At 60.9% G+C, this 192,833-nt stretch carries 156 protein-coding genes, 5 tRNA genes, 1 other RNA gene and 1 other annotated feature; of the genes, 115 read left to right on the top strand and 47 right to left on the bottom strand.

Annotated elements, in window-relative coordinates; translation table 11 throughout:
- The first annotated feature begins 402 nt into the window (after window positions 1-402).
- The 4 genes from B2J69_RS17100 (at window position 403) to B2J69_RS17115 (ending at window position 3,270) form a co-directional block, all read left to right on the top strand.
- A complete protein-coding gene (locus B2J69_RS17100) occupies window positions 403-1,269 on the top strand; it encodes a helix-turn-helix domain-containing protein (protein WP_081140848.1) in 867 nt (288 codons plus the stop codon).
- Between the two features lie 185 nt (window positions 1,270-1,454).
- Window positions 1,455-1,658, top strand: coding sequence for a hypothetical protein (locus tag B2J69_RS17105; protein WP_081140849.1), 204 nt, complete (start codon window positions 1,455-1,457; stop codon window positions 1,656-1,658).
- A gap of 211 nt (window positions 1,659-1,869) precedes the next feature.
- Entirely contained in the window at window positions 1,870-2,652 is a 783-nt protein-coding gene (locus tag B2J69_RS17110; RefSeq protein WP_081140850.1) for a siderophore-interacting protein, read from the top strand.
- 81 nt (window positions 2,653-2,733) lie between these two features.
- Window positions 2,734-3,270: a PadR family transcriptional regulator gene (locus tag B2J69_RS17115; protein WP_081140851.1), complete on the top strand. Its 537-nt coding sequence runs from the start codon at window positions 2,734-2,736 to the stop codon at window positions 3,268-3,270.
- 3 nt (window positions 3,271-3,273) lie between these two features.
- Here the strand turns inward: B2J69_RS17115 and B2J69_RS17120 are convergent, their stop codons facing one another.
- The gene (locus B2J69_RS17120; RefSeq protein ID WP_081140852.1) at window positions 3,274-3,561 is read right to left on the bottom strand and encodes a SelT/SelW/SelH family protein; all 288 of its coding nucleotides are present in this window, start codon (window positions 3,559-3,561) and stop codon (window positions 3,274-3,276) included.
- A gap of 237 nt (window positions 3,562-3,798) precedes the next feature.
- Between B2J69_RS17120 and B2J69_RS17125 the strand changes: the two genes are divergently transcribed.
- The 6 genes from B2J69_RS17125 (at window position 3,799) to B2J69_RS17150 (ending at window position 10,428) form a co-directional block, all read left to right on the top strand.
- The gene (locus tag B2J69_RS17125) at window positions 3,799-6,150 is read left to right on the top strand and encodes a TonB-dependent receptor domain-containing protein (protein ID WP_081140853.1); all 2,352 of its coding nucleotides are present in this window, start codon (window positions 3,799-3,801) and stop codon (window positions 6,148-6,150) included.
- A gap of 55 nt (window positions 6,151-6,205) precedes the next feature.
- Window positions 6,206-7,237: a hemin-degrading factor gene (locus B2J69_RS17130; protein WP_081140854.1), complete on the top strand. Its 1,032-nt coding sequence runs from the start codon at window positions 6,206-6,208 to the stop codon at window positions 7,235-7,237.
- Window positions 7,234-8,055 carry a heme/hemin ABC transporter substrate-binding protein gene (locus B2J69_RS17135; RefSeq protein WP_081140855.1) on the top strand — a complete coding sequence of 274 codons (822 nt, stop codon included), beginning with the start codon at window positions 7,234-7,236 and terminating at the stop codon, window positions 8,053-8,055. The genes B2J69_RS17130 and B2J69_RS17135 overlap by 4 nt, the downstream gene beginning before the upstream one ends.
- Window positions 8,048-9,046 (top strand): FecCD family ABC transporter permease, encoded by a 999-nt coding sequence (locus B2J69_RS17140; RefSeq protein WP_081140856.1) that lies wholly within the window; start codon window positions 8,048-8,050, stop codon window positions 9,044-9,046. Before B2J69_RS17135 ends, B2J69_RS17140 begins: the two co-directional genes overlap by 8 nt.
- Window positions 9,046-9,822, top strand: coding sequence for a heme ABC transporter ATP-binding protein (locus B2J69_RS17145; RefSeq protein ID WP_174580922.1), 777 nt, complete (start codon window positions 9,046-9,048; stop codon window positions 9,820-9,822). The genes B2J69_RS17140 and B2J69_RS17145 overlap by 1 nt, the downstream gene beginning before the upstream one ends.
- A 96-nt stretch (window positions 9,823-9,918) precedes the next feature.
- Window positions 9,919-10,428, top strand: a complete 510-nt coding sequence (locus tag B2J69_RS17150) for a CinA family protein (protein WP_081140858.1) — start codon at window positions 9,919-9,921, stop codon at window positions 10,426-10,428.
- Here B2J69_RS17150 and acuI read toward each other — a convergent pair.
- Window positions 10,425-11,408 (bottom strand): acrylyl-CoA reductase (NADPH), encoded by a 984-nt coding sequence (gene acuI / locus B2J69_RS17155; RefSeq protein WP_081140859.1) that lies wholly within the window; start codon window positions 11,406-11,408, stop codon window positions 10,425-10,427. The genes B2J69_RS17150 and acuI overlap by 4 nt on opposite strands.
- Before the next feature lie 538 nt (window positions 11,409-11,946).
- Here acuI and B2J69_RS17160 point away from each other — a divergent pair.
- Window positions 11,947-14,115, top strand: a complete 2,169-nt coding sequence (locus tag B2J69_RS17160) for an ornithine decarboxylase (protein WP_081140860.1) — start codon at window positions 11,947-11,949, stop codon at window positions 14,113-14,115.
- Between the two features lie 783 nt (window positions 14,116-14,898).
- On the opposite strand, the gene mltC is transcribed toward B2J69_RS17160, so the two are convergent.
- From mltC to mutY, 3 genes are read right to left on the bottom strand one after another with little or no spacing between them, the layout of a single operon-like run.
- On the bottom strand, window positions 14,899-15,978 hold the full coding sequence (gene mltC / locus B2J69_RS17165; protein WP_081140861.1) for a membrane-bound lytic murein transglycosylase MltC: 1,080 nt from the start codon (window positions 15,976-15,978) through the stop codon (window positions 14,899-14,901).
- A 56-nt stretch (window positions 15,979-16,034) separates the two neighbouring features.
- A complete protein-coding gene (locus tag B2J69_RS17170) occupies window positions 16,035-16,307 on the bottom strand; it encodes an oxidative damage protection protein (protein ID WP_033752305.1) in 273 nt (90 codons plus the stop codon).
- Window positions 16,307-17,392, bottom strand: a complete 1,086-nt coding sequence (gene mutY, locus B2J69_RS17175; RefSeq protein WP_081140862.1) for an A/G-specific adenine glycosylase — start codon at window positions 17,390-17,392, stop codon at window positions 16,307-16,309. Before mutY ends, B2J69_RS17170 begins: the two co-directional genes overlap by 1 nt.
- A 155-nt stretch (window positions 17,393-17,547) precedes the next feature.
- Between mutY and trmB the strand changes: the two genes are divergently transcribed.
- The 3 genes from trmB to B2J69_RS17190 all read left to right on the top strand — a co-directional run bounded on the left by trmB (window position 17,548) and on the right by B2J69_RS17190 (window position 19,406).
- Window positions 17,548-18,267: a tRNA (guanosine(46)-N7)-methyltransferase TrmB gene (gene trmB / locus B2J69_RS17180; RefSeq protein ID WP_081140863.1), complete on the top strand. Its 720-nt coding sequence runs from the start codon at window positions 17,548-17,550 to the stop codon at window positions 18,265-18,267.
- Window positions 18,267-18,593 carry a YggL family protein gene (locus tag B2J69_RS17185; RefSeq protein WP_081140864.1) on the top strand — a complete coding sequence of 109 codons (327 nt, stop codon included), beginning with the start codon at window positions 18,267-18,269 and terminating at the stop codon, window positions 18,591-18,593. The genes trmB and B2J69_RS17185 overlap by 1 nt, the downstream gene beginning before the upstream one ends.
- A gap of 99 nt (window positions 18,594-18,692) precedes the next feature.
- Complete coding sequence (locus B2J69_RS17190) at window positions 18,693-19,406, top strand: YggN family protein (RefSeq protein ID WP_081140865.1); 714 nt, start codon at window positions 18,693-18,695, stop codon at window positions 19,404-19,406.
- A gap of 64 nt (window positions 19,407-19,470) precedes the next feature.
- Here the strand turns inward: B2J69_RS17190 and B2J69_RS17195 are convergent, their stop codons facing one another.
- The 6 genes from B2J69_RS17195 to B2J69_RS17220 all read right to left on the bottom strand — a co-directional run bounded on the left by B2J69_RS17195 (window position 19,471) and on the right by B2J69_RS17220 (window position 23,596).
- Window positions 19,471-19,716, bottom strand: coding sequence for a DUF2543 family protein (locus B2J69_RS17195; protein ID WP_081140866.1), 246 nt, complete (start codon window positions 19,714-19,716; stop codon window positions 19,471-19,473).
- A gap of 52 nt (window positions 19,717-19,768) precedes the next feature.
- The gene (locus B2J69_RS17200) at window positions 19,769-20,245 is read right to left on the bottom strand and encodes a cold-shock protein (RefSeq protein ID WP_081140867.1); all 477 of its coding nucleotides are present in this window, start codon (window positions 20,243-20,245) and stop codon (window positions 19,769-19,771) included.
- 333 nt (window positions 20,246-20,578) lie between these two features.
- On the bottom strand, window positions 20,579-21,718 hold the full coding sequence (hemW, locus tag B2J69_RS17205; protein ID WP_081140868.1) for a radical SAM family heme chaperone HemW: 1,140 nt from the start codon (window positions 21,716-21,718) through the stop codon (window positions 20,579-20,581).
- Window positions 21,711-22,304, bottom strand: a complete 594-nt coding sequence (locus tag B2J69_RS17210) for an XTP/dITP diphosphatase (RefSeq protein WP_081140869.1) — start codon at window positions 22,302-22,304, stop codon at window positions 21,711-21,713. Before B2J69_RS17210 ends, hemW begins: the two co-directional genes overlap by 8 nt.
- Before the next feature lie 17 nt (window positions 22,305-22,321).
- The gene (locus B2J69_RS17215) at window positions 22,322-22,876 is read right to left on the bottom strand and encodes a YggT family protein (protein ID WP_081140870.1); all 555 of its coding nucleotides are present in this window, start codon (window positions 22,874-22,876) and stop codon (window positions 22,322-22,324) included.
- A gap of 12 nt (window positions 22,877-22,888) precedes the next feature.
- The gene (locus B2J69_RS17220; protein ID WP_081140871.1) at window positions 22,889-23,596 is read right to left on the bottom strand and encodes a YggS family pyridoxal phosphate-dependent enzyme; all 708 of its coding nucleotides are present in this window, start codon (window positions 23,594-23,596) and stop codon (window positions 22,889-22,891) included.
- A gap of 16 nt (window positions 23,597-23,612) precedes the next feature.
- On the opposite strand from B2J69_RS17220, the gene B2J69_RS17225 reads away from it, so the two are divergent.
- Complete coding sequence (locus tag B2J69_RS17225; RefSeq protein WP_081140872.1) at window positions 23,613-24,704, top strand: type IV pilus twitching motility protein PilT; 1,092 nt, start codon at window positions 23,613-23,615, stop codon at window positions 24,702-24,704.
- Here B2J69_RS17225 and ruvX read toward each other — a convergent pair.
- From ruvX to metK, 8 genes are all read right to left on the bottom strand, one after another.
- Complete coding sequence (ruvX, locus tag B2J69_RS17230) at window positions 24,626-25,042, bottom strand: Holliday junction resolvase RuvX (RefSeq protein WP_081140873.1); 417 nt, start codon at window positions 25,040-25,042, stop codon at window positions 24,626-24,628. The genes B2J69_RS17225 and ruvX overlap by 79 nt on opposite strands.
- Complete coding sequence (locus B2J69_RS17235; protein ID WP_081140874.1) at window positions 25,042-25,605, bottom strand: YqgE/AlgH family protein; 564 nt, start codon at window positions 25,603-25,605, stop codon at window positions 25,042-25,044. Before B2J69_RS17235 ends, ruvX begins: the two co-directional genes overlap by 1 nt.
- 81 nt (window positions 25,606-25,686) lie before the next feature.
- A complete protein-coding gene (gshB, locus tag B2J69_RS17240) occupies window positions 25,687-26,631 on the bottom strand; it encodes a glutathione synthase (RefSeq protein WP_081140875.1) in 945 nt (314 codons plus the stop codon).
- Between the two features lie 115 nt (window positions 26,632-26,746).
- Window positions 26,747-27,478: a 16S rRNA (uracil(1498)-N(3))-methyltransferase gene (gene rsmE / locus B2J69_RS17245; protein WP_081140876.1), complete on the bottom strand. Its 732-nt coding sequence runs from the start codon at window positions 27,476-27,478 to the stop codon at window positions 26,747-26,749.
- Between the two features lie 73 nt (window positions 27,479-27,551).
- Window positions 27,552-28,259, bottom strand: coding sequence for a deoxyribonuclease I (gene endA / locus B2J69_RS17250; protein WP_081140877.1), 708 nt, complete (start codon window positions 28,257-28,259; stop codon window positions 27,552-27,554).
- 75 nt (window positions 28,260-28,334) lie between these two features.
- On the bottom strand, window positions 28,335-28,847 hold the full coding sequence (locus B2J69_RS17255; RefSeq protein WP_094078527.1) for a SprT family zinc-dependent metalloprotease: 513 nt from the start codon (window positions 28,845-28,847) through the stop codon (window positions 28,335-28,337).
- A gap of 317 nt (window positions 28,848-29,164) precedes the next feature.
- Window positions 29,165-30,562: a sugar porter family MFS transporter gene (locus B2J69_RS17260; protein ID WP_081140987.1), complete on the bottom strand. Its 1,398-nt coding sequence runs from the start codon at window positions 30,560-30,562 to the stop codon at window positions 29,165-29,167.
- Between the two features lie 425 nt (window positions 30,563-30,987).
- Window positions 30,988-32,139, bottom strand: a complete 1,152-nt coding sequence (gene metK / locus B2J69_RS17265) for a methionine adenosyltransferase (RefSeq protein WP_081140879.1) — start codon at window positions 32,137-32,139, stop codon at window positions 30,988-30,990.
- Window positions 32,140-32,857: 718 nt separating this feature from the next.
- Here metK and speA point away from each other — a divergent pair.
- The 8 genes from speA (at window position 32,858) to B2J69_RS17340 (ending at window position 60,982) form a co-directional block, all read left to right on the top strand.
- The gene (gene speA / locus B2J69_RS17270; protein WP_081140880.1) at window positions 32,858-34,834 is read left to right on the top strand and encodes a biosynthetic arginine decarboxylase; all 1,977 of its coding nucleotides are present in this window, start codon (window positions 32,858-32,860) and stop codon (window positions 34,832-34,834) included.
- 706 nt (window positions 34,835-35,540) lie between these two features.
- Complete coding sequence (locus tag B2J69_RS17275) at window positions 35,541-36,302, top strand: EAL domain-containing protein (protein ID WP_081140881.1); 762 nt, start codon at window positions 35,541-35,543, stop codon at window positions 36,300-36,302.
- A 238-nt stretch (window positions 36,303-36,540) separates the two neighbouring features.
- The gene (locus B2J69_RS23925) at window positions 36,541-54,486 is read left to right on the top strand and encodes an Ig-like domain-containing protein (protein ID WP_143806313.1); all 17,946 of its coding nucleotides are present in this window, start codon (window positions 36,541-36,543) and stop codon (window positions 54,484-54,486) included.
- Between the two features lie 76 nt (window positions 54,487-54,562).
- The gene (locus B2J69_RS17320; protein ID WP_081140882.1) at window positions 54,563-56,014 is read left to right on the top strand and encodes a TolC family outer membrane protein; all 1,452 of its coding nucleotides are present in this window, start codon (window positions 54,563-54,565) and stop codon (window positions 56,012-56,014) included.
- Window positions 56,011-58,191 (top strand): type I secretion system permease/ATPase, encoded by a 2,181-nt coding sequence (locus B2J69_RS17325; RefSeq protein ID WP_081140883.1) that lies wholly within the window; start codon window positions 56,011-56,013, stop codon window positions 58,189-58,191. Before B2J69_RS17320 ends, B2J69_RS17325 begins: the two co-directional genes overlap by 4 nt.
- Window positions 58,188-59,408, top strand: a complete 1,221-nt coding sequence (locus B2J69_RS17330; protein ID WP_081140884.1) for an HlyD family type I secretion periplasmic adaptor subunit — start codon at window positions 58,188-58,190, stop codon at window positions 59,406-59,408. The genes B2J69_RS17325 and B2J69_RS17330 overlap by 4 nt, the downstream gene beginning before the upstream one ends.
- Before the next feature lie 187 nt (window positions 59,409-59,595).
- Window positions 59,596-60,519: an agmatinase gene (gene speB, locus B2J69_RS17335; protein ID WP_081140885.1), complete on the top strand. Its 924-nt coding sequence runs from the start codon at window positions 59,596-59,598 to the stop codon at window positions 60,517-60,519.
- A gap of 55 nt (window positions 60,520-60,574) precedes the next feature.
- A complete protein-coding gene (locus B2J69_RS17340; protein ID WP_081140886.1) occupies window positions 60,575-60,982 on the top strand; it encodes a YidB family protein in 408 nt (135 codons plus the stop codon).
- 34 nt (window positions 60,983-61,016) lie between these two features.
- Here B2J69_RS17340 and loiP read toward each other — a convergent pair whose 3' ends face one another.
- Window positions 61,017-61,775 (bottom strand): metalloprotease LoiP, encoded by a 759-nt coding sequence (gene loiP / locus B2J69_RS17345; protein WP_081140887.1) that lies wholly within the window; start codon window positions 61,773-61,775, stop codon window positions 61,017-61,019.
- A 273-nt stretch (window positions 61,776-62,048) separates the two neighbouring features.
- Here loiP and tkt point away from each other — a divergent pair, with 273 nt between their 5' ends.
- On the top strand, window positions 62,049-64,040 hold the full coding sequence (gene tkt, locus B2J69_RS17350; protein ID WP_081140888.1) for a transketolase: 1,992 nt from the start codon (window positions 62,049-62,051) through the stop codon (window positions 64,038-64,040).
- A gap of 42 nt (window positions 64,041-64,082) precedes the next feature.
- Here tkt and B2J69_RS17355 read toward each other — a convergent pair whose 3' ends face one another.
- Window positions 64,083-64,763, bottom strand: a complete 681-nt coding sequence (locus tag B2J69_RS17355; protein ID WP_158083442.1) for a bactofilin family protein — start codon at window positions 64,761-64,763, stop codon at window positions 64,083-64,085.
- 324 nt (window positions 64,764-65,087) lie between these two features.
- Between B2J69_RS17355 and epd the strand changes: the two genes are divergently transcribed.
- The 6 genes from epd (at window position 65,088) to B2J69_RS17385 (ending at window position 71,220) form a co-directional block, all read left to right on the top strand.
- Window positions 65,088-66,107, top strand: coding sequence for an erythrose-4-phosphate dehydrogenase (gene epd, locus B2J69_RS17360; RefSeq protein WP_081140890.1), 1,020 nt, complete (start codon window positions 65,088-65,090; stop codon window positions 66,105-66,107).
- Between the two features lie 51 nt (window positions 66,108-66,158).
- A complete protein-coding gene (pgk, locus tag B2J69_RS17365; protein WP_081140891.1) occupies window positions 66,159-67,322 on the top strand; it encodes a phosphoglycerate kinase in 1,164 nt (387 codons plus the stop codon).
- A gap of 103 nt (window positions 67,323-67,425) precedes the next feature.
- A complete protein-coding gene (fbaA, locus tag B2J69_RS17370) occupies window positions 67,426-68,505 on the top strand; it encodes a class II fructose-bisphosphate aldolase (protein ID WP_081140892.1) in 1,080 nt (359 codons plus the stop codon).
- 209 nt (window positions 68,506-68,714) lie between these two features.
- Window positions 68,715-69,587, top strand: coding sequence for a small-conductance mechanosensitive channel MscS (gene mscS / locus B2J69_RS17375; protein WP_081140893.1), 873 nt, complete (start codon window positions 68,715-68,717; stop codon window positions 69,585-69,587).
- 126 nt (window positions 69,588-69,713) lie between these two features.
- Complete coding sequence (gene argO, locus B2J69_RS17380; RefSeq protein WP_081140894.1) at window positions 69,714-70,337, top strand: arginine exporter ArgO; 624 nt, start codon at window positions 69,714-69,716, stop codon at window positions 70,335-70,337.
- Window positions 70,338-70,479: 142 nt separating this feature from the next.
- Window positions 70,480-71,220, top strand: a complete 741-nt coding sequence (locus tag B2J69_RS17385; protein WP_081140895.1) for an oxidative stress defense protein — start codon at window positions 70,480-70,482, stop codon at window positions 71,218-71,220.
- A gap of 44 nt (window positions 71,221-71,264) precedes the next feature.
- Here B2J69_RS17385 and B2J69_RS17390 read toward each other — a convergent pair whose 3' ends face one another.
- Window positions 71,265-72,170 (bottom strand): LysR family transcriptional regulator ArgP, encoded by a 906-nt coding sequence (locus tag B2J69_RS17390; protein WP_081140896.1) that lies wholly within the window; start codon window positions 72,168-72,170, stop codon window positions 71,265-71,267.
- A gap of 227 nt (window positions 72,171-72,397) precedes the next feature.
- Between B2J69_RS17390 and rpiA the strand changes: the two genes are divergently transcribed.
- A complete protein-coding gene (gene rpiA, locus B2J69_RS17395) occupies window positions 72,398-73,057 on the top strand; it encodes a ribose-5-phosphate isomerase RpiA (RefSeq protein WP_081140897.1) in 660 nt (219 codons plus the stop codon).
- A 280-nt stretch (window positions 73,058-73,337) separates the two neighbouring features.
- Window positions 73,338-74,576, top strand: a complete 1,239-nt coding sequence (gene serA / locus B2J69_RS17400; RefSeq protein WP_081140898.1) for a phosphoglycerate dehydrogenase — start codon at window positions 73,338-73,340, stop codon at window positions 74,574-74,576.
- Window positions 74,577-74,627: 51 nt separating this feature from the next.
- On the opposite strand, the gene B2J69_RS17405 is transcribed toward serA, so the two are convergent.
- The 3 genes from B2J69_RS17405 to zapA all read right to left on the bottom strand — a co-directional run bounded on the left by B2J69_RS17405 (window position 74,628) and on the right by zapA (window position 75,849).
- Complete coding sequence (locus B2J69_RS17405) at window positions 74,628-75,221, bottom strand: 5-formyltetrahydrofolate cyclo-ligase (protein WP_081140899.1); 594 nt, start codon at window positions 75,219-75,221, stop codon at window positions 74,628-74,630.
- A 75-nt stretch (window positions 75,222-75,296) separates the two neighbouring features.
- Window positions 75,297-75,480: non-coding RNA, 6S RNA (gene ssrS, locus B2J69_RS17410), on the bottom strand.
- Between the two features lie 39 nt (window positions 75,481-75,519).
- Window positions 75,520-75,849: a cell division protein ZapA gene (gene zapA / locus B2J69_RS17415; protein WP_081140900.1), complete on the bottom strand. Its 330-nt coding sequence runs from the start codon at window positions 75,847-75,849 to the stop codon at window positions 75,520-75,522.
- A 170-nt stretch (window positions 75,850-76,019) separates the two neighbouring features.
- On the opposite strand from zapA, the gene B2J69_RS17420 reads away from it, so the two are divergent.
- From B2J69_RS17420 to B2J69_RS17455, 8 genes are all read left to right on the top strand, one after another.
- Entirely contained in the window at window positions 76,020-76,598 is a 579-nt protein-coding gene (locus tag B2J69_RS17420) for a YecA/YgfB family protein (protein ID WP_081140901.1), read from the top strand.
- 50 nt (window positions 76,599-76,648) lie between these two features.
- Window positions 76,649-77,971 carry a Xaa-Pro aminopeptidase gene (gene pepP / locus B2J69_RS17425; RefSeq protein ID WP_081140902.1) on the top strand — a complete coding sequence of 441 codons (1,323 nt, stop codon included), beginning with the start codon at window positions 76,649-76,651 and terminating at the stop codon, window positions 77,969-77,971.
- On the top strand, window positions 77,968-79,146 hold the full coding sequence (gene ubiH / locus B2J69_RS17430) for a 2-octaprenyl-6-methoxyphenyl hydroxylase (protein ID WP_081140903.1): 1,179 nt from the start codon (window positions 77,968-77,970) through the stop codon (window positions 79,144-79,146). The genes pepP and ubiH overlap by 4 nt, the downstream gene beginning before the upstream one ends.
- A gap of 13 nt (window positions 79,147-79,159) precedes the next feature.
- Entirely contained in the window at window positions 79,160-80,362 is a 1,203-nt protein-coding gene (gene ubiI / locus B2J69_RS17435; RefSeq protein WP_081140904.1) for an FAD-dependent 2-octaprenylphenol hydroxylase, read from the top strand.
- Window positions 80,363-80,789: 427 nt separating this feature from the next.
- Complete coding sequence (gcvT, locus tag B2J69_RS17440) at window positions 80,790-81,884, top strand: glycine cleavage system aminomethyltransferase GcvT (RefSeq protein WP_081140905.1); 1,095 nt, start codon at window positions 80,790-80,792, stop codon at window positions 81,882-81,884.
- A 22-nt stretch (window positions 81,885-81,906) separates the two neighbouring features.
- Window positions 81,907-82,293: a glycine cleavage system protein GcvH gene (gene gcvH / locus B2J69_RS17445; RefSeq protein WP_081140906.1), complete on the top strand. Its 387-nt coding sequence runs from the start codon at window positions 81,907-81,909 to the stop codon at window positions 82,291-82,293.
- A gap of 83 nt (window positions 82,294-82,376) precedes the next feature.
- The gene (gene gcvP, locus B2J69_RS17450) at window positions 82,377-85,250 is read left to right on the top strand and encodes an aminomethyl-transferring glycine dehydrogenase (protein WP_081140907.1); all 2,874 of its coding nucleotides are present in this window, start codon (window positions 82,377-82,379) and stop codon (window positions 85,248-85,250) included.
- A 58-nt stretch (window positions 85,251-85,308) separates the two neighbouring features.
- Window positions 85,309-86,061: an SDR family oxidoreductase gene (locus B2J69_RS17455; protein WP_081140908.1), complete on the top strand. Its 753-nt coding sequence runs from the start codon at window positions 85,309-85,311 to the stop codon at window positions 86,059-86,061.
- 38 nt (window positions 86,062-86,099) lie between these two features.
- Here B2J69_RS17455 and B2J69_RS17460 read toward each other — a convergent pair whose 3' ends face one another.
- Window positions 86,100-87,539 (bottom strand): 6-phospho-beta-glucosidase, encoded by a 1,440-nt coding sequence (locus B2J69_RS17460; protein WP_081140909.1) that lies wholly within the window; start codon window positions 87,537-87,539, stop codon window positions 86,100-86,102.
- 113 nt (window positions 87,540-87,652) lie between these two features.
- Window positions 87,653-88,372 carry a MurR/RpiR family transcriptional regulator gene (locus B2J69_RS17465; protein ID WP_081140910.1) on the bottom strand — a complete coding sequence of 240 codons (720 nt, stop codon included), beginning with the start codon at window positions 88,370-88,372 and terminating at the stop codon, window positions 87,653-87,655.
- A gap of 178 nt (window positions 88,373-88,550) precedes the next feature.
- On the opposite strand from B2J69_RS17465, the gene trhA reads away from it, so the two are divergent.
- Window positions 88,551-89,201 (top strand): PAQR family membrane homeostasis protein TrhA, encoded by a 651-nt coding sequence (gene trhA / locus B2J69_RS17470; protein ID WP_407944752.1) that lies wholly within the window; start codon window positions 88,551-88,553, stop codon window positions 89,199-89,201.
- Window positions 89,202-89,239: 38 nt separating this feature from the next.
- On the opposite strand, the gene ygfZ is transcribed toward trhA, so the two are convergent.
- Window positions 89,240-90,223 carry a tRNA-modifying protein YgfZ gene (gene ygfZ / locus B2J69_RS17475; protein ID WP_081140911.1) on the bottom strand — a complete coding sequence of 328 codons (984 nt, stop codon included), beginning with the start codon at window positions 90,221-90,223 and terminating at the stop codon, window positions 89,240-89,242.
- A gap of 216 nt (window positions 90,224-90,439) precedes the next feature.
- Between ygfZ and sdhE the strand changes: the two genes are divergently transcribed.
- The gene (gene sdhE / locus B2J69_RS17480) at window positions 90,440-90,706 is read left to right on the top strand and encodes an FAD assembly factor SdhE (RefSeq protein ID WP_081140912.1); all 267 of its coding nucleotides are present in this window, start codon (window positions 90,440-90,442) and stop codon (window positions 90,704-90,706) included.
- A complete protein-coding gene (locus B2J69_RS17485) occupies window positions 90,681-91,091 on the top strand; it encodes a protein YgfX (protein WP_081140913.1) in 411 nt (136 codons plus the stop codon). The genes sdhE and B2J69_RS17485 overlap by 26 nt, the downstream gene beginning before the upstream one ends.
- A 7-nt stretch (window positions 91,092-91,098) precedes the next feature.
- On the opposite strand, the gene fldB is transcribed toward B2J69_RS17485, so the two are convergent.
- A complete protein-coding gene (fldB, locus tag B2J69_RS17490) occupies window positions 91,099-91,617 on the bottom strand; it encodes a flavodoxin FldB (RefSeq protein ID WP_081140914.1) in 519 nt (172 codons plus the stop codon).
- A 102-nt stretch (window positions 91,618-91,719) separates the two neighbouring features.
- Between fldB and xerD the strand changes: the two genes are divergently transcribed.
- The 5 genes from xerD (at window position 91,720) to lysS (ending at window position 97,853) form a co-directional block, all read left to right on the top strand.
- Window positions 91,720-92,613 carry a site-specific tyrosine recombinase XerD gene (xerD, locus tag B2J69_RS17495; RefSeq protein WP_081140915.1) on the top strand — a complete coding sequence of 298 codons (894 nt, stop codon included), beginning with the start codon at window positions 91,720-91,722 and terminating at the stop codon, window positions 92,611-92,613.
- 21 nt (window positions 92,614-92,634) lie between these two features.
- Complete coding sequence (dsbC, locus tag B2J69_RS17500) at window positions 92,635-93,345, top strand: bifunctional protein-disulfide isomerase/oxidoreductase DsbC (RefSeq protein ID WP_081140916.1); 711 nt, start codon at window positions 92,635-92,637, stop codon at window positions 93,343-93,345.
- Window positions 93,346-93,351: 6 nt separating this feature from the next.
- On the top strand, window positions 93,352-95,085 hold the full coding sequence (recJ, locus tag B2J69_RS17505; protein WP_081140994.1) for a single-stranded-DNA-specific exonuclease RecJ: 1,734 nt from the start codon (window positions 93,352-93,354) through the stop codon (window positions 95,083-95,085).
- Between the two features lie 139 nt (window positions 95,086-95,224).
- A protein-coding gene (prfB, locus tag B2J69_RS17510; protein ID WP_143806314.1) for a peptide chain release factor 2 occupies window positions 95,225-96,323 on the top strand; the annotation gives its coding sequence in 2 pieces (ribosomal slippage) (window positions 95,225-95,299 and window positions 95,301-96,323; 1,098 coding nt in all).
- Window positions 96,324-96,332: 9 nt separating this feature from the next.
- Window positions 96,333-97,853 carry a lysine--tRNA ligase gene (lysS, locus tag B2J69_RS17515; protein WP_081140917.1) on the top strand — a complete coding sequence of 507 codons (1,521 nt, stop codon included), beginning with the start codon at window positions 96,333-96,335 and terminating at the stop codon, window positions 97,851-97,853.
- A 124-nt stretch (window positions 97,854-97,977) separates the two neighbouring features.
- Here lysS and B2J69_RS17520 read toward each other — a convergent pair whose 3' ends face one another.
- Window positions 97,978-98,604, bottom strand: a complete 627-nt coding sequence (locus B2J69_RS17520; protein WP_081140918.1) for a hypothetical protein — start codon at window positions 98,602-98,604, stop codon at window positions 97,978-97,980.
- Window positions 98,605-98,935: 331 nt separating this feature from the next.
- On the opposite strand from B2J69_RS17520, the gene B2J69_RS17525 reads away from it, so the two are divergent.
- Window positions 98,936-100,099 (top strand): MFS transporter, encoded by a 1,164-nt coding sequence (locus B2J69_RS17525; protein ID WP_081140919.1) that lies wholly within the window; start codon window positions 98,936-98,938, stop codon window positions 100,097-100,099.
- Here the strand turns inward: B2J69_RS17525 and B2J69_RS17530 are convergent.
- Window positions 100,096-101,016, bottom strand: coding sequence for a LysR family transcriptional regulator (locus B2J69_RS17530; RefSeq protein ID WP_081140995.1), 921 nt, complete (start codon window positions 101,014-101,016; stop codon window positions 100,096-100,098). The genes B2J69_RS17525 and B2J69_RS17530 overlap by 4 nt on opposite strands.
- Window positions 101,017-101,113: 97 nt before the next feature.
- Here B2J69_RS17530 and lysA point away from each other — a divergent pair, with 97 nt between their 5' ends.
- Window positions 101,114-102,370: a diaminopimelate decarboxylase gene (lysA, locus tag B2J69_RS17535; RefSeq protein WP_081140920.1), complete on the top strand. Its 1,257-nt coding sequence runs from the start codon at window positions 101,114-101,116 to the stop codon at window positions 102,368-102,370.
- A gap of 9 nt (window positions 102,371-102,379) precedes the next feature.
- Window positions 102,380-102,832, top strand: a complete 453-nt coding sequence (locus B2J69_RS17540) for a GNAT family N-acetyltransferase (protein ID WP_081140921.1) — start codon at window positions 102,380-102,382, stop codon at window positions 102,830-102,832.
- On the opposite strand, the gene galR is transcribed toward B2J69_RS17540, so the two are convergent.
- Entirely contained in the window at window positions 102,829-103,830 is a 1,002-nt protein-coding gene (galR, locus tag B2J69_RS17545) for an HTH-type transcriptional regulator GalR (RefSeq protein ID WP_081140922.1), read from the bottom strand. The genes B2J69_RS17540 and galR overlap by 4 nt on opposite strands.
- 178 nt (window positions 103,831-104,008) lie before the next feature.
- On the opposite strand from galR, the gene B2J69_RS17550 reads away from it, so the two are divergent.
- The 12 genes from B2J69_RS17550 (at window position 104,009) to lplT (ending at window position 127,240) form a co-directional block, all read left to right on the top strand.
- The gene (locus B2J69_RS17550; RefSeq protein WP_081140923.1) at window positions 104,009-106,282 is read left to right on the top strand and encodes a molybdopterin guanine dinucleotide-containing S/N-oxide reductase; all 2,274 of its coding nucleotides are present in this window, start codon (window positions 104,009-104,011) and stop codon (window positions 106,280-106,282) included.
- Between the two features lie 274 nt (window positions 106,283-106,556).
- On the top strand, window positions 106,557-108,284 hold the full coding sequence (locus B2J69_RS17555) for a penicillin-binding transpeptidase domain-containing protein (RefSeq protein ID WP_081140924.1): 1,728 nt from the start codon (window positions 106,557-106,559) through the stop codon (window positions 108,282-108,284).
- Between the two features lie 412 nt (window positions 108,285-108,696).
- Complete coding sequence (locus tag B2J69_RS17560; protein ID WP_081140996.1) at window positions 108,697-108,885, top strand: condensation domain-containing protein; 189 nt, start codon at window positions 108,697-108,699, stop codon at window positions 108,883-108,885.
- A gap of 177 nt (window positions 108,886-109,062) precedes the next feature.
- On the top strand, window positions 109,063-110,199 hold the full coding sequence (locus B2J69_RS17565) for an efflux RND transporter periplasmic adaptor subunit (protein WP_081140925.1): 1,137 nt from the start codon (window positions 109,063-109,065) through the stop codon (window positions 110,197-110,199).
- Window positions 110,200-110,208: 9 nt separating this feature from the next.
- Window positions 110,209-113,346 (top strand): efflux RND transporter permease subunit, encoded by a 3,138-nt coding sequence (locus B2J69_RS17570; RefSeq protein WP_081140926.1) that lies wholly within the window; start codon window positions 110,209-110,211, stop codon window positions 113,344-113,346.
- A complete protein-coding gene (locus tag B2J69_RS17575) occupies window positions 113,336-114,733 on the top strand; it encodes an efflux transporter outer membrane subunit (RefSeq protein ID WP_081140927.1) in 1,398 nt (465 codons plus the stop codon). Before B2J69_RS17570 ends, B2J69_RS17575 begins: the two co-directional genes overlap by 11 nt.
- A gap of 146 nt (window positions 114,734-114,879) precedes the next feature.
- Entirely contained in the window at window positions 114,880-116,109 is a 1,230-nt protein-coding gene (locus B2J69_RS17580; RefSeq protein WP_081140997.1) for an MdtA/MuxA family multidrug efflux RND transporter periplasmic adaptor subunit, read from the top strand.
- Complete coding sequence (locus tag B2J69_RS17585) at window positions 116,106-119,321, top strand: efflux RND transporter permease subunit (RefSeq protein ID WP_081140928.1); 3,216 nt, start codon at window positions 116,106-116,108, stop codon at window positions 119,319-119,321. Before B2J69_RS17580 ends, B2J69_RS17585 begins: the two co-directional genes overlap by 4 nt.
- On the top strand, window positions 119,318-122,419 hold the full coding sequence (locus tag B2J69_RS17590) for a multidrug efflux RND transporter permease subunit (protein ID WP_081140929.1): 3,102 nt from the start codon (window positions 119,318-119,320) through the stop codon (window positions 122,417-122,419). The genes B2J69_RS17585 and B2J69_RS17590 overlap by 4 nt, the downstream gene beginning before the upstream one ends.
- Window positions 122,420-122,422: 3 nt before the next feature.
- The gene (locus B2J69_RS17595; protein ID WP_081140930.1) at window positions 122,423-123,811 is read left to right on the top strand and encodes an efflux transporter outer membrane subunit; all 1,389 of its coding nucleotides are present in this window, start codon (window positions 122,423-122,425) and stop codon (window positions 123,809-123,811) included.
- Window positions 123,812-123,887: 76 nt separating this feature from the next.
- Entirely contained in the window at window positions 123,888-126,038 is a 2,151-nt protein-coding gene (gene aas, locus B2J69_RS17600; RefSeq protein WP_081140931.1) for a bifunctional acyl-ACP--phospholipid O-acyltransferase/long-chain-fatty-acid--ACP ligase, read from the top strand.
- Entirely contained in the window at window positions 126,035-127,240 is a 1,206-nt protein-coding gene (gene lplT / locus B2J69_RS17605; RefSeq protein WP_081140932.1) for a lysophospholipid transporter LplT, read from the top strand. Before aas ends, lplT begins: the two co-directional genes overlap by 4 nt.
- Here lplT and B2J69_RS17610 read toward each other — a convergent pair.
- Together B2J69_RS17610 and barA are read right to left on the bottom strand one after the other, a co-directional pair.
- On the bottom strand, window positions 127,237-127,404 hold the full coding sequence (locus B2J69_RS17610) for a type II toxin-antitoxin system CcdA family antitoxin (RefSeq protein ID WP_236722747.1): 168 nt from the start codon (window positions 127,402-127,404) through the stop codon (window positions 127,237-127,239). The genes lplT and B2J69_RS17610 overlap by 4 nt on opposite strands.
- Window positions 127,394-130,123: a two-component sensor histidine kinase BarA gene (gene barA / locus B2J69_RS17615; RefSeq protein WP_081140934.1), complete on the bottom strand. Its 2,730-nt coding sequence runs from the start codon at window positions 130,121-130,123 to the stop codon at window positions 127,394-127,396. Before barA ends, B2J69_RS17610 begins: the two co-directional genes overlap by 11 nt.
- An 86-nt stretch (window positions 130,124-130,209) precedes the next feature.
- Between barA and rlmD the strand changes: the two genes are divergently transcribed.
- The 9 genes from rlmD to queE all read left to right on the top strand — a co-directional run bounded on the left by rlmD (window position 130,210) and on the right by queE (window position 140,410).
- Entirely contained in the window at window positions 130,210-131,523 is a 1,314-nt protein-coding gene (gene rlmD, locus B2J69_RS17620; RefSeq protein ID WP_081140935.1) for a 23S rRNA (uracil(1939)-C(5))-methyltransferase RlmD, read from the top strand.
- A 33-nt stretch (window positions 131,524-131,556) separates the two neighbouring features.
- Window positions 131,557-133,788, top strand: a complete 2,232-nt coding sequence (relA, locus tag B2J69_RS17625; RefSeq protein WP_081140936.1) for a GTP diphosphokinase — start codon at window positions 131,557-131,559, stop codon at window positions 133,786-133,788.
- A 62-nt stretch (window positions 133,789-133,850) separates the two neighbouring features.
- Window positions 133,851-134,639 carry a nucleoside triphosphate pyrophosphohydrolase gene (mazG, locus tag B2J69_RS17630; protein ID WP_081140937.1) on the top strand — a complete coding sequence of 263 codons (789 nt, stop codon included), beginning with the start codon at window positions 133,851-133,853 and terminating at the stop codon, window positions 134,637-134,639.
- A gap of 229 nt (window positions 134,640-134,868) precedes the next feature.
- Complete coding sequence (pyrG, locus tag B2J69_RS17635; protein WP_033752123.1) at window positions 134,869-136,506, top strand: glutamine hydrolyzing CTP synthase; 1,638 nt, start codon at window positions 134,869-134,871, stop codon at window positions 136,504-136,506.
- A 76-nt stretch (window positions 136,507-136,582) separates the two neighbouring features.
- Entirely contained in the window at window positions 136,583-137,881 is a 1,299-nt protein-coding gene (gene eno, locus B2J69_RS17640) for a phosphopyruvate hydratase (protein WP_033752120.1), read from the top strand.
- Window positions 137,882-138,250: 369 nt separating this feature from the next.
- Window positions 138,251-138,742: a type VI secretion system tube protein TssD gene (tssD, locus tag B2J69_RS17645; protein ID WP_081140938.1), complete on the top strand. Its 492-nt coding sequence runs from the start codon at window positions 138,251-138,253 to the stop codon at window positions 138,740-138,742.
- Window positions 138,743-138,753: 11 nt separating this feature from the next.
- Window positions 138,754-139,122, top strand: a complete 369-nt coding sequence (locus B2J69_RS17650; protein ID WP_081140939.1) for a tlde1 domain-containing protein — start codon at window positions 138,754-138,756, stop codon at window positions 139,120-139,122.
- Window positions 139,119-139,571 (top strand): hypothetical protein, encoded by a 453-nt coding sequence (locus B2J69_RS17655; protein ID WP_081140940.1) that lies wholly within the window; start codon window positions 139,119-139,121, stop codon window positions 139,569-139,571. The genes B2J69_RS17650 and B2J69_RS17655 overlap by 4 nt, the downstream gene beginning before the upstream one ends.
- Before the next feature lie 167 nt (window positions 139,572-139,738).
- Entirely contained in the window at window positions 139,739-140,410 is a 672-nt protein-coding gene (gene queE, locus B2J69_RS17660; protein ID WP_081140998.1) for a 7-carboxy-7-deazaguanine synthase QueE, read from the top strand.
- A 40-nt stretch (window positions 140,411-140,450) separates the two neighbouring features.
- Here the strand turns inward: queE and B2J69_RS17665 are convergent, their stop codons facing one another.
- The gene (locus B2J69_RS17665; protein ID WP_081140941.1) at window positions 140,451-141,047 is read right to left on the bottom strand and encodes an inorganic diphosphatase; all 597 of its coding nucleotides are present in this window, start codon (window positions 141,045-141,047) and stop codon (window positions 140,451-140,453) included.
- 120 nt (window positions 141,048-141,167) lie between these two features.
- The gene (gene queD, locus B2J69_RS17670; protein ID WP_081140942.1) at window positions 141,168-141,527 is read right to left on the bottom strand and encodes a 6-carboxytetrahydropterin synthase QueD; all 360 of its coding nucleotides are present in this window, start codon (window positions 141,525-141,527) and stop codon (window positions 141,168-141,170) included.
- Between the two features lie 296 nt (window positions 141,528-141,823).
- Here queD and cysJ point away from each other — a divergent pair, with 296 nt between their 5' ends.
- The 3 genes from cysJ to B2J69_RS17685 are packed head-to-tail and all read left to right on the top strand — an operon-like array spanning window position 141,824 to window position 146,084.
- Window positions 141,824-143,629: an NADPH-dependent assimilatory sulfite reductase flavoprotein subunit gene (cysJ, locus tag B2J69_RS17675; RefSeq protein ID WP_081140943.1), complete on the top strand. Its 1,806-nt coding sequence runs from the start codon at window positions 141,824-141,826 to the stop codon at window positions 143,627-143,629.
- On the top strand, window positions 143,629-145,353 hold the full coding sequence (gene cysI, locus B2J69_RS17680; protein WP_081140944.1) for an assimilatory sulfite reductase (NADPH) hemoprotein subunit: 1,725 nt from the start codon (window positions 143,629-143,631) through the stop codon (window positions 145,351-145,353). Before cysJ ends, cysI begins: the two co-directional genes overlap by 1 nt.
- Entirely contained in the window at window positions 145,350-146,084 is a 735-nt protein-coding gene (locus B2J69_RS17685) for a phosphoadenylyl-sulfate reductase (protein ID WP_081140945.1), read from the top strand. Before cysI ends, B2J69_RS17685 begins: the two co-directional genes overlap by 4 nt.
- Window positions 146,085-146,135: 51 nt before the next feature.
- On the opposite strand, the gene B2J69_RS17690 is transcribed toward B2J69_RS17685, so the two are convergent.
- Window positions 146,136-147,155, bottom strand: a complete 1,020-nt coding sequence (locus tag B2J69_RS17690; protein ID WP_081140946.1) for an aminopeptidase — start codon at window positions 147,153-147,155, stop codon at window positions 146,136-146,138.
- Window positions 147,156-147,409: 254 nt separating this feature from the next.
- Between B2J69_RS17690 and cysG the strand changes: the two genes are divergently transcribed.
- The 13 genes from cysG (at window position 147,410) to rpoS (ending at window position 158,558) form a co-directional block, all read left to right on the top strand.
- A complete protein-coding gene (gene cysG / locus B2J69_RS17695; RefSeq protein ID WP_081140947.1) occupies window positions 147,410-148,825 on the top strand; it encodes a siroheme synthase CysG in 1,416 nt (471 codons plus the stop codon).
- 9 nt (window positions 148,826-148,834) lie between these two features.
- Complete coding sequence (cysD, locus tag B2J69_RS17700) at window positions 148,835-149,743, top strand: sulfate adenylyltransferase subunit CysD (RefSeq protein WP_081140948.1); 909 nt, start codon at window positions 148,835-148,837, stop codon at window positions 149,741-149,743.
- 10 nt (window positions 149,744-149,753) lie between these two features.
- The gene (cysN, locus tag B2J69_RS17705) at window positions 149,754-151,181 is read left to right on the top strand and encodes a sulfate adenylyltransferase subunit CysN (RefSeq protein WP_081140949.1); all 1,428 of its coding nucleotides are present in this window, start codon (window positions 149,754-149,756) and stop codon (window positions 151,179-151,181) included.
- Window positions 151,181-151,786: an adenylyl-sulfate kinase gene (cysC, locus tag B2J69_RS17710; RefSeq protein WP_081140950.1), complete on the top strand. Its 606-nt coding sequence runs from the start codon at window positions 151,181-151,183 to the stop codon at window positions 151,784-151,786. The genes cysN and cysC overlap by 1 nt, the downstream gene beginning before the upstream one ends.
- Window positions 151,787-151,841: 55 nt before the next feature.
- The gene (locus B2J69_RS17715) at window positions 151,842-152,162 is read left to right on the top strand and encodes a DUF3561 family protein (RefSeq protein WP_081140951.1); all 321 of its coding nucleotides are present in this window, start codon (window positions 151,842-151,844) and stop codon (window positions 152,160-152,162) included.
- 171 nt (window positions 152,163-152,333) lie between these two features.
- The gene (gene ftsB, locus B2J69_RS17720; protein ID WP_081140952.1) at window positions 152,334-152,648 is read left to right on the top strand and encodes a cell division protein FtsB; all 315 of its coding nucleotides are present in this window, start codon (window positions 152,334-152,336) and stop codon (window positions 152,646-152,648) included.
- A 3-nt stretch (window positions 152,649-152,651) separates the two neighbouring features.
- Window positions 152,652-153,368 carry a 2-C-methyl-D-erythritol 4-phosphate cytidylyltransferase gene (ispD, locus tag B2J69_RS17725; RefSeq protein ID WP_081140953.1) on the top strand — a complete coding sequence of 239 codons (717 nt, stop codon included), beginning with the start codon at window positions 152,652-152,654 and terminating at the stop codon, window positions 153,366-153,368.
- Window positions 153,368-153,850 carry a 2-C-methyl-D-erythritol 2,4-cyclodiphosphate synthase gene (gene ispF / locus B2J69_RS17730; RefSeq protein ID WP_081140999.1) on the top strand — a complete coding sequence of 161 codons (483 nt, stop codon included), beginning with the start codon at window positions 153,368-153,370 and terminating at the stop codon, window positions 153,848-153,850. The genes ispD and ispF overlap by 1 nt, the downstream gene beginning before the upstream one ends.
- Complete coding sequence (gene truD, locus B2J69_RS17735; protein WP_407944753.1) at window positions 153,850-154,896, top strand: tRNA pseudouridine(13) synthase TruD; 1,047 nt, start codon at window positions 153,850-153,852, stop codon at window positions 154,894-154,896. The genes ispF and truD overlap by 1 nt, the downstream gene beginning before the upstream one ends.
- Window positions 154,877-155,638: a 5'/3'-nucleotidase SurE gene (gene surE / locus B2J69_RS17740; protein WP_081140955.1), complete on the top strand. Its 762-nt coding sequence runs from the start codon at window positions 154,877-154,879 to the stop codon at window positions 155,636-155,638. Before truD ends, surE begins: the two co-directional genes overlap by 20 nt.
- Window positions 155,632-156,258, top strand: coding sequence for a protein-L-isoaspartate(D-aspartate) O-methyltransferase (locus B2J69_RS17745; protein ID WP_081140956.1), 627 nt, complete (start codon window positions 155,632-155,634; stop codon window positions 156,256-156,258). The genes surE and B2J69_RS17745 overlap by 7 nt, the downstream gene beginning before the upstream one ends.
- 165 nt (window positions 156,259-156,423) lie before the next feature.
- Window positions 156,424-157,515 (top strand): murein hydrolase activator NlpD, encoded by a 1,092-nt coding sequence (gene nlpD / locus B2J69_RS17750; protein ID WP_081140957.1) that lies wholly within the window; start codon window positions 156,424-156,426, stop codon window positions 157,513-157,515.
- Between the two features lie 50 nt (window positions 157,516-157,565).
- A complete protein-coding gene (gene rpoS / locus B2J69_RS17755) occupies window positions 157,566-158,558 on the top strand; it encodes an RNA polymerase sigma factor RpoS (RefSeq protein ID WP_048783701.1) in 993 nt (330 codons plus the stop codon).
- Between the two features lie 101 nt (window positions 158,559-158,659).
- Here the strand turns inward: rpoS and mutS are convergent, their stop codons facing one another.
- Window positions 158,660-161,221: a DNA mismatch repair protein MutS gene (gene mutS, locus B2J69_RS17760; RefSeq protein ID WP_081140958.1), complete on the bottom strand. Its 2,562-nt coding sequence runs from the start codon at window positions 161,219-161,221 to the stop codon at window positions 158,660-158,662.
- Window positions 161,222-161,571: 350 nt separating this feature from the next.
- On the bottom strand, window positions 161,572-162,345 hold the full coding sequence (locus B2J69_RS17770) for a prepilin peptidase (RefSeq protein ID WP_081140960.1): 774 nt from the start codon (window positions 162,343-162,345) through the stop codon (window positions 161,572-161,574).
- Window positions 162,346-162,633: 288 nt separating this feature from the next.
- Here B2J69_RS17770 and mltB point away from each other — a divergent pair, with 288 nt between their 5' ends.
- On the top strand, window positions 162,634-163,716 hold the full coding sequence (mltB, locus tag B2J69_RS17775; RefSeq protein ID WP_081140961.1) for a lytic murein transglycosylase B: 1,083 nt from the start codon (window positions 162,634-162,636) through the stop codon (window positions 163,714-163,716).
- 77 nt (window positions 163,717-163,793) lie between these two features.
- On the top strand, window positions 163,794-164,132 hold the full coding sequence (locus tag B2J69_RS17780) for a zinc ribbon domain-containing protein YjdM (RefSeq protein ID WP_081140962.1): 339 nt from the start codon (window positions 163,794-163,796) through the stop codon (window positions 164,130-164,132).
- A 15-nt stretch (window positions 164,133-164,147) separates the two neighbouring features.
- On the opposite strand, the gene B2J69_RS17785 is transcribed toward B2J69_RS17780, so the two are convergent.
- On the bottom strand, window positions 164,148-165,035 hold the full coding sequence (locus tag B2J69_RS17785) for a dihydrodipicolinate synthase family protein (RefSeq protein ID WP_081140963.1): 888 nt from the start codon (window positions 165,033-165,035) through the stop codon (window positions 164,148-164,150).
- Between the two features lie 143 nt (window positions 165,036-165,178).
- On the opposite strand from B2J69_RS17785, the gene tam reads away from it, so the two are divergent.
- From tam to luxS, 15 genes are all read left to right on the top strand, one after another.
- On the top strand, window positions 165,179-165,949 hold the full coding sequence (gene tam / locus B2J69_RS17790; RefSeq protein ID WP_081140964.1) for a trans-aconitate 2-methyltransferase: 771 nt from the start codon (window positions 165,179-165,181) through the stop codon (window positions 165,947-165,949).
- A 109-nt stretch (window positions 165,950-166,058) separates the two neighbouring features.
- Window positions 166,059-166,553: a nicotinamide-nucleotide amidase gene (pncC, locus tag B2J69_RS17795; RefSeq protein ID WP_081140965.1), complete on the top strand. Its 495-nt coding sequence runs from the start codon at window positions 166,059-166,061 to the stop codon at window positions 166,551-166,553.
- 95 nt (window positions 166,554-166,648) lie between these two features.
- Window positions 166,649-167,722, top strand: a complete 1,074-nt coding sequence (gene recA / locus B2J69_RS17800) for a recombinase RecA (RefSeq protein WP_081140966.1) — start codon at window positions 166,649-166,651, stop codon at window positions 167,720-167,722.
- Window positions 167,723-167,833: 111 nt separating this feature from the next.
- Complete coding sequence (locus B2J69_RS17805) at window positions 167,834-168,346, top strand: regulatory protein RecX (protein WP_081140967.1); 513 nt, start codon at window positions 167,834-167,836, stop codon at window positions 168,344-168,346.
- A 136-nt stretch (window positions 168,347-168,482) separates the two neighbouring features.
- A complete protein-coding gene (gene alaS / locus B2J69_RS17810) occupies window positions 168,483-171,110 on the top strand; it encodes an alanine--tRNA ligase (RefSeq protein ID WP_081140968.1) in 2,628 nt (875 codons plus the stop codon).
- Between the two features lie 249 nt (window positions 171,111-171,359).
- Entirely contained in the window at window positions 171,360-171,545 is a 186-nt protein-coding gene (gene csrA, locus B2J69_RS17815; protein ID WP_004155916.1) for a carbon storage regulator CsrA, read from the top strand.
- A gap of 286 nt (window positions 171,546-171,831) precedes the next feature.
- Window positions 171,832-171,924: transfer RNA gene (locus tag B2J69_RS17825), tRNA-Ser, on the top strand.
- Between the two features lie 9 nt (window positions 171,925-171,933).
- Window positions 171,934-172,010, top strand: a tRNA-Arg gene (locus B2J69_RS17830).
- Between the two features lie 96 nt (window positions 172,011-172,106).
- Window positions 172,107-172,183, top strand: a tRNA-Arg gene (locus B2J69_RS17835).
- 55 nt (window positions 172,184-172,238) lie between these two features.
- A tRNA-Arg gene (locus B2J69_RS17840) sits at window positions 172,239-172,315 on the top strand.
- 182 nt (window positions 172,316-172,497) lie between these two features.
- A tRNA-Arg gene (locus B2J69_RS17845) sits at window positions 172,498-172,574 on the top strand.
- A gap of 451 nt (window positions 172,575-173,025) precedes the next feature.
- Entirely contained in the window at window positions 173,026-173,592 is a 567-nt protein-coding gene (gene yqaB / locus B2J69_RS17850) for a fructose-1-phosphate/6-phosphogluconate phosphatase (RefSeq protein ID WP_081140970.1), read from the top strand.
- Complete coding sequence (locus tag B2J69_RS17855) at window positions 173,589-174,017, top strand: YqaA family protein (protein WP_081140971.1); 429 nt, start codon at window positions 173,589-173,591, stop codon at window positions 174,015-174,017. Before yqaB ends, B2J69_RS17855 begins: the two co-directional genes overlap by 4 nt.
- Window positions 174,018-174,048: 31 nt before the next feature.
- Complete coding sequence (gene gshA / locus B2J69_RS17860; protein WP_081140972.1) at window positions 174,049-175,653, top strand: glutamate--cysteine ligase; 1,605 nt, start codon at window positions 174,049-174,051, stop codon at window positions 175,651-175,653.
- Between the two features lie 149 nt (window positions 175,654-175,802).
- Window positions 175,803-176,318 carry an S-ribosylhomocysteine lyase gene (luxS, locus tag B2J69_RS17865; protein ID WP_081140973.1) on the top strand — a complete coding sequence of 172 codons (516 nt, stop codon included), beginning with the start codon at window positions 175,803-175,805 and terminating at the stop codon, window positions 176,316-176,318.
- 57 nt (window positions 176,319-176,375) lie between these two features.
- On the opposite strand, the gene B2J69_RS17870 is transcribed toward luxS, so the two are convergent.
- Both B2J69_RS17870 and B2J69_RS17875 read right to left on the bottom strand, forming a co-directional pair.
- A complete protein-coding gene (locus B2J69_RS17870) occupies window positions 176,376-177,662 on the bottom strand; it encodes an HlyC/CorC family transporter (RefSeq protein WP_081140974.1) in 1,287 nt (428 codons plus the stop codon).
- A gap of 17 nt (window positions 177,663-177,679) precedes the next feature.
- Window positions 177,680-178,477 (bottom strand): cytochrome C assembly family protein, encoded by a 798-nt coding sequence (locus B2J69_RS17875; RefSeq protein ID WP_081140975.1) that lies wholly within the window; start codon window positions 178,475-178,477, stop codon window positions 177,680-177,682.
- A gap of 168 nt (window positions 178,478-178,645) precedes the next feature.
- Between B2J69_RS17875 and ffh the strand changes: the two genes are divergently transcribed.
- The 5 genes from ffh (at window position 178,646) to rplS (ending at window position 182,154) form a co-directional block, all read left to right on the top strand.
- A complete protein-coding gene (gene ffh, locus B2J69_RS17880; RefSeq protein WP_081140976.1) occupies window positions 178,646-180,007 on the top strand; it encodes a signal recognition particle protein in 1,362 nt (453 codons plus the stop codon).
- A 144-nt stretch (window positions 180,008-180,151) separates the two neighbouring features.
- Complete coding sequence (gene rpsP, locus B2J69_RS17885) at window positions 180,152-180,400, top strand: 30S ribosomal protein S16 (protein WP_007893313.1); 249 nt, start codon at window positions 180,152-180,154, stop codon at window positions 180,398-180,400.
- An 18-nt stretch (window positions 180,401-180,418) separates the two neighbouring features.
- Window positions 180,419-180,967, top strand: a complete 549-nt coding sequence (rimM, locus tag B2J69_RS17890) for a ribosome maturation factor RimM (RefSeq protein WP_081140977.1) — start codon at window positions 180,419-180,421, stop codon at window positions 180,965-180,967.
- 35 nt (window positions 180,968-181,002) lie between these two features.
- A complete protein-coding gene (gene trmD, locus B2J69_RS17895) occupies window positions 181,003-181,764 on the top strand; it encodes a tRNA (guanosine(37)-N1)-methyltransferase TrmD (RefSeq protein WP_094078528.1) in 762 nt (253 codons plus the stop codon).
- A gap of 42 nt (window positions 181,765-181,806) precedes the next feature.
- Window positions 181,807-182,154, top strand: a complete 348-nt coding sequence (gene rplS, locus B2J69_RS17900; protein ID WP_033752010.1) for a 50S ribosomal protein L19 — start codon at window positions 181,807-181,809, stop codon at window positions 182,152-182,154.
- A 68-nt stretch (window positions 182,155-182,222) separates the two neighbouring features.
- Here rplS and B2J69_RS17905 read toward each other — a convergent pair whose 3' ends face one another.
- Complete coding sequence (locus B2J69_RS17905) at window positions 182,223-182,753, bottom strand: GNAT family N-acetyltransferase (protein WP_081140979.1); 531 nt, start codon at window positions 182,751-182,753, stop codon at window positions 182,223-182,225.
- Window positions 182,754-183,041: 288 nt separating this feature from the next.
- Between B2J69_RS17905 and B2J69_RS17910 the strand changes: the two genes are divergently transcribed.
- Both B2J69_RS17910 and tyrA read left to right on the top strand, forming a co-directional pair.
- Window positions 183,042-184,121 carry a 3-deoxy-7-phosphoheptulonate synthase gene (locus B2J69_RS17910; protein ID WP_081140980.1) on the top strand — a complete coding sequence of 360 codons (1,080 nt, stop codon included), beginning with the start codon at window positions 183,042-183,044 and terminating at the stop codon, window positions 184,119-184,121.
- Between the two features lie 6 nt (window positions 184,122-184,127).
- On the top strand, window positions 184,128-185,249 hold the full coding sequence (gene tyrA / locus B2J69_RS17915; RefSeq protein WP_081140981.1) for a bifunctional chorismate mutase/prephenate dehydrogenase: 1,122 nt from the start codon (window positions 184,128-184,130) through the stop codon (window positions 185,247-185,249).
- A 31-nt stretch (window positions 185,250-185,280) separates the two neighbouring features.
- Here the strand turns inward: tyrA and pheA are convergent, their stop codons facing one another.
- The 4 genes from pheA to bamD form a co-directional block, all read right to left on the bottom strand.
- Window positions 185,281-186,447 carry a bifunctional chorismate mutase/prephenate dehydratase gene (gene pheA, locus B2J69_RS17920; protein WP_081140982.1) on the bottom strand — a complete coding sequence of 389 codons (1,167 nt, stop codon included), beginning with the start codon at window positions 186,445-186,447 and terminating at the stop codon, window positions 185,281-185,283.
- Window positions 186,448-186,469: 22 nt separating this feature from the next.
- Window positions 186,470-186,594: a sequence feature (Phe leader region), on the bottom strand.
- Entirely contained in the window at window positions 186,546-186,593 is a 48-nt protein-coding gene (gene pheL, locus B2J69_RS23930) for a pheA operon leader peptide PheL (RefSeq protein WP_100703679.1), read from the bottom strand. It overlaps the preceding feature by 48 nt.
- Before the next feature lie 97 nt (window positions 186,595-186,691).
- Window positions 186,692-187,018 carry a ribosome-associated translation inhibitor RaiA gene (gene raiA / locus B2J69_RS17925; RefSeq protein WP_081140983.1) on the bottom strand — a complete coding sequence of 109 codons (327 nt, stop codon included), beginning with the start codon at window positions 187,016-187,018 and terminating at the stop codon, window positions 186,692-186,694.
- 272 nt (window positions 187,019-187,290) lie between these two features.
- A complete protein-coding gene (bamD, locus tag B2J69_RS17930) occupies window positions 187,291-188,025 on the bottom strand; it encodes an outer membrane protein assembly factor BamD (protein WP_081141000.1) in 735 nt (244 codons plus the stop codon).
- Window positions 188,026-188,156: 131 nt separating this feature from the next.
- Between bamD and rluD the strand changes: the two genes are divergently transcribed.
- The 3 genes from rluD to clpB all read left to right on the top strand — a co-directional run bounded on the left by rluD (window position 188,157) and on the right by clpB (window position 192,561).
- Complete coding sequence (gene rluD / locus B2J69_RS17935) at window positions 188,157-189,137, top strand: 23S rRNA pseudouridine(1911/1915/1917) synthase RluD (protein ID WP_081140984.1); 981 nt, start codon at window positions 188,157-188,159, stop codon at window positions 189,135-189,137.
- Window positions 189,134-189,862: a purine nucleoside phosphorylase YfiH gene (gene yfiH, locus B2J69_RS17940; RefSeq protein WP_081140985.1), complete on the top strand. Its 729-nt coding sequence runs from the start codon at window positions 189,134-189,136 to the stop codon at window positions 189,860-189,862. The genes rluD and yfiH overlap by 4 nt, the downstream gene beginning before the upstream one ends.
- A 125-nt stretch (window positions 189,863-189,987) precedes the next feature.
- Complete coding sequence (clpB, locus tag B2J69_RS17945; RefSeq protein WP_081140986.1) at window positions 189,988-192,561, top strand: ATP-dependent chaperone ClpB; 2,574 nt, start codon at window positions 189,988-189,990, stop codon at window positions 192,559-192,561.
- Window positions 192,562-192,833 lie beyond the last annotated feature (272 nt).

Genomic DNA, 192,833 nt, shown 5'->3' on the forward strand with positions numbered 1-192,833 from the left:
CAGGAGAGCCCGCAGGGATGCGGGCGAAAGGTGGGGCTGGAACAGGGATGTTCCATCCCCGCCGGTCCGTCAGGCAGGCGAATGGCGTGAAGGTACCGCGTCAGCGGCGCGAGGACCGCCAGCCCCTGAGCGGCCTCAGACTGCGTTATCATCCATGCTTAACTGACAAGTACGCTCCCGGCGTTTTTTGTCACTGTCGCGGGACGCTTTGCTCTTCTGCCCATGCTACTGCCGTTTCGAACATGGGTGCGATGACTTCGTATCCACTTTGCAGACTAAGCATTAAATGCCTTTTTGCTCGCGTCGGGCTTACGCTTTCTTTACCCTTCCTTACATGCGTAAGACATTTTTGTTATGATTATGTGACTAATCCCGCAATACTTTTCTACGATCCCCACACAAATGCTCAGCCTGAACGTAAAAAAACAGTACATCAGCGATCTGGTGGAGTGGATTGAAGCGAATCTGACCGACGACCTTAATATCGATCTGATCACCCTGAAATCTGGTTACTCCAAATGGCATATGCAGCGCATGTTCAAAGAGATGACCGGCCAGACGCTGGCGGCCTATACGCGCAAACGCCGCCTCACCATGTCCGCCATGGCGCTGCGCCTGACGCGCATGCCGCTGATCGACATCGCAGTGCGCTTTGGTTTCGACAACCAGCAGAACTTCACCCGCGTCTTCAAAAACCACTTCTCGCTGACGCCGGGCGCCTTCCGTCGCGTGCCCGATTTGCAGCTGAAAAGCTTTCACGGCCCGATCTCGGTGCATGGCGAAATGCTGCAGGCGCAGCTGGTGGAGCGCGATGAGCTGCAGTTGCGCGGGGAAGTGGTGGAGTGGGAGTGTAAATTCGGCGACTACGTGCGCGACCACGCGCACACCGTGGCGCAGCAGGCGCGCAGCTTTGTGCGCTTCGCCGGTCAGCACGTCGAGCGCGGCTGGCTCGGCTTCCAGTACGGCCCCGGCAGCTCGGCGGCGGAGCAGCAGCACATCAGTCTGTTTCAGGCGCTGGAGAGCCAGCACGCCGATATCATGGGGTCGCATATCGTCAACTGGACCTCGGCGCGCGGGCTTTATGCCACCATCCCCTGGCAGGGCGCGCCGGAACAGCTGACGCGCTTTATCGCCGATCTCTACTACGTGCATCTGCCCGCGCTGGGCGTCGCGCGCCGTCAGGGAAAAGATCTGCTGCGTCTCGATATGAAAGCCTCGACGCCAGACGCGCTGGTCGGCCTCTTCTCTATCCCCGTCACGCTGAGCTAGCAGCGGCTTTTCGTGCGGTGAACTGTGATAAACCGCACGATTTTATAAAATAGATGCGTTTTCTGGCGTAAAATTCCTGCCTTAACCCGGAAGCCGTGCGGATATCGTGCATAAGGCCTGCCGGACTGGATATTCATCTGCCTTTCAGGTTCTTTTCGAACCAGACATATAATACGACGACAACCATGAAACTGACTTCGCTGTTCCTTGTTACGGCGCTTTCTGCTTTGCCGCTTTTTGCCGGCGCCCAGATGGCTGAACCCTTTACGCCGCCTGCGGGCCTGCATCCTCATGCCCAGCCGACCCAGCATGAAATCCTTGGCGACAATGCGCTGCCGCAGCAGTCGCCGAAGCACTTCGGCACCGACGCCTTAAACGACAACCTCTGATCGCCGCGCGCGACCTCCGCGCGCTTCTCTGTTTCGTATGCTCTTCTGTGCGCAGGCATTCGCCTGCGCACCCTTTCGGCTGCGCGGAAATAGCACAATCGATCCTTGCGCCTAAGATATATCATGAGTAATCTGGGCGCCTCAAATGAGAATCATTCTTCTGTTTTCTCACGCATTCACGGCCGCAGCCGGCGGCGTAAAAGGAGGATTTATGCATTCTGACAACCAGGCGTCCCGCAGCCGCGCGCCGCAGCGCGTGCGCAACGAACTGCGCTTTCGCCACATCACCGTCGCCAGCAAAATGCTGGTCGCCAGTGAATTCTGGCGCATCACCTTTCACGGCAGCGATCTGGCTGGCTTCCACTCGCCGGGCTTTGATGACCATATCAAAGTTTTTTTCCCGCAGGAGAGCGGCGCGGAACTGCAGCTGCCGCAGATGACCGACGAAGGCATCGTCTGGCCAGGCGGCGCGCGTCCGCCGGCGCGTGACTATACGCCGCTCGCCTTTGACGGCGAATCGTCGCTGACGCTCGACTTCTATATCCACGACGGCGGCGTCGCCAGCGGCTGGGCGCAGCAGGCAAAAGAGGGCGATCGCCTGATTATGGGCGGCCCGCGCGGCTCGCTGGTGGTGCCGACCGACTACGCGTTTCAGCTCTACGTCTGCGATGAAACCGGCTTGCCGGCGTTCAAACGCCGTCAGGCCGACGCCAGGGCGCAGGCGCTGCATCTGTTCGCCTGCGTGGATGAAGCGACGGGACGCGACTACCTGCCGGATCTGGCTGGCGTCAACGCCCACTGGCTTGGCAGCGGCGCGGCGCAGGTGGATAAGCTGATCGCCGCGCTGGATAACATCGCCGTGCCGCAGGAGGATTACTTTATCTGGCTGACCGGCGAGGGCGACTTCGCCAAAGCGCTCGGCGACTACTTTGTCACGCGTCGCGGCCTCGATCCCGCCTTTGTGCGCGCCGTCGCTTACTGGCACGCCAAATAAGCCGATACCGCCGCCCGTGTTGAATTTTGCCAGGCGGCGGACTACTATCATCCTCCCGTAAAGACTCCCTTCAGGCAGGCAATGAAACAGGATCCGGCTTTCTCGTGTCACCAGGATTCCGCTCCGCGCGGCGGATGCGGCGGTCGCCGTAAGCGACGTGAAAAGATGCTGGACGCCAGCGATATCCGCCTGTTAATGCTGCATTTTCTGGCGCAAAACGACGCACACGGCTACGAGCTGATCAAGTCGATCGAAGAGCTGTCGAAAGGCGAATACTCTCCCAGTCCCGGCATTATCTATCCCAATCTGACGCTGCTGGAAGAGCTGGACGCCATCAGCGTGGTAGACGCGCAGGCGTCGCGCAAAGCCTATACGCTGAATGCGGCGGGACGCGCGCAGCTGGCGGAGCAGCAGCCGCAGGTCGAGCAGCTGATCGAGCGCCTGTCGTCGCTGGCGGTGCTGGTCAATAACCGCAGCATTCCCGACGTCGATCAGGCGATCCACCGTATGCGCACCACGCTCAATAGCCGCCTCGCCCAGCAAGACATATCGCCGGAAACCCTGGCGAAGGTGGTCGAGGCGCTAAACGCGGCGGCGGATAAAATCGCCGCCAGCTAAGCCTCAGCTTTTTTTCTTATCCACATGACCTAACGGCCGATCCGGGAAGCAGACGTCGCGCACGCGCTGCTTCAGCGCCGCCGCGTCGGGAAAGCCGCCGTCGCGTTTACGCTCCCACAGAATGTCGTCATTAATGACAATCTCAAATACCCCGCCGGTGCCCGGCTTCAGCGTGACTGCCGCCAGGTCTTCGGCGAAGGTGTGCAGCAGCTCCTGCGCCATCCAGGCGGAACGCAGCAGCCAGTTACACTGGGTGCAGTAATGGATGGTGATAGAGGGTTTCTCGGTCATAGCGGTTTCCCTGTCGACGTTAGTTTCGCTCTGCACGCAGATTAGCAAATCGTGCGGTGTAAGATACATCTTACTCTAAAGCCAGTTGATAATGATTACCACTTACATTACATTTCTAGCGAAATTATTCATAATAAAAAAGACGTTCTGCTTACGGTTTGATGTGCGAAACCGTACTTTATCTACTGACAGCAAGTAAGTGAGCAAATACTAACAATCAATAAGGTATTTGCGCTTATGTCTTCCATGTTTCAGGGATTCACCCAGCCGCGACTCTGTAAAATCGCGCTGCTGGCTGCCTCGGTTCACGCCGCCTGCGGCTATGCCGCCAGCGAAACGCCTGCCAGCGAAAAAAGCAGCGCCGACCCGGTCATGACCGTTACCGCGCCGAAGCCAAAGGCGGGCAATAAAACCACATTATCCGCCGCCGACCTGCAAAAACGCGGGGCCAACGACTTCGGCTCCATTATGCGTTACGAGCCGCTGATCAGCGCCACTGGATCGGCGGGCGGCTCCTCCTCAGGCAAAAGCGGCTTCGACCGCGCGGGCTACAGCGGCTACAACATTCGCGGCCTGGAGAGCAACCGCGTCGGGCTCGACGTTGACGGCATTCCCCTGCCGGACGCCACCGGCCGTCCCTACGTTAGCCGCGTCGGCAACAACACCTTCGGCATCGGGCGCGGCGACTATATCGATCCCTATATGTTCGGCAGCGTCGAGATTGAAAAGGGCGCGACCGCGGTCGATCAGCCCAACGCCTCGATTGGCGGCAACGTCTCGTTTCACAACAAAAGCGCCGACGACTATCTGAGCGGCAGCAAAAACAGTTACTTCGGCTATCAGAGTAACTACAACTCCGCCGACCGCAGCTGGCACAACGGCATCACGGCGGCAGCGGGCGACGATGAACTGCGCGGCCTGTTTGTCTACAGCCGCCGCGACGGTCAGGAGACGCAAAACAACAGCGGCGTGAAGCAGGCCTATCCGGCTAACTGGCACTCCGACGCCTTTATGACCTCCGGCATCTGGCAGCCCAATGACCAGCACAAGCTGAGCGCCACTTTTGACTACTACCACAAAACCAACCACACCCACTACGACGGCTGGGATACCTCCGGCAATACCGTCTGGGGCACCTCGCAGCAGCAGAGCGACACGCGCCGCTTCGGCGTCAGCCTGGCGGATGAGTGGACGCCCTACAACGATCTGCTCGACACTCTGACCACGCGCCTTTACTGGCAGAAAACCGAGTCGCACGACAATACCTGGATGCCGAGTAGCGCCAGCGCCTGGGAAAGGGTCTATTCCGATTACAACACCCGCAGCCTCGGCTTCGACACGCGCGCCACGAAAATCGTCGGCCGCCACGAGCTGAGCGCTGGGGTTAACGCCCACACCGAGAGCACCGAGCGCCCGTTCCGTCAGTCGCCCACGCCGAGCCAGTACAGCGTGATCATGCAGCCGCAGGCCGACAGCCGCAGCTACACCGTCGCCGGCTACCTGCAGGATAAGATCAACTTCGACCTCGACAGCCACGGCTTCGCAGTGATCCCCGGCGTGCGCGTAATGTATCAGAACACCAAACCGCGCAACCTTTCCGATCTCACCGCTGGCAGTAGCGTGCTGACCGAAGAGCAGCTGGAAACGCTCTACGGCTCCGGCAACAGCGATACCGAAGTGCTGCCGTCGCTTACCCTGCAGTACGATCTGACGCCGGCGCTCATCACCTATTTGCAGTACAAGCGCGGCGTCGAGTTCCCGACCGCCAGCCAGCTTTACGGCTCCTGGAACCTCGGCTCCAGCTATGCGGGCCGCGCGCAGTATGCGCTGGTCGGCAACGCCGATCTCGACACCGAAACCAGCAACAACTTTGAGTGGGGAGTGAAAGGCCAGGCGGTGGAAGGCGTGACGGTGAACGCCTCGCTGTTCTACAACCAGTACAAAAACTTTATCGCCTACACGCGCTATACCCGCGCCGGCAACCCTGACAAGTTCGTTAACGTGCCGGGCAATATTTACACCACCTACCAGGCGGAGAACCGCGACAAGGCCTATATCTACGGCGCGGAGCTGGCGACTAAACTCAACTTCGGCAGCTGGTTCCAGCAGGTCGACGGGCTGAGCGCCACCTTTGCGCTGGGCTATAACGAAGGGAAGTCGAAGTCGAGCTATTCAGGCGACAAGTATGTCGATCTCGACAGCGTCGCGCCGCTGAAGGCGATCGTCGGGCTGGCGTGGGATGACGTGCAGCGCGGCTATGGCGCGGCGGTCACCGCAACCTTCGTCAAAGGCAAACGCGCCACGGAAACCAACCGCGAAAGCTACACCAACAGCGGCGCGGCGCTCACCGACGCCACCAGCGAGTATATGCGCGTGCCGGGTTATGGCATGGTAGATGCAACGGCCTACTGGCAGGTGGCGAAGAACGTCAGGCTGAGCGGCGGCATCTATAACCTGACCGACCGCAAATACTGGGACTACACCAGCAGCCGCGAGCTGACCAGCGAGACGGCGCAGGATCGCAACGATGTGGCGCTGGCGGTGATGCCGGGCCGCACGTACCAGCTGGGCGTCAACGTCGATTTCTAATCACTCGTCCGCCCTGCGCTGAGGCAGGGCGTTTTTGCTACGGGAGCAACGCGCAATGAATCCACTGTTTCAACATTATCAAACGCTGAAAAGCAGCCACCCGAAAAAATACGCCCGCGATCTGGCCGCGCTGATGGGCATCAGCGAAGCGGCGCTGTGCGACGCCCGCGTCGGTCAGGACGCGCAGCGGCTACAGCCGCAGTTCCGCGAGCTGCTGCAGGCGCTGGAAGCGGTCGGCGAAACCAAAAATATCACCCGCAACGACTATGCGGTGCATGAGCATCTTGGCAGCTATCAGAACCTTAAAATGGGCGATCACGCCGGGCTGGTGCTAAACCCGCGCGCGCTCGATCTGCGTCTGTTTCCCGGCCAGTGGCGCAGCGCGTTTTTCCTGCGCGAGCAGAGCGCGCACGGTGAGCGGCAGAGCATTCAGATTTTCGACCGTCACGGCGACGCAGTGCTGAAAATTTACGCCACCGACCATACTGACATGCCGGCCTGGCAGGCGCTGATCGCGCGCTTCGCTGACGAGGCGCCCGCCGCGCTGCACGTCGACGCGCCAGAGCCGGCCAGCTTCGCCGAAGAGATCGACGCCGCCGCTATCGAGAGTGAGTGGCGCGCCATGACCGACGTGCATCAGTTCTTTGGCCTGCTGAAGCGCCATAACGTCTCGCGCCCGCAGGCGTTCCGCGCGGCGGGCAGCGATCTGGCGTGGCGCGTGGAGAACGACGCGCTGGCGCGGCTGCTAACGCTGGCGCAGCAGGAAGGCAATGAAATCATGATCTTCGTCGGCAATCGCGGCTGCACCCAGATCTTTACCGGCGCGGTGGAAAAAGTGGTGCCGATGGAGAACTGGCTCAATATTTTCAACCCGCGCTTTACGCTGCACCTGATGGCGGACCAGATCCACGAGAGCTGGGTGACACGCAAACCCGGCAGCGACGGCTTCGTCACCAGCCTGGAGCTGTTCGCCGCCGACGGCACGCAGATCGCGCAGCTCTACGGCCAGCGCAGCGAAGGCACGCCGGAGCAGGCGCGCTGGCGCGAGCAGGTGACCTCGCTAAGCGCGGCGGGAGAAGTGGCATGAAACGCCTGATCCCCTGGCTGCTGCTGCTGGCGCTGCCGTCGCTGGCGGCGGAGCGCGTTATCTCAATCGGCGGCGACGTCACGCAGATTGTCTATGCGCTGGGCGGCCAGCAGGCGCTGGTGGCGCGCGACAGCACCAGCCAGCATCCGGCGCTGGCGAAAAAGCTGCCGGATATCGGCTATATGCGTCAGCTTAACGCCGAGGGCATTCTGGCGCTGAAGCCGACGCTGGTGCTGAGCAGCGAGCAGGCGAAACCCTCGCTGGCGCTGCAGCAGATCGCCCAGGCGGGCGTAAAGGTCGTGGAAGTTACCGGCGAGAACAGCCTTGATGCTATCCCGAAAAAGATCCTGACCATCGGCAAGGCGCTGCAGCGCGAGGAAGAGGCGCAGACGCTGGCGCAGCAGGTGAGCCGCACGCTGGCGGCGCTGCCGACGCGGCCGCTGCCGGTAAAAGTGCTGTTTATTATGACCCACAGCGGCATGAAGTCGCTGGCGGCGGGCAGCGACACCGCCGCCGACGGCGCCATCCGCAGCGCCGGGCTGGTCAACGCGATGGGCGCGGTGCCGCACTATCAGCCGCTGTCGCAGGAGGGCGTTATCGCCGCCGCGCCGGATCTGGTGGTGATCGGCGATGACGGGCTGAAAACCCTGGGCGATGAAGAGAAGGTGTGGCAGTTGCCTGGCCTGGCGCTGACGCCGGCGGGCCAGCAGAAGAACCTGCTGGTAATCGACGAAATGGCGCTGCTCGGCTTCGGTCTCGACACCCCTGGCGCCCTCGTGAAGCTGCGCAAAGCGGCGGAAGCGGCACGGCATGAGTAATCCGCGCGCGCTGCGCTGGCTGGCGCTGATGCTGATCGCCATGCTGGCGGCAGTGGCGCTGGCGGCGAATCTCGGCGCGATGACGCTGTCGCCGCGCGCTCTGTGGCTGGCGCCGCTCAGCGACACCCTCTGGCAGATCTGGCTTAACATCCGCCTGCCGCGCGTGCTGCTGGCAGTGGTCATCGGCATGGCGCTGGCGGTGTCCGGCGCGGTGATGCAGGGGCTATTTCGCAACCCGCTCGCCGATCCCGGCCTGCTCGGCATCAGCAGCGGCGCGGGGCTGGCGGTGGCGATCGCCATTGTGTTGCCGCTGGCGCTGCCGCCCCTGCTGCTGCTCTGGCTGCCGAGCGTGGCGGCCTTTCTCGGCAGCCTGGCGGTGATGGCGCTGATCTTCAGCTTCAGCCAGCTGGCGCAGGGCAGTCTGGCGCGTCTGCTGCTGGTGGGTATCGCCATCAACGCGCTGTGCGGCGCGGCGGTGGGCGTGCTCGCCTGGCTGAGCAACGATCAGCAGCTGCGCCAGCTCTCGCTGTGGGGCATGGGCAGCCTGAGCCAGGCGCAGTGGCCGATGCTGGCGGTGTGCGCCGCCTTTATTCTGCCGTCGCTGCTGCTCACGCAGCTGCGTGCGCGTCATCTTAATCTGCTGCAGCTGGGGGAAGAGGACGCGCACTATATGGGCATCGACGTGCGCCGCACCCAGCGGCAGCTGCTGGTGCTGAGCGCGCTGCTGGTGGGCGCGGCGGTGTCGGTAAGCGGCATTATCGGCTTTGTCGGGCTGGTGGTGCCGCACGTGATGCGCTTCTGTCTTGGAAGCGATCACCGCTGGATGCTGCCTGGATCGGCGCTGGCGGGCGCGCTGCTGCTGCTGCTGGCGGATACGCTGGCGCGCACGGTGGTGGTGCCGGCCGAAATGCCGGTAGGGCTGCTGACCAGCCTGCTGGGCGGCCCCTGGTTTCTCTGGCTGATCCTGCGTCAGCAGCGAGGAGGTGAGTGATGGAACAGTTAGAAGCGCGCAGCCTGCGCTACGCACAGGGCGGACGGCAGCTGATCGACACGCTGGATCTGGCGCTTAAGCCAGGCGAAATGGTGGCGCTGATCGGCCCCAACGGCGCGGGCAAGTCGACGCTGCTGCGCATGCTGACCGGCTTTGTAACGCCGGACAGCGGCGAGTGCCGACTGGGGGATCGCCCGCTTGCCGCGTGGCCGCGTCAGCAGCTGGCGCAGCGGCGTGCGGTGATGCGCCAGCAAAATCTGGTCACCTTCTCGCTGCCCGCCGCCGGCGTGGTGGCGATGGGTCGCGCGCCCTGGCCCAGCGCGGGCGCAGAGGCGATTGTCGACGAGGTGATGGCGCTGACCGGCTGCAGCGAACTGGCCGGACGCGACTATCGGCTGCTCTCCGGCGGCGAGCAGCAGCGCGTGCAGCTGGCGCGCGTGCTGGCGCAGCTGTGGCGCGACGGCGCGCCGCGCGGCTGGCTGTTTCTCGATGAGCCGACCTCGGCGCTCGATCTCTTCTGGCAGCAGAGTACGCTGCGCCTGCTGCATCGTTTATCACGCCAGGGCGATTTAGGCGTCTGCGCCGTGCTGCACGATCTCAACCTCGCCGCGCTCTGGGCGGATCGCATCCTGCTGCTGCATCAGGGCAGGCTGGTGGCGCAGGGCTCGCCGCAGGCGGTGATGACCGAAGCGACGCTGACGCGCTGGTATCAGGCGGAGCTGCGCGTCACCGCGCATCACGAGAGCGGCAGGCCGGTGATCCAGCTGCGCGCCTGACGCCGTTTGGCTTACTATTCATGGCGTTAGCCTTTAGCGGCGCGCCAATTTTCAACCATACTTTGTAGACTGAAACCATAAACAGGGAAGCAAAGTATGACCGATGCATTAGATCACGCCGCCGAACAGCTTGGCGAGCGGCTTCTTTCCTCTGAGTGGCGGTTAGCGACCGCCGAATCCTGCACCGCCGGCCTGATCAGCATGACGCTGGCGAAGGTAGAAAACAGCGGCAACTTCTACACCAGCGGCTTCGTCACCTACAGCGACAATGCAAAGAGCCAGCTACTGGGCGTCCGGCCGGAAACCCTTGAGGCGCACACCGCCGTCAGCGAGCAGACCGCGCGCGAGATGGCGACAGGCGCGCGCGCGCGTTCCGGCGAGCCGGTCAGCCTGGCGATCACCGGCTATGCCGGGCCGGACGGTGGCGAAGACGGCACGCCGGCGGGCACTATCTGGTTTGGCTGGGCGCTGCCGGACGGCAGCGTCGTGGCGGAGATGCGGCGCTTTGAGGGCGAGCCGAAATCAGTAATGGAGCAGGGCGCGCAGTTCGCGCTGGCGCGTCTTGACGTGCTGCTGCGCGACGTCGCCCTGCATCAAAAGGCTTAACGACAATCGACAATCAGGCGGCCGCGCACCTTGCCGTCCAGCAGATCCTGCGCGCCCTGTTTCGCCTCGCTGAGCGGGATCAGGGTGGCGAGCTGCGTCAGAGTGTCGCCGTTCAGCAGTTCGCCGAGGCGCTGCCACGCCTGCTGGCGCAGCGGTTTCGGGCACATCACGCTGTCGACGCCGGTCAGCGTCACGCCGCGCAGGATAAAGGGCGCGACGCTGGCGGGCAGATCCAGCCCCTGCGCCATGCCGCAGGCGGCCACCACGCCGTCGCGCTGCGTTGCGGCCAGTACGTTGCTCAGCGTATGGCTGCCGACGCTGTCGATTGCCGCCGCCCAGCGCTCTTTCGCCAGCGGCTTGCCGGGCTGCGACAGCTCGCTGCGGTCGATAACCGAACGCGCGCCGAGCGTGTCGATCAGGTAGGCTTCGTCGCTGGCGCGTCCGCTGGCGGCAACCACCTCAAAGCCGAGACGCGACAGCAGGCTGACGCTAAAGCTGCCGACGCCGCCGCTGGCGCCGGTCACCAGCACCGGGCCGCGATCCGGCGTGACGCCCTGTTTTTCCAGCGCCATCACGCACAGCATCGCGGTAAAGCCAGCCGTGCCGATCGCCATAGTTTGCAGCGGGCTGAGCGAGGCGGGCACCTCCACCAGCCAGTCGCCAGAGACGCTCGCTTTCTGCGCCAGGCCGCCCCACTGTTTTTCGCCAACGCCCCAGCCGGTCAGCAGCGCGACGTCGTCCAGCTGCCATTCAGGATGGCGGCTGGCGGTGACGCGGCCGACGAAATCGATGCCCGGCACCATCGGAAACTGACGCACGATTGGCCCTTTATTGCAGATGGCGAGCGCGTCTTTGTAGTTCAGCGTGGAGTAAGCGACATCGAGGGTAACGTCATGGTCGGGCAGCTGGGATTCGTTAAGCTGTTTCAGGTTGGTGCGATAGCCTTGCTCATCATTTTCAATGACTAATGCGGTAAACATGCAGCCTCCGGCAAGCAGGAAATGTGCGGCTCAGTCTACTCTTCCCCGGCGGTAAGGGGTAGCGAAGGCAGGATGCATAACCTTTCATAACACAAAGATAATTAAGCGTTTATGTAAATGCTTTTTATTTAAATTCATTATTTTTCATTGAGTTGTGATTTTGTTGTCTGCAAGCTTATTTACTTTTCTCGGTTGTTCGCGCGCAAAAAAAATGACATTATTGCGCCTCTTTTTCGCTTACCTGCTGAGGATGCCGCCTGTGACCAGAATCCTGCGCCACCGCGCCTGTTTACGCGCGCACTATCCAGCACCTGGGGCGATCTCTCTATCGACGCGCTTCCCGCTCACCATGCGGTGAGGCCAGCTAAACGTTCGCTGTTGGGCATGCGTAAAGACAGACACGATCTGGCTTTACTGATGTCTATCGGGGGCGGCTTTTCCCCTTTTTCCGTTTCCGCCTGACGTTATTCGCCGGGGAATCTTCCCCATTGCCGTGCCTCTGGCACCCACTCATCCTTCACCGTTGGGGATTTGTGTTATGACACCACTGAAAATTGCCGCCAGCGCCGCCGTCGCGCCGGGCCTTACCCTGAATACCGCGCGTGACGTAGTGACGCTGGACAACACCGACTTTACCGACGTGGCGGCGGTGGTCGTTTCGCTGGCCGATACGCGCAGCGGCGTGCTGGCGCTGCTGCGCCATACCGGCTTTAACCTGCCGGTGTTTGTTGCCAACGCCTGGGAAGAGGATGTGCTGCATCTGCCGGGCGTGACCGGCGAGCTGAACGGCTCGGCAGAAGAGTGGGCGGCACTGGAAGCGGCCGCGGCAGAATATGAGGCGAACCTGCTGCCGCCGTTTTTCGACACGTTAACGCGCTATGTCGATATGCAGAACAGCACCTTCGCCTGTCCGGGGCATCAGGGCGGCGCATTTTTCCGCAAGCATCCGGCGGGGCGGCAGTTCTTCGATTTCTACGGCGAAAACGTTTTTCGCTCCGATATGTGCAACGCCGACGTTAAGCTCGGGGATCTGCTGATCCACGAAGGCTCGGCGAAAGACGCGCAGAAGTTCGCGGCGAAGGTGTTCAACGCCGATAAAACCTACTTCGTGCTGAACGGCACCTCCAGCGCCAACAAAGTGGTGACCAACGCGCTGCTGACGCGCGGCGATCTGGTGCTGTTCGACCGCAATAACCATAAATCGAACCATCACGGCGCGCTGATTCAGGCGGGCGCCACGCCGGTCTATCTGGAGGCGGCGCGAAATCCGTTCGGCTTTATCGGCGGCATCGACGCGCACTGCTTCGACGAGGGCTGGCTGCGCGAGCAAATTAAAGCAGTGGCGCCGCAGCGCGCCGGTGACGCGCGCCCGTTCCGACTGGCGATTATTCAGCTCGGCACCTATGACGGCACGGTCTATAACGCGCGTCAGGTGGTGGATCGCATCGGCCACCTGTGCGACTACATTCTGTTTGACTCCGCGTGGCTCGGCTATGAGCAGTTTATCCCGGTGATGGCGGGCACCTCGCCGCTGACGCTGGAGCTTAACGAGAACGATCCTGGCATTTTCGTCACCCAGTCGGTGCACAAGCAGCTGGCGGGCTTCTCGCAGACCTCGCAGATCCATAAAAAAGATAACCATATTCACGGCCAGCGGCGCTTTTGCCCGCACAAGCGGCTGAATAACGCCTTTATGCTGCACGCCTCTACCAGCCCGTTTTACCCGCTGTTCGCCGCGCTGGACGTGAACGCCAAAATGCATCAGGGCGAAGCGGGCCGTCAGATGTGGCAGTCGTGCGTGACGCTCGGCATCGAGGCGCGCAAGGCGATCCTCGAACGCTGCGAGATGATCCTGCCGTTTGTGCCGGAGCAGGTAGACGGCAAACGCTGGCAGGATGCGCCGACCGAGGCGATTGCCCGCGACAGCCGCTACTTTAGCTTTGAGCCAGAGGCGAAATGGCACGGCTTTGCCGGTTATGCGCAGGATCAGTATCTGGTCGATCCCTGCAAGCTGCTGCTGACCACGCCAGGCATCGACGCGGCGAGCGGCGAATACGCCAGCTTCGGCATTCCTGCCACCATTCTGGCGAACTATCTGCGCGAAAACGGCATCGTGCCGGAGAAGTGCGATCTCAACTCAATTCTGTTTCTGCTGACGCCAGCGGAAAGCCCGGAGAAGATGGCGCATCTGGTGGCGATGCTGGCGCAGTTCGAGCAGCACGTGCGAGAGGATGCGCCGCTGGCGGAGGTGTTGCCGACGATTTATCGCAAGAACCAGGCGCGCTATAAGGGCTATACCCTGCGTCAGCTCTGTCAGGAGATGCACGATCTTTATGTCAGCTTCGACGTCAAGGATCTGCAGAAGGCGATGTTCCGCCAGCAGAGTTTCCCGGCAGTAGAGGTGAACCCGCAGGATGCGCATCAGGCCTATATTCGCGGCGAGGTCGAGCTGGTGCCGATCGCCGAGGCCGAAGGGCGCATCGCCGCCGAAGGGGCGCTGCCTTATCCGCCAGGCGTGCTCTGCGTGGTGCCGGGGGAAGTGTGGGGCGGCGCGGTGCAGCGCTATTTCCTCGCGCTGGAAGAGGGTGTCAATCAGCTGCCAGGCTTCTCGCCGGAGCTGCAGGGAGTGTATACCGAGGATGATGGCCAGGGGCGCAAACAGCTGGTGGCGAACATGATGGTGGAGGGGCGCCAGGCCGGGCGGTAGCGGCGGCGGGTTTGTCTGCTGCGCAGACGGGCCTTGGGTTCGCTGCGCGAACCGGCTATGAGCGGGTTCCGGCCGACAGACGGGTTTGTCTGCTGCGCAGACGGGCCTTGGTGCAGGTTTCGTTCGCCCGACAGCCGGGCAGTTTCATTTCGCCCGCTGCGGGCGACCGAGCAGGGCCGGTAGGCGCCGGCCCTGCACCCGCGCCCCGGGCCAGCTCACCCGCCCGCTGCGCGGGTCCCTTCGCTCTCTCAGGATTTCTGACGGACCGGCTGGATTCGCCATCCCTGGCTCATGCCAGCCTCTTCGCGGCATCCCTGCCGCTCGTCCTGAAATCCTTCCTCCGCTCAGCGGCTGCGATGGCCCCCACAACCCCCGCTGCAAATCTCGTAAGTTTCATGACGACCTTCGTCGCTGAAAGCGTGAGTTATGCGTTCAGACGACGCTGTCGTTAATGAAGAATCAGGAATCACAGGCGGGGCAGTGTCAGAGGCATCCGACACGCTGAGGCGCGCACGGCGGCCAGGACGAGCCGACAGGATGTCGGCGAGAGGGAGGGCCAGGCCAGGACGGCCTGTCCCGACGGGTCCGTGCGGCCGACGTAAGCAACGAAGGGACCGCGCGGAGCGCGGCGTGGAGGCTGCCGGAAGCCGGGATTGTTAAGGGGCTGGCGAGCCCCTTAACACGCACGCCAGCAGCGGAGCGGCTGAAACTCCCTGCCGTCTGGCGGGCGGAACCCGCTCATAGCCGCCTGCGTAGCAGGCAAACCCGCCAGCAGGCAATCCATCAATAACGCCGATAGCTGCGCTGCGCCGTACTCACCTTATACAGATAGCGCCGCGACTCCGCCGACGGATGCTGCGTCGTCAGCGTGTTATAAACCTGCCCCGGCGACATATTGTTAATGGTGTTAAAGGCGCGATCCTTATCGCTGGAGAACACGCGCAGCACGCTGCCCGCGCCGCCGTTATAGGCGGTGATCACCGCATAGCGACGCGACAGCGGATCCTGAATGCCGCCCAGATAGCTGTTTTGCAGCAGCGAAAGGTAGGCGGTGCCCGCGTCGATATTGTTCTCAGGATCGAGCAGATAGCTGCGGCTCGGCTTGCCCCATTTGCCCTTCATGCGGAACACGTCGACACCCGCGGTGTGCTGCACCACCTGCATCAGACCCAGCGCGTCGGAATGGCTCACCGCATAGGGGTTGAAGCTCGACTCGGTCTGCATAATCGCCAGGATCAGCGACGCGTCGACGCCGTACTGCTCGGCGGCTTTACGCACCATCGGCAGATATTTGTGCGCACGCTTGTCGAGATGGTTAGGCACCATCGGAATGGTCACGGAGTAGATCACATGCAGGCCAGAGACGCGGCGCTGCAGTTTATTTTGCAGCAGATAATCGGCGAAGGTGCCCGCGCGGCCCTGCCAGCGAATCGGCTGTCCGGTGTTATCCAGCACCTGACCGTAGAGCAGCGGCTCTTTGCTGATCACGATGTCGTTGGCGTCGGAGTAGAGGTCGACATTGCCCGGATCGTCGCCGATCAGCAGCGTGGTGACGATCGCCTGGCGCAGGCTGGCCATCGGATCGGTACCAGAAATGGTTTCGATAGTGATGTTGCCGCTTTCGAAGTTGATATGGCTGCGGGTGTAATAGTTGTCGCTGTATTTGACGTAATCTTTCGGTCCGGCGATCAGAACCTCATTGATACCCCAAATGTTCTCAATGTTATGCGCAAACTGGCCCATTAAAATGTCGAAGCCGTTGGTGTCCTTTACCCACTCTTCGTGATACTGCGAAGACTTCTTTCCTGAGCAGGAGACCAACAGCGGAGCGATCACCAGCAGGGCTAATAATTTCTTATTCATTGTAAATACGTGCCTGACCCGGAAAAGAGAGGGGCCTCACGCTGAGGCCCTAAAAATTATGCTTCTGGCGGCGTATAGCCTTCGATGTGGACCTCTTTGCCTTCAAACAGGAAATTCACCATCTCCTTCTCCAGCACCTTGCGGTCTTCCGGATTCATCATGTTGAGCTTCTTCTCGTTGATCAACATGGTCTGTTTAGCCATCCACTTCTGCCAGGCTTCTTTTGAGATTTCATTGTAGATGCGCTTACCGATTTCGCCCGGGTAGAGCTGAAAATCCTGACCTTCAGCGTCGCGCTGTAAAAACGTACAAAAAATCGTGCGGCTCATTACTTTTCCTCTCTAATCTCATGCCGGGACAGGGCCAGCTGTTGCGGATGACGCAGCTCGTGCAAAAGCCGTTCAACCGGCGCCGCCAGCCCCACTGACGGCGGCTGGGCTAAGTTATACCAGAGACCGCCGGGTTCATCCATCGCCGCCCCGACAGATGACCATGATAGCCACATTGGCACGATATCCAGATGAAAATGACTGAAGGTGTGACGAAATGCGGTCAGCTGCTGCGGCTTCGTATGGATGCCGCGCGCCTGCAGCCAGTCGTGCAGCGCCTCCTCGCTGGTGAACTGCGGGAAGCAGTACAAACCGCCCCACAATCCCACCGGCGGACGCTGCTCCAGCCAGACGTCGTCGCCATCCTGCAGCAGCAAAAACCAGCCGCTGCGCTCCGGCAGTATCTGCTTTGGCTTTTTGCCGGGATAGCTCGCCTGGCTGTTGTTGGCGTAGGCGATGCAGCCGCTATTCAGCGGGCAGATGTCGCATTTGGGCTTTGAACGGGTGCAGACCAGCGCACCGAGATCCATCATCGCCTGATTGAACTGGCTGACCCCTTGCGCCGGCGTCACCGTCTCGCTGATCTCCCACAGCCGCTTCTCGACATCCTTTTTACCCGGCCAGCCGCCGACGGCGTAGCAGCGCGCCAGCACGCGCTTCACGTTGCCGTCGAGGATGGGGAAATGCTGACCGAGCGACAGCGACAGCACCGCGCCCGCGGTGGAGCGCCCGACGCCGGGCAGCGCCGCGACGTCGTCGAAATTGCGCGGGAACTCGCCCTTATGTTGGTCGACGACCTGCTTCGCCGCCTTATGCAGATTGCGCGCGCGGGCGTAGTAGCCCAGCCCGGTCCACAGATGCAGCACCTCGTCGAGCGGCGCGGCGGCCAGATCGGCGACGGTGGGGAAGCGCGCCATAAAGCGTTCGAAATAGGGAATAACGGTGGCGACCTGGGTCTGCTGCAGCATTACTTCAGAGAGCCACACCTTATAAGGCGTTTTCTCCTGCTGCCACGGCAGGGTCTTGCGGCCAAAGCGCTGATACCACTCCAGCACCTGTTGCGCGAACTGCGGCGCTTGCATCATAAGAAGGAAATTTTCCGTGATTACTCTACACTCAGGCAGGCATTCCAGCACAGGCGCAGCCCCGGTGTAAACCTGAAGATTGCAAGGGCTTGCTTCTGCTAATTAACTTTGCATAATGCGCCTTTCCCCAAACAGGCTACTCAGCAGGCTACAACATGATTAATGACGTCATCACTCCGGAATTTGATGAGAACGGGCGGCCATTGCGCCGTATTCGCAGTTTTGTGCGCCGCCAGGGGCGTCTGACCAAAGGACAGCAGCTGGCGCTCGACCAATACTGGCCGGAGATGGGCGTAGAGTTTCAACCCGAGCCGCTGGATCTGACGCACCTGTTTGGCCGCGAGGCGCCGGTGGTGCTGGAGATCGGCTTTGGCATGGGCGCCTCACTGGTGACCATGGCGCAGAATAATCCGCAGCAGAACTTCCTCGGCATCGAAGTGCACGCGCCGGGCGTCGGCGCCTGCCTCGCCTCCGCGAAAGAGGCAGAGGTCGAGAACCTGCGGGTGATGTGCCACGACGCGGTGGAAGTGCTGGAGAAGATGATCCCGGACAACTCGCTGCGCATGGTGCAGCTTTTCTTCCCCGATCCCTGGCATAAAGCGCGCCACAACAAGCGCCGCATCGTGCAGGTGCCGTTCGCCGAGCTGGTGATGCGCAAGCTGAAGCTGGGCGGCGTCTTCCATATGGCGACCGACTGGGAAGCCTACGCCGAACATATGCTGGAAGTGATGAGCAGCATCGACGGCTATCAAAACCAGTCTGAGACACAGAATTACGTGCCGCGTCCCGAGACGCGCCCCCTGACCAAGTTTGAGCAGCGCGGGCAGCGTCTGGGCCACGGCGTTTGGGACTTAATGTTTGAGAGGATTAAATAATGGCCACACAACGCAGCCGCCGTTTACGTAAAAAACTGCATATCGACGAGTTTCAGGAGCTGGGCTTTTCAGTCGCCTGGCGCTTCGCCGAGGGCACCTCTGAACAGCAGATTGATAAAACCGTCGACGACTTTATCAACGAAGTGATCGCGCCTAACGGCCTCGCCTATGACGGCAGCGGCTATCTGGTGTGGGAAGGTCTGATCTGCCTGCAGAAGACCGGCAAATGCACCGACGAGCACCGCGAGCTGGTGCGTAAATGGCTGGAAGCGCGTCAGCTGAATGATGTGCAGGTGACCGAACTTTTCGACGTCTGGTGGGACTAATATTTTTATCCGGCGTTGAGCCCGCTTCAGGCTGGCTTACTTGCGCTACCGACAGCGACCTGTCATTACCGCGCCTGGTTCACATAGTAGGGAGAGATTATGGTTCGTAAAACGCTTATCGCCACGCTGCTGCTGGCAGCGACGCAGGCGCAGGCTGCCTGGGAGTGCAGCGTAAAACCGCAGGATGACGTGGTGCTCAAACCGCAGAGCGTGCAGGTGGTCGGCGCCAACGGCAACCTGCAGATCTCTCCGCAGGGCGATGTGCAGTTCAATGGCCAGAAGGTGGCGGTGAACAGTGCGCAGCGCCAGCAGGCGATTGACTACCAGAACGCGCTGCGTCGCGATCTGCCGTGGATCGACAACGGCGCCTCGTCGCGTCTGGAGAAGGGCCGCGTGGCGCTGGATAGGGTGATTGTCGAGAAGCTTGGCGCTGACAGCAACGTGCGCAACCGTCTGACCACGCTTAACGGCCAGCTGAAGCAGCAGATGAACCGCATTATCGAGCATCGCGACGACGGTCTGACCTTTCATCATCAGGCGATCGATCAGGTGCGCGCCGACGGCGAGCGTCTGGTGCAGAGCACCATGGGCGGCGTGCTGCAGGATAGCCTGAACGAGATGGGCACAAAGCAGGCGAGCGGCAGCAATCCGCTGCAGGCGATTATGGGCAATCTGGGTGGGCTGCAGCAGTCGATTCAGGCGGAGTGGAGCAATCAGGAGCAGGATTTCAAAAACTTCGGCCAGGAAGTGTGCAATCGCGTGATTAGCCTGGAAGACCAGCGCAAAAAGCTGGTGGGCAGCGTGAAGTCGTAAGCCGTGCTGTCGGGGCATAACGTTATCGCCCCGACAGTATCTCAGCGCGCCGTTACATCAGGCGCTACTCATTGCCCCACTGATTCAAAAACTCCGCGATCTCGTCGATGCGCTGCGCGTCGATACCCGCTTCGTCGGCCATCTCCTGCTGCGCCTCTTCGCTGATCTCTTCGTTGTTCATCAGGCGCGTAATCAGCAGCTGAAAATAGCGCGCCAGCGCGTCGCGCTCCGACTCGCCCACCGGCTTTGCGGCTTCCGTCGCATACTCATCGGCAACGTCATAGAATCTGATCGGAATTTCATCGTTCATAAAAGGTCTCCAGGGTAACGCCTGTCTACTAATGGGGGCTGTCTGCGGAATCTCACACCTTGAGCATTTTTGCCGTGGCGTCGACGTCGATCTCATCTTCCGAGAAGATCAGCGTCGTTCCCTGGAAGGTGGTAATCGCCAGCTTTTTCACCGAGCGCATTTCGCCGGGCTTCACGTCGGTTTTCGGCCGGATGTTGTTCAGCAGCGAGCCGACAGAGAGCACGGTGTTCTCTTTATCGATGCGGGTATCGGCCGGCACCTCTTCGCTGAACACCACGAAAGATTTGATGGCGGTGAGCTTGATACGTTCGCCAGCGATAAAGATGTACTTACTCTCCGGCACCACCTTCACCGCATAGGCCGACAGCCCTTTGCTGTTGGTGGTGGGCTCAAAGGTCACCGCCGCATTCTTCTTGATCAGCTCAGGGTTGGCGACCTTAATCACATGAAAGTAGCGGTTGTCGCCGTTCTCATCTTTGATAAATCCAAAGCCCTTGTCCTGAAACCAGGTTGTGATCGTTCCGTTCATCGCCGTTACCGCCTGTTTAATCGTTAATCTACTCAGTTTTTACAGCGCGCAGTGTAATGCACAATGGCCGTGCCGACTACGGCTTTGGGGTAAGTGTGGATGATAAAGTTGGCGGATGCGAGCAGGGCTATAGAGAGAAAACGGCAGAGAGCTGTGCGCTGAGCGTAAGGTGCGCAATGCATAAAAAACAGGTCGATAAATGGCATAGCGCCAGCAAATTACACTGCTCCATCTGGTTATCACGAGAGTTAAAAGAGGTCGGTGAAGTCATATAGCGCCTCAGCCCAAAAAAAGCCGACGTCTCCGCCGGCTTTTCTCACACTATCCTCTCTCTCACTCTTCCGCCAAAAACAGCTCCAGCAGCGAGTTCAAAAACAGCTTGCCCTTATCGGTAATCTGCCAGTGCGTGGCGCTTTCCGCCACGTAGCCGGCGGCGATCGCCGCATCCATCTGCGGCCGAATCAGCTGCTCATCCAGACCGGTGTAGCGGCTGAACTCCTCGCGCGGCGCGGCTTCCAGCAGGCGGAAGCGGTTCATAAAGTATTCGAACGGCTTCTCCGCGTCGTCAACCTCATACTGCTTCTCCTGATAGCGGCCCTGCATAAAGCCGCGCGGATGACGCGTTTTTACGGTGCGCACGATGCGCCCGTCTGGCTGGGTCAGCTTGCCGTGCGCGCCGCAGCCGATGCCGAGGTAGTCGCCAAAGCGCCAGTAGTTGAGATTGTGCTCGCAGCGGTAGCCCGGTTTGGCGTAGGCCGAGGTTTCATACTGCTGATAGCCAGCGGCGGTCAGCAGGCGATCCCCTTGCTCGAAGATATCCCACAGCGCGTCGTCGTCCGGCAGCACCGGCGGACGCGAGCCAAACAGCGTGTTCGGCTCAATGGTCAGCTGATACCAGGAGAGATGCGGCGGATTGAGCGCGATCGCCTGCTTCAGGTCGCTTAGCGCTTCCTCCAGCGACTGATCGGGCAGGCCGTGCATCAGGTCGAGGTTGAAACTGCGCAGATGCAGCCCCTCAGCCAGCTGCGCGGCACGCTTCGCCTCTTCCGGGCCGTGGATGCGTCCCAGACGCTCCAGCTTCTGCGGGCTAAAACTCTGCACGCCGATAGAGATACGGTTAATCCCGGCGCGCTGGTAGGCGCTAAAGCGGTCCGCTTCCACCGTGCCGGGGTTGGCCTCCATGGTGATCTCCGCATCCGCCGCCAGCGGCAGACGCGAACGCACGCCGTCCATCAGCATCTGCATCGCCTCGCTGCTGAGCAGGCTGGGCGTGCCGCCGCCGATAAAGATCGTGCGCACCTCGCGCCCGTGGGTCAGCGGCAGGTCGTTTTCCAGATCGCGCAGCAGGTGCTGCACATACTCGACGTGCGGCACCTCGCCTTTTAACGCATGGGAATTAAAGTCGCAGTAGGGGCACTTCTGCACGCACCACGGAATGTGGATATAGAGGCTTAACGGCGGTAAATCAGGCATTGCGCATCGCTTCCAGCAGCAGCGTCAATGCTTTACCCCGATGAGAAACCGCGCCTTTTTCCGTCTTGCTCAGCTCGGCGGCGGTTTTGCCCAGTTCAGGCACGTAGAAAATCGGATCGTAGCCGAAGCCGCCTGCGCCAGCGGCGGCGCGGGTAATCTCGCCCGCCCAGCTGCCGTGGAACACCAGCGGCGTCGGGTCTTCCGCATGGCGCAGATAGACCAGCACGCAGTGGAACTGCGCCTGACGTTGGCCGTCCGGCACCTGTTCCAGCGCCTGCAGCAGCTTCTCAAGGTTCTGCTGGTCGCTGGCCGCTTCGCCAGCGTAGCGTGCCGAATAGATGCCAGGCGCGCCGCCCAGCGCGTCGACCGCCAGACCGGAGTCGTCGGCGATGGCGGGCAGGCCGGTGATCTGCGCGGCGTGACGCGCTTTAAGGATGGCGTTTTCAATAAAGGTCAGGCCGGTCTCTTCCGCCGACTCAACGCCCAGATCGGTTTGCGCCACGATATCCAGGCCAAAGGCGGCGAGCAGATCCGCCAGTTCACGTACCTTGCCGGGATTGCCGGTGGCGAGCACAACTTTTTGCATAGCAGTTCCAGTCATATTTACAGCAGAAACCAGAGGCCGGGAAACAGGTCCATGCCGAGGAAATTCAGGGCATAGAGCACCAGAATCACGATCATCGCCGAGAAGTCGATGCCGCCCATCGCAGGCAGAATGCGGCGAATCGGCGCCATCAGCGGTTCAGTCAGCTGCACCAGCACATAGTCCAGCGGGCCGCGACCCTGGCTGATCCAGCTCATCAGCGAGCGAATAATAATCACCCAGAACACCAGATAACCGGCGGACTTCACCAGCGAGAGCAGGCCGACCAGCAGGTTGGCCGGATCGACCGAGAAGGCACCCACCTGGATCAGCAGCAAAATCGGGTATTTCAGCGTCGTCAGCACGAATGCCAGCAGCAGCGAGGCGGTGTCAATCGGGCCGATAGCGGGAATAATGCGGCGCAGCGGCTTGATAATCGGCTGGGTGATCTTGACCACGAACTGCGACAGCGGATTATAAAAATCACAACGCGACCACTGCATCCAGATGCGCAGCAGCAGCACCATCACGTACAGGTCGATCAGCGTTTTGACTAAAAACGTCAGTGTTAACATGAGGTTCCTCAATTATTGTTGTGGGTTGCGCGCATAGTCCCGCGCGCCGAAAATCGCGGTGCCGATACGCACCATGGTGCTGCCTGCGGCAATGGCCGCGTCCATGTCGTCGCTCATTCCCAGAGAAAGCGTATCGACGTCAGGATAGTGCTGCTGCAGCTGGCGGAAGGCGTCGGCCATCTGCTGACACACCGCCAGCTGACGCGCGTAATCGCTCTCCGGCGCCGGGATCGCCATCAGGCCGCGCAGCCGCAGCCGCGGCAGCGCGGCGACCTGCTGTGCCAGTTCGGGCAAAGCCTCCAGCATGATGCCAGATTTGCTGTTTTCGTCACTGATATTTACCTGAATCAACACATTCAGCGGCGGCAGCGCAGCCGGGCGCTGGTCGCTCAGACGCTGGGCGATCTTCAGGCGATCCACCGTATGGCACCAGGCGAAATGCTCCGCCACCAGCCGGCTTTTGTTGGACTGCAGCGGCCCGATGAAGTGCCACTGCACCTCCTGATGTGCGGCCAGCGCCGCAATCTTTTCAACCCCCTCCTGCACGTAATTTTCGCCAAAGGCGAGCTGTCCGGCGGCGATTGCTTCTTCGACCGCGCTCGCAGGTTTGGTTTTGCTCACGGCAAGCAGCGTAACTTCTTCTGGATCGCGCCCGCATTGCGTTGCGGCAGCGCGGATCCGCTGACGCAGTTGCTGTAGGTTGTGCTGGATTGAGGTCATCGTCAGGAGGCTTTCTATGGAGTTGGAAGAAATCGTGGCGCTTAGTGTAAAGCATAATGCCGCCGATCTGCACCTGTGCAGCGGACATTCGCCATGCTGGCGGCGCCACGGCAGGCTGGAGCGCATCCCCGATCTCGCGCCGCTGACGGCGGAGTGGCTGACGCGCTTCGTCGGGCGCTATCTCGACGCGCGGCAGCGCGACGAGCTGGCGGAGCAGGGACAAACCGACTTCGCGCTCGCCCTGGGCGACGGCCAGCGGCTGCGCGCCAACCTGTTCGCCCAGCGGCAGGGGCTCTCGCTGGCGCTGCGCACGCTGCCGAGCCGCTGCCCGACGCTGGAGAGCCTGCATCTGCCGCCGGCGGTGCCGCGCTGGCTGGAGTGGGAAGATGGGCTGATTTTAATCGTCGGCGCCACCGGCAGCGGCAAATCGACCACGCTGGCGGCGATGGTCGACGCCATCAACCGCCAGCAGTCAAAACACATTATCACGCTGGAGGATCCCATCGAATGCGTGCATCAGAGCAAACAGTCGCTGATCCAGCAGCGCGAAATAGGCGCGCACTGCGCCTCGTTCAGTCTCGGGCTGCGCGCCGCGCTGCGGGAAGATCCCGACGTGATCCTGCTGGGCGAGCTGCGCGACAGCGACACCATCCGTCAGGCGCTGACCGCTGCGGAAACCGGCCATCTGGTGCTGGCCAAGCTGCACACGCGCGGCGCGCCGCAGGCGATAGATCGTCTGGTGGATGTCTTTCCGGCAGAGGAGAAAAATCTGGTGCGCGCTCAGCTGGCGGGCAGTCTGAAGGCGGTGATGGCGCAGAAGCTGGTGCCAGCGCGCGACGGCGGCCGCATCGGGCTGTTTGAGGTGCTGATCGCCACGCCCGCTATCGCCAGCCTGATCCGCGACGGCAAGATGCATCAGATCGGCGGGCTGCTGCAAACCGGCGCGCAGGCCGGGATGCAGACCTTTGAGCAGAGCCTGCTGGCGCGGCAGCGGGAAGGGCTGATTGCGCGCGAAGCAGAATCGATGGGTCAGTGCGTTTCGAACCAGTCCTGCAGAATGATGGCGGCGGACTGCGAATCCACCGAGCCTTTATTCAGCGCGCGATAGCCGCCGCGCTCGAACAGGCCGGCGCGCGCTTCGACGGTGCTGAGGCGCTCGTCCTGCAGCTCGACGCGAACGCCGAAGCGGCCGTGCAGACGGCTGGCGAACTTACGCGCGCGCGCGGTAAGCGGCTGCTCGGTGCCGTCCATATTCAGCGGCAGGCCGACCACCACAAAGTCAGGCTGCCACTCTTTTAGCAGGCGCTCGATCTGCAGCCAGTCCGGTGTGCCGTCCTGCGCTTTCAGCGCCGCGAGCGGGCGGGCGCTGCCGGTGAGCTGCTGGCCGACCGCCACGCCGATGCTTTTGGTGCCGAAGTCGAAGCCCAGCAGGGTTTGCGTCGTCATCAGGCGTGTCCCGCATCGCTGGCGATGCTGTGAATATCGATGCCGATGCTGCGCGCCGCTTCGCGCCAGCGGTCGGCGATTGGCGTCTGGAACAGAATATTGCTGTTGGCGGGCGTGGTGAGCCAGGCGTTCTCCATCAGCTCGTTCTCCAGCTGATCCTTCTCCCAGGCGCAGTAGCCCAGCGCCACCAGCACATGCTCCGGCTGCGAGGCGGTGCCGAGGGACTCCAGCACGTCGCGCGAGGTGGTGATCACCGTGGTGTCGGAGATGCGGATGCTGGAAGAGAAGGTGCGCTGCGCGGAGTGAAGGATAAAACCGCGATCCTCAGCCAGCGGGCCGCCGCTGAATACCGGTTTGTCGAGACGGATCGCGGGATCGCGCTCGCCGGTGGTAATTTTCAGCTTCTTTAAAATGCCTTCGACCGTCAGGTTTTCCATCGGCTTGTTAATAATCAAACCCATCGCGCCCTCTTCGTTGTGCTCGCAGATATAGACCACGGAGCGTTTGAAAAAGGGGTCCTGTAGGGAAGGCATGGCAATCAAAAAATGATGCTGTAAATTCATTCTCACTCGATGTACCAAAAATAGCCGGCGCGGGTCTGCGCCGGTTTGGGTTGATCACGGAGCCTGGCTCCAGGGTCATGCTCAGCCCAGACGCTTCTCGATTGCGTCCATCAGCATACCGGTGATGGAGATCGGGAATGCGGCTTCGATTTCACGCACGCAGGTCGGGCTGGTGACGTTCACTTCAGTGAGTTTATCACCAATGATATCCAGGCCGACAAAAATCAGTCCTTTTGCTTTCAGCGTCGGTCCGACGCGACGGGCGATTTCCCAGTCGCTTTCGCTCAGCGGGCGCGCTTCACCGCGGCCGCCTGCCGCCAGATTGCCGCGCGTTTCGCCGCCCTGCGGGATACGCGCCAGGCAGTAAGGCACCGGCTCGCCGTCCACCACCAGCACGCGTTTGTCGCCTTCTTTGATGGCGGGCAGGTAGTTCTGCGCCATGCAGAAGAACTGGCCGTGGTTGGTCAGCGTCTCGGTGATCACGCCGAAGTTCGGGTCATCCTGTTTGACGCGGAAAATCGACGCGCCGCCCATGCCGTCCAGCGGCTTCATAATAATGTCGCCATGCTCCTGCCAGAAGGCGCGCAGTTTCTCTTTGCTGCGCGTCACCAGCGTGTCGGGCGTGAACTCCGAGAACCAGGCGGTGTAGAGCTTCTCGTTACAGTCGCGCAGGCTCTGCGGCTTGTTAACGATCAGCGTGCCTTGCTCTTCGGCGCGCTCCAGAATATAGGTGGCGTAGATAAACTCGGTGTCGAACGGCGGATCCTTACGCATCAGGATCACGTTGAGATCGGCCAGTTTGATCTCCTGCTCGCTGCCAAAGGTATACCATTGATCGTAGTTCTGTTCGACGTTCAGCAGGCGAGTACGGGCGTAAGAGACGCCGCCGCGCAGCGAGAGATCGGCCATCTCCATATAGTGAATTTCATAACCGCGGCGCTGTGCTTCCAGCAACATGGCGAAGCTGGTGTCTTTTTTAATGTTAATGGACGAAATCGGGTCCATCACGATGCCAAGCTTAATCATTATTCTCTCCTCAGAGAGGCGGTCTTTTCCGCCCCGTTCTGTGCGGTCAGCGCAGGCTGACCAGTCAGGACGCCAGTAAGTGCTGCGTGCGTCTAATATAAACCCTGATTATTCCCTAGCCGAGGTCGCCAAACCTCACCTGGAGTGCCGTAATGGCGGTCAGCGCGGTGGTTTCCGTGCGTAATACGCGCGGTCCGAGCAAAATGTCGGTAAAACCCTGCTCGCCGGTCATGGCGATCTCGTCGGCGCTCAGTCCGCCTTCCGGGCCGATCAGCAGGCGAACCCGCTCGACCGGCTGCGGCAGCGTGTTGATGCTCTGCTGCGCGCGCGGATGCAGATTCAGCTTCAGCCCTTCGTCCGCCTCGGCGCACCAGGCCTCCAGCGTCATCGCCGGGCGGATTTCCGGCACGCGATTGCGGCCGCACTGTTCGCAGGCGGCAATGGCAATTTTTTGCCACTGCTGGCGTTTTTTTGCCAGCCGTTCGGCATCCAGCTTAACGCCGCAGCGTTCGGAAAAGAGAGGCGTAATCACGCTCACGCCCAGTTCAATCGACTTCTGGATGGTGAACTCCATCTTCTCGCCGCGCGACATCACCTGGCCGAGATGCAAAAACAGGGGAGATTCGCGATCGTCCGGCTGGCCTTCAAGGACTCTTACTTTTACACGCTTTTTATCGACAAGAGTGATCTCCGCCGCAAAAGTCAGATTAGTGCCATCAAAGAGTTCCAGACGCTGGCCGCTGGTCATGCGCAGCACGCGACCAACGTGATTTGAGGCGTCTTCATCCAGCGTGATTTCACTGTTGCTGGCTAACGGTTCGGAATGAAAAATGCGAGGTATGCGCATACGGGCCCTGAAAGCTGAGCGCCGCGCTCGCGGCGCGGCGGAATCGAGAAGAGGTTAGTGTAGGGCAGTGATTTTAACGCTGGCAAGCCTGCTGCACATAAGGATTGTGATTGCCCTGCACGCGAGCGATGCGCTGGTCGCGTTCGCACTCCCAGCGGGAGACCGGATACTGCTTGTCCCAGACGGTAAAAAGCTGCGTCTGCTGGCGTGACAGGCGCAGATGATACTGGTCGCGCATATAGAAGTAGGTGCGCGCGATAATGCCGCGCGCGCGGGCCGGCGGCTCCGCCTGTTTGTTTTTAAAGTCGATTTTCATTTCACACTGGCCATACTGCCGCTCGCTGCCGTTCCACTGGCTATAGGCGAAGTTGCCGCGATCGCCGTTCACCTCGCCGATGGCGGGCTGCAGGTTGTGCAGGTCGCTTTCGATGCGGCGATAGTCGGCGTCCTTGCTGCAGTTTTTGCGGCCGCCGTTCTGCCAGCACTGACGCTGGTGGCCGAACTCCCAGGCGGGCATCACATGCTCCCACTCGATGCGTTCTGCGCGGTTGGCGTTTTTACGCACCTGATAGCCGCAGCTGTTGAGATCGGGCACGCCTTTTTTGCCCTGCCAGTTGATTTTGCAGCCGCAGTAAAACGAGCCGGGCGCATCAGCGTTAATCGCCGCGGCAAAGGTTTTCGCCTGCTGAAAGTTATTCTGATGGTAGTTATCCAGCGAGATCGCCTGGGTGGCAAAAGGGGAGAGCAGCAGCGCGACGGCGGCGATAAAGTTGCGAGACATGTCTAATTCTACTCAGTCGCTAAAAAAGGGCGGCAGGGTAGCAGAATGAGGCGGCGAGCGGAATGAGAATTGCGCTCAGGCGGGCGAATAGTCCCCTGGCGTGAGCAGGCTTTTGCAGCGCACGCAGCGGTACTCGCTTTCGCCGCGCAGCACGCGATTATGGCGTCTGACGGTGAGGTGATGCTGCTGGCATCCACAGCGGTAGGGATAGGTTTGGGCGCGCACCGAGGCGATCTCAAACTGATGGGTGCGGCGCGCGGGCACGCCCAGCACCTCCTGCATCATCCACTTCCACTCTTTGCCGTGCGGCGGCACGCGGCCAAAAACCTTCCACACCAGCAGATGCGCCAGCTCGTGCGGCACCACCTCGTCGACAAACGCCTGTTGGTTTTCCATCAGCAGCACCGGGTTAAGGCGGATCTCCCACTTCTCCAGCCAGGCGGTGCCCGCTGCCGTACCGCGCTGCTGATAGACCAGTGTCGGTTCGGCAAAATGGCGCTCCAGCTTCTCGCTGGCAAGCTGTAGAAAATGGCGCAGCGAGCGCATCATGGCCTGCTGCAGAGCGATAGGGAGGCGAGGGGTTTTCATGTCGGCAAGGATAAGCGGCGCAGCGAGGGAACTCAATGAAATAAAAAAGGCGGGCTTTAAAGGCCTGCCTTTTGTGCAGCGCGGGTGAGATGGTCCGATCGCAAAGACGCAAAAGGCGGCATCCTTGCCAGCTCGGCCCGCGCAATTACGCACCTCATCCCTGAGGTGCGCCCGTACCGGGCCAACGCGCTGCGTTGTTCAAAAACGCTCCCGGCGTTTTTTTCCCTGTCGCGGGACGCTTTGCTCTTCGGCCCATCTCACCCGCTTGCGAGCATGGTTGCGCGCTGTTGGGAAAGACGGTTACCCGCCTGACTAACTTAGTTATTTGAACCGATATCGCGCAGTTTCCTGCCCGACATCAGGTTGCGTTCGATATGCTCCAGCGAGACGTTTTTGGTCTCTGGGATCAGCATCACCGTCAGCACGATAAAGAAGACGTTCAGCAAGCCATAAACCCAGAAGGTCGGCGCGTTGCCCAGCGTATTCAGCATGGTGAGGAAGGTGGCGCCGACGATCATGTTGGCGATCCAGTTGGTGGCGGTAGAGACGGTAATCCCGAAGTCGCGACCTTTCAGCGGCTGGATTTCCGAGCACAGCACCCAAATCAGCGGACCGGCGCTCATGGCGAAGCCGACGATAAACATCAGCAGCATGGCGATGGCGAAATACTGCGCGCCCTGCGAGTGGATGCCCATATGCAGCATGGTGCCCAGGATGCCCATACCGGCCGCCATCACCAGGAAGCCAAGGATCAGCGTCGGCTTACGGCCCCAGCGATCCACCAGACCAATGGCAATAAAGGTCGCCAGCACGTTGATAAGACCCACGATCACGGTGCCCCACATCTGCTCGGTGGTATTGGTGAAGCCGGCGATCTCAAAGATTTTCGGCGCGTAGTACATGATGACGTTCATGCCGGTGAACTGCTGCATCACCTGCAGCAGCACGCCGAGGAACACCGCGCGGCGGAAGTTGCTGTTGCTCTGGAACAGCTGCCAGCCGGACTGCTTGATCTTCAGGCTCTCGCGGATCTCTTCCAGCTCGCGTTTCGCCTGCTCGCTGGTGTCGCGCAGACGATCCAGCACGCGCTGGGCGTCGCGGAAGTCACCTCTGGCCGCCAGCCAGCGCGGGCTGTTGGGCAGGAAGAAGACCCCAACCAGCAGCAGCACCGCCGGAATGGTGATGATGCCGAGCATCCAGCGCCAGTCGCCAGAGGCGCTGAAGGCGGTGTCGGAGAGATAGGCGCCGAGAATACCGATGGTAATCATCAGCTGATAAAGCGAAATCATACTGCCGCGAATTTTTTCCGGCGCAATTTCAGAAAGGTAGAGCGGAGCGGTATAAGAGGCGACGCCGACGGCCAGACCCAGCACCACGCGCGCGACGATCAGCATCTCCGGGTTCGGTGCCATAGCGGACCAGAGCGAACCGATGACGAACAGAATAGCGCCCGCCATCAGGCTCTTTTTACGGCCAAGACGCGACGACATCCAGCCGGAGCCGACAGCACCGACGGCCGCGCCAAACATCATGGAGCTGACGATCCACTCCTGCTGGTGTGCGGTAACGTTAAAATCTTTGGCGATAAACGGCAGCGCGCCCGCGATAACGCCGATATCCAGTCCAAATAACAGCCCTGCGAGAGCCGCAAGAAAGCAGACAAACAAGGTCATCGCCTTGTTTGAGGTTCTGCTTTTATGAGTGTTGCCAGGCATTTTGCCTCCGAGTTTATCCATCATTGTTGTTATCTAATGTTAAAAAACCTTTCACGGGGAAAAAGTGAGGGCGATCACGCTAATGTAATCGCTTACACACGCCGAAACCCTGAAATTCAGCATATTCAGCCCGAAAAGATTAACTAACCAGTAAGGTATAGCACCTGTTAAGTTTCTGACATGGCGTCAATTAGCGGCTATCAGAGGACGCTGAAAATAACGCATTTTCAGCAGAATGACCACGCAGGTTAAATCCTAAATAGCCGATAAATAAAGCGTTTCAATTTGTAATCGGTAACACGCTCAGGCTTGACGAGTGTGAGAAGTGTAGTTGAGAAAAGAAAAAGCGTGGCAAAGCAGGAGAGTAGGGGATAAAGGCGAAAAAAAAGGCTCTCCCCGATAAGGGAGAGCCCAGACTGATCGGCTTACAGGCCGGCGGCTTCGCGCAGCTGCGCAGCCTTGTCGGTTTTTTCCCACGGGAAATGCTCGCGGCCAAAGTGACCGTAAGCGGCGGTCTCTTTGTAGATCGGCTGCAGCAGATCCAGCATCTGGATCAGGCCGTAAGGACGCAGGTCGAAGAACTCGCGCACCAGCAGGGTGAGCTGCTCGGTCGAGATCTTCTCGGTGCCGAAGGTTTCCACCATGATCGAGGTCGGCTCTGCCACGCCGATGGCGTAGGAGACCTGAATCTCGCAGCGATCGGCCAGGCCGGCGGCAACGATGTTTTTCGCTACATAGCGCGCCGCGTAGGCAGCGGAACGGTCAACCTTAGACGGATCCTTGCCGGAGAAAGCGCCGCCGCCGTGACGCGCCATGCCGCCGTAGGTGTCGACGATGATTTTACGGCCGGTCAGGCCGCAGTCGCCCATCGGGCCGCCGATAACGAAGCGTCCGGTCGGGTTGATGTGGTATTTGGTGCTGGCGTTGATCCACTCGCTCGGCAGCACCGGCTTGATGATCTCTTCCATCACCGCTTCGCGCAGGGTCGCCTGGTCGATATCTTCCGCATGCTGGGTAGAGAGCACCACTGCATCGATGCCGACGATTTTGCCGCCGTCATACTGGAAGGTGATCTGGCTTTTCGCGTCCGGACGCAGCCACGGCAGCGCGCCGTTTTTACGCACTTCAGACTGACGCTGCACCAGACGGTGCGCATAGGTCACCGGCGCCGGCATCAGCACGTCGGTTTCGTTGGTGGCGTAGCCGAACATCAGCCCCTGGTCACCCGCGCCTTGCTCCAGCGGATCGGTGCGGTCAACGCCCTGATTAATGTCAGGCGACTGCTTGCCGATGGCGCTCAGAACGGCGCAGGAGTTGGCGTCAAAGCCCATATCGGAATGAACATAACCGATTTCACGTACGGTATTGCGGGTGATCTCTTCGATATCGACCCATGCGCTGGTGGTGATTTCACCGCCAACCAGCACCATACCGGTTTTTACGTAGGTTTCGCAGGCCACGCGCGCTTTGGGATCCTGTTCCAGGATGGCGTCCAGTACGGCGTCGGAGATCTGGTCGGCGATTTTATCAGGATGTCCTTCTGATACGGACTCGGACGTAAAAAGGTGTTTAGCCATTCTGTTCTTTACCTTACAAATGGTTTGAATTCGACTGCATAGCGTAAGCGAGATGAACCAACTTGACGCCCCTTCAGGCAAAGCCGCGAGCAGTTAAGAAGTGTCATTGCGTCAGGCGTCAACCGCCTGGATGTTAACCAGTTTAGATGGAAAACCATCTGGACGGCTATTTTAGGTTAAGGGGTGAACGAAATGCCAGCCCTTTTTCTGTTTCCGCATTTTTCGAAAAGGCCGCGGCTGGCAAAAAATCGTGACGCCAGAAGGCGGCAAGCCAGCGAAACGTTTTGCATTTTTGCCCGTCAGGCGGTATAAAACGCCGCTGCTGCCTGGCGCAGCCAACAGGATGACGCCGCCGTGCGTAGCCACTGTCAGAGCCGCTCTCTGACGTTCGCCCAGTTTGTTTCCACATGCGAAAACATGTGTGGAGGTGACAGAAGTAATGAACCACGCTTTCCTCTCTTGCGGTTCTCTGCGCTCTGCCGGCGCGCTGGCGTTATCCTTTCCTGCTTACTCTCTTTTATACCGACGCCTGACGTGTTGCGGTCATTCGCCCGACACGCGCGCCGGTTAATCTGTACCTTCCCGTTAACGGTTGCTGGCGTTTGCGCCTCAGTGAACGTCGTCGTGCATTCGAGGTCCATTTACACGTAACCGCCCTGGGTGTTTTACACTTAGTTTTTATCTTTTTTCACCGTCCAACAGAAATTCGAGGTTCGTGATGTCTGACGACATGAAGACTATTAAGGGTTCGTCAGCTGGCGAACAGGGTGGGCTCCGCTCAATGCAGGAGGTTGCGATGAACGACCAGGATGCCAGCAAGATGCTGCGTACCTATAACGTTGCCTGGTGGGGCAATAACTACTATGACGTCAACGAACTCGGACACGTCAGCGTTTGCCCTAATCCCGATGAACCGACGCTGCGCGTCGATCTGGCCAATCTGGTGAAAGAGCGCGAGGCGCAGGGCCAGCGTCTGCCCGCGCTGTTCTGTTTTCCGCAGATCCTGCAGCACCGTTTGCGCTCTATCAATGCGGCGTTCAAGCGCGCGCGTGAATCCTACGGCTACCGCGGCGACTACTTCCTGGTCTACCCGATTAAGGTCAACCAGCATAAGCGCGTCATCGAGTCGCTGGTTAACTCCGGCGAACCGCTGGGCCTCGAAGCGGGCTCCAAAGCGGAGCTGATGGCGGTGCTGGCGCACGCTGGCAAAACCCGCACGGTGATCGTCTGTAACGGCTACAAAGATCGCGAATATATCCGTCTGGCGCTGATTGGCGAAAAGCTGGGCCACAAAGTTTATCTGGTGATCGAGAAGATGACCGAGGTGCGCCTGGTGCTGGAAGAGGCTGAGCGTCTGAACGTGGTGCCGCGCCTCGGCATTCGCGCGCGTCTGGCGTCGCAGGGCTCTGGCAAATGGCAGTCGAGCGGCGGCGAGAAGTCCAAGTTCGGCCTGGCGGCGTCGCAGGTGCTGAAGCTGGTGGAGATTATGCGCGACGCGGGCCGTCTCGACAGCCTGCAGCTGCTGCATTTCCACCTGGGCTCGCAGATGGCCAACATTCGCGACATCGCCACCGGCGTGCGCGAGTCGGCGCGTTTCTACGTTGAGCTGGCGAAGCTGGGCGTCAACATTAAATGTTTCGACGTTGGCGGCGGTCTGGGCGTCGATTACGAAGGTACCCGCTCGCAGTCTGACTGCTCGGTGAACTACGGCCTGAACGAATACGCCAACAACGTCATCTGGGCGATTGGCGACGCCTGTGAAGAGCATGGTCTGGAGCACCCGACGGTAATCACCGAATCGGGCCGCGCCGTCACCGCGCACCATACCGTGCTGGTATCCAACATTATCGGCGTCGAGCGCAACGAGTTCATCACGCCGCAGGCGCCGCAGGAAGATGCGCCGCGCCCGATCCTCAGCATGTGGGAAACCTGGCAGGAGATGCACGAACCTGACGTGCGTCGTTCGCTGCGCGAGTGGCTGCACGACAGCCAGATGGATCTGCATGATATCCACACCGGCTACGCCGCCGGCACCTACGATCTGACGCAGCGCGCCTGGGCCGAGCAGCTCTACCTGAGCATCTGCCACTATATTCAGCAGCATCTCGATCCGAGCAACCGCGCGCACCGTCCGATTATCGACGAGCTGCAGGAGCGCATGGCGGACAAGATGTACGTCAACTTCTCGCTGTTCCAGTCGATGCCGGATGCCTGGGGCATCGATCAGCTGTTCCCGGTGCTGCCGCTGGAAGGGCTGCATAAAAAGCCGGAGCGTCGCGCGGTGCTGCTGGATATCACCTGTGACTCCGACGGCACCATCGATCACTACGTCGACGGTGACGGCATCGCCACCACCATGCCGATGCCGGAGTACGATCCTGAGAATCCGCCGATGCTCGGCTTCTTTATGGTCGGCGCCTATCAGGAGATCCTCGGCAATATGCACAATCTGTTCGGCGACACCGAGGCGGTCAACGTCTATGCGCGCGCCGGCGGCGAAATTGAGGTGGAGCTGTCAGATGAGGGCGATACCGTCGCGGATATGCTGGAGTATGTGCAGCTTAACCCGGACGAGCTGATGACGCTGTTCCGTAATCAGGTGAAAGAGACTGATATCGACGACGAGCTGCGCGCGCAGTTCCTGGAAGAGTTCGAAAGCGGCCTGTATGGCTACACCTATCTTGAAGATGAGTAAATAGTCGTTGCGGCTGGGCCTCGTCTGAGGCCTGGCTGCTCTACTTTAGCCCTGCGCCCCGTTTTTTGTTGGTTTTGTGATCAACGTCACCCTTTGCATAACTGTTAAGAAATTGCAAAATCTCCTCGCTCGCTGCTTCTTTTATCCCTGCTGAATTTTTCAAATAAAACGCGGCGTTAACACACCATGCTTTTTAGAACCGCCTCGATTGTTAAATTTATGGCGACTGGCGGCCCTGCATTTTGCGCTTATATATTATAAAAGTTAAACATTATAGCTAAAGCTGAATTAGCAGAGCCTGAATTTTATTGACGCTTTATGGCTCTCACGGCTCGACAGGTTTCCAGTAAAAATCATCAAGAATTGTGATGTTTATGCTTTGTTAATATATATTTTTTCCTTAAAAAACAAAAGATTATAGTTTTACAAATTCGTCAAGATCGATCATGCAATTAATTTACAGCATGTTTTATGAATTTTTTTGTCTCAAATCTTGCATTAAAAAACTTTATTGATTGGTTTTGGCTATTGAAAATTTTCTCGGGTTTGGCTTAAATCTATTTTTCAAAGTGTAAGTTGTACGTTAGCATCAGGTTAAGGTGTTAAGATTCTTCTGGGTTTTCTTAACGTTCATATGAGTTTTCCTGACATTTCCGTTGCTGATTTCTGAGTGGCAGACTTATCGGGTTGATCGGGTAGCAGCAGAATGGGTCGCCAGTTACATCTACATCAGCATTACGAATTTCTGCTCGAGCCGATTCATTCGCCCTCAGGGGACGCGATGGCGTGGGAGTTGTTAACGCGTGCCGCGCAGGAGAAGGGAAGCGTCGAGAGCGGGCATCAGCTGTTCGAAAATTTGCTGGGGCCCGAAAAATGGCAGTTGTTTCAGCTACAGCTTGAGAAGATTAGCGCGCTCTATCAAAGCGGCTTTGCGCACATTGTCAGCCTGAACGTCGACGGCGAGATCATTAGTCATATTCTGGCCAGCGATGCGGTACAGCAAAAGCTCGATCGCCTGCCCTTGTTACGCCTTGAAGTTTCCACTTTTTTCACCACACGCTATCAGGCGCGCGACCGGCTGCTGCTGCAAAAACTGGCGGGTATTACCCCGGCGTTATTATGGCTTGATGACTTTGGCGCAGGCAGTTCGACCTTATCGATGCTGAGCAGCGGCATATTTGAATACGTCAAAACAGACAAGAACTTCTTCTGGAAATATGGCGAAGGTGTTGCGTTTGATTCGCTGCTCAATCACGTCAACGATTTATGCCGTGGCGTCATCGTCCAGGGCGTCAATACGTCCCAGCATCTGGATATGCTGGCGCATAAACCGGTCGTGGGTTTACAGGGCGGTCAGTGGAAGAGTCTGTCTTTCAATGAATTAACAGGAAAAACAACAAGTTCTTCGCGTCTCAAGACGCTAAAAACAGTACCTGCAACAGCAATCAATTACAGAAACTTTTTATGATATTTCGCCTGACTCCTCGCTAGCGGAGCAGGCTTGCCCATTGTGGTTATTAGAAAAAATAAAAGTGATTCCCTCACCAGGATAAGGATTTATACGGCTCAGTGCGATTTCGTCGAAGAGGATGGGATCGACCAGGAGGGGAGTGAATAGCACACAGCGTTATTCACGGATATACCCGGTATCACAAGGTGCCGGGCATTTTTATGAATATTAATAACCTCAGTGGGATATACATAACATGAATAATATCTCGGTAACGCCTAAAGGCGGCACGATCGCCTCGCAGCTGAGTGGCAGCGACGTTAATTTGACCACTCCGAGTCTGGTTAAGCTCAACCTCAATCGATCTGATATCAAATCCTTCGCGCGCAACGGCAATGACCTCGTTGTCACAACGCATTCCGGCGAAACCGTTGTTATTCATAATTTTTATAGTCCGACAGGCGACAGCGATCTGGTGCTGCAGGATGACCAGGGCGCGCTGTGGTGGGTCGAAGATCCCGGCCAGCAGGGCTTCCAGTTTGTCTCTATCGACAGCACCGAAGGGCTGCTGGCGGATAACCTGACCAGTGACAATACCATTGCCGCCTTTGGTATCGGCGGCGCGGCGCTGGCGGGCATCGCAGCGATGTTCGCCGGTTCCGGCGGCGGCGGCGGTAACTCCTCTGAAACCGGGCAAACGCCGGGCGACGGCGGCACGGGCGGCGGCGATACCGGCGGCGGCACAGGCGGTGGCGATAATGGCGGCGGCACGGGCGGCGGCGATAATGGCGGCGGCACGGGCGGCGGCGATAATGGCGGCGGCACGGGCGGCGGCGATAATGGCGGCGGCACAGGCGGCGGCGATACCACTGCCCCTGGCGCGGTCACTAATCTGGTGGTGAGCGATAACGTCGGCAGCATTCAGGGCGCAATTACCGCAGGCGCCACTACCGACGACAACACGCCTGTCTTAAGCGGCACCGCAGAAGCGGGCGCTACCATCAGCGTTTACGATAACGGCACGCTGTTAGGCACGGTCACCGTCAACGCCGACGGCAGCTGGAGCTTCACTTCTCCGACGCTGGCGGACGGCCAGCACAGCCTGACGGTAACGGTCACCGATGCGGCGGGCAATACCAGCAGCGCCACCGATCCTCTCTCTTTTACCGTTGACACTGTCGCACCCGCAATCACTGACTTCAGCGCAACCAGCGACACGGGCGCGATTGTGACGCCCATCGCCGCAAACGGCGCGACAAATGACGCCACGCCAACGCTGCAGGGCACCACTGAAGCGGGCAGTACGGTTACCATTTCCGATAACGGCACCGTGCTGGGCACGGTCATCGCAGACAGCGACGGACGCTGGTCCTTTACCGCCGCCACCCTCAGCGAAGGCAGCCATACGCTGAGCATCACCGCGACCGATGCGGCTGGCAACGTCAGCCCGGCGACCACGCTCACCTTCACTGTTGACACCGTCGCGCCAGACGCAGCCACTAATTTGCAGTTGACGGATAACGTCGGCGACAGCCAGGGGCCGCTCGCCTCCGGCAGCTCCACCGACGACAATACGCCTGCGCTGAGCGGGCAGGCCGAAGCGGGCACCATCGTCAGCGTCTATGACGGCGACACCTTACTCGGCACGGTTACAGTCGGCGCCGACGGCAGCTGGAGCTTTACGACGCCTGCTCTGAGCAACGGCAGCCACAGCCTGACAACGACCGTCACCGACGCGGCGGGCAACGTCAGCGGATCAACCGCAGCCATCGTGGTTAACGTCGCGGCGGACGTGCCGCCAGCCACCAGCTCGCTGGAGATTACCGATGACAGCGGCAGCACCCTGGTGCAGCTCTCTGACGGCGCATCAACCGCCGATAACACCCCAATCCTGAGTGGCCTGACGACTGCTGGCGCGCTGGTGACGCTTTATAATGGCGAGCAGGTGCTGGGCAGCGTCATCGCCGACGCCAGCGGCCAGTGGAACTTTACGCCGGCTGCGCTTGGAGACGGCAGCTACGCCTTCCGCGCCGACACCACTAACGCGGACGGCAGCATCACCCCATCGGCGGTGCTGACCATCACTATCGACACTGCCGTGCCGACGACGCCGGCCGATCTGCTGCTGATCAACGACGACGGCGCGGCGGTTACCGCAGGCGGGGCAACCAACGATAATACCCTGACGCTGAGCGGCAGCGCGGAGCCGGGCAGCACCGTCACCGTACGCGACGGCGACACGCTGCTGGGCACGGCCACCGTCAACGCAGACGGCAGCTGGAGCCTCACCACGCCTGTTCTGACCGACGGCAGCCATAGCCTGACGGCGACGGTAACGGATGCGGCGGGCAACGTCAGCGCGGCTTCCGCGCCGATTGCTTTTACGGTCGATACGCAGGCGCCGCAAGCAGCAAGCGGCCTGGTGGTCACCGATGATGTGGGTGACAGCACCGGTCCGCTGACCTCTGGCGCCACCACCGATGACGCCACCCCGATCCTCAGCGGCCAGGCCGAGCCAGCTTCGCTGCTGACGATTTACGATAACGGCGTCGCTATCGGCAGCCTGACCGTCGGCCCCGACGGCAACTGGACCTTCACGCCGCCGGCGCTGAGCAACGGCCCGCACAGTCTGACCCTGACCGTAACCGATGCGGCAGGCAACGTCAGCGCGCCGACAGCGCCGTTTGACCTGACTGTCGCCGCAGGCGAACCGCCCGCAGCCAGCACGCTGGTAATCACCGACGACAGCGGCGCGGCGCCGGTTGAACTGGCTGATGGCGCCAGTACGCGCGACACCACGCCGACCCTGAGCGGACAGACCACCGCTAATGCGCTGGTGACCCTCTACAATGGCGATACCGCGATCGGTAGCGTCACCGCCGACATCAACGGGCAGTGGAGCTTTACGCCAGCGGCGCTGGGCGATGGCAGCTATGACTTCCGCGCCAGCGTCACTGACGCTTCAGGCAATGCGGTTGATTCCGCCACGCTGGCTATCACCATCGACACCTTGCCGCCCGCCACCGCTGCGGACGTTGCGCTGGTTGACGCTAACGGCGATCCGATTGTCAGCGGCGGTCTGACCAACAACAACGCGCCGGTGCTGAGCGGCAGCGCCGAGCCGGGCAGCACCGTCACCGTTTCTGACGGCGACACCGTGCTGGGCACCGCCACGGTTGGCGCCGACGGCAGCTGGAGCTTTACCTCGCCAGCGCTGGCCGATGGCAGCCACAGCCTGACGGCAGTAGTCACCGATGCGGCGGGCAACGCCAGCGCGGCGACTACGCCGGTGACCTTTACCCTCGATACCCAGGCACCGGCCGCTGCGGCCGATCTGACGCTGAACAGCGACAGCAACGGCGTCTCCGTGCCGGTGACCGCAGGCGCCACCACGGGCGACGCCTCGCCGGTGCTGAGCGGCAGCGCCGAGCCGGGCAGCACCGTGACCATCTCTGATGGCGACATCGTGCTCGGCACGGCGACGGTCGGCGGCGACGGTCGCTGGAGCTTTACCGCGACCGATTTGGCCGACGGCGGCCACAGCCTCACCACCACCGTGACCGATGCGGCGGGCAACACCGGACCGGCCTCTGAAGCGCTGCTCTTTACTGTGGATACGGTTGCGCCAGATGCGATTGCCGATCTGGTGATCAATGATGACGTGGGCGTTGACCAGGGCGCGCTCGCCTCGGGCGACACCACCGACGACAGCACGCCGACTCTGAGCGGCACGGCGGAAGCAAACAGCCTCGTCAGCGTGTATGACGGCGACACGCTGCTTGGCACCGTGACGGCGGACGCCAGCGGCGGCTGGAGCTTTACCCCCGACGCGCTGAGCAACGGCCTGCACAGCTTTACCGTCACCGTCACCGACGCGGCAGGCAACGTCAGCGCGCCGACTGCTGCGTTTGACCTGAACGTCGACGCAGCCTTGCCGCCTGCCACCGCCTCGCTGGAGGTGACCGACGACAGCGGCAGCACCCTTGTCGACCTGGCCGATGGCGCCAGCACCCGCGACACGACGCCGGTGCTGAGCGGTTTGACCACCGCTAACGCCCTGGTGACGCTCTACAACGGCGATACCGCAATCGGCAGCGTCACCGCCGATGCCAGCGGTCAGTGGAGCTTTACGCCCGCGGCGCTGGAGGATGGCAGCTACGCCTTCCGCGCTGACACCACCAACGCAGACGGCACAATCACGCCGTCGCCGGTGCTTACCATTACCGTTGACACCGTGGCGCCGGCGGTCGCGGCGGATGTCGCGTTGACCGATGCCAACGGCGATCCAATCGTCAACGACGGCGCCACCAACAGCACCGCACCCGTGCTGAGCGGCACGGCGGAGCCGGGCAGCATCGTTACCGTGTCTGACGGCACCAACGTGCTGGGCAGCGCCACGGTTGGCCAGGACGGCAACTGGAGCTTCACCTCGCCAGCCCTTGCCGAAGGCGACCACAGCCTGACCGCCACCGTCACCGATGCGGCGGGCAACGTCAGCGCGCCTTCCACGCCAGTCACCTTCACGCTGGATACCACTGCGCCGCAAACGGCCGCCGGCGTAACGGTCACTGATGATGTCGGCGCTCTGCAGGGCGAGCTCGCCTCTGGCGCAACCACCGACGATAACACGCCGACCCTGAGCGGCACGGCGGAAGCCAACAGCGTGGTCAGCGTCTACGATGGCGACACGCTGCTCGGCACGGCCAGTGTTGGCACCGACGGCAACTGGAGTTTCACCTCGCCGGTTCTGGCCGATGGCCCGCACAGCCTGACCCTGACCGTGACCGACGCGGCAGGCAACGTCAGCGCGGCGACCGCGCCGTTCGACCTCACCGTCGCCGCCACGCAGCCGCCGGCCACCGTCACGCTGACGGTCTCGGACGACAGCGGCAGCGCGCCGGTGGATTTAGCCGACGGCGCCAGCACGCGCGATACGACGCCGGTGCTGAGTGGCGTCACCACGGCCGGGCTGCTGGTGACGCTTTATAACGGCGATACCGCCATCGGCAGCGTCACCGCCGACGCCAGCGGCCAGTGGAGCTTTACGCCGCAGGCGCTGACGGACGGCAGCTATGACTTCCGCGCCAGTGTCACCGACGCCGCAGGTAACACCGCCGACTCCGCCACGCTGGCGATTACTGTTGATACCGTCGCGCCGCAAACCGCTGCGGACGTTACGCTGGTTGACGCCAGTGGCGATCCCATTGTCAGCGGCGGCCTGACCAACAACAACGCGCCGGTCTTGAGCGGCAGCGCCGAGCCGGGCAGCACCGTTACCGTCTCTGACGGCGACGCCGTGCTGGGCACCGCCACGGTTGGCGAAGACGGCAGCTGGAGCTTTACCTCGCCGGCTCTGGCCGACGGCAGCCACAGCCTGACGGCAGTAGTCACCGATGCGGCGGGCAACGCCAGCGCGGCGACCACGCCGGTGACCTTTACCCTTGATACCCAGGCACCGGCTGCCGCGGCCGATCTGACGCTGAACAGCGACAGCAACGGCGTCTCCGTGCCGGTGACCGCAGGCACCACCACGGGCGACGCCTCGCCGGTGCTGAGCGGTAGCGCCGAGCCGGGCAGCACCGTGACCATCTCTGACGGCGACGCGGTGCTCGGCACCGTGACGGTCGGTCAGGATGGTCGCTGGAGCTTTACCGCGACCGATCTGGCCGACGGCGGCCACAGCCTGACCACCACCGTGACCGATGCGGCGGGCAACGTTGGCCCGGCCTCTCCGGCGCTCGATTTCACGGTCGACACCACCGCGCCTGACGCCATTGTCGATCTGACGGTGAGCGACGACGCGGGCGTCGACCAGGGCGTGCTCGCCTCCGGCGACACCACCGACGACAGCACGCCGACCCTGAGCGGCACGGCGGAGGCCAACGGCCTGATTAGCGTCTACGACGGCGACACGCTGCTGGGTACCACCACGGCGGACGGCGAGGGCAACTGGAGCTTTACCACCGACGCGCTGAGCAACGGCCTGCACAGCTTTACCGTCACCGTGACCGACGCGGTGGGCAACGTCAGCGCGCCGACTGCCGCGTTCGATCTGACCATCGATGCAGCCTTGCCGCCTGCCACCGCCTCGCTGGAGGTGACCGACGACAGCGGCAGCACCCTTGTCGATCTGGCCGACGGCGCCAGCACCCGCGACACGACGCCGGTTCTCAGCGGCCTGACCACCGCCAACGCGCTGGTGACGCTCTACAACGGCGATACGGTCATCGGCAGCGTCACCGCCGACGCCAGCGGCCAGTGGAGCTTTACCCCAGCGGCGCTGGAGGATGGCAGCTACGCCTTCCGCGCTGATACCACCAACGCAGACGGCACAATCACGCCGTCGCCGGTGCTGACTATTACTATTGACAGCGTTGCGCCGGAACCCGTGAGCGGCCTGCTGCTGAGCAGCGACGCCAGCGGCACGGCGGTTCCTGTCACCACCGGCGCGACTAACGACGCGACCCCGTTGCTGAGCGGCTCGGCAGAGCCGGGCAGCGTTGTCACCGTGTCTGACGGCAGCAACGTGCTGGGCAGCGCCACGGTTGGCCAGGACGGCAGCTGGAGCTTCACCACGCCAGCGCTGGCGGAAGGCAACCACAGCCTGACCGCCACCGTGACCGATGCGGCGGGCAACGTCAGCGCGCCTTCCGCGCCGATTACCTTCGTCGTAGACGCTACGCCGCCAGCTGCGCCAGCCGATCTGACGCTGCTTGATAACAGCGGCGGCACCATTCAGCCGATTGAAGCGGGCGGCGCGACCAGCAATACCACGCCGGTACTCAGCGGCACCGCAGAACCTGGCAGCACCGTGACTATCCTCGATGGCGCTACCACGCTGGGCACGGCGACAGTGGGCAGCGACGGCAGCTGGAGCTTCACGACGTCAGCGCTGGCGGAAGGGGGCCACAGCCTGACGGCGACGGTAACCGATCCGGCAGGCAACACCGGCCCGGCCTCCGCGCCGCTGGCCTTCAACGTCGACACCACCGCGCCTGAAGCCGCCAGTGGCCTGGTTGTCACCGATGACGTGGGCGTCGATCAGGGCGCGCTCGCCTCTGGCGACACCACCGACGACCGCACGCCGACCCTCAGCGGTCAGGGCGAAGCCAACGCGCTGGTGACGATCTATGATGGCGAGGTGGTTCTGGGATACACCACCGTCGACACCGACGGTAGCTGGAGCTTCACCACGCCGACGCTCAGCAGCGGCCTGCATAGCCTGACTACCACCGTCACCGACGCGGCAGGCAACGTTAGCCCGGCCTCCGACGCCTTTACCCTGACCATCGACGGCGGTCTGCCGCCTGCCACCACCACCCTCGAGGCGGTGAATGACGAAGGCACAACAACCACGCCGCTGACCGACGGCGCGGTAACCAATGACGACAGCCCGGTGCTAAACGGTCTGGCCGCCGCAGGCAGCGTGGTCACGCTGTTTGACGGCCAGACTGAGCTGGGCAGCGCTACGGCAGACGGCAACGGCCAGTGGTTCTTCCGCCTCTTCTCGCTGGCGAACGGCCCGCATACTTTTACCGCCACCGTTGTTAATCCTGACGGCACGACCACCAGCGCCGGACCGCTGACCCTGACTATCGACACGGTTGCGCCGGAGGCGGCAGGCGATCTGCAGCTCAGCGGCGATGCCGGCAGCATCAGCGTGCCGGTCAGCGAAGGCGGCGTCACCAATGACGTGTCGCCGATCCTGAGCGGCACGGCGGAGCCTGGCAGTACCGTCAGCGTGCTTAACAACGGCATACTGCTCGGCACGGCAACCGTGAATGCTGACGGCGGCTGGCGCTTTACCACGCCTGCGCTGGCGGAAGGGGCGCACAGCCTGACGACCACCGTCACCGATCCGGCGGGCAACACCGGCCCAGCCTCAACGCCGCTAACCTTTACCGTTGATACCACGCCGCCAGCCGCGGCCAGCAATCTGGTCGTGTCTGACGATGTGGGCGGTAGCCAGGGAGCACTGGCCTCAGGCGACACCACCGACGACAACACGCCAACCCTTAGCGGTCAGGCCGAAGCGGGCGCGCGGGTTACCGTTTACGAAGGCGACGTGCTGCTGGGCAGCGCCACGGCAGACGGCAACGGCAACTGGAGTCTGACCACTATCGCCCTGAGCAACGGCAGCCACAGCATGACGGTGACCGTGACCGACGCGGCGGGCAACGTCAGCCTGGCGACGCCAGCCTTTAACCTGAACATTCAGGCCGGCCTGCCGCCTGCCACCGTCTCGCTGGAGGCGACCGATGACAGCGGTAGCCCGCTGCTCCCGCTGGCCGACGGCGCCAGCACGCAGGACACCACGCCGATCCTCAGTGGGCTGGCCACCGCGGGCGTGCTGGTGACGATCTTCAGCAACGATGTCGCGCTGGGCAGCGTTACCGCTGACGCCAGCGGACAGTGGAGCTTTACGCCCGCCACGCTGGCGGATGGCACCTATACCTTCCTCGCCAGCTATACCGACGCCACCGGCAATCTGGTCGCGTCCACGCCGCTGACGCTGACCGTCGACACCGTGGCGCCGGCAGCAGCAGCGGACATCGCGCTGACCGACGCCAACGGCGATCCGGTCGGCACAGATGCGCCGACCAACAATAATACGCCGACGCTGAGCGGCAGCGCCGAGCCGGGCAGCACCGTCACCATCTCCGACGGCGACACCGTGCTGGGCACGGCAACGGTGGGCACCGACGGCAGCTGGAGCTTCACCACGCCAGCGCTCTCCGACGGCGATCACAGCCTGACGACCACTGTGACGGATGCAGCGGGGAACGCGGGTCCTGCCTCCGATCCTGTCGCCATCACCGTCGACACCCTGCCGCCAGCCTTGCCGGCAGATGTGGTGCTGAGCAATGACGGCGCGCCGATCGCTTCCGGCAGCCTGATCAATAACGCCACGCCGGTATTGAGCGGCAGCGCCGAGCCGGGCAGCATCGTGACCGTTTCCGACGGCGACACCCCGCTGGGCAGCGTGACGGTGGGCAACGACGGCAACTGGAGCTACACCACGCCGACGCTGGATGATGGCGACCACAGCCTGAGCGCGGTGGTCACCGATGCGGCAGGCAACAGCAGCAGCGCCACCACGCCAGTGCTGATTACTGTTGATACGGTGGCGCCGGCTGCGGCGGGCGACCTGCTGCTCAGCAACGATCAGAGCGGCACGCCGGTGGCGATTGACGGCACCGTGACCAACGATCCGACGCCGGTGCTGAGCGGCACCGGCGAGGCGGGCGGCTTTGTCACCGTTTATGACGGCGATACGGCGCTCGGTTCGGCAGCGGTAGGCACCGACGGCAACTGGAGCTTCACCACGCCGGCGCTGAGCGAAGGCGACCACAGCCTGACGGCCGTGGTCACCGATGCAGCGGGTAACGCCGGTCCGGCTTCAGATGCGGTGGCCTTTACCGTGGATACCACGCCGCCGGTGGTGGCAGCCGATCTGCTGCTCAGCAGCACTGAAGGCGGCACGGCGATTACCGCGGGCGGCCTGACCAACAGCGCCACGCCGGTGCTGAGCGGCACCGCCGAGGCGGGCAGCATCGTGACCGTTTCTGACGGCGATACCCCGCTGGGCAGCGTCACGGTGGGCAACGACGGCAACTGGAGCTTTACCTCGCCGACGCTGGCCGAGGGCGCACACAGCCTGAGCGCCACCGTGACCGATGCGGTGGGCAACGTCAGCGCGCCGACTGATGCGCTGAGCTTTACGGTGGATACGGTGGCGCCGGAGGCGGCGCTGGGCCTGACGTTGGTTAACGATCAGAGCGGCTCGGCGATCCCGGCGAACGGCACGACCAATGACGTGACGCCGGTGCTGAGCGGCACCGCTGAGCCGGGCAGCGTCGTCACGCTGTTCGACGGCGACGCGGCGCTGGGCTCTGTCGCGGTAGATGCAGAGGGCAACTGGAGCTTTACCACACCAGAACTGGCAGCGGGCGATCACAGCCTGACCGCCACCGTGACCGATGCCGCCGGTAACACCGGCACGGCGTCGGCAGCCTACGTCTTTAGCATCGACCTGACGCCGCCAGCGGCACCGGCGGATCTGGCGCTGACCAACGACGGCAGCAACACGGCCATTACCGCGGGCGGCCAGACCAACGACACCACGCCGGTGCTGAGCGGCACCGCGTCGGCGGGCGGCACGGTGACCGTGCTCGACGGTACCACGGTGCTCGGCACCGCGACGGTCGATGCAGACGGCAACTGGAGCTTTACCGCGCCGACCCTGAGCGAAGGGGCGCACAGCCTGAGCGCGACCGTTACTGACGCCACCGGCAACAGCAGCGCACCATCCGAGTCGATCGGCTTCAGCATCGACACCGGCGCGCCTGCGGCGGCAGCCGATCTGCTGCTCACCAACGATGCCAGCGGCGCGGTTATCACGGCGGGTGGCACCACCAACGACACCACGCCGGTGCTGAGCGGCACCGCAGAGCCAGGCAGTTCGATCAGCATCTCTAACGGCGCGACGCTGCTGGCGACGGTGCCGGTGGCCGCTGACGGCAGCTGGAGCTATACGCTGCCGACGCTGGCCGAGGGCAACTACAGCCTCACCACCGTCGTAACCGATGCGGCAGGCAACGTCGGCCCGACCTCTGACGCCTTTAACTTCAGCGTGGATACCACCGCGCCGACGCTGCCGATCGATGTGGTGGTCAATAACAACGCCGGTCAGACGCTGGTGCCGATTGCGGAAGGCAGCACCGTTAACGACGCCACGCCGGAACTGACCGGCACGGCTGAAGCGGGCAGCCTCGTCACCGTGTTCGACAACGATGCGGCGATTGGATCTGTGACCGCCGGATCGGACGGCAGCTGGATCTTTATCACGCCGACGCTGACTGACGGCCTGCACAGCCTGAGCGTCACCGTCACCGACGCGGCGGGCAACAGCAGCGGCAATACCCCTGCTGTCAGCTTTACCGTCGATACCGCCGCGCCAGAGGCGGCGACCGAGCTGGCGCTGACCAATGACGTTACCGGCGCGGCCATCCAGCCGGGCGGCCTGACCAACGACAACACGCCGGTGCTGAGCGGCACCGCGCCAGCGGGCAGCATTGTCACCGTGCTGGACGGCACGGCGGTGCTCGGCAGCGCCACCGTGGCGGACGACGGCAGTTGGAGCTTTACCTCGCCAACGCTTAACGACGGCGTGCACAGCCTGAGCGCCATCGTCACCGACGCGGCGGGCAACGCCAGCGCGGCCAGCGACGCCATTACGCTGAATGTCGATACCCAGCCGCCAGCGGCGGTCACCAGCCTCGCGCTGACCAACGACAGCGGCACCGAGGGGGTTGCCATCCCGGACGGCGGCCTGACCGACGACAGCACGCCGGTACTGAGCGGCCTGGCGGAAGCGGGCGGCACCGTCACCGTTTATGACGGCGCAACGCTGCTGGGCAGCGTCCCGGTCAACGACGACGGCAGCTGGAGCTATACCCCGTCTGCGCTGGGCGACGGCACCCATACCTTTACCGTCACGCCGACCGATGCGGCGGGCAACGTTGGCGCCTCCGCTACCATCAGCGTAGTGATTGACGCGACCGCGCCAGAGACAGCGCTGGATATCGCCCTTAACAGCGACAACAGCGCGACGGCGGTGGCGATCGCCAACGGCGACACCACCAGCGACAGCACGCCGCTGCTGAGCGGCAGCGGTGAAGCGGGCACTATCGTGACCGTCTATGATGGCACCACCGCGCTCGGCACCACCACGGTCGGCGCTAACGGCCTGTGGAGCTTCTCGGTGCCGACGCTGAGCGACGCCCTGCATAGCCTGACGGTGACCCTTACCGATGCGGCTGGCAACGTCAGCGCGCCTTCTACCGCGATCGCCTTTACCGTCGATACCGTGGCGCCAGTGGCGACCGCGTTGTCGGTCAGCAGCGACAACGGAGCAGAACCGGTGGTGCTGACGCCGAATGCCGCCACCAGCGACAACACGCTGCTGCTGACGGGAACGGCGGAAGCCAACAGCCTGGTTACGATCTACGACGGTGATGTGGCGATTGGCTCGACGACGGCAGACGGCGAGGGCGCGTGGACCTTTAACACGCCGACGCTGGCGGACGGCACCCATGCACTGAGCGCCACGGTCACCGATGAGATCGGCAACGTCAGCGCACGGTCTGAGGCCTTTACCTTTAGCGTCGACGTGACGCCGCCGGAACCGGCGACTGCACTGACGCTGCGTAACGATGGCGGCGTCGCTATCGCCGACGGTGGCGTGACCAACGACAGCACACCAGCGGTCAGCGGCACGGCGGAGGCGGGCGCGCTGGTCACCGTCTATGACGGCACCACGGCGGTGGGATCGGTGCTGGCGGATGGCAATGGCGCCTGGAGTATTACGCCAGCGCCTGCACTCTCTGACGCCCTTCATACGCTGAACGTCACGGTTACTGATGCGGCGGGCAACGTTAGCGCCACCTCATCTGTCACGTTGACGGTAGACACTATCGCGCCGCAGCCGGTGGCGACCTTTGATATTTACGACACCAACGGTGCGACGCCGGTTGTCATCGGCAATGACGGTAACACCAATGACGAAACGCCGGTGCTGCGCGGCACCGCCGAGGCGGGCGCGACGGTGAATATCTATCAGGGCGAGACGCTGCTCGGCACCGCCACGGTGAATGAAAGCGGCGTCTGGCGCTTTGAAACCGGCACGCTGGCCGACGGGCAGTACACCTATACCGTGTCGGTCACCGACGCGGCGGGTAATACCAGCGCCGAGGCTGAGCCTTACACCATTAACGTCGATCTCACTCCGCCGGCGGCCATCGCCGATCTGGTGATCACCGACAATGCGGGCGTCACCACCGGCCCGCTGATTGATGGCGCCTTTACCGACGACAACACGCCAATCCTGAGCGGCACGGCGGAGCTGGGCAGCACCGTTTCCGTCTATGACGGCGATATCTTGCTCGGCACGGTGACGGCGGGCGCAGGCGGCGCATGGAGCTTTACGCCAGCGGCGCTGAGCAACGGCGCGCACAGCTTTACCGTTACGCAGACCGATGCGGCGGGCAACGTCGGCGCGGCGACCACGGCTGTCGGTATCACTATCGAAAATGGCCTGCCGCCGACCACCAGCACGCTGCAGATCACCGACGATGCTGGCAGCACGCTGGTTAACCTGCAGAACGGGGCGTTTACTGATGACACCACGCCGGTGATCAGCGGCGTGGCCACAGCAGGCGACGTGGTCACCATTCTGGACGGCACGACCACACTGGGCAGCGTGACCGTAGGCGCAGGCGGCATCTGGAGCTTTACGCCTGCCACGCCGCTGACGGAGGGCGCGCATGCAATCTCTATCACGACCGTCGATATCAATAACGAGCCTGGCGAACCGGCTGGCCCCATCAACTTTACCGTCGATATCACGCCACCGGTCACGGCCACCGCGCTGCTGCTAAACAATAACAATGGCACCACGCCGGTGGAGATTGCCAATAACGGCGCCACCAACGATAACACGCCGCAGCTGAGCGGCACGGCGGAAGCGGGTGCGCTGGTCACCGTCTATGACGGCGATACGGTAATCGGTTCCGCTACGGCGGGCACCGGCGGCGCATGGAGTTTTGTTTCCCCGCTGCTGATCAACGGGCCGCACGCGCTGAGCGTCACGGTTACCGATGCGGCGGGCAACATTAGTTCGCGCTCGGAAGCGATCGCCTTTACCGTCGACACCATCGCTCCAGCGGCGCCGGCGACGCTGACCGTCACCAACGACATCACCAATGTCACGGTGCCGAACGGCGGATCCACCAATGACGCGACGCCGGTGGTGCGCGGCACCGCCGAAGCAGGCGGCGTGGTCACCGTTTATGACGGCACTACGGCGCTGGGTTCGGTCACGGTTGGCAGCGACGGCACATGGAGTTTCACCACTGGCGCGCTTTCTGAGGGTACGCATACACTGAACGCACGCGTCAGGGATGTGGCGGGTAACCTCAGCGTGCCGTCCGGCAGCGCCACGGTGGTGGTCGACACCGTCGCGCCCGGTGCCGTCACGCTGGCCGCCAGCAACAACAACGGCACGACGGCGACGCCAATCGCCAGCAACGGCACCACCAACGACAGCACGCCACTGCTGACCGGGACGGCGGAGGCGGGAAGCCGCATCATCATCTCTGAAAACGGTACGGCGCTGGGTAGCGTCACGGCGGGCAGCAACGGTCAGTGGAGTTTCACTACGCCGACGCTGGCCGACGGCGCGCACACCCTGAGCGTGACCGCGACCGATGCCGCAGGCAACACCGGCGAGGCCGCGCTGCTGACGCTGACGGTAGCGACCACCGCGCCAGCGCCGGTCGCTGACCTGACGGTTAACGATAATGCAGGCGGGATCCAGGGCAACCTGACGAACGGCGCCTTTACTGATGACGCCACGCCAACCCTGAGCGGCACCACCACCGCAGGCAATATCGTCAGCGTCTATGACGGCACCACGCTGCTTGGCACGGTGACGGCAGGTACAGGCGGCGCCTGGACCTTCACCACCGGCGTGCTGAGCAACGGCGAGCACACGCTCAACGTCACCGTGACTAACGCGGCGGGCAACACCAGCGCGGCAACGCCGTTCAACCTTACGGTAGACACCGTCGCGCCAGCGGCGTCAACGCTGGTTATCACCAACGACGCCGCCAACGTGACGGTGCCGAACGGCAGCACCACCAGCGACAATACGCCAGTGCTGAGCGGCACGGCGGAAGCCAACAGCGTGGTGACCGTTTATGACGGCACCACCACGCTGGGCACCGTCACCGTCGGCACCGGTGGCGCATGGAGCTTTGCGCCGACGACGCTCGGCGAGGGCACCCATGCGCTGCGCGTCACGGTCACGGATCAGGCGGGCAACGTCAGCGGCTCCACCACGGCCAGCATCGTGGTGGACACCACGCCGCCTGCGGCTGTGACCCTGACGGCGAGCAACAACAACGGCACCACGCCGGTACCGATTGCCAACAACGGCAGCACCAACGACAACACGCCAGCGCTGACCGGCACCGCTGAGGCGGGCAGCCGCGTCACCATCACTGACGGCACCACGGTGCTGGGCAGCGTGACGGCGGGCAGCAACGGGCAGTGGAGCTTCGTCACGCCGACGCTGGCGGACGGCGCGCATACCCTGAGCGTGACCGCCACCGACGCAGTGGGCAACACCAGCGCACCGACCACGGTGACGCTGACTGTCGACACCACGGCACCGGCAGCGGTCACCAATCTGGCGATCAACGACAACGTCGGCACTATTCAGGGCGACCTGGCGAACGGTGCGGTAACCGATGACAATACGCCAACGCTGCGCGGCACGGCGGAAGCGGGCGCGACGGTGATCGTTTATGACGGCACCACGGCGCTCGGCTCGGTGACGGCGGGCGCCGACGGCGCATGGAGCTTCACCACCGCCGCGCTGAGCAACGGCGTGCATCCGCTGAGCGTGACGGTGCGCGATGCGCTGGGCAACACCAGCGCGGCGTCGGCAACGGTTTCCATTACGGTGGATACGGTTGCACCGACGGCATCAACGCTGCAGATTGTCAACGACGTTACCGGCACGGTAGTGGCGAACGGCGGTGCGACCAACGACAGCACGCCAACCCTGAGCGGCACGGCGGAGGCGGGCAGTCGCGTCACCATCTATGACGGCACCACCGTGCTGGGCACGGCGACGGCAGGCACCGGCGGGGCGTGGAGCTTCACCTCTCCGACGCTGCTGGCGGGCACGCATGCGCTCAACGTCACGGTGACCGATGCGGCGGGCAACGTCAGCGGTTCGACGGCGGCCACGGTCATTGTCGACACCACGGCGCCGGCGGCAGTCACCGCGCTGACGGTGAGCAACAACAACGGCAGCACGCCGGTGACCATCCCTAACGGCGGCGTCACCAACGACACCACGCCGCTGTTGAGCGGCAGCGGCGAGGTCGGCGCGCGGATCAGCGTCTATGAAGGCGCCACCCTGTTGGGCACCACCACCGTGGGCAGCAACGGACAGTGGAGCCTGATTAGCCCGACGCTGGCGAGCGGCGCGCACACCCTGACCGTCACCGCGACCGATGCGGCAGGCAACGTCAGTCCGGGCGTCAACGCCTCTCTGACCATCGACACCACGGCGCCGGCGGCCAGCACGCTGGTGATCACCAACGACTCGGTGACGCCGACCGTCACCGTGCCGAGCGGCGGGGCAACGCGCGACACCACGCCGGTGCTGAGCGGCACGGCGGAAGCGGGCGCGCTGGTCAGGATCTATGACGGCGCAACGCTGCTGGGCAGTGTTACCGCCAGCACCGGCGGCGCCTGGAGCTTCACCACCGCTACGCTGACGCAGGGCGCGCATGCGCTGAACGTCACGGTGACCGACACGGCGGGCAACGTCAGCACCACGACGTCGGCCAGCGTGACCATCGACAGCGTGGCGCCGACGGCGGTAACCGCGCTGGCGATCAACACGGCAGGCACCACGCTGACCGGTAGCGGTGAAGCGGGCGCGACGGTGACGGTACGCGACGCGGGCGGCAACGCCATCGGCAGCTCTACCGTGGCGGCCAACGGCAGCTTCTCGGTGTCGCTGACCACGGCGCAGACCACCGGCGCGACGCTGTCGGTCACCCAGGTCGACAGCGCAGGCAACGTCTCGCCTGCCGCGTCAGTGCTGGGCGCCATCCGCGTGGTGGCGGCCAACGATGTGACCGAGGTGGACTACTCCACGCAGGCTGGCAGCATCACCAACGCCAATACCAGCTTTACCAGCGCGGCGCTGCTGAGCGTCAATCTGGGTACGGTACTGAGCGCCAGCGTGCTGAACAGCACTAACGCCTATACCTTTAGCGTGGGAACGGGCGATACGCGTTCAGTCACGCTGCACGCCTCGGCGACCAGCCTGGTTGCACTGACCGCCAACTACACGCTCTACCTCTATCAGCAGCAGGCGAACGGCACCTGGACGCTGAAGTCCAGTTCGGCCAACTACATCTCCACGCTGCTGACCATCGGTACGCAGACTGGCGCGAACGTGACCTACAGCAATCTCGGCACCGGCAACTACGCCGTGCTGCTGGGCACCAGCACCGGCGTTGGCGTTCTGCCGTCAACCACCGTGACCACCACGTCGGATATCACCTATACGGCGGTGACGATAGCGGCCACCGTGACGGGCAACCTGCTGGCGAACGATACCAGTTCGGTGGCTGGCACGGTGCCGACAGGTACGCTGGTGACTACGGTATCGGGCGGCGCCATCGCGGCGACCGGTAACACGGTGATCAACACCACCTACGGCACCCTGACCGTCGACGCCAAAGGTAACTACACCTATGCGCTGAAAGCGGGTCTGGACGCCGACACGGTGCCCGCCACCGACGTCTTCAGCTACTCGGTGCGCGACGCCAGCGGCACGGTGACCTCGGCCACCCTGACCGTCGATCTGCATAACGGGCCAGCGACCACGCTCTTCTCGGTCAACAGCCTGTTTGCGGAAGCCAGCGTCGATGACGGCACCACGGCGAGCGGCAGCATCTACGGTGACAGCACGGCAACCCATAGCGGCACGCTGAGCATCACCAACGAGGCGGGTCAGACCACCGCCGTCAGCAGCAGCGGCAGCACGCTGGTAGCGGGCGATTACGGGACCCTGACCATCACAGCCGACGGTCACTACACCTACGCGCTCAACAGCGCCGTCAACGTGCAGGAGATCGCGCACAAAGAGGTGTTCAGCTACAGCCTGGCGGCGGCCGACGGCACCATCACCACCAACAGCTTCACCATCGAGCTGCATCCGACCATCACGGGCACCGCCAGTGCGGATGCGCTCACCAGCAGCGCCTATGACGACACCATCACCGCTGGCGCAGGCGCCGATACCCTGGTGTATCACCTGCTGAGCAGCGTAGATGCCGTCGGCGGCAACGGCCACGACACCTGGACCGATTTCTCTGTCGCCGATGGCGACAAGATCGACGTCAGCAGTCTGCTGGTCGGCTGGAACGACACCACCAGCAACGTTAATGACTTCGTGAAGGTGGACCACACTGCGGATGGCAATACCGTGCTGTCGATTGACCGCGACGGCACCGGTACCGCCTACAGCAGCACGCAGCTGGTCACGCTGGAGGGCGTCAACGTTTCACTGGAGGAGCTACTGCAACAACCGCACCAGAATCACACGGCTTAACCGCCGTTATGTCTGGCAGGGAAGCATTATCGGGCGCAGGGATGCGCCCCTTTCCTTAACTGACGAGTGGAAAACGATGGATCGGATGCAATCAAGCGCAATATATCGCCGTTCTTTTACGCTCAGCGTTCTCTGTGCTGGCATCGCTTTGTTTACAACTTCCTCTCTGGCGGCCCGCAGCGACGTGATGCAAACGGCCAGCCAGATCACCGCAACCGGTCTGGCGTCACAGCAGGACCTTCCCTCACTGACCGGCGAAAGCGCCGAACCCGCGCTGGCGCGCGTGCCCGACACCCTGACTCTCAATCAGGCGGTGCAGCGGGCGATCCAGTGGCATCCCGATATCGCCGAGGCGGTGGGTAAGCTGATGGAGCAGGCCGACCAGGTGGATGTGGCGAAAGCCAAATATTATCCGCAGGTCAGCGGCGGCTTTAATAACGGCTACAGCAACAGCTACAGCGAGAAGGGGTTTAGCCCGTCGGTGGTGCTGTCGGTCTCCCAGATGCTCTACGACTTCGGCAAGGTCAGCAGCTCGGTGCGCTCCGCCGAAGCGGGCGTGGCGCAGCAGCAGGCCAATGTGCTGGTGAGCATCGACACCGTGGCGCACGACACCGCGGCGGCGCTGATCCAGGTACAGGGCTATCAGCAGCTGGTGAAGATCGCCCAGGAGCAGCTGACCGCGCTGATGAAAATCGGCGATCTGGCGCGTCGACGCAACGATGAAGGGGCCGCCTCGCTCTCCGACGCGACGCAAACCGACGCCCGCATCGAAGGGGCGCGCACCGTGCTGACGCAGTATCAGGCCAACCTCGACCGCTGGCGCGCCACGCTGGCGACCTATCTGGGCTGGCCGCTGGTGAAAAAAGTCAGCGACGCTTTCCCCGACAACTTAACGCGCTCCTGTGACGCCGCGAAGGCGGACGACCGCCTGATCCCGGCGGTGCTCGCCGCCTGGGCACAGGCCAACGAGGCGCAGGCGAAGCTCGACAACGCCAACGCGCAAATGCTGCCCACCATTTCGCTGGAGCCGCAGGTCACCCACTACCTCAACAACCACTACGCCAACAGCGAAACGCTGGACCGCACGCAGTACTCCGCCTTCGTTAAAGTGGAGATGCCGCTCTATCAGGGCGGCGGCATGACCGCCAGCCGCAACGCCGCCGCCAACGCCCTGACCGCCGCCAACGCCGCGGTCAACTCGGCGCGGCTGAAAGCGCGCCAGCAGCTGAGCGAGTCGCAGAGCCAGTCGCAGAGCCTGGCGCTTAGCCTGGCGATCCAGGCCCGGCAGCAGCGGCTGGGGGAGAAAACCCAGGAACTCTATCAGGATCAATATCTGCAGCTTGGCACCCGGCCGCTGCTCGACGTGCTTAACGCCGAACAGGAGGTGTTCCAGACCCGCTTCACGCTGCAGCAAACCATCAGCCAGCTCCGCTCGCTGCAGCTCGACTGCCTTTACAGCACCGGCCATATGCGGTCGGCGTTCGCCCTGAATAATCAGCGGATCCAGTCCGTGGAGATCCAGCCATGACGCAAATGCAGCTTCCAGATTCCCCCGCAGGTCAGCCCGATGGGGCCGAAAGCGGGGTGCCGCTACCGGGCTGGGCGACAGCCATTATTCTTATTGCCGGCCACTATCGGCTGCCCTGTTCGCCGGGCATGATCCTCGCCGCCAGCGAGTGGCAGGGCAAGCAGACGCGCGACAAAGCGCTGCGCCATCTGGCGCGTCAGGCCGGGATGTCGCTGCAGCTCTATCAGGATAAGAAATGGGAGATTAACCACTGGCGGCTGCCGCTGGCGGTCGAGCTGACGGATGGTCAGGTCGGCGTGATCGTCAGCTTCGACGGCGAAGACGAGGTGCGCGTGCATTTCAGCGGCGACGAGCAGCCGACGCCGCTGTCGCTGGGCGCGCTGCTGCCCGATATCCGCTTTGCCGCCGCCTTTCGCCCGCTGACCGCCGCCAAAGACAGCCGCGTCGATCGCTTTATGGAGACCATCAAGCCGGACTGGCTGCGTCGCCTGGTGCTGCGCGATCTGCGCCCCTACGGCTACGTGATGCTGGGATCCTTCTTGATCAACCTGCTGGCGCTGGTGGGGATCATCTTCTCGATGCAGGTCTACGACCGGGTGATCCCGGCGCAGTCTTATCCCACGCTCTATGTTCTCTACGGCGGGGTAATCATCTCGGTGATCTTTACCTATATTCTGCGCGTCGGGCGCGATCACGTCACCGATCTGCTCGGCAAGCGGGCGGATATGCGCGTATCCGATCGGGTGTTCGGCCACGCGCTGCGTCTGCGCAACAGCGCCATTCCCCGATCCACCGGCACCTTTATCTCGCAGCTGCGCGAGCTGGAGGCGATCCGGGAAATGGTGACCTCGACCACCGTCTCCTCGATCGTCGATATGCCGTTCTTCCTGCTGTTTATGCTGGTGATGGCGATTATCGCGCCGCAGCTGGCGTGGATCGCCCCGGTGGCGGTGATCCTGATGATCCTGCCCGGCATTCTGAAGCAGAAAACCCTGGCGCGGCTGGCGCATCAGGCGCTGAAAGAGTCGACGCTGCGCAACGCGGTGCTGGTGGAAAGCGTGCAGGGGCTGGAGGATATCAAGCTGATGCAGGCGGAGGATCGCTTTCTGCAGCAGTGGAACAGCTACATTCGCATCACCGCGCAGTCCGGCGTGGAGATGCGCAAAGTGATGCATTCGCTGATCAGCTGGGGCGTCACGGTGCAGGGGCTGGTCTACGCCAGCGTGATCGTCATCGGCGCGCCGATGGTGATCAACGGCGATATCACCACCGGCGCCATCGTGGCGGCGTCGCTCCTCTCGTCGCGCATGATCGCTCCGATGGGCACCCTGTGCGGCGTGCTGGCGCGCTGGCAGCAGGTGAAGGCGGCGAAAACCAGCCTGGACGCGCTGATGGCGCTGCCGGTCGAGAACAGCAAAGACGAAACCCGCATTCACTGCCCGGTGCTGTTTGGCCACTACCAGTTCAGCGAGGCGATGTTTCGCTACTACAGCGACTCCGCCACTGTGGCGCTGCGCATTAAAAGCCTGACCATCAGGCCCGGCGAGCGCGTCGCGGTGCTGGGTCGCAACGGATCGGGCAAATCGACGCTGCTGCAGGCGATGATCGGCGGCATGGATCTGGTGGGCGGCGAGCTGCGGCTCGACAACCTCAGCCTGCCGCATATCGATCTGGCTGACGTACGGCGCAACGTCGGCCTGATGACGCAGAACGCGCGGCTGTTCCACGGCACGCTGCGCGAAAACCTGACGATGGGCGCGGCGCACGCCAGCGACGAGGCGATCTTCGCCGCGCTGACGGTAAGCGGCGGCGCCGACTTTATTCGTCGTCTGCCGCTCGGACTCGATCATCCGGTGATGGAGGGCGGCGTCGGGCTGTCCGGCGGGCAGCGGCAGTCGGTGCTGCTGGCGCGCATGCTGCTGCGCGACCCCAATATTGTGCTGCTGGATGAGCCGACCGCTTCGCTGGACGATCACACCGAAAAAGAGTTTATCGAACGGCTTGGCCAGTGGCTTAACGGCCGCACGCTGGTGGTGGCGACGCACCGCGCCGCCATCCTCGCGCTGGTGGATCGCGTGCTGGTGCTGAAAGAGGGGCAGCTGGTGATGGACAGCCCGAAAGAGAGCGCGCTGCCGCCTGTGCGGCCAGCGCTGAATCGCCCGGAGGATCAGGCATGAGCGAGCTATCGACAAAACTGCGGCTGGTGTCGCCTGAAGCACAGACCTCCGACGATCTCAACGGCGATCTGCGCTCGGAAACGTACTACAGCGGCGCGGTGCGCCTGATCGTCATCAGCTTCTTTTTGCTGCTGGCGGGGCTGATCTGGGCCTGGTTCGGCGTGCTCGACGAGGTGTCGACCGGCACCGGCAAGGTGATACCCAGCTCGCGCGATCAGGTACTGAGTTCGCTGGAGGGCGGCATTCTTGCCGAGCTGAACGTGCATGAAGGAGATCGAGTGCAGGCGGGGCAGATCGTGGCGAAGCTCGATCCCACGCGATCCGTCTCCAGCGTCGGCGAGAGCGCGGCGCGCTACCGGGCCGCGCTGGCGGCCAGCGCGCGGCTCTACGCCGAGGTCAACGATCAGCCTTTGCGCTTTCCCGAGGAGCTAAAAGCCTTTCCCGAGCTGATCGCCTCGGAAACCCGGCTCTATACCACGCGACGCGCGCAGCTCAAGGACGCCACGGCGCAGATTCAGGAGTCGCTCGGGCTGGCTAACCGCGAGCTGGCGATCACCCAGCGGCTGGCGAAAAGCGGCGCGGCCAGCAGCGTCGAAGTGCTGCGCCTGCAGCGCGACAAGTCCGATCTGGAGCTAAAGCTGACCGATATGCGCTCGCAATATTACGTGCAGGCGCGCGAGGATCTGGCGAAGGCGTCGGCGGAAGCGGATAGCCTGGCGCAAACGGTGAAGGGCCGCGAAGATACCGTCAGTCGTCTGACGCTGCGCTCGCCGATGCGCGGCATCGTGAAAAACATCAAGGTCACCACCGTCGGCGGGGTGATCCCGCCCAACGGCGAACTGATGAATATCGTGCCGATGGACGACCGCCTGCTGATCGAGGCGCGCCTCTCGCCGCGCGACATCGCCTTTATCCATCCGGGGCAGAAGGCGCTGGTGAAGATCTCCGCCTATGACTATGCCATCTACGGCGGGCTGCAGGGCGTGGTAGAGAGCATTTCGCCCGACACCATTCAGGATGAGGTGAAGCCGGAGATCTACTACTACCGCGTCTTTATTCGCACCGACACCGACTACGTGCAGAACAAAGCCGGCCGCCGCTTCTCTATCAGCCCCGGCATGGTCTCTACCGTGGATATCAAAACCGGGGAGAAAACGGTGATGGACTACCTGATCAAACCGTTCAACCGCGCCAAAGAGGCGCTGCGAGAACGTTAATCGCGTCTCAACAACGGCTGTTCAGGCGCGCCGCGCATTGCAGCGCGCGCCGAACTCCGCGATAATCGCCTGACATGCGGCAACGCTGAAATCCCTTCCTCGTCGGGTTTAACGACGCGGAGGGGATTTTTTTTATCTACCCTTTTATCACCAGTAACTTAACGCCATGCGGCAGTGAGGATGATTTATGTATAACACCCTGGGCAATCAGTACGACAACTCGCTGGTTTCAAACGCCTTCGGTTTCATGCGTTTTCCGGTGAACTTCCAGCCTTACGACAGCGACGCCGAGTGGGTGATCACCGGCGTGCCGTTCGACGCCGCCACCTCTGGCCGTCCGGGCAGCCGTCTGGGGCCGGGCGCGATCCGCCAGATCTCCACCAACCTCGCCTGGGAAGGCTGCCGCTGGCCGTGGGATTTCGACCTGCGTCAGCGCCTGAACGTCGTTGACTGCGGCGATCTGGTCTACGCCTTCGGCGACTCGCAGGATCTCTCCGACAAGCTGCAGGCGCACGCGGAAAAACTGCTGGCGAACGGCAAGCGCATGCTGACCTTCGGCGGCGACCATTACGTGACACTGCCGCTGCTGCGCGCCCACGCGAAGCACTTCGGCAAACTGGCGCTGGTGCATTTTGACGCCCATACCGATACTTACTCCAACGGCCCGACCTTCGACCACGGCACCATGTTCTTTACCGCGCCGCAAGAGGGGCTGATCGATCCGCAGCACTCGGTGCAGATCGGCATTCGCACCGAGTTCGACAAAAGCCTCGGCTTTAACGTGCTGGATGCGGCGCAGGTCAACGATCGCAGTGTGGATGACATTCTGGCCGAGGTGAAGCGCACCGTCGGCGATATGCCGGTCTACCTGACGTTCGATATCGACTGCCTGGATCCGGCGCACGCGCCCGGCACCGGCACGCCGGTGATTGGCGGGCTGACCACCGACAAAGCGACTAAGCTGGTGCGCGGCCTGCAGGGGCTGAACATTGTCGGCATGGACCTGGTGGAAGTGGCGCCGGGCTACGATCACGCCGATCTGACCTCGCTGGCCGCCGCGACGCTGGCGCTGGATATGCTGCACGTTCAGGCCGTGAACAAAGGCAAGTAACCGAGTCGCACCGGGCGCGCTGACGCCCGGTGATTAACCTAAACGAGAGGCCATCATGGGCTTACTGGATGAATTAGTTGGCGCGCTGGGCCACGGCAACGGGCGCAACACCCTGGGCGAACTGGAAGCGGTCTGGAGCTGGGTGCAGGAGCAGGGCGGCGTTGAAGTGTTGCTGCATAAGTTTCAGCAGGGCGGGCTAGGGGAGATCCTCAGCTCCTGGATCGGCACCGGCAGCAATCAGGCGGTGAGCGGCGGCGAACTGAAGTCGGCGTTTGGCGAGGCGTCGCTGCAGTCGCTGGCGCAGAAGCTCGGCACCGACGTCGACGGCGCCTCGGGCAAGCTGGCGGAGCTGCTGCCGCACCTGGTCGACCGCATGTCGCCGCAGGGTCAGATGGACGATCAATCCCTGCACGACAAGCAGCTCGATTTGGGATCGATGGTCGATCGGCTGTTTAAGCGCTAGTGTTGTGCGCCGCCGTCTGGCGGCGCACATCCGCTTATTTTCCGCCGTCCGCCGCGATGCGCTCGCGAATATGCTGCGCGCGCGCCGCGGAGTCGGGATGCGAATCAAACAGGCTGCTCTGCTGGCCCTGCTGCATTTTCGCCAGCTTCTCAAAGCTGGTCGCCAGCCCCAGAGGATCGATGCCGCGTTTCTTCAGTAAATCGTAGGAGTAGTCATCCGCCTGCGACTCCTGGGTCTGCGAGAACTGCGCGTTGACCAGCTGTTCGCCCAGATCGCCGAGCTGCGACTGCGACAGCGAGCCGATCACGCCGCCGACAGACGCCGCCGCGGTGCGCGCCGCCGTGGTGCCAAAGGCGACCTGCATCGCCTTGCGCGTATGGCCGAGCGCCACGTGGCCCATCTCATGCCCCAGCACCCCTTCGACTTCGTTGTTGTCCATCATATCCATCAGCCCGCTGTAAACGCGGATGCAGCCGTTCGCCATCGCCCAGGCGTTGACGTCTTTGGTGAGGTAAACGCGATAGTTGGCCGGTGTGCCGTTGATATTGTCGCCCAGCGCGGCGGCGATCTTGTTAAGACGCTGCTGGTAGGTGCTGTCGGCGGGTGCCAGCTGGTTCTCTTTATCCATCTGCGCGCAGGATTGATCGCTAAGCTGTTTGACCTGTGCGTCGTTGAGGGTATAGGCCTGGAAGGCCTGCGCGCCCGACTGCAGCAGCGCGTTGTTGTCCATGCCCTGACAGCCGCTGAGCAGCGCCGCGAGGCCGATCGCCGTAATACCTGTCTTGATTTTCATGCGTACATCCTGTGAGTAACAAGGAGAGAAAAGCCCGTATCTGAAAAAGGGTCAGATACGGTAACGAGTGGGTTATAGCCTGTGGCTGGCGACTGCGCTAGCAGACATTGCCGTAAATGCCAGACGAAGCGGTGACATTTAGCACGGCGCGGCATGTACTTTTGCCCCGATTTTCATGTACATTGATGAGCGACTTTTTCCTTGTTTTGCCTAATAAACCATTAATAACAATGCTTTAAACAGGCGAATCATTCATCCGACCTGGAGTAGAACATGCCCTCTCGTAAAGAGCTTGCCAACGCCATTCGCGCGTTAAGTATGGACGCAGTACAGAAAGCCAAATCGGGACATCCGGGGGCCCCGATGGGTATGGCCGATATTGCCGAGGTGCTGTGGCGCGGCTACCTGAACCATAACCCGACCAACCCGCAGTGGGCCGATCGCGACCGCTTCGTGCTGTCGAACGGCCACGGCTCCATGCTGATTTACAGCCTGCTGCACCTCACCGGCTACGATCTGCCGCTGAGCGAGCTGCAGAACTTCCGCCAGCTGCACTCTAAAACTCCAGGTCACCCGGAATATGGCTACACCCCAGGCGTGGAAACCACCACCGGCCCGCTGGGCCAGGGCATCGCCAACGCGGTCGGCTTCGCCATCGCCGAGCGCACGCTGGCGGCGCAGTTTAACCGTCCGGGTCACGATATCGTCGATCACAACACCTGGGTGTTTATGGGCGACGGCTGCATGATGGAAGGCATTTCGCATGAAGTCTGCTCGCTGGCCGGCACCCTGAAGCTGGGCAAGCTGGTGGCGTTCTATGACGACAACGGCATCTCTATCGACGGCCACATCGACGGCTGGTTTACCGACGACACCGCAAAACGCTTTGAAGCCTACGGCTGGCACGTGGTGCGCGGCGTAGACGGTCACGACGCAGACGCCATCGCTAAGGCGATCGACGAAGCGAAAGCGGTGAGCGACAAGCCTTCGCTGCTGATGTGCAAAACCGTTATCGGCTTCGGTTCGCCGAACAAGGCCGGCACCCACGACTCGCACGGCGCGCCGCTGGGCGAAGACGAAGTGGCGCTGACCCGTAAACAGCTGGGCTGGGCGCACGCGCCGTTCGTGATCCCGTCAGAGATCTACGCCGAGTGGGACGCGAAAGAAGCGGGCCAGGCGAAAGAGGCGAAGTGGGACGAGAAATTCGCCGCCTACGCGCAGGCGTTCCCGGAGCTGGCTGCCGAATTCAAACGTCGCGTCAGCAACGAGCTGCCGGCTGACTGGCAGGAAGCGTCGCAGAAATTTATTGAACAGCTGCAGGCGAACCCGGCGAAAATCGCCAGCCGTAAAGCATCCCAGAACGCCATTGAAGCGTTCGGCAAGCTGCTGCCGGAATACCTGGGCGGCTCCGCTGACCTGGCGCCGAGCAACCTGACGATGTGGTCCGGCTCTAAGCCGATCAACGTCGACGCGGCGGGCAACTATATCCACTACGGCGTGCGCGAGTTCGGTATGACCGCCATCGCCAACGGTATCGCGCTGCACGGCGGCTTCCTGCCGTACACCGCCACCTTCCTGATGTTCGTGGAATATGCGCGCAACGCGGCGCGTATGGCGGCGCTGATGAAGATCCGTCAGATCATGGTCTACACCCACGACTCTATTGGTCTGGGCGAAGATGGTCCGACGCACCAGCCGGTCGAGCAGCTCGCCAGCCTGCGCACCACGCCGAACATGAGCACCTGGCGCCCGTGCGATCAGGTTGAATCCGCCGTGGCGTGGAAATACGCTATTGAGCGCAAAGATGGCCCGAGCGCGCTGATCTTCTCTCGCCAGAACCTGGCGCAGCAGGATCGCACCCCTGAGCAGCTGGCGAACATCGCGCGCGGCGGCTACATCCTTAAAGAGTGCGACGGTCAGCCAGAGGTGATCCTGATCGCCACCGGTTCCGAAGTCGAACTGGCGGTCGCGGCTTACGACAGGCTGAGCAGCGAAGGCGTCAAGGCGCGCGTGGTCTCTATGCCGTCTACCGACGCGTTCGACAAGCAGGATGCTGCCTACCGCGAAGCGGTGCTGCCGAAAGCGATCGGCGCGCGCGTCGCGATTGAAGCGGGCATCGCCGACTACTGGCAGAAATATACCGGCCTGCACGGCGCGGTAGTGGGCATGACTACCTTCGGCGAATCCGCCCCGGCTGAGCAGCTGTTCGAGCTGTTCGGCTTTACCGTCGACAACGTCGTGGCGCAGGCGAAAGCGGTGCTGTAATCGATCGAGATTCGCCCGCGCAGGCGGGCGAATCCAACAGGGCTACGGCTGCAATAGCGTCGCCTTGTGCAGCTGAAAGGTCTGACCGTCGGGCGCAGGCGCGTCGGTCAGGCCGTTCTCTCTCTTCTCCTGTTCCCAGGGAAGCGAAGAGCCATAAAAGCGTCCTTGTGGATGCACCGCCAGCGATTCGCACTCAATGGTGCCCTCCATAACGCCCTCGGCGTTAACTGCCACTTCGCGACTGCGACATAACCCCTTCAGCCGGCCGCCAATCTCGGTGCGCTGCGCATAGATCTCGCCGTCGACGCATCCCTGTTTTTGCAGCACCACGGTTTTTTGCGCCATGATTTTGCCGGTCACGCTGCCGTTGATGTGCACGTCGCCCTCAGCGGTGATCTCGCCGACGATGGTGCAGCTCTCCTGAATGGTGGTGATAGCGGCGGGCGCGGCTTTAATCATAGTGCCGCCGAAAAGGCGCGCCGCCTGATCCTGTTCCTCTGAGGTCGCCGCCATGTCGGGTATGGCGACATCGCCGTCGCTGGCCGGCGGCGCTTTGCGTTTAAACATGATTATTCCCTTATTCAATTTTGATCCTCTGAACGCGGCATGGGCAAGCGGCGTCATCATGACAGCCAGCAGCAGCGTCATACGCCAGCCGAACAGCCAGGCGCCCAGCGCGCAGGCCCAGAGAAACCAGAGATACCAAAGCAGGTTGTAGTTCATCACTTGTCTGCCGTCAGAACGCGCCGGTTGCCGGGCGCTAAGCAGGGTTACTTTACTAAAGCGGGGCGCGTCTGGCGGTCGTTTTATATCCATCGCAACGATTCAAGTGTGATCCTGGTCAGATTTTTAAATTCTGATTTGATCTGACGCATTCCAATTATTACTGCTTCTCTTTATTGTAGCTGAACCGTTTCAGTCCGCGCTGCGACGGCGTTTTTTCCGGCGGTATGCCGTGGCAAAAGCGCAAGAATTTCCTGTACAAACGTGAATGTCTGGCTCAGGCTATCGTTCCGATTTTGCACTGAATTTAACTGCTGGGGTGATATGACGGTTCGCATTGCCATTAATGGATTTGGTCGCATTGGACGCAACGTGCTGCGCGCGCTCTATGAAACCGGGCGGCGAGCAGAAATCACGGTGGTGGCGATCAACGAACTGGCGGAAGCGGCCGGTATGGCGCACCTGCTGAAATATGACACCAGCCACGGGCGTTTCGCTTTTGACGTGCGTCAGGAGCGCGACCTGCTGTGGGTCGGCGACGATACCATCCGCATCCTGCATCATGCCGATATCGACGCGCTGCCGTGGCGCGAGCTTAACGTCGACATCGTGCTGGAGTGCACCGGCGTTTACGGCAGCCGGGCAGACGGCGAGGCGCATCTGCAGGCGGGCGCGAAGAAGGTGCTGTTCTCCCATCCAGGCGGCAACGATCTCGACGCCACCGTGGTGTTCGGCGTGAACGAAAGGGCGCTGAAGCAGGAAGACCGCATCGTCTCGAACGCCTCCTGCACCACCAACTGCATTATTCCGGTGATCAAACTGCTGGACGACGCCTTCGGCATCGAGTCGGGCACCGTCACCACCATTCACTCGGCGATGCACGATCAGCAGGTGATTGACGCCTACCACAGCGATCTGCGCCGTACGCGCGCCGCCAGTCAGTCGATCATTCCGGTCGACACCAAACTGGCCGCCGGCATCACCCGTATTTTTCCGAAATTTAATGACCGCTTTGAAGCGATCGCGGTACGCGTGCCTACCATCAACGTTACGGCCATCGATCTCAGCGTTTCCGTACGCCAGTCGGTCAGGGCCAGCGAGGTCAACGCGCTGCTGCAAAACGCGTCAGAGGGGGCATTTCGTGGTATAGTTGACTATACGGAATTACCGTTAGTCTCAGTAGATTTTAACCACGATCCGCACAGTGCCATTGTGGACGGCACGCAAACGCGGGTCAGCGGTCAGCGCCTGATCAAGACCCTGGTCTGGTGCGACAACGAATGGGGCTTTGCTAACCGAATGCTCGACACGACGTTAGCGATGGCCGCAAGCGGTTTCAGGTAAGGCGCGGTTTGCGCCTGACAAAACTTACGAGAATCAACGAGAGGGTTCACCATGTCTGTAATTAAGATGTCCGATTTGGATCTGGCTGGTAAGCGCGTTCTGATCCGTGCCGATCTCAACGTACCAGTAAAAGAAGGGAAAGTGACGTCAGACGCACGTATCCGTGCTTCTCTGCCTACCATCGAATCGGCGTTGAAACAGGGCGCAAAAGTGATGGTCACCTCTCACCTGGGTCGCCCGACCGAAGGTGAATACAACGAAGAATTCTCCCTGCTGCCTGTTGTTAACTATCTGAAAGATAAACTGAACGGCACCAAAGTCACCCTGGCAAAAGAGTACCTCGACGGCGTTGAAGTCGGCGCGGGCGAGCTGGTGGTACTGGAAAACGTGCGCTTTAACAAAGGCGAGAAGAAAGACGACGAAACGCTGTCGAAAAAATACGCCGCGCTGTGCGACGTGTTTGTGATGGACGCGTTTGGCACCGCACACCGCGCCCAGGCGTCAACGCACGGCGTCGGCAAGTTCGCGCCAATCGCCTGCGCGGGTCCGCTGCTGTCGGCCGAGCTGGAAGCGCTGGGCAAAGTGATGAGCAACCCGGAGCGTCCGCTGGTGGCGGTGGTCGGCGGCTCTAAAGTCTCGACCAAATTCGACGTGCTGCAGTCGCTGGTGAAAATCGCTGACACCGTGATCGTCGGCGGCGGCATCGCCAACACCTTTGTGGCTATCGATAACAACGTCGGCAAATCGCTTTACGAGCCGGACTTCGTTGAAGCGGCGAAAGGCCTGCGCGATCAGTACGGCATTCCGGTGCCGACCGACTCACGCGTGGGCACGGAATTCTCTGAAACTGCACCGGCAACCGTGAAAAAGGTTTCCGAAGTGGCGGATAACGAAGAGATTATGGACTTCGGCGACGAAACTGCGCAGGCGATGGCGAAAGTGCTGAAAGAGGCGAAAACCATTCTGTGGAACGGTCCGGTCGGCGTGTTCGAGTTCCCGAACTTCCGTAAGGGCACCGAGATCGTGGCCAATGCCATCGCTGACAGCGACGCCTTCTCTGTTGCGGGCGGCGGCGATACCCTGGCGGCTATCGACCTGTTCGGCATCGAAGACAAAATCTCTTACATCTCTACCGGCGGCGGCGCGTTCCTCGAGTTCGTCGAAGGCAAGAAACTGCCTGCGGTCGCCATGCTGGAAGAGCGTGCTAAGCAGTAATCCTTTGGGGGCGACGCGCTGCCGCGTCGCCTGAAGTCTTGCCCGTAGGGCGTTTAAAGCGCTGTCCCTCAGGGGATAGTCGGTCACGAAACAGGACACAATCATGTCTAAAATTTTTGATTTCGTTAAACCCGGCGTTGTCACTGGCGACGACGTTCAGAAGATCTTCCAGGTCGCGAAAGAGAACAAATTCGCGCTGCCAGCGGTAAACTGCGTCGGCACCGACTCCATCAACGCCGTGCTGGAAGCTGCCGCGAAAGTGAAAGCGCCGGTTATCGTCCAGTTCTCTAACGGCGGCGCCGCGTTTATCGCCGGTAAAGGTTTCAAAACCGACAAGCCGCAGGGCGCGGCGATTTTCGGCGCCATTGCTGGCGCGCATCACGTTCACCTGATGGCTGAACAGTATGGCGTGCCGGTTATCCTGCACACCGACCACTGCGCGAAGAAACTGCTGCCGTGGATCGACGGTCTGCTGGACGCAGGCGAAGCGCACTTTGAGAAAACCGGCAAACCGCTGTTCTCTTCTCACATGATCGACCTCTCTGAAGAGACGCTGGAAGAGAACATCGAGATTTGCAGCAAATACCTGGCGCGTATGGACAAGCTGGGCATGACGCTGGAAATCGAGCTGGGCGTGACCGGCGGCGAAGAAGATGGCGTGGACAACAGCCACGTTGACGCTTCCGCACTCTACAGCCAGCCGGAAGATGTTGATTACGCCTACACAGAACTGAGCAAAATCAGCAAGCGTTTCACCATTGCTGCCTCTTTCGGCAACGTGCACGGCGTCTACAAGCCAGGCAACGTCAAGCTGACCCCGACCATTCTGCGCGACTCGCAGAAATACGTCTGTGAAAAACATGGCCTGCCGCACAACGCGCTGGACTTCGTTTTCCACGGCGGTTCCGGTTCTTCCGCAGCGGAAATCGAAGAGTCGATCAGCTACGGCGTGATCAAAATGAACATCGATACCGACACCCAGTGGGCCACCTGGGACGGTATCCTGCAGTACTACAAAAAGAACGAAGCGTATCTGCAGGCGCAGCTCGGCAACCCGCAGGGTCCGGACAGCCCGAACAAGAAATACTACGATCCGCGCGTCTGGCTGCGTTCAGCGCAGGCCTCAATGGTCGTGCGCCTCGAGCAGGCTTTCAAAGAGCTGAACGCCATCGATCGTCTGTAATCCGCCACGCGGGTTAACTGCACAGGCCAGATCTTCGGATCTGGCCTTTTTTTATCCTGCTATTGCGCTATTCCGCTCAAATTCACAGCAAATTCAACGCAGATTTGGCATATCCCCCGATTCTTGATTACCCTTGATAGCTGGTTTGCCGGAACTTTCTGGCTGTGATTTGACCTTCCCGGCAGGGAATTCAACAACAGGGCTCTCATATGGAAGACTTAAATGTCGTAGACGGCATACATAACGCCGGCGGCTGGCTGGTGCGCAATCAGGCGCTGATCCTCAGCTATGCGGTCAATATCGTCGCGGCTATCGTTATCCTGATTCTGGGGATGATTGTGGCGCGCATCATTTCACGCGGCATCAATCGCGTGCTGGTGGCGCGTCACATCGATAAAACGGTGGCGGACTTTCTCTCGGCGCTGGTGCGCTACGGCATTATCGCCTTTACGCTGATCGCCGCGCTGGGACGCGTCGGCGTGCAGACCGCGTCGGTCATCGCCGTGCTCGGCGCCGCCGGTCTGGCGGTGGGTCTGGCGCTGCAGGGGTCGCTCTCTAACCTCGCGGCGGGCGTGCTGCTGGTAACCTTCCGTCCTTTCCGCGCGGGCGAGTTCGTCGATCTGGGCGGCGTGATGGGTACGGTGCTTAACGTGCAGATCTTCTCTACCACCCTGAAGAGCGCCGATGGCAAAATCGTCGTGGTGCCGAACGGCAAAATCATCGCCGGCAACATCGTTAACTTCTCGCGCGAGCCGGTGCGCCGCAACGAGTTCATTATCGGCGTCGCCTACGACGCGGACGTAGATGAAGTGATTGCGCTGCTGGAAGAGGTAGTGAAGAGCGATCCGCGCGTGCTGCAGGATATGGGCGTGCAGATCGGCCTCAACGAGCTGGCCGCCTCGTCGCTTAACTTTGTGGTGCGCTGCTGGAGCAACAGCGGCGATCTGCAGAACGTTTACTGGGATCTGCTGAAGAACTTTAAGCGCGCGCTCGATGCGAAAGGCATCGGCATTCCTTACCCGCAAATGGATGTGCATCTGCATCAGGCTAGCCAGCCGGAAGCGGAAACCAAAGCGCCGTAACGAAACCGGGGCGGCGACAGCGTCGCCCCTATCAACCTGTCTAATGCCTGATTAATTTTTTCCATTTCCGCTAATAATCCCGCCTCTCTATACTCTCCTGCATCTCGCCGATGTAAGGAAAATCCTGTGTTATCTCTCTATTTACAAGGGCTTGCTCTTGGCGCCTCGCTGATTCTGCCGCTGGGGCCGCAAAACGCTTTCGTGATGAATCAGGGCGTAAAGCGCCAGTATCATCTGATGACCGCCTCGCTCTGCACCCTGAGCGACATTGCACTGATCTGCGGCGGCATCTTTGGCGGCAGCGCTTTGCTGCATCAGTCGCCGCTGCTGTTGATGCTGATCACCTGGGCTGGCGTGGCTTTTTTACTCTGGTACGGCTGGAATGCACTGCGCGCCGCGTTTAGCGGCCATGTCGATCTGGCCAGCAGCGGTGAGCTGACACAGAGTCGCTGGCGTATCGTCGCCACTATGCTGGCGGTCACCTGGCTTAATCCGCACGTCTATCTCGACACCTTCGTGGTGCTGGGCAGCCTGGGCAGCCAGCTGCCGACGCAGGCGGCGCGGCACTGGTTCGCGCTCGGCACCATCAGCGCCTCGGTGATCTGGTTTTTCGGCCTGGCGCTGATGGCGGCCTGGCTCTCGCCGCGCTTGCGCACCGCCGGCGCGCAGCGCGTAATCAACCTGCTGGTGGGCGCAGTGATGTGGATTATCGCCAGCCAGCTGGCGCTGCAGGGCGTAGCGAATTTCTGATTCGAATAGTCTGAAAGCGGCAGAACAGGATAAGCAAAACGCGAACTTTTGCGGTATAACACGTTCTTAGCAGTGCCTACTATCCCGCTCAGGCTCGAGCCTTTGATGCCGCGGCAAAACAGAGATTTCAAGGAGGACTTTCGTGAAACTGAAAGCACTGGCGCTGGTCGCCATGACAGGCGCGTTAGCGCTGCCGTTAAGCGCCCTGGCCGACGAACTGCCGAACGGCCCGCACGTGGTGACCTCTGGTCAGGCAACCGTGGATGCGCGCCCGGATATCGCCACGCTGTCGATTGTGGTTAACGTCTCTTCTAAGGACGCGGCGGACGCCAAAAAGCAGGCGGACGACCGCGTCGCGCAGTATTTCGATTTTCTGCAGAAAAACGGCATTGAGAAGAAAGATATCGATGCCGCCAACCTCAGCACCCAGCCGGAATATGACTACACCAAAGAGGGCAAGTCGGTGCTGAAAGGCTACCGCGCGGTGCGCCAGGTGCAGGTTACGCTGCGTCAGCTGGATAAGCTGAACGAGCTGCTGGACGGCGCGCTGAAAAGCGGCCTGAACGAAATTCGCTCGGTGGAGCTGGGCGTCACCAACCCAGACAGCTACAAGGCGCAGGCGCGCAAGGCGGCGATCGATAACGCCACGCAGCAGGCGGCGGCGCTGGCGGAGGGCTTCAACGCGAAGCTCGGCCCGGTTTACAGCATTCGCTATCACGTCGCCAACTACCAGCCGATGCCGATGGCGCGCATGTATAAAGCAGCCGCGCCGGCAGCGGATACCTCTGCGCAGCAGACCTACGAGCAGCAGAGCATTCACTTTGACGATCAGGTGGATGTGGTGTTTGACATCAAGCCGAACACGGCCGCTACGCAGCAGTAAAGGAAAGGGGCGCTCAGCGCCCCTTGCCTAAGGCGCACACCTACTCAGGCGGCCAGATTATCCTGACGCAGTACGCGATGGCCGTGTGAAATCAGCGCGTCGGTAACGCGGCGCATCAGGCGGCTCTCCGGCGCAAAGCGGTGCCAGTAAAGCATGCGGCGCTGGCACAGGCCGGGCGTCAGATCCAGCAGCTCGCCGCTCGCCAGTTCGCGCTCGATCTGCAGATGCGGGATCATACAGCAGGTCGAACCCTGGCGCGCCAGCTGCACGAAGGCTTCCGACGAGTTAACGATATGGCAGGGCACGCTGCCGGGCGAGAGATCGAAATTCTGCTGCAGAAAAGCCTGGTGCATGTCGTCGAGATGGTCGAAAGCGACCGCCGGGGCTTTCAGCAGCGCCGAGCGCGTCACGCCGTTGGGGAAGTAGCGCGCGGCGAACTCGGGCGAGGCGACGAACAGGTAGTCGAGCGCGCCAAGCTGATCGACCAGGCAGCTCGGCAGCGGCTGCGGCTGAATACTTACCGCGCCAACCACTTCGCCACGGCGCAGCCGCTCCTGGGTACGAGTTTCATCTTCAACCTGCAGATTGAGGCGCACCGGCGAGTCCGCCAGCACCTCTTTTAACGCCGGCAGCAGCCAGGTCGCCAGACTGTCGGCGTTGACCGCCAGCGACAGCAGCAGCGGCGTCGTGCCGCCGTTTTCGTCGCTCAGCCACTCCTCTTCCAGCAGCTCTACCTGATGCAGCAGCGCCAGCAGCTTCTGTCCCTGCTCGGTGGGGCGCGGCGGCACGGTGCGCACCAGCAGCGGCTGACCAAACAGGTTTTCCAGCTGCTTGATGCGCTGGGAGACGGCCGACTGCGTAATGCATAATTTTTGTGCGGCGCGCTCAAAGCCGCGTTCGCGAATCACCGCATCCAGCGCCTGAAGCGTTCGATAATCGGGGCGTTTCATTATTGTTCTCTCTCGTTCAGGATGGACGATACTATGCCATAAAAAATTCATCTGACGCGCTGTGCGCCGGATCTTTACGCGCGCCGCGCCGCAGAAAAGGGGCCGCCAGCGCCATTTTTGCGGGCCGGCTTGCAAAGCGATCACGTCAGCCTAAACAGCCGCGCACATTCGGCAAGCGTTGCTTTATACTACGCGCACTTCGTTGTCGCACAGGTTATAAACATATCATGACCCAGGATGAACTGAAAAAAGCCGTAGGCTGGGCCGCGCTGAAATATGTGCAGCCGGGCACCGTCGTCGGCGTCGGCACCGGCTCTACCGCTGCGCACTTTATCGATGCGCTCGCCACCGTGAAACATCAGATTGAGGGAGCAGTCTCCAGTTCGGAAGCCTCCACGCTGAAGCTGAAAGCGCTCGGCATTCCGGTGTTCGATCTCAACGAGATTGACGATCTGGCGATCTACGTCGACGGCGCGGATGAGATCAATCCGCAGATGCAGATGATCAAAGGCGGCGGCGCGGCGCTGACGCGCGAGAAAATCGTGGCGGCGGTGGCGGATAAGTTCATCTGCATCGCCGACGCCTCGAAAGAGGTGGACGTGCTGGGGCGTTTTCCGCTGCCGGTCGAGGTGATCCCGATGGCGCGCGCCTATGTCGCCCGTGAACTGGTTAAGCTCGGCGGCCTGCCGGAGTATCGCCAGCATGTCGTCACCGACAACGGCAACATTATTCTCGACGTGCACAATCTGCGCATTCTCGATCCGAGTGCGCTGGAAAAAACCATCAATGCGCTGCCGGGCGTGGTCACCGTCGGGCTGTTTGCCACACGCGGCGCCGATATTGCTCTGATCGGCACGCCAGACGGCGTGAAAACCATCGAAAAATGATCTGTCCGGCGCGTTCAGCGCGCCGGTTATTTGCACGCGCAAAATATCTTTTCTTACATCGCCTAAATTCGGTGACTTATGTCACATAACCGTCATCGACAGCAGGTTCGTTCTTTGTTACCGGTTCAGCTCCCGATTTTCTGTGGCAATGTGCTGGGCGCAGGCCTCCCCGTGCTGGCGGCAAGGCAAACGGTTGTCTTGCCGCAGGCGTAAATTTTGATATTTTGACAGAAGGCGCGCTTATGGCGGCCATTGTTGAAATCACAATAGGGTCGGGGAAATGGCAAAGGTATCACTGGAAAAAGACAAGATTAAATTCCTGCTGGTGGAAGGCGTGCATCAGAGCGCGCTTGAGAACCTGCAGGCGGCAGGTTATACCAACATTGAATTCCATAAAGGCGCGCTGGATGCCGATGCGCTGAAATCCTCCATTCGCGATGCGCACTTCATCGGCATTCGCTCCCGCACCCAACTTACGGAAGAGATCTTCGCCGCGGCGGAAAAACTGGTCGCCGTGGGCTGCTTCTGCATCGGCACCAACCAGGTCGACCTTAACGCAGCGGCGACGCGCGGCATTCCGGTGTTTAACGCGCCGTTCTCCAACACCCGTTCGGTCGCCGAGCTGGTGATCGGCGAAATGCTGCTGATGCTGCGCGGCATTCCCGAAGCGAACGCCAAAGCGCATCGCGGCATCTGGAATAAAAACGCCCTGGGCTCATTTGAAGCGCGCGGTAAAAAGCTGGGCATCGTTGGCTATGGCCATATCGGCATGCAGCTCGGCGTGCTGGCGGAAAGCCTGGGGATGCACGTCTACTTCTACGACATCGAAAACAAACTGCCGCTGGGCAACGCTACCCAGGTGCGTCATCTGGCCGACCTGCTCAATATGAGCGACGTGGTCAGCCTGCACGTGCCGGAAACGCCTTCTACCCAGGATATGATCGGCGCGCAGGAGCTGGCGCAGATGAAGAAGGGCGCGCTGCTGATCAACGCCTCGCGCGGCACCGTGGTGGATATTCCGGCGCTGTGTGACGCGCTGTCGAGCAAGCATCTTTCTGGCGCCGCTATCGACGTCTTCCCGGTTGAGCCCGCCACCAACAGCGATCCGTTCACTTCGCCGCTGTGTGAATTCGACAACGTGATCCTGACGCCGCACATCGGCGGTTCGACCCAGGAAGCGCAGGAGAATATCGGGATTGAAGTCGCGGGCAAGCTGGCTAAATATTCCGATAACGGCTCTACGCTCTCTGCGGTCAACTTCCCGGAAGTGTCGCTGCCGATGCACGGCGCCAGCGCCAGCCGTCTGCTGCACATCCACGAGAACCGTCCGGGCGTGCTGACGGCGATCAACCAGATCTTTGCCGAGCAGGGCATCAACATCGCCGCGCAGTTCCTGCAAACCTCGCCGCTGATGGGGTATGTGGTGATTGATATCGACGCGCCGCAGGATCGAGCGGACAAAGCGCTGCAGCTGATGAAGGCGATTCCAGGCACCATCCGCGCCCGTCTGCTTTACTGATCGCGCATTATGCAAAAAGGGCCGGCAACGGCCCTTTGATGCAAATCCCGCTTATTCCCACTGCCACAGCCGCGACGGCGTCAGCACCGCGGGCAAAGGCACATCCCACGCCGCCGTCGGCAACTGCTCCACCTGCTGACAATCGTGCGCCACCCCAACGGGTAAGAACCGATGCTGCCGCCAGTTCTGCAGGGTGCGATCGTAGAAGCCGCCGCCCATGCCGAGGCGCTGCCCGCTGCTGTCAAAGGCCACCAGCGGCACCATCATCACATCCAGCTGGTCCAGCGTAATCAACGCACGAATATCGAGCGGCGGTTCGGGAATACGCAGTTTATTCGGCGTCAGCACCGTTTCCGGCGTATAGCGCAGAAACAGCAGATGACCGGCGGCGAACGGGTGCAGCACCGGCAGATAGATCTGTTTTTTCTGCTGCCAGAGTTTAGCGATAAGCGGGCGGGTATTGATTTCGCCGTCAACCGACAGAAACAGGGCGATATGGCGGGCGTTGGCAAGAGGAGCGAAGTTAACCGCGTGTTCCGCCAGCAGCGCGGCGGCCTGGACCTGCTGTTCTTCCGTCAGGGCGCGGCGCAGATGGCGCACGTGCTGACGCAGAGCGTGTCGATCGAGCAGTGAGGGCTGTGACATGGGAACCCCGTTGATAAGTCGCTGATTGAGCAACTATATCATTCACAACGGGGAAAAACAGATGCAGAAGGTAGAGAGATCTCCGAGATGCCGCCGCAGGCTGTAACCCTTGAACCCTTGGTTCAAGGTGAATGTGCCGTCGCAACCATCAGGCTTCTCGGACGGACCGAGCATGCTCACAGGTTACAGAGCGCCACACTCTGTTGGTATGAAATATCGGCTCAGGGGACTGGCCCGCTTGCAAACATCTCAGAGAAAATGGACTTCACCGTTACTGTAGCACAGCAACCATAAAGTATTATTCGAACTTCGCACCCTGGCGGTCGGTTATGCGACCTTGCTCAACAAGAGCCTGTTCAATGGTCTGCTGCAGCATACGGATACGTTGTTCCATATTAGCAGCATAATCGCGCGTTTTCACTTTCTCTTGCGCCAGTTCATGGCAGATGTTTAACGCGGCGATGAACACCAGTTGCTCGGTATTTGTGACTCTAGTGCGAACTTTTAAATCTTGCAACCGTTGATTGAGATCATCGGCAGCCGCATTCAGCGCATCTTGCTGTTCAGGCGGACAATTCACTCTCAATGAACGACCAAAAATTTGTATATCTACTGGTTGTGCAGACATGCCACCTTCCTGACTGATTACTTCGCCCGCAGCTCCCTTTATGCTCAATGCGTTGGGAGGCGGGCAACTATATAGACCCGCGAAATAACTTACAACCCCTTTTCTGGAAACCTTGAGGCAGCTAGTGGTAGCATAACACGAACTTATTCTGCCAACGACGACGAATCCTTATGTCTTTACAGAACGCAACCCCCGATTATAACGCGCTGGCTTCGGCGCTCTCTCAGCAAGGCGTGGGGATGACGCCAGCGGAAATGCATGGCCTGATCAGCGGAATTCTGTGCGGCGGCAATCAGGACAACAGCTGGAAAACGCTGGTGCACGATCTCACCAACGAAGGGATGGCGTTTTCACAGGGCCTCGCGCTGCCGCTGCAGGCGCTGCATGAAAGCACCGCCAGCACGCTGGAAGACGAAGGCTTTTTATTTCAGCTGATGCTGCCGAACGAAGAGGATATCAGCGTCTTCGACCGCGCCGACGCGCTGGCGGGCTGGGTGAACCACTTCCTGCTGGGGCTGGGCGTTACCCAGCCGAAGCTGGAAAAAGTGACCGGCGAAACCGGCGAAGCGATCGACGATCTGCGCACCATCGCACAGCTTGGCTACGATGAAGACGAAGATCAGGACGAGCTGGAACAGTCGCTGGAAGAGGTGATTGAATATGTGCGCGTGGCGGCACTGCTCTGCCACGACACCTTCAATCATCCGCAGCCGACCGCCCCCGAAGTGAAAAAACCGACGCTACACTAAGCCAGATATCTCAGGGCGCGGACGTGCCCGTTTCTACAGGGAGTGCAAACATGATTTCTCTGGATACTTTCCAGCAGCGTCGTCAGGCGCTGCTGGCGAAAATGGCTCCGGGCAGCGCCGCCTTGATCTTTGCCGCGCCGGAAGTGACCCGCAGCAACGACAGCGAATATCCGTTCCGTCAGAACAGCGACTTCTGGTACTTCACCGGCTTCAACGAGCCGCAGGCGCTGCTGGTGCTGATTAAAAGCGACGAGACGCACAACCACAGCGTGCTTTTCAATCGCGTACGGGATCTCACGGCGGAAATCTGGTTTGGCCGTCGGCTGGGGCAGGACGCCGCGCCTGAAAAGCTCGGCGTCGATCGCGCGCTGCCCTGGGATGATATCGACCAGCAGCTGCATCTGCTGCTGAACGGGCTTGATGTGGTCTATCACGCGCAGGGCGAATACGCCGCGGCGGATGCGCTGGTCTTCGCCGCGCTCGGTAAACTGCGCCGCGGTTTTCGCCAGAACCTCAGCGCGCCGGCGACGCTCACCGACTGGCGTCCCTGGGTGCATGAAATGCGCCTGTTTAAGGGGCCAGAGGAGATAGATATTCTGCGCCGCGCCGGAAAAATCAGCGCGCTGGCGCACACCCGCGCGATGCAGGCCTGCCGTCCCGGCCTGTTCGAATATCAGCTGGAAGGGGAGATCCACTACGTTTTCAACCAGCACGGCGCGCGTTTTCCCTCCTATAACACCATCGTCGGCTCGGGCGAAAACGGCTGCATTCTGCACTACACCGAAAATGAGAGCGAACTGTGCGACGGCGACCTGGTGCTGATTGACGCCGGCTGCGAGCTGCACGGCTACGCTGGCGACATCACCCGCACCTTCCCGGTAAACGGCCGCTTCACCGCGCCGCAGCGCGCGATCTACGACATCGTACTGGCCTCGCTCTACAAGGCGCTGGCGCTGTTCCGCCCTGGCGTCAGCATCCGCGAGGTCAACGAAGAGGTGGTGCGCATTATGATTGCCGGGCTAGTGGAGCTGGGCATTCTGCAGGGCGAGGTAGAGACGCTGTTCGCCGAAGAGGCGCACCGTCCGTTCTTTATGCACGGACTGAGCCACTGGCTGGGGCTGGACGTGCACGACGTCGGCCATTACGGCACCGCCTCGCGCGACCGTATCCTTGAGCCCGGTATGGTGCTGACCGTGGAGCCAGGGCTTTACATCGCGCCGGATGCCGATGTACCGGCAGAGTATCGCGGCATCGGCATTCGTATCGAAGATGACATCCTGATCACCGAAACCGGTAACGAAAATCTCACCGACAGCGTCGTTAAAGACGCAGATGCGATTGAGGCGCTGATGGCAGCGGCGCGTCCGGCATGAGCATTATCATTGTCGGCGGCGGTATGACCGGCGCGACGCTGGCGCTGGCCATCTCCCATCTGACGCAGGGTCAGCTGCCGGTAACGCTGATAGAAAACAGCGCGCCCGACAGCCGCGCGCATCCGGGCTACGACAGCCGCGCTATTGCGCTGGCGGCCGGCACGCGGCAGCAGCTGGCGGATATCGATCTCTGGCGCAGCATTGACGCGTGCGCCACGCCCATTACCACGATCCACGTCTCCGATCGCGGGCACGCCGGCTTCGTTACCCTGCACGCGGAGGCGCATCAGATCCCCGCGCTCGGCTATGTGGTGGAGCTGTTCGAGGTGGGCCAGCGGCTGTTCAACAGGCTGCAAAGCGCGCCGGGCGTCACTCTGCGCTGTCCGGCGCGGGTAACCGAGGCGCAGCGACGGCAGGATAGCGTGCAGGTGACGCTGGAGGATGGCGAACAGCTGGAAGGGGCGCTGCTGGTGGCCGCAGATGGCTCCCGCTCGCCGCTCGCCGCCTCGCTCGGCATCCAGTGGCAGCGCGAGGATTATCAACAGCTGGCGGTGATCGCCAACGTCTCGACCGAGCTGCCGCATCAGGGGCGCGCCTTCGAGCGCTTTACCGAGTACGGCCCGCTGGCGCTGCTGCCGATGTCGGACAATCGTCTGTCGCTGGTGTGGGCTCATCCGCTGTCGGCGCGCGAAAAGGTGGCAGCCTGGAGTGACGAAGAATTTCTGACGCAGCTGCAGCGCGCGTTCGGCTGGCGGCTGGGGCGTTTTACCCATACCGGTCAGCGCGAGAGCTATCCGCTGGCGCTGCAGAGCGCCACGCAGCAGGTGTCGCACCGCCTCGCGCTGGTGGGCAACGCGGCGCAGACGCTGCATCCTATCGCCGGTCAGGGGTTCAACCTGGGACTGCGCGACGTGATGTCGCTGGCGGAAACGCTGGCAGCGGCGCATCGTCAGCAGCAGGATATCGGCAGCTATGGCGTGCTGCATCGCTATCAGCAGCGCCGCCAGCCCGATCGTGACGCGACTATTACCCTCACCGACGGGCTGGTGCGGCTGTTCGCCAACCGCTACGCGCCGCTGGTGGCGGGACGAAATCTGGGGCTGTTGGCAATGGATCATCTGCCGTGGCTGCGTAATCAACTGGCTGAGCGCACGCTTGGCTGGGTTAAGCGTTAACTAAGGGGCACCGATGCAAAGTTTTGATGTGGTCATCGCCGGCGGCGGCATGGTAGGACTGGCGGTCGCCTGTGGATTACAGGGCAGCGGGCTGCGCGTCGCCGTGCTGGAAAAGTCGGCGGAGCCGCAGTTCGACGCCAGCGGCGCGCCGTCGGTGCGCGTGTCGGCGATCAACGCCGCCAGCGAGCGACTGCTGCAGAAGCTCGATGTCTGGTCCGATATTCTGGCGCGACGCGCCAGCGCCTATCACGGCATGGAAGTGTGGGATCGCGACAGCTTCGGCGCCATTAGCTTTGATGACGAGCAGCAGGGGCTGACCCATCTCGGGCACATTATTGAAAACCCAGCGATCCACAGCGCGCTCTGGCAGCGCGCCAGCCGCTGCAGCGACGTGACGCTGATGGCGCCTTCGCAGCTGCAGCAGGTGGCGTTCGGCGAAAATGAAGCCTTTATTACCCTGCAGGACAACACCATGCTGACGGCGCGTCTGCTGATCGCCGCAGACGGCGCCAACTCCTGGCTGCGCAACCAGGCCGACATCCCCTTAACCTTCTGGGATTACGAGCACCATGCGCTGGTGGCGAATATCCGCACCGATCTGCCGCATGACGCGGTGGCGCGGCAGGTGTTTCACGGCGACGGCATTCTGGCGTTCCTGCCGATGCAGGATCCGCACCTCAGCTCAATCGTCTGGTCGCTGTCGCCGCAGGAGGCGAGCCGCCTGGCCAGCATGCCGCAGGCGCTGTTCAATCAGCAGCTGGCGGTGGCGTTCGATATGCGGCTCGGACTCTGCCATCTGGAGAGCGAGCGCAAAACCTTTCCGCTGACGGCGCGCTACGCGCGCCAGTTCGCCACGCACCGTCTGGCGCTGGTGGGCGACGCCGCGCACACCATTCATCCGCTGGCAGGGCAGGGCGTGAATCTCGGCTTTATGGACGCGGCGGAGTTGATTGGCGAGATCCGCCGCCTGCATCAGCAGGGCAAAGATATCGGCCAGCATCTCTACCTGCGCCGCTACGAGCGCAGCCGCAAAAGGAGCGCGGCGATGATGCTCGCTGGGATGCAGGGCTTCCGCGAGCTTTTCGCCGGCGTCCACCCGGCGAAGAAGCTGCTGCGCGATCTGGGATTAAAGCTGGCGGATACCCTGCCAGGCGTGAAACCGGCGATGCTGCGTCAGGCGATGGGGCTGCACGACCTGCCTGACTGGCTGCGTTAAGCCTCTCGTTTCCTCTCTGAGCCAGCCCTGCGCTGGCTTTTTTACGCCTGCACCAAAAAAGAGCAGCGCTGCACAATGAGCGCGCCTCGTTTGATTTATTCTAATTTTACCGCAGCGTTCGCATTACTTTTCTTTATAGCAGGAATCCCTGCGCCGATGAGGTTATTAACAATCTGCGCGCTATTCCTGATTATCTTGCTGCGTTAAAGCCGCAGCGTCCGATTTCCTGCGCGGTAAATCACAAAATCACAGTTTATTATGCTGAGTGCTTTGCGTGCACCGCAACGGGCATGCTTCAATTCGGCCCTGTACAGCTTATGGTTAAATCGTCTTTTCAATGATAACGTCAGGGAAAAGAGAACGTTTGCGCGGGCTGCCGCCACGGCGCTGGCCGCCCAAAACTTACCCGCTTCGCGACAGGATGGTTATGACTCAGCAAACCCCGTTGTTTGAACAGCATCAGGCCTGCGGCGCCCGCATGGTGGACTTCCACGGCTGGATGATGCCGCTGCACTACGGCTCGCAAATGGACGAGCATCATGCCGTGCGTCAGGACGCCGGGATGTTCGACGTCTCCCATATGACTATTGTCGATCTGCGCGGCGCGCAGACGCGCGACTTTTTGCGCCATCTGCTGGCAAACGACGTCGCCAGGCTGACGCAGCCCGGCAAAGCGCTCTACACCGGCATGCTTAACGCCTCCGGTGGCGTCATTGACGATTTGATTGTTTACTTTATGACCGATGACTTTTTCCGGCTGGTGGTCAACTCGGCGACGCGCGAGAAAGATCTGGCGTGGATCGGCGAGCACGCGCAGGCCTGGGGCGTGGCCCTGACGGAGCGCGACGACCTGGCGCTTATTGCCGTTCAGGGGCCGCAGGCGCAGCAGAAAGCGCAGACGCTGTTCAGCGACGAGCAGCGCGACGCGGTGGCCGGCATGAAGCCCTTTTTCGGCGTGCAGTCCGGCGACCTGTTTATCGCCACCACCGGCTACACCGGCGAAACGGGCTATGAGATCGCGCTGCCCGCCACGGCGGCGGCCGACTTCTGGCAGCGTCTGCTGGCGGCGGGCGTCAAGCCTGCTGGGCTGGGGGCGCGCGACACGCTGCGGCTGGAAGCAGGCATGAACCTCTACGGCCAGGAGATGGACGAAGGGGTCTCGCCGCTGGCGGCCAATATGGGCTGGACGGTGTGCTGGGAACCCGCCGATCGCGACTTTATCGGGCGCGAGGCGCTGGAGCTGCAGCGCGAAAGGGGCACCGACAAGCTGGTGGGCCTGATCATGACGGAGAAAGGGGTGCTGCGTAACGGTCAGCCGGTGCGCTTCACCGATGCGCAGGGGCAGTCGCAGCAGGGGATTATCACCAGCGGCTCCTTCTCGCCGACGCTCGGCTGCAGCATTGCGCTGGCGCGCGTGCCGGCAGGCATTGGCGAGAGCGCCATCGTCGAGATCCGCCAGCGTGAAATGCCGGTAAAAGTGACCAAACCTGTTTTCGTACGCGGCGGCAAGCCGGTTCAGTAATCTATTTTCAGGAGAAATGGCGATGAGCAATGTGCCAAACGAATTGAAGTACCGTGACAGTCATGAGTGGGTGCGTAAGGAAGCGGACGGCACCTTTACCGTCGGCATTACCGAACATGCTCAGGAGCTGCTGGGCGATATGGTGTTCGTCGACCTGCCCGACGTCGGCAACACCTACGCCGCAGGCGACGAGTGCGCCGTGGCGGAGTCGGTCAAAGCCGCGTCCGATATCTATGCGCCGCTTAGCGGCGAAATCGTCGCCGTGAACGAAGAGCTGGGCGACGCGCCGGAGCTGGTCAACAGCGAACCTTACGCCACCGGCTGGCTGTTCAGAATCAAGCCCAGCGACGAATCTGAACTCGATTCGCTGCTGGACGCAGACGCCTATAAAGCCTCTATCGACGAATAAGCCACAGGGCGGCCAGGCGACGCTGGCCGCGTTTCAATGATTCGCCTTCTTTGTACTTCAGCCCGATTCAGGATTGACTGCTCATGACCCAGACTTTAAGCCAGCTCGAACATAACGGCGCCTTTATTGAACGCCATATCGGTCCCTCGTCGGAACAACAGGCGTTGATGCTGGAGGCGATTGGCGCCAGCTCGCTGGATGCGCTGATCGGCGCCATCGTGCCGGCCGACATTCAGCTGCCGGGCCCGCCCGCCGTCGGCGACGCCGCGACCGAGCAGCAGGCGCTGGCCGAGCTGAAGGCGATCGCGAGTCAGAACCAGCGCTACAAATCCTGGATCGGCATGGGCTACAGCGCGGTGGTGACGCCGCCGGTGATCCTGCGCAATATGCTGGAAAACCCAGGCTGGTACACCGCCTACACCCCCTATCAGCCGGAAGTGTCGCAGGGGCGCCTCGAGGCGCTGCTTAACTTCCAGCAGCTGACGCTCGATCTCACCGGTTTAGACATCGCCTCTGCTTCGCTGCTGGATGAAGCGACGGCGGCGGCGGAAGCGATGGCGATGGCGAAGCGCGTCAGCAAGCTGAAAAACGCCGCTAAATTCTTTATCGCGGAAGATATCCATCCGCAGACGCTGGACGTGGTGCGCACCCGCGCGGAAACCTTCGGCTTCGAGCTGATTATCGATCGCGCCGACAAAGCGCTGGAGCATGATGACGTGTTCGGCGTGCTGCTGCAGCAGGTCGGCACCACCGGCGAGGCGCACGACTACAGCGCGCTGATCGCCGAGCTGAAAAGCCGCAAAGTCGTGGTCAGCGTCGCGGCCGACTTTATGGCGCTGGTGCTGCTGGAAGCGCCCGGCAAGCAGGGCGCGGATATCGTCTTTGGATCGGCGCAGCGTTTCGGCGTGCCGATGGGCTACGGCGGCCCGCACGCCGCCTTCTTCGCCAGCCGCGACGAGCACAAACGTTCAATGCCGGGACGTATTATCGGCGTCTCGCGCGACGCCGCAGGCAACACCGCGCTGCGCATGGCGATGCAGACGCGCGAACAGCATATCCGCCGCGAAAAAGCGAACTCCAATATCTGCACCTCGCAGGTGCTGCTCGCCAATATCGCCGGGCTGTACGCGGTCTATCACGGCCCGAAAGGGCTAAAGCGCATCGCGTCGCGCATTCATCGTCTGACGACGATCCTTGCGGCCGGCCTGCAAAACGGCGGGCTGAAGCTGCGCCACAACAGCTGGTTCGATACCCTGACGGTTGAGGTGGCGGACAAAGGCGCGGTGCTGAACCGCGCGCTGAGCTTTGGCGTCAACCTGCGCAGCGATATTCATCACGCCGTCGGCATCACGCTGGACGAAACCACGCGTCGTGAAGATGTGCAGGCGCTGTTCGCCATTCTGCTCGGCGATGACCACGGCCAGGATATCGACAAGCTCGACGCCGCCGTGGCGGCCGACAGCCAGGCGATCCCCGCCGCGCAGCAGCGTCAGAGCGCCATCCTGACCCATCCGGTGTTCAACCGTCATCACAGCGAAACCGAGATGATGCGCTATATGCACAGCCTGGAGAAAAAAGATCTGGCGCTGAACCAGGCGATGATCCCGCTCGGCTCCTGCACCATGAAGCTGAACGCCGCGGCAGAAATGATCCCCATTACCTGGCCGGAGTTCGCCGAACTGCATCCTTTCTGCCCGGCAGAACAGGCCGCCGGCTACCTGCAGATGATTGGCCAGCTGTCACAGTGGCTGGTGCAGCTCACCGGCTACGATGCGCTCTGCATGCAGCCCAACTCGGGCGCGCAGGGCGAATACGCCGGGCTGCTGGCGATCCGCCGCTATCACGAAAGCCGTAACGAGGGCGCGCGCAATCTCTGTTTGATCCCGAGTTCCGCGCACGGCACTAACCCCGCGTCGGCGCAGATGGCGGGCATGGAGGTGGTGGTAGTGGCCTGCGACAAGCAGGGCAATATCGATCTTGGCGACCTGCGCGAGAAAGCGGCGCAGGCGGGCGAGCATCTCTCCTGCATTATGGTGACCTATCCGTCGACGCACGGCGTGTATGAAGAGACCATTCGCGAGGTGTGCCAGATCGTGCATCAGCACCGCGGCCAGGTCTATCTCGACGGCGCTAACATGAACGCACAGGTCGGCATTACCACGCCGGGCTACATCGGCGCGGACGTGTCGCACCTGAACCTGCATAAAACCTTCTGTATCCCGCACGGCGGCGGCGGTCCAGGCATGGGGCCGATCGGCGTGAAAGCGCACCTGGCGCCCTTTGTGCCAGGTCACAGCGTGGTGCAGATCGACGGCGTGCTGACGCAGCAGGGTGCGGTTTCCGCGGCGCCGTTCGGCAGCGCCTCTATCCTGCCGATCAGCTGGATGTATATCCGCATGATGGGTGCAGAGGGGCTGAAGCGCGCCAGCCAGGTCGCCATTCTCAACGCTAACTACATTGCCAGCCGCCTGCAGTCGGCCTATCCGATCCTCTATGCCGGCCGCGACGGCCGCGTGGCGCACGAGTGTATTCTCGACATTCGTCCGCTGAAGGAGCAGACCGGCATCAGCGAGCTGGATATCGCCAAGCGTTTGATCGATTATGGCTTCCATGCGCCGACCATGTCGTTCCCGGTCGCCGGCACCCTGATGGTGGAGCCGACCGAGTCCGAGAGCAAAATCGAGCTGGATCGCTTTATCGACGCGATGCTCGCTATCCGCATGGAGATCGACCGCGTGGCGGACGGCGAATGGCCGGCAGAGGACAACCCGCTGGTTAACGCGCCGCATACCCAGGTTGAAATCGTTGGCGAATGGCGCCACCCCTACAGCCGCGAGCTGGCGGTGTTCCCGGCGGGCAGCGACAACAAATACTGGCCGACGGTGAAGCGCCTCGACGACGTGTTCGGCGATCGCAACCTGTTCTGTTCCTGCGTGCCGATGAGCGACTATCAGTAAACGCCGCGTCACACCGACCACAAGGGCCGCTTATCCGGCCCTTTTTTTTGGAGAAAATATGAGACTGGCTCTGGTAACCGGCGCAAGCCGGGGGATTGGCCGCGCAACGGCGCTGAAGCTGGCGCAGCAGGGCTATCGCGTGGCGGTCAACTATCGGAAGCGCGCGCAGGAGGCGCAGCAGGTGGTTGCCGCGATCCGCGAGCAGGGCGGCGACGCCTTTGCCGTGCAGGCGGATATCGCCGACGAGGCGCAGGTAATGGCGCTGTTTCAGCGGCTGGACGAGGAAGATAAACCGCTCGGCGTGCTGGTCAACAATGCCGGCATCCTGTTTACCCAGTGTCGGGTGGAAGATCTCAGCGCCGAGCGCCTGCAGCGCGTCTTCGCCACCAACGTCACCGGCGCCTTTCTCTGCTGCCGCGAAGCGGTAAAACGCATGGCCACGCAGCACGGCGGGCTGGGCGGAGCGATTATCAACGTCTCCTCTGCCGCGTCGCGTCTTGGCGCGCCGGGAGAGTATGTTGATTACGCGGCGTCGAAAGGGGCGATGGATGCGCTGACCAAAGGGCTGTCGCTGGAGGTGGCGGCGCAGGGCATTCGCGTCAACAGCGTCAGGCCGGGCTTTATCTATACCGAGATGCATGCAGACGGCGGCGAGCCGGGGCGGGTCGATCGCGTGGCGGCGATGGCGGGTGCCATCCCGATGGGACGCGGCGGCGAAGCGGAGGAGATCGCCGAAGCGATCGTCTGGCTGGCGAGCGAGGCGGCCTCCTACGTGACCGGCACCTTTATCGACGCCGCCGGCGGCCGCTAGCGACCTGGCCGCGCCCGTGACGGCGCGGCCCAGGAGCCTTAAAGGGTTTCGCCGTTGCTGGCGATCACCTGCTGATACCAGCCGAAGCTTTTCTTGCGCGAGCGGGCGAAGTCGCCGCTGCCGTCGTCGTTTTTATTGACGTGAATAAAGCCGTAGCGCTTGTCGTACTGACCGGTGGTGAACGAAACGCAGTCGATGCAGCCCCACGGCGTATAGCCCATCAGTTCGACGCCGTCGTGCGCCACCGCCTTCTTCATCTCGGCGATATGCGCGCGCAGGTAGTCGATGCGGTAATCGTCCTCAATTACGCCCTTCTCATTCGGTTTGTCGATGGCGCCGAAGCCGTTTTCGACGATAAACAGCGGCTTCTGGTAGCGCTCATAGAGCGCGTTGAGCGTATAGCGCAGCCCGACCGGATCGATCTGCCAGCCCCAGTCAGATGCGCCGACGTGCGGGTTTTTCACCACGCCGTCGAAACCGGTAATGGGATCGTCGACGCCGCTGGCGTCATGTTTTACCGCGTTGCTCATGTAGTAGCTGAAACCGACATAGTCGGCGCAGCCGTTGCGCAGCGTCTCGGCGTCGTCCGCGTCCATCTGGATCTGGTAGCCTTTGCGCGCCCACTCTTTCAGGGTGTAGGCCGGCCAGGCGCCGCGCATCTGCACGTCGCTAAAGACATAGCGCTGATGCATCGCCTCCTGCGCCAGCATCACGTCGTCAGGATGGCAGGAGTAGGGATAAATCGGCACCATGGCGATCATACAGCCGATCTGAAAATCGGGATTGATGGCGTGGCCGAGGCTAACCACCTTCGCGCTGGCGACGAACTGGTGGTGCATGACCTGATACATCGCCTCTTCCGGCTTATCGTGCTCGGTAAAAATCACGCCGGAGCAGCAGTAGCCAAACAGCGGATACTGCCAGTTGCGCTGGTTGTTGATCTCGTTAAAGGTCATCCAGTATTTCACCTTGTGCTGATAGCGACGCATCACCACTTCGCTAAAGCGCACAAAGAAATCGACCACGTTGCGACTGTGCCAGCCGCCATACGCTTTCACCAGGTGATAGGGCATCTCAAAGTGGGAGAGGGTGATCACCGGCTCGATGCCATATTTCAGCAGCTCGTCGAACAGGTCGTCGTAAAACTGCAGGCCCGCCTCGTTTGGCTCCTGCTCGTCGCCGTCAGGGAAGATGCGCGTCCAGGCGATAGAGGTGCGAAAACACTTAAAGCCCATCTCGGCGAACAGCGCGATATCCTCTTTGTAGCGCGAGTAGAACTCCACCGCCTGATGGTTGGGGTAGTATTTGCCGGGCTGCACGCCGTCGGTGATGACGCGGCTGACGCCGTGCGCGCCGCCGGTCAGCACGTCGGCGATGCTGACCCCTTTGCCGCCTTGATCCCAGCCGCCTTCAACCTGATGCGCCGCCACCGCGCCGCCCCATAAAAAGTGTTGCGGAAAGCCTGATTCGTTCTGCATATATCCCTCTCAGCGAAATAGGTATGGCCGCGAGTGTAGCAAAGCAAAAAACGAAGTCACGATATAACACCGGCGCGCCGGTGTGATATGTCACGCGGCGAAAACAGGCTGTTTTATTTAATCAGCAGGCGGCCGACAGCTTCGAGAATATACATCACCGGCACCTGGGTGGTGATATCGTAATTGTCGCTCAGGCGGATCACCGGGACGTGGTAGGCGAGGGTAAAATCGCTCATTTTCGCCAGCGAGCTGCTCTCGGAGTGGGTGATCGCCAGCGTCTGACAGCGGCGCAGGCTAAACTGGCTGGCAAGACGCAATATTTCCGGCGTCTCGCCAGAAACGGAGAGCAATATCGCCAGCGTATTGTCATCCACGTTGCCGCTCACCGGATAATAGGGATCGTCGATATAGTGACTGAATTTACCGACGTTAGAGAAAAAGCGCGCGCCATATTTGGCGAGGCTGCCTGAGGTACCGGCGCCAATAAAGAAAAGCTGCTCGGCGCGATTAATCATCTCTGCGGCGCGGGATATCAGCGCGCTAAATTCATCGTTATTAATGCTTTTGAAAAAGCTGAGCATTTCGCTGACGCCGACGTTCGCCTGCACCGGCTGCGCCTGCTGCTGCGCCAGCCGAAAGCGGATGCGGAATTCGGACCAGCCGTCGCACCCCATCTTGCGGCAGAAACGCAGCACGGTGGTGGTCGAGACGCCCGCCCGCTCCGCCAGCTCGCGGATGGTCATATAGCTGACGCTTTCCGGATGTTTAATGATGTCGTGATAAACCTGCATTTCCAGCGCGTTCAGGCTGGCAAGATCGTGATGAGAGAACATCTGCGGGCGCGCTCATAGGAGTAAGATCGCCGAGCAGTGTAGCAGATTTGCGCGCGCGTCAGGCTGTAACACGCCTTCACAGTTTAATTTTAGCGTACAAGTGTACTCTGAAAATATTCCTGGCTATGCTGGTGGTCAGAAAATCCGCACTCACCGCGAGGTTCAGACGCGTTCCATTATGAAAAATCGTTTAGTATTCCAGGGCTATTCGCTCGCTGAAGAGATCGCCAACAGCATCAGTCATGGATTCGGCTGCCTGTTCGGTATTGTCGGTCTGGTGCTGCTGCTGATGCAGGCGGTTGAAATGAATGCCACCGCCACCGCCATTACCAGCTACAGCCTCTACGGCGGCAGCATGATCCTGCTGTTCCTGGCGTCGACCCTGTATCACGCCATTCCCCATCACCGCGCTAAGCGCTGGCTGAAAAAACTCGACCACTGCGCCATCTATCTGCTGATTGCCGGCACCTATACGCCGTTTCTGCTGGTGGGCCTGAAATCGCCGCTGGCGCACGGGCTGATGGTGGTGATCTGGAGCCTCGCGCTGGCAGGCATTATCTTTAAGCTCACCATCGCGCACCGCTTTAAGGCGCTGTCGCTGGTGACCTATCTCTGCATGGGATGGCTGTCACTGGTGGTGATCTATCAGCTGGCGCTGAAACTCTCGGCGGGCGGCGTCTGGCTGCTGGCGGCGGGCGGCATCATCTATTCACTCGGCGTTATCTTCTACGTGGCGAGGCGCATACCCTACAACCATGCGATCTGGCACGGCTTTGTGCTGGGCGGCAGCGCCTGCCATTTCTGTGCCATCTACTTCTATGTGATGTAACGCACCGCAACCGGCGGCCAGCCGGTTGCGGTGAAGGATCACTCCTCCAGAGAATAGGGCAGCGGCTGAATCAGCAGACGGCCGCCTTCGTCGCCCTCGACGCGCAGCACGCTTTCCGGCGCCAGATCGTTGTTCATCACCACCTGAACCCACACCGCGCCATCGTCAAGCTGAACGGCGGCCAGCACCGTGCCGGTGCGACGCCAGCGCTCACCCATCTGCAGCTCCAGCGAATCGTTCGCGGCGGGCACCCGGCTCGCCTGGCCCGCCAGCCAGTAGAGCGCGCGCTTGTTGGCGCCGCGGAATTTCGCGCGCGCCACCATTTCCTGGCCGGTGTAGCAGCCTTTTTTAAAGCTGATGGCGTCGAGCGCCTGCAAATTGGTGGCCTGCGGGATCAGCTGCGCGGCGGTCGCCGGCTCGATCACCGGAATACCCGCCTCGATATCCAGCGCCAGCCACTGCATGCTGTCGTTGAGCTGCGCGTCGTCGGCCAGCTGCTGCTGCAGCGCCTGCGCCTGCTCGCGCGTTGTGACGATCAGGAAGCGCTCTGCGGGCGCGGCGAACCACAGCAGGGTGCTTTCCGCCTGCTGCACCACCGGATGCGCGCTGTCCGGCAGGGCGTCGAACAGGCTGGTCAGCGCCGCGCGCGCCTGAAAGCCCGCCACGCCAAGCAGCACCGCGTCGTCGTCCGGTGCCAGCGTCACCTTAGAGAACACCGCATACTTTTTCAGTTCGGTCAGCTGCGTGTCGCGCAGTTCGCGGCGCACCAGATAGGCGTAGCCTTCGCCGCGATGGAACAGGCGCAGGTTGCTCCACATTTTGCCTTTGGCGTCGCAGTGCGCCGCCGGGCGATGCTGATCCGCCGCCAGCGCGGCGACGTCCAGCGTAAGCTGACCCTGCAGATAAGAGGTGCTGTCGGGACCCTGCACCGACACCAGCGCCCAGCCGTCCAGCGACATCAGGGTTAACGGCAGGCGAGAGGCGGCCACGGGCTGGCGCGGCGGTAAGCTGAAAATAGGCATTGGCTATCCTGGTTACGAAGGTTAATCCTGACTCAATGTTAAAAGAGCGCACTGGCTTTGCAACCGGTTTAGGGGATCGGGCGCACAAATCGCGAGCCGGCGCGGCAACCGCAGCCCGATGCGTGCGGCGCGGCGCACAGCCTGCCCACGCGCCTCTGCAGGCGTCAGCAAACCAGGTTACACTAGCCGCACTTTCCTGACTGCGGAACAACACATATGGATATTCATGACAAATCGCGCATTCACTGGGCGTGCCGTCGCGGCATGCTGGAGCTGGATGTCGCTATCATGCCCTTCTTCAAATATGAGTATGACACCCTCAGCGATAGCGATAAAAAAGCGTTCGTGGCGCTGCTCAAGAGCGACGATCCCGATCTGTTCAACTGGATGATGGACCATGGCGAACCGGCCGATCCCGAGCTGAAGCGCATCATCCGGCTGATCCAGCAGCGCAACCGTGAACGCGGCCCCGTGGCAATGTAAGCTGCGCCCGTCGCGTCAGGCGCGCCTGCTGCACGGCGTTTTTGCCGCCGGCGCGCTGCTGCTGGTGGCGGGCGCACCGCTGCCCGCCGCTGGCTGGCTGATAAAACTGCCGCTAATGCTGTGGATGATGCGGGAGAGCCGCCAGCAGCAGCGACGACTGGCGCAGCGGCGAGGCCTGTTGCAGATTAAAGGCGACGACAGCTGGCGCTGGCAGGGCGTGCGCTGGCGCATCGCCGCTCCGATCCGCTGGCTGCCGGGCGCGGCGCTGCTGGTGCTGCGCAGTGAGAAAGGGCGCACGCAGCGGCTGTGGCTGCTGCAGGATATGATGTCGCGCAGCCGATGGCGTCAGTTTCGCGCCCGCCTGCTGTGGCGCGAGAGGCCGTAGCGGCGCGCTACAGCAGCGCGGCGGTTTCGGTCAGGATCTGTTCGCACCACTGTTCGATGCGTTCATCGGTGACGTCGAACTGATTAACGTCGTCCAGCGCCAGGCCGACGAACCGGGTGCCATCGGCGCTAAGCGGCTTCGGGCTGGTAAACTCATAGCCGTCGAGCGGCCAGTAGCCGACGAACTTCACGCCCATCGGCTGCAGCAGCTCATGCAGCATGCCGAGCGCGTCGAGAAACCATTCGCTATAGCCGATCTGATCGCCCATGCCGTAGAGCGCGACGATTTTATCGCGCAGGTTGAGCGTCGACAGCTGCGGCCAGATCGCTTCCCAGTCCTCCTGCAGCTCGCCGAAATCCCAGGTCGGAATGCCCAGAATCAGCAAATCGTACTGCTCCATCAGCAGCGGATCGTCATCTTTCACGTTGTGCAGCGTGACCAGCTCAGCGCCGATAAAGTCGCGGATTTTCTCTGCGGCCATTTCGGTGTAGCAGGTGCTGGAGCCATAAAAAAGACCAATTTTCATGCAGATAATGCTCTGGGTAAGACTGACTTTGGCGCAATTGTATCAGAAGCAGGGCAGATTCAGGCATAATGAGCACGATTTCACCTCAAGGGCGGCGATACCGTGCAAGACAGCGACCTGACAGAACAGTTTCTGGATGCGCTCTGGATTGAACGCAATCTGGCGCAAAATACCTTGTCCTCCTATCGCCAGGACCTGAAGACGCTGACCGACTGGCTGCGGCATCACGGCCTGACGCTGCTGACGCTGCAGACGGCGGATCTGCAGCAGTTCCTCTCGGAGCGGCTGGAGGGCGGCTATAAAGCCAGCAGCTCGGCGCGGCTGCTCAGCGCCATGCGGCGCATCTTTCAGTATCTCTACCGCGAAAAGCTGCGCAGCGACGATCCCAGCACGCTGCTCTCCGCGCCGAAACTGCCGCAGCGGCTGCCGAAGGATCTCAGCGAGGCGCAGGTCGAACGCCTGCTGCAGGCGCCCAGCACCGATATCCCGCTGGAGCTGCGCGACAAGGCGATGCTGGAGCTGCTCTACGCCACCGGGCTGCGCGTCTCTGAACTGGTCGGGCTGACCCTGAGCGACATCAGCCTGCGCCAGGGCGTGGTGCGCGTGATCGGTAAAGGCAATAAAGAGCGTCTGGTGCCGCTGGGCGAAGAGGCGGTTTACTGGCTCGAACACTACCTGGAACATGGCCGTCCCTGGCTGCTGAACGGCCAGACGCTGGACGTGATGTTTCCCAGCAGCCGCGCGCAGCAGATGACGCGCCAGACCTTCTGGCACCGCATCAAGCACTACGCCGTGCTGGCGGGCATCGACAGCGAAAAACTGTCGCCGCACGTGCTGCGGCACGCCTTCGCCACCCATTTGTTGAACCACGGCGCCGACCTGCGTGTCGTACAGATGTTGCTGGGACACAGCGACCTCTCGACCACGCAAATTTATACGCACGTCGCCACCGAGCGGCTGCGTCAGTTGCATCAACAGCATCATCCGCGCGCCTGACGCGGACATTAAGGAAAGAAGATGAAGAAATTTCTCCTGCTGGCCCTGTTGGCTGGCGCCTTTAGCAGCGCAGCTCAGGCCGATGACGGCGCCATCCTGCAGTCTCTGAAAAAGCTGGGGCTGAAGCAGACCGAAATCACCGCGTCGCCGCTGCCGGGCTTTAAAACCGTGCTGACGGAGAGCGGGGTGATTTACGTCACCGAAGACGGCAAGCATATGATCCAGGGCCCGCTCTATGACGTCAGCGGCGCGCAGCCGGTCAACGTCACCAATCAGCTGCTCGACAAAAAGGTCGAGGCGCTGGCGCCGCAGATGATCGTCTACAAAGCGGCAAAAGAGCAGCATGTGATCACCGTTTTCACCGACATCACCTGCGGCTACTGCCGCAAGCTGCATGAGCAGATGGCCGACTACAACGCGCTGGGCATCACGGTGCGCTATCTCGCCTTCCCGCGCGAAGGGCTGCACGGCCAGGTGGAAACCGCCATGAAGGCGATCTGGTGCGCAGCCGATCGCAACAAAGCGTTTGACGACGCGATGAAGGGCAACGCGCCGCAAATGAGCGCGCCGGACAGCTGCAAAATCGATCTCGACCAGCACTACAAGCTGGGCATTCTCTACGGTATTCAGGGCACCCCGGCGATCCTGACCGACTCCGGCATGATGATCCCGGGTTATCAGGGGCCGCAGGAGCTGAAACAGGTGCTGGATCAGCAGAAGCGCGGTGGCTAATTGGCAGTGATAAAAACAGTTGAACTACGGCGGCGTGAGATCGGCGTCGAGGACCAGCTTCCGGCGGCGCTTCCGCCGCTGCTGAAGCGTCTCTATCTGCAGCGCGGCGTGCGCAGCGCGGCGGAGCTGGAGCGGGGCGCGAAGCATCTGCTGCCTTTCTCAACGCTGAACGGGCTGGATGAGGCGGTCGAGCTGCTGCATCAGGCGCTGCTCGACGGACGCCGCATTATGGTGGTGGGCGATTTCGACGCCGACGGCGCCACCAGCACCGCGCTGACGGTGCTGGCGCTGCGCAGCATGGGCGGCCATAACGTGCAGTATCTGGTGCCTAACCGCTTTGACGACGGCTACGGCCTGAGCCCGGAAGTGGTAGAGCAGGCGCGCGCGCGCGGCGCCCAGCTGATCCTGACGGTGGATAACGGCATCTCGTCTCACAGCGGCGTCGCCTGCGCCCATCAGCACAACATTCCGGTGCTGGTCACCGATCACCATCTGCCGGGCGAAACCCTGCCGGAGGCGGAGGCGATCGTGAACCCTAACCTGCGCGACTGCGACTTTCCGTCGCGCGCGCTGGCGGGCGTCGGCGTCGCCTTCTATCTGATGATGGCGCTGCGCGCCCACCTGCGTAAGCTGGGCTGGTTCGGCGCCACGCGCGCGGAGCCCAATCTGGCGGAGCTGCTGGATCTGGTGGCGCTCGGCACCGTTGCCGACGTGGTGCCGCTCGACGTCAATAACCGCATTCTGGTGTGGCAGGGGCTGAGCCGCATCCGCGCCGGCAAATGCCGTCCGGGCATTCGCGCCCTGCTGGAGATCGCCAACCGCGACGCGCGCCAGCTGGTGGCGAGCGACCTCGGCTTCGCCCTCGGCCCGCGTCTTAATGCGGCGGGACGGCTCGACGATATGTCGGTCGGCGTGGCGCTGCTGCTGACCGACGATATCAGCGAGGCGCGTATGCTGGCCAGCGAGCTGGATGCGCTGAACCAGACGCGTAAAGAGATCGAGCAGGGCATGCAGAGCGAGGCGCTGGCGCTCTGCATGGAGCTGGAGCGTAAGCAGACCGACCTGCCGCTGGGGCTGGCGTTTTACCATCCTGAATGGCATCAGGGCGTGGTCGGCATCCTGGCCTCGCGGCTAAAAGAGCGTTTCTACCGGCCGGTTATCGCCTTCGCGCCGGCGGGCGACGGCACGCTAAAAGGCTCCGGACGCTCAATTCCCGGTCTGCACCTGCGCGACGCGCTGGAGCGGCTCGATACGCTCTACCCCGGCATGATGCTGAAGTTCGGCGGCCATGCCATGGCGGCGGGGCTGTCGCTGGAAGAGACGCACTTCGACGCGTTTCGCCAGCGCTTCGCCGCGCTGCTGGGCGAGTGGCTGAGCGAAGAGACGCTGCAAAGCGTGATCTGGTCGGACGGCGCGCTGCAGCCAGGGGAATTCAGCTTGCAGACGGCTGAAATGCTGCGCGAAGCGGGTCCCTGGGGACAGGCGTTCCCTGAGCCCGCCTTTGACGGCAAGTTCAAACTGCTGCAGCAGCGCCTGGTGGGCGAACGCCATCTGAAAGTAATGCTGGAGCCGCTCGGCGGCGGGCCGCTGCTCGATGGCATCGCGTTTAATATCGACACCACCCTGTGGCCCGACAGCAGCGTGCGTCAGGTCGAACTCGCCTTTAAGCTCGATATCAACGAGTATCGCGGCAACCGCTCGGTGCAGCTGATTATCGATCACCTCTGGCCGCTGAACTGATCGCGTTTTAATGGCGGATCGGCTGCCGATCCGCCGCTGACCGCCCGGTCGGCGCGCGACTGAAACCCTACAATCTCACCGCTATTTCAGTTAGACTGCGGGGTTTCCATCCCGACATTCAGCGAAAAGACCCGAAGCCATGTTTGAAATTAATCCGGTTAAAAACCGCATCCAGGACCTCACCGAGCGCAGCGACGTTCTTAGGGGGTATCTTTGACTACGATGCTAAGAAAGAACGCCTCGAAGAAGTAAACGCCGAGCTGGAGCAGCCAGACGTCTGGAACGAGCCTGAACGCGCGCAGGCGCTGGGCAAAGAGCGCTCCTCGCTGGAAGCGATCGTGCAAACGCTGGATCAGATGTCGCAGGGCCTGGAAGATGTGCAGGGTCTGCTTGAGCTGGCAGTAGAAGCAGAAGACGAAGAGACATTCGACGAAGCCGTTGCTGAACTCGACACGCTGGAAAGCAAGCTGGGCGAGCTGGAATTCCGCCGCATGTTCTCTGGCGAGTATGACAGCGCCGACTGCTATATCGATCTGCAGGCGGGTTCTGGCGGCACCGAAGCGCAGGACTGGGCCAGTATGCTGATGCGTATGTATCTGCGCTGGGCCGAATCCAAAGGCTTTAAAACCGAAATCATTGAAGAGTCAGAAGGCGAAGTGGCGGGCATCAAGTCCGTAACCATTCGCGTCTCCGGCGACTACGCCTTTGGCTGGCTGCGTACCGAAACCGGCGTGCATCGCCTGGTGCGTAAGAGTCCGTTTGACTCCGGCGGCCGTCGTCACACCTCATTCAGCTCTGCGTTTATCTATCCGGAAGTGGATGACGATATCGACATCGACATCAACCCGGCGGATCTGCGCATCGACGTCTACCGCGCGTCGGGCGCGGGCGGTCAGCACGTTAACCGGACCGAATCGGCGGTGCGTATCACCCATATTCCCACCGGCACCGTGACCCAGTGTCAGAACGACCGTTCTCAGCATAAGAACAAAGATCAGGCGATGAAGCAGATGAAGGCGAAGCTGTACGAGCTTGAGATGCAAAAGAAAAATGCCGAGAAGCAGGCGCTGGAGGACAACAAGTCCGACATCGGCTGGGGCAGCCAGATCCGCTCCTACGTGCTGGACGACTCGCGCATCAAAGATCTGCGCACCGGCGTCGAAACCCGCAATACTCAGGCGGTGCTGGATGGCGATCTGGATCGTTTTATTGAAGCAAGCTTAAAAGCAGGGCTATAAGGAACCGACATGTCTGAACAACAACCGCAGAGCGCTGATGCCGCCCTTGAGTTAAACAACGAATTAAAAACGCGTCGCGAAAAACTCAGCGCGCTGCGTGAACACGGCGTGGCGTTTCCTAACGATTTCCGCCGCGACACCACCTCGGACGCGCTGCACGCGCAGTATGACGAGAAGAACAACGAAGAGCTGGAAGATTTAGGCATCGAGGTCAGCGTTGCTGGTCGTATGATGACCCGCCGCATTATGGGCAAAGCCTCGTTCATCACGCTGCAGGACGTGGGCGGCCGCATTCAGCTCTACGTGGCGCGCGACGATCTGGCGGAAGGCATCTACAACGAGCAGTTCAAGAAGTGGGATCTGGGCGATATCCTCGGCGCGCGCGGCAAACTGTTCAAAACCAAAACCGGCGAGCTGTCGATTCACTGCCACGAGCTGCGTCTGCTGACCAAAGCGCTGCGTCCGCTGCCGGACAAATTCCACGGCCTGGCCGATCAGGAGACCCGCTATCGCCAGCGCTACCTCGATCTGATCGCCAACGACGAGTCGCGCCACACCTTCAAAGTCCGCTCGAAAATCATGGCCGGCATCCGCCAGTTCATGGTCGGCCGCGACTTTATGGAAGTGGAAACCCCGATGATGCAGGTGATCCCAGGCGGTGCCTCCGCGCGTCCCTTTATCACCCATCACAACGCCCTCGATATCGATATGTACCTGCGTATCGCGCCGGAGCTTTACCTGAAGCGTCTGGTGGTCGGCGGTTTCGATCGCGTGTTTGAAATCAACCGCAACTTCCGCAACGAAGGCATCTCGCCGCGCCATAACCCTGAGTTCACCATGATGGAACTCTATATGGCCTATGCGGACTACCGGGATCTGATCGAGCTGACTGAAAGCCTGTTCCGCACCCTGGCGCAGGATGTGCTCGGCACCACCAAAGTGCCTTACGGCGACCAGGAGTTCGATTTCGGCAAGCCGTTTGAGAAGCTGACCATGCGCGAAGCGATCAAAAAGTACCGCCCGGAAACCGATCTGGCGGATCTGGATGATTTCAGCAAGGCGGTGGCAATTGCGCAGTCGATCGGCATCAAGGTCGAGAAGAGCTGGGGTCTGGGCCGCGTGGTGACGGAGATTTTCGAAGAGACGGCGGAAGCGCATCTGATCCAGCCGACCTTTATCACCGAATACCCGGCGGAGGTGTCGCCGCTGGCGCGCCGTAACGACGAGAACCCGGAGATCACCGATCGCTTTGAATTCTTTATCGGCGGCCGCGAAATCGGCAACGGCTTCTCCGAGCTGAACGACGCGGAAGATCAGGCCGAGCGTTTCCAGCAGCAGGTGAACGCCAAAGATGCAGGCGACGACGAAGCGATGTTCTACGACGAAGACTACGTCACGGCGCTGGAGCACGGCTTGCCGCCGACGGCGGGTCTGGGCATCGGCATCGACCGTATGGTGATGCTGTTCACCAACAGCCATACCATTCGCGACGTGATCCTGTTCCCGGCGCTGCGCCCGACCGCGAAGTAACGCTAACGGCTAACGGCTAACGCTAGCTGGTTTTTCAGCAACGCCTAAGCCTGAAACGCGGCTGGCCCTGCCAGCCACGTAAGCACCAGACTAACAGCCACTAAAGCCGGATTTTCCGGCTTTTTTAGGACTTCACCACGCCATTCAGCCACGCCTCGAAGCGCGCATAGGGCACATAGAGCGCCACATCGCGATAGAGCGTCTTCCCACTCCGGTTATCATCGATGCGGCTGCTGTAGCCGACAATCACCCCTGCCAGGGTATCGTCCGAGGCGTTATAGACCGCGCCGCCCGACATGCCTTTCACCACGCCGGCATTGGCCGCCACCACCACGCACGCCGCCTTGTTCCAGCTGTTCGCCAGCGAGGTATTGATCAGGTTCTCGCCGCTGGAACTGACCGGCATCGCGCTAATAAAGCTGTAGCCGTAAAGGTTCACCTTGTCGCCAATGCGGCTGTTGCGAAAGCGCGGCGGCAGATTCGCCTCGGCGTTTTTGTGGTAAACCACGGCGAGATCGCACTCAGGGTGCCACGCCTTCACGCGGTAAAGCGAAAATTTGGCGACGTGGGCGGCGGTCAGACTGTACTCCGCGGTAAGCGGAATGGTGGTGCCCAGCGTGCCCAGACCCAGCGCGGTCGGAATGCCGGTATAGGTCATATCGACGCGCTTTTGCGCTTCGCTGCTGTACTCATAGTGGCCGACGGAGCAGCCGCTGAGACCGAGCGCCATCAGGGCGATTAGCCGTTGCATATTCCCCTCCGCTTAAGAATGGCTTCACATTATCAGACAAGGCCTCTGGGGTATCGGCACGGCTCAACATTCCTTTACGCCATTAAATCAACAAACACAGCGCTTTGCTATCAAGCGTAGCGCGTAACCCGGCGGGATATTGTTAAGATTTTATCAAGCGTCAGGCGCGCTATTGTTGCGCCTGCGACAAAAGAGCCTTGCCGCACACAGGGTGTATGCAAACAGACGGCTATGATTTAATACTCGCCGTGACGAAGTTCAAATATTTATAACCGTCCACGCCCGGCGACCGCTGCGGCGTTCACCTGCTTATCGATTGGGAGAATGTGTTATGCCTGTTGCTTTACTGGCGCTGGCGCTGAGTGCGTTTGCGATTGGAACCACCGAGTTCGTCATCATGGGCCTGCTGCCTGAGGTGGCAGGCGATCTGCGGGTCTCCATCCCGTCTGCCGGCTGGCTGATCAGCGGCTATGCGCTGGGCGTCGCCATCGGCGCGCCGATTATGGCGCTGCTGACCGCCAGACTGCCGCGCAAGAAAACGCTTATCCTGCTGATGATCATCTTTATTATCGGCAACGTGCTCTGCGCGCTGGCCTACACCTACAACCTGCTGATGATGGCGCGGGTGATCACCGCGCTCTGCCATGGCGCCTTCTTTGGCATCGGCGCGGTGGTGGCGGCGAGCCTGGTCGCCCCCGCTCGCCAGGCGTCGGCGGTAGCGCTGATGTTCACCGGCCTGACGCTGGCGAACGTGCTCGGCGTGCCGCTCGGCACCTGGTTCGGTCAGCTGTTCGGCTGGCGCGCCACCTTCTGGGGCGTCGCCATCATCGGCGTGCTTGCCTTTATCGCGCTGATCGTCAGCCTGCCGACCAATAAAGAAGAGAAGCCGGTGCATCTGGCGAGCGAAATCAGCGCACTGGCCAACGGCAAGCTGTGGCTCTCGCTGCTGATGACGGTCTTCTTCGCCGCGGCGATGTTCGCGCTGTTCAGCTATATCGCGCCGCTGCTGCTGCAGGTTACCGGCATCAGCGCGCGCGGCGTCAGCTGGACGCTGTTCCTGATCGGCGCAGGCCTGACCGTCGGCAACATCCTCGGCGGCAAGCTGGCGGACTGGAAAGTCTCCTTCAGCCTGATCCTCAGCTTCTCGCTGATCGCCATCTTCTCGCTGCTGTTTAGCTGGACCAGCCATGCGCTGTGGCTGGCGGAAGTGACGCTGTTCCTGTGGGCGATGGCGACCTTCGCCACCGTGCCGGGCCTGCAGATCAATGTGGTGCGCCACGGCAAAGAGGCGCCGAACCTGGTCTCGACGCTGAACATCTCCGCCTTCAACGTCGGCAACGCGCTGGGCGCATGGGTCGGCGGCGCGGTCATCGGCCAGGGCTACGGCCTGACCGCCGTGCCGGTCGCCGCCGCCGCGCTGGCCGCCATCGGCCTGATTGTCTGCCTGATCACCTTCCGTAAATCGGGCGGCAACGCCGCCGCGGTGCGCGCCTAAGCCAGCCGCTCGGCGATACGCTGCGGAAAGTCGGCCACCTGGTTTGTCAGGTGGTCGACGAACGCCGCCACCAGCGCCGAGGCGGGGCGATGCAGCGGCCGCACCAGACTCACGGTAAAGGGCACCGCGACGCTGAAGCGCCGCATCACCACGCCGCTGTCGGCATAATCGAGCGCCGTCAGCGGATTCACCACCGAGATGCCCACGCCTGCGCGCACCATGGCGCAGACCGACGCCGCGCTGTGCGTCTCCAGCGCCAGCCTGCGCTCCACCCCCTGCTCATGAAACAGCGTATCCAGCAGCTGACGATAGCTGTCGGCGCGCGACAGGCTGACGTAATTTTCCCCGGCGAAATCCTGCGGCGTCAGCACCGCGCGCGCGCAGAGCGGATGATCCTGCGGCAGCACGCACACCTCGTCGCAGGTCAGCAGCGCCAGCCGCTCGGTGCCGGCGGGCGCATGCTGGGTTTCAGTCAGGCCGAGATCGTAGCGCTGCGCCGACAGCCACTCCTCCAGCAGCGGCGACTCCTGCGGAATGATATTTAAACTGACATCGGGATAGCGCTGCATAAAAGGCTGCACCAGCGGCGGCAGCAGCGACTGGGAAAAAACCGGCAGGCAGGCGATGGAAAGTTCACCCTGGCGAAACTGCCGCAGCCCGTCGGCCGCCTCCATAATGCGATCCAGCCCGTACCACGAGCGCTGCACCTCTTCGAACAGGCGCAGCCCCTGCACCGTGGGCTGCAGCCGACCGCGCACCCGGGAAAAGAGCCGCAGCCCCAGCTGCTTTTCCAGCCGCGCCAGCTCGCGGCTGACGGTGGGCTGCGAGGTGTTAAGCAGCGTGGCGGCCTGCGTCAGGTTGCCGCTGGTCATCACCGCGTGAAAGATTTCGATGTGTCGCCAGTTAATTTTCGCCATAGGAAACCATATCCATTTTGCATAGAAGCTATTAAAACAGATATTTTTCAGCATGGCATGCTTCTGGCCTAATAGGCGTAACCACAGGAGAATTTTTATGCCACGCGCTTTAACCGATCAGACCACCGCGCTCAACGCCGCGCAGCTGCTGCCGCTGGCGCAGCGCTATCCCGGCCCGTTCTGGGCCTATGACGCCCAGATTATTCAGCAGCGCATTGCGCAGCTGCACGATTTCGACGTGGTGCGCTTCGCGCAAAAAGCGTGCTCCAACATTCATATTCTGCGGCTGATGCGCGCGGCGGGCGTCAAAGTCGACTCGGTGTCGCTCGGCGAGATCGAGCGCGCGCTGGCGGCGGGCTTTCAGCCGGGCGGCGAGGATATCGTTTTTACCGCCGACCTGTTCGACCAGCCGACGCTGGCGCGCATTGCCGAACTCAAGGTGCCGGTCAACGCCGGCTCGGTGGATATGCTGCATCAGCTGGGCGCCGTCTCGCCGGGCCACGCGGTATGGCTGCGCATCAACCCCGGTTTCGGCCACGGCCACAGCCAGAAAACCAACACCGGCGGCGAAAACAGCAAGCACGGCATCTGGCACAGCGAACTGCCGCAGGCGCTGGCGGCGATTGAGCAGCACGGCCTGCGCCTGGTCGGGCTGCATATGCATATCGGCTCCGGCGTCGATTACGCGCATTTGCAGCAGGTGTGCGACGCGATGGTGGATCAGGTGATCGCGCTCGGCCATGACCTGGAGGCGATTTCTGCGGGCGGCGGCCTCTCGATTCCTTACCGCTTCGGCGAAGAGGCGATCGACACCGCGCACTATTTCGGCCTGTGGGACGCGGCGCGCCAGCGCATCGCCGCCCATCTCGGCCATCCGGTTAAGCTGGAGATTGAGCCGGGCCGCTTCCTTGTCGCCGAGTCCGGCGTGCTGGTGTCGCAGGTGCGCGCGGTGAAAAACATGGGCAGCCGCCACTTTGTGCTGGTAGACGCCGGCTTCAGCGATCTGATGCGTCCGTCGATGTACGGCAGCTATCACCATATTTCGCTGCTGGCGGGGGACGACCGCGCCATCGACCTACAGAACACGGTTGACAGCGTGGTGGCCGGGCCGCTGTGCGAATCGGGCGACGTCTTTACCCAGCTGGAAGGCGGCAAGGTCGAGACGCGCGCGCTGCCTGCGGCGCAGGTGGGCGACTATCTGGTGTTTCACGACACCGGCGCCTATGGCGCGTCGATGTCCTCTAACTACAACAGCCGCCCGCTGATCCCGGAAGTGCTGTTCGAACAGGGCCAGCCGCGTGAAATCCGCCGCGCGCAGACCATTCAGGAACTGCTGGCGCTGGAGCTGGGCTAAGGGGCGCGGGTGAACATCCTCTCTTTGCGCGACGCGCCGCAGTTTGCCGGTCAGGTCACCGACTGGCTGTGGCGCGCCTTCGACGCCGACAACAGCCGCGACTTTATGGCCAGCGTGGTGGCGAGTTCGCTAAGCGGGGCTGTGTTTCCCGTCACCTTCGTCGCCGTCGACGACGCGGGCAGGGCGCTGGGCACGGTGGGCTTCTGGCGCTGCGATCTGATCAGCCGCCAGGATCTCTTTCCCTGGCTCGCCGCGCTCTATGTCGATGACGCCGCGCGCGGCAGCGGCCTGAGCATGGCGCTGCAGCAGCATGTGATCGACTATGCGCGGCAGCGCGGCTACGACCGCCTGTGGCTCTGGTCAACCTTCGGCGGCTACTACGAATGCTGCGGCTGGACGCCAGCGGGCGAGGCGCTGGACTATCCCGATAAGCCCGTCAGGCTCTACCGCCGCGAGATTTAACCCGGCCCGCTCACCGAATGGCGCCGCACCAGCGTCGGGCTGAACATATGGGTCACTTCCGGCAGCGGCTGCGCATGGGCCAGCGCCAGCGCCAGCTGCGCCGCCTGCTGCGCCATAGTGACGATCGGGTAGCGCACCGTGGTCAGACGCGGGCGCACGTAGCGCGACACCAGCACGTCATCGAAGCCAATCAGCGACATCTCTTCCGGCACGCGCACGCCGTTGTCGCTCAGCACCGCCAGCGCGCCGGCGGCCATCGAATCGTTGTAGCAGGCGACGGCGCTAAAGTGGCGGCCGCGTCCCAGCAGCTCGGTCATCGCCTGTTCGCCGCCCACTTCATCCGGTTCGCCGAGGGTCACCAGCCGATCGTTGCAGGGCAGGCCGTGCTCTCTCAGAGCGTCGTAGTAGCCCTGCAGGCGATCTTCAGAGTCGGAAATGGGATGGGTCGAGCAGATAAAGGCAATGTTCTGGTGCCCCTGCTGGATCAGATGACGCGTCGCCAGCCAGGCGCCGTAGCGGTCGTCGAGCGCGATGCAGCGCTGCTCAAACCCTTTCAGCAGCCGGTTCAGCAGCACCATGCCCGGCACCTGCTTCATTAAAATTTCCAGTTCGGCGTCGGGAATTTTCTTGGCGTGCACCACCAGCGCGGCGCAGCGATGACGCATCAGCTGCTCTATTGCCTGACGCTCTTTTTGCTCATTGTGGTAACCGTTACCAATCAGCAAAAAGTTGCCGGTCTCGCCCGCCACCTCGTCTACCGCCTTGACCATGGCGCCAAAAAACGGGTCGGAAACGTCGCCGACCACCAGGCCTAAGGTTTCTGTCGACTGCTGCGCCAGGGCGCGCGCGTTGGCGTTGGGATGGTACTGCAGCTCCTCCATCGCCTGGCTGACGGCCTGGCGCGAGCTCTCGCTGGCTTTTGGCGAATTGTTAATCACACGGGAAACCGTCGCGACGGAGACACCCGCCAGTCTGGCAACATCCTTAATCGTAGCCATGCCTCGACCTGCTTTAGGGAAAACGTTTACACATGGCAGCAGTGTTACGGAAAAGCTGCCCTGTATCAAGCCAGCAGAATGTCTGCGCCGTCGCAAAAAGGGGCAAAACTCCAGGCTTAACCCGGCGCCGTCTCGCGTGGTATCCTGCTTTTTTCCCTTACCTGCCGTAAAAGAAACCATGAAAAAGCGAGTGCCACATCTGGCGCACTGGGGCGCCTTCACCGCCGTGACGGAAAACGATCGCCTGATCGGCTGCGAGCCGTTCTTCGCCGACGCCGACCCGTCGCCGATGCTGAATACTATTCCCGAACTGGTCTACTCCGACAGGCGTATCCGCCAGCCGATGGTGCGCCGCTCCTGGCTGAAATCGCGCGAGAACAGCGATCGCACGCTGCGCGGACGAGAAGATTTCGTCGCCGTCGACTGGGAGACGGCGCTGGACCTGGTGGCGGAGGAAAATCGCCGCGTTCGCGAGCGCTACGGCGCGTCAGGCATTTTTAATGGCTCTTACGGCTGGTCGTCGGCGGGCCGCGTCAACCATGCGCGCACCCTGGTGCGGCGCTTCTATTTTCAGGGCGGCGGCGGCGTCGATCAGCAGGGCAACTACAGCTGGGGTGCGGCGCAGTTCTTTTTGCCCTATGTGATCGGCACCTATATGCCGCTGACCGGACGCGTCACCGACTGGCCGCAGGTGGTCGAGCACGCGGAGATTTTCGTCGCCTTCGGTGGTCTGGCGCTGAAAAACGCCCAGGTCGCCTCGGGCGGCGCGGGTCAGCACAGCCTGAAGCCGGCGCTGGAGCAGCTGACGGCCAAAGGCACGCCGATTATCAATATCAGCCCGATGCGCGACGACTGCCCGGCGTTCGTCAACGCCGACTGGATCCCGATTCGCCCTAACACCGACGTGGCGCTGATGCTGGCGCTCGGCTACGAAATCACCCAGCGCCACGCGGTGGACGAGGCGTTCCTCGCCAGCCACTGCACCGGCTGGCCGCAGCTGCGTGCCTACCTGCTGGGTGAAAGCGACGGCGTCGCCAAAAGCGCCGGCTGGGCGAGCCGCATTACCGGCATCCCGCCGGAACGTATCGTCCAGCTGGCGGAGCAGCTGATCGGCAAGCGCAGCTTTATTACCTGTTCCTACTCCGTGCAGCGCGCCCATCGCGGCGAGCAGCCCTACTGGATGATGATCGCGCTCTCGTCGATGCTCGGCCAGCCGGGGCTGCCGGGCGCCGGCTTCTCGTTCGGCCACGGCTCAATGAACAGCGTCGGCAACCCGCGTCAGGATGGCCCGGCGCCGCTGATGGCCACCGGCCCTAATCCATCCGGCCTGTCGATTCCGGTGGCGCGCATCAGCGATATGCTGCTCAATCCCGGCCAGCCCTACAGCTTCCAGGGCGAGACGCTGACCTATCCCGATATCCACATGGTGCACTGGGCAGGCGGTAATCCCTTTCATCACCATCAGCAGCTTAACCGCCTGGTCGAAGGCTGGCAGAAGCCCGACACCGTAGTGGTGCAGGATATCGTCTGGACGCCGGCGGCGCAGATGGCGGATATCGTGCTGCCCGCCACCACCACGCTGGAGCGCAACGATATTGGCGGATCGTCGCGCGACCGTTTTGTGCTGGCGATGCATCAGGCGGTGAAACCGCAGCACCAGGCGCGCAACGACTTCGATATTTTCGCCGACCTGGCGGAACGCCTCGGCTATCGCGAGCAGTTCACCGAAGGGCGCAACGAGCGTCAGTGGATCGAGCACCTCTACCAGCAGTGCGCGGTGGCGCACGCGCGCAAAGGCATCGACTTCCCGGAGTTCGCGGAGTTCTGGTCGCGCGGCTTTGTTGAGATCCCGGAAGGGGGCAAGCCCTACGTCTTTATGGACGATTTCCGCGCCGATCCGCTCAGCCATCCGATTCAGACCGCCAGCGGCAAGATCGAGCTGTTCAGCCAGACTATCGCCGATTACGGCCTGGCCGATTTCGCCGGTCATCCCGAATGGCGCGAGCCGCAGGAGTGGCTGGGCGCGGCGCTGAGCGAGCGATTCCCGCTGCATATGATCTCCATCCAGCCGTCGGATCGGCTGCACAGCCAGCTTGACGCCACGCCAACGGTGCAGGGCAACAAAACCGCCGGTCATGAAACCCTCTATCTGCATCCGCAGGACGCGGCGGCGCGCGACATCGGCGACGGCGAGGTGGTTGAGGTGCATAACGCGCGCGGCGCAATGCTGGCGGGCGTGCGCCTGACCGACGGACTGACGCCAGGGGTGGTGATCGTCGCCACCGGCGCCTGGTTCGATCCCGGCTTCGGCGCGGAGTGGCAGCCGTTTGACCGCGCGGGCAACCCCAACGTGCTGACGCTTGATATCGGCACCTCGTCGCTGACGCAGGGGCCAAACGCCATGAGCTGTCTGGTGGACATTAAAAAACATGCGGTTTGCAAAATCGCTTAATAAACTCATGGCTGGTTACATTTTGCCGGACACTGTTGCGTTTCAGTGATGGCAGCCCGTCTCGCGGCCTTGCTACAGTCAGGGTCCCAGAGGTATTGATGGGTGAACATCAACAGTTTTTCTTGATTACACCGACCTGCGCAGATGCGCAGGTTTTTTTTCGCCCGCCGCGCCAATTACGAACTGATACACAGTTTTCCTGTTAACGGCGTAACGCTTTCTTTATAACTGCTCGCGTGGATGTCTCTTTTCATTTTCTTTGCAGCGGATTGCTATGCCCCGGATAAAAAAACTACTGGGAAAAGACCAGATCAAAGCCCCGTTCAACCCGTTTCGTTTCCGCCTGATCTGCCTTGGCGTGCTGACCTGTATGGTGGTGCTGCTGGCGCGCATCGCCGATCTGCAGTTCCTTAATCAGCCGATGCTGGAGCATGAGGCGGACCAGCGCTCGCTGCGCACCGTGACGCTGCCGACCAACCGCGGCACGCTGCTGGACCGCAATGGCGAAGCGCTGGCGCTTTCGGTGCCGTCGCGCGACGTGATCGCCGATCCAATGCGCGTGCTGGAGGCGAATCCCGATTTCCTCAGCGCCAAATGGGCCTACCTGGCGTCGGCGTTGAATATGCGGCCGGAGCAGATCGCCGCGCAGATCACCGCCAATCCCAAACGCCGCTTTCTCTATCTGGGCCGTAAAATCGAGCTGGGCATCGCCAAAGATATCGCCGAGCTGCGCCTGAAAGGCATCAGCGAAGTCTATGACGACAGCCGCTTCTACCCGATGAGCGAGGCGGCCGCGCCGCTGATCGGCATCGTCGGTGCCGACAATGTCGGCCTGAACGGGCTGGAGAAGGGTTATGACAAGCTGCTGCAGGGCGTGCCGGGCAAAGAGGTTTACCGTCAGGACGCGGCGGGCCACATTATCTCTATGTTGAGCTATACGCCACCGACGCAGCCGCCGACGGTGCAGCTGAGCATCGACAAGTTCGATCAGTACACGCTTTACAGCAAGCTGCGCGACGGCGTGCTGCTCAACAAGGCGGACTCCGGCGCGGCGGTGCTGGTGAAGATCGACACCGGCGAAATCCTCGGCATGGCCTCTTATCCGTCGTTTAACCCCAATAACTACGACGGCGCGACCCCGGCGCAGATGCGCAACGCGGCGATCAACGACAGCTACGAGCCAGGCTCCACGGTGAAGCCGCTGGTGGTGATGGAAGGGCTGGAGCGCCATCTGGTGCGCCCCGATTCGGTGATCGACACCACGCCCTATCGCGTTAACGGCCACCTGATCCGCGACGTCGGCCACTGGCCGCGCCTCACCATGACCGGCATTCTGCAGAAGTCGAGCGACATCGGCGTCTCCCATATCGCGCTGGCGATGCCCGCCGAGGCGCTGGTTAATACCTATCAGGCGTTCGGCCTGGGCAAACCCACCGGGCTGGGGCTGACCGGCGAGAGCGTCGGCTACTTCCCGGCGCACCGACAGCGCTGGGCGGATATCGAACGCGCCACTTTCTCCTTCGGCTACGGTTTACGCGTGACGCCGCTGCAGATCGCGCGCGAATACGCCACCCTGGGCTCGTTCGGCGTCTACCGTCCGCTGTCGATCACCCGCGTCACGCCGCCGGTGCTCGGCAGGCAGGTGGCGAACCCGGAAACGGTGAAAGAGGTGGTGCATATGCTGGAGAGCGACGTGCTGCCGGGCGGCACCGGGATTAAAGCGGCGGTACCGGGCTACCGTCTGGCGACCAAAACCGGCACCGCGGAGAAGATGGGCGACAGCGGCAAGTATGACGGCGGCTATATCAACTACACCGCCGGCATCGCGCCCGCCAGCCACCCGGAAGTGGCGCTGGTGGTGATGATTAACCATCCCACCGCCGGCGATCACTTCGGCGGCTCGGTGGCCGCGCCCATCTTCGGCAATATCATGGGGCCGGTGCTGAAGCATATGAATATCGCGCCGGACGCCATCTACAGCGCCCCTTCGGATAAATCTTAATAAAATCAATGTGTAACCGGGTATGGAACTTATTCATACCTGGTTTCATTTCCCCGAATTCCGTTGCGTTTTCGCGCTGTTTTGTCCTGACGCCGCATGCGAGTATAGCGCTCCCAGAGGTATTGATAGGTGCGAAAACGCGCTGCTCCAGGCAGCGATATCCGCAAGGATAATCCACCCTGTTTATTGCACCAACCCACGCGGATGCGTGGGTTTTTTTTGCCTGCTGTTACCGGTTTGCCACCTGCTCACATCTCTTAACCCGCTCTTAACGCTTTGCCGCGTATAAAAAAATCGCCGCTGTGGCAGGCTACTCGCAACGAAACGTTGTGCCGCATTCCATAACGGATCGCCAGCCTTTTGCGGCGTGGGTAGCGTCGCAAAAGGCGTTTTATCGCTGATGGAAGAATCTATGCCGAAAACCAAAGATCGAACGCCGCGCGGCGAGGGGAAATCCGCTGCGTTTCAACTGCGCATTCCGCCACAGCTGCACCAGCAGCTGCGCGAGCTCACCGAGGCGGAAAACGTCACGCTCGGCTGCTGGCTGAAAGAGCTGGCGCGGCGCGAGCTGCGTCGTCGCGGCATCATCCCTCAGGGATAAGCTGGCCCGATCCTGAACGAAACGTGCGGGATCGCCGCACGAAAGGTTTAGGGTTATCGTTTGGAAAATATATTTTACGCAACCTTAACAGCTTCCTGATCCGCCTCTCCCTACAATAGTTCTCCTTCTGAGAGTAATCACTCTCATTACTTTCACCTGCTTATGATGAGAAGAACTATGCGCCTGAAACTCCTTTCTGCCAGCGTGGTGTTTTTACTGGCGGCCTGCGATCAGGGAGGCGGCCAGCCTGCGGCCTCCAGCGTGCCGCAAGTGGGCGTCACTACGGTAAACAGCCAGCCCGTGACCCTGCTGACGCAGCTCCCCGGCCGCACTAACGCGGTGAAAACGGCGGAGGTGCGCCCGCAGGTCAGCGGCGTGGTGCAGAAACTGCTGTTTACCGAAGGCGGCGAAGTGAAGGCGGGGCAGCCGCTCTACCAGATCGATCCGGCCACCTATAAAGCGGCCTATGACAAAGCGCTGGCCAGCTGGCAGAACGACGCCATGGTGGTTAAGCGCTATCAGCCGCTGGCGGCGGCGCACGCCATCAGCCAGCAAACCTATGACGACGCCGTCGCCGCCGAGCGCTCAGCCAAAGCCGACGTCGAGACCGCTAAAGTCAATCTCGACTATACGCTGGTGAAAGCGCCGATCGCCGGGCATATCAGCCGCTCGCTGGTGACCGCCGGGGCGCTGGTGACCAACGGTCAGAGCGACTACCTCGCCACTATTCAGCAGCTCGATCCAATCTACGTCGACGTCAGCGAATCGGTGGCGGATCTGCTGCGCCTGCGTCGCGCCATGGCGCAGGGCAAGCTGGCAAAGGTGGACGACAACACCGCCGCCGTGAAGCTGCAGCTGGAAGATGGCAGCGCCTATCCGCTGGAGGGCAAGCTCGCCTTCTCTGAGGTGAACGTCAGCGAAACCACCGGCACCGTCGTGCTGCGTGCCGTTTTCCCCAATCCGCATAATGAGCTGCTGCCCGGCATGTACGTGCACGCGATTCTGCCGCAGGGGGTGCAGCAGCAGGGCATTCTGCTGCCGCAGGAGGCGATCATGCATGACACCAAAGGGCAGCCCTACGTTTACGTCGTCAAAGGGGACAGCAGCGTTGAACAGCGCAGCATCACCACCGGCGAGATGGTGAAAGGGGACTGGCTGGTCAACAGCGGCCTGAAGAGCGGCGAGCAGGTGATCGTCAACGGTCTGCAAAGCGTGCGCAGCGGCAGCAAGGTCAAGGCCGTGGCCGCCACTACACAGGATACGCCTGACGCAGGCAGCGTCAGCCTGTCGATGACCGATCCGTCGGCCCAGTAAGGAGAGGTCATGTCTACATTCTTTATCAAGCGTCCGATTTTCGCCTGGGTTGTGGCGATCATCGTGATGCTGGTCGGCGCCATCGCTGCGCTGAACCTGCCGGTGAATCAGTATCCCGATATTTCGCCGCCGGCGGTGTCGATCTCGGTAACCTATCCCGGCGCCAGCGCGGAAACCACGCAGAACACCGTGGTGCAGGTGATCGAGCAGCAGCTTAACGGGCTGGACGGCCTGCGCTATCTCGAGTCGAGCAGCGCCAGCGACGGCAGCGCGCAGATCATCGCCACCTTTAATCAGGGCATTAACCCCGATATCGCGCAGGTGCAGGTGCAGGACCGCGTCTCGCTGGCCGAGTCGCAGCTTCCCTCCGACGTCACCCAGCAGGGCATCCGCATCCGCAAATACCAGAAAAACTTCATGATGGTAATTGGCCTGATCTCGAAAGACGGCAAGCTGAGCAACAGCGATCTGGCGGATATGCTGGTGTCGAAGCTGGAGGATCCCATCTCGCGCACTAAAGGCGTGGGCGACTTTATGGTGCTGGGCTCGGAGTATGCGATGCGCATCTGGCTCGATCCGGCGAAGCTCTACAAATATAACCTGATGCCGAGCGACGTCAGCACCGCCATCAGCAACCAGAACGTGCAGGTGTCGTCCGGCTCGCTCGGCGGCCTGCCGACCATTCCCGACGCCAAAACCAGCGCCACCATTCTGGGCAAGTCGCGCTTCACCACGGTGAAGCAGTTTGAAAACGTGCTGCTCAAGGTCAACAGCGACGGCGCGCAGATCCGCCTGAAGGATGTCGCCAGCGTGGCGCTGGGGCCGCAGAGCTACACCATCGACTCGATTATGAACGGCAAGCCCTCCGCCGGCATCGCGCTGCGGCTGGCCACCGGGGCGAACGAGCTGGATACCGCCAACGCGGTGCGCGCCACCATCGCCTCGTTGAAGGATGCGCTGCCGGACAACGTCGAGGTCACTTATCCCTACGACACCTCGCCGGTGGTGAGCGCCTCGATCGAAGAGGTGGTGAAAACCCTGATCGAAGCGATTGTGCTGGTCTTCTTCGTGATGCTGATCTTCCTGCAGAACCTGCGCGCCACGCTGATCACCACCATGGTGGTGCCGGTGGTGCTGCTCGGCACCTTCGGCATTCTCGCCGCCTTCGGCTACAGCGTAAACACCCTGACGATGTTCGGCATGGTGCTGGCGATAGGGCTGCTGGTGGATGATGCCATCGTGGTGGTGGAGAACGTCGAACGCGTGATGCACGAAGAGCAGCTCGATCCCGAGGCCGCCACCATTAAGTCGATGCAGCAGATCCAGGGCGCGCTGTTCGGCATCGCGCTGGTGCTCTCGGCGGTGCTGCTGCCGATGGCCTTTTTCTCCGGCTCGACCGGTGTGATCTATCGCCAGTTCTCTGTCACCATCGTGTCGGCGATGGCGCTCTCGGTGCTGATGGCGCTGATTTTCACCCCGGCGCTCTGCGCCACGCTGCTGAAGCGCGCTTCGGCGGAGCATAAAACCACCGGTCTGGCGGGCTGGTTCAACCGCTACTTCGACCGCGGCACGCTGCACTACCAGCGCGGCGTCAGCAAGGTGATTTCGCGGCGCGGCCTGTTTATCCTGGTTTATCTGGCGATCGTCGGCGTCACCGGCTTCCTCTTCACCCGCGTGCCAACCACCTTTCTGCCCGATGAAGATCAGGGGCTGATGATGGTGCAGGTGACGCTGCCGGTGAACGCCTCGTCGCAGCGCACGCAGCAGGTGCTGAACGACCTCAACGACTATCTGCAAAAGAACGAAGCCTCGGTGGTGACCACCATGTTCGGCGTCAACGGCTTTAACTTCGCCGGACGCGGGCAGAACAGCGGCATGGCCTTTGTGCGCACCAAAGACTGGAGCGAGCGGACGCAGAGCAGTCAGAGCGTCAAGGCGCTGGCGGCGCGCATCCGCGCCCACTTCGCCAGCTACCCGAACGCGAAGATCTTCGCCATGGTGCCGCCTGCGGTGATGGAGCTGGGCAACGCCACCGGCTTCGACTTCTATCTGCAGGATACCGCCGGCCACAGCCATCAGCAGATGATGGACGCGACCCATCAGTTCGTGCAGCTGGCGAACCAGGATCCGCGTCTGGCGCAGGTGCGCATGAACGGCATGGAAGATGAGCCGATGTTCCAGCTGGAGATCAACGACGAACGCGCCAGCGCGCTCGGCCTCAGCATGACTGACATTAACAACACGCTGTCGGTGGCCTGGGGCTCCAGCTATATCGACCAGTTTATGTACAACGGCCGCGTCAAGCAGGTCTATCTGATGGGCAAGGCGGCGTCGCGCGTCACGCCGGAGGATCTCAACAAGTGGTACTTCCGCAACAGCAGCGGAACCATGGTGCCGTTCTCCGCCTTCGCCAGCGGCAAATGGGTCAGCGGCTCGCCGCACTTTGAGCGCTTCAACGGCATGACCGCAGAGGAGATCCAGGGCTCGCCGGCGGCGGGCTACAGCAGCGGCGAGGCGATGAAGGCGGTCGAGGCGATCGCGGCGAAGCTGCCGCAAGGCTTCCGCGTGCAGTGGTACGGCATCTCCTATGAGGAGCAGGCGTCCGGCTCGCAGACCACGCAGCTCTACGCTATCTCAATCCTCGTGGTGTTCCTCTGCCTGGCGGCGCTCTATGAGAGCTGGTCGATCCCGCTGTCGGTGATCCTGGTGGTGCCGCTCGGCATTCTCGGCACCATCAGCGCGGTGCTGCTGCGCGGCCTGCAGAACGACGTCTTCTTCCAGGTCGGGCTGCTGACCACCGTCGGGCTGGCGGCGAAAAACGCCATCCTGATCGTCGAGTTCGCCAAAGAGCTGCACGAGCGCGAAGGCCGAACCCTGGTGGAGGCGGCGGTCGAGGCGGCGCGGCTGCGTATCCGTCCCATCATCATGACCTCGATGGCCTTTATTCTTGGCGTGCTGCCGCTGACGATATCCAACGGCGCGGGCGCGGGCAGTCAGCACTCTATCGGCACGGCGGTGGCGGGCGGCATGATTACCGCCACCTTCCTCGCCATCTTTTTTGTTCCCATGTTCTATGTGGTGGTGGCGCAGCTCTTCTCGCGTAAGAAGAGAGGCGCGGCCGCTGAGGAAGTCAATCATGATCGTTAATGTTCGCTGGACGCTGCTGCCGCTGGTCGCCGCGCTGGCGGGATGTAGTTTACAGCCTGAATACCATCGTCCGGCGATGCCGGTAGAGACGCGCTACGACCAGCCGACGCCGGTCGGCAACGTGGCGGATCTGCCGTGGCAGCGCTTCTTTACCGACGCCGGCATGCGCCAGCTGATCGCGCTGTCGCTGCAAAACAACCGTGACCTGCGCGTCGCTGCGCTCAACGTCGAGCAGGCGCGCGCCACGGTGCAGGTCAACCGCGCCGCGCTGCTGCCGTCGATCAGCGCCACCGCCAGCCAGACCTCGGCGCACGAGCCGGCCAATCTCTACAACACCAAAACCACCGGCGCGGTGACCTATCACGAGCTGAACGCCGGGCTGGGCGTCACCTCGTGGGAGCTCGACTTCTTCGGCCGTCTGCGCAGCCTGAGCAACGAGGCGCAGGAGCAGTATCTCTCCACCGAGGCGACCGAGCGCGCCACGCGTATCTCGCTGATCGCCCAGGTGGCGTCGGCCTGGCTGACGCTCTGTTCCGATAACGATCTGCTGCACCTGGCGCAGCAGACCGCGCAGAGCCAGCAGAAATCGTACCAGCTGACGCAGCTCAGCTATCGCGGCGGAGTCAGCAGCGATCTGGACGTGGCGCAGGCGGAGAGCACGGTGCGCAGCGCCGAGGCGGATGTGGCGAGCTACACGCGCCAGGTGCGCCAGGATGTGGACGCGCTGCGCCTGCTGGCGGGCGCCGATCTGCCGGTCGATCTGCTGAAAAACGCCACGCTGAACAGCCGCTGGGACTTCCCGGCGACGCCGGCGGGCCTGCCGTCCGATCTGCTGACGCGCCGCCCGGACATTATCGCCGCCGAGCATGCGCTGAAGGCGGCCAACGCCAATATCGGCGCGGCGCGCGCCGCCTTTTTCCCCAGCATTTCGCTGACGACGTCGGGCGGCTCGACCAGCAGTTCGCTGGGGCATCTGCTGGAGGGCGGCACCGCCTCCTGGTCTTTTGTGCCCTCTATCAACCTGCCGATCTTCGACGGCGGCGTGAATCAGGCCAACCTGGATATCGCCCATATCGAGAAGCGCATCGAGATTGCTAACTATGAGAAGGCGATCCAGACCGCGTTTAAAGAGGTGAACGACGCGCTGGCCGGACAGGACACCTGGCAGGATCAGCTGGCGGCCCTGCAAAAAGAGGTGGCGGCGAACCAGCGCGATTACGACTATTCTGAATTGCGCTACAAGCAAGGCGTTGACAACTATCTGAATGTGTTAGTGGCACAGCGTTCGCTCTACAGCGCGCGGCAGGCGTGGATCGCCGCGCGTCTGGGCCAGCTAAACCAGAAAATCACGCTGTATGAAGCGCTGGGCGGCGGCTGGAAAGCCTGATTTTTCTTAACGAAACCCTTACGGTTTGCCGATGGAAAAATAGCCGCGCTTTCGCGGATAATACGCGACGTGATAATTCAGAGACTCAATAATCCCCTGAAACAAAGGGGATTTTTTTCCTTTTTACTCCTGGCAAGATGTTAATCATGACTAATGCGTCCCGCTCTTCCCGTTCCCGCTGGCTTAAATGGCTGCTGTTGTTAATCCTGATTGTGATTATTGCTGGCGTCGTCTGGCGCGTGCTGCCGTTCGGCAAAGGGCAGGGCGCCATGCCGCCCGGCGGCCGTCACGGCGGACGCGGCGGACCGCCGGGCATGGCGATGATGGGCGGCGCCACCACCCTGGTGCACAGCGGCGTGGCGACCACCGCCGACGTGCCGGTCTATCTCAACGCGCTCGGCACGGTGATCCCCAACGCCAGCGTCACCGTCACCAGCCGCGTCGACGGCCAGCTGGAGAAGGTCTACTTCACCGAAGGGCAGAAGGTCGAGGCGGGCCAGCTGCTGGCGCAGATCGATCCGCGCAGCTTCCAGGCGACGCTGAATCAGTATCAGGCGGAGCTGAGCGAAAACCAGGCGCTGCTGAAAAGCGCCGAGCTGACGCTGGCGCGCTACCGCAAACTCTACGCGCAGGACTCGCTGGCGCGTCAGGATCTCGACACCCAGACCGCCACCGTCGGCCAGTATCGCGGCGCGGTGGCCGCCGATCAGGCGCAGATCGCCAGCGCGAAGCTGAGTATCGAGTATGCGCGCATCACCGCGCCGGTCAGCGGCCGCGTCGGGCTGCGGCTGGTAGATCCAGGCAATATGGTGCAAAGTTCCAGCACCACCGGCCTGGTGACCATCACCCAGATGCAGCCCGCCGCCGCGACCTTTAGCGTGCCGCAGAGCAATATTCCCGCGCTGATCAAGGCGCTGCACAACGGCCAGGCGCTGCCGGTCACCGCGTTCGACCAGGACAACAGCCGCGCGCTGGCGCAGGGCGAGGTACGGTTCATCAGCAACCAGATCGACACCAGCACCGGCACCGTGGCGCTGAAGGCGACCTTTGCCAACGAGGATGAGTCGCTCTACGCCAACCAGTTCGTCAATCTGCGTTTGCAGACCACCACCCTGAAAGGGGCGACGGTGATCCCGTCGCAGGCGCTGCAGCTGAGCAGCGACGGCAGCTTTGTCTTTGCCATCAACAAAGACAACACCGTGACGCGCAAAGCGGTCTCCGCCGGCCCGGCGTTCGGCGACGACAAGCAGGCGATCCTGAAGGGCGTCGAGCCCGGCGACCGCCTGGTGACCGAAGGCATCGATCGCCTGACCAACGGCAGCAAAGTCGCGCTGGCGGATGAGACGCAACCGACCGCAACCGCCGAGGCAAAATGAATCCGTCACGCCTGTTTATCCTGCGCCCGGTCGCCACCATCCTGCTGATGGTCGGCGTGCTGGTCGCCGGCATTTTTGCCTATAAATTTCTCTCTACCTCGGCGCTGCCGCAGGTGGACTATCCGACGATTCAGGTTACTACGCTCTATCCCGGCGCCAGCCCCGACGTGATGGCGTCGTCAGTCACCTCGCCGCTGGAGCGCCAGCTGGGGCAGATGGCGGGGCTGAGCCAGATGACCTCGACCAGCTCCGGCGGCTCCTCCATCATTACCCTGAAGTTCGGCCTCGATCTCTCGCTCGACGTGGCGGAGCAGGAAGTGCAGGCGGCGATCAACGCGGCTAATAATCTGCTGCCGAGCGATCTGCCCAATCCGCCGACCTATAAAAAGGTCAACCCGGCGGACAGCGCGGTGATCACCCTGGCGGCCAGTTCAGATAACCTGCCGCTGACCCAGGTGCAGGATCTGGTCAATACCCGCGTGGCGCTGAAGCTGTCGCAGATCTCCGGCGTCGGCATGGTGACGCTGGCGGGCGGCCATCAGCCGGCGATCCGCGTGCAGATGAATCCGACGGCGCTCGCCGCCCATCATCTGACGCTGGAAGACGTTAATACGCTGATTAGCAATAGCAACGTCAACGGCTCGAAGGGCGGCTTCGACGGCAAATATCATTCGGTGACCATTGACGCCAACGACCAGCTGCGCACCGCCGACGAATATGGCAACCTGATCCTCACCTACCAGAACGGCGCGGCGCTGCGCCTGAAGGATATCGCCCATATCGAACAGGGGCCGGAGAACAGCTTCCAGTCCGCCTGGGCCAACAGCAGTCCGGCGATTGTTATCAGCGTGCAGCGCCAGCCGGGCGCTAACGTGATTCAGGTGGTGGACAACATCAAGGCGGCGCTGCCGACCCTGCAGGCCGCGCTGCCGGATGGCGTGAAGATGACCATTCTCTCCGACCGCACCCAGACCATCCGCGCCTCGATCAGCGACGTGCAGTTTGAGCTGATGCTGTCGATCGCGCTGGTGGTGATGGTGACCTTCCTGTTCCTGCGCAACGTAGCGGCGACGCTGATCCCCAGCGTGGCGGTGCCGCTGTCGCTGGTCGGCACCTTCGGCGTGATGTATTTGGCGGGCTTTAGCCTGAACAACCTGTCGCTGATGGCGCTGACCATCGCCACCGGCTTCGTCATCGACGACGCCATCGTGGTGGTGGAGAATATTTCGCGGCGGCTGGAGGAGGGCGAAACCCCGATGCAGGCGGCGCTGAAAGGCTCGCAGCAGATCGGCTTCACCATTATCTCGCTGACCTTCTCGCTGATTGCGGTGCTGATCCCGCTGCTGTTTATGGGTGACGTGGTGGGACGGCTGTTCCGCGAGTTCGCCATTACCCTGGCGGTGTCGATTCTGGTGTCGATGCTGGTGTCGCTGACCCTGACGCCGATGCTGTGCGCCTACCTGCTGCGCCATATTCCGCCGGAGAAGCAGTCGCGCTTTGCGCGCAAGGGCGGTGAGCTGTTCGACCGGCTGATCCGCGGCTACGATCGGCTGCTGACGGTGGTGCTCAACCACCAGAAGCTGACGCTGCTGGTGGCGCTGGCCACCTTTGCGCTGACCGCGCTGCTCTATATGGTGGTGCCGAAAGGCTTCTTCCCGACCCAGGACACCGGGCTGATCCAGGGCATTACGCTGGCGTCGCAGGATGTCTCCTTTAGCGAGATGGCGAAGCGTCAGCAGGCGCTGGCGAAGGTGGTGCTGGCGAACCCGGCGGTGGAGAGCGTCTCCTCTACCATCGGCATCGACGGCAACAACACCAGCCTCAACAGCGGACGGCTGCAAATCAATCTGAAGTCGTTTGAGCAGCGCGACGACAAGGCCGACGTGGTGATTAAACAGCTGCAGCAGGCGGCGACGCAGGTGGCGGGCATTCAGCTCTATATGCAGCCGGCGCAGGATCTGACGGTTAACGATCAGGTGACGCCGAGCCAGTATCAGTTCACCCTCGACGACCCCGACAGCGAAAACCTGGTGACCTGGTCGCCGCAGCTGGTGGCGGCGCTGCAAAAGCGGCCGGAATTCAACGGCGTGGTGAGCAACCTGCAGGATCAGGGGCGCGTCGCCTGGGTCGAGCTGAACCGCGATAAAGCGGCGCGCTACGGCATTACCGCCTCGGACGTGGATACCGCGCTCTACAACGCCTTTGGCCAGCGTCTGGTGTCGACGATCTTCACCCAGTCGAACCAGTATCGCGTGGTGCTGGAGGTGGCGCCCGCTTATCAGCAGTCGCCCGCCTCCTTTGAGGATGTTTATCTGCAGTCCACTACCAGCGACAGCGCGTCGTCGAGTTCGTCCTCAACCTCCGATTCGACCTCGACCTCAACGTCGACCTCAACGTCGTCCTCAACGTCAACCTCCGCCAGCGACAGCACCAGCAGCGGCATGGTGAAGCTGACCTCAGTCGCCACCATTCACCAGCGCGCCGGGTCGCTGATGCATATGCGGCTGAATCAGTTCCCGGCGGTGATGATCTCCTTTAACCTCAACAGCGGCTACTCGCTGGAGGATGGGCAGAAGGCGATTGCCGAGGTGCAGCAGCAGCTGCAGATGCCGTCGAGCATCACGCTGCGCTACCAGGGCGAAACCTCCGCCTTCCAGAGCGCCACCGGCAATACGCTGTGGCTGATCCTCGCCGCGCTGCTCACCATGTACGTGGTGCTGGGCATTCTCTACGAAAGCTTTATCCATCCGGTAACTATCCTCTCGACCCTGCCGTCGGCGGCGGTCGGCGCGCTGCTGACGCTGCTGCTGGCGGGCAGCGAATTTAGCCTGATTGCGCTGATCGGCGTGATCCTGCTGATCGGCATCGTGAAAAAGAACGCCATTATGATGATCGACTTTGCGCTGGAGGCGGAGAACAACCAGCATCTCAGCCCGCGCGAGGCGATCCATCAGGCCTGCCTGCTGCGCTTCCGTCCGATTCTGATGACCACCATGGCGGCGCTGCTCGGCGCGCTGCCGCTGATGCTGGCGTCGGGCTCGGGCGCAGAGCTGCGTCAGCCGCTGGGGCTGGTGATCGTCGGCGGGCTGATCGTCAGCCAGGTGCTGACGCTCTTCTCCACGCCGGTGATCTATCTCTGGTTTGACGCCATTGCGCAGCGCGGCAACGCCTGGGTGAAACGCCGTCAGCAGCGGTCGCGGGGCGAATCATGAACCTGACACGGCTGTTTATTTTTCGCCCGGTCGCCACGCTGCTGCTGACGCTGGCGATCCTGCTGCTTGGCGCGCTCGGCTACCGGCTGCTGCCGGTGGCGCCGCTGCCGCAGGTCGATTTTCCCACCATTATGGTCAGCGCCAGCCTCGCCGGCGCCAGCCCGGAAACCATGGCGGCGACGGTGGCGACGCCGCTGGAGCGCGCGCTGGGGCAGATCGCCGGCATTACCGAAATGACCTCCAGCAGCTCGCAGGGATCCTCCAGCATTATTTTGCAGTTTGAGCTGGACCGCGACATCAACGGCGCGGCGCGCGACGTGCAGGCGGCGATCAACGCCTCGCGCAGCCTGCTGCCGAGCAGCATGGAGTCGCTGCCGACCTACCGCAAAGCCAACCCCTCCGACGCGCCGATCGTGATGCTGGCGCTCACCTCGGAGACGCGCACGCCCGGCGAACTCTACGATCTGGCCGAGAGCAAGATTGAGCAGGCGATGGGGCAGGTCAAAGGCGTGGGTGAAGTTTCGCTGATGGGCAGCGCGCTGCCGGCGGTGCGTATCGACCTGCAGCCGCAGAAGCTGACGCACTACGGCATTTCGCTGGATACCGTGCGCAGCGCCATCGCCAACAGCACCACCAACCTGCCGAAGGGGATGCTGCAGGGTAGCAGCCAGTCGTGGATGGTGGACAGCAACGGCCAGCTCGACAAGGCGGCGCAGTATCGCGATCTGATCGTGACTTATCAGGATGGCAAGGCGGTGCGGCTGCATGACGTCGCCACCGTCTACGACTCGGTGGAGGATCAGTATCAGGCCGGTTTCCTTAACGCCGCGCCGTCGGTGATGATCGGCATCAAGCGCCAGGCGGGCGCCAATATGCTCGACACCATCGACGCCATTAAGGCGCAGCTGCCGGCGCTGGAGAAAGATTTGCCCGCCGATACGCAGCTCAAAGTGGTGATCGACCGTTCCCCAGGGGTGCGCGCCTCGCTCTACGACACCGAAGAGACGCTGCTGATCGCCGTGCTGCTGGTGATCGCCGTGGTGTTTATCTTTCTGCGCAACCTGCAGGCGGTGGTGATCCCGGCGCTGGCGCTGCCGGTGTCGCTGATCGGCACCTGCGCGGTGATGTATCTGCTTGGCTACAGCCTCGACAACCTGTCGCTGATGGCGCTGATCATCTCTACCGGCTTCGTGGTGGATGACGCCATCGTGGTGCTGGAGAATATCACGCGCCATATCGAAGAGGGCTTAGGGCCGGTGCGCGCGGCGGTGCGCGGCGCGCGCGAGGTGAGCTTTACCGTGCTGTCGATGACGGTGTCGCTGATAGCGGTATTTATTCCCATTCTGCTGATGGGCAGCATCGTTGGCCGCCTGTTCCGCGAGTTCGCCATTACGCTCACCGTGTCGCTGCTGATCTCGATGTTCGTTTCGCTTAGCCTGACGCCGATGCTCTGCTCGCGGCTGCTGAAGCGCAAACCGCGCGTCAGCCAACGGCCGCATCCGCTCTATCAGTTTATCGAGAACCAGCTCAACGCGCTGCTGGCGGCCTACGCGCGCGGGCTCGACTGGGTGATGCGCCACCAGAAGCTGACGATAGTCAGCCTGCTGCTCACCGTGCTGCTCAATCTGTTTCTCTATACCGTGGTGCAGAAGGGCTTTTTCCCGAATCAGGATACCGGCCTGCTGATGGGCGCGCTGCGCGCCGATCAGAACATCTCGTTCCAGGCGATGAAGCCGAAAATGCTGATGTTCACCAAAATCATTCAGGCCGATCCGGCGGTTGACAGCGTGATGTCCTCGATGGGCAGCGGCATGTTCGGCTCGCGCAACAGCGCCAACTTCTTTGTGCGGTTAAAGGATCTCGACCAGCGCGACGCCACCGCCACCGAAGTGGCTAACCGGCTGAGCATGAAGACCAGCCATATCGCTGGCGCGCAGATGTTTCTGATGGCGGCGCAGGATCTGCATATCGGCGGGCGCAGCGCCAACGCCAGCTACCAGTACAGCCTGCAGGCGGACGATCTCGATCTGCTGCGCACCTGGACGCCGAAGGTGCAGGCGGCGCTGGCGGCGATCCCGCAGCTCAACAGCGTCGATTCCGACTCGCAAACCGGCGGCCAGGAGGTGGTGATTAATATCGATCGCGATCGCGCCACGCGCCTCGGCGTCAATGTGCAGATGCTCGACACCATGCTCAACAACGCCTTCAGCCAGCGCCAGGTGGCGACGCTCTACCACACGCTGAATCAGTATCACGTCGTGATGTCGCTTAACAGCAGCTACACGCGCGACCCGGCGATCCTGCAGCAGCTCTACGTCATCAACGACAGCGGCGATCGGGTGCCGCTCTCTGCCTTCGCCACCCTGACCACCGGCAACGCGCCGCTGTCGGTGGCGCATCAGGGCCAGTCCGCCACCAGCACCGTCGCCTTTAACCTCAACGACGGCGTCTCGCTGGAAGAGGCGCAGGCGCTGATCAAACAGGCGATGGCGAAGCTCGGCTTGCCCTCCAGCATCCAGGCCGGTTTCGCCGGCACCGCCGCCGCCTTTGCGCAGCTGACCGCGACCATGCCCTGGCTGATCGTCGCGGCGCTGGCGGCGGTCTATATCGTGCTGGGCGTGCTCTATGAGAGCTATGTGCATCCGCTGACCATTCTCTCCACGCTGCCGTCGGCGGGCGTCGGCGCGCTGCTGCTGCTGCTGCTCACCAACACCCAGCTGACGGTGATCGCCCTGATCGGCATCATCCTGCTGATCGGCATCGTGAAAAAGAACGCCATTATGATGATCGACTTTGCGCTCGACGCCGAACGCCGGCTTGGTCTCTCGCCGCAGCAGGCGATCACCCAGGCCTGCCTGATGCGTTTTCGTCCCATTATGATGACCACGCTGGCGGCCTTCTTCGGCGCGCTGCCGCTGGCGCTCGGCAGCGGCGGCGACGCCGATCTGCGCAGCCCGCTCGGCATCGCCATTGCCGGCGGCCTGGCGCTGAGCCAGCTGCTGACCCTGTTTACCACGCCGGTGGTTTATCTCTGGTTCGACCGTCTGAGTCGCGCCACCCAACGTCAGTGGCGCCGTTTGCGCCATGCGGAATCTTGATCGATGAAAAAAATCTCTCTCGCTTTACTGCTGCTGCTCAGCGGCTGCGCCGTCGGCCCCGACTATCAGCGTCCCTCGGCCAGCGTGCCGCTGCACTATAAAGAGGCCAAAGGCTGGCAGCGCGCCGCGCCGCAGGATGACCAGAACAAGGGCGAGTGGTGGGCGGTCTATCACGACGCCACCCTGAGCAGCCTGCTGCGGCAGGTCAGCATCTCTAACCAGAACGTCGCCAGCTACGCCGCGCAGTACCGCGAAGCCCAGGCACTGGCGGCGCAGTCGCGCGCCGCGCTCTTCCCGACGCTCGGCTACGACGTCAGCGGCACGCGCAGCGGCACCCGCTCCGCCACCAGCGGCGCGCGCAGCACCACCAACAGCAACTCGGCGCAGCTGAGCGCCAGCTGGGAGCTGGATCTGTGGGGCAAACTGCGCCGTACCCGCGAGGAGAACGCCGCCAGCGCCCAGGCGAGCGCCGCCGAACTGGCGAACGTGACGCTCAGCGCCCAGTCGGAGCTGGCGCAGGACTATTTTCAGCTGCGCATTATGGATGAGAAGATCGCGCGCTATCAGCAGGCCGTGGCGGCCTACGATCGCTATCTGAAGGTGATCAAGAACAAATATCAGGCCGGCAGCGAGTCGCGCGCCACCCTGGCGCAGGCGCAGATGCAGCTGGAGAGCGCCCGCGCCTCGGCGCTCGACGAACAGTGGCAGCGCGCCCAGCTTGAGCACGCCATTGCGCTGCTGCTGGGCAAAACCCCGGCTGAATTCAGCCTGCCAGCGGCGCCGCTGACGGCGTCGCTGCCGCAGGTGCCGCAGGCGCTACCGTCGCAGCTGCTGCAGCGCCGGCCCGATATCGCCTACGCCGAGCGCAACGTCGCCGCCGCCAACGCCGCGGTCGGCGTGGCCATCGCCGGCTACTATCCCGACCTGACGCTGAGCGCCAGCGGCGGCACCAGCGCCTCGGCGCTGCACAATCTCTTCTCGCTGCCTTATCGCGTCTGGTCGCTCGGCCCCGATCTGAGCGGCACGCTGCTCGACTTCGGCGCCACCTCGGCAAAGGTGGATCAGGCGCGCGCCGCCTATGACGCCAGCGTCGCCAGCTATCGCCTGGCGGTGCTGACGGCGATGCAGGAAGTCGAGGACGATCTGGTGGAGCTGAATACCCTTACCAGCGAGATGGATGCGCAGCAGCGCGCCACCGACGCCGCGCGCGAATCGGCGCGCGTCACGCGCAACCAGTATGAGGCCGGCATGATCGACTACCTTGACGTCGCCACCACCGAGGCCAGCAGCCTGAGCGCCCAGCAGAGCCTGCTGAGCCTGCAGAGCACGCAGTGGGTCACCAGCGTGGCGCTGATCGCCGCGCTCGGCGGCGGCTGGCAAATGACGCCCTAATTCTCGCGCTGGCGCTTGTCGAACGACGCCAGATCCTGCATCGTTAGGAACCTTTTAGCGATGCTATGGAGCTGGCATGTTGTTTACATTTTTACGTCTGGTCTGCCGCCTGCTGTGGCGGGTGGAGCTGCGCGGCGACGCCGCCGCGCTGCATCAGGACAAAGTGCTGATCGCGCCCAATCATATGTCCTTTCTCGACGGCGCGCTGCTGGCGCTGTTCCTGCCGATCAGGCCGGTTTTCGCGGTCTACTCCTCTGTTAGCGAGCAGTGGTATATGCGGCTGGTGAAGCCGCTGATCGACTTCGTGCCGCTCGATCCCACGCGCCCGATGGCGATCAAACAGCTGGTGCGGCTGATCGACAGCGGCCGTCCGGTGGTGATCTTCCCGGAAGGGCGCATTACCGTCACCGGATCGCTGATGAAGATCTACAGCGGCGCCGGGTTCGTCGCCGCCAAATCCCAGGCGAGCGTGGTGCCGATGCGCATCGAAGGCGCGGAGTACACCCCGTTTGGCCGGCTGGGCGGTGTCTTTAAGCGCCGCCTTTTTCCCCGCATCACCCTGACTATCCTGCCCGCGACGCGCATTCCGATGCCGGAGGCAAAACGCGCGCGCGACCGCCGCCAGCTGGCGGGCGAGCACCTGCACCACGTGATGATGGAGGCGCGCATGGCGGTGCGCCCGCGCGAAACCCTCTATGAGGCCTTCCTCAACGCCCGCGCCCGCTACGGCGCCTTCAAACCCTGCATCGAAGACGTCAATATGCAGCCCGACAGCTACACCGGGCTGCTGAAAAAGGCGCTCGGCGTCGGGCGCATTCTCGAGCGCTACAGCCAGCCAGGGGAGATCGTCGGCCTGCTGCTGCCCAACGCCACGGTGACCGCGGCGGCGATCCTCGGCGCCTCGCTGCGTGGCCGCGTCCCGGCGATGCTTAACTACACCGCCGGCGTCAACGGCATGCGCGCGGCGCTGACCGCGTCACAGGTGAAAACCGTGTTTACCTCGCGCCAGTTTATGGAGAAGGGCAACCTCTGGCATCTGCCGCAGGGGCTGAGCGAGGTGGAGTGGATCTATCTGGAGGATCTGCGCGACAGCGTGACGACCCAGGACAAGCTCTGGATCCTCGCGCATCTGCTGCTGCCGCGTCGCGCGCAGCTGGCACGCCAGCCGGAAGAGGCGGCGATGGTGCTGTTCACCTCCGGCTCCGAGGGCCATCCCAAAGGGGTGGTGCATTCGCATAAGAGCCTGCTGGCAAACGTCGAGCAGATCCGCACCGTGGCGGATTTTACCCCGCGCGACAAATTTATGTCGGCGCTGCCGCTGTTCCACGCCTTTGGCCTGACGGTCGGTTTGTTCACGCCGCTGATGACCGGCGCGCAGGTGTTTCTCTATCCCAGCCCGCTGCACTATCGCATCGTGCCGGAGCTGGTCTACGACCGCAACTGCACCGTGCTGTTCGGCACCTCGACCTTTCTCGGCAACTACGCGCGCTTTGCCGCGCCTTATGACTTTGCCCGCCTGCGCTACGTGGTGGCGGGCGCGGAGAAGCTGCAGGAGGCGACGCGCCAGATCTACATGGAGAAATATGGCATCCGCATCCTTGAAGGCTACGGCGTGACCGAATGCGCGCCGGTGGTGGCGATCAACGTGCCGATGGCGGCGAAGGCGCACACCGTCGGCCGCATTCTGCCGGGCATGGATTCGCGTCTGATGTCGGTCGAAGGCATCGAGCAGGGCGGACGCCTGCAGCTGCGCGGGCCGAACATCATGAACGGCTATCTGCGCGTCGAAAAGCCCGGCGTGCTGGAAGCGCCCGCCGCCGACAACGGCGAAGGGCAGCTTGAGGCGGGCTGGTACGACACCGGCGATATCGTCTCCTTTGACGAAGGCGGCTTCTGTCAGATTCAGGGGCGCGCCAAACGTTTCGCCAAGATCGCCGGCGAGATGGTGTCGCTGGAGAGCGTCGAGCAGATCGCCCTGAAGGCCTCGCCGGAGAGCCAGCACGCGGCGTCGCTGCGCGCCGACGGCAGCCGCGGCGAGGCGCTGGTGCTGTTCACCACCGACGCTGAGCTGAAGCGCGACGCGCTGCAGAAGGCGGCGCGCGAGCTGGGCGCGCCGGAGCTGGCGGTGCCGCGCGACATTCGCGTCATGAAACCGCTGCCGATGCTGGGCAGCGGCAAACCGGACTACGTCAGCCTGAAAAAAATGGCGGAAGAGGAGCAGGCATGAACGGCATCAATACGCAGCAGGAGACGTCGCTGCGGTCGCGCGGCATGCTGGCGGTAATGGGCGCGCAGTTTTTCTCCGCCTTTGGCGACAACGCGCTGCTGTTCGCCACCCTGGCGCTGCTGAAAAGCGAGCGCTATCCCGACTGGAGCCAGCCGGTGATGCAGATGCTGTTCGTTGCCGCCTATATCCTGCTGGCGCCTTTTGTCGGCCAGCTGGCGGACAGCTTCGCCAAGGGGCGGGTGATGATGTTCGCCAACAGCCTGAAGCTGCTGGGCGCGCTGCTGATCTGCTTCGGCTTCGATCCTTTCGTCGGCTATACGCTGGTGGGCGTCGGCGCGGCGGCCTACTCGCCTGCCAAGTACGGCATCCTGACCGAGCTGACCTCCGGCGAGAAGCTGGTGAAAGCCAACGGCATGATGGAGAGCTCCACTATCGCCGCTATTTTGCTCGGCTCGGTGTCGGGCGGCGTGCTCGCCGACTGGAGCCTGATGGCGGCGCTGGCGATCTGCGCGCTGACCTATGCGGTGGCGGTGGCGGCGAACCTCTTTATTCCGGCGCTAGCGGCGGCGCGTCCCGGTCAGAGCTGGAATCCCGGCGCGATGCTGCGCAGTTTTTACCGCGCCTGCGCCGCGCTGTGGCATAACGCCGAGACGCGCTTTTCTATTCTCGGCACCAGCCTGTTCTGGGGCGCGGGCGTGACGCTGCGCTTCCTGCTGGTGCTCTGGGTGCCGGTGGCGCTCGGCATCAGCGACAACGCCACGCCGACCACGCTCAACGCCATGGTGGCGATCGGTATCGTGTTCGGCGCGGGCGCAGCGGCGAAGCTGGTGACGCTGGAGACGGTGCGGCGCTGTATGCCTGCGGGCGTGCTGATTGGCGTAATGGTGGTGATCTTCTCGATGCAGCATTCGCTCACCAGCGCCTGTTTGCTGCTGATCGTCACGGGCGCGCTGGGCGGCTTTTTCGTGGTGCCGCTCAACGCCGTGCTGCAGGCGCGCGGCAAGGCGAGCGTCGGCGCGGGCAATGCGATTGCGGTGCAGAACTTTGGCGAGAATATCGCCATGCTGACGATGCTGGGGCTCTACACGCTGGCGGTGAAGGCGGGCGCGCCCGCGGTGGCGACCGGCGTCGGCTTCGGCGCGCTGTTTGCGCTGGCGATTGCGGCGCTGTGGGTGTGGCGGCCGAAAGCCGCCGCGCGTTAAAACAGGCGGTGCTGGTCCGAGAGTAAACCGTGCGCCTCCGTGATGCGGTTGAGTTCGGCCAGCGCCGCAGCGTTAGCCTGCCGGCACTGCTGCTGCGATGCGGCGGCATGATGCTCTTTGCGTAGCCTGTCGCCGCGCACTTTTTTCTTCTCTTTAGCTTTCACCCAGTAACCTCCGCGCCTCGCGCGCCACGTTCTCCATTTCGTCCTGCAGCTCCAGCAGTTCCGGCTCCAGATCGTCGATATCGCTGCTCTGTCGCAGGTTCTTCTCCAGCTGACGGCAGAGCTGCTTCATGCGCGGCACGCCGCTGTAGCTGGCGCTGCCGTGCAGCTTGTGGATGATCTCGCGCAGCCCCTGCACCTCTTTTGCCGCGATAAAGGCGTCGAGCTTCTCATGCACCTCCGGCAGAAAGTCGAGCAGCATCTTCAGCATGTCGCGCGCCAGATCGGGTTTATTCGCCGCCTGACGCAGCGCCAGCTCCCAGTCGAGCGACGGCGACACCGCAGGCACCGGCGTGGCGATCGCCGGCAGCGTCGGGCTGTAGCGCGCCAGCAGCTGGCTGAGCCGGCTTTCGTCGATCGGCTTCGCCAGATAGTCGTTCATCCCCGCTTTGATCAGGTGTTCGCGTTCGCCGTCGATGGCGTGCGCCGTCACCGCCACAATCGGCGTGTTGGCGTGCAGCGGCAGGCCGCGAATGATTTCGCTGGCGCGGATGCCGTCGATCTCCGGCATCTGAATATCCATCAGAATGATATCCAGCGGCTGGACGCGCGCGGCGGCGATCGCCTGCTCGGCGTTGTTGCACAGCAGGATATGCTGCACCTGCTCCTCCAGCAGCGCGCCGATCAGCTTCAGGTTGGCGGGGTTGTCATCCACCGCCATCACCCGCAGCGGCAGGCGCGCGCCGTTGGGCAGCTCGTTGCGCTGGCGGGTGTGCAGATCCGCCAGCAGCGGCAGCAGACGTGTGGTGGAGACCGGTTTGGTGATGCAGCCGTGGATGCCGCGCACCTTGAGTCGATCCGCCAGCAGCATCATGGCGCTCGGCAGCGCCAGCAGCACGCAGTCGGCGCGGTTCAGCAGGGCGTCGATAAAGGCGTCGTCCAGCAGCTCGTGCTGGGTGATATCAATCGGCAGCCCCACCAGCAGCAGCGGATAGTGCGGCTCGCGCAGCCCGGAGAGGGTTTCGCTGTACTCTACCTGCAGCGGCGTGACGCGCAGCATCTTCAGCGCCGCATCGGCAGAGGCGGCGTGCGCCTCTACATAGGCCATGCGCGAACGCGACAGCGCGTCGAGGGCGCGCGGCAGCGTCGGCGCGTTGGGATTGAGATCGAGCTGTATCCGCACCCAGAAGGTCGATCCATCGTTAACCCGGCTGTGGAAGGTTATTTCGCCGCCCATTTCGCTGACCAGCTTCTGGGTGATCACCAGCCCCAGCCCGGTGCCGCCGTGGCGGCGGGAGATGCTGGCGTCCGCCTGGCGAAAGGCCTGAAACAGCTGCGTCTGCTGCTGCTCGGAAATGCCGATGCCGGAGTCGTGCACCTGAATCTCCAGCTCGACGCGCGTGGCGCTGACGGCGCGCTGCTCGACGCGCAGATCGATGGTGCCGCGCTCGGTAAACTTGATGGCATTGCCCAGCAGGTTGATCAGGATCTGCTGCAGGCGCAGCGGATCGCCGATAACGTTATCCGGCACGCTGCAGTCGCACAGCACCGTCAGCTCCAGCCCTTTGTCATGGGCCGACGGCGCCAGCAGCACGATGGTTTCGTCCAGCGTGGCGCGCAGCGGGAAGGGGATTGACTCCAGCACCAGCTTGCCCGCCTCCAGCTTAGAGAAGTCGAGCACATCGTTGATAATGCTGAGCAAGTTATTGGCCGAGCGCTCGATGGTGTGCATATAGTCGCGCTGCGTGGTGCCCAGCGAGGTTTTCAGCATCTGGCGGGTAAAGCCGATCACGCCGTTGAGCGGGGTGCGCAGCTCATGGGACATATTGGCGAGAAACTCCGACTTAATGCGCGCCGCTTCCTGCGCGCGCTTTTTCGCCAGGTCCAGCTCGACGTTCTGGATCTCCAGCTGCTCCAGGGTTTCCCGCAGATCCCAGGTCGCCTGATCGATATGGTGCTGCATCTCTTCATGGTAGGCGGTCAGCGACATTGCCATGGCGTTGATGCCGTTTTTCAGGATGCTCAGCTCTCCCAGCATGTAGCCCTCGACGCGGCTGTCGAGCTGGCCGCGGCGGATGCGGTCGACGGTGGTAACCATATTGCGGATCGGACCGGTAACGTCGCGCATCAGGCGGTAGGCGAACAGCATGGCGATACAGAGACAAAACAGCAGCATCAGGGTGGCGACAAACACCTCTTTATACTGCTGCAGGCGCACCGACTGCAGATCCAGCTCAATCGCCACGTAGCCGAGCGGATTGCCCGCTGGTTTGGTGTCGACGCTGGGCAGCTCGTCTATTGCGTAGCGCTCCGAGGTGATCGGCGTGCGCAGGATCAGCAGCGTGCCGTGACGCTCCATTGAAACCTCATCCGGCAGCGCGCGAATATCCTCCTGCTGCAGCAGGCTCAGGTTCTGGTTGTTATTCGAGGTAACGTAAAGATGGTTATTGTTGTCGAATATTGAAATGGCGCGGACAATATCGGAGTGGCGACGGTGCAGCAGGCTGACCAGCGCGCGGATGGCGTCGCGGTCGTGCCAGGTCATACTGTATTCGCTGGAGACCGCCAGCGGCTCGATAATGCTGGCGCCCGCGTCAATCACCTGGCGCTGGAGTTCGTTGTAGCGGTGCACCACGAAAAATGAGCTGAGCAGCAGGCCGATCATCAGTGTCGGCGCCAGAATTAAAATCATCATTCGCGCCCGCAGGCTGTATTTCGTCATAATAGTCGCCGGCTTTTGCAAGCCCGTTATCCCTGTGACGCGCTCAGGCGCGTACACGCTGAATTTTTTTGAGAACAGTGAACACTATGGCGCAATTTTACTCCGCAAAACAGCGCGTGACGACTAAGCAACGCATCACCGTTACCGTCGATGAACTCGATTCCTTTGGCCAGGGTGTGGCGCGGCATCAGGGCAAAACCCTGTTTATCAGCGGCGCGCTGCCTGGCGAACGGGCGGAGGTCACGCTGGTGGAGGAGAAGCGCCACTACGCGCGCGGCAAAGCGACGCGGCTGCTCAGCACCAGTCCGGAGCGCGTCACGCCGCGCTGCCCGCATTTTACCCGCTGCGGCGGCTGTCAGCAGCAGCACGCCGCCGAGCCGCTGCAGCAGCGCAGCAAGGCGGCGGCGCTGTCGCGCATGCTGAGCCAGACGGCGCAGCGCACCGTGGCGGTGGACGAGATTATCGCTGGGCCGACGTGGGGCTACCGCCGCCGCGCGCGGCTCGGCCTGCAGTGGCAGCCGAAAATGCGCGAGCTGCAGATGGGATTTCGTCAGGAGGCGAGCAACGATCTGGTGGCAATCCGCGAATGCCCCATTCTGGCGCCCGAACTTGAGGCGTTGCTGCCGCCGCTGCGCGACTGCCTCAGCGCGCTGAAGGGCGCCAGCCGGCTCGGGCACATCGAGCTGGTGCTGGCGGATAACGGCCCGCTGATGGTGCTGCGTCATCTCGATGCGCTGCACGCCGAGGATCGTGAAAAACTGGAACGCTTTTCGCATGAGAGGAGCCTGATGCTGTTTCTCGACGGCGGCGAGGCGCTGGAAAAGGTGCGCGGCAGCGAGCCGTTTTACCATTCGGGCGAGGTGCGGCTGACCTTTAGCCCGCAGGACTTTATTCAGGTCAACGACGCGGTCAATCAGCAGATGGTGGCGCAGGCGATGGCGTGGCTCGATCTGCAGCCGGACGATCGCGTGCTCGATCTCTTTTGCGGCATGGGAAACTTTACGATCCCTGTAGGAAAATTCGTACAAAATGCAGTGGGTGTGGAGGGTGTTGCAGCATTAGTGCGGCAGGCAGCGTATAATGCGCAGCTGAATAATCTTAAAAATGTCCGCTTCTTCCAGCACAACCTGGAGGAAGACGTTACGCGTCAGCCGTGGGCGGCGCAGGGATTTAACAAGGTATTGCTCGATCCGGCGCGCGCCGGGGCGGCGGGCGTGATGGCGCATGTGGTTAAACTTGCGCCGACGCGCGTGGTCTATGTTTCGTGTAATCCCACAACGCTTGCTCGCGACAGCCAGACATTGCTGTCGGCGGGCTACCATCTGGAAAGGGTCGCGATGCTGGATATGTTCCCTCATACCCGTCATCTCGAATCCATGGTGCTGTTCAGCAAAACATAAGCGGCAATTAATGCTGCTGTGGCAGGAGAGGATATGGTTGCGGTCAGAAGTGCGCATTTAAATACGGCAGGGGAGTTCGCTCTCGATCAGTGGATCGCCAGTCTTGGCATTGCCAACCCGCAATCATGTGAACGCATCGCTGAGACCTGGCGCTACTGCGAAGCCCAGACGCAGGATCATCCCGATCAGTCGCTGCTGCTATGGCGCGGCATTGAGATGGTGGAGATCCTCTCGATGCTCAGCATGGATATCGAAAGCTCCTGCGCCGCGCTGATTTTCCCGCTGGCGAATGCGGAAGTGGTAAGCGAAGAGGAGCTGAGCGAAACCTTCGGCAACGGCATCGTCACGCTGGTGCACGGCGTGCGCGATATGGACGCCATTCGCCAGCTGAAAGCGATCCACAACGACTCGATGGCCTCCGAGCAGGTGGACAACGTGCGCCGCATGCTGCTGGCGATGGTAGAAGACTTCCGCTGCGTGGTGATCAAGCTGGCGGAGCGCATCATGAACCTGCGCGAGATGAAAGACGCGCCGGAAGATGAGCGCGTGCTGGCGGCCAAAGAGAGCACCAACATCTACGCGCCGCTCGCCAACCGTCTCGGCATCGGTCAGCTGAAATGGGAGCTGGAGGACTACTGCTTCCGCTATCTGCATCCTGATGAATACAAACGCATCGCCAACCTGCTGCATGAGCGCCGCATCGACCGCGAGCAGTACATTGAGAACTTTGTCGATTCGCTGCGCAAAGAGATGGTGAAAGAGGGCGTGCGCGCCGAGGTGTATGGCCGGCCCAAACATATCTACAGCATCTGGCGCAAAATGCAGAAGAAGTCGCTGGCCTTCGACGAGCTGTTCGACGTGCGCGCGGTGCGCATCGTCGCCGAGCGCCTGCAGGATTGCTACGGCGCGCTTGGCATCGTGCATACCCTCTATCGCCACCTGCCGGCGGAATTTGACGACTATGTCGCCAACCCTAAGCCGAACGGCTACCAGTCGATTCACACCGTGGTGCTCGGGCCTAAAGGCAAAACCGTTGAGATCCAGATCCGCACCCGGCAGATGCACGAAGATGCCGAGCTGGGCGTCGCCGCGCACTGGAAATATAAAGAGGGGCCGAGCACCGGCAGCGCGCGCGGCGCCTCCGGCCACGAAGAGCGCATCGCCTGGCTGCGCAGGCTGATCGCCTGGCAGGAAGAGATGGCCGACTCAGGCGAGATGCTGGAAGAGGTGCGCAGTCAGGTGTTCGACGATCGCGTCTACGTCTTTACCCCAAAAGGGGACGTGGTGGATCTGCCCGCCGGCTCGACGCCGCTCGACTTCGCCTACCATATTCACAGCGATATCGGCCACCGCTGCATCGGCGCCAAGATCGGCGGCCGCATTGTGCCCTTTACCTATCAGCTGCAGATGGGCGATCAGGTCGAGGTGATCACCCAGAAACAGCCGAACCCGAGCCGCGACTGGCTGAACCCGAACCTCGGCTATATCACCACCAGCCGCGGGCGCGCCAAAATTCACAACTGGTTCCGCAAGCAGGATCGCGACAAAAACATCGCCGCGGGCCGCCAGATCCTCGACAGCGAGCTGAATCAGCTCGATATCAGCCTGCGCGAAGCGGAGAAGCTGCTGCTGCCGCGCTATAACGTCACCTCGCTGGACGAGCTGCTGGCGGCGATCGGCGGCGGCGACATTCGCCTCAATCAGATGGTGAACTTCCTGCAGGCGAAGCTCAACAAGCCGAGCGCGGAAGAGGAAGATCGCGAGGCGCTGCGCCAGCTGACGCAGAAAAGCTACTCGCCGCCGTCGCGCAAAGAGAGCGGCCGCGTGGTGGTGGAAGGGGTCGGTAACCTGATGCACCATATCGCGCGCTGCTGCCAGCCGATTCCGGGCGACGATATCGTCGGCTTTATCACCCAGGGACGTGGCATCTCGATTCACCGCGCCGACTGCGACCAGCTGGCGGAGCTGATCTCCCACGCGCCGGAGCGCATCGTCGACGCGGTATGGGGCGAAAGCTACTCCAGCGGCTACTCGCTGGTGGTGCGCGTCACCGCCAACGATCGCAGCGGCCTGCTGCGCGATATCACCACGATTCTCGCCAACGAGAAGGTCAACGTGCTGGGCGTCTCCAGCCGCAGCGACACCCGCAAGCAGCTGGCCACCATCGATATGGATATTGAAATCTACAACCAGCAGGTGCTGGGCCGCGTGCTGTCGCGGCTCAACCAGGTGCCTGATATCATCGACGCCCGACGTCTTCACTGATTTTGCGGGATGGGCGCGCGCTCATCCCCGCTTTTTTCTCCCCGATTGAACAAGGACTGACTATGAGCGCACTCGATCGCCTGCTGGGCATTATGCAAACCCTGCGCGATCCGCAACGCGGCTGCCCGTGGGATCGCGAGCAAACCTTCGCCTCTATCGCCCCCTATACGCTGGAAGAGACCTATGAAGTGCTGGACGCTATCCAGCGCGCAGACTTCGACGACCTGCGCGGCGAGCTGGGCGACCTGCTGTTTCAGGTGGTGTTTTACGCGCAGATGGCCAGCGAGCAGGGGCGTTTTGACTTCAGCGATATCTGCGACGCCATCAGCGACAAGCTGGAGCGGCGCCATCCGCATATTTTCGGCGACGCCAGCGTTGAAAACAGCGCCGAGGTGCTGAAAAACTGGGAGGCGATTAAAGGCGCGGAGCGAGCGGAAAAGGCGCAGCATTCGGCGCTCGACGACATTCCCAAAGCGCTGCCGGCGCTGATGCGCGCCCATAAGATCCAGAAGCGCTGCCATAACGTTGGCTTTGACTGGACCTCAATCGGCCCGGTGCTGGATAAAGTGCACGAGGAGATTGACGAGGTGATGCATGAGGCGCAGCAGGCAACGGTGGATCCGCACAAGCTGGAAGAGGAGATCGGCGATCTGCTGTTCGCCACTGTCAACCTGTCGCGCCATCTCGGCAGCAAAGCGGAAACCGCGCTGCAGAAGGCGAACGATAAGTTCGAGCGCCGCTTCCGCGCGGTAGAAACCATTATCGCCGCGCAGGGACTTGCCATGCCCGAAGCGACGCTGGAGCAGATGGAAGCCGCCTGGCAGCAGGTGAAGGCCAGCGAAAAACGCTGATTATTCCAGCGTTGCGCAGAATATAGCCGGTCACGCTTACTCGATTCAGCGCAAGAAAAAAGTTGTGACCTGCATCAACATTTGTTGCGCCGCTATCCGCTATGTTACCCGCAGCAATGCGTTGGAGGATGGCGGTGATTCATCAATTGTGGCTAGCAGGGGTTTCCGGTATACTGTTTTCCCGTCCTGGTTATTCCACCGTCTTTAAACCTAAACTCTCAGGTTCAGCATGACAACGAATTATATTTTTGTGACCGGCGGGGTCGTTTCCTCTCTGGGTAAAGGCATTGCCGCAGCCTCCCTCGCAGCCATTCTCGAAGCACGTGGTCTGAACGTGACCATCATGAAGCTGGATCCCTACATCAACGTCGATCCGGGCACCATGAGCCCTACTCAGCACGGTGAAGTGTTCGTCACCGACGACGGGGCCGAAACCGATTTGGATTTGGGTCACTACGAGCGCTTCATTCGCACTAAAATGACGCGCCGCAACAACTTCACCACGGGTCGTATCTACTCCGAAGTGCTGCGCAAAGAGCGTCGCGGCGACTATCTCGGCGCGACCATTCAGGTTATTCCGCACATCACCAACGCCATTAAAGAGCGCATCATCGCCGGTGGCGAAGGTCACGACGTCGTTCTGGTGGAGATCGGCGGCACCGTGGGTGACATCGAGTCGCTGCCGTTCCTGGAGGCGATCCGCCAGATGGCGGTTGACGTTGGCCGCGAGCACACCATGTATATGCACCTGACGCTGGTGCCCTATATGGCGGCGGCGGGCGAGGTGAAAACCAAGCCGACCCAGCACTCGGTTAAAGAGCTGCTCTCTATCGGCATCCAGCCGGACGTGCTGATCTGCCGTTCTGACCGCGCCGTGCCGGCGAACGAGCGCGCCAAGATCGCGCTGTTCTGTAACGTGCCGGAAAAAGCGGTTATCTCGCTGAAAGATGTCGATTCCATCTACAAAATCCCGGGCCTGCTGAAGTCGCAGGGTCTGGATGACTATATCTGCAAGCGCTTCAACCTCAATGCGCCGGAAGCAAACCTGTCCGAATGGGAGCAGGTGATCTACGAAGAAGCCAACCCGGGCGGCGAAGTGACCATCGGCATGGTCGGCAAATATGTCGAACTGCCGGACGCCTACAAATCGGTGATCGAAGCGCTGAAGCACGGCGGCCTGAAAAACCGCGTTACGGTCAATATCAAGTTGATCGACTCGCAGGATGTCGAGACGCGCGGCGTTGAAATCCTGAAGGATCTCGACGCAATCCTGATCCCCGGCGGCTTCGGCTACCGCGGCGTGGAAGGCAAGCTGATGACCGCGCAGTATGCGCGCGAAAACAACGTGCCCTATCTGGGCATCTGTCTCGGCATGCAGGTGGCGCTGATGGAGTTCGCGCGCAACGTCGCCGGGATGGAAGGCGCCAACTCCACGGAATTTGTGCCAGACTGTAAATACCCGGTGGTGGCGTTAATCACCGAATGGCGTGATGAAAACGGCAACGTGGAACAGCGCACGGAAACCAGCGACCTGGGCGGCACCATGCGCCTCGGCAGCCAGCAGTGCCAGCTGACGCCGGACAGCAAAGTCCGTCAGCTCTACGGCTCCGACACCATCGTCGAGCGCCATCGCCACCGCTACGAAGTCAACAATCTGCTGCTGAAGCCGATTGAAGCCGCAGGGCTGCGCATTGCCGGACGTTCTGGCGACGACCAGCTGGTCGAGATCATCGAGATCCCGAACCACCCCTGGTTTGTGGCTTGCCAGTTCCACCCGGAGTTCACGTCAACACCGCGCGACGGTCATCCGCTGTTCGCCGGCTTTGTTAAGGCCGCGCAGGATCACCAGAAGCGTTTAGCGAAGTAAGTTTCACGAGCAGCGCGCGAACTTTTCGCGCGTTGTTTGTCTTAGGATTGACTAACTTGTACTGAGGAAAATCGTAATGGCCAAAATCGTTAAAGTCATCGGTCGCGAAATCATCGACTCCCGCGGCAACCCGACTGTAGAAGCGGAAGTACATCTGGAAGGTGGTTTTGTCGGTCTGGCAGCGGCACCGTCAGGCGCTTCTACCGGTTCTCGCGAAGCACTGGAGCTGCGCGACGGCGACAAATCTCGTTTCCTGGGCAAAGGCGTGACTAAAGCCGTTGCTGCGGTTAACGGTCCGATTGCGGATGCGGTAAAAGGCAAAGACGCGAAAGATCAGGCGAACATCGACAAGATCATGATCGACCTGGACGGTACTGAAAACAAATCCAACTTCGGCGCAAACGCCATCCTGGCGGTTTCTCTGGCGGCGGCGAAAGCGGCTGCGGCCTCTAAAGGTCAGCCACTGTATGAGCACATCGCTGAGCTGAACGGCACCCCGGGTAAATTCTCTATGCCGCTGCCGATGATGAACATCATCAACGGCGGTGAGCACGCCGACAACAACGTCGACATCCAGGAGTTCATGATCCAGCCGGTTGGCGCTTCCACTGTGAAAGAAGCGATCCGCATGGGTTCTGAAGTGTTCCATCACCTGGCGAAAGTGCTGAAGTCAAAAGGCCTGAACACCGCTGTGGGCGACGAAGGCGGCTACGCGCCGAACCTGGGCTCCAACGCTGAAGCGCTGGCCGTTATCGCGGAAGCGGTAAAAGCAGCAGGCTACGAGCTGGGCAAAGACATCACCCTGGCGATGGACTGCGCGGCGTCTGAATTCTACAAAGACGGCAAATACGTGCTGGCTGGCGAAGGCAACAAAGCCTTTACCTCTGAAGAGTTCACTCACTTCCTGGAAGATCTGACCAAACAGTACCCGATCGTCTCTATCGAAGATGGCCTGGACGAGTCAGACTGGAACGGCTTCGCCTACCAGACCAAAGTGCTGGGCGACAAAATCCAGCTGGTGGGCGACGACCTGTTCGTGACCAACACCAAAATCCTGAAAGAAGGCATCGAGAAAGGCATCGCTAACTCTATCCTGATCAAATTCAACCAGATCGGTTCTCTGACCGAAACCCTGGCGGCGATCAAGATGGCTAAAGACGCAGGCTACACCGCGGTGATTTCACACCGTTCAGGTGAAACCGAAGACGCCACCATCGCTGACCTGGCGGTCGGTACCGCAGCAGGCCAGATCAAAACCGGTTCTATGAGCCGCTCTGACCGCGTTGCCAAGTACAACCAGCTGATCCGTATTGAAGAAGCGCTGGGTTCTAAAGCGCCGTTCAACGGTCTGAAAGAAGTGAAAGGCCAGGCGTAATCGCCTGCTGATTCCGTCAGCCGACGGCATTGCCTGAGAGAAAGCCCCGCCCTGGCGGGGCTTTTGCTTTTATTCTCTTTTTTAACGCATTAATACAGTTTTAATAAAATAGTGTCAGGAACCGTATCATTAAACCAGAGGGTGAAATGGCAGGTTAATAAAATATTTTTTATAACATGCATTCTCTTAATGGTTTTCTGGTTAAATAATTGCTGCGAAATTTTCATTTATATGCCTGGCTTGCTATTTTATTAAGTATGAGTTTCTTTCCCTACAGGTGATATTTCATTCCATAATGATCTAAATCATTATTTTCTATCTTAATTGACGTAGATTCGATTCTTCGATGAATAAAAAGGAACGTCAGATATGGCCATGCCCATTTATCTTTGGCTCTATGAGGAAGATGGCAAGTTATTAAAAGGAAGCGTAGAGGCTAACGGCCGAGAAGGAAGTATTGAGGTGGTGGGAATGCAACACGATATTTCCATACCTGATAATGATATGACCGGAGCCATAACCGGAACGCGTCAGCATGAGGCCTATACTTTCGAAAAAGAAATTGATTCCTCATCACCGCTTTTGTACCGCGCATTAACCACCGGCCGTACTCTGGCACAAGCGGTATTCAAATATTACCGCATCAATCATAACGGTATGGAAGAAGAATACTTTAAGGTTGTACTGGATAACGTAAAGCTATGTCATATCGTGCCCGTTATGTTTGATACTAAAGACGGGGATTTTGAGCATCATGGGCATATTGAACATGTTGGTTTACGTTATGAGAAGATTTCCTGGGACTATATTGATGGGAATATACAGCATGCCGATAGCTGGAAAATGCGTAAAACCGTATAAGGAGATTGCCTATGGCTAAATGGATATACAAGCAAAGCACCGGAGAGCTATTTCGCGATGGTAAGTTAATTGAAAAAGGCTATTCTGGCGTGCTTACTAACAAAAATAACCCAGACCGCGAGCAGGTTCGAGGCATGGGCCCGATTCCACGCGGAACCTGGAAAATAGGCAGCACCGGAACCAGTAAAGGCCCGCTTACTATCACCCTAATTCATATTCGCGGTAACGCTTATAAGCGAGATATGCGTACTTTCCGTATCCATGGCGAGAAAGTCCACGGCGTTCCCGGCTTCGCCTCTTCAGGCTGTATCATCATGTATGCGCATACGCGCTTGCTGGTCAGCAAAGATCGTGGAGCTTATCTGGAGGTGATACGATGAAGTGGATAGCCATACTCTTTATGCTCCCTGGCTTTGCACTGGCGAAACCCACGCCTGATACTGTTGTAAAGCACCGATTAACGCCTTCAGACTGGCAATATGTCATACAAAAGATAGCGGCAGGCGATCGTTCCTGGCTTGACGCTGTTCCTGGCCTCGCACTAAAAGCCGATCGCAAACAAGCCGATCAACTTGAAGAAGCATTGGCTACCGCTCTGCCGGTGAATCCTGAGGGCGTTTTAGCTACTCTGCACAGGCTGGACGCAGGCTCTTATCCTGAAATGAGCGGTACGAATATTGTCTGCGTGCGGAAGGTCGTACAGCCGGGCAGAGAAGCCGCAGACTATTACATTGCCGCACGGCGCGCTTTGCTTAGCGAGCCGAGCGGGGCCGAGTGCCTCTGGAATCTGGAAGCCGTATGGGAAGAGGTGAACCAACAGGAAAAGTAAGGCTGGAGAGGGCGTTTTGGAAAACTGACATCCTCGTACGCTGCGGGGCTCATGCAGTCTGGGAAAAGCAGAGGCTGCTTTCCTGCATAGAAAAGGCACATCGCGTGGTTGAGCTGCGCGGCAAATCTGCCATAATCAGCGCCCTGTTTTTTTCTAGCGAGTCCGTAATGCAATACCCGATTAACGAAATGTTCCAGACGCTGCAGGGTGAAGGATTTTACACCGGCGTCCCGGCCATCTTTATCCGCTTACAGGGATGTCCGGTAGGTTGTAGCTGGTGCGATACCAAACATACCTGGGAAAAACGAGCCGATCGGGAAACGGCGCTGGGCGATATTCTGATCAAAACGGTGGAGAGCGAGGCCTGGGGCAACGCCGATGCGGCGCTGCTGATCGAGACCATCCAGCGTCAGGGCTGGACGGCGCGTCACGTGGTGATCACCGGTGGCGAGCCGGCGATTTACGATCTTCGCCCGCTGACCACTGCATTAGAAGCGCACGGCTTTCAGTGCCAGATTGAAACCAGCGGCACTCATGAAGTGCACTGCTCGGATCGCACCTGGGTGACGGTGTCGCCGAAGGTCAATATGCGCGGCGGCTATGATGTGCTGGCGCAGGCGCTGCAGCGGGCGGACGAGATCAAGCATCCGGTGGCGCGCGAGCGTGACGTCGAGGCGCTGGACGAACTGCTGGCGACGCTGAGCGACAACAAAGCGCGCATTATCGCGCTGCAGCCCATCAGCCGCAAAGACGCGGCGACCAAACTCTGCATCGATACCTGCATCGCGCGCAACTGGCGTCTGTCGATGCAGACGCACAAGTACCTTAATATCGCCTGACCACAGCGAGCAGGGCGGCGAAGCGCGCCGCCCGCCCGTATTACTGCTTCGCCTTATAGGCGTCAAACGCCTTCTTGATCTCGTCTTTCGCCACGTCGGCGCCTTCAAATCCCTTCAGCTCGACCTTTTTGCGGCCGTCCGGCAGTTGCTTATAGACGCGGAAAAACGCCTGCAAACGCTCCTGCTCGATCTTCGGCAGATCGCTCAGGCTCTTGATATCGTCATAAGTGGGATCGATTTTGCTGGTCGGCACCGCGACGATCTTATCGTCCACTTCGCCGCCGTCGATCATCTTCAGCACGCCGATGGCGCGCAGTTTGATCAGCGTGCCGGGCTGCAGCGGCGCGCGGGTATAGAAAATGACGTCGAGCGGATCGTTATCGCCGCCCAGCGACTGCGTCAGAGAGCCGTAGTTGGCCGGGTAGGCCACCGGCATCGACTGAAAGCGATCCGCCACGATAAAGCCGGTTTTGGCGTCGGTTTCATATTTAATGATGCCGCCCGCCGGGATTTCGGTGACGGCGTAAAACGCATCCGGCACGTTTTCCGGCTGGGGAAAGTCGAGAATATTTTGCGCCTGAACGGCGGCAGAGGCGGTGAAAAGGAGTGCGAAGGCGGCAAGGTGCTTCAGGTTCATCGTTGATTCTCTTGATCTTTAATAGAGGAGAGAACAACGTAGAGGCGGCAGATGACAGAGAGATGACGCGGGCGTAAAGAAGCGTAGAGCGGGCTGCGTCAACCGCAGCCCAGACGGGCGTTAGCCTTTATAGACGCAGCCTGCGGTGCAGGTTTCTTTGATCATCACCGCGCTCAGCTCCGGCAGCAGCGGCTTCATCTCATCCCAAATCCATTTCGCCAGCACTTCGCTGGTGGGATTCTCCAGACCCGGGATCTCATTGAGATAGTGGTGATCGAGGCGGTCATAAAGCGGGCTGAACGCCGCTTTCAGTTCGGCGAAATCCATCACCCAGCCGGTATGCGCGTCCACTTCGCCGGTAATTTCCAGTCGCACCAGAAACGAATGGCCATGCAGGCGACCGCATTTGTGCCCTGCCGGGACGTTAGGCAAGTGGTGAGCGGCTTCGAACTGGAACTCTTTAAACAGTGTGGTAGACATAATGGCTCTCAGGCTTAAAAACCGGGGAATTCTACCTGAAATGCGGAATTTTCGCACCCGCCACGCCAGAAAGCAGCATTTTCCCTGCATGGCAATCAGTAGCCTGTTTTAACCAGCTGATGGATAAGCCTTTTCTATACCAGTTTTAGCGATTAGGTCTACCCAAAAAACCACTTAGTCATTTTGGTTATTAATTATGTCGAAGGCGTATTTAATCGTTAATATACGGGCCGGTAACCTACCACTCTTCCTGCTACTTTACCGTCCGGACTTTAGATACTGGAATTTTTAACGCGATGACGACTCAGGCACCCCCAGGTTCTCTGCTTCCGCTTAACCCGGAGCAGCTTGCGCGCTTACAGGCGGCAACTACTGATTTTTCGCCCACCCAGCTGGCGTGGCTCTCTGGCTACTTCTGGGGAATGATCAATCAGACGCCAGGCAGCGTCGCGGCCAGCGCGCCCGCGGCGGCGGAGATCCCGGCGATTACGCTGATCTCGGCGTCGCAAACCGGTAACGCGCGCCGCGTGGCGGAACAGCTGCGCGACGACCTGCAGGCGGCAAAGCTGAACGTGAAGCTGGTGAACGCTGGCGACTACAAGTTCAAGCAGATTGCGCAGGAAAAACTGCTGGTGATTGTCACCTCGACGCAGGGCGAAGGCGATCCGCCGGAAGAGGCGGTGGCGCTGCATAAATTCCTGATGTCGAAAAAAGCGCCGAAGCTGGATGGCGCCGCCTTTGCGGTGCTCGGCCTGGGCGACACCTCCTACGAATTCTTCAGCAAAGCGGGTAAAGACTTTGACGGTCGCCTGGCGGAGCTGGGCGCAGAGCGCCTGCTGGATCGCGTCGACGCCGACGTCGATTTCGCCGAGGCGGCAGCTAGCTGGCGCCGCGCGCTGGTCGAGGTGCTGAAGCAGCGCGTGCCGAGCGAAACCCCGGCGCAGGCGATCGCCACCGCCGCGGGTAGCGTCAATGAAGTGCACAGCAGCCCCTACAGCAAAGAGGCGCCGCTCTCTGCCAGCTTTGCGCTGAACCAGAAAATCACCGGACGCGACTCCGATAAAGACGTGCGCCATATCGAAATCGACCTGGGCGATTCCGGTCTGCGCTACCAGCCGGGCGACGCGCTGGGCGTCTGGTATGAAAACGATCCTGAGCTGGTGGCCGAGCTGCTGGGCCTGCTGTGGCTGAAAGGCGACGAGCCGGTGCAGATCAACAACGAAACCCTGCCGCTGAGCGAGGCGCTGCAAAAGCACTTCGAGCTGACGGTCAACACCGCGCAGATCGTCGAGCAGTACGCCGCGCTGTCGCGCAATGAGACGCTGCTGGCGCTGGCGGGCGACAAGGCGAAGCTGCAGCACTACGCGCAGACCTTTCCTGTCGTCGATATGGTGCGTAACGCGCCGACTGAACTCAATGCCGAGCAGCTGACCGCGCTGCTGCGTCCGCTGACGCCGCGCCTCTACTCTATCGCCTCTTCGCAGGCGGAGAACGAAACCGAAGTGCATATCACCGTCGGCGCGGTGCGTTTCGACATCGACGGCCGCGCCCGCGCGGGCGGCGCCTCGAGCTATCTCGCCGATCGTCTGGAAGAGGATGCGCCGATCCGCGTCTTTATCGAGCATAACGACAACTTCCGCCTGCCTGCCAACCCCGACGCGCCGGTGATTATGATTGGGCCGGGCACCGGCATCGCGCCGTTCCGCGCCTTTATGCAGCAGCGCGACAACGACGGCGCCGGCGGCAAAAACTGGCTCTTCTTCGGCAATCCGCACTTTACCGAGGATTTTCTCTATCAGGTCGAGTGGCAGCAGTATGTGAAGGATGGCCTGCTGACCCATATCGATCTCGCCTGGTCGCGCGATCAAGAGCAGAAGGTGTACGTACAGGACAAAATCCGCGCCAAAGGGGCGGAAGTGTGGCGCTGGATCGAAGAGGGCGCGCATATTTATGTCTGCGGCGACGCCAACCGTATGGCGAAAGATGTCGAGCAGGCGCTGCTGGATGTGGTGGTCGAACACGGCGCAATGGATCGTGAAACGGCCGACGAATTTTTAAGTGAGCTGCGCATTGAGCGCCGTTATCAACGAGACGTTTACTGATGAGCGAAAAACACCCTGGACCGCTGGTCGTTGAAGGCAAGCTGGCTGACGCCGAGCGTCTTAAAAAAGAGAGCAACTATTTACGCGGCACCATTCTGGAAGACCTCGACGAGGGGCTGACCGGCGGCTTTAGCGGCGATAACTTCCTGCTGATCCGTTTCCACGGTATGTACCAGCAGGATGACCGCGATATTCGTGCCGAGCGCGCCGAGCAGAAGCTGGAGCCGCGTCACGCCATGATGCTGCGCTGCCGTCTGCCAGGCGGCATCATTACGCCGACGCAGTGGCTGGCGATTGACAAGTTCGCCAGCGAGAAAACCCTGTACGGCAGCATTCGTCTGACCAACCGTCAGACCTTCCAGTTTCACGGCATTCTGAAAAAGAACGTCAAGCCGACGCACCAGATGCTGCATGAGGTGGGCCTCGACGCGCTGGCGACCGCCAATGACGTCAACCGCAACGTGCTCTGCACCTCTAACCCGGTTGAGTCGGAGCTGCATCAGGAAGCCTACGAGTGGGCGAAGAAGATCTCCGAGCATCTGCTGCCGCGCACCCGCGCCTACGCCGAAATCTGGTGGGATAAAGAGAAGGTAGCGACCACGGATGAGGAGCCGATCCTCGGTGAGACCTACCTGCCGCGCAAGTTCAAAACCACCGTGGTGATCCCGCCGCACAACGACGTGGATCTGCACGCCAACGATCTTAACTTCATCGCCGTGGCGGAGAAGGGCAAGCTGATCGGTTTTAACCTGCTGGTCGGCGGCGGTTTGTCTATCGAACACGGCAATAAAGCGACCTATGCGCGCACCGCCAGCGAATTCGGCTATCTGCCGCTGCATAAGACGCTGGAGGTGGCGGCGGCGGTGGTGACCACGCAGCGCGACTGGGGCAACCGCACCGATCGTAAAAACGCCAAGACCAAATACACGCTGGAGCGCGTTGGCGTCGAAACCTTCAAGGCGGAAGTGGAGAAGCGCGCCGGTCTGACCTTCGAACCGATTCGCCCGTATGAATTTACCACGCGCGGCGACCGTATCGGCTGGATCAAAGGCATCGACAAAAAGTGGCACCTGACGCTGTTTATCGAAAACGGCCGCCTGCTCGACTACCCGGATCGTCCGCTGAAGAGCGGCATCGCGGCAATTGCGCGCGTGCATCAGGGCGACTTCCGCCTGACGGCGAATCAGAACCTGATCGTCGCCGGCGTGCCGGAGAGCGAAAAGGCGAAGATTGAGGCGATTGCGCGCGAACACGGCCTGATGGAGAGTGTCACCGCCCAGCGCGAGAACTCGATGGCCTGCGTGGCGTTCCCGACCTGTCCGCTGGCGATGGCGGAAGCGGAGCGTTTTCTGCCCGCATTCGTCACCCGAGTCGAAGAGATCATGCATCGTCACGGCGTAGGCGAAGAGCACATCGTGCTACGCGTCACCGGTTGTCCGAACGGCTGCGGCCGTGCCATGCTGGCGGAAATCGGGCTGGTGGGCAAAGCGCCGGGTCGTTACAACCTGCATATCGGCGGCAACCGCATCGGCACGCGCATTCCGCGCATGTACCGCGAGAACATCACCGAAAGCGAGATCCTCGCCAGCATCGATGAGCTGGTAGGCCGCTGGGCGCAGGAGCGTCACGGCGCTGAAGGCTTCGGCGACTTCGCGATCCGCGCGGGCATCGTCAAGCCGGTGATCGATCCGGCACGTGACTTCTGGGATTCGGAGGCAGTATGAGTCAGTTCGACCTCGCAGCACTGAGTGACATGAACAAAGTCGAGCGCACGCTGGCGTTAGCGGCCACCAATGCGCAGCTGGAGAAACAGTCGGCGGAGGAGCGCGTCAGCTGGACGCTGGAGAACCTGCCGGGCGCCTTTGTGCTCTCATCGAGTTTCGGCATTCAGGCGGCGGTGTCGCTGCATCTGGTGACGCGGCAGCAGCCCGATATTCCGGTGATCCTGACCGACACCGGCTATCTGTTCCCGGAAACCTACCGCTTTATCGACCAGCTGACGGAACAGCTCGGTCTCAACCTGCAGGTGTTTCGCGCCGAGACCTCGCCAGCCTGGCAGGAGGCGCGCTACGGCAAGCTGTGGGAGCAGGGCGTTGAGGGCATCGAGCAGTACAACCAGATCAACAAGGTTGAGCCGATGAACCGCGCGCTGCAGACGCTGGGCGCGCAGACCTGGTTTGCCGGGCTGCGTCGCGATCAGTCCAGCAGCCGCGCCGGCCTGTCAGTGCTCGGCGTGCAGCGCGGCGTGTTCAAAGTGCTGCCGATTATCGACTGGGACAATCGCCAGATTCACCAGTATCTGCAGCAGCACAACCTCAAATATCATCCGCTGTGGGATGAGGGCTATTTGTCGGTGGGCGACACCCACACCACGCGCAAATGGGAGCCCGGCATGGCGGAAGAGGAGACGCGCTTTTTTGGCCTGAAGCGCGAGTGCGGCCTGCACGAAGGCTGAGTGTTACCGCGCTGGCCGACTCTGGCCAGCGCGTCCCTGCGTTTCACACCTTTATACTTTCGGGTTGGTCAGCTCGCCCAGCAGCGGCAACAGCACCCTGACGCTGTCGCGCGTGCGCAGCGAGATGCGGCCCGGCAGCCAGCGATCCAGGTAAGTCAGATTGTCGCGATCGGTCTGATGGCGCGTGGTGCCGTCGGGGAAATGGGTCGAGCGGCTGCGCTGCTGCGCGCCGTCCCGCCCGCCCAGCGCCCAGTTGCTCGCCGTCACGTCCAGCAGCGGAAAGCCCGCCTTATCGAAGGCGCTGGCGCCGTTATAGTCGTGCGCGCTCATCTGATGACTGGCGGCAGAGATGCCGAGCTGCTGCGCCAGACGCAGCGCGCGTTCGCTGGTCTGCTTGCGCACCGCGCGCGGCGTATTGCCGCCGCTGTTGAAATAGAGGTGATCGCCGGTGATCAGGCTATTGAGATCCACCACCAGCAGCGTGTTCTTCTTCTCTTTCGCGCTCATGCGCGCCACATAATCCTGCATGCCGCCGAGCGCGGTTTCGCCTGCGCTCAGCGCCACGAAGCGCACGCCGTAGTGCAGCGGCCGCAGGCTCAGCTGCTGCGCCAGCTCCAGCATCACCCCTAGCCCCGAGGCGTTGTCGTCGACGCCCTGCAGGCGCAGGCCGCCGAGGTTATGTTCTGCGTCACTGCTGCTGAGCGGTGTCCAGGTGTCGAGATGCGCCACGATCAGGATCTCCTGCGGCGCGCTGCCGGCGCGCGCGGCAATCACCGAGGTTGCCGTCACCTTATGCCAGCGCAGCTCGCCGCTGGCTTCATGCAGGCGATAGCCGGTATTGAACTGGCGGGTATTACTCTTAAAACCGAGGGCGGCGAACTGCTGCTGAAGGTAGTCGGCGGCCATCATTTCGGCCGGGCTGCCGCTCATGCGGCCAGGGAAGTAAGTGGCGATGTGGCGAAGCTGCTGCTCGGCAAATTCTCCCGGCGCGGCGCTGGCGGCCTGGGCGTGCAGAGCGAAACCGCAATTTAACAGCGCAGCCAGCGCGGTCAGGCGGAGAAAGGCAAACATGCTGTGATCCTTGTGGGTCATCCTGTGACGAGAAGCCAAAATTTTTTCGCCTCTCAGTATGAAACTGTGATCGCCATTAAACAATTTGAATCGCTCTGAAAGCCTTGCCAGATCATTCGTTAAGCACATTTTGTTATGACCTTCCCTGGTGCGTTATTCCATTCGGTAACTACTCATTCCAATTCGTAATTTCATCTGCCAGAAGGGCGCAACGTATAGTCGCGTTAAATTACGGTTACAACGCCAGGATTATCGTGGATTACTTGCCTCTTTTCGCCGATCTCAAAGGTCGTCCGGTGCTGGTTGTGGGCGGCGGCGACGTCGCCGCGCGCAAAATCGAGCTGCTGCGTCGCGCTTCCGCCCAGGTGCGGGTGGTGTCGCGTGAACTCTGTCCGGAGCTGCAGGCGCTGCATCAGGAACAGCAAATTGAGTGGCTGGCGACGGCGTTCGACGCGGCGCAGCTCGACACGGTTTTCCTGGCGATTGCCGCCACCGACGACAACCAGCTTAACCGTCAGGTTTACGACGAGGCCAACGCCCGTCACCGGCTGGTCAACGTGGTGGACGATCAGCCGAAGTGCAGCTTTATCTTTCCGTCGATTGTCGATCGCTCTCCGCTGGTGGTTGCGATCTCCTCCAGCGGCACCGCGCCGGTGCTGGCGCGTATGCTACGCGAAAAGCTGGAGGCGCTGCTGCCCGCCAGCCTGGGACAGATGGCGGAGGTGGCGGGTTCGTTTCGCGACAGCGTGAAGCAGCGCTTCAGCCGCATGTCCGACCGCCGCCGCTTCTGGGAGCGCGCCTTTAACGGCCTGTTTGCCAGCCAGATGTCGGCGGGCAATGTAGACGAGGCGACACGCACTCTGCAGCGCGAGCTGCAGGAGGAGCCGAACCGCGAAGGCGAAATTATTCTGGTGGGTGCCGGACCCGGCGACAGCGGTCTGCTGACGCTGCGCGGCCTGCAGGTGATGCAGCTGGCCGACGTGGTGCTCTATGACCATCTGGTCAGCGACGAGGTGCTGGATCTGGTGCGCCGCGACGCCGACCGCATCTGCGTTGGCAAACGCGCCGGCGCGCACTCAGTGCCGCAGGAAGAGACCAACCGCCTGCTGGTAGAGCTGGCGCGCAAGGGCAAGCGCGTGGTGCGTCTCAAAGGGGGCGATCCCTTTATCTTCGGCCGCGGCGGCGAAGAGCTGCAGGCGGCGCAGGAGGCGGGCATTCCGTTTCAGGTGGTGCCCGGCGTCACGGCGGCGGCAGGCGCCACCGCCTATGCCGGTATCCCGCTGACCCACCGCGATCACGCGCAGAGCGTGCTGTTTATTACCGGCCACTGCCGCGCCGACGGCGATGCGATCGACTGGCCTTCGCTGGCGCGCGCGCGTCAGACGCTGGCGATCTATATGGGCACGGTAAAAGCGGCGGAAATCAGCGAAGGCTTGATTCGCCACGGCCGCGCCGCCAACACGCCGGTGGCGGTGATTGGCCGCGGCACGCGCCAGGATCAACAGGTGCTGACCGGCACGCTGGAACACCTTGAGACGCTGGCTGCCGCCGCGCCGACGCCCGCGCTGCTGGTGATCGGGGAAGTGGTGAAGTTGCATGAGCAACTGGCGTGGTTTCAACATTCTGCACAGCAGGCGACCCGCGAGTCCGCCGTTGTCACTCTGGCTTGAGGAAAAATCATGGACCAAAAAAGACTCACCCATCTGCGTCAGTTAGAGGCGGAAAGCATTCATATCATCCGCGAAGTCGCGGCGGAGTTCAGCAATCCGGTAATGATGTACTCCATCGGCAAAGATTCGTCGGTGATGCTGCATCTGGCGCGTAAAGCCTTCTACCCCGGCACGCTGCCGTTTCCGCTGCTGCACGTCGACACCGGCTGGAAGTTCCGCGAGATGTACGCGTTCCGCGATCGCACCGTGAAAGAGATGGGCGCCGAGCTGCTGGTTCATCGCAATCCAGAAGGCGTGGCGATGGGCATCAACCCGTTTGTGCACGGCAGCGCCAAGCACACCGATATCATGAAAACCGAAGGGCTGAAGCAGGCGCTGAACAAATATGGCTTTGACGCCGCGTTCGGCGGCGCGCGCCGCGACGAAGAGAAGTCGCGCGCCAAAGAGCGCATCTACTCCTTCCGTGACCGTTTCCATCGCTGGGACCCGAAAAACCAGCGTCCTGAGCTGTGGCACAACTACAACGGCCAGATCAACAAAGGCGAAAGCATCCGCGTCTTCCCGCTGTCGAACTGGACCGAACTCGATATCTGGCAGTACATCTTCCTGGAAAATATCGACATCGTGCCGCTCTACCTCGCCGCGCCGCGTCCGGTGCTGGAGCGTGACGGCATGCTGATGATGGTGGATGACGATCGTATCGATCTGCAGCCTGGCGAAGTGATCAAGCAGCGTATGGTGCGTTTCCGCACCCTGGGCTGCTGGCCGCTCACCGGCGCGGTGGAGTCTGAAGCGCAGACGCTGCCGGAAATTATCGAAGAGATGCTGGTCTCTACCACCAGCGAACGGCAGGGCCGCGTGATTGACCGCGATCAGTCCGGTTCGATGGAACTGAAAAAACGTCAGGGTTATTTCTAAGGAGACGCAGATGAATACCGTTATTGCACAACAGATTGCCGATCAGGGCGGCGTGGAAGCCTGGCTGACCGCGCAACAGCATAAAAGTCTGCTGCGTTTTCTCACCTGCGGCAGCGTCGACGACGGCAAAAGCACGCTGATTGGCCGCCTGCTGCACGACACCCGTCAGATTTATGAAGATCAGCTCTCGTCGCTGCACAACGACAGCAAGCGTCACGGCACCCAGGGCGAAAAGCTCGACCTGGCGCTGCTGGTGGACGGCCTGCAGGCGGAGCGCGAGCAGGGCATCACCATCGACGTGGCCTATCGCTACTTTTCTACCGAGAAGCGTAAATTCATTATCGCCGACACGCCGGGACACGAGCAGTACACCCGCAATATGGCGACCGGCGCCTCGACCTGCGATCTGGCGATCCTGCTGATCGACGCGCGTAAAGGGGTGCTGGATCAGACGCGTCGCCACAGCTTTATCTCGACGCTGCTGGGCATTAAGCATCTGGTGGTGGCGATCAACAAAATGGACCTGGTGGAGTACCGCCAGGAGACCTTTGAACAGATCAAACAGGATTACCTCGACTTCGCGGCGCAGCTGCCGGAAGACCTGGATATTCGCTTTGTGCCGATGTCGGCGCTGGAAGGCGACAACGTCGCGACGCCGAGCCAGACCATGCCGTGGTACAGCGGCCCGACGCTGCTCGACGTGCTGGAAACCGTTGAGGTGAAGCGCGTGGTGGATGCGCAGCCGATGCGCTTCCCGGTGCAGTACGTTAACCGCCCGAACCTGGACTTCCGCGGCTATGCGGGCACGCTCGCCTCTGGCGTGGTAAAGGTGGGGCAGCGCGTGAAGGTACTGCCATCAGGCGTCGAGTCCAGCGTCGCGCGCATCGTCACCTTTGACGGTGACCTGCAGGAAGCGGGCGCGGGCGAAGCCATTACCCTGGTGCTGAACGACGAGATTGACATCAGCCGCGGCGATCTGCTGGTCGACAGCGCTGCCGAGCTGGACGCGGTGCAGGCCGCTACCGTTGACGTGGTGTGGATGGCGGAGCAGCCGCTGCAGCCGGGCCAGAGCTACGACATTAAAATCGCCGGCAAGAAGGCGCGCGGCCGCGTGGCGAAAGTGATCCACCAGGTTGAGATCAACACGCTGGAGAAGCGCGCCGCCGAGACGCTGCCGCTCAACGGCATCGGGCTGGTGGAGGTGACCTTCGACGAACCTATGGTGCTGGATCCCTATCAGCAGAACCCGGTAACCGGCGGGATGATCTTTATCGATCGCCTGAGCAACGTCACCGTCGGCGCCGGCATGATCCATCAGCCGCTGAGCGGCGCGGCGCAGCAGACGGGCCAGTTCAGCGATTTCGAACTGGAGCTGAACGCGCTGATCCGCCGTCACTTCCCGCACTGGAACGCGCGCGATTTGCTGGGCGGTGAGTAATGGCGCAGCACGATGACAACGTGGTGTGGCACGACCATCCGGTGACGCGCGACGCGCGTGAACAGCAGCACGGCCATCAGGGCGCGGTGCTGTGGTTTACCGGGTTATCGGGCTCCGGCAAATCCACGGTCGCCGGCGCGCTGGAGCAGGCGCTGCACCAGCTTGGCGTCAGCACCTATCTGCTCGACGGCGACAACGTGCGGCACGGCCTCTGCCGCGACCTGGGCTTTAGCGACGCGGACAGGAAAGAGAATATCCGCCGCGTCGGCGAAGTGGCGAAGCTAATGGTGGATGCGGGGCTGGTGGTGCTGACCGCCTTTATCTCGCCGCACCGCGCCGAACGTCAGATGGTGCGCGATATGCTGCCGGAGGCGCGCTTTATCGAGGTATTCGTCGATACGCCGCTGGCGGTGTGCGAAGCGCGCGATCCCAAAGGCCTGTATAAAAAGGCGCGCGCGGGCGAGCTGCGCAACTTTACCGGCATCGACAGCGTCTACGAGGCGCCGGAGCAGCCGGAAATACGCTTAGCGGGCGAACAATTGGTTACAAAACTGACCGGCCAATTGTTAGACCTGCTGCGTCGCCGCGATATCATCGGATCCTGAACAGACAAGCGGCAAATCGAGGTTGGTTTGCCGCCTCAGCGTCAACAGGATCTCTATGCAGAACGTTACCCCTATGCTGGCCCGCAAAGATGACACCACCCCGGACGAGCCGCGCTCGTCGCTGCCGGGCGGCATCGTCGGCTTTCTCTCTTACTGGTGTGCGCTGGCGATCCCCTTCCTGTTGTACGGCTCCAACACGCTTTTCTTCTTCCTCTATACCTGGCCCTTTTTCCTGGCGCTGCTGCCGGTGTCGGTGCTGATCGGCATCATGCTCAGCATGGCGCTGCGCGGCAATCTGCTCTGGACCACGCCCGCCACCGCCCTTGTCGTCATCTCGCTTTTCTGGCTGCTCTTCTCATTTTTATCCGGCTGGTGACGCGCCCGGATGTGCAAACGCGTCGGCAGGTTACAAAAATTTTCCTGTCCGCCTTGGCGCCATCCTAATCAGAATTTGCGCAGACGGCCGCGAAAGCGCGCCATTTTCTCCGCTGGAGTGGAGTCCTGCATAAAGTTATGGGATGATTGAGCCGTTTTTCAGGGGGCGGGGATGGGAAAACTGACGTTACTGCTACTGGTGCTGCTTGGCTGGCTGCAATATTCGCTATGGCTGGGCAAAAACGGTATTCACGACTATACGCGCGTCAATGAAGACGTTGCGGTGCAACAGGCGAATAACGCCAAACTTAAAGCGCGTAACGATCAGCTGTTTGCCGAAATTGACGATCTCAATGGCGGCTCGGAAGCGATCGAAGAACGCGCGCGCAATGAACTGGGTATGATCAAGCCCGGTGAAACCTTCTATCGTCTGGTGCCGGATCAGAACAAACGCAACGCGCAGGCTGCGCAAAACCAACAACGATAACTCATGAACATGCACACTCTCCCTGCGGAGGTGATCGCCGTTGTGCCGGCTGCCGGTATCGGCAGCCGCATGCAGGCGACCTGTCCTAAGCAGTATCTGACCATCGGTCAGCAGACGCTTCTGGAACACAGCATTGCACGTCTGTTTTCCCATCCCGCGATTAAACAGGTCATCGTCGCCCTTAGCCCGCACGACACGCAGTTCGCGTCGCTGCCGCTGGCGCGCGATCCGCGCGTCATCAGCGTGACCGGCGGCGAGACGCGCGCGGAGTCGGTGCTGGCGGGACTGCGCGCCGCGCAGGGCGCGAGCTGGGTGCTGGTGCATGACGCCGCGCGTCCCTGCCTGCACGCCGACGATCTTGCGCGCCTGCTGCAGGTGCGGGAAACCAGCCATGTCGGCGCGATTCTGGCGGCGCCGGTGCGCGACACCATGAAGCGCGGCGAGCCGGGCGTCGCCGCCGTTGCCCATACCGTCGAGCGCGACGATCTCTGGCACGCGCTGACGCCGCAGTTTTTCCCCCATCAGCTGCTGACCGCCTGCCTGACGCGCGCGCTGGCGGAAGGGGCGACCATTACCGACGAAGCCTCTGCGCTGGAATACTGCGGCTATCATCCGCTGCTGGTCAGCGGGCGCAGCGATAACATCAAAGTCACCCGGCCGGAAGATCTGGCGCTGGCGGCATTTTATTTAACCCAGATTCAGTTAAAGGAGAGCGCATGATGCGTATCGGTCACGGTTTTGACGTTCACGCTTTTGGCGGCGAAGGTCCGCTGGTGATTGGCGGCGTGCGGATCCCGTTTGAGCACGGGTTTATCGCCCATTCCGACGGCGACGTGGCGCTGCATGCGCTGACCGACGCGCTGCTGGGCGCGGTGGCGATGGGCGATATCGGCAAGCTGTTCCCTGATACCGATCCCGCCTTCAAAGGCGCGGACAGCCGCGGCCTGCTGCGCGAAGCCTGGCGGCGCATCGCGGCGAAGGGCTACCGCATCGGCAACGTCGACGTCACGATCATCGCCCAGGCGCCGAAGATGCTGCCGCACGTGCCGCAGATGCGCGTCAATATCGCCGAAGATCTCGGCTGCCATATGGATCAGGTCAACGTGAAAGCGACCACCACCGAAAAGCTGGGCTTTACCGGACGCGGCGAAGGCATCGCCTGCGAAGCGGTGGCGCTGCTGCTGAAGGCGGACGCGGCATGATGCTGGAGAACCAGGCTTTTCTGCACGGCAAACCGACCGCGCGCGGCGCCATCAAAGCCAACCCGGAAGATTTCGTGGTGGTGGAAGATCTCGGTTACGGCGCCGACGGCGAGGGCGAGCATCTGCTGGTGCGCATCCGTAAAACCGGTGCCAATACTCGCTTCGTAGCAGAGGCGCTGGCGAAATTCCTCGGCGTGCATCAGCGCGATATGAGCTACGCCGGCATGAAAGACCGTCATGCGGTGACCGAGCAGACGCTCTGCTTCCGTATGCCGGGTAACGCGATGCCCGACCTGAGCGCTTTTGCGCTGGAAGGTGTCGAGATCCTCGAAGCGGTGCGGCATAAGCGCAAGCTGCGCATCGGCGCGCTGGCGGGCAACGCCTTTCGCCTCGTGGTGCGTCATATCAGCGATCGCGACGCGGTGGAGTCGCGCCTGGCGTTAATCCGCGACGCCGGCGCGCCCAACTATTTCGGCACGCAGCGCTTCGGGCGCGGCGGCAATAACCTGACCATGGCGCAGCAGTGGGCGCGCGGCGAAATCAGCCTGCGCGATCGCAACAAGCGCAGCCTGATCCTCTCGGCGGCGCGCAGCGCGCTGTTCAACCAGGTCACCAGTGCGCGCCTGCAGCAGCAGGGCTCGCTGACGCAGGTGATGGCGGGCGACGCGCTGCAGCTAGCCGGTCGCGGCAGCTGGTTTGTTGCTCAGGCGGATGAGCTTGAGGCGCTACAGGCGCGCGTCGACGGTCATGAACTGCGCATTACCGCGCCGCTGCCCGGACGCGGCGAACCCGGCCCGCAGACAGAGGCGCTCGCCTTTGAGCAGCAATCTCTGGCGGGCGCAGCAGAATTGGTTACACTGCTTGAGCGAGAGCGTGTGGATGCGGCGCGGCGCGCCATGCTGGTGGTGCCGCGCGATCTGCGCTGGAGCTGGTGGGACGACGTCACGCTGGAGATGCAGTTTTGGTTACCGGCAGGCAGCTTCGCCACCAGCGTGATTCGGGAACTTCTGCAACAGGAAGGTGACGATGCGGATATTGCTGAGTAATGATGACGGGATCTATGCGCCGGGCATTCAGACGCTGGCGAAAGCGCTGCGTCGTATCGCTGAGGTGCAGGTGGTCGCGCCCGATCGCAATCGCAGCGGCGCCTCTAACTCGCTGACGCTGGAGACGCCGCTTCGCACCTTTACTCATGAAAATGGCGATATCGCCGTGCAGATGGGCACGCCAACCGACTGCGTCTACCTCGGCGTTAACGCGCTGATGCAGCCGCGCCCCGACATTGTGGTCTCCGGCATCAACGCCGGCCCCAATCTGGGGGACGACGTGATCTACTCCGGCACGGTGGCCGCAGCGATGGAAGGGCGTCACCTCGGCCTGCCCGCGCTGGCGGTGTCGCTCAACGGCCAGCAGCACTACGAAACGGCGGCGGCGGTTACCTGCGCGCTGCTACAGGCGCTGACGCGCGAGCCGCTGCGCACCGGACGCATTCTCAATATCAACGTGCCGGATCTGCCGCTGGAAGAGATCAAAGGCATCCGCGTGACGCGCTGCGGCAGCCGTCATCCCGCCGATCAGGTGATTGCCCAGCAGGATCCGCGCGGCAATACCCTTTACTGGATTGGTCCGCCAGGCGAAAAATTCGACGCCGGTCCCGATACCGACTTCGCCGCTGTGGATCAGGGCTACGTCTCCGTGACCGCTTTGCACGTCGACCTGACCGCCCACGGCGCGCAGGATGTGCTGATCGACTGGCTGGCGAAGTCGGAGGTCAATCTCGTATGGTGAACCGGCGTATCGAAGCGCTGCTGGAGCAGCTGCGCCAGCAGGGCATCCACGATGAGATCCTGTTAAAGGCCATTGCGGAGGTGCCGCGCGAGCGTTTTATCGACGAAGCCTTCGAGCATAAAGCCTGGGACAACGTGGCGCTGCCTATCGGTTCCGGCCAGACCATTTCCCAGCCCTATATGGTGGCGCGCATGACCGCGCTGCTGGCGCTGCAACCCCATTCGCGCGTGCTGGAGATTGGCACCGGTTCCGGCTATCAGACCGCTATTCTGGCGCACCTGGTGGACCATGTTTACTCGGTCGAACGCATCAAGGGTCTGCAGTGGCAGGCGAAACGCCGTCTTAAACAGCTCGATCTGCATAATGTGTCGACGCGCCACGGCGACGGCTGGCAGGGCTGGCCCGCGCGCGGTCCCTTCGACGCTATCATTGTCACCGCCGCCCCGCCGGAAATTCCGACTGCGCTGATTGCGCAGCTCGATGAAGGCGGCATTATGGTGCTGCCGGTGGGAGAGGATCAGCAGGTGCTGAAGCGCCTGCGCCGTCAGGGTGGCGACATTGTGGAAGAAACTATTGAGCCGGTGCGCTTTGTGCCGCTGGTTCAGGGCGACCTGGCCTGAGATTTACCCTACGTATTTCTTCACAACTGTTTCATAGCACCATCCTTTTGATCTTGTTACTATCCATTTTCATGCGTCTTACGCAGGTTTTATTACGCCTCACAGAGCGTTGTGCTGGTGTGTAAGCAAAACAGCATTATTCAGGTTTGCCATCACGGGGGAACAATGAGCACGGGAAGCCCAATATTTCAGTTACGCCGCCTGGCGGCGCTTTCTCTGGTTGGATTTTGGCTGGCAGGCTGTAGTTCAGGCGACAACACACAAGCACCCATTAGCCAGGTTGGAGATAACGGCGGCAGCGGCGGCATGCTAAGCGCATCTGGCGGCGTTCCTTCTACACCACGTCAAAACGGAATGGTTAACAATACTGTACCTTCGGCGCCGAGCGGCAGCGCAATGGTAAGCGGCAATGATAATGTGCAGACGCAAAACGGCCGTATTGTGTACAATCGCAGTTATCAGAATATTCCGAAAGGTAGCTACGCCGGCGAGACTTATACCGTAAAACGCGGCGACACCCTGTTCTACATCGCCTGGATTACCGGCAACGATTTCCGCGATCTGGCTCAGCGCAACAACGTCCCGGCCCCGTACGGCCTGAATGTCGGCCAGACGCTGCAGGTTGGCAACGGCTCAGGCCAGCCGATTACCGGCGGCAATGCCATCACCGCAGCGGACGCAACGCAGGGCGGCGTCCCGACCGCGCCGCAAATTAAACCAGCGCCTGTTGCACAGCAACCAGTTATTACGTATTCTGATGATTCGGGTAACTCGTCTGGTAGCAAAATGTTGCCGTCGAGAGGGACAAATGTTGCAACGACAACAGCGCCCCCCGTGGTTGCCGCACCGCCTACGGTCAGCAGTACAACGAACAGTTCGACGCCGGTTGGAAGCTGGCGTTGGCCGACCGATGGGAAGATTATCGATAACTTCTCCGCCTCTGAAGGGGGGAACAAAGGAATCGATATCGCTGGTTCGCGTGGACAACCTGTCGTCGCTACCGCATCAGGAAGGGTAGTGTATGCAGGTAACGCGCTCCGGGGTTACGGCAACCTGATCATCATTAAGCACAATGATGATTATCTGAGTGCCTACGCCCACAACGATACAATGCTGGTCCGGGAACAACAGGAAGTTAAGGCGGGGCAAAAGATCGCTACCATGGGTAGCACCGGAACCAGTTCAGTTAGATTACATTTTGAAATTCGTTACAAGGGGAAATCCGTAAACCCGTTGCGTTATTTGCCGCAGCGATAAACCGGCAGACCCCTGCTGTTCTGCCCTGGGATCACGGGTAGGAGCCGCTTATGAGCCAGAATACGCTGAAAGTAAACGAGTTACATGAAGATGCGGAATTCGAGGAGAACGGAGCTGAGGTTTTTGATGAGAAGGCTCTTGTTGAAAACGAACCCAGTGATAACGACGTAGCGGAAGAAGAGTTGTTGTCACAGGGTGCGACGCAGCGCGTTTTGGATGCGACGCAGCTCTATCTCGGGGAGATTGGCTATTCCCCGCTGTTAACGGCAGAGGAAGAAGTGTTCTTCGCTCGCCGTGCATTACGAGGCGATATCCCTTCTCGTCGCCGCATGATTGAAAGTAACTTACGACTGGTGGTGAAGATTGCCCGCCGTTACAGCAATCGTGGTCTTGCACTGCTTGACCTGATTGAAGAGGGTAATCTCGGCTTGATCCGCGCCGTGGAGAAATTTGACCCAGAACGTGGGTTCCGTTTCTCAACGTACGCCACCTGGTGGATTCGTCAGACGATTGAACGGGCGATCATGAATCAAACCCGTACCATCCGCCTGCCGATTCACATTGTTAAAGAGCTGAACGTTTATCTGCGCACCGCGCGTGAGCTCTCCCACAAGCTCGATCATGAGCCAAGTGCGGAAGAGATTGCGGAGCAGCTGGATAAACCCGTTGACGATGTCAGCCGTATGCTGCGTCTCAACGAGCGCATCACCTCGGTTGATACGCCGCTGGGCGGTGATTCCGAAAAAGCGCTGCTGGATATTCTGGCCGACGAGAAAGACAACGGTCCGGAAGATACCACGCAGGATGACGATATGAAGCAGAGTATCGTTAAGTGGCTGTTCGAACTGAACGCCAAGCAGCGCGAAGTGCTGGCGCGTCGTTTCGGCCTGTTAGGCTATGAAGCGGCAACGCTTGAGGATGTGGGCCGCGAAATCGGTCTGACCCGCGAGCGTGTACGTCAGATTCAGGTTGAAGGCCTGCGTCGTCTGCGTGAAATTCTGCAGGCGCAGGGTCTCAACATTGAAGCACTGTTTCGTGAGTAATTAACAAGGTTGTAAGTACGAAAAAGCGGTGGCTGATGCCACCGCTTTTTTTTTGTTGCGACAGCGGCGGCAGGGCCGGAAAGGCCTGCCGCCAGGGTGCGTTACACCAGCGACTTCAGCCGGTAGATCCACTCTAGCGCCTGACGCGGCGTCAGGGTGTCGGGATCCAGCGCTTCAAGCGCCTCCACGGCTGGCGAGGTTTCCTCCACCAGCAGCGGCAGCTGCGAGCCGTCAATGGTCGAGGTGGCGGAGCTATTCGACAGCGTCTCCAGCTCTTTAAGCTTGTTGCGCGCGCGCTTGATCACCTCTTTCGGCACGCCCGCCAGCGCCGCGACCGCCAGGCCATAGCTTTTGCTGGCGGCGCCTTCCTGCACGCTGTGCATAAAGGCGATGGTGTCACCATGCTCCACGGCGTCGAGATGGACGTTAAAGACGCCTTCCATTTTTTCCGGCAGCGTCGTCAGCTCAAAGTAGTGGGTGGCGAACAGCGTCATCGCCTTGATACGGTTGGCCAGGCTCTCTGCGCAGGCCCACGCCAGCGACAGGCCGTCATAGGTTGAGGTGCCGCGTCCAATTTCATCCATCAGCACCAGGCTATGCTCGGTGGCGTTGTGCAGAATATTGGCGGTTTCCGTCATCTCTACCATAAAGGTCGAGCGGCCTGACGCCAGATCGTCCGCCGCGCCGATACGGGTAAAAATGCGATCCAGCGGGCCGGTTATCGTCTCTTCCGCCGGCACAAAGCTGCCGATCCAGGTCATCAGCGCAATCAGCGCCGCCTGACGCATATAGGTGCTCTTACCGCCCATATTGGGACCGGTGATGATCAGCATGCGGCGCTGCGGCGCCAGCGACAGCGGGTTGGCGATAAACGGCTCTTTCAGCACCTGCTCCACCACCGGGTGACGGCCGCCGGTGATTTTGATGCCGGGTTTCTCCTGCAGCGTCGGGCGGCAGTAGTTCAACGTCCAGGCGCGTTCCGCCAGGTTGCTCAACACGTCCAGCTCGGCGAGCGCGGCGGCGCTAAGCTGCAGCGCCTCCAGGTGTGGCAGCAGCTGATCGAACAGCGCCTCATAAAGCCCTTTCTCCAGCGCCAGCGCCTTGCCTTTCGAGGTCAGCACCTTATCCTCGTACTCTTTGAGTTCGGGAATAATGTAGCGCTCGGCGTTTTTCAGCGTCTGGCGGCGCACGTAGTGAATCGGCACATGGTCGCTCTGACCGCGGCTGACCTGAATGTAGTAACCGTGCACGGCGTTAAAGCCAACCCGGAGCGTATCGAGGCCGAGCTTTTCGCGTTCGCGGATCTCCAGCCGGTCGAGATAGTCGCTGGCGCCGTCCGCCAGCGCGCGCCACTCGTCAAGCTCCGCGTTAAAGCCCGGCGCGATAACGCCGCCGTCACGGATCAGCACCGGCGGCGTCTCGATAATCGCCGCCTCGAGCAGTTCGCGCAGTTCGGTGAACTCGCCCATGCGCTCGCGCAGCGCGATCAGTGCCGTGGACCTGACGTCGGCCAGCAAGGCGTTCAGCTCCGGCAGCTGCTGAAAAGCGTGGCGCATCCGAGCCAGATCGCGCGGACGTGCCGTGCGCAGTGCCAGACGCGCCAGAATACGCTCCAGATCGCCCACCTGACGCAGCACCGGCTGCAGCGTATCGCTGAGCGGCTGAAGTTCGGCGATGGCCTCCTGGCGCTGGTTAATCACCTGCGCGTCGCGCAGCGGCATATGCAGCCAGCGCTTCAGCATGCGGCTGCCCATCGGCGTCACGGTGCGATCCAGCACCGCCGCCAGCGTGTTCTCCGTGCCGCCGGCGAGGTTCTGGGTGATCTCCAGATTACGACGGGTGGCGGCATCCATAATGATGCTGTCCTGCTGACGATCCATGCTGAGCGAGCGGATATGCGGCAGGCTGGTGCGCTGGGTGTCTTTGACATACTGCAGCAGACAGCCCGCCGCGCGCAGCGCCTGATGCGCCTGCTCAACGCCGAATCCGTTGAGATCGCGCGTGCCGAACTGCAGGTTCAGCTGCTGGCGCGCGGTTTCGATCTCAAACTCCCACAGCGGACGACGGCGCAGGCCGCGACGCTGTTCAATCAGCGACATCGCCTGCAAATCTTCCGGATAGAGTAGTTCAGCCGGGTTAGTGCGCTGCAGTTCGGCGGCCATGGTTTCGGCGTCCGCCGGCTCGCTCAGGCGAAAACGGCCGGAGCTGATATCGAGCGTGGCGTAGCCGAACCCCTGCGGGCTCTGCACGATAGCGGCCAGCAGGTTATCGTGACGCTCCTGCAGCAGCGCTTCGTCGCTGATGGTGCCCGGCGTGACGATGCGCACCACTTTGCGTTCCACCGGCCCTTTGCTCAGCGCCGGATCGCCGATCTGTTCGCAGATTGCCACCGACTCGCCCAACTGCACCAGTTTCGCCAGATAGCTCTCAACCGCATGATAGGGGACGCCCGCCATCGGAATTGGTTCTCCCGCCGACGCGCCGCGTTTGGTGAGAGAGATTTCCAGCAGCTGCGAGGCGCGTTTCGCGTCGTCATAGAACAGCTCGTAAAAATCGCCCATGCGGTAAAACAGCAGGATGTCAGGGTGTTCCGCCTTCAGGCGCAGATATTGCTGCATCATGGGCGTATGAGCGGTGATGTCCTTATCGACTGATTTGTTCATAAATAGTTAGCTCTTAAATCATTCGGTTATGGGGCAAGCCTTGCATCGGACTGCGCGTTCTGGCGGTTTAAAACAGGCAAACTCATGCTGAAAGCGAGCATGCCTGGGATAAGGCGGCTCAGGCTGTGAGATAAACAGCGTCTGGCGGCCATTATGAAAAGTTGCCTCCTGAACATCAAGGCTGCCGCCTGGCTGAGCCGTCCGAATCCGATCACGTCCGCCATCGGCGACGGGCGAAAACGTGTGATATCGGGCGTGACGTTAGCAGGCCACGGCATAAAAGCCTAACGGAATCCGGTCTGAACGCCAGGCAGTGCGAGGCGCAACGCAAAACGCGGCTGGTCGGGGCGTTACTTCAGGTCGCAGAGCAGCAGCGCTTCGCCCGCCAGCGCGAGGCAGGGTCCGAAAGGCAAGGGCAGATGCAGCGCGCGCTTGCATAACAGGCGCGCCAGCAGCGCGGCGAGCAAACCGGCGCTGGCAGCGATCAGCAGCAGCAGCGGGAGCCGCTGCCAGCCCAGCCAGCCGCCGAGCGCCGCCAGCAGTTTGGCGTCGCCGCCGCCCAGCCCGTTGCGATGGCGACAGCAACGCCAGGTCCAGGCCAGCAGACGGAACAGCAGATAACCGCTGGCCGCGCCGAGAATCGCCTCTGCCGGGCGGCTCTGCGGCAGAAGATCCAGCGCATGAAACAGCAGGCCAAGCCAGAGCAGCGGCAGGGTCAGCGCATCCGGCAGCAGCTGACTACGCAGATCGATCAGTGACAGCGCCAGCAGAAAACCGCTCATCACCAGCGCCGCCGGCAGCGCGCCGCGCCACGGCAGCCAAAGGGCAAGCAGCAGGCTTATCAATAGAGCGGCCAGTTCGGTGGCGGGATAACGCCATGAAACGGGCCGACGGCAGTCGCGGCAGCGGCCGCACAGCCTCAGCCAGCTAAGCAGGGGAATCGCGTCGGCGGCACGCACGGGCGTTTTACAGCGCGGGCAATGAGAGCGAAGCCGCAGCAGCGAGAAACCCGGCTGCGGCCGCAGCAGCATGCGCGGCAGGCGGTAGACAACGACATTGATAAAGCTGCCGACGCAGAGCGCCAGCACGCTCAGCAGCAGCCAGCAAAGCAGATTATCGCGCATCGGTTCGCTCCCTCTTATTATGTGCCGGGCCAGCTCGGCCTGCGTAAACGGCACGGTCTGAAGGAACTTTATCGCTGCTGTTCCCGTGATCCAGATGCACTTTCTGTTTTCGTGCAATGTTGTGCAAGACACCGCAGCTTGCCTGTCAAAACGCACGGCTTTTTACAAACATTTACCGGACAGCCTCTCAGCTATTTCGCGGCGCTATTTTTGCGTTTCGCCCTGTCCATTCCGGGAGTGAGTGTTTACCATAAATCGTTACCTTCACTGCATGCTTATGGATATCAAATGCGTTTTAAGATCACCTTACTTCCGCTTATCGCCCTACTTGCCGCCTGCAGCAGTAAACCTGAATCCGCGCCGCAGGCCGCTACCCTGGCCGCGCCGAAAGGGGGCTTTCTGCTTGAACAGTCCCATGCCGTGCAGCCCGTGCTCGGCGATTTTGCCGGCAACCCGGCCGCCGAGCAGTTTATCGACCAGATGGTGGAGAAGCATGGCTTCGACCGCCAGCAGCTGCATGCCGTTATCGGTCAGGCGAAACGGCTGGACTACGTGCTGCGCCTGATGGATCGTCAGGCGCCCGCCTACACGCCGCCTGCCGGGCCTAACGGCGCCTGGCTCCGCTATCGCAAGCAGTTCATTACGCCGGACAACGTGCAAAACGGCGTCGCCTTCTGGAACCAGTATCAGGATGCGTTAGCGCGCGCGCAGCAGGTCTACGGCGTGCCGCCGGAAATCATCGTCGGCATTATCGGCGTAGAGACGCGCTGGGGCCGCGTCATGGGGAAAACGCGCATCCTTGATGCGCTTGCCACGCTGTCGTTTAACTATCCGCGTCGCGCCAGCTACTTCAGCAGCGAGCTGGAAACCTTCCTGCTGATGGCACGCAATGAACAGGACGATCCGCTGGATCTGAAGGGATCCTTTGCCGGCGCGATGGGCTACGGCCAGTTTATGCCTTCCTCTTATCAGCAGTATGCGGTCGATTTCAACGGCGACGGCCATGTCAATCTGTGGGATCCGGTGGACGCCATCGGCAGCGTTGCGCACTACTTCAAAGAGCACGGCTGGCGTAGTGGAGAGGGCGTTGCCGTTCCCGCCAGCGGCCAGGCGCCGCTGCTGGAAAACGGTTTCAAAACCAGCTATACGCCGCAGATGCTGGCCGCCTCCGGCCTCTCGCCGCAGGGCTCGCTGGACGGCAATAATCAGGTCAGCCTGCTGCGTCTGGATATGGGCACCAGCTATCAATACTGGTACGGGCTGCCTAACTTCTACGTCATCACCCGCTACAACCACAGCACGCACTATGCGATGGCGGTGTGGCAACTGGGCGAGGCGGTGAGCAAGGCGCGCAGCGGCGCGATGTTCTGACGGTTGCCCTTATCAATAGTGCGGGTATATGATGGCGCCCCTCTGGCGTCATCATATCTGTTGTTTCAGGAGCTTTTATGCAATCACTTCCCGCATGTCCCCTTTGTCAGGCTGATTACAGCTGGCAGGATGGCGACAATCTTAACTGTCCCGCCTGCGGTCATATCTGGTCGCTGAGCGAGAGCGAAAACGCGACGGATCGGCTGGTGGTGCGCGACGCCAACGGCAATCTGCTGGAAGATGGCGATACGGTGACCGTGATTAAGGATCTCAAGGTGAAGGGCAGTTCCTCCTCCCTTAAGATCGGCACGCGCGTGAAAGGGATCCGCCTGGTGGAAGGGGATCACAATATCGACTGCAAAATTGACGGCTTCGGCCCAATGAAGCTGAAGTCGGAGTTCGTTAAGCGCGGATAACCCGCAGGCGGCTTGCTACTCAAACAGCTGGTCAAGCGCCTGGCACTGTTCAGCATTGAGCGCGCCGCCAACGTTACGCGACCGGCTGCTCATCGAGTCGAAACGACGCGACACCGCGGTTTTAATGGTGGTGACGAAATCCTCCCCGATGGCGTAAATCGCCATCATCCTGCCGATGCGCTGCTGAATGCGCGCCAGCGCCGCCAGATCCTGCTCGCGCCACGCCTGCATCGCCGCCGCGAACAGCTCTGGTACAATATTGTTCAGCCCTGAAATCACGCCCGCGCCGCCCGCCAGCAGGTTTGGCACCAGATATTCGTCATAGCCGGAAAGCACGGCAAAATCATCGCGTACCTTTTTGGTCTCTTCGATCAGCGCGCGATTGTGCGACAAACAATCCACCGTATCTTTAATGCCGATAAAACCAGGGAGTTCGGCCGCCAGCTCGCTGACCAGCGCTGGGGTTAAATCGCAGCCGGTGCGCGCCGGGAAGTTGTAGGCGAACCACTTGCCGCCGATCTGCTTATCCAGCTCGCGAAAGTAGCTGAGCAGCTGGCGCGGCGTCTGGCCGTAGTAATAGGGCGGCAGCACCATCACCGCGTCAAAGCCGCTGTGCCAGGCTGCCTCGGCCAGCGCCAGCATGTCCGGCACGCAGGTGCTGGATATATTGGCGACCATACTCAGCGGCGAAAGCTGGCGCGACTCGCGAATAAGCAGCAGTCGCTCCTGCTGCGTCAGCGAGGCAAATTCGCCAATGCTGCCCATCAGCAGTAAGGTATCAATGCCTGACGCGTTTAATCGGGCGAAGTGGCGACCCAGCGCGTCGATGTCTGGCTGCCCTTGTTGCGTAAAAGGCGTAACGGACGGGCACCACACGCCGGAAAATGCGGGTTGCGAAATCATAAACGCTCCTGATCCTGGAAAATGAAACACCGTTTTAACCTAATGCGCAGCGCGACCGCATGCCACCAGAGCGTGCGGAATTGAGCAGCGCATCGCATTTTTCCCTTCCAGGCAGGCTTTCTGACTTACGCGAGAGGTTAACGATGCAGGACTGGAATCCCCAGCTCTATCGGCAGTTTGAAGCGGAAAGAACCCGGCCCGCGCACGAGCTGCTGACGCGCATACCCGTTACGGACGTGCGTTTCGCCACGGATCTCGGCTGCGGTCCCGGCAACAGCACTGAACTGCTGGCGCACGCCTGGCCCGCCGCGCACATCGTCGGGCTGGACAGCTCTGAGGCGATGCTGGCGCAGGCGCGGGAACGGCTGCCGCGCTGCGCTTTCCTTCACGAGGATATTCGCCGCTGGCGCGCCGCCGAGCCGCAGCAGGTGATTTACGCCAACGCTTCGCTGCAGTGGCTGGATAGGCATGACACACTGCTGCCGCATCTGGCGAGCCAGCTCGACAGCGGCGGCGCGCTGGCGATACAGATGCCGGACAACCTGCAGGAGCCTTCGCATCGCCTGATGCGCGACATTGCGGCGTGCGATCCCTGGCGGCAGCGCACTAGCGACGTCGAGCGTAACAAGCTGCTGAGCGGCGAGCACTATTACGACCTGCTGTCGCAGGCGGGCTGCGAGGTGGATATCTGGCGCACCACCTATTATCACGTTATGGCTGACGCGCAGGCGATTGTCGACTGGCTAAAAGCGACCGGGCTGCGGCCGTTTCTCAACGCGCTTGAGCCCGACGAGCAGCCGCGCTTTCTTGAACAGTATCTTCAGGCACTGCAGCAGGCCTATCCGCTGCGCGCCGACGGTCGCGTTTTGCTGGCGTTCCCGCGTCTTTTTATCGTTGCAGTAAAAAAGCGCTGACGATCCTGCGAGAGGGCGCGCAAAGAGGGCAGGCTGATGCAGAGAGTGGGTTGAAAATGTCTCGTCTCTGCACCATGTTCTTATCTCTGAGCAGAAAGGAAATGATGCCATGAACGATCAGGAACTACAGCGTTTAAGCGCGGCCATCGGCGAACGTCTGAAGGAGAAAGGTGCCACGGTGAGCTGCGCCGAATCCTGTACGGGCGGCTGGATCGCCAAGGTATTTACCGATATTAGCGGCAGCTCCGCCTGGTTTGAGCGCGGCTTTGTGACCTACAGCAATAGCGCCAAGCAGGAGCTGGTGGGGGTCTCAGCGGCTTCGCTTGCGCAGTATGGCGCGGTGAGCGAGGCTGTAGTGCGTGAGATGGCGCAGGGCGCTCAGCAGGCCGCTCAGGCGGACTATGCGGTGTCGGTCAGCGGCATCGCCGGACCGGACGGCGGCAGCGCGGAAAAACCAGTCGGCACCGTGTGGTTTGGCTTCGCGGCGCCAGAGGGCGTGGTCATTGCGAAACACCAACAATTTCAAGGGGATCGCGAAGCGGTTCGCCGCCAGTCCGTGGCCTTCGCACTGCAGACGTTACAGCGCGATTTTTTGGCAAATTAAGCTTGATACTGTATGACTATACAGTATAATTAGCAGCAACAGAAAGCGAGCAGGCATTTGTAGCGTGCTTACCCCCGTATGAGTCAGGAGTAGAAATGGCAATTGACGAGAACAAACAGAAGGCTTTAGCTGCTGCGCTGGGCCAGATTGAAAAGCAATTCGGTAAAGGCTCCATCATGCGTCTGGGTGAAGACCGCTCAATGGACGTGGAAACCATTTCTACCGGTTCGCTTTCACTGGATATCGCGCTGGGCGCCGGCGGTTTGCCGATGGGCCGTATCGTCGAAATTTATGGTCCGGAATCATCCGGTAAAACCACGCTGACGCTGCAGGTTATCGCCGCGGCGCAGCGCAAAGGCAAAACCTGCGCCTTTATCGATGCTGAACACGCGCTGGATCCGGTTTACGCCAAAAAGCTTGGCGTCGACATCGACAACCTGCTTTGTTCGCAGCCGGACACCGGTGAGCAGGCGCTGGAAATCTGTGACGCGCTGGCGCGTTCAGGCGCAGTGGACGTTATTATCGTCGACTCCGTCGCGGCGCTGACGCCGAAAGCAGAAATCGAAGGCGAAATCGGTGACTCTCACATGGGCCTCGCGGCGCGTATGATGAGCCAGGCGATGCGTAAGCTGGCAGGTAACCTGAAGCAGTCCAACACGCTGCTGATCTTTATCAACCAGATCCGTATGAAAATCGGCGTGATGTTCGGTAACCCGGAAACCACCACCGGTGGTAACGCGCTGAAGTTCTACGCCTCTGTCCGTCTTGATATTCGTCGTATCGGCGCAATCAAAGAGGGCGACGAAGTCGTCGGCAGCGAGACCCGCGTAAAAGTGGTGAAAAACAAAATCGCTGCGCCGTTTAAGCAGGCGGAGTTCCAGATCATGTACGGCGAAGGCATCAACACCTTTGGCGAACTGGTCGACCTGGGCGTCAAGTACAAGCTGGTGGAAAAAGCGGGCGCCTGGTACAGCTACAACGGCGATAAGATCGGTCAGGGTAAAGCGAACGCCACCAATTTCCTGAAGGAAAACCCGGCGATCGCCAACGAACTGGACGTGAAGCTGCGTGACATGCTGCTGAACAGCGCCAACGCCGAAGCGGGCGCCGCAGAAGCGCCAGCTGGCGCGCTGGAAAATGCAGCCAGCGAAAGCAACGAAGATTTCTAATCTTCTGACGGGAGTGGGCAACCACTCCCGTTTTTCGTTTTAATTTCCCCTTTCTTTCCTCCTCTCCGTTCTGCCGCCATAATTCCCTTCTGTCTGAACAAGGTAAGGCCTATGTCTGAACAACCTCAACCCAAGGAAATCGCCTTTCCGCGCCTGCTCGACCGCGCCATGCGTATTTTGACGCAGCGCGATCACAGCGAAGCGGAGCTGCGCAGAAAGCTACAGCAGTCGGTGCAGCGCACAGCCTTTATCCAGCAGAGCGAGCCGGAAATCATTACCGAAGCGCAGTTAGATAAAGTCGTCGGCTGGTGCCATGAGAACGGCTGGCTCAATGACGCCCGCTTTACCGAGCGTTTTATTCAGAGTCGCAGCCGTAAAGGATATGGCCCGCAGCGTATTCGGCTGGAGCTGGGGCAGAAAGGCATCGCGCGTCCCGATATCGACATCGCGATGGAAGCCTGTGAGATCGACTGGAGCGCCTGCGCCGCCCAGCTGGCGGAGCGCAAATTTGGCCTGCCGTTGCCGACAGAGTGGAAGGCCAAAGCGAAAGTTCAGCGTTATTTGCAGGCAAAAGGCTTTTTCATGGAGGATATTCAGGCCGTTTTCAGAAATTTTGACGACTGAAAGCCGCGCGGGGTTTTACTTCCCAGTGAAGAAAATTTATCTTATTCCCACTTTTTTGTTCCACTGAACAGAAAGCTGCGCGGATGCGGCTTGTCTGACAGGACGGAACTTTCGTTAGCGTGATTCCAGGATATATATGAGCAAGAGCACTGCTGAGATCCGTCAAGCGTTTCTCGACTTTTTCCATAGCAAGGGACACCAGGTTGTAGCCAGCAGCTCCCTCGTACCGAATAACGACCCGACGCTGCTGTTCACCAACGCCGGCATGGTCCAGTTCAAGGATGTCTTCCTCGGCCAGGACAAGCGCGACTATTCGCGTGCGACCACCTCGCAGCGCTGCGTGCGCGCCGGCGGTAAGCACAACGATCTGGAAAACGTCGGCTATACCGCGCGTCACCACACTTTCTTTGAAATGCTGGGCAACTTCAGCTTTGGCGACTACTTCAAGAAAGAGGCGATTGCTTATGCCTGGGAACTGCTGACGGGAGAAACCTGGTTCGCGCTGCCGAAAGAGCGCCTGTGGGTGACCGTCTATGAGACCGATGACGAAGCCTACGACATCTGGGCCAACGATATCGGCGTACCGCGCGAACGTATTATTCGTATCGGCGACAACAAAGGCAGCGCTTACGCCTCCGACAACTTCTGGCAGATGGGCGATACCGGTCCTTGCGGCCCCTGCAGCGAAATTTTCTACGATCATGGCGATCATATCTGGGGTGGACCGCCGGGCAGCGCGGAAGAAGACGGCGATCGCTATATCGAGATCTGGAATATCGTCTTTATGCAGTTCAACCGTCAGCCGGACGGCACCATGTTGCCGCTGCCGAAGCCGTCGGTGGACACCGGCATGGGGCTGGAGCGTATCTCCGCCGTGCTGCAGCACGTCAACTCCAACTATGAAATCGACCTGTTCGACAAGCTAATCAAAGCGGTCGCCGAGGTAACCGGCGCGACCGATCTCAGCAATAAATCGCTGCGCGTTATCGCCGACCATATTCGCTCCTGCGCCTTCCTGATTGCCGACGGCGTAATCCCGTCGAATGAAAACCGCGGCTACGTGCTGCGTCGTATCATTCGTCGCGCGGTGCGTCACGGCAATATGCTGGGCGCGAAAGAGGCGTTCTTCTTTAAGCTGGTCGCCCCGCTGGTTGAAGTGATGGGCGCCGCGGGCGACGATCTGAAGCGTCAGCAGAGCCAGGTGGAAACGGTCCTCAAGACGGAAGAAGAGCAGTTCGCGAAAACCCTGGAGCGCGGTCTGGCGCTGCTGGACGACGAGCTGGCGAAGCTGCAGGGCGATACGCTGGACGGCGAAACCGTCTTCCGTCTCTATGACACCTTTGGCTTCCCGGTCGACCTGACGGCCGACGTCTGCCGCGAGCGCAACCTGAAAATTGACGAAGCTGGCTTTGAAAAAGCGATGGAGCAGCAGCGTCAGCGCGCGCGCGAAGCGAGCGGTTTCGGCGCCGACTACAGCAATGTTATCAGCATCGACGCGGCGTCCTCCTTTAAGGGCTATGACCAGCTCGATCTGACGGCCACCGTGAAGGCGATCTACGTCGACGGCGCGGCGGTAGAAGAAGCGGCAGCGGGTCAGGAAGCGGTCGTGGTGCTGGACGAAACGCCGTTCTATGGTGAATCTGGCGGCCAGGTGGGCGATACCGGCCTGCTGACAGGGAAGAATGCTGAATTTAACGTTCACGATACACAAAAATATGGTCAGGCCATCGGCCATATCGGTAAGCTGACGGCGGGTCATTTGCGTATCGGCGATCGCGTCGAGGCAAAAGTTGATGAAGCGCGCCGCGCGCGCATTCGTCTGAACCACTCGGCAACGCATTTGCTGCATGCGGCGCTGCGCCAGGTGCTCGGCGATCATGTCGCGCAGAAAGGCTCGCTGGTTAACGATAAATATCTGCGTTTCGACTTCTCGCACTTCGAAGCGATGAAGCCGCAGGAGCTGCATCAGGTAGAAGAGATCGTCAACGCGCAGATCCGTCGCAACCTGCCGGTTGAGACTGACGTGATGGACATCGACGCGGCCAAAGGCAAGGGCGCAATGGCGCTGTTCGGCGAGAAATACGATCAGCGTGTGCGCGTGCTGACCATGGGCGACTTCTCCATTGAGCTGTGCGGCGGCACGCACGCCGCGCGTACCGGCGATATCGGCCTGTTCCGCATTCTCTCTGAATCAGGAACGGCCGCAGGTGTGCGTCGTATTGAAGCCGTCACCGGCGAGGGCGCGCTGGCGCAGGTTTATGCGCAAAGCAGCCAGCTGCAGGATATTGCGCAGCTGGTAAAAGCCAACAGCAGCAACCTCAATGACAAAGTGCGCGGACTGGTCGATCACGTTCGTGCGCTGGAGAAAGAGCTGCAGCAGCTGCGCGATCAGCAGGCCGCGCAGGAGAGCGCTTCACTGAGCAGCAGCGCCATCGACATCAACGGCGCGAAGCTGCTGGTCAGCGAACTGAGCAACGTAGAGCCGAAAATGTTGCGCACCATGGTTGACGATCTGAAAAATCAGCTGGGGTCGGCGGTGATTGTGCTGGCGACCGTGGCGGAAGGGAAAGTGTCGCTGATTGCTGGCGTAACCAAAGATCTGACTGACCGCGTCAAAGCGGGCGAGTTAGTGGGCGAGCTGGCGCAGCAGGTTGGCGGCAAAGGCGGCGGGCGTCCCGATATGGCGCAGGCAGGCGGCACCGATGCACAGGCGCTGAAAGGCGCGCTGGCGGGCGTCGAAAGCTGGGTCACCAGCCGCCTGTAATGAAATAGAACAATGCATCGTGAAAAGCGCCAGGGACTAAGGTTCCGGCGCTTTTTAATACGATGTGCATCAAGTCATGACAAAGTCAGGTCGACGTAGTGTATTTCGGCTAAACTAACTATCAGCAGAATGTATTGGCGTAGCGACGTACATTGGTGTATTTGTCATAGTCAATGTTCAGCGTTAAATGATGGATAATGCCGGGAGCCCGAACAGGCCCGACTCTTTTAATCTTTCAAGGAGCAAAGAATGCTTATTCTAACTCGTCGAGTTGGTGAAACCCTCATGATTGGCGATGAGGTGACTGTAACGGTGCTGGGAGTGAAAGGTAACCAGGTTCGTATCGGTGTGAACGCGCCGAAAGAGGTCTCAGTGCACCGCGAAGAGATTTATCAGCGCATTCAGGCCGAAAAAACTCAGCAAACGAGTTACTAACGGATTCAGCGCCTCGCACGCTTTTGCGAGGCGCGACCGCTTTTCTGCACCTCTTCTTTTTTCTTCCTGCGCTTCTCCTGGTTTCATCTTTTCTCCCTTAACGGCTTTTACTGTTGATAATTCACTCTTTTTGTCGGCAAATTGCGCCAATTGAGCGTCATTTGTGCAAACGATCGGAAGCCGGGAAAAATTGTTTGACTTATAAGTGCGGGAAAGTAATATGTGCGCCACGCAGTGCCGATGAGCGGAAACAAAGTTCAGCGGTACAGTTCGGAAGAACGCGTAAGGTGAGGTGGCCGAGAGGCTGAAGGCGCTCCCCTGCTAAGGGAGTATGCGGTCAAAAGCTGCATCCGGGGTTCGAATCCCCGCCTCACCGCCATTTTCCGATGCATCCGTAGCTCAGCTGGATAGAGTACTCGGCTACGAACCGAGCGGTCGGAGGTTCGAATCCTCCCGGATGCACCATCTTTAGAAGATGCGGAAAAAAAGTAAAAGTTAGTGAAAGAGTCGTCCCTTTCCTGGTGAGTTGTTAGCACCCTGCGTTGTACAAGAATTATCATTGCATCCGTAGCTCAGCTGGATAGAGTACTCGGCTACGAACCGAGCGGTCGGAGGTTCGAATCCTCCCGGATGCACCATATTCCTGTCACTTCCTGGTTGTCTGATTTAATCCCTGTAAAACGATTTCCCGATGCATCCGTAGCTCAGCTGGATAGAGTACTCGGCTACGAACCGAGCGGTCGGAGGTTCGAATCCTCCCGGATGCACCATATCTCTGGATATGGAAAGCGTGCCCCGAACTGATATGGCATGACGTATCGCCAGACAGTACGAGGGAGGAAAACGTTGCGTGAGCAACGGCCCGCAGGGCGAGGCGAAAGCCGAGTTATCCTCCCGGATGCACCCTCTCTTTTCACTTAATTGCTTTACCCTTGCAACACGATTTCCCGATGCATCCGTAGCTCAGCTGGATAGAGTACTCGGCTACGAACCGAGCGGTCGGAGGTTCGAATCCTCCCGGATGCACCATCTCTCAAGACAGGAAAGCGTGCCCCGCACTGACACGGTAAGCTGTACCGCCAGGCAGTACGAGGGAGGAGAACGTTGCATTTGCAACGGCCCGCAGGGCGAGGCGATAGCCGAGTCATCCTCCCGGATGCACCATCTTCTCTTCGCGTTATCCTTCAGAATTAATCTTCCTGCTACCTCAGGCTCTCAGCGACTCTCTCGACCACACTTGCGTCACAACACACTCTGTTTTAACCCGCTTTAATCTCCTTTTACGCTTACCAATCGCACCCGTCATAAAACCCAAACCCCCTGAAATTTCCGGCAATTACGCCCGGCACCGCGCTATCACCTTTTTCTGAAAAGAAAAATTGCTAATGCTTTCAAAGCATTTGCTGTTCATGCCACCTGGCGACAACCTGTGCACATTACGCTAAAGTAATGGCTCATTTGCTGGAGGTCCGGAGTGACGATGTACGATCAATATGACGCACTGATTTTCGATATGGACGGCACGATTCTGGATACCGAGCCGACACATCGAAAAGCGTGGCATCAGGTACTGGGACGATATGGACTGACGTTAGACGAATCGCAAATGGTCGGATTCAATGGCGCGCCCAGCTGGCGACTCGCGCAGTTTATTATTGAATCTAATCACTCTTCTCACGATCCGCATCGGCTGGCCGCTGAGAAAACCGCGGCGGTCAAAGCCATGCTGCTGGAAAACGTCCAGCCGCTTCCGCTGCTTGAGGTCGCGAAAGCGTACCACGGCCGACGTCCGATGGCGGTCGGCACCGGCAGCGAACACAGTATGGCGGATGCGCTGCTGACCCAGCTGGGCGTGCGCGACCTCTTTACCGCCGTCGTGGGCGCTGACGACGTAGAGCGGCATAAGCCTGAGCCTGACACCTTTTTACGCTGCGCCGCGCTGATGGGTGTCGATCCCGCGCGCTGCGTGGTGTTCGAAGACGCCGATTTCGGCGTGCAGGCGGCGAAAGCGGCCGGTATGGACGTGGTCGATGTCCGCCTGCTGTGAGTGACGCGCTGGCGCTGGCTTCCTTGTTCGGCAGCAGCTTTCTCAGCGCAACGCTGTTGCCGGGAAGTTCTGAGGCGCTGCTGATTGCATTACTGGTCGCCAAAAAGGCGTCCGTTTATGGGTTGATTGTCGCTGCATCAGTGGGGAATACGCTGGGCGGCATAACCAATATTTTTCTTGGTCGCTTACTGCCGTTGAAACAGCAGGGGCGATGGCATGACACAGCAATAACGTGGTTGCACCGACTGGGACCTGCAGCGCTGTTGCTGAGCTGGCTGCCGATTATCGGCGACCTGCTCTGCGTGCTGGCAGGCTGGTTGCGCTTTGCCTGGCCTCCGGTCCTGCTGTTTCTCGCCGTCGGGAAAACACTACGTTATATCGTTATTGCGACCGCCACCTTACAGGGCATGCAATGGTGGCATTGATTCGCACAGATTTGAGGCTAGGGTTAACATTATGCTGAACAAAAATAAATTACTGTCCCAGCGGGAGGTTAATGTGATCCCGGACGTATCTAAAGCGCTCTCCTGGCTGGAGGCGCATCCCAATGCCCTGAAAGGTATTGGTCGCGGCATTGAACGCGAAACGCTGCGCGTAAAGCCTGATGGCCATCTGGCTGAAAGTGGCCATCCCGAGTCGCTGGGATCGGCGCTGAAGCATGACTGGATCACCACCGACTTTGCTGAGACGCTGCTGGAGTTCATCACGCCGGTGGATCAGAATATCGACCATATGCTGGCGTTCCTGCGCGATATTCATCGCCATGTGGCGCGTGAGCTGGGCGAGGAGCGCATGTGGCCCTTTAGCATGCCCTGTCTGATCGACGATGCCGATCGCATCGAACTGGCGCAGTACGGCAGCTCTAACATCGGCCGCATGAAAACCCTCTATCGCCAGGGGCTGAAAAACCGCTACGGCGCGCTGATGCAGACCATCTCCGGCATCCACTATAACTTCTCACTGCCGCTGAGTTTCTGGCAGGAGTGGGCGGACGTTAAAGATGCCGAGAGCGGAAAAGAGACGATTTCTGCCGGCTATCTGCGTCTGATCCGCAACTACTACCGTTTCGGCTGGGTGATCCCCTATCTGTTCGGCGCCTCGCCGGCAATCAGCTCCAGCTTCCTGCAGGGACGCGAAAGCAAGCTGCCGTTTGAAACTGACGGCAAGGATTCGCTGTGGCTGCCCTATGCCACCTCGCTGCGTCTCAGCGACCTGGGCTACACCAATAAGTCGCAGAGCGGCCTCGGCATCACCTTTAACTCGCTCGACGGCTATGTAAAGGCGCTGAAAGCGGCCATTAAAACGCCGTCTGAAGAGTATGCCGCTATGGGCACCAAAGACGCCGACGGCAACTGGCTGCAGCTCAATACCAACGTATTGCAGATTGAGAACGAGCTCTACGCGCCGATCCGTCCGAAGCGGGTTACCCGTTCCGGCGAAGCGCCGTCCGATGCGCTGCTGCGCGGCGGTATCGAATATATCGAAGTGCGTTCGCTCGACATCAACCCGTTCTCCGCTATCGGCGTTGACGCTAACCAGGTACGTTTCCTCGACCTGTTCCTGATCTGGTGCACGCTGGCCGACGCGCCGGAAATGAGCGCCGACGAGCTGCTGTGCAGCCGTCAGAACTGGAATCGCGTAGTGCTGGAAGGGCGTAAGCCGAATCAAAAAATTTCGGTTGGCTGCAGCGAAACCGAGCACGCGCTGGTCGAGGTCGGCAAAGCGCTGTTCGCCGATCTGCATCGCGTCGCCGAAGTGCTCGACAGCAATCAGGGCAGCACGCAATATCAACAGGTTTGCGATCAACTGGTGGCGTCCTTCGACGATCCTGAGCTAACCTATTCGGCGCGCATCCTGCACGCGATGAAGGAAAACGGCGTGACCGGCACCGGCATCGCGCTGGCGGAACAGTATCGTCATATGCTGTGCGAAGAGCCGCTGGAAGTGATTAGCGAAGAAGATTTTACGCGTCAGGCGCAGGCGTCGGTGGCAGAGCAGAAAGCGCTGGAAGAGGGCGATACGCTCGATTTCGAAGCTTATCTCGCCAGTCGCGAAGGCTAGAAAAGAAAAAGGCCACATCAATGTGGCCAAATTAACATCTCTGTTGTCAGGGATGATGATAACAAATGCGCGTCTTTCATATATTCAGACGCTGGGCGAACAGAAAAGTTTCATCGTTTATAAAAAAATTTCAAAACAGGAGGTGACGTATGCCACTACTGGACAGTTTTACCGTTGACCATACCATCATGGCCGCGCCTGCAGTGCGCGTGGCGAAGACCATGAAAACTCCCCATGGCGATACCATCACCGTTTTCGACCTGCGTTTCTGCCGTCCGAACAAAGAGATCCTCACTGAGCGCGGCATTCATACGCTTGAGCATCTGTTCGCTGGTTTTATGCGTAACCACCTCAACGGTGACGGCGTAGAAATCGTCGATATCTCTCCGATGGGATGCCGCACCGGTTTCTATATGAGCCTGATCGGCACGCCGGACGAGCAGCGCGTTGCCAGCGCCTGGAAAGGGGCGATGGAAGATGTGCTGAAAGTGAAGGATCAGAATCAGATCCCAGAGCTGAACGAATACCAGTGCGGCAGCTACAAGCTGCACTCGCTGGATGAGGCGCAGCAGATCGCGCGTAACGTGCTGGCGCACGATATCGGCGTCAACCGCAACGAAGATCTGAAGCTGCCGCAAGAGAAGCTGAAAGAGCTGCACATCTAGCCTGTCGCTGCCTGAAAAAAAACGCCGCTACGATGCGGCGTTTTTTATGATTAGACGTCAGGAGCCAACAGAGGTTTTTAGCGGCGTCTGCGGCGTAATGCGCACCTGCTTCACCATATTGTCCTGCACGTCGAGAATATCGATAGCGTAGTCAGCGACCTTCACCCGGGTGTTGATTTCCGGGATCTCCTCCAGCGCTTCCAGCAGCATGCCGTTAATGGTACGCGCCTCCTGCTCCGGCAGGCGCCAGTTAAACGCCTTGTTGATTTCACGCACGTTGGCGCTGCCTTCCACCAGCACGGAGCCGTCGTTTTGCGGCATCACTTCTTCCGCAAGGGTAGGAGACATTGAGGTGGTGAAGTCGCCGACGATCTCTTCAAGAATATCCTCGATGGTCACCAGCCCTTTGATGTCGCCATATTCGTCGACCACCAGACCCACTTTCTTTTTGTTGCGCTGAAACTTCACCAGCTGAATGTTAAGCGGCGTGCCTTCCGGCACGTAATAGATCTCATCGGCTGCGCGCAGCAGGGTCTCTTTGTTGAACTCTTTCTTTTCGGTCATGGTGCGCCAGGCTTCGCGGACGCGCAGCATGCCGACGCAGTCGTCCAGCGAGTCGCGAAACAGCACGATGCGGCCATGAGGCGAATGGCTGAGCTGGCGCATCACTGACTTCCAGTCGTCGTTGATATTGATGCCGACGATCTCATTGCGCGGCACCATGATGTCGTCGACGCTGACCTTCTCCAGATCGAGCACCGACAGCAGCATGTCCTGATTGCGACGCGACATCAGGCTGCGCGACTCATAAACGATGGTGCGCAGCTCTTCTTTGCTCAGCGCCGACGTGCTGGCGCTCTCGGTTTTGATCCCGGCCATGCGCATCAGCAGGCGGGTAATGGTGTTCAACAGCCAGACGAGCGGCAGCATGACGTACTGCAGCGGCACCAGCAGAAAGCTGCTGGGGAAGGCGACGCGTTCGGGGTAGAGCGCCGCCACGGTTTTCGGCAGCACCTCGGCAAAGACCAGCACCACAAAGGTCAGAATACCGGTGGCGATCGCCACGCCTTCATCGCCGTGCAGACGCATGCCGACGATGGTGGCCAGCGCCGAGGCCAGGATATTGACGAGGTTATTGCCGATCAGCACCAGGCTAAGCAGACGATCGGGACGGCGCAGCAGCTTTTCCACCCGACGCGCGGCGCGGCTGCCGTTTTTCGCCTGATGGCGCAGCTTGTAGCGGTTAAGCGTCATCATGCCGGTTTCCGACCCGGCGAACCAGGCGGAAACCAGAACCATAACGATTAAGATAATGATTAAGGTGGTGGTTGAAACCTGTTCCAACGAAGCAATTCCTTGTGTTAAGACGAGTGAGTCAGCAGGTGCTGTAAAACACGGCTGCCGAAGTAGGCCATGGTCAGCAGCAGCGCGCCGCCGCAGTTGAACCACACCACGCGACGCCCGCGCCAGCCTTCATGATAGTGGCCCCAGAGCAAAACGATGTAGACAAACCAGGCGAGGATAGAGAGCACCGCTTTGTCGACGTTCTCCGCGCTGAACAGGTTATGCATATAAAACAAGCCGGTACAGAGCACCAGCGTTAGCAGCACCACGCCCACCTGCGTGATATGAAACATTTTGCGCTCGATGCTCAGCAGCGGCGGCATATCCTGGGTGAAGGCCAGCTTTTTGTTCTTCAGCTGATAGTCGATCCATGCCAGCTGCAGCGCATAGAGCGCGGCAATGATCAGCGTCGCGTAGGCGAACAGCGACAGGCCAATGTGGATCATCATGCCCGGCGTGGTTTCCAGATGGGTGATAAAGGCGTTAGGCACAAAGGTGGCGAACGCCAGATTAATCAGCGCGAAGCTGTAGACGATCGGCAACAGCAGCCAGCCGCGATTGCGCGACGCGACGATAGTCATAATGGCGCAGATCAGCAGGCTTACCAGCGAGCCGATATTCAACAGGCTGAGATTTTGCCCGCTGTCGACGGCAAAAATCCGCTGCTGCAGCGCCACGGCGTGCGCCACCAGCGCGACGCAGGCGGAGAGCACCGCCATTCGCCGCCATCCGCTGTTGCGTTTCAACAGGCTGGGAATGATCAGTGCAAGACTCAGGGAGTAGGCGAACAGCGCCAGAAGCGAGAAAACGGACATAGATCCTTACAGGTATCAGCGAGATGAAAGGAAAAAGGCAGTATAGCGCCAGCGGAAGCCGCCTCCAACCGATCTGAGGCGCAATAGCAGAGATCGTTGCAGCTTCGTGTTATAATCCGCCGCATTATGCCGATCAGGCGCCTCGCGATTTTTTTTGAGTGAGAGACAATGTTTGACAATTTAACCGATCGTTTGTCGCAAACCCTGCGCAATATCAGCGGCCGCGGAAGGCTGACAGAAGACAACATCAAAGACACGCTGCGCGAAGTGCGCATGGCGCTGCTGGAGGCGGATGTCGCGCTGCCGGTGGTGCGCGACTTTATCAACCGCGTCAAAGAGAGCGCGGTGGGTCATGACGTTAACAAAAGCCTGACCCCGGGCCAGGAATTTATCAAGATCGTGCGCAACGAGCTGGTTGCGGCGATGGGCGCGGAGAATAACGCGCTTAACCTGGCCGCACAGCCGCCGGCCGTGGTGCTGATGGCGGGTCTGCAGGGTGCCGGTAAAACCACCAGCGTCGGCAAACTGGGTAAATTCCTGCGTGAGAAGCACAAGAAGAAAGTGCTGGTCGTCTCTGCGGACGTTTATCGCCCGGCGGCGATCAAACAGCTTGAAACGCTGGCGCAGCAGGTTGGCGTCGATTTTTGCCCGTCCGATCTGAGCCAGAAGCCGGTCGACATCGTTAAGAACGCGCTGAAAGAGGCGAAGCTACAGTTCTATGACGTGCTGCTGGTGGATACCGCCGGTCGTCTGCACGTCGACGAAGCGATGATGGACGAGATCAAGCAGGTGCACGCCGCGATCAACCCGGTCGAGACGCTGTTTGTGGTGGACGCCATGACTGGTCAGGATGCGGCGAACACGGCGAAAGCCTTTAACGAAGCGCTGCCGCTGACCGGCGTGATCCTGACTAAAGTCGACGGCGACGCACGCGGCGGTGCCGCGCTGTCGATTCGTCATATCACCGGCAAGCCGATTAAGTTTATGGGCGTCGGCGAGAAGACCGAGGCGCTGGAGCCGTTCTATCCCGATCGCATCGCCTCGCGCATCCTCGGCATGGGCGACGTGCTGTCGCTGATTGAGGACATTGAGAGCAAGGTTGACCGCGATCAGGCGGAAAAGCTGGCGAAAAAACTCAAAACCGGCGACGGCTTCGATCTCAACGACTTTCTTGAGCAGCTTAAGCAGATGCGCAACATGGGCGGCATGGCGAGCCTGATGGGCAAACTGCCCGGCATGGGCCAGCTGCCGGACAACGTGAAGTCGCAGATGGACGATAAGGTGCTGGTGCGTATGGAGGCGATTATCAACTCCATGACGCGCAAAGAGCGCGAAAAGCCGGAAATTATCAAAGGCTCGCGCAAGCGTCGCATCGCCACCGGCGCCGGCATGCAGGTGCAGGACGTTAACCGCCTGCTTAAGCAGTTCGACGACATGCAGCGTATGATGAAGAAAATGAAGAAGGGCGGCATGGCGAAAATGATGCGCAGCATGAAGGGCATGATGCCGCCAGGATTCCCCGGACGCTAGGCGTTCGGCAATAAAAGCCCGAAAGGTTGCCCTGACAGGTTGCTTTTTGCGCCGAAATGAGTAAAATTTTCGGGCTTTTTATATTGCACCCGGGCCCCGTTCCCTCAATGGGGCCCGGTTGTTTTATTAACTTAAGAGGATGTTATGGTAACAATTCGTTTGGCACGTCACGGCGCGAAAAAGCGTCCGTTCTATCAGGTCGTCGTTACTGACAGCCGCAATGCACGTAATGGTCGCTTCATCGAGCGCGTTGGCTTCTTCAACCCGATCGCATCTGGTCAGGCTGAAGGTCTGCGTCTGGATCTGGACCGCATCGAGCACTGGGTTGGCCAGGGCGCAACGCTTTCTGATCGCGTTAACGCGCTGATCAAAGAAGCAAAAAAAGCAGCTTAATCTGTCACGGTGGTGAGCATGAGCAAAGAAGTTGCCGCACAGCCTCCCGTTAAGCCCCTTGTTTTGGGCAAAATGGGCGCTGCCTACGGCATACGTGGCTGGCTCAAAGTGTTTTCCTCCACCGAAGCGGCCGAAAGTATCTTCGACTACCAACCCTGGTTCATTCAGCGCGCCGGTAAATGGCAGCAGGTTGAGCTGGAGAGTTGGCGGCATCACAATCAGGACCTGATCATCAAAGTCAAAGGCATTGACGATCGGGATGCGGCGACGCAGTTGACCCATTGCGAAATTACGGTCGACTCGACGCAGCTGCCGGAACTCACCGACGGTGATTACTACTGGAAAGACCTGATGGGTCTCCAGGTGGTCAACGTTGACGGTTACGAGATGGGCAAAGTCATCGATATGATGGAGACCGGCTCGAACGACGTTCTCGTCGTGAAGGCGAACCTGAAAGATGCGTTCGGTGTGAAGGAGCGGTTAATTCCGTTTCTCGATGAACAGGTTATCAAGAAAGTCGATCTCGCTACTGGCGTCATTGAAGTAGACTGGGATCCTGGTTTTTGATCTCCGAATCGCAAGGTAACGTAGCGGCGAAAACGATGTGGATTGGTGTTATTAGCCTCTTTCCAGAGATGTTTCGCGCAATTACCGATTACGGGGTAACTGGCCGGGCAGTAAAAAATGGCCTGCTCAGCATCGAGAGCTGGAGTCCTCGCGACTTCGCTCACGACCGGCACCGCACGGTGGACGATCGTCCTTACGGCGGCGGACCGGGAATGCTGATGATGGTGCAGCCCTTACGGGATGCAATCCACGCAGCGAAAGCGGCGGCGGGAGAAGGGGCCAGGGTGATCTATCTGTCACCTCAGGGACGCAAACTCGACCAACAGGGCGTTTGCGAACTGGCGACGCAGCAGAAGTTAATTCTGGTCTGCGGACGCTACGAAGGTATTGATGAGCGCGTGATTAAAACCGAAATTGACGAAGAATGGTCAATCGGCGACTACGTGCTTAGCGGCGGCGAGCTGCCAGCCATGACGATGATTGATTCAGTGGCCCGGTTAATTCCTGGCGTACTGGGCAAGCAGGCGTCGGCCGAGGAGGATTCGTTCTCTGACGGTTTGCTGGATTGTCCCCACTATACCCGACCTGAAGTGCTGGAAGGCATGGAGGTACCGGCAGTGTTACTGTCCGGCAACCATGCTGAGATTCGCCGTTGGCGCCTGAAACAGTCGCTGGGCCGAACCTGGCTAAGAAGACCTGAACTTCTGGAAAACCTGGCTCTGACTGAAGAGCAAGCAAGGTTGCTGAAAATGTTCCAGCGGGAACATCAGCAACAAAACGATGAGGCGGCAGAGTAATCTCCCGCGACTATCAGTTTACCCAGGATAAGAGATTTAATTATGAGCAACATTATCAAGCAAATTGAACAAGAGCAGATGAAACAGGACGTACCTTCCTTCCGCCCGGGTGATTCCGTGGAAGTGAAAGTATGGGTCGTTGAAGGTTCTAAGAAACGTCTGCAGGCATTCGAGGGCGTGGTTATCGCTATCCGTAACCGCGGTCTGCACTCTGCATTCACTGTTCGTAAGATTTCTAACGGCGAAGGCGTTGAGCGTGTCTTCCAGACTCACTCTCCGGTCATCGACAGCATTTCTGTCAAACGTCGTGGTGCTGTGCGTAAAGCCAAACTGTACTACCTGCGTGAGCGTACTGGTAAGTCAGCTCGTATCAAAGAGCGTCTTAACTAAGGTATCGCTAACGCGACATCTAAAAGTTAATAGCAAACAAGGGGTTGGCGTGATGCCAGCCCCTTTTTTTATGGCTGCGTCTCGGGACGATGCACATGGTATATCGCCGTGTTCACCGGCCCGCTTTCCAGCACGATTAAGCCGTAGCGCATATCGATAAAACGCGCGCCGCAGCGCTCCGCCACCGCGCGGCTGGCGTGGTTCTCTTCCGCCGCGAGGATTTCTATTGCGTTTATCTCTGGTCGCGCAAATCCCCGTGCAAGCAAAAGCGCGACGGCGCTGCTGGCTACGCCCTGACGCTGGCTGTCGCTGCGCACCCAGTATCCCAGCGCGGCAAGCTGTCCCGGTTCACGGGCAAAACGGATCCCGGCGCCGCCCAGCAAACGATCCCGATCGTCTACGATGGCGAACTCTTCTGCCTCACCCTTTATTCGCTGCTGCTGAGTAAAAGCGATCCAGCTGGCCGCTTCTTCAGGTTGATAGTCTGGATGCGCCCAGACCATCCAGGGCCGCAACGTATCCAGAGAGGCGTTTACGGCCGCAGTGAAGGCCGGGATGTCTGCCAGGGTAAACGGGCGAAGCTGGATCGCTGGAGGCATGGGCTTTTCCATTGGAAAGAGAGGCGTAAGGCTAGCTTATCAGGCGACATTGCTAAAGGCTAAATAGCTTATGTAACGATATCTTTACTAGTTCAACTCAGTGACAGGTGAGTTTATTTATTTAATTCATTGTTTATAAATGATTTAAATAAGGATTCTTAATCTTGTAAGTTCTGTTGGTAATAAAAGTGTACATAGGTGGATTGCTTGTTTTACGTGCTGTGATACAGTATTCGCATCCTGTCAGAGGATCACTAACCGCATAACGAGGAAAAAAGGATCGTAATCATGCAAAAAGACGCGCTGAACAATGTCCATATCGCTGACGAACAAATCTTGATCACACCGGAAGAGCTGAAAGCGAAATTCCCGCTGAGCGCTCAGCAGGAAGCGCAAATTGCCGCTTCGCGTCAGACGATTTCCGATATCATCGCCGGCCGCGATCCGCGCCTGCTGGTGGTATGTGGCCCTTGTTCGATTCATGACACCGAAGCCGCTCTGGATTACGCTCGCCGCTTGAAAGATCTCTCTGACCAGCTGAAGGATCAGCTCTATATCGTTATGCGCGTCTATTTCGAAAAACCCCGCACCACCGTCGGCTGGAAAGGGTTGATCAACGATCCCTACATGGACAACTCCTTTGATATGGAAGCCGGTCTGCATATCGCGCGCCAGCTGCTGGTGAACCTGGTGGAGATGGGCCTACCGCTTGCGACCGAAGCGCTCGATCCAAATAGTCCGCAATACCTTGGCGATCTCTTCAGCTGGTCGGCGATCGGCGCGCGCACCACCGAGTCGCAAACGCATCGTGAAATGGCGTCTGGCCTCTCGATGCCGGTCGGCTTTAAGAACGGTACCGACGGCAGCCTGGGTACCGCCATCAACGCCATGCGCGCTGCCTCCATGCCGCACCGTTTCGTCGGCATTAATCAGGCCGGCCAGGTTTGCCTGCTGCAAACGCAGGGCAATCCAGACGGTCACGTTATTTTGCGCGGCGGCAAAGCGCCTAACTACGGCCCGGAAGATGTCGCGCAGTGCGAAAAAGAGATGGTCAAAGCGGGACTGCGCCCGGCCTTGATGATAGATTGCAGCCATGGCAATTCTAACAAAGACTACCGCCGCCAGCCTGGCGTCGCCGAATCGGCGATTGCCCAGATCAAAGATGGCAACCGCTCGATTATTGGCCTGATGCTGGAGAGCCACATCAATGAAGGTAATCAATCTTCCGAGCAGCCGCGCAGCGAAATGAAATACGGCGTTTCCGTTACCGATGCCTGCATCAACTGGGAAACCACCGCAACGCTGCTGCGCGAGATGCATCAGGATCTGCAAGAGGTGCTGTCGGCGCGTCTGTCACACGAGGTGTAATGAGCAATGGTGGCTGAACTGACCGCGCTGCGCGATCAAATTGATACCGTCGATAAGGCGCTGCTGGATCTGCTGGCGAAACGGCTGGAACTGGTGGCTGAAGTCGGCGAAGTAAAGAGCCGCTACGGCTTGCCCATTTATGTGCCGGAGCGCGAAGCGTCGATGCTGGCTTCGCGCCGCAAAGAGGCGGAGGCGCTTGGCGTGCCCCCCGATCTGATTGAGGATATTCTGCGCCGCGTGATGCGCGAGTCTTACACCAGCGAGAACGACAAAGGCTTTAAAACGCTTAATCCGGCACTGCGTCCGGTAGTGATTGTCGGCGGCAAAGGGCAGATGGGCAGCTTGTTCGCGCGCATGCTGACCTTGTCGGGCTACAGCGTCAAAACGCTGGATAAAGAGGACTGGGATCGCGCGCCGTCGCTGCTAGGCGATGCCGGCATGGTGATTATCAGCGTGCCGATCCATCTGACGGAGCAGGTCATCGCCCAGCTGCCGCCGCTGCCGGAAGATTGTATTCTGGTGGATCTGGCGTCGGTCAAAAACCGTCCACTGCAGGCGATGCTGGCGGCGCACGCGGGCCCGGTGCTGGGTCTGCATCCGATGTTCGGTCCGGACAGCGGTAGCCTGGCGAAACAGGTGGTGGTCTGGTGCGACGGGCGTCAGCCTGAAGCCTATCAGTGGTTCCTGGAGCAGATTCAGGTGTGGGGCGCACGGCTGCATCGCATCAGCGCGGTGGAGCACGACCAGAATATGGCGTTTATTCAGGCGCTGCGCCACTTTGCCACCTTCGCCTACGGGCTGCATCTGGCAGAAGAGAACGTCAACCTCGATCAGCTGCTGGCGCTCTCGTCGCCGATTTACCGTCTGGAGCTGGCGATGGTGGGGCGGCTGTTTGCCCAGGATCCTCAACTCTATGCGGACATTATTATGTCTTCGGAGAGCAATCTGGCGCTGATCAAACGCTACTATCAGCGCTTTGGCGAAGCGATTACGCTGCTGGAGCAGGGCGATAAACAGGCGTTTATCAGCAGCTTCAATCGCGTCGAACACTGGTTTGGCGATCACGCTAAACGCTTTATGGTGGAAAGCCGCAGCCTGCTGCGTTCCGCTAACGACAGCCGACCGTAAAAAAAACGGCATCCCTCGGGATGCCGTTTTGTTATGCGCTGCGCGGCTCGACCGCGACGACATTCTCGCCGGGATAACACCCCAGCACCTTCAGCATGCGCGTCAGCGCTTTCAGCTCCTGCAGCGCCTGCTGCATGCTGTCAGACTCCAGATTGCCCTGCACGTCGATATAAAACATCTCTTCCCACGGATTACCGTTAATCGGGCGCGACTCCAGCTTGCTCATAATCAGGTTATGCTGACGCAGCACCAGTAGCGCCTCAACCAGCGCGCCCGCCTGCTGGCCGGTCGCCATCAGCAGCGTGGTTTTCGCCGGAACCTGATCGGAAACGGCGATAGCTTTGCGCGCCAGCACGATAAAGCGCGTATGGTTTTGCTGCTGATTGGCCAGATTGCGCTCCAGCACCTGAAGATGATAAAGCTCGCCGCCCGCTTCGCTGCCCAGCGCGGCTGCTTTCGGCGAGTTCAGCGCCGCGACTTTTTCCATCGCGGCGGCGGTGCTTTCGGTATATTCGATCTTCCAGTGTGGGAAGCGGCTAATAAACTGGCTGCACTGCTGGAAAGGCTGCGGATGGCTGTAGACGGTTTCAATCTGCTGCAGGTCGGTGGTGCCGGTGACCAGCACGCAGTGATCGATCGGCTGAGTCAGTTCGCCAACAATAGAAAGGCTGGTCTGCTGCAGCAGATCGTAAACGTCATTAATTGAGCCGGAGCTGGTGTTCTCAATCGGCAGCACCGCATAGTCAGCCTGACCATTCTCAACCTGACGAATAATGTCCTGAAACTTCAGACAGCCGATCTCCACCATGGAGTCGAAGTGACGGGCCGCATACTGGCGCGCGGCCAGATGCGAGTAAGAGCCTTTAGGGCCGAGAAAGGCGATGCGGGCCGCCAGCGCGTGCGCGTGGTTCAGGTTTTTCTGCAGCAGCGCCTGCTGCGTCAGCACAGAATCCTCAATGATTTGCTGAAACAGCCGCGTGATGTAGTGCGCATCCAGCTGATGCTTTTTGCCGAGTACGATGAGGTGCTCCAGCAGCGCGCGTTCGCGTTCGATATCGCGAATAGGGCGGTGCGTCGCCAGCTTCGCTTCAGCGACCTTTACGGCAAGGGCGCGTCGCTCCGCCAGCAGCGTCAACAGTTTCTCATCAACGGCGCTAATTTGGTCACGCAGCGCCAGCAAAGGATTGTCGGGATTCATAGGGCTCACCTGTAAGCTGTCCAATAAAAAAGCCTCCCGGTTGGGAGGCTTTGTTGTTCGTCTTCGCTTTCGTTTTCACACGACGAATTGCCTCCCAGTCAGGGGAAGGTAAAAAAGAAAGCGAAGAAAAACGGCAGATGTTTCATGATGATTTCCATTCAAGAAGTCGTCTGAGAGTACCCGCACTGATTAAAAGCTGTCAATAAAAAACGCGCCCGCAGGCGCGTTAGTCAAAACTGGGTGATTACGTGACGGGCGTAAAGGCTTTTACGCTGGTCGCGGCCCGACGGGCTTCCGGCTTATGCTGAACCTTGTTCAGCTGTCGCTCAAGCTTGCCGATGAGATCGTTGATCGCCGTATACATATCTTCGTGCTTAGCGCTGGCGACCAGCGTGCCGTTTGGCGTAGTAATGGTGGCGTCGGCCACAAACTCTTTCGGCGCTTTAGAGAGAACGATGTGCGGATTTATCAGATGAGCTTGCCATTTTTCCAGCTTGGCGAGACGGTCTTCGACATGGTCGCGGATAGCCGCGGTGATTTCCATTTGTTTGCTGGTAATGTTCAGAATCATAGGTCTACCTCTCTGTCATTTCCGTCTGGGTAGATCCAGCATAACGCGCTGAGCGATGAAATGTGTGATTCAGATCACGAAAAAATGTCACTTTTTGTCAACGGAAATGATTTGTGAGAAAGGGTGGGAATGTCGCCGAAAGACCTTGAATCAGGGCAGGGAGAGGCGCATTATTGTTGGGTTAGCCCGGCGGAGAAATTGTAAAAACGGTGATTTTCCGCACAAAAAAAGCAGCCCTGACGGCTGCTTTTTCTTTTCTGCTGAGTTGAAAATTAGCTGGCGCTGTTTGCCGCGATAATTTTCGCGACTTTATCCGCTTCGGCATTCAGCTGCAGATTACGGTAGGCTTTTTCCATCAGCGGCAGCGCGTCGCGCGTGGCCTGCGTATCGGGATAATCACGCATCATACCTTCAACACGGTTAACAACCGCGACATAAGCTTCGCGCTTAGTATAGAATTGCGCCACCGAGAGCTCATACTTCGCCAGACGGTCTTTCAGATAAACCAGGCGTTTCTGCGCATCGGCCGCATACTGGCTGTTGGGATAGTTACGCACCAGCTGCGAGAAGTCGCGGAACGCGTCGCGGGCATGGGTCGGATCGCGGTCAGAGCGATCAACGCCAAAGAAGCCCTGCAGCGCGGAGTCGTCCAGCGCCATATCCGTCAGGCCGCGCATATAGATAACGTAGTCAATGTTCGGATGGGTCGGGTTAAGACGCATAAAGCGATCTATAGCAGCCTGCGCCAGCGGCAAATCGGCGTTTTTGTAGTAGGCATAGATCAAATCAAGCTGTACCTGCTGAGAATAAGGACCAAAAGGATAACGGTTGTCCAGCGCTTCCAGTTGCTTAATCGCCGCTTTAAAGTTACCGTCCTGCAGCTTTTCCTGAGCGGTAGCGTAGATTTCGGAAGGCGGGCTGTCCGGTACTGTGTCCTTTGAGCTGGAACAACCCACAAGGGCCAGGCTCAGTGTGGCAGCAGCCACCAGATATTTCATACGCGTCATGACGAAATGGTTATCCTCAAATTTGTTATGGCGGAAGCTGTCCGTATAGCTCCCGGTAATGACCAGGTACGATAGCACATTATATTAAACGGCATCGCCGTGAAAACCCAACGTTAACGAAGAAGCTGTATATGGCACAACTAGTTCAACTCACCGCAACGGTCTCCGAAGCGCAGCTGGGACAACGCTTAGATCAAACTTTGGCGGAATTGTTCCCTGATTATTCACGCTCGCGCATAAAAGAGTGGATCCTGGACCGGCGCGTCAGCGTTAACGGCGCGATCGTCGATAAACCGAAAGAGAAAGTATTGGGCGGCGAACAGGTCGCTATCGATGCAGAAATCGAAGAAGAGCAGCGCTGGGAAGCGCAAAACATCCCGCTGAACATCGTCTATGAAGATGATGATATTTTGGTGATCAACAAGCCGCGCGATCTGGTGGTGCATCCTGGCGCCGGCAATCCCGACGGCACCGTACTCAATGCGCTGCTCTATCACTATCCCGCTATTGCCGATGTACCGCGCGCCGGTATCGTGCATCGACTGGATAAAGACACCACCGGCTTAATGGTGGTGGCGAAAACCGTACCGGCGCAGACGCACCTGGTGGAGACGCTGCAGCTGCGCGAAATCACGCGTGAGTATGAAGCGGTGGCGATTGGCACCATGACGGCAGGCGGCACGGTGAATGAACCGATTAGCCGTCACTCGACCAAACGCACCCATATGGCGGTGCATCCGATGGGCAAACCGGCGGTGACGCACTACCGTATTATGGAGCACTTCCGTGCCCATACGCGGCTGCGTCTGCGCCTCGAAACCGGTCGTACGCACCAGATCCGTGTGCATATGTCGCACATTAACCATCCGCTGGTGGGCGATCCGCTCTATGGCGGTCGTCCGCGTCCGCCGAAAGGCGCTTCGGATCAGTTTATTGCGACGCTGCGCGCCTTCGATCGCCAGGCGCTGCACGCGACCATGCTGCGTCTCTATCATCCGATTACCGGTATCGAAATGGAGTGGCATGCGCCGCTGCCGCAGGATATGGTCGATCTGATCGAGGTGCTGAAGGCGGACACCGACGAGTTCCGCGATCAGCTGGACTGGCTGTGAGTCTGATCCTGCCCGAATGGCCCGCGCCCGCCAACGTGGGCGCCTGTTCGACGCTGCGCGACGGCGGCGTGAGTCTGGCGCCGTGGAACGCCTTTAACCTGGGCAGCCACGTCGGCGACGAACCGGCGCACGTCGCCGCTAACCGGCAACGTCTGGTGACGCGCGCCGGGCTGCCGGAGATGCCGCGCTGGCTTGAGCAGGTTCACGGCACCGGGGTGGTTCGTCTCCCTTTCTCTCAGACGGGAATCTTACAGGCGGATGCCTGCATCACGCGCGAAGCGGGCGTGGTGTGCGCGGTGATGACGGCGGATTGCCTGCCGGTGCTGTTCTGTTCCCGTGACGGCAGAGAAGTGGCGGCAGCCCATGCCGGCTGGCGCGGCCTCTGCGGCGGCGTGCTGGAAAATACGCTGGCGCAGTTTGCTGCGCCCGCCAGCCAGATACACGCCTGGCTTGGACCCGCTATCGGCCCCGACGCGTTCGAAGTCGGCAGCGAAGTGCGGGATGCTTTTATGGCGAAAGACGCACGTGCCCAGCAGGCTTTTCGTCCGGCTGGCGCAAAGTATTTCGCCGACATCTGGCTGCTCGCCCAGCAGCGGCTGGAGAAAGCGGGCGTCACCTCCGTGAGCATGGCGCGACGCTGCACCTTTCATGAGAGTGGCGAATTTTTCTCCTTCCGACGCGACGGAACCACCGGGCGTATGGCTTCTTTAATTTGGCTGAGATAACCTTACGCCACAAGACGATCCAGTAGCGGATTTTTTGCTCACAGAGCAGGTCATTAACCTTGAAAATTTGAGGCATGACCTCATTTTAATCTCCAGTAGCATTTTGACCTGTAATGGGAGGAATCATGCGTCTGGATCGTCTTACCAATAAATTCCAACTGGCCCTTGCCGACGCGCAGTCCCTTGCTCTGGGACACGACAACCAATTTATCGAACCTCTGCATCTGATGAGCGCGCTGCTTAATCAGGAAGGCGGATCCGTTCGTCCGTTATTATCTTCAGCAGGGGTTGATGTGGCTGCTCTGCGCAACGGCGTCGAGCAGGCCATCAACCGTTTACCGCAGGTAGAAGGCAGCGAAGGGGATGTTCAGCCCTCCGCCGACCTGGTGCGCGTGCTCAACCTGTGCGACAAGCTGGCGCAAAAGCGCGGCGACAACTTTATCTCATCTGAACTCTTTGTTCTGGCGGCCCTCGACTCGCGCGGCTCCTTAGCCGATTTGCTGAAATCGGCTGGTGCGACCACTGACAAGCTAACCAAAGCGATTGAACAGCTGCGTGGAGGAGACAACGTGAACGATCAAGGGGCTGAAGATCAGCGCCAGGCACTGAAAAAATACACAATTGACCTGACCGAGCGCGCCGAACAGGGCAAGCTCGATCCGGTTATCGGCCGTGACGAAGAGATCCGCCGCACTATTCAGGTGCTGCAACGCCGCACTAAAAATAACCCGGTGCTGATTGGCGAACCGGGCGTGGGTAAAACCGCCATTGTAGAAGGGCTGGCGCAGCGCATTATTAACGGCGAAGTGCCGGAAGGGTTGAAAGGCCGCCGCGTGCTGGCGCTGGATATGGGCGCGCTGGTGGCGGGCGCAAAATATCGCGGCGAATTTGAAGAGCGCCTGAAAGGCGTGCTCAACGATCTCTCTAAGCAGGAAGGCAACGTTATCCTGTTTATCGATGAGTTGCATACTATGGTCGGCGCTGGTAAAGCCGACGGCGCAATGGATGCCGGCAATATGCTGAAGCCGGCACTGGCGCGCGGCGAACTGCACTGCGTTGGCGCGACGACGCTTGATGAGTATCGCCAGTACATAGAGAAAGACGCCGCGCTGGAGCGTCGTTTCCAGAAGGTCTACGTTGCCGAACCGAGCGTGGAAGATACCATCGCGATTCTGCGCGGTCTGAAAGAGCGCTATGAGCTGCATCACCATGTGCAGATCACCGACCCGGCGATTGTTGCGGCGGCAACGCTGTCGCATCGTTATATCGCCGACCGTCAGCTGCCGGATAAAGCCATCGACCTGATCGACGAGGCGGCGTCCAGCATTCGTCTGCAGATCGACTCTAAACCGGAGTCGCTGGATCGCCTTGAGCGTCGCATCATCCAGCTGAAGCTGGAGCAGCAGGCGCTGAAGAAAGAGTCTGACGACGCCAGCATTAAGCGTCTGGAGATGCTGGAAAGCGAACTCGATCAGAAAGAGCGCGAGTACGCTGAGCTGGAAGAGGAGTGGAAAGCAGAAAAAGCCTCGCTCTCTGGCACGCAGAATATTAAGGCGGAACTGGAGCAGGCGCGTTTATCGCTGGAGCAGGCGCGTCGCGTTGGCGACCTGGCGCAGATGTCGGAGCTGCAGTATGGCAAGATCCCGGCGCTGGAAAAACAGCTGGCGGCCGCGACGCAGTCTGAAGGTAAAACCATGAAGCTGCTGCGCAACCGCGTGACCGATGTCGAAATCGCCGACGTGCTGGCGCGCTGGACCGGTATTCCCGTGGCGCGCATGATGGAAGGCGAGCGCGATAAGCTGCTGCGTATGGAGCAGGAGCTGCATAGCCGCGTGATTGGACAGGACGAAGCGGTGGAGGCGGTGTCGAACGCCATTCGCCGTAGCCGCGCTGGCCTGTCAGATCCCAATCGCCCAATCGGTTCGTTCCTGTTCCTCGGTCCGACCGGCGTCGGTAAAACCGAACTCTGCAAAGCGCTGGCGAACTTCCTGTTTGACAGCGACGACGCGATGGTGCGTATCGATATGTCGGAGTTTATGGAAAAACATTCCGTGTCGCGGCTGGTGGGCGCGCCTCCGGGGTATGTCGGTTATGAAGAGGGCGGCTACCTGACGGAAGCGGTACGACGCCGTCCTTACTCGGTTATTCTGCTGGATGAAGTCGAGAAAGCGCATCCGGATGTCTTTAACATTCTGCTACAGGTGCTGGACGATGGCCGTCTGACCGACGGGCAGGGCCGCACCGTCGATTTCCGCAATGCAGTAGTGATCATGACGTCGAACCTGGGCTCTGATCTGATTCAGGAACGCTTCGGCGAGCTGAACTATGCAGAGATGAAAGATGTGGTGATGAATGTTGTCGGTCACCACTTCCGTCCGGAGTTTGTTAACCGTATCGACGAAGTGGTGGTGTTCCATCCGCTGGGCGAGCAGCATATTGCCTCTATTGCGCAGATTCAGCTGCAGCGGCTGTATAAACGTCTGGATGAGCGCGGCTATCAGCTGCATATCTCCGACGAGGCGCTGAAGCTGCTGGGCGAAACCGGCTACGATCCGGTTTACGGTGCGCGTCCGTTGAAACGCGCGATTCAACAGCAGATAGAAAACCCGCTGGCGCAGCAGATCCTTTCCGGTCAGCTGGTGCCGGGAAAAACCATCGAAATGGATGTTAAAGAGGGCGAAATCGTTGCTCATCAATAACTGACTGTTGCGAAACGGGCCTGCGGGCCCGTTTTTTTTCGCTAAAAACGGTGATTTTGATGCATTTTAAGCCGTATTGCCTGGAAAACAGGCAGTCGGCAAAAAAGTTTGAATTAGCACTTGTCAGCCCGGAAGAACTCCCTATAATGCGCCTCCACTGACACGGCACAACGGCTTACGGAATGCGGTGTTCAGGAGACTCAGGCAGCTGAGTCGCCGGATGAAGTCCCTGAAAAAAAGGGGTTGACTCCGAAGGAGAGTAGCGTAATATA

It is taken from the genome of Pantoea latae, assembly GCF_002077695.1.
GTDB classification, from domain to species: domain Bacteria; phylum Pseudomonadota; class Gammaproteobacteria; order Enterobacterales; family Enterobacteriaceae; genus Pantoea; species Pantoea latae.

What these genes read in the sequence shown, in the direction of transcription:
- B2J69_RS17100 (WP_081140848.1), top strand. Translation starts at nt 403, where the DNA reads ATGCTCAGCCTGAACGTAAAAAAACAGTACATCAGCGATCTGGTGGAG.
- B2J69_RS17105 (WP_081140849.1), top strand. Translation starts at nt 1,455, where the DNA reads ATGAAACTGACTTCGCTGTTCCTTGTTACGGCGCTTTCTGCTTTGCCG.
- B2J69_RS17110 (WP_081140850.1), top strand. Translation starts at nt 1,870, where the DNA reads ATGCATTCTGACAACCAGGCGTCCCGCAGCCGCGCGCCGCAGCGCGTG.
- B2J69_RS17115 (WP_081140851.1), top strand. Translation starts at nt 2,734, where the DNA reads ATGAAACAGGATCCGGCTTTCTCGTGTCACCAGGATTCCGCTCCGCGC.
- B2J69_RS17120 (WP_081140852.1), bottom strand. Translation starts at nt 3,561, where the DNA reads ATGACCGAGAAACCCTCTATCACCATCCATTACTGCACCCAGTGTAAC.
- B2J69_RS17125 (WP_081140853.1), top strand. Translation starts at nt 3,799, where the DNA reads ATGTCTTCCATGTTTCAGGGATTCACCCAGCCGCGACTCTGTAAAATC.
- B2J69_RS17130 (WP_081140854.1), top strand. Translation starts at nt 6,206, where the DNA reads ATGAATCCACTGTTTCAACATTATCAAACGCTGAAAAGCAGCCACCCG.
- B2J69_RS17135 (WP_081140855.1), top strand. Translation starts at nt 7,234, where the DNA reads ATGAAACGCCTGATCCCCTGGCTGCTGCTGCTGGCGCTGCCGTCGCTG.
- B2J69_RS17140 (WP_081140856.1), top strand. Translation starts at nt 8,048, where the DNA reads ATGAGTAATCCGCGCGCGCTGCGCTGGCTGGCGCTGATGCTGATCGCC.
- B2J69_RS17145 (WP_174580922.1), top strand. Translation starts at nt 9,046, where the DNA reads ATGGAACAGTTAGAAGCGCGCAGCCTGCGCTACGCACAGGGCGGACGG.
- B2J69_RS17150 (WP_081140858.1), top strand. Translation starts at nt 9,919, where the DNA reads ATGACCGATGCATTAGATCACGCCGCCGAACAGCTTGGCGAGCGGCTT.
- acuI (WP_081140859.1), bottom strand. Translation starts at nt 11,408, where the DNA reads ATGTTTACCGCATTAGTCATTGAAAATGATGAGCAAGGCTATCGCACC.
- B2J69_RS17160 (WP_081140860.1), top strand. Translation starts at nt 11,947, where the DNA reads ATGACACCACTGAAAATTGCCGCCAGCGCCGCCGTCGCGCCGGGCCTT.
- mltC (WP_081140861.1), bottom strand. Translation starts at nt 15,978, where the DNA reads ATGAATAAGAAATTATTAGCCCTGCTGGTGATCGCTCCGCTGTTGGTC.
- B2J69_RS17170 (WP_033752305.1), bottom strand. Translation starts at nt 16,307, where the DNA reads ATGAGCCGCACGATTTTTTGTACGTTTTTACAGCGCGACGCTGAAGGT.
- mutY (WP_081140862.1), bottom strand. Translation starts at nt 17,392, where the DNA reads ATGATGCAAGCGCCGCAGTTCGCGCAACAGGTGCTGGAGTGGTATCAG.
- trmB (WP_081140863.1), top strand. Translation starts at nt 17,548, where the DNA reads ATGATTAATGACGTCATCACTCCGGAATTTGATGAGAACGGGCGGCCA.
- B2J69_RS17185 (WP_081140864.1), top strand. Translation starts at nt 18,267, where the DNA reads ATGGCCACACAACGCAGCCGCCGTTTACGTAAAAAACTGCATATCGAC.
- B2J69_RS17190 (WP_081140865.1), top strand. Translation starts at nt 18,693, where the DNA reads ATGGTTCGTAAAACGCTTATCGCCACGCTGCTGCTGGCAGCGACGCAG.
- B2J69_RS17195 (WP_081140866.1), bottom strand. Translation starts at nt 19,716, where the DNA reads ATGAACGATGAAATTCCGATCAGATTCTATGACGTTGCCGATGAGTAT.
- B2J69_RS17200 (WP_081140867.1), bottom strand. Translation starts at nt 20,245, where the DNA reads ATGAACGGAACGATCACAACCTGGTTTCAGGACAAGGGCTTTGGATTT.
- hemW (WP_081140868.1), bottom strand. Translation starts at nt 21,718, where the DNA reads ATGCCTGATTTACCGCCGTTAAGCCTCTATATCCACATTCCGTGGTGC.
- B2J69_RS17210 (WP_081140869.1), bottom strand. Translation starts at nt 22,304, where the DNA reads ATGCAAAAAGTTGTGCTCGCCACCGGCAATCCCGGCAAGGTACGTGAA.
- B2J69_RS17215 (WP_081140870.1), bottom strand. Translation starts at nt 22,876, where the DNA reads ATGTTAACACTGACGTTTTTAGTCAAAACGCTGATCGACCTGTACGTG.
- B2J69_RS17220 (WP_081140871.1), bottom strand. Translation starts at nt 23,596, where the DNA reads ATGACCTCAATCCAGCACAACCTACAGCAACTGCGTCAGCGGATCCGC.
- B2J69_RS17225 (WP_081140872.1), top strand. Translation starts at nt 23,613, where the DNA reads ATGGAGTTGGAAGAAATCGTGGCGCTTAGTGTAAAGCATAATGCCGCC.
- ruvX (WP_081140873.1), bottom strand. Translation starts at nt 25,042, where the DNA reads ATGACGACGCAAACCCTGCTGGGCTTCGACTTCGGCACCAAAAGCATC.
- B2J69_RS17235 (WP_081140874.1), bottom strand. Translation starts at nt 25,605, where the DNA reads ATGAATTTACAGCATCATTTTTTGATTGCCATGCCTTCCCTACAGGAC.
- gshB (WP_081140875.1), bottom strand. Translation starts at nt 26,631, where the DNA reads ATGATTAAGCTTGGCATCGTGATGGACCCGATTTCGTCCATTAACATT.
- rsmE (WP_081140876.1), bottom strand. Translation starts at nt 27,478, where the DNA reads ATGCGCATACCTCGCATTTTTCATTCCGAACCGTTAGCCAGCAACAGT.
- endA (WP_081140877.1), bottom strand. Translation starts at nt 28,259, where the DNA reads ATGTCTCGCAACTTTATCGCCGCCGTCGCGCTGCTGCTCTCCCCTTTT.
- B2J69_RS17255 (WP_094078527.1), bottom strand. Translation starts at nt 28,847, where the DNA reads ATGAAAACCCCTCGCCTCCCTATCGCTCTGCAGCAGGCCATGATGCGC.
- B2J69_RS17260 (WP_081140987.1), bottom strand. Translation starts at nt 30,562, where the DNA reads ATGCCTGGCAACACTCATAAAAGCAGAACCTCAAACAAGGCGATGACC.
- metK (WP_081140879.1), bottom strand. Translation starts at nt 32,139, where the DNA reads ATGGCTAAACACCTTTTTACGTCCGAGTCCGTATCAGAAGGACATCCT.
- speA (WP_081140880.1), top strand. Translation starts at nt 32,858, where the DNA reads ATGTCTGACGACATGAAGACTATTAAGGGTTCGTCAGCTGGCGAACAG.
- B2J69_RS17275 (WP_081140881.1), top strand. Translation starts at nt 35,541, where the DNA reads ATGGGTCGCCAGTTACATCTACATCAGCATTACGAATTTCTGCTCGAG.
- B2J69_RS23925 (WP_143806313.1), top strand. Translation starts at nt 36,541, where the DNA reads ATGAATAATATCTCGGTAACGCCTAAAGGCGGCACGATCGCCTCGCAG.
- B2J69_RS17320 (WP_081140882.1), top strand. Translation starts at nt 54,563, where the DNA reads ATGGATCGGATGCAATCAAGCGCAATATATCGCCGTTCTTTTACGCTC.
- B2J69_RS17325 (WP_081140883.1), top strand. Translation starts at nt 56,011, where the DNA reads ATGACGCAAATGCAGCTTCCAGATTCCCCCGCAGGTCAGCCCGATGGG.
- B2J69_RS17330 (WP_081140884.1), top strand. Translation starts at nt 58,188, where the DNA reads ATGAGCGAGCTATCGACAAAACTGCGGCTGGTGTCGCCTGAAGCACAG.
- speB (WP_081140885.1), top strand. Translation starts at nt 59,596, where the DNA reads ATGTATAACACCCTGGGCAATCAGTACGACAACTCGCTGGTTTCAAAC.
- B2J69_RS17340 (WP_081140886.1), top strand. Translation starts at nt 60,575, where the DNA reads ATGGGCTTACTGGATGAATTAGTTGGCGCGCTGGGCCACGGCAACGGG.
- loiP (WP_081140887.1), bottom strand. Translation starts at nt 61,775, where the DNA reads ATGAAAATCAAGACAGGTATTACGGCGATCGGCCTCGCGGCGCTGCTC.
- tkt (WP_081140888.1), top strand. Translation starts at nt 62,049, where the DNA reads ATGCCCTCTCGTAAAGAGCTTGCCAACGCCATTCGCGCGTTAAGTATG.
- B2J69_RS17355 (WP_158083442.1), bottom strand. Translation starts at nt 64,763, where the DNA reads ATGAACTACAACCTGCTTTGGTATCTCTGGTTTCTCTGGGCCTGCGCG.
- epd (WP_081140890.1), top strand. Translation starts at nt 65,088, where the DNA reads ATGACGGTTCGCATTGCCATTAATGGATTTGGTCGCATTGGACGCAAC.
- pgk (WP_081140891.1), top strand. Translation starts at nt 66,159, where the DNA reads ATGTCTGTAATTAAGATGTCCGATTTGGATCTGGCTGGTAAGCGCGTT.
- fbaA (WP_081140892.1), top strand. Translation starts at nt 67,426, where the DNA reads ATGTCTAAAATTTTTGATTTCGTTAAACCCGGCGTTGTCACTGGCGAC.
- mscS (WP_081140893.1), top strand. Translation starts at nt 68,715, where the DNA reads ATGGAAGACTTAAATGTCGTAGACGGCATACATAACGCCGGCGGCTGG.
- B2J69_RS17390 (WP_081140896.1), bottom strand. Translation starts at nt 72,170, where the DNA reads ATGAAACGCCCCGATTATCGAACGCTTCAGGCGCTGGATGCGGTGATT.
- rpiA (WP_081140897.1), top strand. Translation starts at nt 72,398, where the DNA reads ATGACCCAGGATGAACTGAAAAAAGCCGTAGGCTGGGCCGCGCTGAAA.
- serA (WP_081140898.1), top strand. Translation starts at nt 73,338, where the DNA reads ATGGCAAAGGTATCACTGGAAAAAGACAAGATTAAATTCCTGCTGGTG.
- B2J69_RS17405 (WP_081140899.1), bottom strand. Translation starts at nt 75,221, where the DNA reads ATGTCACAGCCCTCACTGCTCGATCGACACGCTCTGCGTCAGCACGTG.
- zapA (WP_081140900.1), bottom strand. Translation starts at nt 75,849, where the DNA reads ATGTCTGCACAACCAGTAGATATACAAATTTTTGGTCGTTCATTGAGA.
- B2J69_RS17420 (WP_081140901.1), top strand. Translation starts at nt 76,020, where the DNA reads ATGTCTTTACAGAACGCAACCCCCGATTATAACGCGCTGGCTTCGGCG.
- pepP (WP_081140902.1), top strand. Translation starts at nt 76,649, where the DNA reads ATGATTTCTCTGGATACTTTCCAGCAGCGTCGTCAGGCGCTGCTGGCG.
- ubiH (WP_081140903.1), top strand. Translation starts at nt 77,968, where the DNA reads ATGAGCATTATCATTGTCGGCGGCGGTATGACCGGCGCGACGCTGGCG.
- ubiI (WP_081140904.1), top strand. Translation starts at nt 79,160, where the DNA reads ATGCAAAGTTTTGATGTGGTCATCGCCGGCGGCGGCATGGTAGGACTG.
- gcvT (WP_081140905.1), top strand. Translation starts at nt 80,790, where the DNA reads ATGACTCAGCAAACCCCGTTGTTTGAACAGCATCAGGCCTGCGGCGCC.
- gcvH (WP_081140906.1), top strand. Translation starts at nt 81,907, where the DNA reads ATGAGCAATGTGCCAAACGAATTGAAGTACCGTGACAGTCATGAGTGG.
- gcvP (WP_081140907.1), top strand. Translation starts at nt 82,377, where the DNA reads ATGACCCAGACTTTAAGCCAGCTCGAACATAACGGCGCCTTTATTGAA.
- B2J69_RS17455 (WP_081140908.1), top strand. Translation starts at nt 85,309, where the DNA reads ATGAGACTGGCTCTGGTAACCGGCGCAAGCCGGGGGATTGGCCGCGCA.
- B2J69_RS17460 (WP_081140909.1), bottom strand. Translation starts at nt 87,539, where the DNA reads ATGCAGAACGAATCAGGCTTTCCGCAACACTTTTTATGGGGCGGCGCG.
- B2J69_RS17465 (WP_081140910.1), bottom strand. Translation starts at nt 88,372, where the DNA reads ATGTTCTCTCATCACGATCTTGCCAGCCTGAACGCGCTGGAAATGCAG.
- trhA (WP_407944752.1), top strand. Translation starts at nt 88,551, where the DNA reads ATGAAAAATCGTTTAGTATTCCAGGGCTATTCGCTCGCTGAAGAGATC.
- ygfZ (WP_081140911.1), bottom strand. Translation starts at nt 90,223, where the DNA reads ATGCCTATTTTCAGCTTACCGCCGCGCCAGCCCGTGGCCGCCTCTCGC.
- sdhE (WP_081140912.1), top strand. Translation starts at nt 90,440, where the DNA reads ATGGATATTCATGACAAATCGCGCATTCACTGGGCGTGCCGTCGCGGC.
- fldB (WP_081140914.1), bottom strand. Translation starts at nt 91,617, where the DNA reads ATGAAAATTGGTCTTTTTTATGGCTCCAGCACCTGCTACACCGAAATG.
- dsbC (WP_081140916.1), top strand. Translation starts at nt 92,635, where the DNA reads ATGAAGAAATTTCTCCTGCTGGCCCTGTTGGCTGGCGCCTTTAGCAGC.
- lysS (WP_081140917.1), top strand. Translation starts at nt 96,333, where the DNA reads ATGTCTGAACAACAACCGCAGAGCGCTGATGCCGCCCTTGAGTTAAAC.
- B2J69_RS17520 (WP_081140918.1), bottom strand. Translation starts at nt 98,604, where the DNA reads ATGCAACGGCTAATCGCCCTGATGGCGCTCGGTCTCAGCGGCTGCTCC.
- B2J69_RS17525 (WP_081140919.1), top strand. Translation starts at nt 98,936, where the DNA reads ATGCCTGTTGCTTTACTGGCGCTGGCGCTGAGTGCGTTTGCGATTGGA.
- B2J69_RS17530 (WP_081140995.1), bottom strand. Translation starts at nt 101,016, where the DNA reads ATGGCGAAAATTAACTGGCGACACATCGAAATCTTTCACGCGGTGATG.
- lysA (WP_081140920.1), top strand. Translation starts at nt 101,114, where the DNA reads ATGCCACGCGCTTTAACCGATCAGACCACCGCGCTCAACGCCGCGCAG.
- galR (WP_081140922.1), bottom strand. Translation starts at nt 103,830, where the DNA reads ATGGCTACGATTAAGGATGTTGCCAGACTGGCGGGTGTCTCCGTCGCG.
- B2J69_RS17550 (WP_081140923.1), top strand. Translation starts at nt 104,009, where the DNA reads ATGAAAAAGCGAGTGCCACATCTGGCGCACTGGGGCGCCTTCACCGCC.
- B2J69_RS17555 (WP_081140924.1), top strand. Translation starts at nt 106,557, where the DNA reads ATGCCCCGGATAAAAAAACTACTGGGAAAAGACCAGATCAAAGCCCCG.
- B2J69_RS17560 (WP_081140996.1), top strand. Translation starts at nt 108,697, where the DNA reads ATGCCGAAAACCAAAGATCGAACGCCGCGCGGCGAGGGGAAATCCGCT.
- B2J69_RS17565 (WP_081140925.1), top strand. Translation starts at nt 109,063, where the DNA reads ATGCGCCTGAAACTCCTTTCTGCCAGCGTGGTGTTTTTACTGGCGGCC.
- B2J69_RS17570 (WP_081140926.1), top strand. Translation starts at nt 110,209, where the DNA reads ATGTCTACATTCTTTATCAAGCGTCCGATTTTCGCCTGGGTTGTGGCG.
- B2J69_RS17575 (WP_081140927.1), top strand. Translation starts at nt 113,336, where the DNA reads ATGATCGTTAATGTTCGCTGGACGCTGCTGCCGCTGGTCGCCGCGCTG.
- B2J69_RS17580 (WP_081140997.1), top strand. Translation starts at nt 114,880, where the DNA reads ATGACTAATGCGTCCCGCTCTTCCCGTTCCCGCTGGCTTAAATGGCTG.
- B2J69_RS17585 (WP_081140928.1), top strand. Translation starts at nt 116,106, where the DNA reads ATGAATCCGTCACGCCTGTTTATCCTGCGCCCGGTCGCCACCATCCTG.
- B2J69_RS17590 (WP_081140929.1), top strand. Translation starts at nt 119,318, where the DNA reads ATGAACCTGACACGGCTGTTTATTTTTCGCCCGGTCGCCACGCTGCTG.
- B2J69_RS17595 (WP_081140930.1), top strand. Translation starts at nt 122,423, where the DNA reads ATGAAAAAAATCTCTCTCGCTTTACTGCTGCTGCTCAGCGGCTGCGCC.
- aas (WP_081140931.1), top strand. Translation starts at nt 123,888, where the DNA reads ATGTTGTTTACATTTTTACGTCTGGTCTGCCGCCTGCTGTGGCGGGTG.
- lplT (WP_081140932.1), top strand. Translation starts at nt 126,035, where the DNA reads ATGAACGGCATCAATACGCAGCAGGAGACGTCGCTGCGGTCGCGCGGC.
- barA (WP_081140934.1), bottom strand. Translation starts at nt 130,123, where the DNA reads ATGACGAAATACAGCCTGCGGGCGCGAATGATGATTTTAATTCTGGCG.
- rlmD (WP_081140935.1), top strand. Translation starts at nt 130,210, where the DNA reads ATGGCGCAATTTTACTCCGCAAAACAGCGCGTGACGACTAAGCAACGC.
- relA (WP_081140936.1), top strand. Translation starts at nt 131,557, where the DNA reads ATGGTTGCGGTCAGAAGTGCGCATTTAAATACGGCAGGGGAGTTCGCT.
- mazG (WP_081140937.1), top strand. Translation starts at nt 133,851, where the DNA reads ATGAGCGCACTCGATCGCCTGCTGGGCATTATGCAAACCCTGCGCGAT.
- pyrG (WP_033752123.1), top strand. Translation starts at nt 134,869, where the DNA reads ATGACAACGAATTATATTTTTGTGACCGGCGGGGTCGTTTCCTCTCTG.
- eno (WP_033752120.1), top strand. Translation starts at nt 136,583, where the DNA reads ATGGCCAAAATCGTTAAAGTCATCGGTCGCGAAATCATCGACTCCCGC.
- tssD (WP_081140938.1), top strand. Translation starts at nt 138,251, where the DNA reads ATGGCCATGCCCATTTATCTTTGGCTCTATGAGGAAGATGGCAAGTTA.
- B2J69_RS17650 (WP_081140939.1), top strand. Translation starts at nt 138,754, where the DNA reads ATGGCTAAATGGATATACAAGCAAAGCACCGGAGAGCTATTTCGCGAT.
- B2J69_RS17655 (WP_081140940.1), top strand. Translation starts at nt 139,119, where the DNA reads ATGAAGTGGATAGCCATACTCTTTATGCTCCCTGGCTTTGCACTGGCG.
- queE (WP_081140998.1), top strand. Translation starts at nt 139,739, where the DNA reads ATGCAATACCCGATTAACGAAATGTTCCAGACGCTGCAGGGTGAAGGA.
- B2J69_RS17665 (WP_081140941.1), bottom strand. Translation starts at nt 141,047, where the DNA reads ATGAACCTGAAGCACCTTGCCGCCTTCGCACTCCTTTTCACCGCCTCT.
- queD (WP_081140942.1), bottom strand. Translation starts at nt 141,527, where the DNA reads ATGTCTACCACACTGTTTAAAGAGTTCCAGTTCGAAGCCGCTCACCAC.
- cysJ (WP_081140943.1), top strand. Translation starts at nt 141,824, where the DNA reads ATGACGACTCAGGCACCCCCAGGTTCTCTGCTTCCGCTTAACCCGGAG.
- cysI (WP_081140944.1), top strand. Translation starts at nt 143,629, where the DNA reads ATGAGCGAAAAACACCCTGGACCGCTGGTCGTTGAAGGCAAGCTGGCT.
- B2J69_RS17685 (WP_081140945.1), top strand. Translation starts at nt 145,350, where the DNA reads ATGAGTCAGTTCGACCTCGCAGCACTGAGTGACATGAACAAAGTCGAG.
- B2J69_RS17690 (WP_081140946.1), bottom strand. Translation starts at nt 147,155, where the DNA reads ATGTTTGCCTTTCTCCGCCTGACCGCGCTGGCTGCGCTGTTAAATTGC.
- cysD (WP_081140948.1), top strand. Translation starts at nt 148,835, where the DNA reads ATGGACCAAAAAAGACTCACCCATCTGCGTCAGTTAGAGGCGGAAAGC.
- cysN (WP_081140949.1), top strand. Translation starts at nt 149,754, where the DNA reads ATGAATACCGTTATTGCACAACAGATTGCCGATCAGGGCGGCGTGGAA.
- cysC (WP_081140950.1), top strand. Translation starts at nt 151,181, where the DNA reads ATGGCGCAGCACGATGACAACGTGGTGTGGCACGACCATCCGGTGACG.
- B2J69_RS17715 (WP_081140951.1), top strand. Translation starts at nt 151,842, where the DNA reads ATGCAGAACGTTACCCCTATGCTGGCCCGCAAAGATGACACCACCCCG.
- ftsB (WP_081140952.1), top strand. Translation starts at nt 152,334, where the DNA reads ATGGGAAAACTGACGTTACTGCTACTGGTGCTGCTTGGCTGGCTGCAA.
- ispD (WP_081140953.1), top strand. Translation starts at nt 152,652, where the DNA reads ATGAACATGCACACTCTCCCTGCGGAGGTGATCGCCGTTGTGCCGGCT.
- ispF (WP_081140999.1), top strand. Translation starts at nt 153,368, where the DNA reads ATGCGTATCGGTCACGGTTTTGACGTTCACGCTTTTGGCGGCGAAGGT.
- truD (WP_407944753.1), top strand. Translation starts at nt 153,850, where the DNA reads ATGCTGGAGAACCAGGCTTTTCTGCACGGCAAACCGACCGCGCGCGGC.
- surE (WP_081140955.1), top strand. Translation starts at nt 154,877, where the DNA reads ATGCGGATATTGCTGAGTAATGATGACGGGATCTATGCGCCGGGCATT.
- B2J69_RS17745 (WP_081140956.1), top strand. Translation starts at nt 155,632, where the DNA reads ATGGTGAACCGGCGTATCGAAGCGCTGCTGGAGCAGCTGCGCCAGCAG.
- nlpD (WP_081140957.1), top strand. Translation starts at nt 156,424, where the DNA reads ATGAGCACGGGAAGCCCAATATTTCAGTTACGCCGCCTGGCGGCGCTT.
- rpoS (WP_048783701.1), top strand. Translation starts at nt 157,566, where the DNA reads ATGAGCCAGAATACGCTGAAAGTAAACGAGTTACATGAAGATGCGGAA.
- mutS (WP_081140958.1), bottom strand. Translation starts at nt 161,221, where the DNA reads ATGAACAAATCAGTCGATAAGGACATCACCGCTCATACGCCCATGATG.
- B2J69_RS17770 (WP_081140960.1), bottom strand. Translation starts at nt 162,345, where the DNA reads ATGCGCGATAATCTGCTTTGCTGGCTGCTGCTGAGCGTGCTGGCGCTC.
- mltB (WP_081140961.1), top strand. Translation starts at nt 162,634, where the DNA reads ATGCGTTTTAAGATCACCTTACTTCCGCTTATCGCCCTACTTGCCGCC.
- B2J69_RS17780 (WP_081140962.1), top strand. Translation starts at nt 163,794, where the DNA reads ATGCAATCACTTCCCGCATGTCCCCTTTGTCAGGCTGATTACAGCTGG.
- B2J69_RS17785 (WP_081140963.1), bottom strand. Translation starts at nt 165,035, where the DNA reads ATGATTTCGCAACCCGCATTTTCCGGCGTGTGGTGCCCGTCCGTTACG.
- tam (WP_081140964.1), top strand. Translation starts at nt 165,179, where the DNA reads ATGCAGGACTGGAATCCCCAGCTCTATCGGCAGTTTGAAGCGGAAAGA.
- pncC (WP_081140965.1), top strand. Translation starts at nt 166,059, where the DNA reads ATGAACGATCAGGAACTACAGCGTTTAAGCGCGGCCATCGGCGAACGT.
- recA (WP_081140966.1), top strand. Translation starts at nt 166,649, where the DNA reads ATGGCAATTGACGAGAACAAACAGAAGGCTTTAGCTGCTGCGCTGGGC.
- B2J69_RS17805 (WP_081140967.1), top strand. Translation starts at nt 167,834, where the DNA reads ATGTCTGAACAACCTCAACCCAAGGAAATCGCCTTTCCGCGCCTGCTC.
- alaS (WP_081140968.1), top strand. Translation starts at nt 168,483, where the DNA reads ATGAGCAAGAGCACTGCTGAGATCCGTCAAGCGTTTCTCGACTTTTTC.
- csrA (WP_004155916.1), top strand. Translation starts at nt 171,360, where the DNA reads ATGCTTATTCTAACTCGTCGAGTTGGTGAAACCCTCATGATTGGCGAT.
- yqaB (WP_081140970.1), top strand. Translation starts at nt 173,026, where the DNA reads ATGTACGATCAATATGACGCACTGATTTTCGATATGGACGGCACGATT.
- gshA (WP_081140972.1), top strand. Translation starts at nt 174,049, where the DNA reads ATGCTGAACAAAAATAAATTACTGTCCCAGCGGGAGGTTAATGTGATC.
- luxS (WP_081140973.1), top strand. Translation starts at nt 175,803, where the DNA reads ATGCCACTACTGGACAGTTTTACCGTTGACCATACCATCATGGCCGCG.
- B2J69_RS17875 (WP_081140975.1), bottom strand. Translation starts at nt 178,477, where the DNA reads ATGTCCGTTTTCTCGCTTCTGGCGCTGTTCGCCTACTCCCTGAGTCTT.
- ffh (WP_081140976.1), top strand. Translation starts at nt 178,646, where the DNA reads ATGTTTGACAATTTAACCGATCGTTTGTCGCAAACCCTGCGCAATATC.
- rpsP (WP_007893313.1), top strand. Translation starts at nt 180,152, where the DNA reads ATGGTAACAATTCGTTTGGCACGTCACGGCGCGAAAAAGCGTCCGTTC.
- rimM (WP_081140977.1), top strand. Translation starts at nt 180,419, where the DNA reads ATGAGCAAAGAAGTTGCCGCACAGCCTCCCGTTAAGCCCCTTGTTTTG.
- trmD (WP_094078528.1), top strand. Translation starts at nt 181,003, where the DNA reads ATGTGGATTGGTGTTATTAGCCTCTTTCCAGAGATGTTTCGCGCAATT.
- rplS (WP_033752010.1), top strand. Translation starts at nt 181,807, where the DNA reads ATGAGCAACATTATCAAGCAAATTGAACAAGAGCAGATGAAACAGGAC.
- B2J69_RS17905 (WP_081140979.1), bottom strand. Translation starts at nt 182,753, where the DNA reads ATGCCTCCAGCGATCCAGCTTCGCCCGTTTACCCTGGCAGACATCCCG.
- B2J69_RS17910 (WP_081140980.1), top strand. Translation starts at nt 183,042, where the DNA reads ATGCAAAAAGACGCGCTGAACAATGTCCATATCGCTGACGAACAAATC.
- tyrA (WP_081140981.1), top strand. Translation starts at nt 184,128, where the DNA reads ATGGTGGCTGAACTGACCGCGCTGCGCGATCAAATTGATACCGTCGAT.
- pheA (WP_081140982.1), bottom strand. Translation starts at nt 186,447, where the DNA reads ATGAATCCCGACAATCCTTTGCTGGCGCTGCGTGACCAAATTAGCGCC.
- raiA (WP_081140983.1), bottom strand. Translation starts at nt 187,018, where the DNA reads ATGATTCTGAACATTACCAGCAAACAAATGGAAATCACCGCGGCTATC.
- bamD (WP_081141000.1), bottom strand. Translation starts at nt 188,025, where the DNA reads ATGACGCGTATGAAATATCTGGTGGCTGCTGCCACACTGAGCCTGGCC.
- rluD (WP_081140984.1), top strand. Translation starts at nt 188,157, where the DNA reads ATGGCACAACTAGTTCAACTCACCGCAACGGTCTCCGAAGCGCAGCTG.
- clpB (WP_081140986.1), top strand. Translation starts at nt 189,988, where the DNA reads ATGCGTCTGGATCGTCTTACCAATAAATTCCAACTGGCCCTTGCCGAC.